This is a genomic window from Planobispora rosea (assembly GCF_014648175.1).
Classification (GTDB): domain Bacteria; phylum Actinomycetota; class Actinomycetes; order Streptosporangiales; family Streptosporangiaceae; genus Planobispora; species Planobispora rosea.
On the sequence record NZ_BMQP01000006.1, the window covers coordinates 1 to 228,296 of the forward strand.

The following is a 228,296-nucleotide window of genomic DNA, read 5'->3' on the forward strand; positions in this document are numbered from 1 at the left end:
TCGCGGCCGACGATCGGGCTGTAGTCGAACAGGGCATTCTCCATTGCGTGTCCTCTCATCAGGCTGCGACGGCCCCGTCTTGGGTCCTGTCTGGCTCGACGATAGGGATCACTGGTGTCCGACAGGAGGGCCGCAAGCGTCACCGAGAGGGCCGAACGCGCCATCGTGACGGGCGCTACGTGCTGAGGGGGCCTGGCACCTGCGTTCCGTAGCTCCGAGCCGATCTGCCCTGCGGCGGCGGTTGCACGTCAGGTCATAACGATCATCAGGCCTCTCGTCGTCAAGGTGCTCGGCAAGCCGCTGGCGCTCGTACCATCGGCCGGTTACGCTGAGCCGCTCGCGCGGATCGCCGCCGGGCCGTGTCCGTACCAGCGGTGGACGGCGCGCCGCAGCGACCTGGAGTCGGTGAAGCCGACCCGCGCGGCGATGGAATCCACGCTGAGCGAGGTCTCCCGCAGCAGGTGTTGCACCCGGCGCTGTCTGAGCTCCTCCAGCTCTGCTCGCCAGGTCGTGCCCTCCTCGCGCAGGCGCCGCTGAAGGGTCCGAGGGCTCATGGCCAGGCGGCCGGCCACCTCGTCAAGTCCCGGCGGGCCCTCGGCGACTGCGGACTCAAGGGCGGCATGGAACCGGTCCAGCCACTTCCACACCGGTCGGGCGGCCACCGTGGAAAGACGCGCGTGGTCTTCCAGGATCGCGGCCAGCGCAGGGTCGGCGCGCGGCAGAGAGACGTCGGTGTCCGCCGCGGCGAAAGTGATCGACGGATGGTCGGCCTCGAACTCGACCTTTGTGGTGTTGTACAGCTCGGCGACGCGCTGAGATGCGGTTGACGCGCGCTGTGGCAACCGCACGCGTACCGGCGTCAGCCGTCGCCCCGTTGCCGAGCTCGCCAGTACGAGCAGCATGTGCGGCACCAATTCTCCAATGAGCGGATACTGCGGGTGGTCACGGTAGGGCCCCTGATACGTGACCGTCACCCCGTCGCCATCGCGGACGGTGAGAAACCGGTCGGCGGGATCGGCGATGGCCGTGAGATGGCGGCTGGCGGCGTCCAGCGCGTGGCCGAGAGTGCCGGAGACGCAAAACAGGTAGTCCCACACGCCCAGCGCACCCGGCCGCCACAGCTCCATGACCCGCTTGCTGCCGCCTGCCTCCCAGGCAGGACCGGAGACGAGCTCCCAGACCCGCATGATGGTGGCGGTGGGGATACGGATCCCGTTTTGATTCAGCACGCCCAGGTCGGGGACACCGGCCAGGCGTGACCGGTCCAGGCCCGCCGCGAGGCCGGCGCGAACCAGTAGGCGGGTCAGGTGCGGCGAGACGGTGCCCTTTACGGTGTCCGCTTCCGTGCCATCCCACATCACGCTGCTCACCATCGGAATGCCTCCCGGGATGAGAATGCCCCTGCGGTCGACGTGTCGCCGTCCCAAGCGATCATTGGATTCCCCCATCTGCACGCGCAAGGGCCGCTGATGCCCGGCTCGTCCACCGGTACTCGGCGCCCTCGTTGTTTCTTGCGCCCATCGTTGCTTTCCTTGCAGGAATGTGGCCACGGCGTAAAGAGCCGGTGGCGAGGAGAGCCACGCACCATGGCCGGCGCACGCCGGGCTCTCGATGCTGAATCACGGGCTCTGGCCCCACATCGGCGGGCGCGTGCCGCAGGGGAATCCCGCCATGCACCGCAACGAGCCGAGTGTGGAAGGCGAGGTGCGCCACCTTCTCAGCGCCGGTGACCGCCCGCAGCACGGCCTGCCTGAGGCGGTCACCCTCGCCGATGACGACGGCCGCGACGCGAGCAGGTCGCAGCCCCGACGACCAGCCGGACGCTGCCGGCACACCGGCGTATCCACCGCCGATCACAATCGCCTTGATGCTCTTGATCATGGTGTGCCCTTCATCTCCCGGGTTCGGACCTAAGACGTAACCCGAGCGAAGGTTGTGACAGGGTGTGAGGCACACCACTCTTCATCGATCAATCTGTGTGGAGGCTCTCGCCCGTAGGTGGGCGTTGAACAATCACTGATCTCGGGCAGGCGCGGTGACGTGCAGTGATGGTGACCGCGATCAGGATCGGTAATGGCGGGCGGCGGTGCCGGCGCTGACGCCTAGCCGCCCCTCTATCCATGCGCTGACCGTGCCTTTCTTCATGCTCCAGCCGTACGGGGCGTGCGCCAGCCGTACGGGGCCGGAAGCCCCGGAGCCCCTCGCCGCATCGCGGCGGGGGGCTTCTCTTGTACTCGGTCGCGACCACGACTTTTGTTGAAATCAGCGAAAGTCTGTCGGAAGAGAGATAAAAGGTCTTCACAATCCGGCAGAACGGGGTTAGCTTCTGCATCACCAGCTCCGAACCTGGACGGTGCGAGACGGAGGTCCCGTGTCCGCAGAGGCCCCCTTGCTGCTCATGCGGGGGATCGTGAAGCAGTTCCCCGGTGTCCGCGCTCTCGACGGGGTCGACCTGGAGGTCCGACGCGGAGAGGTGCACTGCCTGCTGGGCCAGAACGGCGCCGGCAAGTCCACGCTCATCAAGATCCTGGCGGGGGCGCACCAGCCCGACGAGGGCGTCATCGCCTTCGACGGGCGGGAGGTCCGCCTGACCAGCCCGACCGCCGCCATCCGGCAGGGCATCTCCACGATCTACCAGGAGCTCGACCTGGTCGACGGGCTGAGCGTGGCCGAGAACGTCTTCCTGGGCCACGAGCGGGCCAGGTTCGGCTTCGTCCGCTCCGGCGAGGACAACCGGGCCACCCGCGAGTTGCTCGCCCGGCTCGGGCACCCCGAGATCCGCCCGTCCACCGAGGTCGGCCGCCTCTCGCCCGCCGCCAAGCAGGTCGTCAGCATGGCCCGAGCCCTCTCCCACGACACACGCCTGATCATCATGGACGAGCCGTCGGCGGCCCTGGCCCACGACGAGGTCGCCAACCTCTTCCGGATCGTGCGGGAGCTGACCGCCCAGGGAGTCGCGGTCGTCTACATCTCCCACCGGCTGGAGGAGATCCGCGAGATCGGCGACCGGGTCACCGTACTGAAGGACGGCCGCGCCGCCGCCGTGGGCCTCCCGGCGAAGAGCACGGCCACCTCGGAGATCGTCTCCCTGATGACCGGCCGCAACGTCGAGTACGTCTTCCCGCCCCGTCGCGAGCGTCCCGGGTCCGGGCCCGAGGTGCTGCGGGTGGAGGGGCTGACCGTGCCGGGAGTCTTCGCCGACGTCTCCTTCACGGTCGGGGCGGGAGAGATCGTCGGCCTGGCCGGGCTGGTCGGCTCGGGACGCTCGGAGATCATCGAGGCGGTGTACGGCGCGCGCCGGGCCTCGGGCACCGTCACCCTGGAAGGCCGCCCGGTACGGCGGGGCGGCGCCGCGGCCACCGTCAAGCTCGGCATGGGCCTGGCGCCGGAGGAGCGCAAGGCCCAGGCGCTGCTGCTGGACCAGAGCGTCGCCGCCAACATCACGCTGGCCGGGCTCGACGGATACTCCCGGTTCGGCTGGATCGACCGCCGTCGCGAGAGCGCCCGGGCGCGGGATCTGATCGAGACCCTCGACATCCGGCCCGGTGATCCGGAACGGCCGATCAGGACCCTGTCCGGCGGCAACCAGCAGAAGGCGGTGCTGGCCCGATGGCTGGTCGGCACGCGGCGGCTGCTCCTGCTGGACGAACCCACCCGCGGGGTGGACGTCGGGGCCCGCGCGGAGCTGTACGCCGTCATCCGGCGGCTCGCCGACGAGGGGATCGGCGTGCTGCTGGTCTCCAGCGAGGTGCCCGAGGTCCTCGGCCTGGCCGACCGGGTGCTGGTGATCCGCGAGGGCCGGATCATCCACCGGTCAGACGCCCGTGACCTGGACGAACACCAGGTCCTCGACATGATCATGGAAGGGAGTGCGCTGTGACCGACTCCCGCGGTCCGCAGGCCGAGAAGGCGCCGCCTGCCGATGAGCACGTGCGGGTCGAGGCGCAGGCCCGCAAGCCCGCCGCGAGGACGGGACCGCTGGCCCGGTTCGGGGAGGCCCGGCACCTCGGCCTGCTGGTGGCGCTGGCGCTGCTGGTGGTCGTGGGCCTGGTGACCCGTCCGGAGAACTTCGCCACCACCTCCAACCTGGTCAGCGTCCTGTCGCTGGCCGCCACCATCGGTGTGATCACCGTCGGCATGACGTTCGTGATCATCGGTGGGGGCATCGACCTGTCCGTCGGCGCGATCATGGCGCTGGCCTCGGTCTGGGCCACGACGCTGGCCACGCAGTCGTACGGGCCGTTCGTGATGATCCTCTGCGCGGTCCTGGTCGGCACCGGGGCGGGACTGGTCAACGGCCTGCTGATCTCCTACGGGCGGGTGGTGCCGTTCATCGCCACGCTGGCCATGCTGGTCGCCGCGCGCGGCCTGGCCCAGCGCATGTCGGACCGGAAGACCCAGCTGGTGCAGCAGGGCAACGAGACGATCGTGGAGCTGTCCACCACCCGGGTGCTCGGGCTGCCGCTGCTGGTGTACATCTTCGCCCTGGTGGTGCTGGCGGGCTGGATCCTGCTCAACCGCACCACCTTCGGCCGCCGCACCTACGCGGTCGGCGGCAACCCCGAGGCGGCCCGGCTGGCCGGCATCGACGTGCGGCGGCACACCCTGCTGCTGTACGCGCTGTCCGGACTGTGCTGCGGCATCGCCGCCGTGCTCATCATGGCCAGGACCACCACCGGCTCCTCCACCCACGGAGACCTCTACGAGCTGGACGCGATCGCCGCCGTCATCATCGGCGGCACGCTCCTCACCGGCGGGCGCGGCACGATCATCGGCTCGATCCTCGGCCTGATGATCTTCACTCTGATCACCAACCTCTTCATCCTCAACGGCCTCAACACCAGCGACCAGCTGATCGCCAAGGGCCTGATCATCGTCGTGGCGGTGCTGCTCCAGCGGCGCGGCCTCGAATCCCGGACGTGAGAGTAAGGAGCACGGTCATGTCCAACCCACTCGCCCGCCGGGGCTTCCTCGTGGGCGGGGCCGTCATCGGGGCGGGAGCCCTGGCCACCGCCTGCACGAGCAACGAGCCCGCCGCCCAGCCCAGCCCCGCCGCGGCCCAGCCCACGAACGCCCCGGCCGGCGGCAACGACCAGCCGGGCAAGCAGATCACCATGGGTTTCTCCGCCCCGGCGGCCGACCACGGCTGGATCGCCGCGATCGCCAAGAACGCCCAGGCGACCGCCGGGCAGTACAGCGACGTGGAGTTCAAGCCGGTCGAGCCGACCAACGACATCAACGCGCAGATCTCGGCGGTCGAGTCGTTGATCGCCGCCAAGGTCTCCGTGCTGGTGCTCCTGCCCAACGACGGCCAGCAGCTCAACCAGGTCGCCCGCCAGGCCACCGACGCGGGCATCCCGGTGGTCAACCTCGACCGGATCTTCCCCGACAAGCTCTCCTACCGGACCTGGATCGGCGGGGACAACTACGGCATGGGAGTCGCGGCGGGGCACTACATCGGCAGGAAACTCAAGGACAAGGGCGTGGCGGACCCGGTGATCCTGGAGATCCAGGGCATCGCGACGCTCCCGCTCACCCAGGAGCGGAGCAAGGGCTTCGCCGAGGCGCTGAAGACGTACGGCTTCAGCGTGACGGCCCAGCAGGACGCCCAGTTCAAGGTGGAGAACGGCAACGCGGTCGCCACGAACCTGCTCCAGGCGCACAAGAAGGTCGACGCGATCTGGAACCACGATGACGACCAGGGCGTCGGCGTGCTGGCCGCGATCAAGGAGGCGGGCCGGAACGAGTTCTTCATGGTCGGCGGCGCGGGCTCGGCCAACGCGATGCGCGAGATCCAGTCCGGCACCAGCGTGCTGGAGGCCACGGTGACCTACAGCCCGACGATGGCCTCCTCGGCGATCAAGCTGGCCCGGCTCATCGCGCAGGGCAAGGGCATGAGCGACCTGGTGGAGAACCAGGTGCCGCAGTCGATCACCCTGGCCTCGGAGACCATCACCAAGGAGAACGTCGCCCGGTACCTGCCCCTGGGGTTCGAATCGTGAAGCCGGTCATCGGGGTCGGCATGGTCGGGCACGCGTTCATGGGACGCGCGCACTCCCAGGCCTGGCGGAGCGTCGCCGCGTTCTTCGACCTGCCCGCCGTGCCGTCCATGGCGGTGCTGTGCGGGCGCTCTGCGGAACGTACGGCGGCCGCCGCCGAAGAGCTCGGCTGGGCCGCCGTCGAGACGGACTGGAAACAGCTCGTCAAACGGGACGACGTGCAGATCGTGGACATCTGCACGCCCGGTGACTCGCACGCCGAGATCGCGATCGCCGCACTGACCGCGGGCAAGCACGTGCTGTGCGAGAAGCCGCTGGCCAACAGCGTCGCCGAGGCCGAGGCGATGGCCGCGGCGGCGCGCGAGGCGGCGACGCGGGGCGTGCGGTCCATGGTCGCCTTCAACTACCGCCGGGTCCCGGCGATCGCGCTCGCCCGGCGCCTGGTGGCCGAGGGGCGGCTGGGGGAGCTGCGCCACGTGCGGGCCCAGTACCTCCAGGACTGGATCGTGGACCCGGACTTCCCGCTGGTCTGGCGGCTGCAGAAGGAGCGCGCGGGCTCGGGCGCGCTGGGCGACATCGGGGCGCACATCATCGACACCGCCCAGTTCGTCACCGGGCGGAACCTGACGGGCGTCTCGGCCCTCACCGAGACCTTCGTCAAGGAGCGCCCCCTGGCGGAGGGGTCGGAGGGGCTCGCGGGCGGGAGCCGTACCGGGGCGACGGGGACGGTGGACGTCGACGACGCCGCGCTGTTCATCGGGCGGCTGGAGGGCGGGGCGCTGGCCTCCTTCGAGGCCACCCGGTTCGCCGCGGGGCGCAAGAACGCCCTGCGGATCGAGGTCAACGGCTCCGAGGGGAGCCTGGCCTTCGACTTCGAGGCGATGAACGAGCTGTGGTTCCACGACCACACGCTCGCCGGGGCCGAGGCGGGCTTCCGGCGGATCGTGGTCACCGAGCCGGACCACCCGTATGCGGGGGCCTGGTGGCCGCCGGGGCACGGACTGGGCTACGAGCACACGTTCACCCACGAGGTGAGGGACTTCCTGCAGGCGATCACCGACGGGACCGACCCGGAGCCGTCCTTCGACGACGGCCTGCGGGTGCAGCGGGTCCTGGCGGCGGTCGAGGCGAGCGCGGCCGGTGAGAGCCGCTGGACGGCGGTGGAGTGATGCGGCGCGGTGGAGTGACGTGCCGGCGGAGTGACGTGCCGGCGGAGTGAAGGGACGGTGGCGAGATGAGCAGGCCGGTCACGTTGTTCACGGGCCAGTGGGCCGACCTCCCGTTCGAGGAGGTCTGCCGGCTGGCGGCGGAGTGGGGCTACGACGGCCTGGAGATCGCCTGCTGGGGCGACCACTTCGAGGTGGACAAGGCCCTGGCCGACGACTCCTACGTCGAGCGGAAGCTGGAGGTGCTGGCCAAGCACAACCTGAAGGTGTGGACGATCTCCAACCACCTCGTCGGGCAGGCGGTCTGCGACCATCCGATCGACGAGCGGCACAAGGCGATCCTGCCCGCGCGGATCTGGGGTTCGGGGAATCCCGAGGAGGTACGGCGGGCCGCGGCCGAGGAGATGAAGGACACCGCGCGGGCCGCGGCGAAGCTCGGCGTGCGCACGGTCGTGGGCTTCACCGGGTCGTCGATCTGGCACACGGTCGCGATGTTCCCGCCGGTGCCCGCGTCGATGGTCGAGGCGGGCTACCGCGACTTCGCCGACCGGTGGAACCCGATCCTCGACGTGTTCGACGAGGTCGGGGTGAAGTTCGCGCACGAGGTGCACCCGAGCGAGATCGCCTACGACTACCACACGACGGCGCGGACGCTGGAGGCGATCGGGCGCAGGGAGGCGTTCGGGCTGAACTGGGACCCCTCCCACATGGTCTGGCAGGACCTCGACCCGGTGGGGTTCATCCTCGACTTCGCCGACCGGATCTACCACGTGGACTGCAAGGACGCCAAGGTCAGGTGCGGAGACGGGCGACGAGGGCGGCTCGCCTCCCACCTGCCCTGGGCGGACATGCGGCGCGGCTGGGACTTCGTCTCGACCGGTCACGGCGACGTGCCGTGGGAGGACTGCTTCCGGGCGCTGAACTCCATCGGCTACGACGGCCCGATCTCCATCGAGTGGGAGGACGCGGGCATGGACCGCCTCGACGGCGCCCCGGAGGCACTGGGGTTCGTCAGGAGGCTGAACGCCATCACACCGCCGGCCGCCGCCTTCGACGCGGCGTTCGGCGGAGAGTGACCCGGGGGGACGGGAGGGGGCGGGGCGGCGGCCGCCGTGCCGGCTGACCGTGCCGTCGCCCCGCCGCCTGCGGGACGGCACGGTCCGTCGGACGCGCCGCCGCCCCGCCGCTCCACCCGCGGGGACGGCGTGATCCACCGGAGGCGCCGCCCCGCGGTTCACGGCGCCACGCTGTCGTCAGCGCGGCGGGATCGGCACCGGGCCCGTCATACGCGCTGCCACAGGGCCGGGACGTTCGGCGGCTCCCAGCCGGCCGCGGCCGTGTGCGCCTGCAGGCACCGGTAGGTCGCGCCGCCGTAGGTGACCTGGGCCCCGGCCGCGTAGTAGGTACCGGCCTGCCAGGTGCCGCCGCCCGTGGGCGTCACGGTCGGGGTCGGGGTCGGCGAGCTCGTGCCGGCGACGTTGAGCACGAAGTCGAACGTCGCCTCCCGTCCCGAGCCGACCGTGCGCACGTTCATCAGCAGCGACGGATCGTAGATCGTGTCGGTGTTGTTGCGCGGCTCGCCCGGGAAGTAGAGCTGCGTGGTCAGGATCTGCGGCTGGCCCGGGGCCTGGAGCTTGACGTGGATGTGCCGGGTCCGGCCGGGGTAGAGGCCCGGGACGATCGTGGTCAGCCGGTAGACCCCGTTGGCGTCGGTGTACAGGTGGCCGCGGAGCCGGTAGCCGGTGTTGTCGTAGGCGCCCATGGTGTCGGCCTGCCAGAAGTCCAGCAGCACCCGGCTGAGAGGCTGGCAGGCGCGGTTGAAGACGTGGCCGGTGACGACCAGGCGGGTGCCGGACACTCCGCCGGTGAGGTCGTCGCGCTGGGGGGAGTTGGGCTTGAAGTAGGGCCCCTCCATCTGCGCGATGGTCGTCCTGCCGGGGGTGCAGGCCAGCAGCTCGTTCTCCGGCGGGGCCGAGGCGGCGCCCGCGGCGGCGGCGGCCCCCACCACGGCCGGGACGGTCAGGGCGCCCACGCCGACCGCGGTGATGAACTGCTTACGGCTGAGGCCGGACTCCTCTCCGGCTGTCTTGTCTCCGGCTGTCTTGTCTCCGGCCGTCTTATCTCTGGGCACGTGAGGGTTCTCGGACATGGGTGTGCTCTCCTTCGGACAGCGGCGGCCGGCCGCGCTGGGGGGTCGGCACGGCCCGTTCCGTCCTGACGTGTATATCCACGCCCCCGGCCGGAGATCTGACCGTGCGTGCCAGGCAGCCGGCGGAGAGCGCCAGGCTGCCCGCCGTACGGCGGCGCCGGGGGAGCAGGCACGGCGGGCATAACACGGTGCTGGAGCGGTGATGGGATTTCCGCCCGGCCGGGCGGGAGGGGAAGGCTGGGGCCGCCACTGTGACGAGGAGACGGCCATGCCCATGTTCGTCAGCACCGCCGGGCAGCCGGTCGAGGACCAGGCCGCGTTCTGGCGCTACACCGTCTCCCAGGCGTTCGGTCCGCTGGAGATGCAGACCGACGCCCGGGAGGGGTTCGACGGCCGGATCGTCGGCCGCACGTTCGGCCCGGTCCAGATGAGCGACGTGCGCGCGGTCGCCCACGTGGTCAGCCGCGCCGGGCGGCATGTCCTGCGGGGCGGGCCCGACCACTACAAGTTCTCCCTGCTGCTGCGCGGTTCGGGAGTGGTCGAGCAGGCGGGCAGGTACGTCGTGGTCACCCCGGGCGACCTGGTCCTCTACGACCTGGCGCGGCCGGTCCGGTTCGCGCTGGACAGTCACCATCTGCTGGCGCTCACCGTCCCCCGGTCGGCGATCCCGCTGCCGCCGACCCATGTGGCGAGTCTGTTCGGCACGCTGCTGGCCAGCCGGAGCGGGCCGGGACGGGTGGCCGTCTCGTTGCTGACCGCGCTGGCCGCAGACGGCGACGCGGCGGAGGGACCGTACGGCATGCATGTCGGGGAGGCCCTGGTGAACGTGGTGACCGGCGCGATACGGGAGCGCCTGGACGACGCGCTCCCGCCGGGAGGCGCGCACGCCGAGCTGTTCGAGCGGATCACGGAGTGGATCGAGCGGAACCTGCACCGGCCCGGCCTGTCCCCGGAGGCCGTGGCCCGGGCCCACCACGTCTCACTGCGCCAGCTCCACCGGATCTTCCAGGCGGCGGGTACCACGGTGGCCGCGCACATCCGGGCCCGCCGTCTGGACCATTGCCGCCGTGAGCTGGCGTCCGGGGAGCCGGGGGCCGACCGGGTGAGCGTGATCGCCGCCCGCTGGGGGTTCTCCGACCCGACTTCCTTCAGCCGGGCCTTCCGCCGGGCCTACGGCGTCGCGCCGCGCGACTACCGGAGCCGGCCACCGGGCTGACGGGGAAGGGCGGAGCGAGGGAGGACAGACCGAGGGAGTACGGACGGGGGGAGTACGGCCGGCCGGCCGGATGGGGCGGGTGCGGCGGCCGGGCGAGCGGCCCGCGGTGTTCCGGCGCAGGCCGGGAGGCCGTGGGCCGTGCCCGTTCACGGCGGTGCTGTCGGTGTCGCGCTCATGTCGTGTCGCGCTCATGTCGTGTCGCGCTCATGTCGTGTCGCGCTCATGTCGCCCCGTGCCGCCGTGACGGCTCACTCAGTCCATGACGACGACCTGGCGCAGGACCTCGCCGCCCCGCAGCGCCGCCACGGCGTCGTTGAGGTCGGTGAGCTTGATCCGGGCGCTGATCATGCTCTCCAGGTCGAGCTTGCCCGCCTTGTAGAGCCCGGCGAAGAACGGGAAGTCCCGGCGGACGTCGGATCCTCCGTACAGCGAGCTGAGGATGTTCTTGCCCTCGAAGAGCAGGTTGAACGCGGTCAGCGGGACGGTGTCGTCCATCGCGCCCGCGCCCACGACGATCACGTCGCCGCCGCGCCGGGTCGCCTGCCAGGCGGTCATGATGGCGGCGGACTTGCCGACGGCCTCGAAGCCGTAGTCGAAGCCCTGGCCGCCGGTCAGCGTGCCGAGCGCGTCCGGGAGCTGGTCGGGTGTGATCGCGTGGGTGGCGCCGACCTTCTTGGCCAGCTCGTGCTTGGACTCCAGCGGATCGATCGCCAGGATCGTGGTCGCGCCGGAGATCCGGGCGCCCTGGATGATCGAGAGGCCGATGCCGCCGGCGCCGACCACGGCCACGGTCGATCCCGCGCGCACCTTGGCGGTGTTGAGCGCCGCGCCGACGCCGGTGGTGATGCCGCAGCCGATCAGCGCCGCCGCCTCGAACGGCACCTCCGGATCGACCTTGATCGCACCCTGCCAGGGCACGATGATCTCCTCGGACCAGGTGCCGCACCCGGCCATGCCGAAGGCGGGGGTGTCACCGCCGTAACGGAATCGGGCGTTGACGAAGCTGTCCATGACGTAGGTCATGCACAGGAACGGCTGGCCGACCAGGCAGTTGGGGCAGCCGCCGCAGGCCGGGGTCCAGTTGACGATGACATGGTCGCCGGGCTGGAGGCCGGTCACGTGGTCCCCGACCTCCACGACCTCACCCGCGCCTTCGTGGCCGGGGATGACCGGGAGCGGCATGGGCAGCACGCCGCTGATCACCGACAGGTCGGAGTGGCAGACACCGGTCGCCCTGACCTTGATCCGGACGTCCGTGGGGCCCATCGGGGCGAGGGTGAAATCGTCGCGGATGTCGAGCTTGTCGTCGCCGACGGTATGCAGAAGCGCACCACGCATGGGGGACCTCCTCGTTACTCCTCTAGGGAGAGGGCGGCTTTGGGACAGGACCGCACGGCGTGCCGGACGCGGTCCATCATCTCCGGCGGCGGCTCAGGCAGCAGCAGGTGCAGCTGGTCGTCGTCGTCGAGTTCGAAGACCTCCGGGGCGAGTCCCGTGCAGACGGCGTTGGCCTCGCAGACCAGATAGTCGACTTTGACCTTCATGGGAGCCTCCTCAACCGGGCTGTGCCGCTCGACCGTGCTATACCGCGGTGGCGAGCTTACGGTGATCCCAGGAGATCACCCGGGTCGGCTCCACCACGAAGGCGATACGTTTGCGGCCGGTGTAGGCGACGTACTCCGTCAGGAGCTCCTCGGCCTCCGGCATCCCGGCCATCCGCCTGGCCACGTTCATGCCGACGTCGAGGATGCCCTCGGGCTCGTCGATCCTGCGGGCCACGCCGTACACCAGGACTCCACGCAGGTCGGAGTATTCCTCTCCGGCCTCGATCAGGCAGCTCACCCGGGCGTCCCGCTCGATGTTCCGCGTCTTCTGGGCCTTGCCGTAGGTCCAGAAGGAGATCTTCCCGTCGGTCAGCCCGTAGAACATGGTCACCAGGTGCGGTGTGCCGTCCGGATTGATCGTGCCGAGCTGGAGCTTGCGTGACTCGGCGATGAAGGCGGTGACCTCGTCGTCGGACATCACGATGCGGGCGCGCTGGTTCACGGTGCAAAGTAGAACACGTTCCATGGAGGTGGGCAAGAGCCCAACGGAATGTCGTTCTGGTTGTGCGCTTCGCCCTTCCTCCCGGTCTGTGTACCCTGCTCCGATGAGCACCACCACTCCGCCCTCCATGCCCCCCGACCTGCTGGGCGCCGCGCAGCGCGCCAAGGGGTTCATGCCGCACGCCGAGGGCCTCGCCCTGTTCGAGACCGCGGTCGCCTACGGCCCGCTCGGACCGATCTGCGAGATCGGCACCTACTGCGGCAAGTCCGCGGTCTACCTCGGCGCGGGCGCCCGTCAGGCGGGCTCCGTCGTCCTGACCGTGGACCACCACCGTGGCTCGGAGGAGATCCAGCCGGGCTGGGCGCACCACGACCCCACCCTGGTGGACCCGCGCTTCGGCAAGATGGACTCGCTGCCCACCTTCCGCGCCACGATCGCCTCCGCCGGGCTGGAGGAGGAGGTCATCGCGATCGTCGGCAGGTCCGAGCGGGTCGCCGCGCTCTGGAACACCCCGCTGGCGATGCTGTTCATCGACGGCGGCCACTCGGAGGAGCCGGTGACCGCGGACTACGAGGGCTGGGCGCCGCACGTCATGATCGGTGGCGCGCTGGCCTTCCACGACGTCTACCCCGACCCGGCCGACGGCGGGCAGGCGCCGTACCGGGTCTACCAGCGGGTTCTCGCCTCCGGCGCGTTCAAGGAGGTCCGGCACGAGGGCTCGCTCCGGGTGCTGGAGCGCACCGGCCCCGGCATCGGCTGACGCCCGCGCGAGTCACGCCTCCCGGCTGCGTGGGTCAGGCTTCCCGGCCGCGGCGGGACCAGGCCTTGCGGACTCCCGCGCGCCAGGCCTGGTAGTGCTCGCCGCTGTAGGCGTTGTGGCCCAGCGCGATGAGCGCGGTGTCGGTCCATCCGGCGGCCTCGTCCACCTCGGCGCCGCACAGTACGGGCGCCGCCGCGGCGGTGTGCCCGGGGACGGCGCCGGAGATCAGCCGGGCCGCGCAGGCGAACGCGGCGCCCTGGGCGAGATGGGCGTGGAAACCGGCCTCGGCCGCCGCCCCGGCCAGGCGTTCCAGATCGTCCGGGGCCGCGCCCCCGGCGTACGCGGCGGCCATGCCGATGCCGCTCCACAGGTCGGCACGGCGGCCCGCGGGGAACTCGGCCAGGCGCAGCACGACGTCATCGGCCCCGGCGCACTCGTGGAACCAGAGCGCCCGGCCTAGACCCTGATCGAAGATCGCCCATCGGGTCCGGTCCATCAGCCGGGGTGTGCGCCGCCGTCCCACGGTCCGGTCGGCGGCGAACAGGCCGCGGTGGAAGCCGAAGCCGTCGAAGGCCAGCCAGCGCAGCAGCGGATGGACCGCGCGGACACCCCACGTCGGGCGCAACCGCAACCGGGCGTAGGCGCAGCCCGCGCCAGAGTGGATCATGTGCGGGTACCGTACCCCCTGCCCGCTGAGCAGCGCCCGGAGCCGGCGGCCGCCGGTCAGCGTGAGAACGTCGAGCGTCGCGCAGGCCATGCCCGCGCCCTCGTAGGCGAACCCGCGCACCTCCTCGCCGAGATCGTCGATCCGTTCCGCTTCTCCCGCGATCACAGCGTTGAACCCGGTCAGGAAGGACAGGACGGCGGCCTCCAGATGCCCGCGTGCCGGGCCCAGGCGGAAGCGGAGCCTGCCGAAGTCCCCCCGGCCCGGATCCTGGCGGAGCGGCCCTCTCAACGCCCGCAGGGCCTCCGTCCGGCCCGCTGCGGGGGCCTCCGGCGCGCTCTGGCGTGGCGCGCTCTCGGACGGCACGGCCTCGGACGGCATGGCCTCGGATGGCGCGGTTCTGGACGGCGCGGTCCCGGACGGCCGGTGACCCGGCCCGGGCGGCGCGTGCTCCACCTCGGACGGCCGGGGCGGTGCGTGCTCGGGCGCGGATGCGGTGTGCCCCGGACCGGGGGCGTCCGGCGCCCACGTGCCGTCGTCGCACCGAGCGACTGTCTGGATGCCCTCCGCGTTGCTCACGGGCCGACCGTAGCCAGCCGGGATCCGCCCCTCAAGCACCGGACCCGGCCGTCCGGGCAAAGAAAGGGTCAGCGCAAGCCGTGCGAGTGGCCTACGGAGCCGTACCGGCCGGTCGGCGGGGACCGCACGGAAGGGTCAGCGGGAGCGGGCGTGGCTGCAGCCGCAGGCGGCCGTGGGACGGTCCGTCGCGTGCGCGCCCGCGTCGCGGAAGACGCCCGCGCCCCCGGTACGGCCGAGCAGCGCGTCGGCGGCGAGCACGACGGCGGCCGCGGTGTAGGCCGAGCGCTCGTGCGGGAACCACTTCTCGTTCACGAACTGCCAGCCGGTCCAGTAGGAACCGTCGTCGTGCCGCAGGTGCTGCATGTCGGCGAAGAGCTTCAGCGCCCGCTCCCGATCTCCCAGGGCGTCCAGCGCCAGCACCAGCTCGCACGACTCCGCGCCGGTCACCCAGGGCTGGTCGGAGACGCAGCGGATGCCCAGGCCCGGCTCGACGAACGTCTCCCACTCCTCGGCCAGCCGGGCGTGGGCCGCCGGGCCGCGCAGCGCGCCGCCGAGGATCGGGTAGTACCAGTCCATGGAGAAGCGGCTCTTGTCGGCGAACGCCTCCGGGTGGGCGGCCAGCACGTGGCCGAGCTGGTCGGCGGCGAGCTCCCAGTCGGGCTGGGGGTCACCGAGGTGCTCGCCGAGCAGCACGCCGCAGCGCAGCCCCTGGTAGACCGAGGAGCAACCGGTCAGCAGAGCGTACGGCGCCGGCCTGCCGTCGGCCGCGCGCTCCCAGACGATCTCACCCCGGGTGGTCTGCAGTCCGACCACGAAGTCCAGGGCGGACCGCACGACGGGCCACATCTCCCGGGCGAACTCCTCGTCCCCGGTGACCCGCAGCTCGTGCCAGACGCCGACCGCGACGTAGGCCGCGTGGTTGGACTCCCCGCCCTTCTCGACGGCCTCGCCCTTGACGATCTTCATCGGCCAGGACCCGTCGGCCCGCTGGGTGCACGCCAGCCAGTCGTAGCCCTTGCGCGCGGGCCCGGTCAGTCCGGCCACGGTCATCGCCATCAGGCACTCGACGTGGTTCCAGGCGTCCACGTGCCCCTCCGGCCAGGGCACGCCGCCGTCGGGCTCCTGCACGGCCGCGATGCTCCGGGCGGTCTCGACGACCTGCCCCCATTCCAGCGGGAAGTCCGCTTCCGCCGGGAAGCCCGCGCCGTCTCCCTCCCCGGCCGTGCTCGTGGCGTCGCCGTGCCGGGGGACCTGCTCGGTCACGAGGGCTTCCGGACGTAGAGCACCACGCTCTTGCCGATGATCGGATTGAGCAGGGACTCGGCGATGCGGGTGACGGCCGGGCGCTTCATGATGTCCCAGACCAGGATCTCGTGGTACGCCTTGGCCAGCGGGTGCTCGTCGTTGTTGACGCCGACCGCGCACTTGATCCACCAGTACGGCGCGTGCAGGCCGTGGGCGTGGTGGTGCGGGCCGATCCGGAAGCCGGTGGCCTTCAGCTTGGCGCTGAGCTCGGCGAGCGTGTAGATCCGCACGTGCCCGCCCGGAGCGGTGTGGTAGTCCTCGTCGAGGGCCCAGCAGATCCGTTCGGGCAGGAAGCTCGGCACCGTGATCGCGGCGTGACCGCCGGGCTTGAGCACCCGGAAGATCTCCCGCATCGCCGCCATGTCGTCGGGGATGTGCTCCAGCACCTCGGCGGCGATCACCCGGTCGAAGCTGGCGTCCTCGAACGGCATGTCCAGCGCGTCACCGGTCACGGTCTCGGACGTCGCGCCCGGGGGGACCTCACCGGCCTTGTCCATGGCGGCGAACATGCTCGCCACGCCTTCCAGCTCCGCCGCGTCCATGTCGAAGGCGACCACGTCGGCGCCGCGGCGCAGCACCTCGAACGCGTGCCGCCCGCCGCCGCAGCCCAGGTCGAGAACTCGGGTGCCGGGCCCGACGGGCAACCGGTCGAAGTCGACAGTCAGCACTTGCCGCTCCTTGCAGAGGATTGATGGTTACTTCGCGCGCCGGGCCGAGATGGCCTCGCGGTAGGCCTCCACGGTCCGCTGCGCGACGACGTTCCAGGTGAAGCGCTCCATGACCCGGTCGTAGCCCTTCCGGCCGACCGCCGCCCGCTCCTCGGGGGAGTCGTGCAGGCGGCGCAGCACGGCGGCCAGCTCCTCCGGGTCGCCCGGGGCGACCTGGATGGCCGCGTCGCCGACGACCTCGGGCAGCGCGCCGGTCCGCGAGGCGACCAGCGGGGTCCCGCAGGCCATGTGCTCGACGGCCGGGAGCGAGAAACCCTCGTAGAGCGAGGGGACGACCGAGATCTCCGAGGTGGCGATCAGCTCGCCCAGCTCGTCATCGGAGATGCCGTGCACGAACGTGACCCGGTCCTGCAGGGAGAGCTCGGCGACGAGCTTCTCGGTGGGGCCGCCCGGGGTCGGCTTGCTGACCACGGTCAGGTTCACGTCGCGCTCGGTGGAGAGCTTGGCCACCGCGCGCAGCAGCGTCGCGACGCCCTTCATCGGGGAGTCGGCACTGGCCACCGCGACGATCGAGCCGGGCCGCTTGGGCAGCTCCGGGCGCGGGTGGAAGTAGCGGGTGTCCACGCCCAGCGGGATGAGCCGCATGTTGGCCTGGGGCACGTTGAAGTCACGGTGGATGTCGGCGAGGGAGGACTCGCTGACGGTCAGGATCGGGTTCAGCCGGGGGGCGACCTTGGCCTGCATCCGCACGAAGCCGTACCACCGCCGCATCGAGAACTGCTTGCGCAGCGGCGCGGCCTTCAGCTCGATCCGCCGGTCCACGCTGATCGGGTGGTGGATGGTGCCGACCACCGGGAACAGCTTCTGGATGTCGAGCAGGCCGTACCCGAGCGTCTGGTTGTCCTGGACCACGTCGAAGTCGCCGACGCGCTTGGCCAGCTCGCGGCGGGCGCGCAGGGTGAAGGTCAGCGGCTCGGGGAACCCGGCCGTCCACATGGTCGCGACCTCGAGCACGTCGATCCAGTCGCGGAACTCGCTCGGCCTGGGCGTGCGGAAGGGATCGTCGTCGCGGTACAGGTCCAGGCTGGGGACCTTGTTGAGGATGACGCCCTCGTCCAGCTCGGGGTACGGCTGGCCGGAGAAGACCTCGACGTGATGCCCGAGGGCGACGAGTTCACGGCTGAGATGACGCAGGTAGACACCCTGGCCACCGCAGGTCGGCTTGCTGCGGTAGGACAACAGCGCGACCCGCAGCGAATCACCACCCGGCACGGCAACCCCTTCCTCACCCTGTCCGAGTGAGGACAGGTACCGTGAAAGATGACCTTAGACCTCGGACCCTACCATTCGGTAGTCCTCATCCAGCTAATGTGGAATTGTGTCCAATAACACCTCCACCAGGGACAAGCTGCGATGTTAGCCTGACCGAATCCGGCTCAGTGGAACGTGTTCTAGGGGCGATGTGATCGATGGCGTGCTCACATCGGGACAGAGCGGTACATTCGCCAGTCAACACCACACTGTTCGGGCGAGACACGGTCCGGGCGAGAGCCCTGCCCGACGAGCAAGGAGGACGCGTTGGCCAGGCGCGCGCTGATCACCGGCATCACCGGTCAGGACGGTTCCTACCTGGCCGAGCATCTGCTCAGTGAGGGCTACGAGGTCTGGGGGCTCGTCCGCGGCCAGGCCAACCCGCGCGTCTCCCGGGTGCGCAAGCTCCTGCAGGACGTCCAGCTCGTCCGGGGCGACCTGCTCGACCAGGGTTCGCTGATCTCCGCCGTGGAGAAGGTCCGGCCGGACGAGGTCTACAACCTGGGGGCCATCTCGTTCGTGCCGATGTCGTGGGAGCAGGCCGAGCTCACCGCCGAGGTCACCGGCATGGGCGTGCTGCGCATGCTGGAGGCCATCCGGGTCTGCTCCGGCATCTCCTCCCGGACCGCCGCGGGATCGGACCAGATCCGCTTCTACCAGGCGTCGTCCTCGGAGATGTTCGGCCAGGTCCGCGAGACCCCGCAGGCCGAGACGACCCCCTTCCACCCGCGCTCGCCGTACGGCGTGGCCAAGGCCTACGGCCACTTCCTGACCCAGAACTACCGCGAGTCCTACGGCATGTTCGCCGTCTCCGGCATCCTGTTCAACCACGAGTCCCCGCGCCGCGGCGCCGAGTTCGTCACCCGGAAGGTCTCCCTCGGGGTGGCCCGCATCAAGCTCGGCCTCGCCTCCGAGCTGCGCCTGGGCAACCTGGAGGCCCGCCGCGACTGGGGCTACGCGGGCGACTACGTCCGCGCGATGCACATGATGCTCCAGGCCGCGACCCCCGAGGACTACGTGATCGGCACCGGCCGCACCCAGTCGGTGCGCGAGCTGGTCGAGGCGGCCTTCAGCGCCGCCGGCCTCGACTGGGAGCAGTACGTGGTCTGCGACCAGGCCCTGCACCGCCCCGCCGAGGTCGACCTGCTCTGCGCCGACCCGAAGAAGGCCCGCGTCCAGCTCGGCTGGGAGCCGTCGGTCTCCTTCGAGGAGCTGGTGGCGATGATGGTCGAGGCCGACATCAAACTCCTGTCCGAGGGCGGCGACCCCGACCAGGACTCCTCCTGGCCCTGACTCCGTCGGGAGCCGGACCCGTTCGATCACCGGGGGAGCGGCCGGGAAGCCTCCGCCAGCTCGGTGAGGAGCCGGGTCTCCTGATCGTGGAGGCCCCGGTTCAGCCGGGAGACGGCGATCATGACGGCTGCCGCCCGGCACCACCCCATGAGCCGGTCGGGGTCCAGAGCCGGGACCAGGGCGGCGAGACGGGTGACGTTCCCCTCCACCTCGTCTACCTCCGTGGCGCGCGCGAGGACCCAGTCGACGGCGTCGAACGCGGGGTCACCGATGCTGGGCCGCGGATCGATCACGACGAGACCGTGACGGTCGCCGACGAGGACGTTGCCGGGGTGCAGGTCTCCGTGGACCAGCCCGGCCGGGCCGTCCGAGGCCAGCGTGAGCGCGGCGGACCGGCAACGCTCGATGAGACCGGGATCGAGGTGCTCCTGCGCCGGGCCGTTCCGCCACCGGTCGACCGTCAGCTCGAAGAGGAAGCCGATGCGCCGCCTGAGCGTGGGAAGCGCACCCTCGGGGATCTCCGCCAGGCGGAGGTGGCGGAGGAGCGTCGCGGCGTCCTCGATCGGGAGCCGTCCGACCCGGTCGCCGGGTTCCACCGCCTCCAGCAGCAGCGCCCCCGACTCACCGTCCGAGTCGATCAAAGAGACCACGTGGGCGTTTCCCGCCCACGCCCGGAGCGCGGTCGCCTCGGTGACGCCGATCTCCGGATCGGGAGTGAGCTTGAGTACGGCAGCGCCGCCGGCCCGCCGTACGTGGAAGGCACGCGAGGTGCCACCCGCTGCGACGGAGGCGACGACCTCCAGATCCCAGCGCCGGGAGAGCCTCTCCAGAAGCCCGGGCAGCGCGGCGGACCAGTCGTGGAAACCGGGACCGAACCGATTGACGAGCCTGGCCTCGGTCACGGGATCAAGGGTCAGATCGATCATGCGGCAGTGTCGCACACGGCACCGGACCGCCCGCTGGGCACGGGGCAGCCGACGGACTCATGGCTCGGTGAGGACGTAGAGCAGGGCGGCCACGCTGGTGCCGCCGACGATGTCGCCCTTGGCGATCAGGTCGCGGACACCGCTGAGTGGTACCCACTCGATGCGCTCGGCCTCCCACGGGTCGGTGGGCGGGCCGATGCGGACGGCGGTCCCGGCGCGGAAGATGTGGTGGACGGAGTCGGAGATGCCGTTGGTCGGCTGGACGCGCAGCAGCGGGCGCAGCGGCCCGGGCCGCCAGCCGGTCTCCTCCTCGACCTCGCGGGCGGCGGCCGCCATCGGCTCCTCCCCATCGTCGATCTTGCCGATGGGGATCTCCCAGCCCCAGGTGTCGGTGATGAAGCGGTGCCGCCAGATCAGCAGCACCCGGCGCCGATCGTCGGTGACGACGGCTCCGGCTCCCGGAGCGGTCCGGATCACGCGGTGATCCAGACGCCTGCCGTCGGGGAACTCCACGTCCGCGACCCGGACCTTCAGCCACGGGTCGGTGAAGAGAGGCTTTTCGGAGTTGACCTGCCAGCGCATGCGGCGTGCTCAGCTGACCTTGAGCTGTTCGTCGCCGAAGTCGGCGATCAGCTTGAGCGTGCCACCGAGCGCGGCGACGTAGCGGTCCAGGACTTCACGGGTCGACACGTCACCTTGTTCGATCTGGGACACTCGGGCTACCGAGATGCCCATGCGCTCGGCTACCTGTGCCTGGTTGAGGCCTCGGCGTCGGCGCATCTCGCTCAGCCGCCACCCTTGTGTCTGGGCACGTAGCTGCTGCATCTCGTTCTCAAACTGCTCGGGGCCACCCGCGGTTTCGATCGCCTTCTCCAGATGGCCGCTCTCACGCCACCTGCGATAGCTGCTCACTGGCCCATCTCCTTCCGCCGTTCCACCAGATAGAGCTCGTACAACCGCTCAGCTCGCGGGATCGCTGTCCGGTACCAACGTTCCCAATTACCTGCCTTATCACCGGCTATCAGCAATATGGCAGCTCTCCAAGGGTCGAAGATGAACAGGATGCGGATCTCGCTACGGCCGGTGGAACCCGGCCGTAGTTCCTTCATGTTGGAGATCTTGGAGCCCGCGATGGTGTCCACAAGCGGGCGGCCCTCTGCGGGGCCGTTGCGTTCCAACATCAAGATGGCCTGGTTGACCAGCATGTGGGAAGTGGGGTCGGTCTCACTCAGGGCGTCGAGGAATTCTTCCACCTCGTCAGTGAAGAAGATCTCCCACTCGTCCACTGTGGTCTCCTCGAGAGGGGCACCATGATTAAGAATATTCTAAATATCCTCAGCTCTGAAGGCCGCGGAATGGAGGGAGTCCTCGGATTGAGATTCGTTGCCTGAGGCGCCATGGCTTGTACGGGGCGTGGATCAGGAGCCGAGGAGCAGGCCGGTGCAGGAGGTCAGGAGGGACAGGGCCGACACCGCGAACGCACCGATCACCGAGGCTCTGCGGCCGCGCCGGATGCCGAAGCCGTACAGCACCATCGTGGGGATGAAGGCCACGCAGAGCGGGACGAGGGCGAGCAGGCCGACCGAGGCCCACACGCCCCGCTCGCCCGTGGGCACGACCCGGTCGCCCTCCGGGGTGAGGGCGGCGGGGAAGGTCTCGCCCGCCTCCGCGTCCGGGACGGTGTCGATGACGATCGGCTCCCGCGCCGGGTCGTCGAAGGTGAACCGGGCGTCGCAGTCGTAGCGCCCGCTGCCGAGGTCCTCGCACGACAGGACCTCGGCGGTGCCCGGTGTGCCCCTGCCGCCGAGCGCGATCTCCAGGTCGGGGCGGGTGGTGGCGACGACGGTGTAGGCCAGGAGCAGCATCAGGCCGATCAGGAAGAGCATCGTCGCCGGTCCGGCGACCTGTCCCGTGAGCCCGCGCGGTTTCCGCCCGGGAGCACCCTTGCCGGAGGGGGACGCGCCGGGCCGGTTCCCTCCGCCAGCGCCGGTCCCGGCGGGTGCGTGACCGGAGGGCCGCCGGGCGGATCTCTTCCCGGAGCGGGGCTTCTGTCTGGCGTCTGGCATGCGCGTCATATCCCTGACCGTGGCGGATGACCCTCAAGGGCCGCCTGCAGTTTATTCGCGGGGCGGCGATGCCCCAGGCAGGGACGGGCTCTCAGCGTCCGCTCAGCATGACTCAGCGTCGGCACAGCATGATCGGGGCAGTGTGGGGGCGATCTCTCGCAATGCCTGATCCCCCGGTGAAGGTCCTCTCCTGGAGGAGTCGATCATGCTGATCCATGCCACACATACGGAACATCCGGAAGAGCTTCTCGCCGGCCCGGCCATCTCCGCCGGGCTGAACCGGGTGGAGAAGCGCCTGAACCGGCTGAGCACCTCCTCCCGCCTGCCGCTCATCAACCGCGCCGCCGGGCGGATCACCGGCGCGGGCGGCAAGCGGCTGCGTCCCGCACTGACCCTGGCGTCCGCGCTCGCGCTGGGCGGGCGGATCGACCGGCGGACGGTGACCGCGGCGGCGTGCGTGGAGCTGATCCACGCGGGGTCGCTGGTCCACGACGATCTGATGGACAACGCGGCGGAGCGGCGCGGCGTACGGACCGTCAACGCCGAGCTGGGTAACGGCGGGGCGCTGGTCGTGGGTGACTTCATGGTGGCCAGAGCCTGGCTCGCCGCGTTGTCGTCGACCTCCAGGGCGGTGGCCGAGACGCTGGCCACCACGCTGGTCGAGCTGGCCGAGGGCCAGTTCCAGGAGACCGCCGCCCTCTTCGACGCCGGCCGTACCCCGGCGGACGCCCTGGAGTCGGTCCGCCGCAAGACCGCCTCCCTGTTCCGGACGAGCTGCGTGGTCGCGCACCGGGACGGACGGGCCATGGCGGAGTACGGCGAGCGGTTCGGGATGTTGTTCCAGATCCTCGACGACCTGCTCGACCTGGCCTCCACCGCCGGGCGGCTCGGCAAGCCGGTGGGCAACGACCTGCGGCAGGGCGTCTACAGCTTCCCGCTGCTGACCGCGCTGGGGCGCGACTGCGGGGACCTCCGCCCCTTCCTCGGGCGGAGGCTGACCGAGGACGAGATCACGGCCGTCCTCACCCGGCTCAGGGAGAGCTCCATGGCCGAGGAGACGGTCGGATACTGCCGTGCCCTGGCCGCCGAGGCGGTCGCCGCGCTCCCCGACGTCACGGACCCGGAGGCCGCCGCCGTCCTGCGCGGACTCCCGCCCGCCTACGTCGACCGGGCGGAGGCGTTGCTCGTCAGGTGAGCGCGACCGGCAGCTCCTTGATGCCGTTGATGAAGTAGGAACGCAGGCGGCGGGCCGGACCGGCCTGGGAGATCTTGGGCAGCCGGTCGGCCAGGACCTCCAGCATCACCCGGAGTTCGAGCTTGGCCAGGTGGTTGCCGAGGCAGAAGTGGGCCCCGCCGCCGCCGAAGCCGATGTGCGGGTTGGGGGTGCGGCCGATGTCGAAGACGCCGGGCGAGTCGAACACGTCCTCGTCGCGGTTGGCCGAGCTGTAGAACACCACGATCTTGTCGCCCTCGCGCACCGGCTGGTCGCCGACCACCGTGTCGGCGGTCGCCGTACGGCGGAAGAGGTTGACCGGGGAGACCCAGCGGACGATCTCGTCGGCCGCGGTGCCGGCCAGGGAGGGGTCGGCCACCAGCCGGGCCCACTGGTCGGGGTGCTCGAAGAGGGCGAGCATGCCGCCGGAGGCCCCGTTGCGGGTGGTCTCGTTGCCCGCGACGAGCAGCAGCAGCACGAACAGGTCGAACTCGTCCTCACTGAGGGCCTCGCCGTCCTCGGCGGGCTGCAGGAGCTTGGTGATGATGTCGTCGCGGGGCTCCGCGCGCCGCTGGGCGGCCAGCTCGTTGGCGTAGGCGTAGACCTCCATGGCGGCGGCGTGCCCCTCGGCCGGGTCGGCGGCGTAGTCGGGGTCCTCGGAGCCGATCATCCGGTTGGACCAGGTGAAGATCTTCTCCCGGTCCTCGACGGGCGCGCCGAGCAGCTCGCAGATCACGTACAGCGGCAGCGGGGCGGCGATGTCCCGGACGAAGTCGGCCGAGGGACGGCCCTTGGCCTCGTCCACCAGGTCGTGGCAGATGTCGCGGATGTGCTGCTCCAGCTGCCCGATGATCCGAGGCGTGAAGCCCCGGTTGACCAGGGAGCGGCGCCGGGTGTGCTCCGGCGGGTCCTGGTTGAGCATCATCATCCGCTGCATCTCGCGCTCCGCCTCGGGGATCTCGTTGAAGAGGGCGAGCTTGCGGCTGGAGGAGAAGAGGTCGGAGCGGCGGGAGACGTGGACCACGTCGGCGTGCTTGGTCACGGCCCAGAACGGGGGCCAGTCGCGCGCCTCGTCGCCACGGTGGAGGTGGACCGGGGAGTTGGCCCGCAACCAGGCGAGCTGCTCGTGCGGTGGCCCGTGCTGCGCGTAGAAGTCCTGGTCGACGAGGTCGATCTCCATGTGCCCTCCTGGAGGGGGTGCGCACGTGCCGGGAACCGCGGCCCATGCGGGCACGGCTCGACGCCAGGCACTTGATCAAGCGCTTGGTCGCGTATTTCTGAAACGTGTTCTATTACGCGTGGAAGGAGGAGTCAAGTGCGGTGCCGGGTAGACCCTCCTGACCCGCCTCCGGAGAACCCCCTGCCCGTTCCCGCGCGGAGCGCACATGCGAGTTGCGGCGAGGACGGTCGTGGCTGTCGCGCGGGCTCGACGGCGGCGACCTCACGCGGTGGGCAGGGTGAAGAAGAAGGTGGTGCCCCCTTCGGGGGAGGACTCGACCCAGATGCGGCCGCGGTGCCGGGTGACGATGCGCTGCACCAGGCTCAGACCCATGCCGACGCTCTGGTAGGTGCCGGTGCGGCGCAGCCGCTGGAAGGGGGTGAACACCTCCTTCAGCTGGTCGGCGTCGAGCCCGGTGCCGTCGTCGTGGATCCGGTAGGTGACGAAGCCCTCCGGTCCGGCCTGGTAGCCGACCTCGATGCGGGCGGTCGGCCGGTCGCGGGTGGATTCGATGGCGTTGTCCAGCAGGGTGGCCAGCGCCTGCCGCAGCAGCTCGGAGTCGCCCCGGCAGGGCGGCAGGTCGGCGCGCTCGAAGCGGATGTCGCGCTCGTCCCGGTGCTTGGCCAGCCCCTCCCACACCTGGTCGGTGAGCGCGGCCAGATCCACGCGCTGCAGGTCGATCTGATCGCGTTGCAGCTGGGAGAAGGCCAGCAGCGCGGTGATGAGATCGCCCATCCGGGCCGCGCTGGACCGGATCTTCTGCACGAACACGAGCGCCTCCTCGGTGGACATCTGGCCGGGGTAGTGCTCGGACAGGACCTCGGCGGATGTGCTCATCGCGGTCAGCGGGGTGCGCAGGTCGTGGGAGATGCTGGCGGCGAACAGCTCCAGCTCGGCATGGAAGGCGCGCAGCCTGGCGTCCTGCCGCAGCAGCTGCTGCTGTCCCTGCCAGCGCCGGTGCGCGATGTAGGTGATCGTCGCGGCGGCCGCCAGGCCGCACAGCCCGGAGACCAGCAGGACGATTCCGAAACGCCGGTGTTCCTCGTCGGGTTCGGCGTACAGCCTGCGGTGCGGGGCCACGACCACCAGCCGCCAGCTGTCCGGCCAGACCTGGGCGGAGGTGTAATGCCAGTCCTGGCCCGCCCGGTGGTAGTCGCCCTCCGGCCCCCGTCGCAGCGCCGCGGCCAGCTGCGGGGCGAACCGGGACAGCGAGATGACCTGCGCTCCCGGGTTCCTGGTGGTGGCCACGACGTCGCCGAACCGGTCGATCAGGTAGGCGTAGCCGCCGGGCGGGGCGATGGCCTCGCGCAGGTAGTTGCCCAGCGGGCTTTCAGCCACGATGAACCCGCCGGAGAAGATCCGCTGCCCGTGCGGGGTGGAGAACGGTACGGCGATCGCGATGAGGGACTGATTGGGCACCACCGCCGAGGTGAACACGTTGGAGACGACCATCCGGTCCTCCTGCAGGGCCAGCCGGACGTGCGGCTGGCTGCCGGTCAGGTCCTGGCCGATCAGCTCGGGCCGCGGCGGCCAGATGGCCAGGGCGCGCCCCCGGTGATCGAGCACGATCATGGAGGTGTAGCCGAGCCCGGCTCCGAACATCTCCAGCCGGCCGGCGCCGACGGTCCGGTCGGCCAGGGACTTGCTGGCGTCCTGCCGCTGCCGGGTCGCGATACCGGTCATGTAGGACCGGATGAAGTCGGCCGCCACCTGGGTGCGCTGAACCATTCCCTCCTTCTCGACGGTCCGCAGGAACGAGCCGGCCCACACCCACGTCCCCGCCGCGAGCGCCATCAGCAGCAACCACACCACCGGGCTGAGGAACACGGTCCACCGGCCGCCCAGCCTGCTCTCACTGTCGGCCTCGACCACGACCCCCCGGCTCTTTCCCGCCCTGATACTGTCCTGCTGCTCAGCGGACCCGGCGACTGGCTCGCCTCGGCAGGCGAGAGTCAACGGTGAGTGAGCATCGAATGACAACACGTCACTCAAAGGTACTAAGCGCTCTCAGCGATCAGGCATCGGCCCGAGGAAGACGGGAAACCTCCCCTCAGCGAGACCGCGAACGGCCGGTGCCCCGGCTGAGAGCATCCGAGGAGCATGCGGTGGACCTCAGCAGGTACGGCTTCGGCGCCGCCCCGATCGGCAACCTGTTCACCGCCGTGGACGACGCGACGGCGCGGGCGGCGGTGGACGCCGCCTACGACGCCGGGATCCGGCTGTTCGACACCGCGCCCCACTACGGGCTCGGCCTTTCGGAGCGGCGGCTGGGCGCCGCCCTGGCCGGCCGCCCCCGCGACTCCTACACGCTCTCCACCAAGGTCGGCCGCCTGCTCGTGCCGTCCACCCGGGGTTCCGCCGCAAGGGACGACGAGGGCTTCGACGTCCCCGCGGATCTGCGGCGGGTGCGGGACTACTCGCGCGAGGGGGTGCGGCGGTCGCTGGAGGAGAGCCTGGAACGGCTCGGCCTCGACCGGGTCGACATCGCGCTGATCCATGACCCGGACGACCACTGGGAACAGGCGGTCTCCGAGGCGTACCCGGCCCTGGCGGAACTGCGGGCGCAGGGCGTCGTCACGGCGATCGGGGCGGGTATGAACCAGTGGGAGATGCTGGCCCGCTTCGTCCGCGAGACCGACCTGGACGTGGTCATGCTCGCCGGCCGCCACACCCTGCTCGACCAGTCGGGGGCGCGCGAGCTGCTCCCGCTCTGCCGGGAGCGCGGCGTCCGCGTGCTGGCCGCCGGGGTGTTCAACAGCGGGCTACTGGCCACCCACGAGCCGTCCGGCACCTACGACTACGCGCCCGCTCCCGGCTCCCTGCTGGCCCGCGCCCGCGAGATCGCCGCCGTCTGCGAGCGCCACGGCGTCACCCTGCCCCAGGCCGCCCTGGCCTTCCCGCTGCGTCATCCGGCGGTCGCCTCCGTGGTCGCCGGGGCCCGCTCCGCGGCCGAGGTCACCCGCAACGCCGCCCTGGCCGCCCGTCCGGTCCCCGGGGAACTCTGGTCCGACCTCGCCGCCGAGGGCCTGATCTCCTGACCTCCTGGCCTTCCCGTCCCCGTCCGCCCGGACCGGCTCCGGCGGGTCCTCGTCCCAGCCCCGGTCAGCCCTCGCCGGACAGGGCCCTGCGCAGCCGCTCCTCGGCGTCGGCGATGTGCACGGTCGCCCAGGCGCGGGCGACTTCGGGGCGGCGGGAGGCGATCGCCTCGCAGATCGCGGCGTGCTGCTCGCGTGTCCTGTCCACGGGGTTCTCCCGGATGAGGCCCCGCCAGATGCGGGCGCGGGTGGTCGGGCCGGACACGCTCGCCAGCAGGGAGCAGAGCACCGCGTTCCCCGACCCCTCGGCGATGCGCCGGTGGAAACGCAGGTCGTTGTCGACGAGCTGTTCCACGCTCGGATCCTCGGGCAGTGATCCGAGGATCTCGCGCAGCTCGGCGATCCCCGAGCCGGTCATCTCCGTCGCGGCCAGGGCGGTGGCCTCGGGCTCCAGGATCCGGCGGACCTGGAAGAACTGGAGCACGGTGTCGTCCCGGTGGAAGTCGGTCACGAACGCCATGGCGTCCAGCAGCAGATCCGGCTTCAGGCTGGTCACGTAGGTGCCGTCGCCCTGACGCACGTCCAGCACGTTGATCAACGCCAGGGCGCGCACGGCCTCGCGCAGGGAGTTGCGGGACAGGCCCAGCCGTCCGGCGAGGTCCGCCTCCTTCGGGAGTCTGCTGCCCGGCGCGAGCTCGCCCGAGAGGATCATCTGCTTGATCTTGTCGATAGCGGCGTCGGTGACCGCCACGCTTCACCTTCCCGGGGATTCAGACATCCGATGTCCTGGAGTGTATGGCGAGCCGCGAGAGGTCGGAGCCGCCCGGAAGGGGCCGGTCCGGGGAGGCGGAAGGGCAGCTCAGGGGCCCAGGGGCCCGACTCAGGGACTCAGGGACTCAGGGCGAAGGGCGAACCGGACGGGGTCCGAACCCGCCGTACGGCTGATCACTCCGCGGACCTCCAGCGTCCGCAGGTGCGCGGCCGCCTCCCCGGCGGCCATGCCGCGCATCTGCGGGGACAGGTCCGCCCACGGGCGGTTCCAGGTCATCCGTCCGGCGATCTCCCAGATGGTGAGCGGTTCACGCTCCTCCGCCAGCAGGGCGGCGAGGGACAGCAGCTTCTCCTCGTGGTGCGCGTGGATCTCCATCGCCCGCTCCGCCGAGCCCGGGAAGGTCCATTCGTGCGCGGGCAGGGTCTCCAGCGCGCCCAGCTCCGCCACCTTCTCCAGGGAGAGCAGGAAGTCGCCGAGCGGGTCGACGTCGACGCGGTCGTAGGGGTAGACGCCGACGTGCGGGGTGATCCCCGGCAGCACGTGGTCCCCGGTGAAGAGCCGGTCGGCGTCCCGCAGGTGGAGGCAGACGTGGCCCGGGGTGTGCCCCGGCGTCCAGATCACCCGGAGCTCCCGTCCCGGAAGATCGACCAGGTCCCCGTCACGCAGCTCCCGGTCGGGCGGGGCGGGCGGCCGGGGCCGATGCGCGGTCACCTCCTCGACCTCGACCGCGTCGGCCCCCGCGCGCTTGAGCATGTCGGCGTGGAAGCTGCGGTGCTCCCGGTCCTGGAGCTCGTTCATGAGCCCGACCAGGGCGGCGTCGGCCTCGTGCATGGCGATCCACGCCCCGGACTCCTCCCGGACCTGCCCGGCGAGCCCGGCGTGGTCCGGATGGAAGTGGGTGACCACCACGCCCCGGACGTCGCGCACGTCCATGCCGGCCGAGCCGAGGCCGTCCCGGAGCGCCAGCCAGGCGTCGGGGTGGTTCCAGCCCGCGTCGACGAGGACCGGCCCGCGGGGGGACTCGATCGCGTAGACGAGCGTGTATCCGAGCGGGTTGCCCGGGATCGGCACCGGAACGCTCCAGACGCCACCGCCGAGGTCGGTCGGGCGCTGCTCGCTGTACGGCCTGCGGCGGGTCTTCAATACGGATGCTCCCGGTTCTGATGGTCGCTCGGGCGGTCCCGCGAGGGTTCCCACGGTAACCCCGGGGCGCTCCCGGCGGCGACGGGGAAAAGCCGTCCCCGGCTCCCGGGGGCCGTCAGAGGCGTTCCTCCCGGGGGGCCGTCAGAGGCGTTCGAGGATGGTGGCGGTGGCCAGGGCGCCGCCCGCGCACATCGACACCAGCGCGGTCGAGGAGTCCGACCGCTCCAGCTCGTGCAGGGCGCTGGTGACCAGCCGGGAGCCGGTGGCGCCGACGGGGTGGCCGATCGCGATGGCCCCGCCGTTGACGTTGACCCGGTCCATGTCCGGCTCGTGCACCGACGCCCAGGACAGGACGACCGAGGCGAACGCCTCGTTCACCTCGAAGCGATCGATGTCGCCGACGGTCATGCCGGCCGCGGCCAGCACCCTGGCGGTGGCGTCCACTGGGCCGTCCAGGTGGTAGTACGGCTCGGCGCCGACCAGCGCCTGGGCGAGGATCCTGGCGCGGGGACGCAGGCCGTGCCGGGCGGCGGCCTCCTCGCTCATCAGCAGCACCGCCGCGGCGCCGTCGGAGATCTGCGAGGAGGTGCCCGCGGTGTGCAGGCCGTTCTCGCCGAGCACCGGCCGGAGCGCGGACAGTCCCTCCACCGTGGTCTCGCGCAGCCCCTGGTCCCGGCCGACCGTACGGCTCTCGCCGGTGGGCTGCCCGTCCTCGCCGAGGACCGGCGCGGTCACCTTGACGACCTCCCGGTCGTAGCGCCCGTCGGCCCACGCCTTGGCGGCCAGCCGCTGGGACCGGGCGCCGAACCAGTCGAGCCGCTCGCGGGTCAGTCCGCGCCGCCGCGCGATCCGCTCGGCGGCGGTGAACTGGTCGGGCATGTCGATGGACCAGTCGTCAGGACGGGGACTGGCGGGCAGCACGTTGCTGCCGAGCGGCGCCCGGCTCATCACCTCCACGCCGCAGGCGACGCCGACCTCGATGACGCCCGCCTGGATGAGGGCCGCGGTCAGGTGCACGGCCTGCTGGGAGGAGCCGCACTGCGCGTCGACGGTGGTCACGCCCGTCTGGTACGGCAGGCCCGCGTAGAGCCACGCGTAGCGCCCGACGTGGCCGCCCTGCTCGCCCGCCTGGGTCACGCACCCGGTGAAGACCTGCTCGACGGCGGCCGGGTCGATCCCGGCCCGGTCCACCAGTCCCTTCAGCGCGGCGGCGAGCACCGCCTGCGGTTTCAGGCCGGCCAGGTGGCCGTTCCGCTTGCCGATCGGAGTGCGTACGGCCTCGACGATCACTGCACCCATCCGAGATCTCCTCGTCTGACGGCCCGGAACCCGTACCCGGCTCCAGAACAACGCTCCAGTCGCCTCGCATGCGACTGTAACGAGTTCTAGTTTCACGCGGAAGGCGTGACCGGGAAATCGGCGAGCAGGCGGGTGGCGGCGATCTCGACGCGACGCTGGATCTGTTCGTGGGTGCGGCGCCCGCGCAACATCTCCAGCAGTTCGTGCACCCATACGCTCGCGAGCGAGCTGGCGAGGGCGAACTGCTCCTCGGTGGCCGTCTCCGCGGTGAGCCCGTTCCCGGCGACCCGGAGCAGCAGGCCCGCCATGCGGTCGCCGAAGGGGGTGTCCACCTCGGCCATGATCAGCGAGCGGATGAGCGCGTCGGCCAGCTCGGGCTCGCGCATGAGGCCCCGGGTGGCGCGCATGAGGACGTCGACGGCGCGGCCGGGCGGTGTGGCGGCGCTGGGCGGGCGGCGCTCGATGCTGTTCTCCAGCAGGTCGATCTCCTCGCCGACGACGGCGACGACCAGGTCCATCTTGGAGGGGAAGTAGCGGTAGAGCGTGCCGAGCGCGACGCCCGCGCGCTCGGCGACGGTGCGCATCTGCATGGCCTCGACGCCGCCGCGCGAGGCGAGGGCGGCGGCGGCCTGCACGATCCGCTTGCGCCGCTGGTGCTGGCTTCTCGTGCGGACGCCGGTGGACGCCGGTTCGCTGGCCACGCCGGGGGCCCCCTTGCTCGTGGACGGTCCGGCGGTGCTCGGTGCGGAGGTGCCGGTGGCGCGCGAGGTGGGCGCCGCGGTCGCATGCGGAGTGCGCATAAGAACACGTTATCTGACTTCTGCGTACTCCGGCTGGTTACCGGCCAGTCACAAAGATGCCAGGGCTTACACGGCTTATGTCCTATAAGCGAATGTTGTGAATCCCCGTTATGGATGACCTCTGGACAATTAATAGAATCTGTTCTACTTTTCGAGCGGCTGCCTGAGCACCCTCCCGGGAGGCGCGATGTCAGGGGAAGCTGCCGGAGGAACACTGGCGGAGCTGCTGGAACGACGTGCCGGAGACGACCGGCCCGGCCTGCTCTTCGAGGACCGGGCCTGGAGCTGGCGGGAGTACGTCGCGGAGTGCCGGGCCCGCGCCGCCTGGATGGACGGGCGGGCGAGGGAACCGGGCCGGACGCGGGAGCCGGACCGGACGCGGGAGACGGGCCGGACGCGAGAGCCGGACCGGACGCGGGAGACGGGCGCCCGGAGGCGGCCCCTGCATGTGGGCGTCCTGTTCGACAACGTTCCGGAGATGCTGTTCCTGCTGGGCGGCGCGGCTCTGTCCGGCCACGTGGTCGTCGCCCTCAACCCGACCCGGGGCCCCGCCGAGCTGGCCGGGGACGCCGACGCCGCCGACGTCGGCCCGATCCTCCACGATCCCGCCTACGCCGACCTCGCCGCCCAGGTGACCGCCCTGCGTCAGGGCCCTCCCGGAACGGCCCGCGCGGCGCCCCTCTCCTCCTCGTCGTCGCCCCCGGGGCCGGACGGGCTGGTGATGCTGATCTTCACCTCGGGAACCTCGGGACGGCCCCGGGCGGTGCGCGTGACGCAGCGGAAGATAGCGGTGCCGGGGGTGAGCCTGGGGGCGCTGCTCTCGCCGCAGGACGTCGTCTACTGCGCGATGCCGCTGTTCCACTCGGGAGCGATCATGGCGGCCTACGCTCCCGCCCTGGCCTCCGGGGCCGCCCTGGCGCTGCGCCGGAAGTTCTCCGCCTCGGGTCTCATGGCCGACGTCAGACGGTACGGCGTGACCTATCTGCACTACGTCGGCAAGGCCCTCTCCTACGTCCTGGCCACCCCGGAGTCCCCGGACGACCGGGACAACCCCCTGAAGATCGCCTTCGGGAACGAGGGGAGCGCCACCGCCGTCCGCCGCTTCGGCGAGCGCTTCGGGTGCCACGTCATCGACGCCTTCGGGTCCACCGAGACCGCGATCGCGATCACCCCCGACCCGTCCGGCCCGCCCGGCAGCCTGGGCCGGCTCCCCGAGGGCGTCGAGATCCGCGACCCGGCGGGCCGGAGGTGCCCCCCGGCGATCATCGAGAACGGCCGGTTGCTCAACGCGGACGAGGCGATCGGGGAACTGGTCAACACCGGCGGACTGGGCCTGTTCGACGGCTACTACAACGACCCCGAGGCCGATCGCGAGCGTGTCCGCGACGGCGAGTTCTGGTCCGGGGACATGGCCTACGCCGACGAGAAGGGCTACGTGTTCTTCGCCGGGCGCGGCACCGAACGGCTCCGCGTCGACGGGGAGAACCTCGCGGTCGCCCCGATCGAGGCGGTCGTCCGCGAGTTCCCCGGCGTCGTCGAGGCGGCCGTCTACCCGGTTCCCGACGCCGCGGCGGGGGACCAGGTCATGGCCGCCCTCGTCATGGAGGGCCCCTTCGACCCCGGCGCCTTCGCGGACTTCCTGGCCGGACGTCCGGAGATCGGGGCCAAGGCCGTGCCCCGCTACGTCCGCACCGCCGCGGAGCTGCCGCAGACCCCGTCCAACAAGATCATCAAGCGGCTGCTCGCCGCGGAGGCGTGGCGGACCGGCGACCCCGTGTGGTGGCGCCCGCCCCGTGAACCGGGCTGGCGGCGGCTGACCCCGCAGGACGTCACGGAGATCGAGCAGGAATTCGCCCGGCACGGGCGAGAGCACCTTCTGGAGCGCTAGTGGACTTCAACCTTGACGAGACACAGGAAGACCTGCGCAAACTCGCCGCGGAACTGTTCGCCGGGGAGGCGACCACCTCCCGGATCGAGGCGCACGAGGCGAGCGGCGCGCCGTACGACGCGGGCCTGTGGCGCTCCCTCGCCCAGGCGGGCCTGCTCGGCGCGTGCCTGCCGGAGGAGGCGGGCGGCGCGGGGCTCGGGCCGGTGGAGATGGCGGTGATCCTGCGCGAGGCCGGCGCCCACGTCGCGCCCGTGCCCCTGCTGCAGAGTCTGGTCACGGCGCTGACCGTCACCCGGTACGGCTCCCGCGAGCAGCGCGAGGCCCTCGCCCCGCTGGCCGAGGGGGAGATCGTCCTGGCCGCGGCGCCGCGCGAGCCCGGTCGCGCCCTCGGCGCCGTCCCGGCCGTCGCGGCCCGGCAGGAGGACGGGGGCTGGGTCCTGAGCGGACGCACGGGCGCGGTGCCGTACGGGGCCGAGGCGGTGAAGATCCTGGTCCCCGCCGCGACCGGTGCGACGACCGGCGAGGGGACCGGTGCGGGGGCCGGGGACGGGATCGGGCTGTTCCTGATCTCGCCGGGGGCCGCCGCCGCGACGCCCGTGCCGCTGTCCACCGGTGAACCGGGGGTCGCGCTCACCCTTGAGGACGTCCCCGGTGAACCGGTCGGCGCCGCCGACGGCGCGGCGTTCGCCGGTCTCCGGCGGCTGACGACGGCCGGGGCCGTCGCCGCAGTCTCCGGCGTGCTGGCCGGGGCGCTGGCGCTGACCACCGGATACCTCAAGACCCGAAAGCAGTTCGGCCGGGCGCTGGCCGAGTTCCAGGCGGTGACCATGCAGATCGCCGACGTCTACATCGCCGGGCGGGCGCTGGACGTGGCAGTCTGGTCGGGCGCCTGGCGGCTGGCCGAGGGGCTGGAGCAGGAGGCGGACGCCGACCTGGCCGTCGCCGCGTTCACCGCCGCCGACGCCGCGGTCCGGGCGCTCTACACCTGCCAGCACCTGCACGGCGGGATCGGGGTGGACGTGAGCTACCCGCTGCACCGCTACTTCGCCTGGGCCAAGCACCACGCCCACCTGCTGGGCGGGGCGCAGGCCCAGCTCGACACGATCGGAGCCCTCGTCTGATGCTGATCGACCTGACCCCCGAGCAGAAACGGCTCCGCGACGAGCTGCGCGAGTACTTCCGGGGCTGCCTGACCGCCGAGGACCGCAGGAAGATCGCCGATGATCCGTTCGGCGAGGCCTACATGGAGCACTGCCGCAGGCTCGGCCGCGACGGCAAGCTCGGGATCGGCTGGCCCAAGGAGTACGGCGGCGGCGGGTACGGCCCGCTGGAGCAGCAGATCTTCGCCAACGAGATCGCCCGCGCCGAGGTTCCGTACCCGCTCATCACCGTGCAGACCGTCGGTCCGACCCTGATGCAGTACGGCACGCGGGCGCAGAAGGAGTCCTTCCTGCCCCGCATCCTCGCCGGGGAGTGCCACTTCGCGATCGGCTACTCCGAGCCGGAGGCGGGCACCGACCTGGCGTCCCTGCGCACCACGGCGGTCCTGGACGGCGACCACTACGTGGTGAACGGCCAGAAGATCTTCACCTCCGGCGCGCACTACGCCCAGTACATCTGGCTGGCCGTCCGCACCGACCCGGACGCCAGGAAGCACCGCGGCATCACGATGATGATCGCCGACTGCTCGGACCCCGGCTTCTCCTGGACCCCGATCGTCACCATGGACGGGCGGCACCACACCAACGCCACCTACTACTCGGACGTGCGCGTCCCGGTGGACATGGTCGTGGGCGAGGTGAACAAGGGCTGGGACCTGATCGTCAACCAGCTCAACCACGAGCGGGTCACGCTCGGCCCGGCGGGCAACATCGGGCACACCTACGACCGGTTCCTGCGCTGGGCGCGGAACACCGGGCTGATCGAGGAGCCCGAGGTACGGCGGGCGCTGGGCCGGGTGTACGCCTGCTTCCGCACCAACGAGCTGCTCAACTGGCAGGTCGCGGCCAACATGGGCCTGGGCTGGCTGGGCGCCCCCGACGCCTCCGCCACCAAGGTCTACGGCTCGGAGCGCACGCAGGAGATCGGCCGGATCGTCGGCGACGTCCTGGCCCGCTACGGCGACCCGGCCGACCCGGAGACGGCGGAGTTCCTCGACCGGCTCGACCACGGCGTCAAGGGCGCGCTCGTGCTCACCTTCGGCGGAGGCGTCAACGAGGTGCAGCGTGAGCTGATCGCCATGCTCGGCCTGAACCTGCCGAGGCCGCCGCGATGAGGCCGGACACCGTCCCCTGCGCCGAACCCGCCGACCTGCCGGAGCCGCCCCGATGACCGTGACCACCGACGCCGCCCTCCACGAGCGGCTCATGGCGCTGGCCGAGCGGCGGATCGCGGCCGGTGAGGTCCCCGGGCCCGCGGCGGCGGACCCGGTCAACCTCCCGATGATCCGGCACTGGACCGACGCCATGGGCGACGCCAACCCGGTCTACACCGATCCCGAGGCGGCCGCGGCGAGCCCGCACGGCGGGATCGTTGCGCCCCCGGCGATGATCCAGGTCTGGACCATGCCCGGCGTGAACCGCAAGGCCGGGCAGCGGCCCACCCCGGTCGACGACGTGCTGGCCATGCTCAACGACGAGGGCGGCTACACCGGCGTGGTCGCGACGAACTGCGAGCAGACCTACCACCGGTACGTCCGGCCCGGCGAGCGGCTGTTCCCGGCGACCCGCCTCACCGGGCTGGCGGGCCCGAAGCGTACGGCGCTCGGCGAGGGGTACTTCGTGACCTGGAACGTCACCTGGTACTCCGGCGACGAGGCCGTGGCGGAGATGCTCTTCCGGGTGCTGAAGTTCCGTCCCCGGAAGCCGGAGGGCCCGGTCGGGGACGGGAACGCGCAGGACGGTGCCGGCAGGGAGGACACGCGGGACCGTACCGGGGAGAACGCGCAGGACGGTGCCGGGGAGAACGGGCGGGACCGCACCCGGGGGCGCGCGCCGTACCCGCTGAGACCGGCGATCAACGGGGACACCGCCTTCTTCTGGGAGGGCGTCGCCCGGGGAGAGCTCCGCATCCAGCGGTGCGGCAGCTGCGGGGAACTGCGGCACCCGCCCGGCCCGATGTGCCCGTCGTGCCGTTCGACCGACCGCGGATACGTCGTGGCGAGCGGTGAGGGCGAGGTCTTCAGCTACGTCGTGCACCACAACCCCCCGGTCCCGGGACGCCGGACGCCTTTCGTGGTCGCTGTGGTCCAGCTGCCGGAAGGGGTGCGGATCGTGGGAAACGTGGTGGACTGCGCTCCTTCGGAAGTGGGTATCGGTATGCCGTTGCGTGTGACGTACCGCCAGATGGACGACGAGCTCACCCTGCCCCTGTGGGCCCCTCGGGAGGCGTGATGCGGACACTGACCGAGGACCAGATCGCGATCGGGACCGTCCTGCCCGACCTCGTCATCCCGCTGACCCCCACCATGATCATCTCAACCGCCCTGGCGACGATGGACTTCACCGCGGTCCACCACGACGTCGAGGGCGCCAGGGCGCAGGGATCGAAGGACATCTTCCTCAACATCCTGACGACCATGGGCCTGGTCGAGCGCTACGTCACCGACTGGGCCGGTCCCGGAGCACTGATCCGCGGGATCAACGTCAGGCTCGGCGTCCCCGCCTACGCGGGCGACACCCTGACCTTCACCGGAACCGTCGTCGGCCACGAGAACGGCGAGTTCACCGTCGAGGTCCGCGGCGAGGTCAGCCTCGGCGACCACGCCACCGGCACCGTCCGCTTCTCCCCGCCCGGCGAGTAGGGTCCGTCCACGCCCTGTCCGCGCCCGTCCATGCCCGTCCATGCCCGTCCATGCCCGTCCGCGCCCGGTCCGCGACTCATCGGCGACTCATCTCATCGACCACGAGAGGTTCAGCACGTGTCTTCCCTTTCCGGCCGTACGGCCGTCGCCGGCATCGGCGCGACCGAGTTCTCCAAGCAGTCCGGCCGGTCCGAGCTCCGGCTCGCCGCCGAGGCCGTGCTCGCGGCGCTGGACGACGCGGGCCTGACCCCGGCCGACGTGGACGGGATGGTAACCTACACCCAGGACACCAACCAGGAGATCGCCGTCGCCCGCGAGGCGGGCATCGGCGACCTGTCGTTCTTCTCCCGTGTCCACTACGGCGGCGGCGCGGCCTGCGGCACGGTGCTGCACGCCGCGATGGCGGTGGCCACCGGGGTCGCCGAGACCGTCGTCTGCTACCGGGCCTTCAACGAGCGCTCCGGGCGCAGGTTCGGCCAGCCCGACGCCCGCATCGGCGGGGAGCCGTCGTCCCAGGGCCTGGAGATGAGCTGGCACGTGCCGTACGGCCTCATGACCCCGGCCGCCTGGGTCGCCATGTTCGCCCGGCGCTACATGCACGTCTACGGCGTGACGTCGGAGGATTTCGGCAGGGTCGCGGTGGCCATGCGCCGGCACGCGGCCACCAACCCGGCCGCCTGGTTCCACCGGCGGCCGATCACGCTTCGGGAGCACCAGGAATCCAAGTGGATCGTGGAGCCGCTGCACCTGCTCGACTGCTGCCAGGAGAGCGACGGCGCGGTGGCCCTGGTGGTCACCTCGGCCGAGCGCGCCCGTCACCTGCGCCGCTCACCCGCGGTGATCAAGGCTGCCGCCCAGGGATCGGGCGCGGGCCAGATGATGATGACCAGCTACTACCGTGATGACATGACCGGTCTGCCGGAGATGGGCGTCGTCGGCCGGAGGCTCTGGGAGCAGGCCCGGCTCGGGCCCGCGGACGTGCAGACCGCGATCCTCTACGACCACTTCACCCCGTTCGTCCTCACCCAGCTGGAGGAACTCGGGTTCTGCGGGCGCGGCGAGGCGCGGGACTACGTGGCCGACGGCGGCATCGAGATCGACGGGCGCCTGCCGGTGAACCCGCACGGCGGGCAGCTCGGCGAGGCGTACATCCACGGTATGAACGGCATCGCCGAGGCCGTACGCCAGATCCGCGGCACGTCGGTCAACCAGGTGGCAGGCGTGCACAACGTCCTCGTCACGGCCGGGACGGGCGTTCCCACCAGCGGGCTGATCCTGTCGGCCGACTGACCGGCGGCACCCACGACCCCGGCGGCGCCCACGGCCCCGGCGGCGTCTCTAGCCGCCGGCGCCGCCGAGTTCCGCCGCGGCGGCCTCGACGCCGGGATACGAGCGGAGCGTCCGGTCCAGCCTCGTGACCTGCAGGAGCCGGGCGAACCGGCCGTGGACTCCGCTCAGGACCAGACGCCCGCCCTCGCGCTGCACCTCGTGGAGGGTCTTCACCATCAGGTTCAGTCCCGAGGAGTCGCAGAAATCGAGGTGCTGGACGTCGATGACCAGGAGCGGCGGGGAGATGAGACGCGTGGCCTCCGCGATCTGGGCGTGGAGACGGGGGGCCGTCGCCATGTCGAGCTCACCCGACAGCCGCACGATGACGACGTCCCCGCTGAGTCCCGTGCTCGCCGAGAAGGTGGCGATTCCGCCGTAGTCGATCAATCTCATCGCTCCGCCTCTGCTACGCGGTCCGAAGACGCGGCCATGACTCCGCTCTGCGGTCATCCGATTGCAAAGAGCCTTTCACGTTTATCATCGCACAGGGCAAGGAAATCGGCCGGAAGGCGCGAGGACCGTTGTCCCCGGCCGGATACCCAACTGTCTCCTGCCCGCCCACCTGTGTGAAGGATCGGCGTCGCATGCCTCAGGGGATGGAGATGCTCGGGACGGCGAAGAAGACGATCAGAGCGATGGCGACGCAGATGAGGAAGCCGACCAGTTCCCACATCCAGTCGTGGTGCTCCTCACGCCTGGCCTTGACCGGCTTGCGGCCCGGCTTGCCCCTGCGGAGGGTCCTTCCGTCTCCGGGGATCGGGCGGCTCTCGGCGGCTTCGCCGTTCCCGGGAGCCCCGCCGTCCTCGGGGGCCGCACCGCCGCTGGAGGTCCCGCCGGTCCCGGAGCCCTCGGCGGTCCCGGCGGTCCCGGCGGTCCCGGCGGTCCCGGAGTCCTCGACGGTCCCGGGAGCCCCGGCGGTTCCCCAGCCCACGAGGGCTCTCCACTCCTCGACGGCCTTGGATCTCCCGGCGGTCCCGGAGCCCTCGGCGGTTCCCTGAGCCTCGTCCGCGGTCCCGCGGGCCGTCTCGCCGTCCGCGGTCCCGCGCGGGGCCGAGGCGACCAGCTTGTCGGTGTAGGCCAGGGCCGCCCGCTGCTCCTTGCTGAGCGGGCGGAACAGGTTCTCCAGCGGGGGGTAGTCCAGCCGGGGCGGATTGCTCTCCAGGATGTCCGCCGGGATCGGGGCCGACAGCGGCATCTCCACCCGGGGCCGGGGGCGCTGCAGACGGGGGCGGCGGGGCGGCGGGGCCGCGTCGTCGAGGGCCGACAACACCGCCCCGCGCAGCTTGGGCATCGGCTCGGTGGTCGCCTCGTGGGCGGAGACGGCGTCCGGGTCCGGCGGGGAGAAGAGGTCGTCCCCGGCCGGAGACGGGAAGGAGGGCACCGAGGACGCCGGGGACGCCGGGGACGCCGGGGAGAGGAGATCGCCCCCGGCAGGCGTGCCGATCCCGGCCTGCGACAGCGGCCACCCGGGAGCGGTCGGCCAGAGCGGCCTGACCGGCAGGGACGCGCCCACCGCGGACGCGGGCCGCGGGGCGGGAGCCGTACCGGCGCCGGAGGAGGCGAGCACCGTGGCGCGCAGGGACTCGGGCGGGACGGCCCAGGGCGCGCGGGCGAGCACGTCGCGGATCGGGGCGACGGAGAGGGCGCCGAACGCCTCCTCCATGCGGGCCGGGACGCGGACCGAGGCCAGGGCCAGGGTCAGGGCCTGGGCGAAACGCCGGCAGGCGCTCACGGTCAGCTCGTCGGCGGTGTCGGCGGCCACGTCGAGCACCCAGGACATCTCGACGGTGTCCATCTCGCACACGCCCGACAGGAACAGCACCTCGCGCTGGTGCGGGCGCAGGTCGCGCAGGACCCGGTCGACGAACGCGGTGACCGGGTCGGCGCCGGGGAGGGACGGGGCGTAGACGACGTCCCGCCGGGCGAACTCACGGCGGGCGAGCGCGTAGAGGGCGGCGCGCGGGGGTTCCACGGACGACACGGCGGTCAGGACGGCCACCACGGTGGCGCCTGCGGTTCCGGAATCCCCGAGCTGGTCCCGGCAGTAGGCGAACAGGCCGGCGGCGTACCGGTCGTAGAGGTCGGCGATCAGCTCGCCGCGTGATCGCTGGGTGAGAAGCGGTGGGGTCACGGCGGGACCGGTTCTTCTGGGGTTGGGCGGGTGGTGTGAAGCGTGGGGCGTATGGGGCATGGGAGGGCTCATGTCCACGATATGGGCAATGATGCCAAGTCAGCGAGACCCTTCGCATTATTGGATACCTATTTGATGTAGAACACGTTTGACTGGGGGAGACGGGACGAGACGGAAGCCGCCGCCGTAGGCTGATCCGCGGCGGATCGTGGGGCAGTCGGGGCAGGGGGCCGCGGCTCCGCCGGGAGACCAGGGGTACGCATGATCACATTTGACGGTGTCACCAAGCGGTACCCGGACGGGACCGTCGCCGTGGACGAACTCAGCCTGGAGGCGCCGACCGGGGAGATCACCGTCCTGGTGGGACCGTCGGGTTGCGGTAAGACCACATCGCTCCGGATGATCAACCGGATGATCGACCCGTCGGCCGGGCGCATCCTGCTCGACGGGGCGGACGTGACGACCGTCGACCCGCCCACCCTGCGGCGCGGCATCGGCTACGTCATCCAGCAGGCCGGTCTCTTCCCGCACCGCAAGATCGTCGACAACGTGGCGACGGTGCCCTACCTGCTCGGCTGGGACCGGAAGAAGGCGCGGTCCCGGGCCATGGACCTGCTGGAGCTGGTGGGGCTCGACCCCGGGCTCGCCGGGCGCTATCCCTTCCAGCTCTCCGGCGGCCAGCAGCAGCGCGTCGGCGTGGCGCGCGCGCTCGCGGCGGACCCGCCGGTGCTGCTGATGGACGAGCCGTTCAGCGCGGTGGACCCGATCGTGCGCGCGAGCCTCCAGGACGAGCTGCTCCGGCTGCAGGCCGAGCTCAACAAGACCATCGTGTTCGTCACCCACGACATCGACGAGGCCGTCAAGCTGGGCGACCGGGTGGCCGTGCTCCGGGTCGGCGGGCGCCTGGCGCAGCTCGCCGCTCCGGCGGAGCTGCTGGCCGAGCCCGCCGACGACTTCGTCCGCGAGTTCCTCGGCCGCGACCGGGGCATCCGGCGGCTGTCGTTCATCCCCGCCGACGGCCTGAGCCTGCGCACCGACCTGGTCGTGCCGGTCTCCGCCGACGTCTCCTCGGTGCGCGGTACGGCGGAGGCCTGGCTGGCCGTGGTGGACGCCGAGGGCGGGCCGCTGGGCTGGATCGCCCCGAAGGACCTGCCGGACTCCGGCGGCACGCTGGCCGAGGTGCCCGCGGCGCCGTACGGGACGTTCGTGAGAGGCCGTGACTCGTTGCGCGCCGCGCTGGACGCGACGCTGCTGTCCCCGTCGGGGAACGCGCTCGCGGTGGACGGCTCCGGCCGGGTCGAGGGCGTGGTGACCCGCGAGGCGCTGGGCGAGGCGCTGACCCGGATCGCGGAGGACGCGCGTGGGTGAGGAACCGCTGATCCGCTGGGAGTGGATCGGGAACAACGGGCCGTTGATCCGTGAGCTGGTCGCCGACAACATCATCATGGCGCTGGTACCGGTCCTCGTCGGGCTGCTGGTCGCGCTCCCTCTCGGGCTGGCGGCGGTCCGCTGGCGCTGGCTCTACCAGCCCACGGCCGGCGTGGTGAACGTGGTCTACTCGCTGCCCTCGCTGGCCGTCTTCATCGTGCTGCTCCCTATCACCGGCCTGGCCACCCGGACGACCGTCATGGTGCCGCTCGCCTTCTACGCGCTGGCCGTGCTGCTCCCGGCCGTGGTGGACGGGCTCGACTCCGTCCCCGAGCACGTCCGGCAGTCGGCGGTGGCCATGGGCTTCACCCCGGCGCGGCGGCTGCTCGCGGTCGAGCTGCCGATCGCGGTGCCGGTCGTGCTCGCCGGGCTGCGGGTGGCGACGGTCTCCAGCGTCAGCCTGGTGAGCGTGGGCGCGCTGGTCGGCCGGGGCGGGCTCGGCCACCTGTTCACCGACGGCTGGCAGCGGCAGTTCCCCACCCCGATCGTGGTGGGAATCGTCCTGATCGTGCTTCTGGCGGTGATCGCCGATCTGCTGCTGGTCCTGATCCAGCGGTGGCTGACCCCGTGGTCGGTGGCGCGGACGGCGACCCGGAGGGTGACGCAGGGGGCGGCCCGCGCGACGGCGCGACCGGCGGCGCAGTCGGCGGGGCAGCTGGCGGGGCAGTCGGTGGCGGGGCCGGGGCGGGGGGACGCCGCGTGAACTTCCTGATCGACTTCTTCGGGGACCCGGCCAACTGGTCCGGTCCGGACGGCATCCCGCTCCGCTTCGCCGAGCACCTGCAGTACACCGGGCTCTCGCTGCTGATCGCCGCGCTGATCGCGGTGCCGCTCGGGTTGTGGATCGGGCACACCGGCCGGGGCGCGCTGGCGGTGGTGCTGAGCGCCAACGCGGCACGCGCCCTGCCGACGCTGGGCCTGCTCGTCCTCATCGTGCTGCTGATGGGCGTCGGATCGGACGCGCCGGTGCTGATCCCGCTGGTGGCGCTGGCCGTACCGCCGATCCTGGTCAACACCTACGAGGGCATCCGGGGCGTGGACCCGGACCTGCGCGACGCGGCGTACGGCATGGGCCTGCGCGGCGGCCAGGTCCTCGGCCGGGTGCTGGTGCCGGTCGCGCTCCCGCTGATCCTGCTGGGCCTGCGGACCGCCGCGATCCAGGTGGTGGCGACCGCGACCGTGGCCGCCTACGTGGGCCTGGGCGGTCTGGGCCGCTACATCATCGACGGTCTGGCGACCCAGAAGTACCCGCTCACGGTGGGCGGCGCCGTCCTCGTGGCGCTGCTGGCCCTGGCGGTCCAGGGGTTGTTCACCCTGATCCAGCGTGTCTGCGTCTCCCCGGGGGTGAGCGGGCGCCAGAAGACCCGCTAATCTAACAAATACCCCCCGGTTTAGAAGGGAAATTGTGATGAAGCGCTTGTTCGGCACCGCGGCCGTCGTGTTGTCCGCGATGCTCACTCTCGGCGCGTGCGGCGGCGGCGATCCGCTCACCAGCGCCTCGCCCGCCCCGGCGGGCTCCGGCTCCGCACCCGCGGCCGGGGGGAAGGTCGTCATCGGCTCGGCCGACTTCCCGGAGAACGTCCTGCTGGCCGAGATCTACTCCCAGGCTCTGGCCGCCAAGGGCGTGCAGGTCGAGGAGAAGCTCAACGTCGGCAGCCGCGAGGTCCTCTACGACCAGATCAAGAGCGGCGGCCTGACGATCCTGCCCGAGTACGTCGGCTCGCTGCTGGCCTACGTCGACAAGGAGGCCACGGCCAAGAGCAAGGACGACGTCGTCGCCGCGCTCAAGGAGAAGCTCCCGGCCGAGCTGGAGATCCTGGAGCCCGCGGCGGCCGAGGACAACAACTCGCTGACCGTCACCAAGGCCACCGCCGAGAAGGACGGGCTGACCACGATCGAGGACCTGGCCAAGGTCGCGAAGAACTACGTGGTGGGCGGCCCGCCGGAGTTCCAGAGCCGCCAGGAGCAGAACTTCAAGGACACCTACGGCCTGGAGTTCAAGGAGTGGAAGAAGACCGGCGCCGCCACCGCCGACGCCATCAAGGACGGCACCGTCCAGGTCGGCAACGTCTTCACCACCGACCCCAAGATCGTCGTCAACGACCTGGTCTCCCTCCAGGACAACAAGAACGCCTTCGCGGCCGAGAACATCACGCCGCTGGTGAACAAGGCCGGCGTCAACGACACCGTCCGCACCACCCTGAACGCGGTCTCCGCCAAGCTCGACACCGCCGGCCTCGTCGCACTGATGAAGCGCGTCGCGATCGACAAGGAGAACCCCGACGCGGTGGCCAAGGACTGGCTGACGCAGAACGGCCTGCTGTAGTCCGGGACGGTCGTGCCGCCCGGGAAGCCCCGGAAACCCGAGAAGCTCAGGAAGCCCAGGAAGCCCAGGAAGCCCAGGAAGCGCGGAAGGGCCCCGTCCCCACGGGGCCCTTCCTCATCCCATGCCACCGGAGGTCCCTCTGACCTGTCCAGGCTCCCTCAAACCTCCGAAGACGCGGTGGGGGTGGATTCGGGCCCGGCGGAGAACCCGTAGGGTTGCGGCGTGAGGTGCGGAGGGCGGGATGAGTGAGTTCACCGAGGCGATGGCGCAGGTCGCCGGGGCGGTCTCGGTCGTGACGGTGCGGGACGGCCGCGACGACGTGGGCACGACCGTGACCACCTTCACCTCCGTCTCCCTGGAGCCGCCCCTGGTGATGGTCAGCCTGGCCGGCGGCGGCTACCTCAACGAGCTGCTGCTCCGCCACGACCGCTGGGCGGTGAGCGTGCTGTCCGCGGAGCAGAAGGCGATCGCCAGCCGCTTCGCCACCCCCGGCCGTCCCGGCGCCCGACTCCTGCTCGCCGGGACCCCGCACCACCGGGGCGACCTGAGCCAGGCGCTGATCGTGGAGAAGGGCGTCACCGCCCTGGAGGCCGAGACCACCCAGGTCGTCCCCGCCGGGGACCACACCCTCTACCTCGCCCGGGTCCTGGCCGTCGGCTACGTCGACTCCGCGGCCTCCCCGCTGGTACGGCTCCGCGGCCGCTACCGCCCCATCGGCTGAGCCCGGACGCCCGCCGGCGGTCGCGCGGCCCCGGTGGCGACCGGCGTGACGACCAGGGTGCCGGTGATCTTGTCGGCGAAGGTCTGTCCCTTGGGGTCCCATAGCGGGAACAGGTAACCGATGCCGAGGGGGAGGGCGTCGACGATGTGGCAGAACGACCGGGCCATGGCCGTACCGGCGCCGACGAACAGGCCGCTCTCCTCCTGGACCAGCCAGATTCCCGCGACCCGCTTGCCCGGTGTCTGACCGTGGGCGCCTTCCTCAATCCTGATCAGGAGCCCCATCAGCACAATCACGACGAGGCTCAGGATCGGGAAGGTGAGGTCGGGGGAACGGAAGCGCATGGGCTGCAGGGAGAGGACGAGCACCGGGACGCAGGGGAAAAGACCGTCGACGACGAACGCTCCGGCCCGCGCGCCCCAGCCCGCCGGCCGAGCCGAGCCGCCCGGCAGCGGGTCGCCCACCGCGTGGCCGTTCTTCCGGATCCGGCCGTCGTCGGTGGAGAAGAGGGACCGGAAGAAGACCGCGAGCCAGGCGAGCCACAAGACGCTGAGCTCTCTGTGGATGATCAGGAAGAGCTGTTCGGGCGAGTCGGGCCTCAGCTCCGTACCATCTACGACGACGGCTATGGCGCTCAGGACGTAGAAGGCGATCGTGGCGAGACCGAGCACGTATGCCCCCCTCGATCTCCGCCAGAAGACGCCCGCGAGGAGGAGGAACCATACGGTCAGGGTGATTCGGGTTACCCATGCGAGCCATGGGACCGACCCGTCTGACGGCAGGAGCCAATTCAGCAGGACCGACACCGCCGTCGCGATCCCGGCGGTCAACGCCATGCTCTCCAGCGCGCGCCTCGGCCCGCTGGGCGCCGCCCAGGCCGCGAACGTCACCGACAGAAAGGCCAGGCACCACACCGCGGTGACGATGGAGTAGCCGAGGGATCCCGTGAAGACGGGGTAATTGAGGTTCACGATGAAGAGGACGCCCGCCAGAGCACCGGCGAGCATGCACAGCCGGAGCATCACTGTCATGGCCCTGCCGAAAGGGCTCGCCGGATGGGCGAGGCCGGCGGCCGACGTCCAGCCGCCGGATACGGCCTGCGGCGGTGCCTGTCCGGGCCGGGGGACGGCGGAAGCGGATCGCGTGGGCAGGACCGGCTCGACCAGGGTCGGCGAGGCCGGAGCGGCACCGGCCACGGAACCCGGGACGGGACTCGCGACGGAGCCCGTTCTTGCGAATCCAGCCGGGTCCTCCCGGCCCGCCCGGCCTTGGCCGGTCAGGTCCCGGAGCACCTCGGCCGCTGACGGCCGCCGCTCCGGCTGCTTGGCCAGGCAGCGGGCGGCGATGCCGCGCAGCGGCTCGGGCAGGGCGGACAGGTCGGGTTCGTGGTTCAGGATGCGGTTCATCACCGACGGAACGCTGTCGCTGCCGAAGGCGGCCTTCCCGGTCGCGGCGTAGACCATCGTCAGCGCCCAGGAGAAGACGTCCGAGGCCGGCCCGGCGGGCTCACCGGAGATCTGCTCAGGGGACATGTAGGCGGGGGTGCCGACGACCCCGCTGGTCATGGTGGCGGTGGCGTCCAGGGCCCTGGCGATGCCGAAGTCGATGACCCGGGGGCCGTCGATGGACAGCAGCACGTTGGTGGGCTTGAAGTCCCGGTGCACGATGCCCGCCCGGTGCACGGCGGCCAGCGCGGCGACGGTGCCGATGGCCAGCCGGTGCAGGCCGCCGGGGTCGCGCGGCCCGTCGCGGCGGATCAGGTCCTGCAGGGACTCACCGTCGACGTACTCGCTGACCACGTACGGGCGCGTGCCGATCAGTCCGGTGTCCAGCACCCGGGCGGTGCAGAACTCCTCGACGGCCCGGGCGGCGTCGACCTCTCTCAGGAAACGCCTGCGGGCCTGCTCGTCCCCGACCAGATGAGCATGGAGGACCTTGACCGCGACGCGGCCGCCGGACGGCGTCAGGCCCAGGTAGACGATTCCCTGGCCGCCCCGGCCCAGCACGGAGGCGATCCGGTAGTCGCCCACCTGCTCAGGATCTTCCGGGGACAGGGCGCGGTGATCCGTCATCGGCACTCCCCCTGTCGTGTGCACACGTGATCGAACCCGAACACTACGGGATAGATCACTTGTGCCGGAAGGCCTGGGATCCCGGCCTGCGGGGTCCGTCCCTCCGGCCCGCCGTACGACCGGCCGGAGGGGCGGGCGGGCCGTGCTAGCCGATCCGCCAGGTGCCGGGCAGGATCAGCGGGCCGTACGGCGACAGGCCGAGTTCGCCGGCGAGGGCGGCGATCGGGCCCCAGGCCTCGACGCGGACCCGGGCCAGCGCGGCGGCGCGGTCCTCGCTGGACTCCGGCGGGCGCAGCCGCTCCAGCGGGTGCAGCTTGGGGTAGGTCCGGATCGGGGCGTCGACCGGGAGCCCGGCCCGCTTGCGGGCCAGATCGAGGGCGTCCTCCAGCCCGCCGACCTCGTCCACCAGCCCGCCGTCGCGGGCGTCGGCGCCGGTCCAGACGCGGCCTCGGGCCAGCTCGTGGGCGCGCTCGCGGGTCAGCCCGCGGCCCTGGGCCGCCTTGCCGACGAAGTCGTCGTAGATCCGGTCCAGCCAGGCGTTGACCCGCGCCCACTGGGACTCGGAGAAGCCGTGCGCGGTCGAGAACATCGCGGCGTTGGCGCCCTCGCTCACCGTCTCCGAGGTCACACCGATCTTGTCCAGCAGCTCGCCGATGACGGGCTTGCCGCCGAACACGCCGATGGAGCCGGTGAGCGTGCCCGGCTGGGCGATGATCACATCCGCGGCCATCGAGACGAAGTACCCGCCGGAGGCGGCCACGTCGCCCATCGAGACGATCACCGGCTTGCCCGCCTCACGGGTGAGCACGACCTCGCGCCAGATGGAGTCGGAGGCGATGTAGGAGCCGCCGGGGCTGTCCACCCGGAAGACGATCGCCTTGACGTGGTCGTCGCGGCGGGCCGCGCGCAGGGCGGCGCAGATCGTGTCGGAGCCCATCGCGCCGCCGCCGCCGAGCGGGCTGCGGCCGCTCCGGCCGAGCTTGATCGGGCCGCTGCCCTGGACCAGCGCCACGACCTGCTCGCCGGGGTGCGGGAGCTTCCTGGCGACGCGGTGGCGGTGGTAGCGGGCGACGTAGAGCAGCATGGCGTCGTCGCCGGCGGAGCGCCTGGTCTCCTCGTAGACCTCGTCGCGGTAGGCCAGCTTGTCGACCAGGCCCGCGTCGACCGCCTCGGTCCCGATGAACGGGCCCTGGTCGACGAGCTCGCGGACCTTGGCCGGGTCGAGCCCGCGCCCGTCGGCGATGCCCGCGACGATCTGCTCGGTGACGGAGGCGGCCAGGCGGGTCACCGACTCGCGGTGCGGCTCGGTCATGCGGTCCTGGGTGAACATGTTCGCGGCGGTCTTGTACTCGTGGCGCTGGGCCAGCTCGTACTCCACGCCGAGCTTGCCGAGCGCGCCCCGGACGAAGCGCTGCTCCAGCGAGACGCCGGTCAGCCCGACGTCGCCCGAGGGCTGGAGGTAGACGCGCTCGAAGGCGCTGGCCAGGTAGTAGGGGACGGTGCCCGTGCCGAACTCGCCGAACGTCTCGGCGTACACCACCGTGAGCTTGCCCGCCGCCCGGAACCTGATGACCGCCTGACGCAGCTCCTGCACCATGGCCAGGCCCAGCGGGTTCGTGCCGATCCTGACGATCAGCGCCTTGACCCGGCTGTCCTGCCGGGCGCGCTTGAGCCCGGACAGCACGTCGGTCAGGCGGGCCTTGCGCATGGACGTGAGCGCGCTGAGCGGATCGGCCGGTGGCGCGTCGGTCAGTCCCTCGCTGAGGTCGAGCTCAAGGATCAGCGGGGCGGTCCGCCGCTGCCGGATCCGGTCGACAGTGTCGATGATCACCTTGGTCGCGTCCATGACTTCACCCTAAGCGACACGTTCGCGGCTCATGCGGGGCGGCGGGTGTTCACCTGCTTTCGCAGGGCCGAGGCCGCCTTGGACAGGGACAGGGCCGCCAGGCGCCGCTTCTCGGCGGAGGCGAGGGCGGCCTTGACCGTGCTCGTCCCGCCGGCCTTCGCGGTGAGGTTCACCGCGCCGTGCGCCCAGTTCAGCCAGGCGGCCAGCAACTCGCGGTCGAACGTGGCCTTCGCGGTCCGGGCGGTCTTCCCCGAGGGCTTGAGCACCCGGTGGGCCGTACCGGGGGTGGAGGCGCGCGTGATCTCCGGGAAGACCGCACTGGCCTTGGCGGCCAGGCGCAGGTAGCAGTCCAGGGTCTCGTCGGAGAGCTTGCCGGTGCGTTTGTGCATCTCCACGGCCCACTGGGCGGCGGTCAGGGTCGTCCTCCCCTTGCCCCGGGTGCACACCGCCGGAGCCGCGGCAGGGGGCGTGGCGGTCACGGTCACGGTCACGGTCACCGTCGGCAGCGGGACGGGGGCCGGGTCCGGGGTGTCGTCGGGTACGGGCTCCGGCTCCGGCCCGGAAGTGGGGTCCGGTGTCGGGGTATCGGACGGGTCGTCACCGGGACCGTCGGGCACGGGTTCCTGGGTGACGGGAGGCTGGGGGGTGCCGCCGAGGATCGCGACGCCCAGGTCGAGGCGGGGGACGGTCACCCCGCCGTAGACGATCGGGCGGCCCGCGGTCCTGAGCCTGCCGAGGAGCGCGTCCGGGGCGTCGTCGGTCTCCTTCTGCGCCATCAGGGCGAACGCGCCGGCGACGTGCGGGGTGGCCATGGAGGTCCCGCTGTAGACCTGGGTGCCGCCGCCCGGCACCGCGGAGTCGATCTCGACGCCGGGAGCGAACAGGTCGAGCGTGGAGCCGTGGTTGGACCAGTCGGCGACGTGGTCGTCGTTTCCGGTCGCGCCCACGGTCACCGCGGCGGAGAAGCATCCGGGCGCTCCGGCGCCCGGCGTGCCGTCGTTCCCGGCGGCGGCGACGACCGCCACGCCCTTGGCGCGCAGGGCCTCGACCTTCCCCCGCATCGCCTCAAGCCCGGTGACGTTGTCGCACGATCCCTCGAAGGGGAAGGTACCGAGGCTGAGGTTCACCGCGACGAGGCCGGGGGTGCTGTCCTTCAGCTTGGCGACGTGGTCGAGGGCGAGCAGGATCGAGGACTCGTAGGCGGTCAGGCAGACCTCACCGCTGCCGTCGCCGTAGCAGTCGTTGTCCCGGCTGAAGACCTGCACGGCCACGATGTCGGCGGCGGGGGCGACGGCGTGGGCGATCCCCGCCACGTGGGTGCCGTGGTCGCAGAGGTTGACGCCGTCGTGCACGCACGCGGCCGTCTCGGCGTCGGCGGAGGCGGGGTCGGTCGTCTGCCCGTTGGGGCAGAGGGTCTGCGAGGTGCCGTCCGCCGTGGAGAAGCACGCCTGGCCCACGACCTTGCCGCCGAAGGCCGGGTGGTCGGCGTCGATCCCGGTGTCGACGATCGCGATCGTCTGGCCGTCGCCCCGGACGTTCGCGTTGTGGACGGCCTCCGCCCCGATCACCTGCAGGTTCGGGGCCAGGGCGGAGGGGGAGTAGGTGCGGTCCCGCCGTACCGACACCACCCGGGGATCCTCGGCCAGCACGGCCAGGGACTCACCGGTGGCCTCGACCACGATGAAGGAGGTGTCCGGCGGCTGGAGGACGACCTCGGCGCCGGGCAGCGCCTGCGCCTGGTCCGCCACCGGAGCGGCCTCGGCGGGAGCGGTCACCTCGACGATGACCCGAGCCCCGTCCTCGTCGGCGGCGAGCCCCTCTTCGAGCTTCGGCGCGGGTGCCGGGGGAGACGGGTCTCCGGCGTCCGGGGCGGGACCGCCCTCAGGGGACGGGACCGGGGACGGCGTGACCGGTGCTGACGCGGCAGGGCTCTCGGCGGGAGCCGGATTCTCGGCGGCCACCGGGCTCTCGGCGACCGCCGGGGGCGGCGCGGGCGCGTTCTCGGCGAGTGCGGGCGCGGCCGGGATGATGGTGAGCACGATCGCCGTGGCCACGAGGGCTCGAAGTCGCACACGTCCTCCGGGGGATGAAACGGGCGATTCGGAGTCTAGGTAGTTGATCCCTCGTGGTGAATACCTTCGTCCCTATTGCGTGGATCTTCTCAGGAGATGTTCAGATTTCACCCGACCGCCGCGGGCCTTTCGCCGGAACCCCGCGGGTCCCGTACGCCATGGGCCCCCGTACGCCATGGGTCCCCGCCCGGATGGACCTGTCGTGGCCGTCGCCATTGGCCCTGTCCACCGGAGCGCCGTGACGGCAGGGTGAACGCATGACCTCAGCAACACGCCTCATGCACTTCCGGCACTCGGACGCGATCTGGTCGGAGTATCCGGAGCTCGTCGCCGGTACGGTCACCGTCACCGGGATCACCCCCGACGGTCCGGCCGAACCCCTGATCGAGAAGTTCACCGCCGTCGCCGAGGCACGGCTCGCGGCGGGTACGGAGGCGGAGTTCCCCGAGATCCAGGCATGGCGGCGCACCTTCTCCAGGATGGGGCTCAAGCCCACCCAGTACCGGTGCGCGTCGGAGTCCCTGCTGCGGCGCTTCCGGAAGGAACGGGTCCTCCCGCGGATCCACCCCCTGGTCGACCTCTGCAACGCGATCTCGCTCGCCTTCGCGATCCCGGTGGCGGTGTTCGACACCGCCATGATCTCCGGAGGGCTGGAGGTACGGCACGCGAACGGGGATGAGGACTACCTCGCCTTCTCCGGCGAGACGGAGCATCCCGACGCGCGAGAAGTGATCTTCACCGACGCCGCGGGACGGGCCCACGCCCGGCGGTGGACGAACCGGCAGAGCGGCCACTCGTCCGTCCGGGACACGACGGCGTCGGTCCTGATCGTCACCGAGGCGATGCACGACTCGGCGTCCGAGGACGTCCCGGAACTCGTGGCCGCGATCGCGGACGCGCTGGGCGACGTCTGGCGGGTATCGCCGGAGACCGCGATCCCGACCCGCTCCTCGCCACGCGTGGAGTTCACCTGTTGATGGCGACGCTGACGCGTCGCGGCTCGGGGGCCGGTAACCGGTGCCCCCTCGCGACATGGCTCGGCCCCCCGCGGCGTGACGCGCACGGAGGGCCGAGTGACGGAAATATTACTTGAGTCCGTTGGACATGGCGGTGATCAGTTCACCGTTGGCCGTGTCACCGCTGGTCTCCCAGAAGAAGGCGCCGCCCAGACCCTGGTTCTTGGCGTAGGTCATCTTGCTGGTGATGGTGGCCGGGGTGTCGTAGCTCCACCACTGGCCGTTGCAGAAGGCGTAGGCCGTGCCGCCGACGGTGCCGGTGGCGGGGCACTTGGTCTTGAGGACCTTGTAGTCCTCGATGCCGGCCTCGTAGGTGCCGGGGGCCGCGCCGGTGGCGGTGCCGCCCGGGGTCGACTGGGTCACGCCGGTCCAGCCGCGGCCGTAGAAACCGATGCCCAGCAGCAGCTTGCTCGCCGGGACGCCCTTGCTCTTCAGCTTCTGGATGGCGGCGTCGGAGTAGAAGCCGGCCTTCGGGATCCCGCTGTAGGAGGTCAGGGCCGAGTGCGGAGCGGTCGGGCCCTTCGCGTCCCAGGCGCCGAAGTAGTCGTAGGTCATCGGCATGAGCCAGTTGAGGTTCGAGATCGCGCCGGCGTAGTCGGCGGCGTCGATCTTGCCGCCGTCGGTGCCGTCGGCGGTGATCGCCGCGGTGATCAGAGCGCTCGAGCCGAACTTGGTCCGCAGCGCGGAGATCAGGTTCTTGAAGGCGGCCGGGCCGCTGGTGTCGCAGGTGAGGCCGCAGGCGTTGGGGTACTCCCAGTCGATGTCGATGCCGTCGAACACGTCGGCCCAGCGCGGGTCCTCGACGAGGTCGTAGCAGGACTGCGCGAACGCCGCCGGGTTGGCCGCCGCCTGGGTGAAGCCGCCGGACCAGGTCCAGCCGCCGAAGGACCAGATGACCTTGATGTGCGGGTAGGCCTTCTTCAGCTTGCGCAGCTGGTTGAAGTTGCCGCGCAGCGGCTGGTCCCAGGTGTCGGCGACGCCGTCGACGCTCTGGTCGGCGGTGTAGGCCTTGTCGTAGTCGGCGTAGGCGTCGCCGATGGTGCACTTGCCGCCGGTGGTGTTGCCGAAGGCGTACAGGATGTGGGTCAGCTTCGACGCGGAGCCGTTGGTGACCAGGTTCTTCACGTGGAAGTTACGGCCGTAGACGCCCCAGTTGGTGAAGTAGCCGACGACCTTCTTACCCGAGGGGTCGGGCTGGGTGGTCGTGGTGGGGGTGGGCGTCGGCGTCGTGGTGGGGGTGGGCGTGACCGTGGCGGTCGGCGTCGGCGTCGGCGTGGCCGTGGTGGTGGGCGTCGGGCTGGGGTTGCCGCCCGTACCGGAGCAGGGGGCGCCGTTGAGCGTGCAGTTCGTCAGGTTCTTCAGCCCGCCCGGCGCGCCGACGAAGCCGAAGCTGACCGAGGCGCCGGCGGCCAAGGCGCCGTTCCACGACTTGTTGACGAAGGTGTAGTGGTTGCCGCTCTTGGTCATGTCGGCGTCCCACGAGGAGGACAGGGAGGTGCCCGCGGGGAGGTCGAACTCGACCTTCCAGCTCTTCAGCGCTTCGCTGCCGGCCTTGACGGTCACCTGTCCCTGGAAACCGGAGCCCCAGTCGGAGGACGTCGCGTAGGTGGCGGTGGCGGGAGTGGCGGCGTTCGCTGCGCTGACGCCCAGGGGGACTAACAGAGCTGATGCCGCGAGGAGGGTGCCCAGGGTGATGCGTCGCAAGAGTCGCTCCAGATAAGAGAGGTACTGGCCCCCGTATTCATAGGAAAGTTTCCTATTAATTAAGGGAGGGTAGGTCGGCGTTCCCGCGATGGTCAACACCCGTTGAGGGCGATAAGGCGGCTATAAGGAGGATTTAAGGTTCACCGGGAGGCGGGCGGAACGAGGGCCGTACCGAAGGCCAGGCGGGGGCCGTACCGAGGGCTGTACCAAGGGCCGGGCGGGGGCCGAGCATGCAAGAAAGCCGGTCACGCATGGCGTGACCGGCCCGGATGCGAAAGGCCTTGCGGCCCGCGCCTTCCTGCGGTTCGGTACGGGTTCCGGCGAACCGTTTCCTGTGTCCTGTCCGCTACTTCGCCCGGTTGACGTTCTTGTTCAGGTAGACGGCGGCCTTGAGCAGCTGGGCGGAGGTGGCCTTCGGGTTGAGCCGGTGCCGCTCCGCGGTGCCGATGGCGCTCTTGAGCGTGGTCGTGCCCTTGATCTTGGCTCGGAGAGGGGTTCCTCCCTCTTCTCCCGGAGGGTGAATGGAGGTCCCCGAGTTCGAGGCGTATACGAGCAGGCTGGAACTCCGCGGTGAGATGAGTGAAGCCGAGATGCTCGACCGCTTCTTGCGCATGGCGGGCCGGGTAGTGGGCCGGTTCATCGACCCTGCCTGGTTCTCGTCAACGAGAACCCTTTGCCAGGTTCACCGAGAAGGGCGGGGCCGCTGATCACCAGCCTGATCGGATCCCATTCGAGCGGTCCCGCCCGGGCACGATCGGTGTCTGTGGATTCCTCGTGCCATGTTCACGGTGGAGGTTCGTCAGTGGTTCCCTTCGCCTGTCTCGCCGAACAGGTCGTGCACGGTCGGGGCGGTCACCGCGCGGCTCGCCCAAGCCTCCAGTTGCGCGAGGTCGGTGCAGGCGGTGATCCTGGTCCGCATCTCCTCGGGCACTGCCAGGCCCCGGGCCTCCAGCACCACCAGCACCATCCGGGCCGCTTCCTCGGCCCGGCCTTCCGCCTTGCCTTCCGCCTTGCCTTCCGCTCTGCCGACGGTCTTGCCTTCTTCCACGCCGCGGCCGTAGTGCTCGCGGGCGAAGGGGCTGTAGACGGGCCAGGTGGTGGACGTCATGATCTCCTCCAGGAGGATTCGTACCTCGGGCGCGGCCATGCTGAATGCGTATTCATAGTACTTCGGAGCGTGTTCGCCAGGCAGGTCCGCCAGCGCCGCGGTGAAGGCCTCCACCACCTTGCGCTCGCGGCGGCCATGCATCATCACCGCCAGAGTGGCCAGCTCCGGCTGGGCGGCGGCCTGCTGCGCGTCGGTGATGACCGGGATGTCATCCGGGCCCAGCACGTGCGCCTGCAGCCGACAACCGGTCAGCCCGAAGTCGATGGGCTTCGCGTAGTAGGCGGCGGTGGTGGTGTCGGGGCAGACGACCAGGACGGTGACGTCACAGCGCGACTGCAGCCAGAGAGCGACGGCGTAGCGGGCCAGCTGGCGGGGGTCTTTGGACTTGTCCTGCTGGATCTCGACGACGATGGCGTGCGCCGGTGCCTGGGGCGGGCCCAGCACCAGCACCAGATCGGCCTCGATGTCGTCGGAGGGCCGGGTGTTGAAGGTGGTGTTCTCCGGCCGGATCAGCGATGTGGCGGGCAAGTCCCGGCCGAGCAGGTCGCGTAGGAGCTCCACGGCCAGTTCGGGACGACCGCGGAAGAGCTGGATGAGGGAGTCGTGTCGAGGGGAAGGCACGTCGCTCATTGTGACATATCAATCACTCAAAGCGATCGCGTTTTCGAGAACTGATGGCCATGAAGCCCTGCTGTTCTGGGCTGCCGCTCTCGGGCGTACACCGTTCTATATCGCCCCTGGCACGCGAAGGGTTGGTCGCGCATGGCGTGTAACCGGCCCGGATCGCGGGGTAATCGACCGCGATAGGCCACGCTGTGCCGAATCCGGCATCCTGGACAGGAAGATCTGTGACTCGGTCGGGGCGAGGTGGGGCCTGGGACCCGATAATGCTTGCACCGACGCGCGGGGAGGTGTGGACGGGTCAGGCGACGGGCGTCATGATCTTCTTAGGAGACGCCGTACCTCGGGCCGGGATGGCGGGGGGTGAGCGGCGTGAGCGGGAGGACGTCTCGGATGAAGCGCTGGATCGCCGTACTGGTCGTCGTGCTGGCCGTTCCGGTCGCGGTTGCCGGGTCCGGTGCCTCCGCGAGCGCGGAACCGGCTCCGGCCGGCCCGGTCGACGCGCTCAGGCGGCAGCTTGTCGAGGGCCGGGGAGTGAAGATGGCGAAGACCTTCACCGCCACAAAGAATGGGGAGAAAGCGGATATCCGGGTCGCGGGCGTCGCCGAGTTCGGTGATGGAAAGGTCACGGCCACCGATATGACGCATCGCTCCGACTTCACAGGCATAGCGGGCTCTGTTCGGCATCTCACCTTCCCGGGGCGCGGCTATGTCCAGGACGGCGCCTCGTTCCAGGGGAAGAGCTGGCGTCTCCAGGAGAACAAGGAGATACGGCCCCGGCTGGACGCCGACTGGATTGAGCTCTCGGACCCGGCCATGCTGAAGGCGGTGCTGGCCACCGCCCGGGTCAAGCGTCCCGCGGGCGTCTACGACGGCACCCGAACCACGCTCTACCAGGGCACGATCACCCTCGGCGAGCTCTACAGGGCGGGCTCTGCCGGCTTCCCCTTCGGACGCGACGAGAAGCCCTCCAAAACGGAGGCGAAGGCCGCCGTCTCCTGGAAGCTCTGGCTCGGTGGGGACCAGCTGGTGCGCAGGGCCTGGGGGACGTGGGGCGAGCCGTTCTCCAGGAGTGGCGACATCCGCATCTCGTATGTCGTCGATGTGCGCCTGAGCGGCTGGGGCGCCAAGGTCGACGTCGTGCCGCCTCCCGCCGATGATGTGGCGCGCCTCTGAAGCGGAGTGACCGGAACGGCGACCGGGCTTCCCTCGCGGGGCGGGGGTGGTGGGGCGAGTTCGGCCACCTTGACGCAGTCGCCGTCTGGCCGTGACCGCTCCTCAAGGTGCAAGTCACAGAACTATACTTCTGGGAAGTACGATTCTGTGACTTGCACCTTGAGGAGAAGCTGACGGTGCGCAAGCCTGAGCGGATCTTCGGCCGGGTGCGGGAGTGGCAGGGGCTCGCCTCCTTCGCTTCCGCGCCCTCTGCGGAGACTCCCGCAGGCGCCTCCCTCGGCGTGATCAGCGGGCGGCGCAGACAGGGAAAGAGCTTTCTGCTCCAGGCCCTGGCCGAGGAGACGGACGGGATGTACTTCGCCGCCACGGAGGCCACCGAGGCGGAATCGCTCCGGCTGTTCACGGAGGCTCTCACTCGGCACACACGAGAGATACCGGAGCATCCCTTCCGGGACTGGAACGACGCGATCAGCTCCATGTTCCGAAGCTTCCGTGGGCGGCCGGTCCCCGTGGTCATCGACGGATTCCCCTTCCTGTCCCGGGTCACGCCCAGCCTGCCGTCCATCATCCAGCGGGAACTGGGGCCGGGCGGCAGCGGCAGAGAGAGTGACCTGCGCCTCCTGCTCTGCGGGTCGGCCATGTCCGTGATGGGCAGTCTTCTGGCGGGTCAGGCGCCCCTGCGGGGACGGGCGGGGCTCGAACTCGTCATCCACCCCTTCCGCTATCGGGACGCCGCCGAGTTCTGGGGCATCTCGGACCCGCGGCTGGCGGTCCTGGTCCATGCGATCGTCGGGGGCACCCCCGCCTACCGGCACGAGTTCACCCAGGGTGACGCGCCGGCGGATCTGGACGACTTCGATGCCTGGGTGGTCCGGACGGTCCTCAACCCGCAGAAACCGCTCTTCCGCGAGGCACGGTATCTCCTGGCGGAAGAATCCGACATCCGCGACCCGGCCCTCTACCACTCGGTGCTGGCCGCCATCGCCAGTGGCTGCACGACCAACGGCGGGATCGCCAACTACATCGGCCGCCGGTCCGACCAACTGACCCACCCGCTCAACGTGCTGGAGGACTGCGGCCTGATAGTCCGGGAATCCGATCTGTTCCGCTCCGGCCGCGCGCAATACCGCATCGTCGAGCCGCTGATCACATTCTACGGGGCGGTCATGCGGCGGCGCTGGTCCGAGCTGGAAATCTACCGGGCGGAGAGCGTCTGGCGGTCATCCCGCCCGGCCTTCCTGTCCCAGGTGGTCGGCCCGCACTTCGAGGCGCTGTGCCGGGACTTCGCCCGCGAGGCGGACGAGAGTCTGTACGGCGGCTTCCCCTCCGAGGTCGGCTCCGGAGTGATCGGCGACCCGGCCAACCGCACCCAGATCGAGATCGACGTGGTGGTCCTGGCCGCGCAGGAACCGGGCCGCTCCCGGCGGGTCCTGTCGTTGGGCGAGGCCAAGTGGGGCGAGATCATGAACGGCCGCCACGTCGAACGCCTGGGGAGAGCGCGCGACCTGCTCGCCGCCAAGGGTTACGACACGCGGGAAACGGTCCTGGCCTGCTACAGCGGTACGGGTTTCACCGAGGACCTGCGAGCCGAGGCCGCCAGGGACGGTCGCCTCCGCCTGATCGGCCTGGACGATCTCTACTGGACCCGCTGACGGCCCGGTGAGACCTCGGTCCCCTGCGGATCTCTGTTGTGAGACAACCGGTCACAGCAGGCGTCTCTGCACGACGTCGGCCATGACCGCGTTCACGACCCTGCCGACCGCCTCGGGATCCGGCGGGCCCGCCTCACGGTCGGCGAACAGCAGGTGCACGGCCCCGATCAGGGAGAACGCGAGCGCGTCCACGTCGGCGTCTGCGGCGATGCGCCCCATCTCGCACTCGTCTCTCAGATAGGCGCTGATCATGCCTGCGGCCTGCGTCAGCACCGGGACGCCGGGCGCGGGCCGGGTCTGGCGCAGCCGGGTGCGTAGTTCGTCGCGGAAGATGATGAGGCTGACGACCGCCGCGGTGACCGGGTCGAACAGATCGATCAGCGCCGCGGTGAGGTGGCCGGCGACGGTGCCGGTCCCGGCCGAGCCGCGCAGGTCGGCGGCTGAGACGTCGAGCCGGGCGATGCGTTCCCGCACCAGCTCGACCAGGAAATCGTCGAAGTCCGCGAAGTGCCGGTGCAGAACGCCTTTGGCGACGCCCGCCTCCTCCGTGACGGCCCGGCTGGTCAGCCCGTTCGCCCCGTCCCGGAGCAGGACACGTTCGGCGGCGTCGAACAGCTGCCGCCGCGCGTCCCGGAGGGCCACTCCCGTCGGCATCGCCCGTTCTCCCCTCCGCAGAACCTCCGCAGAACCTCCGCAGAACCTTCTCTCAACAGAGCCTTCGGCTCACCGCGAAACGTTATCCGGTTGGAAAGTGGGCATGTGCCCATTATGGTGGGCGCATGCCCACTACACCGCAGGAGTATCCCCGGTCCCCGGAGAACGCGCCCTATGAAGCCAGGCGGACAGCCGAATCGTTCGGCGTCGACGCCGAGCGCTACGACCGGGCCCGGCCCGAGTATCCCGATGCCCTGGTGCGGCGGATCACGGCTGCCGGCCCCGGCTCCGACATCGTCGACGTCGGCTGCGGCACCGGCATCGAAGCCCGGCAGTTCCTGGCGGCCGGCTGCACGGTGCTGGGGATCGAGCCGGACGCGCGGATGGCCGAGTTCGCCCGCCGTACCGGGGTCGAGGTCGAGGTGGCGACGTTCGAGGACTGGGACCCCGCCGGGCGCACGTTCGACGCAGTCGTCGCCGGCCAGTCCTGGCACTGGGTGGACCCGGTCGCGGGCCCGGCCAAGGCGGCCCGGGTGCTGCGTCCCGGCGGCCTGCTGGCGGTGTTCGCCCACGTGTACGACCCTCCGGCCCCGATCGCGGAGGCGCTGGCCACCGCACTGCGCCGGGTGGCGCCCGACTCGCCGTTCGGCGGCGGGCCGCCGCGACCGGCCCGGGAGATCTACCGGCAGATGTTCACCACGTTCGCCGACGGCATCCGGCAGGCGGCCGCGTTCGGTGAGCCGGAGCAGTGGCGATTCGACTGGCAGCGGCACTACACCCGCGATGAATGGCTCGACCTGCTGCCCACCACCGGCGGGCTCACCCGGCTCCCGCCGGACCGGCTGGCCGAAGTTCTGGAAGCCGTCGGGGCCGCCGTCGACGCGGCCGGAGGCGGTTTCACGATGTCCTACACGACCATGGCGGTCGTCGCGTCGCGGAAGGCCTGAGAGACGCCCCCTCACCGATCATGGCGAAAACGCAGGAAAGGCGGCGCTGATCCAGCGCTTCGCCATGATCGATGAGCCGTTCCCGGCGTCGGGCGACGACTCGGACCGGATCCCGCACCTTGCGACACGTCCCGTCAGTCGACCTCGTCCTCGGTCAGCATGGACTCCTGCGCCGGGGCCGTGTGGCGGAGCCAGAGGGTGCCCAACGGCGGGACGCGCAGGTGCACCGAGTACGGCAGGCCGTGGTGGGGCTCCTCCACCGCCTCCACCGCGCCCATGTTCCCGACCCCGCTGCCCGCGTAGTCGTAGGCGTCGGTGTTGACGACCTCCTCCCAGGTGCCGCCCATCGGCAGGCCCAGCCGGTAGTCCTCGTGCGGGCCGCCGGAGAAGTTGGCGACGCACGCCAGGGCCGAGCCGTCGGTGCCGTACCGCAGGAACGAGAAGACGTTGCCCGGGGCGTCGTCGGCGTCGATCCAGCGGAAGCCCTCGGGGGAGGTGTCCGCGCTCCACAGGGCCGGGGTGTCCCGGTAGACCCCGTTGAGGTCGCGCACCAGCCGCTGCACGCCCTTGTGCCCGTCGAAGTCGAGCACCCACCAGTCGAGGCCGCGCTCCTCCGACCACTCCGAGCCCTGGCCGAACTCGCCGCCCATGAACAGCAGCTGCTTGCCGGGGTGGGCCCACATGAACGCGAACAGCGCGCGCAGGTTGGCGAAGCGCTGCCACTCGTCGCCGGGCATCTTGCCCAGCAGGGAGCCCTTGCCGTGGACCACCTCGTCGTGGGAGAGCGGCAGCACGAAGTTCTCCGAGTAGGCGTACATCAGCGAGAACGTCATCTGGTGGTGGTGGTACTGCCGGAAGATCGGCTCGTGGCGCAGGTAGGAGAGCGTGTCGTGCATCCAGCCCATGTTCCACTTGAAGCCGAAGCCGAGACCGCCCAGGTAGGCGGGGCGGGACACGCCCGGCCAGGCGGTGGACTCCTCGGCGATCGTCACGATGCCCGGGGCCTCGCGGTAGCAGACGGCGTTCATCTCCTTGATGAACTCCACCGCGTCCAGGTTCTCCCGCCCGCCGTACTGGTTGGGCGTCCACTCGCCCTCGCGGCGCGAGTAGTCGAGGTAGAGCATCGAGGCGACCGCGTCCACCCGCAGCCCGTCGATGTGGAACTCGCGCAGCCAGTACAGGGCGTTGGCGACCAGGAAGTTACGCACCTCCCGGCGGCCGAAGTCGAAGATGTAGGTGCCCCACTCGGGGTGCTCGCCCCGCGCCGGGTCGGCGTGCTCGTACAGCGGGGTGCCGTCGAAGCGGGCCAGCGCCCAGTCGTCCATCGGGAAGTGCGCGGGCACCCAGTCGAGCAGCACCCCGATCCCGGCCTCGTGCAGCTTGTCCACCAGATAGCGGAAGTCGTCGGGTGAGCCGAAGCGGGCCGTGGGCGCGTAGTAGGACGTCACCTGGTAGCCCCACGAGCCGCCGAACGGGTGCTCGGCCACCGGGAGCAGCTCGACGTGGGTGAAGTTCATGTCCTTGACGTAGTCGACGAGTTCGGTGGCCAGCTCGCGGTAGGACAGGCCGGGCCGCCACGAGCCGAGGTGCACCTCGTAGGCGCTCATCGGCTCCTCCAGCGCCCTGCTCTGGGCCCGCCTGCGCATCCACTCCTCGTCCTGCCACTCGTAGGACGAGCGGTCGATCACCGACGCGGTCGCGGGCGGGCGTTCGGTACGGCGGGCCATCGGGTCGGCCTTCTCCCGCCACACCCCGTCCGCGCCGAGGATGGCGAACTTGTAGCGGTCACCCTCCGACAGGCCGGGGATGAACAGCTCCCACACCCCGGAGTGCCCCAGCGAGCGCATGGGGTGGCCGACGCCGTCCCAGTGGTTGAAGTCGCCGATCACCCGCACACCGCGCGCGTTGGGCGCCCAGACGGAGAAGGCCGTGCCCTCCACGTCCTCGTGCCGCATGATCCGCGCGCCGAGGACCTCCCAGAGCCGCTCGTGCCGTCCCTCGCCGATCAGGTGCAGGTCCACCTCGCCCAGCGTGGGCCAGTGCCGATAGGGGTCGGCCGCCTCGTACGGCTCCGACCCGTCGTAGGCGATCCTGAGCCGGTAGTCGGGGACCTTGTCCAGCCCGGGGATGGTGACCGCGAACACCCCGTGGGCGACGTGCTCCATGTCGTGCGCCTCGTCGCCGACGATCGCCTGTACCCGCTGCGCCAGTGGCCGCAGCGCTCTGATGGTCACACCGTCGGGGCCGGGATGCGCCCCGAGGATCGAGTGCGGGTCGTGGTGCGCCCCGCCGGCCAGCCGATCCAGGTCCAGATCCAGATGCACGCTCATGGGTCATTGACTCCCGTAGGTCGATATTCCCTAACCCTGCCCGCCTGTGGGCATTCAACCCACTCCACGCGGGGCATGCCAAGCAAGATCTTTGCTGGGAGTTTCGATCAGCGGGGGTTCTCGGCCATCGCGTCACGCGGGGTGATGCGGAAACCTTGCCAGTGGGTGGGCATGGGGTCGGCGTCCTCGTCGCGGGCGACGTGGTGGTAGCTCACGTTGACCCAGAGTACGGGGTCGGTGAGCCGCTGGCCGGTCACGTAGCGGTCGACGCTGGCGGCGCAGCCGGGCGCGGGGTTGGCGCTGGCCAGGCGCTCGCACGCGCGGTACTGGGTCACGTAGAGGTCGGCCCGGGTGAACGCCTCGTCGGCGGGGCCCCGGTACCGCGCGCTGTCGGAGTTGCCGATCTCCCAGGAGATCCGGTGCCCGTCGGCGTTGCGGCTCTCGGTGTCGACCACCCGCCACCACCGGGCCGGGGCGGTGACGGCCTTGGCCTCCTTGGTGAAGACGGTGCGGGAGAGCGTGCGCTTGGCCGTTCCGGAGCCGGGGAAGTCGTACTGCTCGACGACGTCGTTCTTGCGGCCGTCGACGTCGAAGTCGAGCCGCCAGAAGATGTTGTGGGTGTGGCTCTGCTCGATGTGCGTGTTGCCCGCCCTGGTCGGCCAGCCGTGCTCGGGGCCGGTGTCGAAGCCGGACAGCGAGCCGGTCGCGCCCACGCGCGGAGTGATCGCCCCGTCGTCGGAGAAGGCCCATTCGACCAGGTAGGTGTACCAGCCGATCTGGAAGGCGGAGTAGACGACCAGCTCGCGGCCCTGGGCGGAGAGGTTCGGCTCGCCGGGCCGCGACTTCAGGTAGCCGTGGCCGCGCGAGCGGGTGGTCACGCACACGAACCGTTCACGGCGCTCGCCGCCGGGGCAGTCGGCGGAGGCCAGCGTGACGGCGTTCTCGCCGAGGGTGCCGATGTCGTGGAAGCGCGGCTCGCCGCTGTCGTAGGGGACATGGATCTGGGCCAGCGCCGTGCTGCGGAGCACCTTGATCGGCCTGCCGCGGGGCGGGGTGTAGGTGACGCCGGTGAGGGTGAGGCCCTCGATGACGCGCATCTCCCAGCAGAGCCGCCAGCGCGCGCCGTTCGGCAGGACCTGGTCGATGAGGTACGGCGAGCCGCACGCGGGCTCGGGCGCGGCGGGGGCGGAGACTCCGGCGGATGTGAGGGCTCCGGCGGAGGTGGAGGTGGAGGCGGGGGCTCCGGCGGGCGTGAGGGCTCCGGCGGGAGCGGCGGCGCCGCAGGTGACGAGCAGGGCGCAGGACAACAGCGCGGCCGGGAACACGGAGAGCCGCACGGTCACCGTCCTTCCAGGGTGAGGATCTTCTCGGCGGACAGGTCGACGACGATCCGGGTGGTGTCCGGCCAGGTGGCGTCCGGCAGCCGGACCAGCAGCCGTACGCACCGGTGGGTCGCGCACGCCCCGGCGCCCCTGTGCGCCGGGCGCGGCGTGTAGACGAGGGCGCGCAGGCCCAGGTCGGACGCCGACCGCAGGGGCCTGCCCGCGGCCCGGGCGTAGGCGGCGCGGATCCGCCCGCCGTGCGCCCGGTCGGCCAGGAGCAGCTCGGCCGCGCGTTCCCCCTCCGCCCTCGACGGCGGCGGTTGCGCGCCCCGGCCCGCCCGTTCGGCGACCACCCTGCCCTCGGCGAGGTCCACGGTCCGCACGATGAACCGGTTGGCGGCGTAGTCGTAGATGTAGGCGTCGGCCCGGCGGCGGTCCTCGGCCGCCTTGTCGTCGCCGCGCTCGATGTAGAGGAGCTCGACCTGCCCGGTCGTCATGCGCCTGCGCAACGTCGCCGAGGCGATCTCGCTCGCCCGGGAGATCTCCTCGCCGGTCAGCGGGTCCGCCGGGGAGGGCGTCCGGAGCGGGGAGCGGGCCGCCTGCGGCCCCTGTTCCCCGGAGACCAGGAACAGCGAGCCCGCCAGGGCCATCGCGCCCGCTCCCGCGAGCACCATGACGATCCGTCCCCATCCCATACCCGCTCCTTACTCTTCGCTTGTTTTCGTAAGCGAAGAGTAGTAGTTTGTTGGGTACTCGGCGGGCAAATCAGGAATCGCGAGCGGTCGACGGAGGGCCGGACGCCACAGGGTCCAGCAGGGGAGGGAGAGGACCCGGCAGGGGGGCGGGCAGAGGCCAGGCGTCAGAGGTTCGCGGGTGCCCCGGGGTCGAAGGCGGAGAGCGGGATGGGCAGCCAGGAGGGCCGGTTGCGTGCCTCGTAGACCACCTCGTAGACCGCCTTGGCCAGTTCCAGGGCGCGCAGCAGTACGGCGTCCTCGCCGTGCAGGCGTCCGCCGCCCGCGGAGTAGCCCGCCAGGAAGGACGAACGGTTGAGCTCGGCCCACTCGACGGCGCGGGGCAGGAGCTGCTCGGCGTCGGGATGGTCGGCCAGCAGGTGGCGGGCCGCGTAGTCGAAGGAGCGGAGCATCCCGGCCACGTCGCGCAGCGGGGAGGCCAGGGCGCGGCGTTCGGCGAGGGGCTGGCCCGGTTCGCCCTCGAAGTCGAGGATGACCCAGTCCGTCGGGGTGCGCATCACCTGGCCGAGGTGATAGTCGCCGTGGACGCGCTGGACCGGGACCTTGTGGGCCACGTCGCAGACCCGCTGGTAGGCCTCCTCGATGACGGGGGCGTGCCGGGCGAGCTCGGGGACCTCGGCGACGGCCTGGGTCAGGCGGCGGCGCTGGTCCTCGACCAGATGCGTGATCTCCTGCGGTTCCATCACGCCGGTCGGGAACGCCGAGGCCAGCTCCTGGTGGACCTCCGCGGTGGCCGTGCCCAGGCGGAAGGACTCGGCGCTGAAGTCGCCGCCGGCGTCGGAGGCCGAGGCGTCCAGCGAGGCGTACAGGTCGCGGACGCTCGCCAGGGCCAGGGCCCAGCCGTCGTTGGAGTTGGACAGGAACTCCTGGGTCATCGCGAGCGTGGTGGTCTCGCCGTCGAGGTCCGTCTCGATCCAGCCGTACGGCTGCGCGATGTGGGCGGCCTTGCGCCGCGCCAGCGCGCTGACGATCTCCAGTTCGGGGTTGACTCCCGGGATCAGGCGGCGGAACAGCTTGCAGATGTAGGCGTCGCCGTACACCAGGGAGGTGTTGGACTGCTCGGCGCCCAGCACCAGGCTCCGCTGTCCGGTGTCGATGTGCACGTCCTCCAGGTGGCGGAAGCGCAGCGGGCCGATGTCGCGCCCGTCGGCCATCGCCTGCAGCAGGATGCCGGTGAGGTCGGCGTCGTGGGTCGCGTCGTACAGGCCCTCGCCGATCGTCGCGTGCCGGAGCTTGTCCGGCATGTCATATTCGCAGCAGCCAAGCAGGATCTGGTAGCGGTCGCGCGTCCCGGCCTGGTGAACGGAGACGATCAGGTGACGCAGGCCGGGGGCGAGCTCGACGTCCGAATCGATCGTGAGTCCGTCGACCGGGCGGCCCTTACCGGCGAACCAGCGCTGGTGCCCTATCCAACCGGTAAGGAGCTCGGTCAACATGGTTATCCCTCCTGGGTTGCGGGCGGCAGGGTGAACCAATAGAACCCATGCCCAGGAAGCGTCAAAAGATACGGAAGTTCACCAATTGGTGGAAAGGGGACCCCGCCCATGGTCTCGACCGGGACCGTTCCCTCGAAGCGGCGCAGGTCCAGCTCGACCGGCTGGGGGAAGCGCGAGAGGTTGTTGACGCACAGCATGCGGTCGTCGCCCAGCTCCCGCACGTAGGCCAGGACGCTGGGGTTGGAGGAGTTCAGCTCCGTGTAGTCGCCCAGGCCGAAGACCGGGTGGCGCTTGCGGATCTCGATCATCCTCTTGGTCCAGTGCAGCAGCGAGCCGCTGTTCTTCTGCTGGGCCTCGACGTTGAGCCCCTGGTAACCGTAGATCGGGTCCATGATGATCGGCAGGTAGAGCCGGCCGGGGTCGCAGTCGGAGAACCCGGCGTTGCGGTCGGGGTTCCACTGCATCGGGGTACGGACGCCGTCGCGGTCGCCGAGCCAGATGTTGTCGCCCATGCCGATCTCGTCGCCGTAGTAGAGCACCGGGGACCCCGGCAGCGAGAGCAGCAGCGCGGTGAACAGTTCGATCTGGTTGCGGTCGTTCTCCAGCAGCGGGGCCAGGCGCCGCCGGATGCCGACGTTGGCGCGCATGCGCGGGTCCTTGGCGTACTCGGAGTACATGTAGTCGCGCTCGTCGTCGGTCACCATCTCGAGCGTGAGCTCGTCGTGGTTGCGCAGGAAGATGCCCCACTGGCAGTTCTCGGGGATCTTCGGCGTCTGGGCCATGATCTCCGAGATCGGATAGCGGGACTCCCGGCGCACGGCCATGAAGATGCGCGGCATCAGCGGGAAGTGGAAGGCCATGTGGCACTCGTCCCCGCCGGTGGCCGGGTCGCCGAAGTACTCCACCACGTCGGCCGGCCACTGGTTGGCCTCGGCCAGCAGCACCCGGTCCGGGTAGAGCCGGTCCACCTCGGCCCGGACCCGCTTGAGGTACTCGTGCGTCCTGGGCAGGTTCTCGCAGTTGGTGCCCTCGGCCTCGAACAGGTAGGGGATGGCGTCCATCCGGAACCCGTCGATGCCCAGGTCCAGCCAGAAGCGCAGCACCTCCAGCATGGCGTTCTGCACGTCCGGGTTCTCGTAGTTGAGGTCCGGCTGGTGGTGGAAGAAGCGGTGCCAGTAGTACTGCTGGCGGACCGGGTCGTAGGTCCAGTTGGAGGTCTCGGTGTCGATGAAGATGATCCGGGCGTCCTGGTAGCGCTCGTCGGTGTCGGACCACACGTAGAAGTCGCCGAAGGGACCCTCGGGATCGTGCCGCGAGGCCTGGAACCAGGGGTGCTGGTCGCTGGTGTGGTTCATCACCAGGTCGGCGATGACGCGCATGCCCCGCTTGTGGGCCTCGTCCACCAGCCTGACGAAGTCTCCCAGGTCGCCGAAGTCCGGGAGGATCTTCATGAAGTCCGAGATGTCGTAGCCGCCGTCGCGCAGCGGCGACTCGTACAGCGGCAGCAGCCACAGGCAGTCCACACCGAGCCACTGGAGATAGTCCAGTTTCTGGATGAGACCGCGAATGTCCCCGGTACCGTCCCCGTTGGAGTCGGAGAACCCGCGGATCAGCACCTCGTAGAAGACCGCGCGCTTGAACCAGTACGGGTCGCGCGGCTCCGCCTCGTCGAAGGTGTTCGGGATGGGCTCGGACAGATGGCTCATGTGGACTCCCCGCCTGCTGTGCCTGGGGCCGGACCGCGTCCGGCCGGTTTACCTGTGGGTGGCCGCCGCCGTGCGCAGAGTGAAGATGTGCGCCGGATGGATGTGGGGATCGAGGCGCACGTAGTTCGACTGCCGCCAGCGGTACGACTCGCCGGACAGTTCGTCGTCGACGACGAACTCGGCGTTCCAGTCGAGACCGAGGGCGGGCATGTCGAGAGACACCGTGGCCTCGTGGGTGTGGTGCGGATCGAGATTGACGACTGCCAGAACGACGTCGCCCAGGCCGTGCCGTCGTGAGGCCGTGTCGTGGGAGCCGGGCAGGCGCTTGGAGAAGCAGACCATGTCCGGGTGGTCGACGCTGTGGAACCGTAGATTACGCAATTCCTGCAGCGCGGGGTGCGCTCTTCTGAACAAATTCAGCCGCGTGATGAGCGGCGCCAGGCTGCGCCCTTCTCGTTCCGCTTCGAGCCAGTTGCGTGGTCTGTACTGATATTTCTCACTATCGAGGTATTCTTCGCTGCCCGGACGGACCGGGATATTTTCCCCCAGCTCATACCCGGCGTACATGCCCCAGGTCGGCGACGTCAGGGTCGCGAGGATCGCCCGGATGCGGAATGCGGGAATTCCGCCGTGCTGGAGGTACTCATGAAGGATGTCGGGAGTATTGACGAAAAGGTTCGGCCGGAGGAAATGTGATGTCTCCTGGGAGAGCTCGCTCAGGTAGGTCTCGACGTCCTGCTTGGAGTTCTTCCACGTGTAGTACGTGTATGACTGGTGGAAGCCGATCTTGGCCAGCGTCTGCATCATCGCCGGACGGGTGAACGCCTCCGACAGGAACAGCACGTCCGGGTCGGTCCCGTGGATGTCGCCCAGCAGCCGCTCCCAGAACGCCACCGGTTTGGTGTGCGGGTTGTCCACCCGGAAGATCCGTACGCCGTGGTCCATCCAGACCTTCACCACCCGCTTGACCTCGGCGTAGATGCCCTCCGGGTCGTTGTCGAAGTTGAGCGGGTAGATGTCCTGGTACTTCTTCGGCGGGTTCTCCGCGTACGCGATCGAGCCGTCGGCGCGGATGTTGAACCACTCCGGGTGCTCCTTGACCCACGGATGATCGGGCGAGCACTGCAGGGCCAGGTCCAGGGCGACCTCCATACCCAGCTCGCGGGTCCTGGCCACGAAGGCGTCGAAGTCCTCGAAGGTGCCCAGGTCCGGGTGGATCGCGTCGTGCCCGCCGTCCTCCGAGCCGATCGCCCACGGCGAGCCCGGGTCGTCGGGCTCGGGGGTCAGCGTGTTGTTGCGCCCCTTGCGGAAGCTCTGCCCGATCGGGTGGATCGGCGGCAGGTAGACGACGTCGAAGCCCATCCGCGCCACGGCGGGCAGCCGTTCGGCCGCCGTGACGAACGTGCCGGACTTCGGGCTGGCGCCCGGCTCGACGACCGCGCCCTCCGAGCGGGGGAAGAACTCGTACCAGGACCCGAACAGCGCCCGGCGCCGGTGCACCAGGACCGTGTGCTTGGCCGACTTGGTCACCAGGTCGCGCAGCGGATGGGCGCGGAGCAGCTCGGCCGTCTCGGGCAGCTGGGCGACCGCGAACCGCGCCCGCGGGTCGAGGGAGTCGTCGCGGAGCTTGGCCGCCACGGCCTGGAAGGCCGCTCGGTGCCCGCACGGGCCGCCCGCGCCCCTGCGCCCCTCTGCGTTCCCGGGAGCGCTGTTCCCGGGAGCGCCGTTCCCGAGCGCGCCGCCCCCGGGGGCCTCGCCGTTCTCGTCCTCGTCGGCGTTGCCGTACCGGGCGGCGCAGTCTCCGGGCCGTACGGCCTTCGCCGCGCGCTCGAACAGCCGCGCGCCCTCCTCGCACATCAGGTCCGCGTCGATGTCGCGCGGGATCTTGATGCCCGCGTCGTGCAGCCAGGTGGCGATGGGATCGCTCCACGCCTCGATGCGGAAGTGCCACGTGCCCTCGGTGGGCAGGGTCACCTCCACGCCCCAGCGATCGGTTCCGGGAGCCAGCTCGCGCATGGGCAGCAGGGGGCCGCGTTTGCCGTCCGGGCCGATCAGCACGGCTCCGGCGGCCACCGCGTCGTGTCCCTCGCGGAACACGACGGCAGTGATCTCGAAGGTCTCACCCGCGGCGGCCTTGGCGGGACGGCGCCCGCAGTCGACGGTGGGGTGAATGTCCTGGATAGGGATTCGTCCGATCATCGCGTCTCACGGTAGCGACGGCACACCCGGTACCGCCGGGAGATTTGGGGCAAGAAAGACCCTTTGCTTCTTCAGCATCCCTTTGACCGACCTCCGGGCAAGGCGAAGCCCTGCCCCTGACGGAAGGCCTCCGGGGACAGAACGTGTGGCTCGTACGTTGGGTTGCCCCAATAGTCGCTCTTCATGCCCTCGCTTCGGAAGAGCCGCGGTCTTTCTGCCTCCGGAGTGTTGTTCTGTACCCGGACGCCCTCACGATGCCCCGCCACGTGGGTGATGTCGGCGTGCCGTGTTTGGAAGCGATCGATAGCGGTGAGGGGGAGACGCGTGAGCATTCTGGTCGCCGTCGTGGCGTTGAGTAACTAGGGTCTGACAGCGTGAGAGCTATCCGCAGGTTCACCGTCCGAACCGTCCTTCCTTCGGAGCTGGCCCCCCTCGGCGAGCTCATGCACAACCTCCGCTGGTCCTGGCATCCCGAGACACTCGACCTCTTCGCCGAGGTCGATCCCGACACCTGGGAACGGGTCGGGCACGACCCCGTGGCGCTGCTGGGCGCGGTGGAGCCCGAGCGGCTGCGCGAACTGGCCGGAGACCGCCGCTTCCTGCGGCGTCTCGCCGATGCCGCCGATGACCTGCGCGAGTACATGACCGCCCCGCGGTGGTACCAGTCCCTTCCGGACGCCGCGCGGGCCATCGCCTACTTCTCCCCCGAGTACGGCATCGCCGCCGCGCTCCCGCAGTACTCCGGAGGTCTCGGCATCCTCGCCGGCGACCACCTCAAGGCGGCCAGCGACCTCGGGGTGCCCATCCTCGCGGTCGGACTCCTCTACCGGCACGGTTACTTCACCCAGTCCCTCTCGCCCGAGGGCTGGCAGCTGGAGCACTACCCGTCGCTCGACCCGGGCGGCCTGCCGCTGACCCTCCTGAAGGAGGAGGACGGCTCCCCGGTCCGGGTCAAGATCGGCCTGCCCGAGCACCGCGTGCTCAACGCCCAGGTCTGGGTGGCCCAGGTCGGCCGGGTCCCGTTGCTCCTGCTCGACTCCGACGTGGCCGAGAACGACCCCTCCGCCCGCGACGTCACCGACCGCCTGTACGGCGGCGGCACCGAGCACCGCCTCAAGCAGGAGCTGCTGCTCGGCGTCGGCGGCGTGCGCGCCATCCGCGCCTACTGCCGCATCACCGGCCATCCCGAGCCCGAGGTGTTCCACACCAACGAGGGCCACGCCGGCTTCCTCGGCCTGGAGCGCATCCGTGAGCTCACCGAGGCCAGGCTCTCCTTCGAGGAGGCATTGGAGGCCGTACGCGCCGGGACCGTCTTCACCACCCACACCCCGGTCCCCGCGGGGATCGACCGCTTCCCGACCGAGCTGATCGCCCGCCAGTTCGGCGGCGAGAACTCCTGGCCCACCGTCCCGGTGGACCGCATCCTCGCGCTCGGCGCCGAGGAGGAGCCGGGCAAGTTCAACATGGCCGCGATGGGCATGCGGCTGGCCCAGCGGGTCAACGGCGTCTCCGAGCTGCACGGCGAGGTCAGCCGGGAGATGTTCCAGGGACTCTGGCCGGGCTTCGACATCGCCGAGGTGCCGATCGGCTCGATCACCAACGGCGTGCACGCGCCCACCTGGGTCGGCCGGGAGATCATGGAACTGGCCGGGCGCGAGCTGCCCTCCCTCGTGGAGAAGGCCCAGGGCTGGGAGGGCGTGAACAAGATCTCCGACGAGGAGATCTGGGAGATCCGGGGCAGGCTCCGCGCCCGCCTCGTCGAGGCGGCCCGGGTCCGGCTCCGGCGGTCCTGGCTCGACCGCGGGGCGTCCACCGCCGAGCTGGGCTGGATCGACGACGCCCTGGATCCGGAGGTGCTGACCATCGGCTTCGCCCGCCGGGTGCCCTCCTACAAGCGCCTCACCCTGATGTTGTCCGACCCGGTACGGCTACGCGGGCTCCTGCTCGACCCCGACAAGCCGGTCCAGATCGTGATCGCGGGCAAGGCCCACCCGGCCGACGAGGGCGGCAAGAAGCTCATCCAGCAGATCGTGAAGTTCGCCGACCAGGAGAACGTGCGGCACCGCATCGTCTTCCTGCCCGACTACGACATGGCGCTGGGCCAGCTCATGGTCCAGGGCTGCGACGTGTGGATGAACAACCCGCTGCGGCCCCTGGAGGCCTGCGGGACCAGCGGCATGAAGGCCGCCCTGAACGGCGGGCTCAACCTGTCGATCCGGGACGGCTGGTGGGACGAGTGGTACGACGGCACCAACGGCTGGGCCATCCCCACCGCCGACGGCGTCGTCGATCCCGAGCGCCGCGACGAACTGGAGGCGAACGCGCTCTACGACCTGATCGACCACGAGGTGGCCGACCGGTTCTACGACCGTCCCGGAGGCGGCCTGCCCCGCCGCTGGCTGGAGATGGTCCGCCACACCCTGTCCTCGCTCGGCCCCAAGGTCCTGGCCGGCCGGATGCTCCGCGACTACGTCGTGGAGCTCTACCTTCCGGCGGCCACGTCCGCCCGCGCCCTGTCGGGCGGCGGCCACGAGCAGGCCAAGGGCTTCGCCTCCTGGAAGCTCCGGGTCAGCCGGGCCTGGCCGGGCGTGCGGGTCGAGCACGTCGAGGCCGCCGGGCTGGGCGACACCCCCGAGGTGGGAGCCGCGCTGGAGCTGCGGGCCACGGTCGCCCTGGGCGAGCTGGAGCCCGGCGACGTCGAGGTGCAGGCCGCCTACGGCCGGGTCGGGCTCCACGACGAGCTGCTCTCCCCGTCCTACACGTCCCTGTCCGTCGAGTCCCAGGGCGACGACGGCCGGGCGGTGTTCGTCGGCGCCATCCCGCTGCAGCGCACCGGGGCCTTCGGGTACACCGTCCGTGTCGTCCCGTCGCACTCGCTGCTGGCCTCCCCGGCCGAGCTGGGCCTGATCGCCGTCCCCGAGGAGCCAGCGGGCATGACCAACGGCACCCTGCGCTGACCCTCGCCGGGCTCCGGGTGAATCTGCGCCCACCCGGAGCCCGGGGGTCTCATCGCCGTCCGCGGTCGTGTCACAGCCCGGCCCGAGGAACGATCACCGTCACGCCCGGCACCGACCCGATCTCGGCCAGTGCCCTGCCCGCCTCCTCCAGGCCGATCGTCCGGGTGACGAGCCGGTCGGGCCGGAGCGCGCCCGAGCCGATGAGCTCCAGCATCGGCGGGTAGGCGTGCGCGGCCATGCCGTGGCTGCCCAGGACGCGGAGCTCGTAGGCGATCACCCGGTCCATCGGGACCGGCGTCCGGCCGCCCGGCAGGAGGCCCACCTGCACGTGACGGCCCCTGCGCCGCAGTCCCAGGACCGACGCCGCGCAGGTCGGCGCGCTGCCCAGCGCGTCGATCGAGACGTGGGCCCCGCCCCCGGTCAGCTCGATGACCTGCGCGGCGACGCCCCCGGCGTTCCCCGCAACGGTGTCTCCGGCGGTGTTCCCGGCCGCGGTGTTCCCGACAGTACTGTCCCCCGCGACGGTGTCTCTCGCGGTGTTCCCGGCAGCGGCGTCTCCCGCGGCGGCGTTGTTGATCACATTGGTGGCGCCCAGCTGCTCGGCCAGCCGCAACGCCCCGGCGTTCACATCGACCGCGACCACCCGCGCCCCGGCCGCCGCGGCGATCATCACGGCGGACAGGCCCACCCCGCCGCACCCGTGCACCGCCACCCACTCGCCGGGCCGTACCTCACCCACCTGGGCGACGGCCCGGAAGGCGGTGGCGAACCGGCACCCGAGGGACGCGGCCGTGGTGAAGGACATGCCGGGCGGCAGGGCGACCAGGTTGACGTCCGCGTTCTCCACGGCCACGTATTCGGCGAACGACCCCCAATGGGTGAAACCCGGCTGGGTCTGGCGTTCGCACACCTGCTGGTCACCGGTGGCGCACGCCGTACAGGAACCGCACGCGGCCACGAAGGGGACCGTCACCCTGTCTCCCGGGCGCCAGTCGCGGACCTCGGCGCCGACCGCTTCCAGCACGCCCGCCAGTTCGTGCCCCGGCACGTGCGGCAGGCGCGTGATGTCGGCGTCGTGGCCCTGCCAGCCGTGCCAGTCGCTGCGGCACAGTCCCGTCGCCTCCACGCGGATGACCGCACCGCGTGGAGAGACGGCGGGAACGGGCACCTCACGGACGTCGAGCGGACCACCAAAGCGGTCAAAAAGGACAGCGCGCATGGCATGAGGGTACGGCACGCCCCGGCCGGGCGATCTTCGGCACCGCCCCGGTGATCTTCTGTGGGAGCCGTACGGATCCCCGGCCCGCGGGAGTCGTCCGGCGGATAGGGTTGCCCGCGATGCGGGCGATGCGGGAAAGCGCTGATCTGGTGGTCCTGGGCGCCGGGCCCTCGGGACTGGCGGCGGCCTGGCGGGCCGCCCTGCGGGGGTTGTCCGTCGTGGTGCTGGAGCGGGCCGGCCACGTCGGCGGGTTGTCGGCGAGCTTCGAGGTCGCCGGCGTCCGGGTCGACCACGGCAGCCACCGGCTCCACCCGGCCACCCCGCCCCGCCTCCTGGCCGACCTGCGCGGGCTGCTCGGAGACGACCTGCAGACGCGCCCGCGCAACGGCCGTCTCCGGATCGCCGGGCGCTTCGTCGGGTTCCCGCTGCGGGCGGGCGAACTGGCCAGGAGCCTTCCCCCGGGGCTGCTGGCCGGGGTGGCGCGCGACGCGGCGACGGCGCCCCTGCGGGGCGGGAGGCACGCGGACACCTATGCCGGGACGCTGCGTGCGAGCCTGGGGCCGGCGCTCTACGACGCACTCTACGCCCCCTACGCGGTGAAGCTCTGGGGGCTGCCGGGCGAGGAGATCGACGGCGACCAGGCACGCAGGCGGGTCACGGCCGACAGTCCCTGGAAGATCGCCCGGCGGATCCTGCGCGGCCGGCCGGACGGCCAGGGGAAGATCTTCCACTACCCCCGGCGTGGGTTCGGCCAGATCGTCGAGGCGCTCGCCGAGGCCGCGACGGCCGCCGGGGCGGAGATCAGGCTCGGTGCGGCCTGCACCCGCATCGAACCCGCCGAGGAGTCCGTGACGCTGCACACGTCACGAGGATCCGGTACGGGGAACTCCGGAACCTCGCCGGGATCGGCTTCCCCGGGAGCCACCCCGACCGGCGCCGGGGGAGAGGCGGCGGACGGCCGGATCGAGGCCGGGCGGGTGTTCTCCACGATCCCGATGCCCGCGCTGGCCCGGCTGGTGGAGCCCGGTCCCCCCGCCGGGGTCGTGGAGGCGGCGGGGCGGCTGCGCTTCCGGGCCATGGTGCTGGTCTACGCGGTGCACGAGGGCGGGCGGTGGACGCCGTACGACGCCCACTACCTGCCCGGCCCCGAGACCCCGGTGACCCGGATCTCCGAGCCCGCCAACTACCGGACCGGCGCCGCCGACCCGGCGGACCGTACCGTGCTGTGCTTCGAGATCCCCTGCGCGGCCGGTGACGATCTGTGGACGGCGGAGGACTTCTCGGGCCTGATCCACGAGACCCTCGCCGCCTCCGGGCTGCCCCCGGTCAACCTGGCCGAGGTGGCCGTACGGCGGGTGCCGCACGTCTATCCCGTCTACGAGACGGGCTACGCCGCCCATCTCGCGGGTCTGGACGCCTGGGCCGGGACCGTCCCGGGCGTGACCACCTTCGGCCGCCTGGGCCTGTTCGCCCACGACAACACCCACCACGCCATGGCGATGGGCTACGACGCCGTCGACTCCCTCACCGATGCCGACACCGGCACCGGCACCGGCACCGGCACCGGCTGGGACACCGCGGCCTGGCGTGCCGCCCGCGCCCGGTTCGCCGAGCACGTCGTCGAGGACTGACGACTCCGGGCGCCGTTCCCCGTACGGTGGCGCGTTCCGGTGGATCGCCCTCTCCGGGCCCCTTTCTCCGCCTGATGGCTGTCTTTTCAAGGGGATTTGGGAGAAGCTGACTGCATGGCTGTTGAACGCGTTCAAAAACTGACGGTCGTCGGCAGGACGCTCCTCACGGGCCTGCTGGGCGGCGCGGCGGCCGGAGCGATCAGCGCTCCGCTCAGCCTCGCCGTGATCATCATCGTCGAGAGCATCTCCGGCCCCTACGTCGACCCCAGCCTCGGGACCACCTCCGGCGGCGACACCGCCTCCACCGATTCCACGGAATCCACCGCCGACACCGTCACCCTCGTCGTGGTCCAGGCGATCGGCGCCCTGCTGAACCTCGCGGTCGTGGGCGGCCTGGCCGGGATGGTCGCGGGGCTCGTCGTGGCCCTGCCCGTCGCGGCGGTCATGGCGCTCGCGGCCCCGTGGCTGGCCGGGCAGCCGGCCCCGGCGCGGCTGGTGTGCGCCTCCGCCTGCGTGACCGCGACGGTCGCGTTCGAGGCGGGAGTCGTGGCGGTGAGCGGGGGCTGGGAGGACTCGTTCTTCGGCGAGCCCCTGTTCCTGAGTCCTCCGCTGGTGATCGCGGCATTCGTGGGCTACCGGTACGGCCCCCGCCTGGTCGCCGCCCCCGCCCCGGAGTGACCGCCCGCCGCCCCGCAGGATGGAGCGAGACCGGCTGCGCTTTCGAGGTGATTACCGAGTGTCACCAGGGGTATCCGCGTGCCTCGGTGGACCCGCTGAGCGTCGATGAGGCATGGGGCTTCGTCCAGGACTGGCTGGATGCGGAGACCGCATGGATACCCGTGCCGACGACACGTCATGCCGAGGTGCTCAGAGATCTCCTGGTAAAGGGGGATCTCAGGGGAAACCTGGTTACCGACGCGCATCTCGCCGCACTTGCCATTGAGCACGGTGTGGCTGTCTGCTCGGTCGATTCCGACTTCGCCCGCTTCCCGAAGCTTGAGTGGGTGAATCCCCTGTTGAGTAGGTGATCAGGGGGAGTTGAGCTCGCGGTGGACGGCGGGGATGACCTTGCGGAGATAGCGGCCGAGCGTGATGAAGGACTCACCGGTGGCGCGGAAGGCGTAGCGGATCGGGACCTCCTGGTAGCGGTAGCCCTTGGCCAGCAGGTCGAGGGTGAGGACCTGGGCGTAGTTGTAGTCGTGGATCACCTCGGCCGCGCGGGCCGCGCCGGGGGAGAAGGCCCGATAGCCGCTCTGGCCGTCGGTGACGTCGTGCCGGGTCATCCAGCGCACCCACGCGGTCAGGACCCGGTTGCCGAGCCGGCGGTGCGGGAGCATGCGGTCGATGCTTCCGGTGAACCGGGAACCCACCACGTAGTCGGCCGCGCCGGACAGGATCGGGCCCGTGAGGAGCTCGATGTCCTCGGGGAAGTACTCCAGGTCGGCGTCCAGATAGACGACCGCCGCCGGGCCGAGCCGTACGGCCTCCGCCAGCCCGCGGCGTACGGCGGCGCCCAGGCCGAGGTTGTGCGGCTGGGAGATCACGGTGGCCCCGGCGTCGAGGGCGCGCCGGGCCGAGGCGTCGGAGGAGCCGTCGTCGATCACGATCGTGACCAGCGGGTGCCCGGCGACCTCGGCCGGGAGGCGTTCGACGACCTCCCCGACGGTCTCCTCCTCGTTGAAGACGGGGATGAACACGACGACCGGCGCGTCGGGCGGGACGGGGAACGGCTCCGGCCGGCCGGGGAGGACGCGGGGCAATCTGAGCCTGGTGGGAGTCACGAGGGCGACACCTCCGACGGTGAGGGAGTAGGCGGTCTTCAGCGCGTGGGTGAGCAGGGCGACCGCGAAGGCCGGGCCGGGGGCGGCACCGAGCGCGACCAGCGCGGCCGTGGCCGCGGCCTCGTAGGAGCCGAACCCGCCGGGGGTCACGGCCACGGTCTGGGCGGCGATCGTCACAGCGGTCACGGCCACCGCCTCGCCCGGTGTCAGCGCCAGCCCGGCCAGCCGTGCCACCTCGTACACCACCGCCGCCTCCAGCACCCACGCCACGACCGCCGCGACGAAGACCACGGGAAGCACGATCGCCGTTGCACGCTGTAGGCGGGTCAGCCAGAACGCGCCGGCGAGGGTGGCGAGGATCAGGACGGCGACGAGGGGGACGAGCCAGGGGCCCGTCAGGGCGGCGACCAGAGCGGGGGCGGCGACGAGGGCGAGCAGGGCGACGGCGGCGAGGTCGGCGGAGCGGAGGGTCACGGTGGAGGCGACCACCGGGGCGGGGGCCAGGCGGGTCCGGCGCAGGACGGTCGTCACCCGCAGCGCCTCGCCCAGGCGGAACGGCAGGACGTGGTTGCCGAGCAGGGACACGTGCAGGGCGGCCCAGGACTGGCCGGGGGACAGCCCGGGGAGCACCCGGCACCAGGACCACGCCCGCAGGACGAACGCGCAGCCGTACATCCCGAGCGCGACCAGCACGCCCAGCGGGTCGCGCAGCAGCGCGCGCCCGGCCGAGACCAGGTCCGGGCCGGAGACGACGCGGGTGAGGTAGACGACGGCGACGGCGAGGACCAGCAGGCCCGCGCCGCGCCGGATCAGCTTCGGCAGGGAACGGGGATGCCCTCCGGCCGGTCGGCGGGGACGGCGGAACCGGCCTGCTGCGGATCGGAGCAGGCCGCGGGGCGGACGGGAGACCCGCCCGGGCGGAGGCCGGTGAGGAGTGGGCACTCAAGGTCCTTCAAGGTTCCGCTTAGTGAGGTTAGGCTACCTTTAGTGATGACGAGAAGAGGGCACGGTGGCATCGATCGTGACCGGTTCCGCAGGATTCATCGGCCGAACGCTGGTTGAGACGCTCCTCTCCTCGGGAGAGAAGGTCGTCGGCATCGACCGGGTGGCCCAGCCGCCGCGACCCGGTCTCACCGTGCTCACCGCCGACCTGCTGTCCGGTGACGAACTCGTCCGGGCGGCTCTGCAGGACGCCGACGTCGTCTACCACCTGGCGGGGTGCCCGGGCGTCCGGGACCGCGGCCCCGACGTCGCCCTGCGGCGCCGCCGCGACAACGTGCTGGCCGGGGCCCACGTGCTCGCCACCGTCCCCCGGCGGGTGCCGGTGCTGGTCGCCTCCTCCAGTTCGGTGTACGGCGGGGCGCGTGCCTGCCGCCCCAGCCACGAGGCCGGTCCGCTGCGGCCCGTCGGCGGCTACGCCAGGAGCAAGGTCCTGCTGGAGCGGTTGTGCGCCGAGCGGCTGGCCCGCGGCGGCCGGACCACCGTGATCAGGCCGTTCACCGTGGCCGGCGAGGGTCAGCGGCCGGACATGGCGCTCGCGCTCTGGCTGGCGGCGGCCCGTGAGGGGCGCCCGCTGCGGGTGCTCGGCTCGCTCGACCGCACCCGTGACGTCACCGACGTCCGGCAGGCCGCCCGGGCCATGGCCGAGCTCGCCGCCGCGGGGGTCCAGGGCGTCGTGAACATCGGCACCGGCCGCGGCCAGACCCTCCGCGCGATGGCCGCCGCCGTCGCCGAGGCCCTGGACACCGAGGTCTCCTTCACCGTCGAGCAGGCCCCCGCGGCCGAGCCCGGAGCCTCCCTCGCCGACGTCCGCCGCCTGCGCTCCCTGATCGGCTGGTCCCCGGAGACCGACCTGCCCGGCCTCGTCCGGCGCCAGGCCGCCGCCCACGCCCTGGTGGAGGCGTCATGACCGGTGACCGGCCGCCGCGGCCAGGCCCGTCACCGGCGGCGACGGGCCTGGTGGCGGTGGTCGCGACGGTGGCGGCGCTGCTCGGGATCGGGGTGCGGGCGCGGTTCGGCGGGCACGTGGCCGTCGACGAGCCGCAGTACCTGCTCACCGCTCTCTCGATCTTCGAGGACTTCGATCTCGACATCACCGACGAACTGGAGCGGCGGCGCTGGACGCCCTGGGCGGGGACCGAGGCGCTGCCCGTGCAGACCGAGGTGCTCGCCGACGGCACGCAGATCAGCCCGCACGACCCGCTGCTCCCGATCATCCTGGCCGTCCCGATGGGCCTGGGCGGCTGGGTGGCCGCCAAGGCCGCGCTGGCGCTCATGGCGGGCGCGCTCGCCGCGCTGACCCTGTGGACGGCGGTACGGAGGTTCGCGGTCCCGCGCCGGCTCGCGACCGGCGGCGTGCTCCTCGCCTCGGCGAGCGCCCCCCTGGCCGTCTACGGCCAGCAGGTCTACCCGGAGCTCCCCGCGGCGCTCGCCGCCGTCGCCGCCCTCGCCATCGTGACCGGCCCCGCCTTCGGACGGCGGCGTGACCTCGCCGCCTTCGGGCTGGTGATCACCGCGCTGCCGTGGTTGTCGGTCAAGTACGTCCCGGTGGCCGCCGCGCTCGCGCTGCCCGGCCTGTGGCGGCTGCGCGCCGACCGGCGGGCCCTCGCCGCCCTGGCCGGGGGGTTGGCCGCGATGGGCGCCGTCTACCTGGTGGTCCACCGGCTGATCTGGGGCGGCTGGACGGTCTACGCCAGCGGCGACCACTTCCAGGAGTCCGGTGAGTTCGGCGTGATGGGGTTCGACCCCGACTTCACCGGGCGCGCGGTGCGGCTGGTCGGCCTGATGACCGACCGGGGGTACGGCCTGGCCGCCTGGCAACCGGCCTGGCTGCTGCTCCTGCCCGCCGTCGGCTACGGGCTCTGGCACCTGCGCCCGCGGAACCTCCCCACCGCCTCCCCCGACGACTCCTCCGACGGCTCCTCTGGTGCGCCTCTCCCCGCTCTCCCCGCTCCCCCCACCGCCTTCCGCAGCGCCGCGCTGCTGCTCCCGCTGGCCGCCGGGTGGCTCACCGCGACCTTCGTCGCGCTGACCATGAACGGCTACTGGTGGCCGGGCCGCCAGACCGTGGTGGTGCTCCCCCTCGCCCTCCTGCTGATCCTGGCCTTCCTCCGCGACCGGCCCCGGTGGCTCCACCGCACCGGCCTGGCGCTGGGCACCGCCGGGCCGGTCACCTACGCCTGGCTGCTCGCCGACGGGTACGCCGTCCGGATCACCTGGGTCAGCGGCTTCGAACGGGTCGGCTCGCCGCTCTACCAGGCGATCCGTCCCCTCCTGCCCGACTATCGGAGCGGCTGGGACGCCTTCTGGCCGCTCCACCTGACCTGGGCCCTCATCTCCCTCCTCCTCGTCGCGTACGGCACGCCGTACCTCATGAAAGGAAAATCACATGAAGTCGATCCCGATCCGGACGACCGCCGCGGTCCTGGCCCTGGTCGGCGCGCTGACCTTCGGCCTGACGGCCTGCGGCGGCGGTAACGAGGACGACGGCGGATCCGGCTCCTCCAGTTCCTCCGAATGATCGAGACCCCCGGTAAGGCCCGGTAAAGGAGGAACGACCGATGTCCCTGCGCAGGCTGGTCGCCGTCGCTCTGATCCCTGTGGCGCTGCTGGCGTCCGCCTGCGGCGGGGACGGGGAGAGCTTCGACGACGACTCCCTCGTCGTCTACTCCGGCCGCAACGAGAACCTCGTCGGCCCGCTGCTCGACAGGATGAAGGCCGCGACCGGCCTGGACGTCCAGGTCCGGTACGGCGACAGCGCCGAGCTGGCCGCGCAGATCCTCGAAGAGGGCGAGGAGACGCGGGCCGATGTGTTCTTCTCCCAGGACGCCGGGGCGCTCGGGGCGCTGAGCAGGCACCGGATGCTCGCCCCCATCCCCCAGGAGGCGCTGGCGAGGGTGCCGGCGGAGTACCGCGGCTCGGACGGCACCTGGGTGGGCGTCTCCGGCCGGTCCCGAGTGATCGTCTACGATCCGCGGACCGTCGCGGCCCCGCCCAAGAGCGTCTTCGAGCTGACCGACCCGAAATGGAAGGGCAAGGTGGGCTGGGCGCCGACGAACGCCTCCTTCCAGTCGTTCGTCACCGCGATGCGGGTGATCTCGGGCGAGGACAGGGCCCGGCAGTGGCTGGAGGAGATGAAGGCCAACGGCGCCCAGACCTTCTCCAGCAACGTCAACATCCTCAACGCCGTGGACGAGGGCAAGCTCCAGCTCGGGCTGATCAACCACTACTACTGGTACGAGAAGGTGGCCGAGAGAGGGCGGAACGGGGTGCCGTCCCGGCTGGCCTACCTGCCGGCCGGTGACCCGGGCGCGCTGGTCAACGTGGCGGGCGTGGGCATGCTGAAGGCGTCCAAGCACCCCGAGGCCGCCAGGAAGGCGGTGGACTTCCTCCTGGGCACCGAGGCGCAGAAGTACTTCGCCGAGACCACCAAGGAGTACCCGCTGATCTCCGGCGTCCCGGCCGCCTCCGGCCTGCCGCCGTTCGACTCGCTCAAGGGACCCGACGTCGACCTGGCCCGGCTCGACTCGATCGAGCAGACCGTCGCCCTGCTGCAAGACGTGGGCCTGGTCTGAGGATGGCCCTCCGCCGCGTCCCCGTCATCCCCGGGCGGACGGCCGCCGGCCGCGCGCGTCCGGGGACGGCCGCCCGCCGCATCCCCGCGGGGCTGCTGGCGCCGGCCGGGGTCACCGCGGCGCTGGCGCTGCTGCCGGTGGGCTATCTGGCGGTCCGCTCCGCCGAGGCAGGGGCGGACGCCGTGGCGCGGACCCTGCTGCGGAGCCGGACGCTGGAGCTGGCGGCGCGCAGCCTGGGGCTGGCGGCGGTGGTGACCGTGCTGTGCGTGGCCGTCGGGGTCACGCTGGCCTGGCTGGTCGTCCGGAGCGACCTGCCCGGCCGCCGGTTCTTCGGCGTGCTGGCGGCGCTGCCGCTGGCGGTGCCGTCCTATGTGGCCGCCTACACCTGGGTGGCCGCGACCGGGGTCGAGGGTTTCGGCGGGTCGGTCCTGGTGCTGACGCTGTGCAGCTATCCCTACGTCTACCTTCCGGTGGCCGCCGCGCTGCGCCGCATGGACCCGGCCATGGAGGAGGTCGCGCTCTCCCTGGGGCGGGGCAGGCGGGGCGTCGTGCTCCGGCAGCTGCGGCCCTCGGCCGCCGCCGGCGGGCTGCTGGTCGCCATGTACGTGCTCGCGGAGTTCGGCGCGGTGGCGATCATGCGGTTCGACGTGTTCACCACGCAGATCTACACCTCCTACCGGTCGGGCTTCAGCCGCACCCCGGCCGCGGTGCTCGGCCTGCTGCTGGTGGCGATCACACTGGTGATCGTGGTGGCGGAGTCCCGCACCCGGGGCCGGGCCGGCTACGCCACGCGCGGTGCCCCGGCCCGCAGGCCCCCGGCGGTCCGGCTGGGCGTCGCGGCCCGCGCGGGCGCGCTGGCCTGGTCCGCCGCGCTGGCCGGGCTGGCGGTCGGGTTCCCCCTGGCGGGCATCGGCTACTGGCTCGCGGACGGCTCCTCGGCCGGGGCGGACGCGGCCAGGCTCGCCGAGGCGGTGGCCGCCACGCTCGGCGTCGCGGCGGCGGGGGCGGTGCTCACCACCGCGCTGGCCGTACCGGTCGGGATCATCGCGGCCCGGTACCGGGGCCGTACGGCGACCCTCCTGGAGCAGTCGACCTACGTGGGACACTCGCTGCCCGGCATCGTCATGGCGCTGTCTCTGGTGTTCTTCGCGGTGCGCTACCTCCCGGCGGTCTACCAGCGCTGGCCGCTGCTGGTGATCGCCTACGCGGTGCTGTTCATGCCCGCGGCCGTCGGCGCGGTGCGGGCCTCGGTGCTCCAGTCGCCGCCGGTCCTGGAGGAGGTGGCCCGCTCGCTGGGCCGCGGCCCGTTGCGGGCCGTCGGCGAGGTCACCCTCCCGCTCGCCCTGCCCGGCGTGCTCGCCGGGGCGGCGCTGGTGTTCCTGACGGCCATGAAGGAGCTGCCCGCGACCCTGCTGCTGCGGCCCACGGGCATGGACACGCTCGCCACCCGGCTGTGGACGGAGACCGGTTCGGGAGCGTACGGCGCCGCCGCGCCGTACGCCGCCCTGCTGATGCTGCTCGCGGCCGTCCCCGGGTTCGTGCTCGGCCGCCGGTCCCTTGAGGAGGTCCCGTGAAGTCCGTGGAGGTCCCGTGAAGTCCGTGGAGGTCCCGTGAAGCTCACCGTCACGGACGTGCGCAAGTCCTTCGGCGCCACGGAGGTGCTGCGCGGGGCGTCGCTGACGGTCCGGGAGGGCGACCTCGCCGCGGTGCTCGGCCCGTCCGGCTGCGGCAAGACCACCCTGCTCCGGATCGTCGCGGGCTTCGAGAGCCCGGACGGCGGGTCGGTGCGGATCGGTGACCGGGAGGTGGCCGGCCTGCCGCCGGACAAGCGCGGGGTCGGGATCGTCCCGCAGGAGGCGGCGCTCTTCCCGCACCTGTCGGTGGCACGCAACGTCGGCTTCGGGCTGCCGCGCGGGTCGTCCGGGCGGACCGCGCGGATCGAGGAGTGCCTGGAGCTGGTCGGGCTGGCCGGGTACGGCGACCGCATGCCGCACCAGCTGTCCGGCGGGCAGCAGCAGCGGGTGGCCGTGGCCCGGGCGCTCGCGCCCCGGCCCGGGGTGGTGCTGCTGGACGAGCCGTTCAACGCGCTGGACCGTTCGCTCCGGGTGAGCGTGCGCGACGAGGTCCGGGCGGCGCTGAAGCGGGCCGGGGCGACCGCCGTGCTGGTCACCCACGACCAGGAGGAGGCGCTGTCCATGGCCGACGCCGTCGCCGTCATGCGGGAGGGCAGGATCGTCCAGGAGGGCACGCCCGCGTCGATCTACGCGGCCCCGTGCGACCTGGGGGTGGCGACGTTCGTGGGGGAGGCGGTGGTCCTGCCGGCGGTCCTGTCGGCCTCCCACGGCCGGGACACCGTCTCGTGTGAGCTCGGCGACCTGCTCCCGCGCCGCGACGGGGTCCCGGGAGCGGGGAACAGGACGGGCGGGGCGGGGAACGGGACGGTCGGGGCGGCGGACGGGAGGCCCGGGACACCGGGGGCGGACGTCACCGCCACCGCAGGGGCGGGCACGGTCGCGCTCCGGCCGGAGCAGTTCGTGCTCCGCGCGCCGGGGGAGGGCGTGGAAGGGCTGGTCGAGCGGGTGGAGTTCTTCGGGCACGACGCGGCGGTGACGGTCATGCTGGAGTCGGGGACCGTGATCCGGGCCCGCACGCGGGGCGACCTGCCGCACCGGCCGGGCGACCGGGTCGGCGTCGCCGTCGAGGGACCGGTGCTGTTCTTCACCGGCTGAACCGGCGCCGGGAAGAGGGTCTCCCCGTACCTGCGATATGTCCGGAGCCGCGGTAACCGCACGAGAACATGGGTAGCCTCGATTCGCGATGTCCTTGTGACATAACCGATGTGACTGATGTCTGACTGTTCTCGCTCCAGAATCAGAGGCTCTTCGTCGGCCAGCGGCCCCGCAGAAGGAGAGTTCCGGAGATGGATCTCAAGGAATACATCGAGATGTTCAAGGACGGCGGCGTGAAGGCCATGCTCGACTGGGACGCCCTCAGAGACATGGACTGCGCCGTCTCGACTGTTTACTCGCGTTCAAGAGACCTGCTGTCGAGCATTTTCACCGTGTGGTACGAGCGTCCGGACGGCACGAACGGGGATTGGCGTAACCGGACGGATCGTCCGTTGCGTGTGGGTGACGTCTATCGCACACATTCCACGTGGCCCGAGGTGAGACGCCGCCGTATCGCTGCGCTGAGCGATACCTTCCGGCGGGAGCCCGAGCCCGTGCAACTGGTGCTTCCCGCTTATTCCTTGGGTGACGAACGCCTGTTGCTCCTGGACGGGACGCACCGTTCCGTGGCCGCGCACCTGGCCGGTGCCGATGTACGTCTCTTTATTTTCATGGTCAAGGGTCCCGTGGATGATAAGATACTGCCCGATCTGATGCATTTTTAACGATCATTCTGCGATCGGTGATCCGCCGAGGCCTTTCTCCGTTGTTTCCGATCGAGTCGATCGCAAGTGCTGGGGCTATCACCGCTACGCGGTGACGCGGGCCGGACGAGGATTGGCGAAGAAGGCCCAGGAATCCGCTACCGCGATGATCCGGGGTCCGCGGCGGCCCAGACCCAGGGAACTGGCCGCGGCGCGCCTGTGACCGCTATCCGAGAATTGAGCGAGCAGTATGAAGAAGATTGTCGATGGCCGCGTCGATGTTCCCCGATGGATCGGTTCTCCAGAGCGCTGGTGACGCCGGATGCCTCTGGGACCTCATCACCACCAACGAGCCGGCCTCAAGTACACATTCGACACCGAGCAATTCGTAGGCCCCCGGAGCGCCGTCGGTCTCTGCGTTGGACCAGCGCGTGAACACATCTTGCGGTGGCATGGCGGCTACCGCGAGCCGAGCCGACCAGCGGGCAGCGTCGAACATCTTAGGGCCCAACAGGGCGGAGGCATCGAACAGGACTAACGTGCCATCGGGTCTGCGGGCGATGTTTCCAAAGGTCAAGTCCCCATGCAGGGGCGCCAGCCCGCCACCTCCATAGTGAAGCCCTGCCGCGGAGTGCCACGCCAGCGGCACGGACCTTCCGTCTGCGCGCAGCGCCGACGCGCACGCCTCCCAGCGAGGCAGCATGGTATCTCCGAGAGGCCGCAGGACATCGGCCAAGTGTGGAACGGGCTCGTGCATCGCAGCCCCCCATCCGGCGAGCACGTCTGTCGCCATCAGACATTCCTGATACGTCACATCGATAGGAGTGTGCGACAGGTGCTCCATCAGGAGCCAACTGCAATCGGCCGTCGTTCCCGTCTCCAGCCGCGGAACTGAGACCCCGCGCCGGCCCCACTCCTTGAGGAGAGGTCCTTCTCCTCTGGGACGGTCGCCGTACACCTTCAAGACCACATCTGAGGCGACCTCATCCAGACCCGGCACACGGCATCGCTCGAAGCGCAGTAGGAGGCGTGGTTTGTCGTCCTTTACGAGAACGCCGACGAAGCCATCCAGTCCCAGGTGCGAGACGAGATCGGGGACGGCCGCAACAGCACTCCTGATCTTGGCTTCTGCCTGCGGATCCCGCTGCCCGACGCGAGCGATTTGCTCGTTCAGGCTCTTGGTGAGCCGGTATGAAGAGGTCATACTCGATGCTATCTCGAAAAGTATGCGGCAGGGGCGACGGCTTCCATGTACCCTGATCCCGTCTAATCGGAGAGAGAATGGCGTGGAGCAGCAGAATGAGCGGGCGGGCAACCTGCGCCGTCGGGCCGCAAGCGTATCCTTATGGCTCTCGGCGGTGTTCCTCGCCGTAGGACTGCCACTGTTGCTCGCCTGGCTGGCGATCTCCCTCGAGCCGTCGCAGTGGCATTGGAACGACTGGATAAATCAATTCACACAGATTTCCACCGGCGTCATCTTCTTCGGCTTGGCCTGGTTTCTCGGACGAAAGAGCGAACAGCGTTCCGAGGCCATGGCGAACGCTGAACTGATCACGTCGATGGGTGCCCTCTCGACGAGTAGTGCGCGCGCCTACGCAGGAAGCGACGCACAGGCACTAAGAATTGCGGCGGACGCCCGCGCGGCCCTTCAGCACTATCCTCGCGCGCAATACACAGAACAGAGTCGGCTGATCGCGAAGGTCGTCGACTCATACAGTGATCTGATCTTCGGGACGTTCAGCCGCGCCGACGGGCTTCCTCGATCGATATGGGATGGCCTGATCGGCGGAGCGTACGATGTGATCGCCGACGCGGAACTCCTGGCCGGGAGCCTTCGGCGCGATCTCCAAAAGCGCCAGCTTATTGACATGGTGGAACACATCAAATTCGCGATCGAGATAGGGCAGGAAGTCCGCAAGTTCGACGAGGTGCTGGCTCCGGACCAGTCATATCGGCCACGAGCTCTCGAGGGGGTGTGGGAAGGGAGGCACGTAAAGGACTCGGAATCGTTGTCAAGAATCTCGCGACTGGAGTTGCTCTATCGACGCGAGCTCACGGTTGTGCATAACTGGAGTATTCTAAAGAAGCGTGCCGGCAAGTTGAAATGCTCGGCCGTCCTGCACGATGTCACCGACACGGGCGATTGGTTCTCGCCGTGGTTCGTACGCCGCCCGGGGAACGGCCTTCTTGAACCCGTGAACGTCGTCGGGGATCTCCTGGGGAACGAGATAGCTCGATTCGACCAGATATGCGATGCGCCAGAGATCCCCGTCTACCCTTCCCCGCTAAGGCACTCCGAGATTCCGTCCGGTATGCGTGAAACCACGATAGCGAGCCATTGCAAGATTCTTGAAGACACCGCCACGAGGACCATATGCGTCTTAACGTATGAGGTTAAATGCGCCGACAGGGTGTCACGGCGGATAGTTCTCGACGGAAACCATCGCCTGGCTGCGGCGCGACGACTCGCTGCCGCCTCGCCGGAGACGAGCCGACAGCCTATGCGTGTATTGGAATTTCTTATCGAGGAACATGAGAGAATAGAAGAAAAAATGCCACCGCCTGATAAGTTCAAAGGTTGGGCATGGAACGGTTTCACGCCTGACGTGCATGTTCTCCGTACAATTTGCACCACCCCGCCGTCAAACCACAGGCCGCCGAGCTACAGCCCGGAGTGAGCAGTCGACGATATTGATGCCGAACGGCTCCGAACAAGGCTTCGGACCCTTGTGCCGAGCCGATCCTCATCTGGCCTAATCGGGGAAGCCCGAAGCTAGGGTGGGTCGTGGTGCGCAGTCGGTGGCGTGCCGGCCGTGTGGGGATCCGCCCACGGCTCAGAGTCTCCGGAGGGATGGCCATGGGTGAGTTCGTGCGAGTCGAGACGGCCGACGGGGTGGCGACGATCAGGCTCGACCGGCCGAAGATGAACGCGCTCAACGGGCAGGTCCAGCGGGAGATCGGCGAGTGCGCCCGGCAGGTGGACGCCGATCCGGAGGTCTCCGCCGTGGTGGTCTACGGCGGCGAGCGGGTCTTCGCGGCGGGCGCCGACATCAAGGAGATGGCCGACATGTCCTATGCCGACATGGCGGCGCACTCCACGGTGCTGCAGGACTGCTTCACCGCCGTCGCCCGGATCGGCAAGCCGGTCGTCGCGGCGGTCACCGGGTACGCGCTCGGCGGCGGGTGCGAGCTGGCGCTGTGCGCCGACATCCGGATCGCGGGCGAGTCGGCCAAGCTCGGCCAGCCGGAGATCCTGCTCGGCATCATCCCGGGTGCGGGCGGCACCCAGCGGCTGTCCCGGCTGGTCGGCCCGGCCAGGGCCAAGGACCTCATCTTCACCGGCCGCCACGTGACCGCCGCCGAGGCGCTGGCGATCGGGCTGGTCGACCGGGTGGTCCCCGACGCCGACGTCTACGCCGAGGCCCTCGCCTACGCGGCGAAGTTCGTCGGCGGCCCGGCGGTGGCCCTGCGCGCCGCAAAGCAGGCGATCGACCACGGCCTGGAGACGGACCTGGACACCGGCCTGGAGATCGAGCGCCTGGCCTTCTCCGGGCTGTTCGCCACGGACGACGCCAAGATCGGTATGCGTGCCTTCGCGGAGAAGACCCAGGCGAAGTTCACCGGCCGCTGATGGTTGATATGTCCTGGTAGATCAAGCTTTACCGGTATCGTGCCTGATTATGGTGCGGTTGGTGAAGCGTGCTCTGATTCCGGCACGCCTGCGGCGGCTGGTCCGCGGGTGGTTCGACTCCCGGTACATCTCCCGGGCCGACCATCGCCAGGACATCAGGGACGCCCTCTGGGAGGTCCAGACGCTCCGCCGCGAGGTCACCGCGCTCGGCGCGGAGGTCGAGCGGCTCCGCGCGAGGGTCGGCGGGAGCGGGGGCCGGGCCGGTCAGGACGGGACCGGGGTCCGGGTCACCCCGGACCAGGTGCGCCGGTGGGACGACGCCCACCGGCTGGCGCAGGAGACCGCGGTCGCGATGGACCGCGTGCTCCAGAACGAGGTGCTGCTCTGGCAGGCTGTGGACCGCCTGCCCGAGGACGCGACGTGAGGGTCTTCTGGACGGCCGACAGCGGTGACCTGGGCAGCGGCCGGAGCGGTGACAGGGATGGTGACAGGGATGGTGGCCGGAGCACCGTCTGGCACTGCGTCTTCCGGCTGGACGCCGAGGACGCCATCACCGGGTTCTGCACCGACGGCCAGGCCCTGAAGCTGGCCACGAACACGTTCCGGGTGGAGTTGCCGGGCGCGCCGTACGAGATCCACCCGGACCTGCTCGCGCTCGCCGCGTGGACCGTCGTCGCGCCGTGGACGCGGCGGCGGATCGTCTTCGACCGGCCCGTCTCCGCGGAGCTGGCCGGGGCGATCGAGGAGGGCTGGGGGATCGGGGCCGGGCCGGTCGGCTGCTCCCCCCGCGCGGGGAGCGGCCTGGCGATCTCCTACAGCGGCGGGGCGGACTCCGCCGCGGTGGCGGCGGTCCTGCCCGACGCGCCGTTCGTGCACTTCCAGCGGGTCTCCCACCCGCGCGTGCCCAACCGCTGGACCCACTACCGCTCCGACGTGCTGGCCAGGCTCGCCGCGGAGACCGGTCGGGAGCTCACGGTCGCCCGCTCCGATCTGGAGTTCACCCTGGCCGAGCCCCGGCCGGGCTACCCCGAGCACCACGCGGTGGCCGCCGGGGCGCTGCTGCTGGCCGACGAGCTGGACCTGGGCGGCCTGGCCCTCGGTTACGAGATGGGTTCGCGCTGGCTGGGGGGCGGACGCTACCTGCACAGGTACACCCCCGACAATCCGATGTGGGCGCCGCACGGCGCCTGGGGACAGGCGTTCGCCGCGGCGGGCGTGCCGCTGGTCCTCCCGGTCGGCGGGGTGAGCGAGGCCGTCACGATGCGCCTGGCGCTCGGCTCCGATCTCAAGGACCAGGTCCGCTGGTGCCTGCGCGGGGTCGACGGTCCCTGCGGGACGTGCGGCAAGTGCCTGTACAAGGAGCTCATCCACGCCGCCATCGAGCGCCGTCCGCTGCGCACCACGATCACCCCCGAACGCGGGGTCGCGCGCAGGTGGCAGCAGCCCCCGCCGTACGGCGGGCAGGAGATGATCGAGTACGGCTGCGCCTGGGTCCCCGGCATCGAGGACACGGTCTTCGGCAGGGCTGCCGCGTTCCTGAACGCCACCGAGGAGTCGACCGCGTGGCTGGAGCGCTGCTACCCGCCGGCGGTCGAGGAGATCCCCGAGCCCTGGCGTGAGCGGATCCGCGATTTCATGGCCGCGGAGGTGGGGTTCATGAGCGACGATGAGGCGCGTCGCGTCGAGACCTGGGGGATCGGGACGCCGGGGACGATCCTGGAGACGACGCCGGAGACGTCATCGTGAAGGCTGCCGTGAGGTGCTGTCATGAGGGTGCCGTCGTGAGGATGCTGTGAGGGTTCTGTGAGGGTGCTGCCGTGAAGGTGTACGTGTCGGTGGACATGGAGGGCGTCACCGGGCTGACCGACCCCGAGGAGATGCACGCCGGGGGCCGGGGCTACGAGCGCGGCTGCGAGCTGATGACCGGGGACGCCAACGCGGTGATCCAGGGGGCCTTCGACGCCGGGGCCGGGGCGGTGCGGGTCAACGACGCCCACGGGTCCACCAAGAACCTCAGGATCGACCTGCTCGACGAGCGGGCCACGCTGATCCGGGGGCCGGGCAAGCCGCTGCGGATGGGACAGGGGCTGGACGGCACCTACGCCGCCGCGTGCTTCGCCGGGTACCACGCGCGGGCCGGGGTCCGGGACGGCGTGCTCAACCACACCTGGATGGGCAAGGAGATCCAGAACGTCTACCTCAACGGTGAGATCTGCGGGGAGACCCGTCTGGTCGCGGCGTTCGCCGGGACGCTCGGCGTGCCGGTGGCGCTGGTGACCGGGGACGAGGCCGTCTGCGAGGAGGCGCGCGAGCTGCTCGGCGACGTCGAGACGGTCGCGGTGAAGAGGGGCATCGACCGGTTCTCCGCCGAGCTCATCCCGCCGTCGGTCGCCCACGCCCGCATCCGCGAGGCCGCCGCCCGCGCGCTCGGGCGGCTGGGGGAGCTGAGGCCGTACGCGGTCGAACCCCCCTTCACACTGGGCGTCGAGTGGAACTCCACCGCCATCGCCGCCGGGTGCGCGCTCATCCCGGGCGTGCGGGCCGTCGGTCCCCGCCACACGGAGTTCAGCACCGACGACTTCGGCCAGATCATGTCCCTGTTCGGCATCTTCGCCATGATCGGCGGCCAGGTCGCCTGCGGCAGCGGGATCTACGGCTGACGATGGAGAAGACGGACGCGGGCGGGGAGAACGCCGGGGCCCCCGGGGCCTCCGGGACGGCCGAGCCGGCCCGGCGGGCCGGGACCGGGGGGATGACGCGGCGGGCGCTGCTGGTCGGCGTGGGCGCGGCCGGAGGCGCCGGGGCGATGTTCGCCGCCATGGGGGCGCTGGGGCTCGCCCCCGGCTCCCAGGAGAGGTCCTTCGCCCCGCCGCAGCGCTCCGACTTCACGCTGACCGGCCGGGGGGCGGCGAAGGTGGTGGTCCTGGGCGCCGGGGTCGCCGGGCTGACCTGTGCCTACGAGCTGGGCAAGGCCGGGTACGACTGCACGGTGCTGGAGGCGGCCGACCGGGTCGGCGGCAGGAACCTCACGCTCCGCGGCGGTGACCGGCTGCCCGAGATGGACGGGCAGACGCAGACGGCGGAGTTCGGGGAGGGCGTCTACTTCAACGCGGGCCCCGGGCGGATCGCGCCGTGGATGGTCACCATGGACTACTGCCGCGAGCTGGGCGTGCCCATCGAGACCTTCGTCAACAACAACGCCTCGGCGTACATCTATACGCAGGGCATGACCGCTCCGGTCCGCGCCCGCACCGCTCGCGCCGACATGTACGGATATATCGCTGAATTGCTGGCCAAGGCCACCGACGCGGGCGCGCTGGACCGGGCGCTGACCGGGGACGACCGGGAGCGGCTGCTGGAGTTCCTGCGCCGCTTCGGCGACATCGGCCAGGGCTTCGCCTACCGCGGCTCGGACCGCCGCGGTTTCGCCGTCTACCCCGGCGCCGTCGCGGGAACGCCCCTGCCGGGGCCGTCCTCCCTGAGCGAGGTGCTCGCCGCGGGGACGGGCCGGGCGATCACCATGGACTTCGGCGTCGAGCAGGCCATGCCCATGTTCCAGCCGGTCGGCGGGATGGACGCGATCGTGACCGCGCTGGCCCGCGAGGTCGGGGAGGACCGGATCAGGACCGGCACCCGGGTCACCGAGATCAGGAACCTGCCCGACGGCGTCGAGATCTTCCACTCGGATGGCGTCACCCGCGCCGACTACTGCGTCGCCACGCTCCCCCCGCACCTGCTCGCCCGCCTGCGGCACAACCTCGGCGCCCCGGTCACCGCGGCCCTGCGCGAGCCCGTGGTGACCGCCGCGGGCAAGATGGGCCTGGAGTACGGCAGGCGCTGGTGGGAGATCGACGACCGCATCTACGGCGGCATCACCGAGACCGACCTGGACATCACCCACATCTGGTACCCCTCCTACGGCTACCACGGTGAGCGCGGCCTCGTGGTGGGCTACTACAACACCGGTACGGAGGCGGAGATATACGGCGGCCTCTCGCACGCCGAGCGCCGCAACCGCGCGCTCACCCAGGGCAAGAAGATCCATGGTGAGAAGTACCGCACGGAGCTGCGGTCCAGCGTCTCCGTCGCCTGGCACCGCCAGCCGCACATCGAGGGCGGCTGGGCCCGCTTCCCCTTCTACGACGACGGCTTCGCGCTGCTGCAGAGCCCGGCCGGCCGGGTGTACTTCGCCGGGGACTGGCTCAGCCATCTGGTCGCCTGGCAGGCGGGCGCGATGGAGTCGGCCAGGAAGGCCGTCACCGGTCTCCACCAGCGTGTCGCGGGGGGAAGCTCGTAGGGCGCGCCGGCGGCGTGGGACCCGCGGGACGCGCGGCCGCGCACCCCCCGGCAGCCCCGTAGGGTGGCCGGGACAGACGTTCTCCCCGCAGGGCTACCTCTCCGGCATGGAGGGGCGCCGCCGGGAGGGCTTTCCGGCGCAGGCGGTGTGAGGGGGCGGCGATGGGCATCGGGACGCTGGGGTGGGCCGCGGCCGGGGAACGGCTGGACCTGCTGGCGGAGCCGGTGGCGCGGGCGGTGCGGGAGCTCGGCCCGGACGCCGGCGCCCAGGTGGCGGAGATCGATCCGGCGCTGGCGGACACGGCCGCCTTCTGCGAGCGGTACGGCGTGCGCCTGGACGAGTCGGCCAACTGCGTGATCGTGGCGGCGAGACGGGGCGGGGAAGTCCGCTACGCGGCGTGCATGGTGCTCGCCACGACGCGCGCCGACGTCAACGGCGTGGTCCGGCGGCACCTCGACGCCCGGAAGATCTCGTTCGCGCCGCAGGAGGACGCGGTCAGGCTGACGGGGATGGAGTACGGCGGGATCACGCCCCTGGGACTGCCCGAGGGGTGGCCGGTCCTGGTGGACGAGGCGGTGGCGGCTCACCCGGGAGTCGTCATCGGCAGTGGTGTTCGTCACTCGAAGCTCGCCCTCGCGGGTGCGGCGCTGGCGGGCCTGAAGAGCGCGGAGGTGCTCCGCCTGGCAAACTGACGCCGAAATGAGATTGCCTGTTACCCGCCCGTGGGAAACCGTTGAGGCATAGCAGACGTTACTTGTACGGGGAATGTGGCCTGATGGTTCATCTCATAGGCGGGGTTTAAGCCGGTATGGTGCTTCATGCCATGAATCAGGACGACCGACTGGGGCCATACCGACTGCTGAGGCGGCTCGGTGAGGGTGGCATGGGCGTGGTCCATCTCGCCGTCGATCCGCAGGGGCGGCAGGTCGCGGTGAAGGTTCTGCGCGCGGAGGTGGCGGGGGACGACGTCGCGCGCCGCAGGCTCTCACGCGAGGTCGAGACCATGCGGAGGGTGCGCAGCGAGCACATCGCCGAGGTGCTCGACGCCGACGTGACCGGCCACCGGCCCTACATCGTCACCCGGTACGTCCCGGGCCGGCCGCTGGACGAGGTCGTCAAGCAGGACGGCCCGCTCGATCTGCCCGCGCTGCTCAAGGTCGCCAGGGGAGTGGCCGCGGCGCTGGCCTCCGTGCACTCCGTCGGGGTGATCCACCGCGACCTCAAGCCCGGCAACGTGCTCATCCTGGACGGCGAGCCCGTCCTCATCGACTTCGGCATCGCGCAGGCCGTGGACGCCACCCGGCTGACCCAGACGGGCATGTTCATCGGCACGCCGGGATACCTCGCCCCGGAGATCATCGAGGGCCACGAGGCGGGCCCCGAGGTGGACGTGCACGCCTGGGCGGGCACGCTGGTCTTCGCCGCCACCGGCGAGCCGCCGTTCGGCAAGGGCACGCTGGAGATGATCTTCTACAACATCACCGCGGGCAAGGCGAACGTGGCCGGCGCCCCCCGGGAGCTCCAGCCGGTGCTGCGCGCCGCCCTCCACCGCGACCCCGCCAGGCGGCCCTCGGCCGCCGAGCTGGTCGACCAGGTGACGCGCCTGATGCCGCAGGCGAGCCGGCCGAACCGGCACCGTCCTCCGGACGAGATCACCACCGTCCCGCGCTTCGACGACTCCGCCTCCGGCGGTTTCCCCGGCTCGCGCGGCCCGGCGGGGTCCGGCGTGCGGACGGGGCCGGGCGTCTCCGGTCCTCCGGCGGCGGGACCCGCCACGGGATCGCTCCTCCCCCCGGACCCGGGAGAGGTGGCGACGCCGGTGGCGTCACGCCCGGGGACGAACCCCGCGGCCCCCTGGCCTCCGGCCCCCTCGCTCCCGCCGCGCGAGTACGTCTCGCTGCTCGGCGAGCAGCAGCCGCCGGCCGACAACTGGCCCACCCGTCGGGTGACGGCCGAGGAGCTGCGCCAGGTGGCGGCCGAGCAGGGCCGGGAGAACCCCCGGGGTTCGCAGGCCCAGCCGGCCTCGCACGAGCTGCCCACCGGAATGCTCGAACCGGAGGACATCCCCACCGGCAGAGTCCGCGACCGGGGCACCGCTCCGGGCCAGAGCGGTCAGGCCGGGACCGGTCACGACCAGTCCGGGCGGGGCCGGACCGCGCAGGGCGGCCACGGGGTGACCGGGGAGCTCGGAGCCACCTCCCCGGTGGCCGACGGGGACATCCCGACCCAGCGGGTCCGCCCTCACGAGCTGCCGGAGTACATGCGCGGACGCATGCCGTCCCCGCAGCAGTCCTCACCCCAGGCGGGGCGCTCCGTCGCGCACCCCCAGGGGCCCGGTCAGCAGGGGCGGCAGGTTCACGGACAGCAGGTTCACGGACAGCAGGTTCACGGGCAGCAGGTTCACGGGCAGCAGGTTCACGGACGGCCACAGGGGCTCTTCGAGCAGCAGGCGCCGTCCGCGCGGCACTCCGCGGCGCACGCCCCGCAGCCGCCCGCCTACCAGCCGCCTCCCTACCAGCCGCCGGCCCCCGGACCGGTCCACCCGGGCCTGCGGCCCGGCCAGCCGCCGCAGCAGTTCGCGGCGCACACCGCGGCGAGCCTGCTGCTGCTCGCCATCGTGACGATCGCCGCCGTCGTCGCCCCCGTGCTCGTCGCGGCCGTGATCGTGCCGATCGCGATCCTGCTGCGCGCCGCCGACATCGCCCAGCCGCAGCTGAGCGGCCGCCGGGGGACCGCCCCGGCGGCGGCCGACGCGTTCCGGGTGTTCTCCCACCCGGGCGCGCTCCTGAAGTCGATCGGGGTCACCGTCGCGCTGGTGCCGTACGGGCTCATCCTCGGCCTGCCGGTGACGCTGCTGCTGGCGGTGCTGGTACCGGCGATGCCGGAGGTGAACACGCTCGCCTGGGGGACGGCGGTCGCGCTGTGGACGATCTGCGCCGGTCCGGGCGTGGAAGCACCCGGGCGGCAGATGCGACGTAGTCTGGCATCACTGCTTCCCTCACGGGGCGCGGCCGCGGGAACGGCCGCGGCACTGGGGGTCGTGGTCGTGCTGATGGTCTTCCTCGCTGTGGGCACCGTGGGTGACCGGGCGCGGGAGGCGACGTGGGCACCGGTCGACGTCCGGATCGGGACGGTGGTGGACGAACTGCAGCAACTACGGAAGCGGGCGCAATGACGGGGGACACGCAGGCGCCTGAGCGGCTGGGACCGTACCGGCTGCTCAGCAAGATCGGCGAGGGCGGCATGGGGGCCGTCTACCTCGGGTTGGACGAGGACGGCCGTGAAGTGGCCGTCAAGGTCCTGCACCAGCACGTGGCCGCCGATCTCAAGGCCCGTGACCGGCTCACCCGCGAGGTGGAGACGATGCGGCGGGTGCGCAGCCCGCACGTCGCGGAGGTGCTGGACGCCCAGCTGACCGGCGCGCAGCCGTACATCGTGACCCGGTTCGCCCCCGGCCGCACCCTTGAGGACACGGTCCTGCAGGACGGCCCGCTCCCCGACGACCAGGTCATCAGGCTGGCCCGGGGGCTGTGCGCCGCGCTGGTGGCCATCCACGCCGCCGACGTCGTCCACCGCGACCTCAAGCCGGCCAACGTGATGCTCGTCGACGGCGAGCCGCTGGTCATCGACTTCGGCATCGCGCACCTGGTCAACGCCACCCGGCTGACCCAGACGGGCATGTTCGTCGGCACGCCGGGATACCTCGCCCCGGAGATCATCCGGGACTCCGAGATCACCCAGGCCGCCGACGTGCACGCGCTGGCCTCCACGGTCTTCTTCGCCGCGACCGGCAAGCCCCCGTTCGGCACGGGGGCTTTCGAGGTCGTCTGTTTCAACATCATGGAGGGCCGGGCCAACCTGGACCTGGCCCCCGCCTGGTTGCGCGGCTGGCTGAAGCAGGCGCTGAACGTGGAGGCCGCGGCCCGGCCGAGCGCGCAGCAGCTGCACCGGATGGCGCGCTCCCTGGACCCGGCGGTGACGGCCTTCCACGAGGAACCGCCGCCGACCGCGATCCTGGACCCCGGCACGAAGGTGCTCGACCCGCGGACGGAGGCGCTGGGCAAGGGCCCCGGCGGAGTCCCCTCCTCCCCGAACGGCCAGGCACCGCCTCCCGGCGGCACCCGGATGCTGCCGCAGGACCACACCTACTCCGACCTGCTCCCGCCGGTGGAGTACGCCAAGCCGGAGCGGCGCGAGCGCAGGCCCCGCGAGGGCAGGAACGAGCCGAAGGGCCGGGCCGCCACCGCGCCTGCGAACGGCCAGCCGCCGCCGTACGTCCCGGCCGGTTCACCGCCGCCGCCGTACGTCCCGGCGCGGCCCGCGGCCCGGCAGCCCGGGTTCGCGCCGCCGCCCTACCCCGACCAGCGGGTCGCCGGGTACCCTCCGCCGCAGCCGACGGGCCCGGCGCAGCCGGTCGCGCCGCCGCCGGCCCGTCCCCGGCCCCACACCCCGCCGGAGACGCAGGTCCCAGCCCGCGCGCCGTATCGCAGGGCCCATCCGCTGGCCGGAGCGCTGCTGCTGACGATCGTGGTCGCGCTGGCCTGCGTGCTGCCCGTCATCGTGAGCGCGTTCGCGCTGGTCGCGGTGGTCTGCCTACGGGTGGGCGAATACCTCTTCGGGGACCTGGCCGACCGCCGCTCGGCGCGGGGCGGCAGCGCCTCCGATCCGCTGCTCGCCGTGGTCGGCACGCCCTGGGCGCTGATCAAGGCGGGGGTGGCGACGTTGATCACCGCTCCGGTGGCCGCGATGCTCGGCATGTGCGTGTGGGGCGCCCTGATCTACATCGGCCAGCTGGAGAGCTCCGACAAGGCCGCCGGCTTCGCGGCCGGGGCCTTCGTGGCCGGGCTCTTCGTGCTGCCCGGCGGGGGCAAGCCCCGCAAGGCCGTCTCCCGCGTGCTGACCGGGGCGATCCGCAGCCCCGGCGCCGCCATGGTGACCACGCTCGTCCTGGGGACGGCCGCCTTCTTCGCGGTGACGGCCGCGATCGGCATGAGCCCGGTCTTCACCCCGTGGCAGCCGCCCTCCGAGGTGGTGGCGGAGCTGACCAGGGAGTGGAAGGCCCAGGCGCACGACAGCGCCATGGGTGTGATGGACCTCATCGGCGGGCTGGTGGACGACCTGCTCAAGGACCTCGGTCTCGGGTTCCTGACCTTCTGGAAGTGAGTTCCCCCGCCGGAGGCCGCCGGGGCCTCCGCGCGGTGCGGGCGACGACGGATTGGCCCGGACATCTCGGGCGATTCTTGACAACTCATCCCAAGGCCACCTCAAGTCCGGTTGCCGGGAAGGCAGAGCGGGACCGTCCAGAGTGCGTTCCATGTCCGGGGACGGGCGGTTTCTTGCAATCTCGCCGTGCGAGACGGCCTTGTCTGGGGCACGATGAAGGAGACAGGCCGGAGGGAGTCGCATGGGAGCGCCGGACGGTGATTGTCTGGGCCCGTACCGCCTGCTCTCACCGCTGGGAGCGGGAGGCTTCGGGGAGGTTCATCTCGCGCTGGACCCCGAGGGCCACACGGTGGCCATCAAAATCCTGCATCCGCACGTCGCCGCCGACGAGACGGCCCTGACCCGCCTGGCCCGCGAGGTGGAGGCGATGCGCAGGGTCCAGGGGCCGCACGTCGCCGAGCTCATCGAGGCCTCGCTGCAGGGGCCGCGTCCCTACCTCGCCACCCGCTACGTCCAGGGCCGCCCGCTGTCGGCGGTGGTCTCCGGTGACGGCCCGATCGGGGGCGAGGCCCTGGTACGGCTGGCACGCGGCCTGGCCGAGGCCCTCGCCGCTGTGCACGCCGCGGGGGTGATCCACCGCGACCTGAAGCCGGGCAACGTGATCCTGAGCGACGGCGAGCCGGTCGTCATCGACTTCGGCATCGCGTGCCTGCTCGATTCGGCCTCGGTCACCGCCTCGGGGGCGGTGCTGGGCACGCCCGGCTACCTGGCCCCGGAGATCCTGGAGGGCGGGGAGACGGGACCGGAGGCCGACGTCTTCTCCTTCGCGGCCACGCTCGCCTTCGCGGCCACCGGGCGCCATCCCTACGGCACGGGCCCGGCCTCCGCGATCGGTTACCGGGTCGTCCATCACGAGCCCGACCTCGGCGGGGTCCCGCCCTGGCTGGAGCCGCTGCTGCGGGAGTGCCTGGTGCCCGACCCGGTGGCGCGTCCGCCCGCCGCCGCGCTGCCGGCCCGGCTGGCGGCCGTCGCCCCGGCCGGGCACGTCGCGGGCTCCGAGGCAAGCACGGCCTTCCCGGGCGCCGCGCTCTTCCCGGGTCCCACGGCCTTCCCGGGCTCCGCGGCCTTCCCGGGCTCCGCGGCCTTCCCGGGCTCCGCGGATTCTGCGGGCTCCGTGAGCCCCACGGGCGCGGACAGTTTCGCGGGCTCCACGGGCTCCGCGAACGCCATGCCGCCAGGGCCGCCCCCCGCTCCGCCGCGGCCCCGCCCCGCCCTCTCGGTGCGGCGCGGCGGGCGCGACCGGGAGAACCGGGAAAACCGGGAGAACCGGGAAAACCGGGAGAACACTGTGAACCACCTCACCACCCGGGAATGGCGCCCCGGTCACCGCCGCTCCCGGCTCGACGTCTCCGTTACGGAGGCCGCCTACGAGCACCGCCGCGCCGTGATCCACCGCCGCTGGGTGATCGGCACCGGTCTGCTGGTGTCGCTGGCGGCCGCGGCGGCCAAGAGCCCGTTGCCCGAGGTGTCGCTGCTGTTGTTGACGGTCTACGGGACTGTCATGATCATCGATGGGGGCGTCGCCCTGTTCGCCCGGCAGAACCGCCCGCGGCTGGTCGTGGACCTGGTCGGCGCCGGGGGGTCGGTCGCGTTGTGGATCGTTCTCGGCGCGTTCTTCAGCCCGCTCACTCTCGGCCTGGCGCTGGGGACGGTGGTCTTCGTCCTGGTCGTGATCCTGCTGAGCAGCTGATCGTTCCGGGCGGGGCCCCCGCCGACTCCGGAACATAGTTCGGTATGGTGGAGGGGTGACATGCCGGGGTGGCCGGGCCGCGGGCCGTACGGCCTGGTGGTTTGCGCCTAAGCTACCGATGGGTAACATGTTGCCGGGGGACCAGGGAGGGCACATCCCGACCGGGCCACCCGCTGTCAAAAGCCCCTCGGGCACCTGGCAGTCTTGGCATCACGCGCACGTGCCCCGCGTGCGCGTACCGAGCATCCGGCGCCAGCCGTGAACGGTGGCGCACGCGAACACGGGAGGTCGGCCACCGGCCATGAACATCGTCGTCTGCGTGAAGCAGGTCCCCGACACGGCGACCGAGCGCAAGCTGAGGTCCGATGACAAGACGCTCGACCGCGACGCCGCCGACGGCGTCGTCAACGAGCTCGACGAGTACGCGGTCGAAGAGGCGCTGCGGCTCAAGGAAGCGCACGGCGGTGAGGTAACCGTCCTCACCATGGGCCCCGACAAGGCCAGCGACACCATCCGCAAGGCCCTGGCCATGGGCGCCGACAAGGCCGTCCACCTGGTGGACGACGCCCTGCACGGCTCCGACGCCCTGGGCACCTCCCACGCCCTGGCGCAGACGCTGAAGAAGATCGGGTTCGACCTGGTCGTGCTCGGTTCCGAGTCCACCGACGCCCGCACCGGCGTGCTCGCCGCGATGCTGGCCGAGCGCCTGAACGTGCCGCAGCTCACCTTCGCCAACAAGGTCGAGGTCAACGGCTCGGCCATCACGATCCAGCGCGTCACCGACTACGGCTACGACAGGGTCGAGGCCTCGCTGCCCGCGGTCGTCTCCGTGGTCGAGAAGATCAACGAGCCGCGTTACCCGTCGTTCAAGGGCATCATGGCCGCCAAGAAGAAGCCGGTCGAGAAGCTGGGCGTCGCCGACGCCGAGATCGACGCCGCGCAGGTGGGCCTCGCCAACGCGTGGAGCGAGGTGACCGACTTCGCCGCCGCCCCGCCGCGCGCGGCCGGCACGATCGTCAAGGACGAGGGCGACGGCGGCGCGAAGGCCGCCGACTTCCTCGCGTCGAAGAAGTTCATCTGAGAACGGGAGGTTAGCTGAGATGTCTGAGGTTCTCGTTCTCGTCGAGCACGTCGAAGGCCAGGTCAAGAAGGTCACCCTGGAGCTGCTGACGCTCGCCCGCAAGCTGGGCGCGCCGTCGGCCGTCTGGGCCGGCCCGGGGTACTCCGCCGAGGCCAAGGCCAAGCTGGCCGAGTACGGCGCCGAGAAGATCTACGTCGCCGACTCCGCCGACATCGCCGACTACGTGGTCGCGCCCAAGGCCGAGCTGCTCGCCCAGCTCGTCTCCTCGGCGTCCCCGGCCGCGGTGCTCGTCGCCGCGACGGCCGAGGCGAAGGAGATCGCCGGCCGGCTGGCCATCAAGATCGACTCCGGCGTGCTGACCGACGCCGTCGGCATCGGGGAGGGCCTGGTCGCCGACCAGTCCATCTTCGGCGGCGGCGTCAACGTCCAGTCCCGCGTGACCAAGGGCACCCCGATCATCGCGGTCCGCCCGAACGCGACCCCGGTCGAGGCCGCCGCCGGTGCGGGCGCCGAGGAGCAGGTCTCCGTGGCCGTCTCCGACGCCGCGAAGGTCGCCAAGGTCGTGGAGCGCGTCAAGGAGGAGAAGGGCGCCCGTCCCGAGCTGACCGAGGCAGCGATCGTGGTCTCCGGCGGCCGTGGCGTGGGTTCGGCCGAGAACTTCTCGATCATCGAGAAGCTGGCCGACTCGCTCGGCGCGGCCGTCGGCGCCTCCCGCGCCGCCACCGACGCCGGCTGGTACCCGCACCAGTTCCAGGTCGGCCAGACGGGTAAGACCGTCTCGCCGCAGCTCTACATCGCGGCCGGCATCTCCGGGGCCATCCAGCACCGGGCCGGCATGCAGACCGCCAAGACGATCGTCGCGATCAACAAGGACCCCGAGGCGCCGATCTTCGAGCTCGCCGACTACGGCGTCGTGGGCGACCTCAACCAGGTCGTCCCGCAGCTGACCGAGGAGATCTCCAAGCGCAAGTAGGCCCTTCGGCCCGCACGGGCCGGGACCGAGAGACGCGGATCGTGGGAACGGCGCCGCACGGGTTCTCCGTGCGGCGCCGTTCTCGTGTCCGGCGCCGTTCTCGCGTGCGGTGCCGTTCTCGTGTCCGGGGCCGTTCCCGTGTCCGGCACCTCCTCGAACGGCCCGCCCCGGCTCGGACGGGCCCCGCCCCGGGCGATCCCGTCTCAGACGGCCGCGGTGACCCCGGGAGCGGGGGCTCCGGCCGGGGCGGCGGAGGCCGTACCGGATCGGGGCAGGAACCGGCCGGCCACGGTGATCAGGACGCCCAGCAGGGCGGCGACGCCGAGCGCGACCCGCAGGGACGCCAGGTCGGAGAGGAGGCCGATGATCACCGGGCCGAGCAGCAGCCCCGCGTAGCCCAGCGCGCCCGTCTGGGCGATGGCCGGGCCGGGGTTGGCGGTCGCGTCGCCCGCCAGGGAGAAGGCGACCGGCGAGATCGTCGCCACCGACAGGCCCACCAGCAGCATGACCGGGACGGCGACCGCCGCCGAGGAGGACATGACGGCGACGGCGAAAGTCGCGGTGGTGGCCAGACCCGAGCCGATGATCATACGTCGGGCGCCGAACCGGTTCCGGACGCGGTCGCCGGCCAGGCGGCCGATCAGCATGCCCACCTCGAAGATCGGGTAGCCGAGCGCGGCCACGGCCTCGGGGGCGCCGAGTTCGTTGCGCAGGTAGAGGCCGTTCCAGTCGGCCACCGCGCCCTCGACCATGAAGGCGCAGAACGCGATGACGCCCAGAAGGTAGACCACCGGCGGCATCCGGCGACGGGTCCCGTTCCCGGCGGCCTCCGGCTCGGGGGCGGGATCGGGCAGGTAGGTGCGGCTGAGCATGACCGCCGCGGGCAGCGAGGCCAGGGCGATCAGGGCCAGGTGGGCCGTGAACGAGAGTCCGGCCGCGATGGCCGCGGTGCCGAGCAGGCCCGCGGAGATCGCGCCCACGCACCAGCCGGCGTGCATGCCGTTCATCAGCGGGAGACCGTGGGCGCGCTCGACCGCCGCGCCCTGCGCGTTCATCGCGATGTCCAGCGCGCCGAAGGCCAGGCCGAACAGCACGGAGGCGACCAGCAGCAGCGGGAACGACGGGGCGAACGCGAGCAGGGCCAGGGTGACGGCGCACAGGGGCGCGGCGACCCGCAGGATGCTCCGGCTGCCGAAACGCGTCATCACCCCGCGCATCGACTGCATGGTCACCAACGCGCCCAGGCTCCAGGCGAGCAGGGAAGCGCTGATCGACGCCTCGGACAGGCCGAGTTTGTCGGACAGCGCCGGGAGGCGCACGGTTATCGATCCACACATCAGTCCGCCGAGAACAAAAGTGAGGATCGCCCCGTTACGGGCAGTCTTCAGGTCGCGGGTCATGACGCAATCCCTTCGATGGAGGTTTCCAGGTGATGCCGGAGGGGAACAGACAAGCCGGTCGCTTCCGCGCGTGCGGAAGCGACCACCAACGTCTACGGGGAGTGACACCCGGCCGGTGCCGGTCGTGATCGGGAGACGGGTCGTCCGGGCGGTGAAAGCCGTGGGAGGGCGGACGTCAGCCGGGCAGCAGCGCCAGCAGGCGCCGCTCCAGCTCCGTGTAGAAATCATCGTCGTAGAGCCCGGGGTCGTGGCTGACCACGTCCCACAACCCCTCGCAGGCCAGGCGCACGATCTGCGCGGCCGCCGGGTCGGGCTCGGCCTCCAGGCCCTCACGGTGCCAGCGCGCCATCGCCTCGCGCAGCGGGGCCAGCAGGAAAGGGTTGCCGGAGGCGCCGGTGACCACCGCCCAGCGTCGCAGCCTGCCGCTGCGCACGGCGACGAACGTGGCGGCGAGATAGCGCTTGGTGTAGGTGCCGTGGTCCTGGTTGGTGACGAGCTCGTCGAAATCCTCGATCAGCCGCTCGACCATGCCCTTGATGAGGGCTTCCTTGGTGCCGAAGTGGTAGAGCAGGCCGCCTTTGCTGCAGCCCGCGCGTTCGGCGACGGCGGCCAGGGTGAGTGCCGAGGATCCCTGGTCGGACAGCAGGTCCTCGGCCGCGTCCAGCAGATCCTCTCGTCTCATGATCCTTACTGTACCGTCCGGACGGTACAGTAGTCAACGCGGGGATGGCGGCCTCCCGGAGCGCGGATACCCTGGGAAGGCCGAAAAATGAGTTGCGAAGGGGAGTGCGGCTGTGGAGTCGGCCTATCTCGATCATGCGGCGACCACGCCGATGCTTCCCGAGGCCATCGAGGCGATGACCGCTCAGCTCGGCCGGGTGGGCAACGCCTCGTCGCTGCACGCGGCGGGCCGCCGGGTGCGCCAGGTCGTGGAGGAGTCACGCGAGACCATCGCGGACGTGCTCGGCGCCCGGCCCAGCGAGGTCGTGTTCACCTCCGGCGGCACCGAGGCCGACAACCTGGCCATCAAAGGCCTTTACTGGGCGCGCCGCGCCAAGGGGGCCGGTCGCATCCTGCTCAGCGCGGTCGAGCACCACGCCGCGCTCGACCCCGCGCACTGGCTCGGCGACCGGCAGGGCGCGGTCGTCGAGCTGCTCGACGTCGACGAGTTCGGCCGGGTGCACCCGCAGACCCTCCGCGACGCCATCGAGCGCGACCCGGACAGCGTCGCCCTGGTCAGCGTGATGTGGGCCAACAACGAGGTCGGCACCGTCCAGCCGATCCGGGTGCTCGCCGCGATCGCCCGCGACCACGGCATCCCGTTCCACACCGACGCGGTCCAGGCGATCGGCCAGCTCCCCGTGGCCTTCGCCGACTCCGGCGTGGACGCCCTGACCCTCTCCGGCCACAAGGTCGGCGGCCCGATGGGCGTCGGTGCGCTGCTGCTGGCCCGGGGGGTCGATCCGGTGCCCGTCCTGCACGGCGGAGGCCAGGAACGCGACGTCCGCTCGGGCACGCTCGACGCGCCCGCGATCGCCGGTCTCGCGGCGGCGGTGCGGATCGCCGTGACCCGCCAGGCCGAGACGGCGGCCCGGCTGTCCGAGCTCCGCGACGACCTGATCCGCAGGGTACGGCAGGCCGTCCCCGACGTGATCCTCAACGGCGACCCGGCGAACCGGCTCCCCGGCAACGCCCACTTCTCCTTCCCCGGTTGCGAGGGCGACGCCCTGCTGATGCTCCTGGACGCCAAGGGCGTGGAGTGCTCGACCGGATCGGCCTGCTCGGCCGGGGTGGCCCAGCCCTCCCACGTCCTGCTCGCCATGGGCGCCGACGGCGTCCGGGCCCGCGGCTCGTTGCGCTTCTCCCTGGGCCACACCTCGACCGAGGCCGACGTCGATCGCCTCATCGACGTGATCGGCCTGGTCGTGGAGCGGGCCCGCCGCGCCGGCCTGTCCTGACTCCGGCCGCCGCGCCGCCCGCCGCGCCGGCCGGACCCGCGTCGACTAGATTCGGGTGGTGAGCGAACCGATCATCGTGGTCCGGGCCGTCGAGGTCACACTCGGCGGCAACCCCGTCCTCCAGGGCGTCGATCTCGAAGTCGCGCGCGGCGAGATCGTCGCGATGACGGGACCGAACGGAGCGGGGAAGTCGACGCTGCTGCGCTGCCTGGCCGGTCTCCGGACGGCGGACGCGGGTGAGATCACCGTCCTCGGCGGGCCGCCCCGCGACGTGCCCGCCTTCTGGCGCGACGTCGCCCTGACCGGCGACGAGCTCGCCTGGTATCCGGGGCTGACCGTCCGCGAGCATCTGGAACTGATGGCCGCGGTCCACTCCACGCCCCGGATGGACGTCGAGGAGGTGCTGGACGCCTTCGGCCTGGAGCAGCGGGCGGACGCGGCGCCGTTCGCCCTCTCGACCGGCCAGCGGCAGCGCCTCGTGCTGGCGATGACCCTGCTCCGGCCGAGCCGGGTGCTGCTGCTGGACGAGCCGGAACGGGGACTCGACGCGGAGTTCAGAGAGCGGCTGGCGGCCATCCTGGCGGACTACGCGGCCGGAGGCGGGACGGTGGTGATGGCCACCCACGATCCCGGCCTCGCCGGGGCCGCCCGGGGCCGCCGGGTCGCCCTGGCCGACGGGCGCGCCAGGAGCGCCGTATGAGCCCGGTCGCGGAGGTCAGGGCCTTGGTCCGGTCGCGGGGCCGCAGGCCGCGGAGCTGGATCGACCTCTACTCGACCGGTCTGGGGCTCGCGGTGGTCGCCGCGATGTTGTCCCAGCCCGCCTCCACGCTCCTGGCCGCGATCACCCGGCAGGCGGACCCGGCGCGGATGGGAGCCGGGATCGCCCTGGTCGTGCTGGCCTACGCGGGCTTCCTCGCCGTCGCCCGCATGATGGGCCCCGTCACCCTCTCCTCCGCCGACGCGACCTGGCTCCTGCTCTCCCCGCTCGACCGCCGGGCCGTGCTCCGGCGGCCGGCGGGCGTCCTCCTCGCGGTCTCCGTCGTCATCGGCGCCGCACTCGGCGTGGGCCTGCTCGCGGTGCTGGGCACTCCGGACCACACGGCCGTACGGCTGGCCGCGGGGATGGTCCTCGGCATCGCCGCGGCCACGGGCGGGATGGCCCTGGCCGTGCTGGCGCAGGCCTTGCGGACCTGGGACGCGTGGGCGGGCCCGGTGATCGTCACGACCGTGGCGCTGGCCGCGGCCGTCGCGCTGCTGGGATCCGGCCCCGCGCGCCGCTTCCTCGCCGCGGCGGCCTCCGCGCCGCCGACCCTCGGCGCGGCACTGGCCGGCGTCTCCGCCGTGCTCGCCGCCCTGCTGGTACGGCGGGCCTGGACGGCGCTGGACCGGATCCCGGCCCGGACCCTGCTGACCGCCTCCACCGGAGCGGGGCGCGCGGTCGGCGCCGCCGTCACCATGGACCCCGAGGCCCTGGCCTGGAGCGCGGAGGACGAGCACTGGCGGGGACGGGTGCTGCGGTCCCGGCGGTGGCCCGCGCTGCCCGCTCCGATGGCGCTGGCCTGGCAGGACTGGCGGCGGCTGGGACGCCGTCCCGGGCGGCTCGCCGTACTGCTCATGACCGCCGCGCTGCCCGCGCTCGCCGCGCAGACCGGCGGCGGGTCCCTGGAGGCGCCGGCCGCGGTCGCGGCGCGGACCGGAGGAGGATCCCCGCCGGGAACCGCCGCGACGACCGCACTGGCGGAGGCGGGCGGGCTCGCCGGCCTCATGCTGACCATGGGGATCATGCTCGTCGGCGGGCTCGCCGCCGCGGCGGCCGGAACCTGGGGAGCCCGCCGGGACGGCGACGACCCGGCGCTGGCACGGCTGCTCGGCGTCGGCCCCCGCCGGGCCCTCGCCGCCCGGGCGCTGCTGCCGGGGCTGCTGGGCGCGGTCTGGCTGGTCCTCGTGCTGGGCGGGCTCACGGTGACCGGCGCGCTCCCCGCCGGCCCGTGGTGGCTGCTGGGGGTGACGGCCGCTCCCGCGCTGGCCGCCGGAGCGCTGCGGACGGCGCGCCGCAGGCCCGCCGATCACACGATGCCGGTCATCGACACGCCGATGGGAGCGATACCCACGGGACTGGTCGCCTGGGCGATGACCGGCGTCGACCTCGCGGCGCTCGGCTGTCTCCCCCTGGCCGCGGCGCTGTTCTTCCAGCCCGTCGCGCTGGGCGGGTTCCTGGCGGGGCAGGCCGTCCTCGGCGCGGCCGTTCTCTCGGCCTACCTGGCGGGGGCGGGGAGGGCTCCGAGGGCGCTGCCGTGATCCGGGACGCCGGGATCAGCTGAGGAAGGGGGCGACGGCGGTCCACGCGGGGTCGCCGGCGACGTCCACCCGGGGCCGGCCCTCCTCCCAGCTGATGATCAGCTCCTTGGCGTGGATCGCCGCCTCACCCGCCGGATCGGCGTAGACGTGCAGCACCCGCTGGCCCTCGGCGCTCATGTGCGCGGCCAGGACGGCGGTGCCGTTCAGCTTGCTGATCCGTCCGGCCAGGCGCTCCTCGAAGTCGCGCAGCGCCTCCAGGGATGGGCCGGTGGGCAGGCCGTCGGGATCGCGGTGCAGGTAGGGAAGGGTGATCGCGATGTGCTGGTCGAACAGGGGGTAGTCGACCGGGCGGAGCGGGTAGCGGGCGGTGGCGATCAGGCGCGCGCCGGTGCCGGTCTCGCCTTCGAGCAGCGCCCACTGCTCCTCCCGGAAGTCGGCGGCGAGATCGGCGACGACGCTGGGCAGGTGGACGGCGGGCACCGCGTCGATCGGCGGGAACTCGACGGCGGAGATCTCGCCGAGCCAGCGGGCCACGTCGTCCTCGCCGAGCAGCCAGTCGAGGGCGAGCAGCGTCGCCTCGGTCCTGGTCTCCTCGTCGAGGGCGCCGAAGATCGGGTGGTGGGCGACCACGTCGACGCGGGGGTTGCCGTGCGGGGCCCGCAGGCCGAGCACGAGCTTGTCCAGGGCGAACCCGTAGCCGCCCACGTCGAGGGTGAGGCCCACGGCGTCCGGGTTGGCCTGCCGGGACGGATGGAACTCCCACAGGGCGTCGGCCGGCGGCGCGGCGGCGGCCCAGCGGTGGGCCACGGCGCGCAGTTCGGGGTCGCCCGCGGCGGTGACCACCAGCGCCTGGTCGGCGGTGCGCCCGGGGGCGATCTCCCACACCAGGGACGGGTGGACGACCTGCACCGCGGGCCCGAGCCACTCGGCCAGCCGGTCGGCCTCACCGGCGGCGACCATCGCGTCCAGTTCCGGTCTGGCCTCGGGCCACCACGACCAGAACTCCTCGATGCCGTCGGAGGGTTCCGAAGCAGGGTCGCTCTTGCGCCCGAACAGTCGCATAGCTTCGGATTCTCCCAGCCCGATGAGATCCGTGCCAACAGCGCGGCGGGGAGGCACCGGACCGGCGCGGTGCCCGCCGACGTGGGTACCCTGAGAGGGTTATGACTCTTCGTGTGCTTGCCGCCATGTCCGGGGGCGTTGATTCCGCCGTGGCCGCCGCCCGCATCGCCGAGGCGGGCCATGATGTCACCGGCGTCCATCTGGCGCTGTCGGCCAATCCGCAGTCCTACCGGACCGGTGCCCGCGGGTGCTGCACGATCGAGGACTCCAGGGACGCCCGCCGGGCCGCCGACGTGATCGGCATCCCCTTCTACGTCTGGGACATGGCCGAGCGGTTCCACCGCGACGTGGTCGAGGACTTCGTCAGCGAGTACGCCGCGGGCCGCACGCCCAACCCCTGCCTGCGCTGCAACGAGAAGATCAAGTTCGAGGCGGTGCTCGACCGGGCGCTCGCGCTCGGCTTCGACGCCGTGGCCACCGGGCACCACGCCCGGCTCGCCGACGGCGTGCTCAGCCGGAGCCCGGACACCGCCAAGGACCAGTCCTACGTGCTCGGCGTGCTCACCCGGGAGCAGCTCCAGCACGCGATCTTCCCGCTGGGCGACTCGACCAAGGCCGAGGTCCGCGAGGAGGCGGCGCGGCGCGGTCTCATGGTCGCCGACAAGCCCGACAGCCACGACATCTGCTTCATCGCCGACGGTGACACCCGGGGATTCCTCGCCGGCCGTCTCGGCGCGGAGGAGGGCCCGATCGTGGACGAGTCGGGCGAGGTCGTCGGGAGTCACCAGGGCGCCTACGGCTTCACCGTGGGCCAGCGCAAGGGCCTGCGCATCGACCGCCCTGCCGCCGACGGCAGGCCGCGTTACGTGCTGTCCATCGAGCCGGTCTCCAACACGGTCACGGTGGGCCCGCGCTCGGCCCTGGAGGTCACCGCCATCGTGGCGGCCCGGCCCGTCTGGAACGGCCCGGTGGACGCCCCGCGCGAGCCGCTGGCCTGCACGGTCCAGCTCCGCGCCCACGGCGAGGTGTACGGCTGCCACGCCCAGCTGTCCGGCGACGACCTCCACATCACGCTGGACGCCCCGGCCACCGGGGTCGCGGCGGGCCAGGCCGCGGTCCTCTACCTCGGCGACACCGTGATCGGCTCGGCGACCATCGCCTCGGCCTCCTGACTCCGCTCCCGGTTCCGGCTCCTGGCTCTTTCTCCTGACTCCGGCCGCGCGGAACGGAGCCGGAGCGGGGAGCACGCGCCTGCTTGGGGACGCGGACCGGCTCGTGCATGAGACCTGCACTGTTTCCGTACATATATCCGCTCGAAAGATCGCATTTCTCTGGAAAGATGATCTCTCCGGAATATCATCTTCCTTGGAGAGGAATGTGACTTGATGAAGCGATGGGTCGCCCTGGTGGCGGCGGTACTGATCGCGTCCGTGCCGGTGACCGCGGCCCCCGCCGCGGCGCAGGCCGCCCCCGCCGATCCGGTGGGGGCGCTCAAGCGCCAGTTCCACCCCGAGCGCGGCGTTCACATCGCCGAGGTCTCGCGGCTCGTCCTCGACGGCAGGGAGAAGGAGTCGGTGAGGTTCCGGATCCACGGCAGGGTGCAGTTCGGCCGCTCCGGTCCGGTCGCCTCCGACGCGACCTGGCGGCTGGTCATGGACCCGTTCTTCAGGAAGCTGCTGGAAGACGAGAGCGACGACGAGGTGCGAGCCATCGTCGAGGAGCCGATCCAGCAGATCGTCGTCGGCCGTCGCAACTACATCTCCGGCGGCCTCGTCGCAAGGAACCTTCCCCAGGGCAAGTCCTGGATACGCGCGGGAGACCCAAGCGCCCAGGCCAATATCGCCAGCTACCAGCCGATCGACGTGTTCGCCCCGGCCGTCCTGAAGACCCTGCTCAAGGGCGTGGCGGGCAAGGCCGTTCCCGGCGGCTTCCTCTACCGCGGCACGATCAGCTACAAGCAGCTCGCCGAGGTGTCCAAGGATCCCTCCGCCAAGCTGCTGTCCAGTCTGTTCGGCGGTGACGGCGGAGAGATCGCATGGCGGTTGTGGACCGACCGCACGGGCCTGCCCACTCGCCTGATGACCTCCCAGAAGACGAAGGTGAAGTCGAGGATGATGTCGGTCCAGCGGACCGACACCCGCTACAGCGACTGGGGATCGCATGTCGTGGTCGTCGCCCCGCCCGCCGACGAGGTCATCGACGAGAAAGACCTCCCCAGGCCCTGACCTCTCCCGGGCCTCCTCGCGTCGTGGCGAGGAGGCCCGGGGGCGGCGCGGTCAGGGCAGGGTGACGGACTCGCCCGGCTTCAGGCGGCGGATGTCGGCGCCCTGCTTGTCCGCCTCGATCTCCAGCCACCGGTCGACCAGGCCCAGTCCGACGTCGTTGAGCAGCCCGTCGTGGGTGGAGAAGGCCCGCGCGGGGCGGATCTCGCGCAGGTAGGCGACCATCTCCGACGCCTTCATCCACGGCGCGTTGACGGGCACCAGCAGCGTGGGCACGTCGACCCCCGGCGGGGTGAGCGCGTCACCCGGGTAGAAGACCTCCTCGTCGAGGAGGAAGCCGACGTTCTGCACGATCGGCATGTCGGGGTGGTTGGGGGCGTGCCACTCGCCGACGACCTTCACCGCGAAGCCCGCCGCGCCGAACGTGTCACCGTCCCGAACGGTCTGGATCTTCGCCGGGACGTCGGTGAGCGTGGCGGCCACGCCCTCGCAGGTCCAGATCTCCAGGGCGGGGTTGGCCGCGGCGGCCCGGCGCAGCCGCTCGGGCTCCACATGGTCGAAGTGCTCGTGGGTGACGAGCACGGCCTGCGCGCCCTCGAGCGCGGACTCCTCGCTGAAGAGACCCGGGTCGATGACGAGGGCCGAACCGTCCTTCTCCAGGCGGACGCAGGCGTGCCCGAACTTCGTGAGTCGCATGCCCCCACCTTATGGCGGGGAGGCGGACCTCCCCGGGTGCCACCGGTACCCGGCTCCGCCCGGGGACCGCCTCTCGCCGTCAGGCGGCCGTACCGGCGGGTTCTAAGCTGACCTTCGTGAACACGTTTCCGTGGAGTGAGGCGACCGCGACCGGTGTCGGGTCGCATCCGGGGGAGGACCACGCCGAGGCGGTCAAGGTCGTCTTCGGGGAGATCCCCGCGCTGCCGTACCTTCCGGAGCTGCCGGGGCGCGGGGTCGGCGCGGACATGATCGGCAGGGCCGCGTCGCTCCTGGTGGAGCTGCCGGTGGAGGTGCAGCCGTCGGGCTGGCGCTTCACCGACCGGCCGGGCCGGGACGCCAAGCGGGCCCGCGACCACCTCACGCGCGATCTCGACGCGCTGGAGGAGGCGGCTCAGGGATACCAGGGGCCGTTCAAGATCCAGGCATGCGGGCCGTGGACGCTCGCCGGCGCCGTCGAGCTGCGTCACGGGGACAAGACGCTCGCCGACGCGGGGGCCGTACGGGATCTGGTGGAGTCGTTCGGCGAAGGGCTCGCCGCGCACGTCGCGGAGGTCCGCAAGCGGGTGCCGGGCGCCACGGAGATCGTGGTCCAGCTGGACGAGCCCGGCCTGCCCGGCGTGCTGGCGGGCACCGTGCCGACGGCCTCGGGTTTCGGGCGGCTGCGCGCCGTCGAGGCCCCGGTGGCGGTGGAACGGCTCCGCGAGGTGCTGGCGGCGCTGCCCGGCGGGACGTTCCCGATCGTGCACTGCTGCGCCCCCGGCGTGCCCTTGCAGGTGGTCCGCCGGGCCGGGGCGCGGGGCGTCTCGCTGGACGCCTCCCTGCTGCGGCGTCGCGACGAGGACGCGGTCGGGGAGGCCGTCGAGGCCGGGACGGCCTTCTTCCTCGGCGTCGTGCCCGGCGTGGACACGGCGCTCCCGGACGTCGGCGTGGTCGCCCGGCCCGCCGTCGAGCTCTGGCGCCGTCTGGGATTCCCCCCGGCGACCCTGGCCTCCCAGGTCGTGCTGACCCCCTCCTGCGGGCTGGCCGGGGCCTCGCCCGCGTACGCGAAGGCGGCGCTGGCCCGCTGCCGTCAGGCCGCCCTCGTGCTCCGCGAGGACCCCGGCGAGGAGTAGGGACCCCTCGAGAAGAGGGGCTCGCGGGGAGCCCGGACCGGGCCGGGAGAGGCCGGGAGGGGAGCCCCGCCCGGGGGCCGGAAGGGGAACGCGGGTCGCAGGGGCGCTACCGGGTTTCAAGTGACGTGCAAGTACCGGGCTTTATCTATTGACATGTACTGAATTGCAGCTACATGTCTGGAGTTTCTTCATGCGCACCGGCTTCCGCGTCCTGCTCGGCCTGACCGCCGCCGCGGCCCTCACCCTGGCCGGCTCCACCGCCGCCTCGGCCGAGACGGCCGCCACGGCTGCCACGGCCTCCGCGAGCAGCTGGAAGTGGGGGCCGATCCACTCGACCGACGGCCACGCCACCGCCAAGGGGAAGGTGGTCGTCACCCAGCACTCGCTTCAGGTCAGGGGGAGCCTCTCCGACACCCGCGGCAAGGGGTGCTCCTGGGTGGTGCTGCGCTGGCAGAGCTCCGGCAACGGCAAGTGGAGCTCGGCGGGCTACTGGAACTGCACCCCGGGCACGGGGACGTTCCGCAAGAACGTCGGCGCCCCCCTGCAGATCAAGGCGAAGGTCTGCCGGGGCAACTCCAGCCGCCCGACCGGCTGGTGCACCTCGTGGAAGACCATCTACACCCAGGGCGGCTGATCCCCGCCCGCGCCCTCTCCCCGCGCCGGCGCCGATCCGCCGGACACCGCTGAATGTCGGTGTCCGGCGATAGATTCTCCCTGGTGCCGGACGAGGAGAGAGGCGGACGATGAGCGCTGAGGTCGAGGGCGTGCCGGTGGCCGCGCTGGAGCGGCACGCGGAGCTGAGCGAGCTGGTCGAGGAGGCCAACTGGCGCTATCACGTGCTCGACGCGCCGACCGTCAGCGACGCGCAGTACGACACGTGGATGCGTGAGCTGTGGGCGCTGGAGGACGAGCACCCGAGCCTGCGCACCCCCGACTCGCCGACGCAGAAGGTCGGGGCGCCGATCTCCAGCGACTTCACGCCGGTCGCCCACCTGCGGCGGATGGAGAGCCTCGACAACGCCTTCAACGCCGACGACCTCGTCTCCTGGCAGGCGCGGGTGGAACGGCTGGCCGAGCGGGACCCGGCCCCCTACCTGTGCGAGCTGAAGATCGACGGCCTGGCGATCGCGCTCGTCTACGAGAAGGGCCGGCTGGTCAGGGGGGTGACCCGGGGCGACGGCCGGATCGGCGACGACGTGACGGCCAACGTCCGCACGGTCCAGGGCATCCCGCACCGGCTCACCGGTGACGACGTGCCCGACCTGGTGGAGGTCCGGGGCGAGGTCTACATCCCGGTGGAGGACTTCGAGAAGCTCAACGAGCAGCTCGTCGCGGCGGGCAGGACGGCGTTCGCCAACCCGCGCAACTCGGCGGCGGGCTCGCTGCGGCAGAAGGACCCGCGGATCACCGCGCAGCGCCCGCTGCGGATGATCGTCCACGGGGTCGGGGCGTGGGAGGGGGCGGCGCTGCCGCGCACCCAGTCGGAGATCTACGACCGGCTGCGGGAGCTCGGCCTGCCGGTGAGCGACTTCTACAGGGTCGTCGACGACCTCGACGGCATCAACGCGTTCATCGAGCACTACCGCGAGCACCGGCACGACCCGGCCTACGAGATCGACGGGGTCGTGGTGAAGGTGGACCGCGTCGAGCTCCAGCGCAACCTGGGCTCCACCAGCCGGGCGCCGCGCTGGGCGATCGCCTACAAATACCCGCCGGAGGAGGTCAACACCAAGCTCCTCGACATCCAGGTGGGCGTCGGCCGGACCGGCCGGGTCACGCCGTACGGCGTCATGGAGCCGATCGTGGTGGCCGGTTCCACGGTCGAGCGGGCCACGCTGCACAACGGTTCGGAGGTCGCGCGCAAGGGCGTGCTGATCGGCGACACCGTGGTGCTGCGCAAGGCGGGCGACGTGATCCCCGAGATCGTCAAGCCGGTCGAGGAGCTGCGCGACGGCACCGAGCGGGCGTTCACGATGCCGACGCACTGCCCCGAGTGCGGCACCGAGCTGGCCTACGAGAAGGAGGGCGACGCCGACCTGCGCTGCCCCAACACCAAGGCCTGTCCCGCCCAGCTCCGCGAGCGGATCTTCTTCGCCGCCGGGCGCCGGGCCTTCGACATCGAGGGCCTGGGCTACGTGGCGGCCACCGCGCTGACCCAGCCGCTCCCGCCGCACGAGCCGCCGGTCCGCACCGAGGCCGACCTGTTCGACCTGACGATCGAGCGGCTGCTGCCGATCGAGTCGGTCGTCCGCGACCCCGACACCGGCCTGCCCAAGACCGATCCGGAGACCGGCGAGCCCAAGGTCGTGACCTTCTTCGCCAACAAGAACGGCACGCCCAGCAAGAACGCCGAGAAGATGCTCCAGGAGCTGGAGAGGGCCAAGGACCGGGAGCTCTGGCGGGTGCTGGTCGCCCTGTCCATCCGGCATGTCGGCCCTCCCACCGCCCAGGCCATCGCCGCGGAGTTCCGCTCGATCGACGCGCTCGCGAAGGCCACCGAGGAGGAGCTCGCCGCCGTCGAGGGCATCGGCCCGCGGGTCGCCGCCGCGATCCGCGAGTGGTTCGAGGTCGACTGGCACCAGGAGATCATCGCCCGGTGGCGGGCGGCCGGCGTCCGGATGGAGGACGAGCCCCCGGCCGACCTGCCGCCGCAGACCCTGGCCGGGCTGACCTTCGTCGTCACCGGCACGCTGGCGGGCTTCACCCGCGACGAGGCGGTGGCGGCCCTGACGGCCAGGGGCGGCAAGGTGTCCGGCTCGGTGTCGAAGAAGACCTCCTTCGTGGTGGTGGGCGAGAACGCCGGCTCCAAGTACGACAAGGCGGTCAAGCTGGGCGTGCCGATCCTCGACGAGAACGGCCTGGAGGTCCTGCTGTCCGAGGGGCCCGAGGCCGCGGCGGCGGTGGCGGTCAAGCCGGAGGAGTGACGGGCGGCGCGGAGCGCCCGGTGGACGGCCGTGTGGGCGGTGATGACCGGGAAAGGGCGCTGAGGGCGGGCGTTCCGCCGTGCCGGGAAGGTGCGGACGGCCGGGTGCGGCGTGCTGCTTCGAGGGGAAACCGGGTCATATGCGGGCAGTTTTGGGTGGTATAGGGCATCGATGGGACGAGTGTCGCAATCTGGATAGTGACGGAACGTGCCCAATCGGTTTCGCGAAGTGGTCCGTAGGCCGTAGTCTCCCATAGTGAACTAATGGGGGTTTTGTTACTCATGGCTGACCCAACCGATACCCGCGACATCGGGCCCCGCCCCGGCTCGCCGCTGTGGACCTACCTGACGATCGTCACCGTCGTCGGGCTCACGGTCCTCGCGGCGGCGCTGTGGTTGACCAGCCCGGCGGAGCTGGCCAGTCTGGCCGGCTCCCAGCTGTTCTGGATACTCGCCACCCTGGTCGTGCTGGGCGAGCTCCGGCCGGTGATGCTCTCGTCGTCGACGGCGGTGGGCGGGACCTACCCGTCCACGATGTTCACCTTCGCCGCGCTCCTCCACTACGGGCTGCCGGTCGCCGTGCTGATGCAGACGGTCGCCCTTCTCGTCAACGGAGCCGTCACCCGCCGGGCGCCGCACCGGATCCTGTTCAACGTCGCCCAGGTGACGCTGGCCTACGCGGCGGCCGGGGTGGTGCTGGGCGTGTTCGGCCACCAGCCGGCCTCGCTGGCCGCCCGGACACCCACGGGCGTCGACATGCTCGCGATCGGTCTGGCGGGACTCGCCTACTTCGTGGCCCGGGCACTGCTGGTCTCCGGCGCGGTCGCCCTGCACGAGCGCCGGTCGATCCACCGGGTGCTCAGGACCACGATCGGGCACCAGAGCCTGGTCTATGCCGGCCTGCTCGGGCTGGCCCCGCTGGTCGTGGTCGTCATGAACTACTCCCCGCCGCTGGTCCCGCTCTTCGTCGCGCCGCTGGCCGCGGTCTACTTCACCGCCACCCTGTCGGTCCGCCGGGACCACCAGGCGATGCACGACGGGCTCACCGGGCTGCCCAACCGCAAGATGCTCGTGCTCCGGACCGAGGAGGCCCTGGCCGAGGCGCGTACGCGTGAGGGCGAGCGGGTCGGCCTGCTCCTGCTGGACCTGGACCGGTTCAAGGAGGTCAACGACACCCTGGGACACCCGGTCGGCGACCGGCTGCTGCAGATGGTGGCGCACCGGCTCACCCACAGCGTACGGCCCGGCGACGTGGTCGCCCGGCTCGGCGGTGACGAGTTCGCGGTGCTGCTCCCGTCGGTCCGGGACGCCGCCGCGGCCCGGGAGGTGGCCGCCCGGCTCCGGGTGGCGCTCACCGAGCCGGTCCGGCTGGAGGGCATGACCTTCGACCTGGACGCCTCGGTCGGCATCGCGCTCTACCCCGACCACGCGCCGGACTTCGAACTGCTGCTGCAGCGCTCCGACGTGGCGATGTACCTGGCGAAGGAGGGCCGGACCGGCGTCGAGCTCTATCTCGCCGACAAGGACCGCAACAGTCCCGAGCGGCTCAACCTCCTCGGCGACCTGCGCAGGGCCATCGACCGGTCCGAGCTGCGACTGCACTACCAGCCCAAACTCGACCTGGCCGTCGGGGAGGTGCGCGGGGTGGAGGCGCTGCTGCGGTGGCGTCACCCGATCCGGGGGCCGGTCCGCCCGGAGGAGTTCATCCCGCTGGCCGAGCAGTCCTACCTGATGCGCCAGCTCACCGAGTACGTCATCGACGCGGCGCTGGAGCAGGCCGCCCACTGGTGGCACGCCGGCCTGCACGAGCAGATCTCCGTCAACGTCTCGGCCCGCGACCTGCTCGACTCCGCGCTCCCGGACCGGCTGGAGGCGGGCCTGGCCCGTTACCGGCTGCCGCCGAAGGCGATCCAGCTGGAGGTCACCGAGCGCATCCTGATGACCGACCAGGCCTACACGGCCGACGCCGTACGGGCGCTGGCCGCGCTGGGCGTGCAGCTCGCGCTGGACGACTTCGGCACCGGCTACTCCTCGCTGGTCCGCCTGCAGCGGCTGCCGGTCTCCGAGGTCAAGATCGATGCCTCGTTCGTGGGCCGGATCTGCGAGTCCAAGGACGACGAGCGGATCGTCCGCTCCATCGTCGACCTGGTCCGCTCGCTGGGCCTGCGCTCGGTCGCCGAGGGCGTCGAGTCGGCGGAGGTGGCCAAGCGCCTGGCCGATATGGGATGCGACCTCGGGCAGGGCTGGTGGCTGGCCGAGCCGATGTCCGCGGCGGACGCCACGGAGTGGCTCCGCAAGCACCGCGACCAGCGGCGCGTCCCGGTGAAGCCGCACTTCGACGTGGAGCCCGCCGAGGTCCTCGACCCCCAGACCGCCTGAGAATGTAGGAGTACACTTCGTCGAAGTACGTTCCTACATCCTGAGGTCACGATGCTCACCAAGCCGGACAGGATCTTCGATCGGGAGTTTGAGTGGCGGCATCTGTCCGCTTTCGTGGAGCGAGGCAGGGACACCGTTCAGCTCGGAGTGGTCAGCGGCCGTCGGCGGCAGGGTAAGACCTTCCTCCTGGAGGCTCTGGCCAGTGAGACCGGCGGGTTCTATTTCGGGGCGACCCAGGCGACCGAGGCGGAGTCTCTGCGCCTCTTCTCGGCCGCGCTCCAGGACTACGCGAAATCACCTGTGCGGCTGAGGTTCGCCGACTGGGACGAGGCCATCAGGCACCTGTTCACGGTGGCTGGCGACATCGGGCGGCCGATCGTCATCGACGAGTTCCCCTACCTCAGCAAGGTCTCACCGGCTCTTCCCTCCATCATCCAGCGAGAGGTCGATCGGGCGATCTCACAAGGCGGGCGGCTCGCCCTCCTGCTCTGCGGTTCCGCGATGTCGGTCATGGGGGGACTCCTCGCGGGAAGTGCGCCGCTGCGCGGGCGGGCCACCCTCGAACTGGTGGTGAAGCCCTTCGACTATCCGCTCGCCGCCGGCTACTGGAAGATCGGCGATCCGGCTCTGGCCGCCCGGGTCCACGCGGTGGTCGGAGGCACTCCGGCCTATCTCCGTTTCCTCAACGGGGACATCCCCGAATCGATGGACGACTTCGACGAGTGGGTGCTGCGTACGGTGCTGGACCCTGGCACCCCCCTGTTCCGTGAGGCCCGGTACCTCCTGGAGGAGGAAACGGATATCCGGGACAGCGCGCTCTATCACTCGGTGCTGGCGGCGGTGGCCGCGGGCGACAACACACGCGGGGGGATCGCGAGTTACATCGGGCGCAAGGCCGCTGACATCGGACACCACCTCAACGTCCTTGAGGACAACTGCCTGCTCCGGCGCGAGCCCGATGTCTTCCGCGCGGGGCGGTCTGTGTACCGGGTGGCCGAACCCCTGATCAGCTTCTATCAGGTGATCATGCGTCCGCAGTGGGGATTGCTGGAGAGCGGGCGGGCGGCGGCCGTCTGGACGGACGCCAGGCCACGCTTCCACTCCCAGATCATGGGGCCTCACTTCGAGGAACTGTGCAGGCGGTTCGCACTCGTCGAGCCGGTCTTCGGAGGCCTGCCAGGGGAGGTCGGCGCAGGTGCCCTCACCGATCACGCATACCGTACCCAGATCCAGGTGGACGTCGCGGTGTTCGCTCCCGCGGTTCCCGGGGAGCCCCGGAGGGTGATGTCGATCGGCGAGGTCAAATGGGGGGACGTCATGGGCGCGCGGCATGTCGAGCGGTTGCGCCGAGCCAGGGACCTGCTCGCCGAGAAGGGGTACGACACCCGGGAGACCGTGCTCGCCTGCTACAGCGGCGCGGGATTCGACCCCGCGTTCCACCCCGAGGACGACGTCCGGATGATCGGGCTTCCGGAGCTGTACTCCTGACCTTCCCGGGCCCAGCCCGAACGCTCCCACAAAGAATTATGAACGGTATCGCTGGAGGCAGTATCGCGGCCGATACTGTCTCCAGCGACAGTAGGAGTGTACTTCGACGAAGCGCACTCCTCGCTTTCGCATGGGAGAGCACCGGAGGCCGTCCTGGACGGGCCCGGCGGGACGGCGGTCTCCGGTGGCATGCGGCGGCTGGATGTGAGCGGGTGACGGCGGGGGCGCCGTGGGAGCCACGGGGTAATGAAGTCGGGCCTGCGGGGCCATGCGCCCTAGGATGACAGTTGTCCAATTGCCACTCCACGAAACGGGTTCAACGACTCATGTCCGCCATAACCCGCGACGAGGTCGCGCACCTCGCCCGGCTGTCCAGGCTGGCGCTGTCCGATGAGGAGCTCGACCACTTCGCCGCCCAGCTCGATGTGATCATCGGTGCGGTCGCCCGCGTCGCCGAGGTGGCGGCCGACGACATCCCGCCCTCCTCGCACGCGCTCCCGCTCACCAACGTCTACCGTCCCGACGAGGTACGGCCCGGCCTCACGCCGGAGAAGGCGCTGTCCGGCGCCCCGGCCGTCGAGGAGGACCGCTTCCGGGTCCCGCGCATCCTCGGGGAGGAGGCATGAGCCTGATCCACAAGAGCGCCGCCGAGCTCGGCGCGCTGATCGCGGGTGGCGAGGTGTCGGCCGTCGAGGTCGCCCAGGCGCACCTCGACCGGATCGCCGCCGTCGAGCCGAAGGTCAACGCCTTCCTGCACGTCGACGCCGATGCGGCGCTCGCCCAGGCCCGCCGGGTCGACGAGCGCCGGGCCGCCGGCGAGCAGCTCGGCCCGCTCGCCGGCGTGCCGATCGCCCACAAGGACGTCTTCACCACCACGGACATGCCGACCACGGCCGGGTCGAAGATCCTGGAGGGCTGGCGGCCGCCGTACGACGCGACCGTGACCCGCCGCCTGCGCGAGGCCGGGCTGGTGATCCTCGGCAAGACCAACCTCGACGAGTTCGCGATGGGCTCCTCCACCGAGAACTCCGCCTACGGCGTCACCCGCAACCCGTGGGACCTGTCCCGGATCCCGGGCGGCTCCTCCGGCGGCTCGTCCGCCGCGGTCGCGGCCTACGAGGCGCCGCTGTCCACCGGGACCGACACCGGCGGCTCGATCAGGCAGCCCGCCGCGGTCACCGGCATCGTCGGCATGAAGCCGACCTACGGCGGTTCCTCCCGCTACGGACTGATCGCCTTCGCCAGCTCGCTGGACACGCCGGGCCCCTTCGCCCGGAACGTGATGGACGCGGCGCTGCTGCACGAGGCGTTCTCCGGCCACGACCCGATGGACTCCACCTCCATCGACGCCGCGGTGCCGCGGGTCGTCGAGGCGGCGAAGGAGGGCGACGTCGACGGGCTGCGCATCGGAGTGGTCAAGGAGTTCGGCGGAGAGGGCTACCAGGCGGGCGTGCTGGCCCGCTTCCGGGAGACCGTGGAGCTGCTGGAGTCGCTGGGCGCGAAGGTGATCGAGGTCTCCTGCCCGTCGTTCACCACGGCGCTGCCGGCCTACTACCTGATCGCCCCGTCGGAGTGCTCGTCCAACCTGGCCCGTTTCGACGCGATGCGGTACGGCCTGCGCGTCGGCGACGACGGCACCCGCTCGGCCGAGGAGGTCATGGCGCTGACCCGCGCCGCCGGCTTCGGCCCCGAGGTCAAGCGGCGCATCATCCTGGGCACCTACGCGCTGTCCAGCGGCTACTACGACGCCTACTACGGCCAGGCGCAGAAGGTCCGCACGCTCATCGCCCGGGACTTCGAGGCGGCCTTCCACCAGGTGGACGTGCTCATCTCGCCCACCACGCCGACCACCGCGTTCCCGATCGGCGAGCGCGCCGACGACCCCATGGCGATGTACCTCGCCGACCTGTGCACGATCCCGACCAACCTCGCGGGCAACGCGGCCATCTCGGTGCCGTGCGGCCTGGCCGACGAGGACGGGCTCCCGGTCGGCCTGCAGATCATGGCGCCGGTGCTCGGCGACGACCGCTGCTACCGGGTCGGCGCCGCCGTGGAGCGGGCGCTGAACGACCGCTGGGGCGGCAGCCTGCTGTCCAGGGCGCCGGAGCTGTAGGACCGGCGGGCACGGCGGGGCGGAGAGGAAGAACGGCGGCGTGATCACTCGGATCGAGATCGACGGGTTCAAGTCATTCCTGGACTTCGAGCTCGACGTGCCGCCGTTCCTCACGCTGGCCGGCCCCGCGGCCGGCGGCAAGTCCAACCTGTTCGACGCCCTCGCCTTCGTCGCCGACGAGGTCGGCGGTCCAGGCGGGCTGCTCGGCGCGTGCCGGGGAGCCCCGCACGAGCAGTTCCACCGGGTCGCCGCGGGGGAGCCCGTCCCCGCCTTCACCGTCGCGGTGGAGTCCCTGGTCGCCCCCGAGCCGGGCGCGCTGCTCCCGGTCCGGTTCGACACCGGGGCGGAGATGGTGCTGCGGATCCCGCGCTCCACGGGTCCCGTCGTCAGCCACGCCGTACGGGGGCTCCCGGAGGATCTGCTCCGGCTCATCGTGGCCGACCCGGACCCGGAGACCACGCCCGGCCGTACGGTCGCCTCCTGGCGGCGCCACGCCCCCGTGCCGCAGGCCATGCGCGGCCGGTGCTCCCCGGACGACCGGGGCCCGCTCGCCGCCGACGGCGCGAACCTCGCGGCGGTGCTGGGCCGGATGGCGGGTACGGCGGCGCTGGCCGACCTGGCGGCCGACCTCGCCGCGCTGGTCCCCGACGCCGTCGCGATCGTGCCCAGGACCGAGCGGGGGACGTCCTCCTTCGACCTGGTCATGGACGGTCAGGGCGCGGTCCCGGCCGCGTTGTTGTCGGACGGGACCCTGCGGGTGCTCGGGCTCCTGACCGCGCTGCACGACCCGGACCACCCGGTCACCCTGCTGGTGGAGGAGATCGAGCGCGGTGTGCACCCCGCCCGCCTGCGCGAGCTGCTGCGCCGGGTCCGGCAGCGGGTCGCCGAGCCCGGCGGCGCGGAGCCGTACCGACAGGTGATCCTGACCAGCCACTCGCCGGTGGTGGTCGCCGAGCTCTACCGGACCGCTCCGGACGCCCTGACCTTCCTGGACGCCGTGACGCGCGTCGATCCCGGCAGCGGCCGGGTCTCGCGGGTGACGGTGGCCAAGCCCGTGCAGGCGGACGGCGAGCCGGGCACGTTCGTCTCGCCCCGGCAGATCCGCGAGTACCTCGGGGCGGCGGCGTGAGCGGGCGGGCCACGGGCGCGTCGGCGTCGCGGACGCGGCCGGCGGAGGAGGCTCCGTGAGCGGCATGCGGGTCGTCAGCCGTCCTCTGGTCCCGGGTCTCGTCGCGGAGCGCCCCACCGACCAGGGCTTCCTCGACGTGGTGATCTACCGTCAGCTCCGCGAGCTGGTGGGGGAGTCTCCGCACGCGGTGGACGTCGAGGCCACGAGGGTGGTCGTGTGCGATCGCGCCCACGTGGTCGCGGCGCTGGAGGAGCTCGCGGCGGACTGCCACCTGATCTTCGCCCGGCGCGGCGGCCGCGAGCGGGGCAGGAACGACGGGCTCCGCTACCACTCGCACTACCTGGTGCCGGTGGTCGGCCTGGGCGACACCGAGGGCTGGCCGCTCGCCGACCCGGCGGTCTGGGCCGGGCTGACCGGCAGCGACCCGGCCCGCCTGCCCGCCCGGCCCGGCGACGTCGAGAGGATCACCGACCCCCGGGAGGCCCTGGCCGCGACCGTCCCCCGGCGGGGGAGGTCGGCCGGCGACTACTTCCACTACATCGGACGCACCATCGACCTCGCCGTACTGGCCCAGGTCCCCGGCTACGCGGGCTGGGTCGCCGAGACGAGGAACGCACTGAAAGGACTTGGTTACCTGTGAGCGGGAGAGAACCCGACGCAATGAGCGAAGCGGCGCGCGAGGCACGAGCGCTCCGCGCAGCGAACGAGGAGCGGTGAACGACATATGAGCACAGGCACGCTCATGCCGTACGACGAGGCGCTGGAGCGCTTCGAGCCGGTGCTGGGCCTGGAGACGCACATCGAGCTGGGTACGGCCTCGAAGATGTTCTGCGGCTGCCCGACCGCCTTCGGCGCCCCGCCGAACACCCAGGTCTGCCCGGTCTGCCTGGCGCTGCCCGGCTCGCTGCCGGTGGCCAACGCCACCGCGATCGAGTCGACCATCCGGATCGGCCTGGCGCTGAACTGCTCGATCGCTGAGTGGTGCCGCTTCGCCCGGAAGAACTACTTCTATCCGGACATGCCGAAGAACTACCAGATCAGCCAGTACGACGAGCCGCTCTGCTTCGACGGCTACCTCGACGTCGAGGTGGACGGCAGGACCATCAGGGTCGAGATCGAGCGGGTCCACCTGGAGGAGGACACCGGCAAGTCCACCCACATGGGCGGTGCCACCGGCCGGATCCACGGCGCCGACTACTCGATCGTGGACTACAACCGCGCGGGCATCCCGCTGGTGGAGATCGTCACCAAGCCGATCACGGGCACCGACCGGCTCGCCCCCGAGGTCGCCCGCGCCTACGCCACCGAGCTGCGCGAGGTCATGCGCACCCTGGGCGTCTCCGATGTGCGCATGGAGGAGGGCTCCATGCGGTGCGACGTCAACGTCTCGCTCATGCCGCGCGGCTCCTCCGAGTGGGGCACCCGTACCGAGACCAAGAACGTCAACTCGCTGCGCAGCGTCGAGCGGGCGGTCCGCAGCGAGATCGAGCGCCAGGCCGCGATCCTGGCCGGGGGCGGCCGGATCATCCAGGAGACCCGCCACTTCCACGAGGACACCGGCTCCACCACCTCGGGCCGGTCCAAGGAGGAGGCGCAGGACTACCGTTACTTCCCCGAGCCCGACCTGGTGCCGATCGCGCCGGACTTCGCATGGGTGGCCTCGCTCAAGACCGCCCTGCCGGAGCTGCCGCGCCTGAAGCGCAAGCGGCTCCAGCAGGAGTGGGGTGTGTCCGACCTGGACATGGAGGCCATGCACAACGCCGACGCCGTCGACCTGGTCGAGGCGACGGTCTCCGCCGGTGCGCCGCCCGCCGACGCGCGGAAGTGGTGGATGGGCGAGCTGGCCCGCCGGGCCAACGAGGCGGGCGTCCCGCTGAGCGCTCTGGCGATCACCCCCGACCAGATCGCCCGGGTGTGCGCGATGGTCGCCGGCGGCGCGCTCAACGACAAGCTGGCCCGCCAGGTGCTGGAGGGCGTGCTGAACGGTGAGGGTTCCCCGGACGAGGTGGTCTCGGCCCGTGGCCTGCAGATCGTCAACGACGAGGGCGAGCTCTCGGCGATCATCGACCAGGTGCTGGCCGACAACGCCGACGCGGTCGACAAGGTCCGCAACGGCAAGGTCGCCGCGGTCGGCGCTCTGGTCGGCGGCGTCATGAAGGCCAGCCGCGGCAAGGCCGACGCGGGCCGGGCACGGGAGCTGATCCTGGAGAAGCTCGGCGTCTCCGAGTAGCCCTCCGCGATCGTCCCCGGAACGGCGTGCACCGCGGGCCCACCGGTCGTCCGACCGGTGGGCCCGCGTTTTTCCGATACTGCGTGCTTTCAACTGCCGGGGGCAGCGCGATCGCGCACGGGCCGCCGGGCCGCCGGGCGGGGTGAGGCCCGGCCGGGTCGCCTAGGCGTCACCCTCGCAGGAGGTCTCCGTCTCGGCGTTGCAGAAGTCCGTGCCCGTGCCGCCGTCGGCCAGGTCGGAGGCACCGGCGTCACCGATGATGATGTCGCTGCCGCCCCTGCCCAGGATCCGGTCGCTGCTCCCGTCGCCGTTGACGAAGTCCCGGGCCGAGCCGCCGGTGAAGACGTCGACGCCGGGGCCGAGGAACACCCGGGACTGCAGCCCGGTGTTGTTGGCCACCGTGTCGGCGCCGCCCTTCGAGTTCACCAGGATGCTGGTGATCCCCGCGCTGTCGCACCGGACGGTCCTGACGTCCACGTTGGTGCAGGTGAAGCTGCCCGCCGTGATGGTGTCGTTGAAGTTCCGCACCACCAGGCTGTTGCCGTCCACGTTGATGGTGATGTTGTCGCCGACGTCGCCGGCGTTGACGGACAGCTTCCCGCTGATCGCCGTCACGTTGGTGAACATCTGCGCCTGCGCCTGTGCGGGTGCGGCGGCGGTCGCCGCCGAGATGACCAGCAGTGCCCCCGTGGCGAGGGCGCGGACGCCGTTCCTGCGCGAAATGCTGAGATTCATGTGTTCTCCTTGAGAGTCGTGGGCCCCCTGACCCGCGAGGAGTACATCGCACTCGGCGCACGAGAAACACGTCCAATTACCTCCTCGCTCACGGGCGATGTCGGTAGACGTCCGGGCCGCCGCCGCCGTCGCCGCATCCGGAACGGCCGGGAAACGGGTCGCTCCGGGCCGGGGCGGGGCCGTACCGTCACCCGTATGAAGCTGCTCTCCGTCAACGTCGGCAGGCCCCGGCCCAACCCCTGGAAGAACCTCGGCACGACGGGCATCGACAAGCGCCCCGTCGAGGGCCCGGTCGCCGTCCGCGACCCCGGCCCCAAGGGCACCGGCGCGGTCGGCCTGGCGGGGGACCGCGTCTACGACGTCAAGCACCACGGCGGATCCCACCAGGCCGTCTACGCCTACGCCCGGGAGGACCTCGACATGTGGGAGGGGGAACTGGGCAGGCCGCTCCCGAACGGCGCCTTCGGGGAGAACCTCACGACCTCCGGCGTCGACGTCAACGCCGCCCTGATCGGCGAACGCTGGCGCGTCGGGCCCGACGTGATCCTGGAGGTGTCGTGCCCGCGGATCCCCTGCGGGACGTTCCAGGGCTGGCTGGAGACCGAGGGGTGGATCAAACGTTTCACCGGGGCGGTGCTGCCGGGCCCGTACCTGCGGGTGATCGAGCCGGGGGAGATCCGCGGCGGGGACCCGGTCGAGGTCGTGCACCGGCCCGATCACGACGTGACCGTCGCACTCACCTTCCGCGCGCTGACCCGCGAGCCGGACCTGCTGCCGCGGCTGCTGGTCGCCGACGCACTGCCGGAGGAGGACATGGAGTCGGTCCGCAGGCGGGTGACGGGCGGGTGACGGGCGGCACTCGGGGTCACCCGCTCCGGGCCCGGGCGACCCTGGGGATCACCTGCTCCGGGTCCGGCGGGAGGCCGGCCTCCTGACCAGCGGGGCGAGCAGCGCCAGCGCCGCCAACCCCAGGAAGGCCACCGCGATCGGACTCCGCACCAGGGTCGTGGCGTCGCCCGCGCCGATCGCCAGGGCCCGGCGGAGCTGGATCTCCGCCATCGGGCCCAGGATCATGCCGATCACCGCGGGGGCGATCGGCAGGCCGAAGCGGCGCATCGCGAAACCGAGCAGGCCCAGGACGTAGAGCACGACCAGGTCGATCCAGGAGGCGTTCAGGGCGTAGACGCCGAGCGCGGCGAACAGCACGATCCCGGCGTACAGGTAGGGCCGGGGGACGTGCAGCACCTTCGCCCAGACCGGGGCCAGCGGCAGGTTGAGCACCAGCAGCATGGCGTTGCCCAGGAACAGTGAGGCGATCATGCCCCAGACCAGGGCCGGGTTGTGGTCGAAGAGCTGCGGGCCGGGCTGCAGGCCGTACTGCTGGAAGGCCGCCAGCAGGATCGCGGCCGTCGCCGAGGTCGGCAGGCCCAGGGCGAGCAGCGGGACGAGGGTGCCGGCGGCCGAGGCGTTGTTGGCCGCCTCGGGGCCGGCGACGCCCTCGATCGCGCCCTTGCCGTACTCCTCGCGGGCGACCCCCCGGGCCAGGCGCTGCTCGATCGAGTAGGACAGGAACGTCGGGATCTCCGCCCCGCCGCCGGGCAGCGCGCCGAACGGGAAACCCAGCGCGGTCCCGCGCAGCCACGGCCGCCAGGACCGGGACCAGTCGGAACGGCCCAGGAACGCCCGGCCCACCGGGATGATCTCGGGCTCGCCGTGCCGCAGCCGGGAGGCGACGTACAGCGCCTCGCCCAGCGCGAACAGACCGACCGCGACGACCACCACCTCGATGCCGCCGAGCAGCTGGGGGATGCCCAGGGTCAGTCGCGCCTGCCCGGTCTGCTCGTCGATCCCGACCAGGCCGATGACCAGGCCGAAGCCCAGCGAGGCCAGGCCGCGCACCACCGAGCGGGACATCACCGACGAGACCGCGGTGAACGCCAGCACCGCCAGCGCGAAGTAGTCCTCCGGGCCGAAGGAGATCGCGAAGTCCACGACCGCGGGCGCCGCCACGACCAGCAGGCCCGTGGCGATCGTGCCCGCCACGAACGACCCGATCGCCGCCGTGGCCAGCGCCTGGGCGGCCCGGCCGCGCCGGGCCATCTTGTTGCCCTCCAGCGCGGTGATCATCGAGGAGCTCTCACCGGGCGTGTTGAGCAGGATCGACGTGGTGGACCCGCCGTACATGCCGCCGTAGTAGATCCCCGCGAACATGATGAACGCGCTGGCCGGGGGGACGCTGAAGGTGACCGGCAGCAGCAGGGCCACGGTCATGGCCGGGCCGATGCCGGGCAGTACGCCCACCAGCGTGCCCAGGGTGACCCCGACCAGCGCGTAGAGCAGGTTGACCGGGGTGAGCGCGGTGGCGAACCCGTCGAGCAGCAGCTGCAGCGACTCCACCTAGATCACCCCCGAGAGCAGCCCGGCCGGCAGCGTCACGCCCAGGCCCTTGACGAAGGCCAGGTACGACAGGGTGGACAGGACGATCGCGATGGCGCCGGCGCGCAGCCGGTGCTCGGCGCCGAGCGTCACCGCCAGGCCGAAGAACAGCAGCGCGCCCGCGATGATCCAGCCGAGCAGGTCGACGAGCCCGGCGAAGGCGAGGAAGATCACGCTGAGCAGCGCCACCGTCTTCCAGTCCGGCCGGGCGCCGGAGTCGACGTCCTCGCTCTCCTCCGGGTCGCCGTGCCCGCCCCGGACCACGTCCAGCACGTAGAAGGCCCCGATCAGCAGCAGCGCGGAGCCGACCAGCACGGGGAAGAAGCGGGGCCCGAGCCCGAGCGCGGAACCCGCGGCGGTGACGTCCGCCGTGCCCGCGATCACGAACACGCCCAGCCCCAGCACGACCAGGGCCATCACCAGCTCCGGCCGCCGCCACCCCCATCCGCCGGCGCTCTCCGGCGTCCCGGGACCGCGGCCCGCCTCCGGTTCTCTGTGATCGGACATCAGGAGACGAGGCCCATTTCCGCGATGATCGCCTTGACCTTGGTCTGCTCGGCGGCCAGGAAGTCGGCGAACGGCTGGCCGGTCTGGAAGACGTCGGTCCAGCCGTTCTTGGCCACCGCGTCCTTCCACGCCTGCGAGTCGTGCATCTTGGTGACCGCGTCGGTCAGGTTCTTCTTCGCCGCCTCGTCCAGCCCGCCGGGCGCGACGAAACCGCGCCAGTTGGCCAGCTCGACGTCCAATCCGGCCTCCTTCAGCGTGGGCGCGTCCACATTGGCCAGCCGCTCCGGGGAGGACACGCCGAGGGCGCGCAGCTTGCCGGACTTCACGTGCTCGGCGAACTCGCCGACACCGGAGATGCCCATCGCGACCTTGTTGCCCAGCAGAGCGTTCAGCGCCTCGCCGCCGCCGGAGTGCGCGACGTAGTTGACCTGCTTGGGATCGATCCCGGCGGCCTTGGCCATCAGCCCCGCCACGATGTGGTCGGTGCCGCCGGCCGAACCGCCCGCGATCGCGATCTTCGCCGGGTCGGCCTTCCACGCCGTGACCAGCTCGGCCAGCGTCTTGTACGGCGACTCCGCCGGGACCACGACGATCTCGTACTCCTCGGTCAGCTTCGCGATGGGCGTGGTCTCGGCCAGCGTGACCTGCGACTTGTTCTGCTCCACCGCGCCCACCATGACCAGGCCCATGGTCATCAGCAGGTTCCCGTTGCCCTTCTCGCCCGCGAGCTGGGCCAGGCCGATGGTGCCGCCCGCCCCGGGGACGTTGTAGACCTCGACCTTGCGGGACGGGTCCACGGACTTGAAGGCCTGCTCGGCCGTACGGGAGGTCTGGTCCCAGCCGCCGCCGGGCGCGGCCGGAGCCATGATTTTCAACGCGGTGGCGCCGGAACCCGAGCCCGACCCCGAACCGCAGGCGGTGAGGGCGGCCAGGGACAGGACCGCCAGCGCGGCGATTCTCCGAAGACGCATGGTCATCTCCCAACAATGAAGGAAACAGCGTGGTGAGGATGCTGAGCGGTGCGGGTCACGGTGTCGATGCTTTGCGTGCTTGCCGTCGTATCGGTCGTATTGGTCACGGCGGCACCCCGCCCCCCGCAACCCCGCCGTTACCTCCGGGTGCTTTCATGAGTCCTCTGACCAGGGGGTTTACCCGTGCGACGCATCCTCAACGCCTCCCTCGGCACCCAGCTGTTCGCGCTGCAGATGATCATTGTGCTGCTCGCGGTGGGCAGTACGGCGGGCGTCTGGGTGGAGCACACCCGCGACCAGCTCGACCGGCAGCACCAGCAGCGGGCCCTGGCCATCGCCGAGTCCGTGGCCGGGCTGCCCCGGGTCCGGGAGGCCTTCGCGCACCCCCGGCCGGAGCGGGTGCTGCAGCCGATCGCGACGGGCGTGCAGGCCGCCACCGGCGCCGACTACGTGGTGATCGCCAACCGGGACCAGATCCGCTATGCCCACCCCAACCCGGCGCTGATCGGCAAGCGGCTCTCCACCGACGCCTCGGAGATCCTCACCACCGGCCGGGCCTGGACCGGCACCCAGACCGGCACCCTCGGCCGCTCCGTGCGCGGCAAGGCCCCGATCCGGGACGCCGCGGGCGGCGTCATCGGCCTGGTCTCGGTCGGCGTCCTGGAGGAGACCGTCGCGGGCCAGCTCGACGCCGCCCTGCCGCCGCTGCTCTGGACCGTGCTGGCGGTGCTCGTCGCCGGATCCGCGGGCGCCGCGCTGATCTCCCGGCGGGTCCGCCGGCAGACCTTCGGCCTCGAACCCCGTGAGATCGCCGCCCTGCTCGAACAGCGCGAAGGCGTGCTGCACGGCGTGAAGGAGGGAGTGCTCGCCCTCGACCTGCAGGGCCGGGTGACGCTGCTCAACGACGCGGCCCGGGAACTGCTCGGCCTGTCCGGCCGCGACGTCGGCCGGAGCATCGCGGAGATGCCGCTGTCGGACCGGATGAGGGACGTGCTGGCCGGGGACGACCCGGGCGACGACCGGGTCGTCCTCCACCACGACCGGGTGCTGGTGCTCAACCGCATGCCGGTGGCCGTACGCGAGCAGCGCAGCGGCTGGGTGGTCACCCTGCGCGACCGGACCGAGCTGGTACGGCTGGCGCGCGACCTCGACCAGGCCAGCAGCACGACGGACGCGCTGCGCGCGCAGGCCCACGAGTTCGCCAACCGCATGCACACCGTGGTCGGCCTGCTGGAACTCGGCGAGTACGAGACCGCGATCAGCTACATCACCCAGACCACCGAGGACTACGGCGACCACTCGGCCGGTGTCCGGGAGAGGATCGCCGACCCGACCCTGGCCGCGCTGCTGCTGGCCAAGTCCGCCGAGGCGGCCGAGCGCGGCGCGTCCCTGGTGCTCGCCGACGACTGCCGGGTGGAGGACGGCGCGCTCGGCGACCCGCAGGACGCCGTGCTGGTCGTCGGGAACCTGGTGGCCAACGCCCTGGACGCCCTGGAGGATACTGGGGGGACGGTGGAGGTCTCGGTCCGCGCGGAGAAGGACGGGCTGCACGTCCGCGTCGGCGACTCCGGTCCCGGGATCAGCCCCGGCCTGGCCGAGGAGGTGTTCCGCCAGGGCTTCACCACCAAGGTCGCCAACTCCGGGCCCCGCGGCCTCGGCCTGGCCCTGACCCGCCAGGCGTGCCTGCGGCGCGGCGGCTGGGTCCGCGTGCACAACGCCGGCGGCGCCGTGTTCACCGCCCTGCTCCCGCACCGGGAGCGAGAGGAGATCCCGTGAACGACGAGGGAAGGCCCCGGGCCTCGGCGGCGTCCGAGCCGCGACGCGGGGCGCCGATCAAAGTGCTCGTGGTCGACGACGACTTCATGGTCGCCAAGATCCACAGCGGGTACGTGGCGCGGGTCCCCGGGTTCACGGTCGTCGGCGCCGTGCACACCGGCAGGGCGGCGGTGGCGGCGGTGGCGCAGCACCGGCCCGACCTGGTGCTGCTCGACATCTACCTGCCGGACATGTCCGGCCTCGACGTGCTCGGGACGCTGAGGGGCGTGTCCCACCCCGCCGACGTGATGGTCATCACCGCCGCCCGCGACATGGCCACGGTCCGCGCGGCGATGCGCGGCGGCGCGGTCAACTACCTGATCAAGCCGTTCACGGCCAGGGCGCTCACCGAGCGCCTGGAGCGGTATGCCGACACCCGCAGGCAGCTGGCCACCATCGGCCCCGAGGCCCGCCAGGACGAGGTGGACCGGTTGTTCGGCACCGGGGACGGCCCGCCGCCTCTGCCCAAGGGGCTGTCCGCCACCACCTGCGCCCTCGTCGCGGACGCCCTGAGAGAGACGGACACCGACCTTTCGGCGGCCGAGGTGGCGACGATCACCGGCCTGTCCCGGGTCAGCGCCCGGCGCTATCTGGAGCACCTGTGCGCCGTGGGCCAGACGCAGCTCCGGCCGAGGTACGGCACCGCCGGGAGACCCGAGCACCGTTACCGCTGGACGGGCTGAATTTGTTGGCCCTTTAACGGCGTCTTGCCTCGTCGTGGTTTATGGTTGCCGAGGACAGAGCTCTCGAAGCAGGAGGAGACGGAAACCGTGCGGAACGCCGGAAGGTCCATCGACCCCCCGACGGATCCGTTCGCCGCGGTCCCCCTGCCCTCGCGCCCGGTCCGGCCGGGAGCCGCCGCCGGAGCCGACGATCCGCGGAACCCGGCCGGCGACGTTCCGGACGGCAGGCCGCGGCTTCCTCCGGGTGTCTCGCCCGACATCTTCGCCGCCCCCGGCTTCGACCGGCCCTCGGGGCCGCCCGCCCCTCCCGTTCCGGGAGGACCCGGACCCGCCCTGCCCCCCGCGGCGCCCCCGCCCCAGCCCTGGCGGATGGCCGCCCCGCCGGCCGAGCCGTTCCTGCCGAGACCGCCGCAGACCGACTCCGCGCCGGGACCCGGCGGCCCGCCCCCGGACCTCGGCTCCGAGGAGCGGCGCCCGCGCCGCCGCAGGGGCCGCAGGCTCCTCGTCGTCACCGCGCTCCTCGCGGTGCTCGCGGCGCTGGCCTACGCGGTCCCCGCGGTCCTCATGTCCGGCAAGATCCTTCCCGGCACGCGGGTCCAGGACATCGACATCGGCGGGCTGACCGCGACCGAGGCGGCCGACCGGCTCAGGGAACGGCTGGCCGCCAAGGCGCGCGGGCCGATGACGGTGGAGGCCCTCGGCAAGCGCTACAAGCTGGACCCCGTCCAGGCCGGCCTCGAACTCGACATCGTGGCCACCATCGGCCAGGCCCCCAGCGACTTCCCCGGCCCGGGGGAGGTCTGGCGTGCCCTCACCGGCACCACCACCCTGCCCCCGAAGGTCTCCGCCGACCCCGAGAGCATGCAGGACACCGTCCAGAACCTCGCCAAGAAGATCGACAGGAAGGTGGTCGAGGGAGAGGTCGCCTTCGAAGGCGTCAAGCCCGTGGTCGTCAAGCCCCAGGACGGCCGCGAACTGGAGCGGGAAGCCGCGGCGGCGGCCATCGAGAAGGCGTTCCTCGGCTCCGGGGACCCGGTCGAGCTGCCGATCACGGTGATCAAGCCCAAGGTGACGGCCGAGGCGGTCGCGGAGACCGCCGCGTCGGCGCGCAAGGCCCTGTCCGGCCCGATCACCCTGACCCACGAGGGCAGGCGGACGCAGCTCCCGGTCGAGACCATCGCCGCCCATCTGACCTTCAAGCCCGACGGCTCCGGCGGCATGCGCCCGGTGTTCGACGCCGAGCACGCCATCGCCGCCGTCGAGAAGGACCTCGTCGACCCGGCCCAGGCCCCCCGCGAGCCCACGTTCCAGATCGTCGGCGACAAGCCGAAGCTGGTCCCCGGCCGCAAGGGCAAGGGCGTGGACGACAAGGAGCTCGCCGAGGACGTGGCCGAGCTGGTCACCGAGGGCGGCAGCCGTACGATCCCGGTCAGCCTCACGACCGTCAGACCGCGGACCTCCCTGGCCGAGATGCGCGAACTCGGCGTCAAGGAGAAGATCAGCGAGTTCACCACGATGTACCCGTGCTGCGCGCCCCGGGTGACCAACATCCGGACGATCGCCAAGCTCCTGGACGGCCACCTGGTCAAGCCCGGCGAGACCTTCTCGCTCAACGGCGTGGTCGGCCAGCGCGACAGGGCCCGCGGCTTCGTCGAGGCCCCCATGATCCAGGGCGGCCGTCTGGTGCCCTCGGTGGGCGGAGGCATCTCCCAGTTCGTCACGACGATGTACAACGCGGTGTTCTTCGGCGGCCTCGAAGACGTCCAGCACATGGCGCACGAGTTCTACATCTCCCGCTACCCGGCGGGCCGCGAGTCCACGGTCTCCTGGCCCCAGCCGGACTTCCGCTGGAAGAACGACTCCCCGTACGGCGTGCTCGTGAAGACCTCCTCGACGAGCACCTCGGTCACGGTCTCCTTCTGGAGCACCAAGCGCTACGAGATCGAGTCCGTCTCGTCCGACCGCTACAACATCACCCAGTTCGAGCGGAAGACGGACAGCGGCCCCGACTGCATCCCCATGACCGGCCAGCCGGGGTTCACGATCGACGTGACGCGGATCTTCAAGAAGGACGGCAAGGAGATCAAGCGGGAGACGAAGACGACCGTCTACAAGCCCGAACTCGACCTCAAGTGCGTCCCGGAGGGCACCGGAGACGAGTAGGGGCCGCCGTGACCCTTCACTGACGTGATCCTTCGCTGATTCGTTCGCAGCGCCCGGCTGCCGGAAACGCTTCGCGGCGCCCGGCCCAAGTAGGGGTGTAAGGGCGAACGACGAAGGGAGCGAGGCCGGTGCGCCTCAACGAAGACCCCGCGGCCTTAGAGGCCTTCTACCGCCGCCACGTCGACGCCGTCATGCGGTTCGTCGTCCGGCGGGTGAGTGACCCTCATCTGGCGGCCGACCTGACCGCTGACGTGTTCCTGGCGGCCATGGACTCGGCACACACCTACCGTCCCGGCAGGGGCAGCGAGATCGCATGGCTGTACGGCGTCGCGCGCAACGTCATGGCGGCCCAGCAGCGGAAGGCGATCCGCGAGGTGCGGGTGACCAGCCGGATCTCCGGCCGGAGGCTGATGGACGACGACGACCTCGGCCGGATGGAGGAGCGGATCGACGCCGAGCGTCAGATGCGGGGCGCTCTGGAGGCCATGCGGGAACTCCCCGAGGGGGAGCGGGCCGTGCTGGAGCTCGTGGCGGTCGATCAGCTCACCGTCGCGGAGGCGGCCGAAGCCCTGGGGATCAGGCAGGTGACCGCACGGGTCCGGCTGCACCGCGCCAGACGCGCTCTTGGAGACGTCGTTTCGCCGCAGGCCGTATACGTGAGGGGACAGGCATGAGCAATTTCGAGGAGCGCCTGCTCAGCGCGCTCAAGGAGGACGTCGCCAGGACCGCCCGAGAGGGCATGGTGGCCGCGACACCGCTGCGGCGGGGGTCGAGGCGCCGCGCCGTGGGACTGGCCGCCGCGCTGACGGGGGTCGCGGCGGCTGCCACGGTGGCGGTCACGCTGTTCAGCGGGGTCAGCTCCCCGGCCTTCGCGGTGACCAGGACCGCGGACGGGTCGGTCGATGTGCGGATCAAGGAGTTCCGCGATCCCGGGGAGCTGGAGACCAAGCTCGCCGAGGAGGGGATCAAGGCTCAGGTGGAGTATCTGCCCGGGGACCAGACCTGTGAGGAGCCCCGGAACGGGCGTTCTCAGGACGGCCGTGCGGGCGAACCGATGGAATCGAAGATCGGCAGTGACGGCGGGGGAATCTCCTTCCAGCTCAAGCCGGGGCAGATCACGGCCGGTGAGACGCTGGTCCTGAGGGTCTCCTTCGACCACGCCCGCCCGGACCAGCCGCCGACCGCGACGTCGCTGCGGGTGGTCGAGGGCGAGGTCGAGCCTTGCACGGCGGTCCCGCTGCCGGAACCCGACGCTCCGCAGCCCGCCGGACCCGAGCCGACCGGGCCCGTCACCACCGAGAAGTTCGACACCGACGGCACCGGCAAGGACGAGGCGCCCAGCCTGAACTCCCACAGCGGCTGAGCCCTCGACCGGCCCGGCGACCTTCCCGAGCAGCGGTCGCCGGGCCGGGACCGTTCGTACGGCGTGCTTGCGCCGGGCCGCCTCCCGTCCCGGACGTCAGCGGCGGCCGGACCCGGTGCGGGTATGGCCGCCGCAGCGGGATCCGCAGCCGGACCTGTTCCGGAACGAGGAGTCATCGTCTCCGGCGCCGGTGCCGGTGCGAAGGGCGGTGTCCGCTCCGGACCCGCCCCGCTTCTCGGCGCGGTAGGTGTCTCCGTCGGGCTCGAAGAAGGAGCCTCCGGAGGCCTTCGCGCCCACCGCGGGGACACGCTTGCTGAATCTGACGTAGTACCAGGCGAAGCCGCGATCCTCGTCCTCGCACCTCGCATCGGAGACCCGGACCGGTGCGCCCTCGCGTACGCAGATCTCGAAGCGGTCCTCCACGGGCCTGAACGAGGCGTCGGAACCCTCTCCGGCGAGCCGCTCCGGTGCGGGGGAACGGCTGGCGCGCTCTGCGGGAGGGCCGCTCTCCACGGTGAAGGAGCATCCTCCGGCGAGGAGGACAGCGGTCAGGGCGGAGGCGAGCGAGCGCAGCTTGAGTGTCACATTCCCCCAGATGTCCGACGGACCGGTGCGAGCAGGCCAACGTGCGGAAAGGACGAGGAGTTCCGGTTTCACGTGAAGGCATCGAGTCGTGTCTCCGCCGAAGCGCTCGCCGCACCGGCGCGACCTGTGTGTCAGGGGGTGAGGGTGAAGACGCGGTCGTCGTCGGATTCGGGGGAGCCGCGGCCGTCCTTGTTGCTGGTTCCGAGCCACAGGGAACCGTCGGGAGCGGCGGCGACCGCGCGGAGACGGCCGTACCGGCCGTCGAACAGGGAGGCGGCCTCGCCGGCCGCGCCGTCCGGGGCGAGCGGGACGCGCCAGAGCCTCTGACCGCGGAGGGCGGCGACCCACAGGGAGCCGCCGGCGTAGGCCATGCCGGACGGGGAGGCCTCGGAGGTGCTCCAGGTGACGATCGGATCGATGAAGCGGGAGTCGTCGCCGACGCCCTCGACCTCGGGCCAGCCGTAGTTGCCGCCCTTCTCGATCAGGTTGACCTCGTCGAACGCGCTGGATCCGAACTCGCTGGCGTACAGACGGCCGGACGGGTCCCAGGCCAGACCCTGGACGTTGCGGTGGCCGTAGCTCCAGATCACGTTCCGGAAGGGGTTGCCGGGGGCGGGGGCGCCGTCGGCGGTCATTCGGAGGATCTTGCCGGCGAGGGAGTCGCGGGACTGGGAGAGCCGGCGGTCGCCGACCTCGCCGGTCGTGGCGTACAGGTGTCCGTCGGGGCCGAAGGCCAGGCCGCCGCCGTTGTGGATGAAACCCTTGGGGATGCCGTCGAGGATGACCGTGGCGTCGGTCAGGGTGCGGTCGTAGCGGTAGCGCACGATCCGGTTGTCGTCGGCGGCGGTGTAGTAGAGGAAGACGGAGCCGTCCTCGGTGAAGCGGGGGGAGACGGCCACGCCCATCAGGCCGCCCTCACCGTCGGGACGCGCCTCATCGATCTTCGCGACCTCGGAGACCTCGCCCGCCGGGGTGACCCGGAGGAGCCGGGCGGTGTCGCGCTCGGTCACCAGGGCGTCGCCGCCGGGCAGGAACGCGATGCCCCAGGGGACGGCGAGGTTCTTCGCCAGGACGCGGGGCTCGCCGGTCGGCGGGGCCTGGGAGGGGGAGGACGCCGGGGCGGGTGTACGGGCCGTGCCGACCCGTTCGGCGGAGGGCGACGAACAGCCGGCCGCCAGCACCGCGGCGACGACGGCGACGGCGACGCCCGGGGCCGACTGGCGGGAGTGGCCGGGGCGGCCGGGGCGGCCGGGGCGGCGCCGCCGGAGGGCGTGCCCGCCGGCGCCCGGCCGCCTGCCGGGCAGGAGCGGCCGGCCGTCCTTCCCCGCGCCGTCCTTCCCTGCGGCGTCCTTCCCGGCGGCGTCCTTCGTGGCGGAGGTCGGCGTGGTGAGCATGATGGAGACCTCTCTCCCCTCGTCCGTCACTTCATCCATACCCGATGGGGACTGCGGGAGGTTCCGAAACGTTCCCCTGGATAATCGGGTCATGAAGATCTGGGTCCCCTCCAAAGCCGCCGCCGATGTCCTGTGCGATCTGCCCGAGGTGGAGTGCGTCGTCTACGACGGCACCGGGCCGGTCCCCGAGGGGGTGGAGGAGGCCGAGGTCTGGATCCCGCCGCTGATGCCGGTGCCGGACATCCCGGGGCTGCTGGCCCGGATGGGCAGGCTGAAGCTGGTGCAGACCGTCACGGCGGGCGTGGAGCCGTACCGGCCGTACCTGCCGGAGGGCGTCACGCTGTGCAACGCGCGGGGGGTGCACGACGCGGGTACGGCCGAGTGGGCGGTGGGAGCGATGATCGCGGCGCTGCGGGAGTTCCCCGGGTTCGCCCGGGCGCAAGAACGCGGGGAGTGGACCTACCACCACACCGGGGTGCTGGCCGACTCGACCGTGATGATCGTGGGGTACGGCTCGATCGGCGAGGCGCTGGAGCGGCGGCTGTCCGGGTTCGAGGTGGAGATCATCCGGGTGGCCAGGACCGCGCGGGGGGACGTGCACGGCCAGGACGAGCTGCCGGAGCTGCTGCCCCGGGCGGACGTGGTGGTGCTGCTGGTCCCGGCGACACCTGACACGGCCGGCCTGGCCGACGCGGACTTCCTGGCCGCGATGAAGGACGGCGCGCTGCTGGTGAACGCCGCGCGGGGCGGGGTGGTGGACACCGGCGCGCTCCTGGCCGAGCTGGAGAAGGGCCGGCTGACGGCGGCGCTCGACGTGACCGATCCGGAGCCGCTGCCCCGGGACCACCCGCTGTGGACGGCTCCGGGGGTGTTCATCACCCCGCACGTCGCGGGCAGCACCCCGGCCTCGGGCCGGCGCGCGCTGCGGCTGCTCCGGTCCCAGCTGCTGCGTTATCTCGCAGGTGAACCCCTGAAAAACGTGATTACAGGGTCATATTGACTCAGCAAGCCGACCGGGAAAGGAATCCGGACCGTGGCTGCTCCGTGACCTTCGGTGCGTATCGTTGGCCTCCTGCGATCCCGATCGCTTGGATGGTTATCAGAACGGTGACGACTGCCGCGTTGTCACCCACCACGCTGTGCGGAGAGCCCACACTGGCCGTGTGCTCCCCGGGGTGCGGCAGTTGAGCCGCGTCCCGTGACAGCATCGTGACCGCGGTGATACGAGAGCACCGCGGGAGCGGGACGGACCGGAACACTGGATGGGCAGACGACATGATCCGTTGGCGTGACCCCCGGGTACCGCTGACCGCCGCCGGGATCGGCGCGGCGGGGTTTGTCGGGGCCCCCGCCGGTGGTGCCCCGGCCGTGGCCGGGACCGTGGTCGGTGTCGTGGCGGGCGCGATCGCGGCGGCGTCCCTGCTCGTCGCCGCCTCGCGGGCGGCCGACCGCCGCAAGGCGCTGGCCTGGCGCTGGCTGGCGGCGGGTTCGCTGACCTGGCTGGCCGGGACCGGTGCCCGGCCGTTCGCCGACGGCACCCCGTTCGCGGTGAACTTCGCCGACCTGGTGCTCCTGGCCGGTACGGCGATGCTCACCGTGGGCGCGATCCTGTGCGCCGCGCGGCCCGCGCGCGGGCAGGCGTTCCTGCGCGACCTCGCTGACGCCTACGTGTGCACGGCTTCCCTGTTCGTGATCGCCTGGGTGCTCGCGCTGGGTCCCCTCTACCGGGAGGCCGGTGACGCGGGCGATTTCGCGGTCGCCTTCGCCGCCCCGCTGCTCTGCCTGGTCCTCACGTGCGTGGCGGCCCCGTCCGTGGTGCCGATCCGGCGGTCGGCGTGGCCGGTGGGGCTGGCCGCGCTCGCCGTGCTGGCCGCCATCGCCGTGGGCGAGATGGTCACCGCGATGGCCAGGCTGGTCGGGGACGCCCCGCCGTCCGCCGGGGCCTGGCCGGCGCCGGCGGCGTTCCTGCTGCTGGCGGCGGTCCCCTGGAGCGGCCGTACGGCGCGCCCGGTCGACAGGGCGGGCGAGCCGGACGGCGGGCACGAGCCGTCCGTCCGGGAGCCCGCCTCCGCGCTGATCACGGCGGCGCCGCTGGCCCTGGTCGCCGTGGCCACCGTCGTCGTGCTGGTGCGGGCGGCCCGCGGTGGGGTGGAGGGGCCGGTCGGGGTGCTGGCCGCCGCGTCGGCCTCGGTCGTGGCCGTCCTGGTGGTGCGGCTGTTCACGGTGCTGATGGAGGCCGGCCGCATGCGGCGCCTGATGGACCTCGCCGAGCGGCAGTTGCACGACCTGGCCGAGAGCACGGGCGACGTGGTCCTGCTGTGCGACTACGACGGCGTGGTGCGCCAGATCGGCGAGGGCGTCGAGACCACGTACGGCTACCGCCCCGACGAGCTGGTCGACGGTTCGATCTTCGACTACATCCATCCGGAGGACGTGCCCGGGATCCGGCAGGCGCTGCGCGCGATGGGGCCGGAGGAGGAGCCCGCGGAGGGCACCGGCGCCTGCATGATCGCCTGCCGGATCCGCGCGGCCGACGGCACCTGGCGGCCGACCGAGTCGGTGGCGACCCGGCACGTCCGGGGCGAGGACCTGCTGCTGGTGACGACCCGGGACGTCAGCGACGAGGAGGCGCTGCGCAACCAGGTCACCCACCTGACCTTCCACGACGGCGTGACCGGCCTGCCCAACCGGGCCTACTTCGAGGAGCGCACCCGTGAGGTGCTGGCCCGGCCCGGGGAGAGCCGGGTCGCGGTGATCTTCCTGGACCTCGACGGGTTCACCTCGGTCAACGACTCGGTCGGGCACGCGAGCGGTGACTACCTGCTCGGCCAGGCGGCCCGGAGGCTGCGTGCGGCCGTACGGGCCGACGACACCCTGGCGCGCTGGGGCGGCGACGAGTTCGCGGTGCTGCTGGAGGCCGGAGCGGACGCCCAGACGGCGGTGGACCTGGCCGAGCTGCTGATCCACACGGTCTCCTCCGAGCCGTTCCGGGTGGCCGACCGGGACATCGCGCTGACCGCGAGCGTCGGGGTGGCCTTCGCCGACGACGAGGTGTCCTCGGCCGACCTGATCCGCAACGCCGACGTGGCGATGGCGCGGGCCAAGGAGCTGGGCGGGCGCCGGGTCGAGGTGTTCGCCGCGCACATGCACGCCGACGTGGTCCGGCGTCTGGAGCTGGCCGCGGATCTGCAGCGGGCGCTGCTGGAGAACCAGTTCGCGATCGAGTACCAGCCGGTGGTGGACCTGGCCACCTCGCGGGTCACCGCGGTGGAGGCGCTGGTGCGCTGGTGGAAGGACGGCGCGTCCGTGCCGCCCGAGCAGTTCCTCGGCCCGGCCGAGGACACCGGCCTGATCGTGCCGCTCAGCGAGTGGATCCTGCGCGAGGCGTGCCGGGAGGTGGCCGCATGGCGGGCCTCCTCGTGGGAGATCGGGCTCTCGCTCAACCTGTCGGCCCGGCAGATCACCGCGCCGCGCTTCGTGGAGACCGTCGAGTCGGCGCTGACCGAGAGCGGGCTGCCGCCCAGCGCGCTGACGCTCGAGGTGATCGAGGAGATGCTGGTCGAGGACGCCGAGGAGGTCGTCACCCGGCTCTCGGAGCTGCGCGGGCTCGGGATACGGCTGGCCATCGACGACTTCGGCACCGGTTACGCCTCGCTGGCGTTCCTGCGGCAGCTCCCGGTGGACATGATCAAGATTGACCCGTCGTTCGTGTCGGGGCTCGGCCGCGACGAGACGCTGTCCCTGCTGACCCGCACGATCGTCCGGCTCGGCCGCGATCTCGGGCTGATCGTGGTCGCCGAGGGCATCGAGCGGCCCGAGCAGCTGGAGGCGCTGCGCGAGATGGGCTGCACCCGCGGCCAGGGCTACCTGGTGGCGCGGCCGATGGGCCCGCGCGGGGTCGACTCGTTGATGCCCGCCGGTCTGTCGACCCTGCAGGAAACCGTCTGACCGGCGCTTTCCCTCCGCCGGTCATCTCGGAAAGTGAGACATGCGTCCCATGGATTTGACGGCGACGCGTTCCGTCGGCCATGGTGGACCCATGCATCACCGTGGGATCGAGGTAGTACTTCGCCGGCGCGCAGGCCGATAGCGAAGCACTCCGACCTGCGCGCCGCCCCAGCCCCGCCGCATCGGTGGGATGGGGCCTTTTTTATGCCAGCATCTCCGCTCAGCCACGCAAGGAACGAGCCGATGACCGAACAGATGACAGGAGCCCAGGCCCTGGTGAGGGCGCTGGAGCACGTCGGGGTCGACACCGTGTTCGGGATTCCGGGCGGCGCCATCCTCCCCGCCTACGATCCCCTCTACGACTCGGTCAAGGTCCGGCACGTGCTTGTACGGCACGAGCAGGGCGCCGGCCACGCGGCCCAGGGCTACGCGCAGGCCACCGGCAAGGTCGGGGTCTGCATGGCCACCAGCGGTCCGGGCGCGACCAACCTGGTCACCCCGATCGCCGACGCCTACATGGACTCGGTCCCCCTCGTCGCGATCACCGGGCAGGTCGCCAGCGGCGCGATCGGCACCGACGCGTTCCAGGAAGCCGACATCTCCGGCATCACCATGCCGATCACCAAGCACAACTTCCTGATCACCCACGCCGACGACATCCCGCGGACGATCCTGGAGGCGTTCCACATCGCCTCGACCGGGCGGCCGGGACCGGTCCTGGTGGACATCTCCAAGGACGCGCTCCAGGCCACGACGACCTTCCCGAACTGGCCGCCGGCGATGCAGCTGCCCGGCTACCGCCCGGTGACCCGGCCGCACTCCAAGCAGATCCGGGAGGCGGCCAAGCTGATCGTGGAGTCGAAGCGGCCGGTGCTGTACGTCGGCGGCGGCGTGCACAAGGCGGGTGCCGCGCCGCAGCTGCTGGAGTTCGCCGAGCTGACCGGCATCCCGGTGGTCACCACGCTGATGGCCCGGGGCACCTTCCCCGACAGCCACCCCCAGCACATGGGCATGCCGGGCATGCACGGCTCGGTCTCGGCGGTGGGTGCGCTGCAGAAGTCCGACCTGATCATCGGCCTGGGCGTGCGCTTCGACGACCGCGTCACCGGGGAGCTGTCCAGCTTCGCGCCGTTCGCCAAGGTGGTCCACGCCGACATCGACCCGGCGGAGATCTCCAAGAACCGGCACGCGGACGTGCCGATCGTGGGCGACTGCAAGGAGGTCATCGCCGAGCTGGTCGCCGCGGTCCGCGCCGAGGAGCGCAAGGGCGACTACGCCGAGTGGTGGAACCTGCTCAGCGGTTACAAGGCGACGTACCCGCTGGGCTACGACGAATTCGAGGACGGCTCCCTCGCCCCGCAGTACGTCATGGAGCGGCTGGGCGCGATCGTCGGTCCCGACGCGCTCTACACGGCGGGCGTCGGCCAGCACCAGATGTGGGCCGCCCAGTTCATCGGCTACGAGAAGCCCGGCACGTTCATCAACTCCGGCGGCGCCGGCACGATGGGCTTCGCGGTCCCGGCCGCGATGGGCGCGAAGATGGGCCGCCCCGACGCCGTGGTCTGGGCGATCGACGGTGACGGCTGCTTCCAGATGACCAACCAGGAACTGGCCACCTGCGCCCTGGAGGGTGTGCCGATCAAGGTCGCGGTCATCAACAACGGCAACCTCGGCATGGTCCGCCAGTGGCAGACGCTCTTCTACAACGAGCGCTACTCCAACACCGACCTGCAGACGGTCCGCCGGATTCCCGACTTCGTGAAGCTCGCCGAGGCGTACGGTTGTGTGGGCCTGCGCTGCGAGCGGCCGGAGGACGTGGACGCGACCATCAAGAAGGCGATGGAGATCAACGACGTCCCGGTCGTGATCGACTTCGTCGTCCACCAGGACGCGATGGTCTGGCCGATGGTGGCGGCCGGGACCAGCAACGACGACATCAAGTACGCGCGCGACATGGCGCCGGTCTGGGACAGCGAGGAGTAGGGCCCAATGAGCAGGCACACGCTCTCGGTTCTGGTGGAGAACAAGCCCGGCGTGCTCGCGCGCGTCGCGGCGCTGTTCAGCCGCCGCGGGTTCAACATCGACTCGCTGGCCGTCGGGCCCACCGAGCACGCCGACATCTCGCGGATGACCATCGTGGTCAACGTCGAGGACCTGCCGCTGGAGCAGGTCACCAAGCAGCTCAACAAGCTGATCAACGTACTGAAGATCGTGGAGCTCGATCCGGCCCAGTCGGTTCTGCGCGAGCTCATGCTGATCAAGGTGCGGGCCGACGCGGAGACCCGTTCGAACGTGCTGGAGCTGGTCAACCTGTTCCGCGCGCGCTGCGTCGACGTCGCCTCCGACGCGGTGACCATCGAGGTCACCGGCACGCCGGACAAGCTGGAGGCGTTCGTCAAGCTCCTGGAGCCGTTCGGTATCAAGGAGCTCGTCCAGTCGGGCATGGTGGCCATCGGTCGCGGCGCCCGTTCCATCACCGACCGCTCCCTCCGGGCCCTGGACCGGACCGCTTAACCGGACCGCGGAGCCGTACGAAACCCTGAAAGGTTTGAGCAAGTGACTGAGATCTTCTACGACGACCAGGCAGACCTGTCGATCATCCAGGGCCGGGTCGTGGCCGTCATCGGGTACGGCAGCCAGGGTCACGCCCACGCCCTGTCCCTGCGCGACTCCGGCGTGGACGTCCGGGTCGGCCTGCCCGAGGGCTCCAAGAGCCGGGAGAAGGCCGAGGCCGACGGCCTGCGCGTGCTCACCCCGGCCGAGGCGGCCGCCGAGGCGGACCTGATCATGATCCTGGCGCCGGACCACATCCAGCGTCACCTCTACACCCAGGACATCCTGCCGAACCTGCAGGAGGGCGACGCGCTCTTCTTCGGCCACGGCCTGAACATCCGCTACGGCCTCATCGAGGCCCCCGAGGGCGTCGACGTCGCCATGGTCGCCCCCAAGGGCCCGGGTCACCTCGTCCGCCGCCAGTACAGCGCGGGCCGCGGCGTGCCCTGCCTGGTCGCGGTGGAGAAGGACGCCACCGGCAACGCCTGGCCGCTGGTGCTGTCCTACGCCAAGGGCATCGGCGGCACCCGCGCCGGCGCGCTGAAGACCACCTTCACCGAGGAGACCGAGACCGACCTCTTCGGCGAGCAGGCCGTGCTCTGCGGCGGCGTGTCCGAGCTGATCAAGGCCGGGTTCGAGACCCTGATCGAGGCCGGCTACCAGCCCGAGGTGGCCTACTTCGAGTGCCTGCACGAGATGAAGCTGATCGTCGACCTCATGTACGAGGGCGGCATCCACAAGATGTACTGGTCGGTCTCCGACACCGCCGAGTACGGCGGCTACTCCCGCGGCCCGCGCGTGGTGACCGAGGAGACCAAGAAGGAGATGAAGCGCATCCTCGCCGAGATCCAGTCCGGCGAGTTCGCCAAGGAGCTCGTCGAGGAGTTCGACGGCGGCCAGAAGAAGTTCACCGCCTACCGCGAGGAGCTGGCCGAGCACCCGATCGAGAAGACCGGCGCCAAGCTCCGCCCGATGATGAGCTGGCTGAAGTAGGCGTCCGCGCACGATACGGCTGAGCGTCCGCGCACGGTACGGCGCCGCCCGGGGTTCCCGGGCGGCGCCGTGTCGTTTTCAGCGTCGTTCTCAGCGGTGCCGTTCTTCAATCGCGGATGTGGACCCGCGGGCCGTCACCGGCGGGCGAACACCTGGGTCCAGTGCGGGACGCCGGCGGCGTTCTTGGCGTAGGCCACGGCGATGTGGGTGAGCTTGCAGTTCAGGATGTTCGCCCGGTGGCCGCGGCTCTTCATCCATGCGCTGTGGACGGACTCCGCGCTGCGCTGGCCCTTGGCGATGTTCTCGGCCCAGGCGCGCAGCGGGGAGAAACCTGCCTCACGGATACGGTCGCCGGGGGTGCGGCCGTCCCGCGAGGTGTGGCTGAAGTAGCCGTTCTCGGCCATGTCGGTGGAGTGGCCCATGGCCGCGGCGTACAGCTTGGCGTCGAAGGCGACCGGGGCGCAGCCGTAGTCCGCGCGGGCCCGGTTGACGAGGTCGACGACCCGCTGCTCGGCGGGACGCTGTCCCGGCGTGCTGGGCGTGGGGGCCGGAGTCGCCGTGCCGGTGGGCGTGGGGGCGGGGGTCGCCGTGCCGGTCGGGGCCGGGCTCGCCGTGGCGGTGGGCGTCGGGCTCGGCGTGGCGGTGGGCGTGGGGGTGGGGGTCGGCGTGGGCGTCGGGCCCGGCGCGGGCAGGGCCGCGAGGAGGTTCATCCGCGGCGTGGTGACGCTGCTTCCGCCGCTGCCGTAGGTGACGGCCTTGCCGGTGCTCCGGAACTTCGCCAGGATCTCCGCCACGGTCGCGTCCGGCGTGGCCTGCCGCATCACCGCGAAGGCGCCGGCCACGTGCGGGGCGGCCATGGAGGTGCCGCTGTAGCGGGCCCAGGTGTTGTTCGGGACGCTGGACAGGATCTGCACGCCCGGGGCGAAGACGTCGAGCAGCGTGCCCCGGTTGGAGAACGTCGCGATCGCGTCGTTGTTGTCGGTGGCGCCCACCGTCACGGCGCTGGAGATGCATCCGGGGGAGCTGACGGCGGCGCCGTACCCGGAGTTGCCGGCCGCGATCACGGTGGCGACGCCGCGGCTCAGCAGCGCGTCGATCTCGGACTTGACGCCGTTGCCCGAGGGGTTGGCGTCGCAGGCGGCGGCGAACTGGCCGCCGCCGAGGCTCATGTTGGCCGCGGCGATCTTACGGGTCTTGCTCAGCTCCGCGACGTGCGCGAGCGCACGCTTCTGGTCGGAGGTGTACGACATGACGCACGGGGCCTTGCCGCCGCAGGCGTCGGCGCTGTCGAAGCGGGTGAACACCTGGATGGCGATGATGCCCGAGTCGGGGGCGACACCGTTGACGGCGGTGTCGGCGGTCTTCTTGCCGGAGGTGATGCCGGCCACGTGGGTGCCGTGCGTGCACAGGCTCCCGTTGCCGCCGCACTTGGCCGTCTCGGCGTCGGCGGCGCCCGTGCCGATCTGGGAGTTCTCGCCGTTGGGGCACAGGGACGCCGATCCCTGGCGGCTGTCGGTGGTGGAGAAGCACGCCTCGGCGACGATGCGGCCGGCGAAGAACAGATGGTCGCGGTCGATGCCGGTGTCCAGGATCGCGATGTCCCAGCCGGCGCCGGTGCGGCCGGACGCGTGGGCCTTGTCGGCGCCGATGACCTTGAGGCTGGTCCCCAGGGTGGGGCGGCTGAGCCGGTCCTCGTAGATCGACTCGATGCGCTTGTCGTCGTCGAGCTTGGTCAGCGTCGCCTTGTCGACCTCCATGACGAAGAAGTCGCGGGCGGGCGGCTGCTCCGGCACGTCGGTGGTCGTGGACAGCGCCTCGGCGTTCTTGGCGACGGGCGCGACCTTCTGCCCGCGGTCCACCTCGACGATGGCGCGGACGGTCTCACCCTGCTGGACCTCGGCCTTGAGCGCCGGGTCGACGACGGGGGCGCCGGTGGCGGGGGGCGCGGCCTGGGCGGAGGCGGTGGCGGGGACGGCCAGGGCCGTGGCGGTGGCGGTGGCGGTGGCGGCGAGCATGGCTGCGCTCGCAAGCAGAGACCGCAGTCTCAATGTTCCTCCGGGGGATGAAAGAGGCCCGGCGAGCATGCCTGTGCGGTGTCACTCGGCCGGTCGTACGGGGCGTGCCGTGCGGGACACGCGGGGAGAGCCGCCAGGAGGCGCCGGGCGGGGGCCCGGCACGGGAGCCGGTCGCGGCCCTGGGGATCCTCTGGCGGTCGTCCGCTTTCCGGAGATCAACGGGAAAGCGGGGACCATGTTACATAGGGGGCCTATGTCATGGAAGACAAGATTTGTGGTTCATGGAGATGAACTTCGCGAAATATTCTCTTGGTGCCTCTGGCCAGGGGAAAATCTGCGTCAGGCGGAGAATCGGCCCTCTCCTCCGCGGGATCGTGTGCGGGCAGGCCGGGCACGTGAAAGACGCCCCCGCGACGATCCGTCCGTCGCGGGGACGTCTTGCTTCCTCCCGCATCCGGGAGACCCTCCCCGCCCGCCGGGCTCCCCCGGACAGGGGCACGGCGGCGGGAGGTTCACCGGGGACGGCGCTCAGGCGGAGGCAGGGGGGTGCTCACGCCGTCCCCGGGGCTTCTAGCGGGCGACGAAGACCTGGGTCCAGTACGGTTCACCCTTGGTGTTCTTGACCATGCCCGCGCCGATGAGGTTGTACTTGCAGTTCATGATGTTGGCCCGGTGGCCGGGGCTCTTCATCCAGGCGGCGACCACGGCGTCCGGGGTCCGCTGGTTCCAGGCGACGTTCTCCGCGAACGCCGATCCGCCGGTGAAGCCCGCGTTCCGGATGCGCTGCACGAAGTCGGGACCGCCCGGGAACTGGTGCGTCATCTGGTTGCGGGCGGCCTGGGTGGCCGAGTGGTCGTGCGCGGCCTTGTTGAGCTGCGGGTCGTGCTTGAGCGGACCGCAGCCGCCCTTCTGGCGCTCGATGTTCGTCAGGCGCACGACCTCGTTCTCCTCGGCCGTGCCGACCGTGCCGCCGGTGGGGTTCGGCGCGGGGGTCGTGGGAGTCGCCGTGGGCTTGACCGTCGGGGTCGCCGTGGGAGAGGCGGTGGGGGACGGCGTGGGGGTGGGCGCCGGGGTCGTGGGGGCGCAGCTCAGCCTGGCCGCGGGGGAGACGGCCGTGTGACCCCGGTAGTCCGTCACGACGGCGTAGTAGGTGCGGGGGGTGGTGCTGCACCGCGCGTTGAGGGTGAGCTGCACGTCGCCCCCGCGCCGGGCGCCGCTTTTGACGGTGCGGTCGGGGCCGCGCTTGGCCTGCTTGATCCGGATGCGGAGCACTGCTGTGTCGTCACATCCGGCCCGGGACCCGATGACCTGGATCTTCCCGGCGGTGACGGTGGGGGCGGACACCTGGACGCGGCAGGTGTCCTGAGGGGCCGCCGCGGCGTGGGCCGCGGCGACCGGGGTGCTCAGTGCCGCCAGACTCCCGACGCACACGAGTGCTCCGAGCGGTCTGCGCATATCGGTTCCTCCAGAGGATTAGACGCTGGATGGAACCCGCATTCTGGTGGGGGTAGATCCTCCTTGTCACGAAATTTAAGGAATTTATAAGGCAACCGAGTAAACCTGAGTGATCGTTGAGGCGTCTGGGGTCAGCACCGCCCGGGCTTTGACCAGGAGCATTCGAGCTCTGGAACGGTCGAAGTCGTCCGAGGGGCCGGGACGGCCGGAATCGAGGCCGGAGCGGTCCGGCTGAACCGGGCGAGCCGGATGGCGATCTTGTCCTCGATGTCCTTGGGTGAGGCGGACAGGTACTGGTTGATCATGATCGAGAAGACCAGCGGTTCGCCGTCGGCTCCCGTCACGTAACCGGACAGGGACGTCACCCCGGTCAGCGAACCGGTCTTGGCGCGGACGTTCCCGGCCGCCGGGGTGCCGCGCATCCGGCTGCGCAGCGTCCCGCCGACCATCCGGTCCGCCTCGCCCGCCACCGGCAGCGAGCCGTACCAGGTGTCGAACCAGGGCTTGCCGCGCAGCGCCAGCAGCAGCCCGGCGACCCCGCCCGGTGTCAGGCCGTCCACCCGGGACAGGCCGGAGCCGTCCCGCATGCGCAGCGTGGGCATGCCGTTGGCCTGAGCGAAGGAGGTGATCGCGGCCAGCCCGGCGCTCCACGTCCCGGCGCCGGAGACCTCGCGCCCGATCGACTTGGTGAGGATCTCGGCGTGCATGTTGTTGCTGAGCTTCATGAACGGCACGAGCAGCTCGCTCAGCGGCATCGACCGGCGCTCGGCCACGGTCGCCGCCCCGGACGGGGTGGCGCCGCGCGCCGTACGGCCGGGCACCCGCACCCCGTGCCTGTCCAGGGCCGCGCGGAAGAGGGACGCCGCGTACCCGGTGGGGTCGTTCACGGTGACCCACTCGTCGTAGGGGTCCGCCACGGTCCCGGTGATCAGGACGGTGTTGGTGCCGTGCTGCCGCTCGACGAGGACGTCGGTCTCGGCCCCGGTGACGGCGCGATTGTCGATCTTCAGGTAGCCGGTCTCCGGGGTGGTGGAGACCTTGGCCGGTCGCCCGGCGGCCGGTCCGGGGGCCACCGAGACGATGACCGACCCGGCGTCGTAGTCGGTGTCCGGGGAGGCGGTCAGCGCCGAGATCTGCCCGGCGTAGTAGTAGGGCTCGTCGTCCCATGACCAGTCCGTGCCGAGCCGTACCGCGTCGAACCAGGTGTCGTCGGCGACCAGCCTGCCGGTGACCCGCCTGATCCCGGCCGCGGCCACGCGAGCGGCCAGGGCGTCGTAGTCGGAGGCGAGCACGGTCGGGTCGCCGGTGCCCTTCAGGTAGAGGTCGCCGGTGAGGGTGGAGCCGGTGCGGCGGCCGGTGGAGAGCACGCTCGTGGTGAAGCGGAAGCCGGAGCCGAGGATCTCCGTGGCGGCGGCCGAGGTGACCAGCTTGGCGTTGGACGCGGGGGTCAGGATCTTCCCGCGGTCCCGGGCGTAGAGTTCCTCGCCCGAGGCGGCGCTGTGCACCACCACCCCGGCGCGGGCGGGAGTGAGCCGGGAGTCCTCCAGGATCTGGTCGATGTCCTCGACGAGATCGGCGACGCCGGGGGCGGGCTCGAACGCGGCGGCCGGGGCCGCGCCGTGCGAGGACCAGGTGAGGCCCGCCAGCAGCAGGAGGGTGAGACAGACGGCGGCCCGCCGTGACGGGCGCGGGGACGGAGATTGTGCGGGACGCGGGGACGGAGGCTGTGAGGGGCGTCGTGATGGTCGCATGGCTGCTCCAGGGACACTGCTGCCTCTTCCGTGCAGTCAATCTCCGCAGTCAAGGCAGCGGGCGTATGCGGTGATCGTCCGTAACGACGGGCGGATTGACAAGAGGAGATTTGGTTCTGACAGGACCTACCGGACGGTTGTTCGGTGGGGTTCAATGTGCGAATGGTCACACCGGCGTCCACCCCCGGCCCCGTTCCCAGCCCCGCCCCCGGTCCTGTTCCCGGTCCTGTTCCCGGTCCCGCCTCCGCCGCCGTCACCGTGCCGCGCACGGTCCGCATCGGTTACGGGGTCGGCTCCGTCTGCACCGCGACCTTCTCCACGGTCCCGGGATTGTTGCTGTTGTTCTACATGACGAACATCCTGGCCGTCCCCGCGTGGATCGCCGGTCTCGTCGCCTTCCTCCCAAAGATCTGGGACGTCGTCATCAACCCCTGGGTCGGCCAGCGCTCCGACCGCACCGTCTCCCGCTTCGGTGCGCGCCGCCCGTGGATGCTGGCCGGCGCGCTCTTCCTGCCGGTGACGTTCGCCGCGACGTTCGCGGGGCCGCCGCTCACCGGCGTGCCCGCCGCGGTCTACGTCGCCGTCTGCTACTTCCTCACCGCGACGGCCTACGCCTTCTACGAGGTCCCCTACAAGGCGATGCCCGCGGAGATGACCGAGGACTACCACGAGCGCTCCTCGATCCTGCAGTGGAAGATGGTCTTCGTCGGCCTCGCGATCCTGGTCTCCGGGGCCGTCGCCCCCGCGATCGCGGGCGGGGACGTCGCCGGATACCGGCTGATGGGCCTGATCATCGGGGCGGTGCTGCTGGCGTCGATGCTGGCCTCCTTCCTCGGTACGGCCAAGGCCCCGGTGGTCGCCCGGGCCGAGGCCGAGCCGTCGATCCGGGCCCAGTTCGCCGCGGCCCGCACGAGTCGGCCGTTCATGATCCTGCTCGGCCTGAGCTGCGCCCAGATGTTCTCGGCGGGCATGCTGCTGGCCGGCGCGCCGTACTTCGCCACCTACACCCTGCGCGACCCCGGCGCCACCACCACGCTCTTCCTGTGCATCGTCGGGCCGCTGCTGGTCACCATGCCGGTGTGGATACGCCTGTCGCGGCGCTACGACAAGCGCGGGGCGATGATCCTGGGCTCGTCGCTGTTCTTCGCGGGCACGGTCGCGATGGCCCTGTCGGGCCAGTTCGGCGCGGTCTACGCGCACGGGGCCGTGCTGTTGGTGGGCATCGGTTACGCCGGGCTGCAGCTGCTGCAGTTCTCGATGTTGTCCGACGTGATCGTCTACGACGCGGCGGTCACCGGGAAGCGCCGGGCCGGGGTGTTCACCGGGCTCTGGACGGCCGCCGAGACCGTGGTCTTCGCCTTCGGCGCGCTGGTGTTCGGCTGGCTGCTGGGGGTGGCCGGGTTCGTGGAGTCGGACCCGAAGACGCCGGTGGAGCAGCCTGAGTCGGCGACGCAGGCCGTACTGTACGGCGGAACGCTGATCCCCGCCCTGGTCATGGTGGTCGCCATCGTGCTGACCAGGCGCTACACCCTCACCGCCGCGGAGATCGAGCAGGCCGGGAAGGACGCTCAGGCCGCCTGAGGCGTGATCACCACGAACGCGCAGTCGCCGAACGAGATCACGTCGCCCGGACGGACCTTCGCCGGCCCGACCAGGCGCCAGTCGTTGAGCCGGGTGCCGTTGAGCGAGCCGAGGTCGACGAGGAGCCAGCCCTCGTCGTCGCGGCGGAGCTCGGCGTGCACCCGGGAGACGGTCAGGTCGGCCAGGACCAGGTCGCAGGCCGAGCCGCGGCCCACCACGTAGCGGGTCCGGGCGTCACCGGGCAGCGCCAGCTTGGGCAGCCGGGGACGGCGCCAGGCGGACTCCACGCGCGTGGTGAAGTCGGAGACGGAGGAGACGACCTCGGTCACCAGCCGGCGGAACCGCCCGCGTTGCGGGAGGTCGGCGACCAGCTCATCCAGTTCGCCCCGGTTGCGTGCGCGCAGCGCCATGTCGACGCGTCCGAGGAACGTGTCGTGAGAGAGCCGTCCCTCGACCGCGCGGTCCCGGAGCTCGCTGATGGCACGATCACGGTCCCCGTCAGACGCGCGTGGTGGGGGCTGTATCGAGCTCATCCCCCGAGTATCGGTCCCAACGGCGATGCCTGTCCAGAATATGCGGATCCTCTCGCGCCGCTTGCCGTGACCATACTCAGTATGCATACTCAGTATTCATGGCGATCCGACAAGGGCTGCTCGCCCTGCTGAGCATGGGGCCGCGCTACGGCTACCAGCTGCGCACCGAGTTCGAGGCGTCCACGGGGGCGACCTGGCCGCTCAACATCGGCCAGGTCTACACGACGCTCTCGCGCCTGGAACGCGACGGCCTGGTGGCCCCCGGCGAGCAGGACGACCAGGGCCGGGTCGTCTACTCGATCACCGAGGCCGGTCGGGCCGAACTGGAGCGATGGCTCAGCACCCCCGTCACCCAGTCCGACCGGCCCCGGGACGAGCTGGTGATCAAGCTCGCCATGGCGGTCACGGCACGCGCCGACGTGCGCCCGGTCATCCAGGCCCAGCGCACCGCGACCATGCGCACGCTGCAGGAGCTCGTCCGGGCCAAGCGGGTGAACGGCGCCGGGGCGGCCCAGCTCCTGGTCCTCGAATCGATGATCTTCCAGGCCGAGGCCGAGCAGCGCTGGCTCGACCACTGCGAGGCCGTGCTCACGGCCTCCCCCCAGACGCAGGAGACACAAGCATGAGTTTCGATCCGGTCGTACGGCTGGCGGACGCGACCCGCGTCCACGGCGACGGCCCGCAGGCCGTACACGCGCTGAGAGGGGTGAACCTGGAGGTCGGGGCCGGAGAGCTGGTCGCGGTCATGGGGTCCTCCGGGTCGGGGAAGTCCACCCTGCTGAACCTGGCCGGCGGCCTCGACCGGCCCACCTCGGGCGCCGTGACCGTCGAGGGCACGCCGCTGACGAGCCTGACGGCGAAGGAACTCGCAGCCCTGCGCCGCCGGCACGTCGGCTACGTCTTCCAGGACCTCAACCTGATCCCCTCGCTGACCGCCGCCGAGAACGTGATGCTCCCGCGCGAGCTGGACGGGGTGCGGGCCAAGCAGGCCCGGCGCGAGGCCCTCGCGGCCCTGGCCGAGGTGGGCCTGGACGAGCCCGACCGCTTCCCCGACGAGCTCTCCGGCGGCCAGCGCCAGCGGGTCGCGATCGCCCGCGCGCTGGCCGGTGAGCGGCGGCTCCTCCTGGCCGACGAGCCCACCGGAGCGCTGGACACCCCCACCGGCGACGAGGTCCTCCAGCTGCTGCGCGCCCGCTGCGACGCCGGGGCCGCGGTGCTGCTGGTCACCCACGAGTCCCGCTACGCGGCCTGGGCCGACCGGGTGGTCTTCCTGCGGGACGGCATGATCGCCGACTCCACCGACGCGGCGCTGGAGACGGCCCGATGAGCGCGTTCTCCGCCGCCCTGCGGATCTCCCGTCGCGACGCCCGCCGGGCCAGGGGCCGCAGCGCCCTGATCATCACCATGATCGGCCTGCCGGTTCTCGTCATCACCCTGTTCCTGATCCTGATGGAGACCATGAGCATCAGCTCCACCGAGGGGGTCACCGCGGAGCTCGGAACGGCCGACGCACGGATCCGGGAGACCTACACCCGGGGCGAGGTGTACCAGGACGTGGAAGGCCGCGACTGGGCCGCCCCGGCGGAGCCCGGCGGGCCGGCTCGGTCGCGGACGGCGGCCGAGGTGGCGGCCCTCCTCGGGGCCGGGACCCGGCTCGTCCCGATCGGCCAGGGCAGCGTCGAAGTCCGCAACGGGGGAGGTTACGACCACGTCTCCGCCCACGAGGTGGACCTGCGCGACCCTCTGACGGCGGGCATGTACCGCCTGGTGGAGGGACGGCTGCCCGCCTCACCGCAGGAGGTCGCGGTCACTCCCGGGATGCGGGAGCTGGGCGCCCGGATCGGCGGGACGCTCACGGTGACACGGCAGGACCGGCCGGTGCGGGTCGTCGGCGTGGTCGGGCATCCCCATCACCTCGACGGCAGGGAGATGGTGGGGCTCCCGGGCACCCTGTTCCCCGACCGGCGTGACGACGAGGCCGACTGGTCCATCCGGGCCGGTTGGCTGGCCGACACCCCGCAGCCGGTCACGTGGGACGTCGTCCGGAGGCTGAACGCGGCCGGGCTGACCGCGTTCTCCCGCGCGGTCGTCGCCGACCCGCCCGCCAGCACCGCGCCCTACGCCGCCGAGAGCGACGTGGACCGGATCGGGACGGTCGTGCTCATCGGGGTCATGATCGTACTGGAGGTGGTGCTCCTCGCCGGTCCGGCCTTCCTGGTCGGGCTCCGCCGCCGCAGGCGGGAGCTGGCGCTGATCGCCGCGCAGGACGGCTCCCCGGGGCACCTGCGCATGGTCGTCCTGGCCGACGGCCTCGTCCTCGGCGGCGGGGCGGCGCTGCTGGGCCTGGTTCTCAGCCTCGGCCTCGCCGGCCTCGCGGTCGTGTTCGAGGCGGGACGGCTGGTCGGCAGGGCCGGGCCCTTCGACATCCCCGTCGTCCCGGTCGCCGCGGTGACCTCGCTGGGCCTGCTCAGCGGGCTGGCCGCCGCCGTGGTGCCCGCCGTACAGGCGGGCCGGCAGGACGTGGCGGCGGTGCTGGGCGGGCGCAGGGGCGAGGCGCGCGACCGGGCCGGGCGTCCCGTGCTGGGCGTGATCCTGCTCGCCGCGGGCGTCGGAGCGACGTTCTTCGCCGTCAGGCTCGACGTGGTGTGGGTGTCCGCCGCCGCGGTGCTCTCCCAGCTCGGGCTGATCGCGCTGACCCCGCGGCTGGTCAGGGCCGCCGCGGGACTCGCCGCCCGCCTGCCGCTCCCGTTCCGCCTGGCGGCCCGCGACGCCTCCCGCCACCGCGCCCGCACGGCCTCCGCCGTCGCGGCGGTCATGACGGCGACCGCCGCCTTCACCGCCGCGGGGGTCGCGATCAACAGCAACTTCGCCGACAACCGCGACTCCTTCCAGACGACCGTCCCGGCCGGGACCCTGGTGATCACAGGTTCGGAGCTCGACGACGGTGAGTGGGCCGAGGTCACGGAGGCCGTCCGGGAACGGCTGCCCGGGGTGCCGCTGATCGAGGCCGCCGAGGGGAGGGACGCCCGAGGTCGGATCATGGGGACGCGTATCCGCGGCGGCGGCCCGGGCATGCCCGGCGTCGATTCGCTGCCGATCGGGGACTCCAGGCTGCTCCGCCTCATCCAGGGCAGGCCCGACCCGGTGGCGGCGGAGGCGTTCGCCGCGGGCAAGGCCGTGGTGTTCAACCCGGCGCTGGTGCGCGACGGGCGGCTGGCGGTGACCCTGTTCCCCCGGCACCGCGGGGAGGACCACAAAGAGGTGACCTTCCCCGCGGTGGTCGCCGAGGCCGCGGATCCCCGCCACGCCGTCGCGGTGCTGCCCGCCTCCGCTCTCCGTACGGTCGGGCTGACGGCTGTGGTCCGCAGCCTGTACGTCGACCCGGCCGCCCACCGGATCGGCATCGATCAGCTGAGCCGGTTCCACCGGGAGGTCGATGCGGTCAACAAGGAGACCAGCACCTATGTCGAGCGGGGATTCGACGACGGCTACCTCGCCCCCCAGATGTGGGTGCTGCTGGGCGCGGCGCTGGTCCTGGTGCTGGGCGGGACGTTCGTCGCGACCGGCCTGGCCGCGGCCGACCTCCGGCCCGACCTGGCGACCATGGCCTCCGTCGGCGCGCCGCCGGGCACGCGCAGGCTGGTCGTGGCCGGGCAGGCCGGGTTCATCGCCGGTCTCGGCGTGCTGGTCGGCGCCCTGGCCGGGGTGGTGACCGGCATCGGCGCGGCCTGGCACATGACCGTCCAGGAGTACAGCCACACCTTCGTGCTGCTGCGGGGCGGGCTGCCGCCCTTCCCCGACGGGGAGCCGACGGTCGAGCTCCCCTGGCTCTTCCTCGCCGTGATCGTGATCGGCCTGCCGGTGCTCGCCGCGGCGGTGGCCGGGCTGTTCGCCCGGACGAGGGTGACGCTCACCCGCCGGATGACCTGACCGCCACCGGAAACCGCCGCCGAGGGCCGCCCGGTGCCACCGGGCGGCCCTCCCGTGACGCCCTGCGGGGGCTACGGGAGGGTGATGCGGATCTTGGACTGCTTGTGCGGGAGCTTCTCCCAGTCGTCCATGAACCTGGCCGCCAGGCCGTGCTTGGCGGCCAGGTCCAGCAGCGTCTCGGTGCGGTAGTAGAAGTCCTCCCGCAGCACCTGGTGCTCGCGGCCCTCGGTCCGGTCGAAGGTGAAGTCGAACCAGCCGCCCGGCCGCATGATGCGGCCCACGTGCGCGAAGCACTCCTCGATCACGTGCAGCGGGGAGTGGGAGAACACGCTGTGCGCGTGGACCACGTCGAAGGACGCGTCCGGCAGGAACGCGAAGCGCAGGTCCCGGACCGGGGTCAGGTGGGGCAGCTTGTCGCGCAGGCCGTACTCGGTGAGGGTCTTCTGCGCGGCGATCAGGATGTCGGGGGAGATGTCCAGGCCGTAGTAGTTGCCCCCGTCCAGATAGTCGATGAACAGCCGCCCCGCGCGCAGGTTGCCGCAGCCGATCTCCAGCATCCGGTGGTCGGGGCGCAGGCCGTGCCGGCGGAGGTAGTCGAACTGCATCTGGCCGAGGGCCAGCCAGCGGTCGTGCGACTTGCTGCCGACCGCCGCCTCGGGGCTGCGCGCCGTGTCGTACTTCATGACGGCCCGGTAGTAGCTGACGTGGTCGCTGGTGCGCAGCCGCAGCCAGGTGTCGCGGGCCAGCCGCCGCACGTGGGGAACGATGCGCTCGGGGTGGCGTACGGCGTAGCGCAGCTGGTGGATCGGGTCCGTACGGGTCATGTCGTCTTCACCTGTGCCTCCGTGAGCCGGGATGGAGAGGTCGTCGGCCCCGCGGCGGAGAGGACCACCGGGGGGCGGCCGGACCCATCAGGCATGGTCGCCGAAAGCACGCCGGTCAAAGGGGTGAACGGCGTGCGGATGACTCTCGTATTACCCAGAACGGGGGCGGAGATGACCGAGGGTCACCGGAGGGGGCCGCCGGAGCGGCCCGGTCCCGGTCTCCGTCGCCGGTGTTCAGTCCCTGACGTCCGCGCAGACGACGTGGGCGCCCAGCTCGATCATGCGCTGCTCGCTGCGGGCGTCGGCGACCCGGGCCATGAGGATCGGCGCCCCGCTCGCCGCCAGCTGCGGCAGCCGGGCGCGCACCCCGCGGTGCAGGTCCCGCACCACGTCCTCGGCCGCCGACATGTGCACCTTGACGTGCAGCATGATCCCCGGAGCGCCGGAGGCGGTCCGGGCCTCGGAGATCCACACATGGTGGATGAGCGGGAAGTCCGACAGCAGCTGGGCGATGGCCACGCGCAACGCGGGCAGGATCGGGTGGGTGCACCGCCGGTAGCCGGGGTCGACCATCTGCATCGGCCCCGACAGGTGGGGGCGCGGCGCGGGGATCCACGGCTGGGCGGAGGCCGGCAGGCCGGGGGAGCGCGGCGGGCCGCCCCGGTCCGCCGGGCCGGCCGGCGCCAGCGGGCCCGCCGGACCGCTCGACGCCATCGGGCCGGTCTGGCTCATCGCCGAGGTGCGCGAGACCGTCGCCATCGCCCCGGTGGCGTAGGCCGTCGGGGCGGTTCCCGACAGCGCCGGCATCGGCCCGCTGCGGGTCGAGATCAGATGACGCTGGAGATCCTCGATCGGCACGGCCGCCGCCGTGGGCCCGGCGGCGTCGATCACGATCTCCCGCACGCCGGTGACGCGCTGGATGTCGAGGATGGTGTCGGCGTCGCACTCCGACAGCGCGTGGCTGCCGCCGTGCCGCGCGTAGGTGCTCTCGGAGGTGTATCCGAGCAGCACTCTCTCACCGGCCTGCGTCGTACCGAGGACGACGGAGCGGTCCGGCCGGACGGCGACGAGGAGTCCCCCCTCGGCAAGCGCCGTCAGCAGCCGATACGGACCGCCGTGCTGCGCGAGCGTCTCGCCGAGAGCGCGGTTCCCGATGCTCATATGACGAACGATAGGTAGAGGACCACGGCTTATGAGGGTAATCGCGAGGATTTATCGCAAGCAATACCAACTTCAAGGTTCCAAGCATGAGATTGCGCGGGAAGGGTACCGAGCGCGGCCGTCTCGGATCGCGGGACACTCGTGAACGCGTTCACAAGCGCCTATAGACTGCGTGAGGTCCGTGCAGCCCTTCCCGTCTCATAAGGAAACGCCAGTGAACAAGCCCGTCGTACTGGTCGCAGAGGAACTCTCCGAGGCCGGTCTCGCGGTCCTGGGCGCGGACTTCGAGGTCCGCCACACCGACGGCGCCGACCGCGCCCAGTTCCTGCCCGCCCTCGCCGAGGTGGACGCGCTCATCGTGCGCAGCGCCACCCAGGTGGACGCCGAGGCCATCGCCCACGCGCCCAAGCTCCGCGTCGTCGCCCGCGCCGGTGTCGGTCTGGACAACGTGGACGTGGAGGCCGCCACCAAGGCGGGCGTCATGGTCGTCAACGCGCCCACCTCCAACATCACCAGCGCCGCCGAGCACACGGTCGCGCTGATCCTCGCCTCCGCCCGCAACGTCGCCCAGGCGCACGCCGCGCTCAAGGGCGGCGAGTGGAAGCGCTCGAAGTACACCGGTGTGGAGCTCGACGAGAAGGTCGTCGCGATCCTCGGCCTCGGCAAGATCGGCCAGCTGGTCGCCCAGCGCCTGCAGCCGTTCGGCGTCGAGCTGATCGCCTACGACCCCTACCTGCAGCCGGCCCGCGCCGCGCAGATGGGCGTGCGCCTGGTGTCGCTGGAGGAGGCCCTGCGCGAGGCCGACTTCATCACGGTGCACCTGCCCAAGTCGAAGGAGACCATCGGGCTCGTCGGCGAGAGGGAACTGCAGATCGTCAAGCCGTCGGTCCGCCTGATCAACGTCGCGCGCGGCGGCATCATCGACGAGAACGCCCTCTACTCCGCGATCAAGGAGGGCCGCGTCGCCGGCGCCGGCATCGACGTGTTCCCCAAGGAGCCCGTCACCGACAGCCCGCTGTTCGAGCTGGACCAGGTCGTCGTCACCCCGCACCTGGGCGCCTCCACCCACGAGGCCCAGGAGAAGGCCGGCACCCAGGTCGCGCGGAGCGTGAAGCTCGCCCTGGCCGGGGAGTTCGTGCCGGACGCGGTCAACGTCCAGGGCGGCGCCGTCGCCGAGGACGTCAAGCCGGGCCTGCCGCTGGCCGAGAAGCTCGGCCGGGTGTTCACCGCCCTCGCGGGCGAGGTCGCCACCAAGCTCGACGTCGAGGTCCGCGGCGAGATCGCCGCCGAGGACGTCCGGGTGCTGGAGCTGGCCGCGCTCAAGGGCGTCTTCACCGACGTCGTCGAGGACTCCGTCACCTATGTCAACGCCCCGCTCCTGGCCAAGGACCGCGGCGTGACCGTGGAGCTGGTCACCAGCTCCGAGAGCCCCGACTGGCGCAACGTCGTCACCGTCCGCGGTGTGCTGGCCGACGGCCGTACGGTCTCGGTCTCCGGCACGCTGTCCGGCCCGCGCCAGATCACGAAGATCGTCGAGGTCAACGGCTACGAGATGGAGATCGAGCCGACCGACCACCTGTCGTTCTTCGCCTACTCCGACCGGCCCGGCGTGGTCGGCGTGGTCGGCCGCATCCTCGGCGACCACGGCATCAACATCGCCTCGATGCAGGTGTCCCGGGACGTCAAGGGCGGCAAGGCCCTCATCGCCCTGACCGTCGACAGCGCCATCCCCGCCGAGGTGGTCGAGCAGATCGTCAACGAGATCGGCGCCGAGAGCGGCCGCTCGGTGGACCTGACGGACTGATCCGCGGAACTCCGCCCTCTTTCGGGCCCTCCTCTTCTCGTACGGCCGCCGCCCCGCTCCGCGGGACGGCGGCCGTCTCAACATGTGGGAAACCGGTACGGCGGGCGAGACGATATCCCGATGACCAGGTAGCCTGGGACAAATGCGCCAGGTTCTCGTACTCATTACCTGCCGCGGCGGGGCCTGACAGGGCAGGCCGGGAGCCCGCCGCGGTGCGGTGGCGCGTCCTGGCCGTAAGTCCTCCTCGCCGGTCCGTGACCCGGGCCCGCGACATCAGGCCCGGTCCGGATCCGCGACCGGAGATCCGGACCATCTCCCCCTGCTCCCATGCGACACGAGACGAGATCGCCATGTACGACATGTATCCCTGGAACCGTTCCGAAGACGCCGAGGACGAGGCCGCCGACGCGCTGCAGACCGCCCTGGACCGCCGCGACAACGGCGGGGCGCCCACCCGCTAGGCCGGGCGTTATGTCCATAATCTGAGATGGCTATCCGATAGTCGAGACGGGACGGTAGGGTGCCCGCATGGATTCGCGCAACATTCGTCTGGCAGTCATCCCCGGCGACGGGATCGGGGTCGAGGTCGTCACCGAAGGACTGAAGGTCCTCGACGCGGTGGGCACCAAGCTGGAGACCACCACCTACGACCTCGGCGCCAAGCGGTACCACCGCACCGGCGAGACCCTCCCCGACGCCGTCCTGGACGAGCTGCGCGGATACGACGCCATCCTGCTCGGCGCGATCGGCGACCCCAGCGTGCCCCCGGGTGTGCTGGAGCGCGACCTGCTGCTCAGGCTCCGCTTCGAGCTCGACCACTACGTGAACCTCCGGCCGGTCAAGCTCTTCCCCGGTGTGGAGACCCCGCTGGCCAAGTCCCGGCCCGAGGACATCGACATGATCGTCGTCCGCGAGGGCACCGAGAGCCTCTACGCCGGGGCCGGCGGCGTGCTGCGCCGCGGCACGCCGCACGAGGTGGCCACCCAGGAGTCGCTGAACACCGCCTTCGGTGTCGAGCGCGTGGTGCGCTACGCCTTCGAGCAGGCGCTCGCCCGTCCCCGCAGGAAGCTGACGCTGGTCCACAAGACCAACGTGCTGACCTTCGCGGGCGACCTGTGGGCCCGCACCGTCGACCGCCTCGCGCCGGAGTACCCCGGCGTGCAGACCGACTACTGCCACGTGGACGCGGCCTCGATGTTCTTCATCACGCAGCCCGAGCGGTTCGACGTGATCGTCACCGACAACCTCTTCGGCGACATCATCACCGACATCGGCGCGGCCGTCGCCGGCGGCATCGGCCGGGCCGCCAGCGGCAACATCAACCCCGACCGCACCGCGCCCAGCATGTTCGAGCCGGTCCACGGCAGCGCCCCCGACATCGCCGGCCAGGGCAAGGCCGACCCCACCGCCACGATCCTGTCGGTCGCCATGCTCCTGGACCACCTGGGCCTGGGCGAGGAGGCGGCCCGGGTCGAGCAGGCCGTCGCCGACGACCTGCTGGAGCGGCAGACCAACTGGACGGCCCGGAGCACCCACGAGATCGGCGACGACATCACCGCCCGAGTAGCCGGCTGACGAGCCGCCACTCCCCGACATCACGACGCGCCCGGCGGCTCCCAGCGAGCCGCCGGGCGCGTCGTTGCGCATCGGGGCACATTCATGCCTCTGCCGGGCACCCCTGCCGATGCAGTAGTTTCCCGTTACCCGGTCCATCGCAGAATGGACTAAAGGGTAGACCCGCCACGAAGAGAAGGATCTCCGTCATGACCACTGCTCAGAAGCTCAGCTTCGACGTGCAGCTCTCCGACCACGCTCGCACCTCGGCCGAGCGCGAGCAGGTACTGGCGAGCCCCGGGTTCGGGCAGGTCTTCACCGACCACATGATCTCGATCGACTACACCGAGGGCCGCGGCTGGCACGACGCCCGGCTCATGCCGTACGGCCCGCTCAGCCTCGACCCGGCGACCTCGGTCTTCCACTACGCCCAGGAGCTGTTCGAGGGCCTGAAGGCCTACCGGCAGGGCAACGGCGCGATCGTGTCGTTCCGGCCGTACGCCAACGCCGCCCGCTTCAACACCTCCGCGGCACGCATGGCCATGCCCGGGCTGCCCGAGGACACGTTCGTCGAGTCGCTGGAGCTGCTCGTCCAGACCGACCGGGAGTGGGTGCCCGCGACCGAGGGGCACAGCCTCTACCTGCGCCCCTTCATGATCGCGACGCAGCCCGCGCTCGGCGTCAACTACCCGTCGAAGACCTACAAGTACATGGTGATCGCCTCCCCGGCCGCCGCCTACTTCGGCGGGGACAAGGCGGTCTCCGTCTGGCTCTCCACGGAGTACACCCGGGCGGCCCCCGGCGGCACCGGCTTCGCCAAGTGCGGCGGCAACTACGCCGCGGCCTTCGTGGCCCAGCGCCAGGCCGTCGAGCAGGGCTGCGACCAGGTGGTCTGGCTGGACGCCCACGAGCACCGGTACGTCGAGGAGATGGGCGGGATGAACCTGTTCTTCGTCTTCGGCGACCGCCTGCTCACCCCCGCCCTCACCGGCACCCTGCTGCCCGGCATCACCCGCGACTCGATCCTCACCCTCGCCGGCGACCTGGGCCTCAAGGCCGAGGAGGGCCGCATCTCGATCGAGGAGTGGCAGGCGGGCTGCGAGTCCGGCGAGCTCACCGAGGTCTTCGCCTGCGGCACCGCCGCGGTCGTCACCCCGGTCGGCGCGGTCAAGGGCGCCGACCGCGCCTGGACGGTCGGCGACGGCACCCAGGGCCCGGTCACCCGGCGCGTCCGCGAGGAGCTGACGGGCATCCAGTACGGCACCCGCCCCGACCCGCACGGCTGGGTCCACAAGCTCTGCTGACCCGCCGCGTTTCCCCGGGCGGGTGACCCGCTCCGCGCCGTCAGGGAAGTGACCCGCTCCGGCCTGCCGGAGCGGCCGTCCTCGCCCGCCGTACGGCGTGACGCACCACGTGAGGTGACCGGAAGGACTTCCGCCCGCGGGGAGTCCGGCGGACTTCTCGTCAGTGTTTTCGAATCATGGTCAGCCCGTCCGCGATGGGGAGCATGATCGAGGTGACCCGGTGGTCGGCGGCGACCATGTCGTTGAACTCGCGGATCGCCCTGGTGGTCTCGTCGCGCTCGGACGGGTGGGCGACCTTCCCCTTCCATAGGGTGTTGTCGACCAGCATCAGGCCGCCCGGGGCCAGGTGGGTCATGAGCATCTCGTAGTAGAGGCCGTAGTTCTCCTTGTCCGCGTCGATGAAGGCGAGGTCGACGGCGGGGACGAGGGGCAGGTCGTTGAGGCGCTCGGCGGCCGGGCCGATCCGCAGCACGATGCGGTCGGCGACCCCGGCCTCCTCCCAGTAGCGCCGGGCGATCGAGGTCCACTCCTCGCTGATGTCGAAGCAGTGGAGCCTGCCGCGCGGAGACAGGGCGCGGGCCAGGCAGATGGCGGAGTATCCGGTGAAGGTGCCTATCTCCACGATGGTCCGCGCTCGGGCCGTCTGGGCGATCATGGTGAGGAACCGGCCCTGGTCGGGCGTGATCTGCATGCCGGAGTGGTCGCCGGTGAGCTCGCGGGTCTCCATGGTCAGGGCGTCGAGCAGATCGTCGGGCGGCGTGCTGTGCGCCAGCAGGTACTGTCCGACGGCCGGTTCGAGATAAGTCGCCTTCATACTGTCCATTCTCACCGGTGGGCATCCCGTTTCCCGACGTCGGGGGGGTACGGCGTGGCGCGGGCGGCCCGCCCGCGCCACGCCGTACGTCTCGGATCGTGAGACTGATGTGTCAGATGGTGTCGCCGTGTGGCACACTTCGGAGCATCATGTTCTACGGTCTGCTCATTATCGGCAGGCGCGCCGGCTGACAAGGGACACCGCCGGCGCGCAGACCTCTCACGTCCGTGAGGGGTCTTTCTTGTTTCTCAGGCCGAAACGAGCGCGCGGCGAGCCATCGGACCGCGAAGGAGAGACCAATGACCGACGACCGCTTCCACGTGTACGACACGACACTCCGTGACGGGGCCCAGCAGGAGGGCCTCAACCTCACGGTGGCCGACAAACTGGCCATCGCGCGGCACCTGGACGGCCTGGGCGTCGGGTTCATCGAGGGAGGCTGGCCCGGGGCCAATCCCAAGGACACCGAGTTCTTCCGGCGGGCTCGAACAGAGCTCGACCTGAAGCACGCGCAGCTCGCCGCGTTCGGCGCGACCCGCCGGGCCGGTGTGAAGGCAGCCGACGACCCGCTGGTGGCCGCACTGCGCGAATCCGGCGCGCCGGTCGTGACCCTTGTCGCCAAGAGTCACGACCGGCACGTGGAGCTGGCCCTCCGCACGACTCTCCAGGAGAACCTCGCGATGATCCGCGACACGGTCTCTCACCTCCGTGCGGAGGGGCAGCGAGTCTTCCTCGACGCCGAGCACTTCTTCGACGGCTACACGTCCAATCCAGCGTACGCGCTGGAGGTGCTGCGCACCGCCGCGGAGGCGGGCGCCTCGGTGATCGCGCTGTGCGACACCAACGGCGGGATGCTCCCCGACGAACTGGCCGACGTCGTCCACGAGGCGGTCGGCACCGGGGCCCGTGTCGGCATCCACTGCCACGACGACACCGGCTGCGCGGTGGCCAACACCCTGGCGGCGGTCAGGGCGGGCGCCACCCACGTGCAGGGCTGCGCCAACGGGTACGGCGAGCGCTCCGGCAACGCGAACCTGTTCACGGTCGTGGCCAACCTCCAGCTCAAGCGGGGGTTCGACCTGGTCCCGCCGGAGGCGCTGGCCGACATGACCCGCATCGCGCACGCGATCACCGAGGTCACCAACGTCACCCCGAACTCCCACGCCCCCTACGTCGGCGTCTCCGCCTTCGCGCACAAGGCGGGGCTGCACGCCAGCGCCATCAAGGTGGACCCCAACCTCTACCAGCACATCGACCCGGCCATGGTCGGCAACGACATGCGCATGCTGGTCTCCGACATGGCCGGGCGCGCCTCGGTCGAGCTCAAGGGGCGCGAGCTGGGCTACGAGCTGTCCGCGGAGACCTCCCGCGAGCTGGTGGAACGGGTCAAGGAGCTGGAGTCGCGCGGCTACACCTTCGAGGCCGCCGACGCCTCCTTCGAGCTGCTGCTGCGCGACACCGTGGCGGGCGAGCGGAGGCGGCACTTCGAGGTCGAGTCCTGGCGGGTGATCGTCGAACGGACCCGGGGCGGTGAGCTGGTCAGCGAGGCCACCGTCAAGCTGCACGCCAAGGGCGAGCGGATCGTCGCCACCGGTGAGGGCAACGGCCCGGTCAACGCCCTGGACAAGGCGGTGCGGGCGGCGCTGGAGCGGCTCTACCCCGAGCTGGCCGAGGTCGAGCTGATCGACTTCAAGGTGCGGATCCTGGAGGGCACGCACGGAACCGACGCGATCACGCGCGTGCTCATCACCTCCAGCGACGCGACGGGCGAGTGGGCGACCGTCGGCGTCGACGAGAACATCATCGAGGCCTCCTGGCAGGCCCTGGAGCAGGCCGTCACCTACGGGCTGCTCCAGGCGGGCCACCACGCCGGCTGAGCCGCCGCCGTCGCGGAACAGCAGAGGGGGTACGGCGCGCACGCCGTACCCCCTCCTCCGTGTCCGGGCCGCCACGCTATTGCAGGGACGAGCCCTTCACCCGGAAGCCGACGACGCCCTCGGACGTCTTCACGCTGACCTTGCCGCCGGAGCAGGAGACCGAGGGCGTGTCGGTGCCGGGCACCACCACGGTGAGCACCGATCCCGCGGTGGCGGCGGAGACCACCGCGGGGGCGGCCTGCTTCTTCAGGTAGGCGGGGGAGACCCAGCCCTGGTAGGGGTTCGTGGCGCCGCGGACGACCTTCGAGGAGACCGGCTCGCAGGACGGCATCGCCACCTGAACCAGCGCGGCCTTCCAGCCGGACTTGTCCCTGACCACGACCTTGCCGCCGTCGCCCGACGTCGCGGACAGGTCCGTGGCGAAGTGCCAGATCGTGCTGACCTTCGAGCCGCGGGGCACGGTGTCGAGCACGGCCATCACGTCCTCGCCGTGGTTGACCAGGACCGAGCGGGTCCGCGCCACGCCGTACGCCCTGTCCGTCAGCTGGAAGCTCTGCCGATCGTCCCTGATCGAGGACCTGGTCAGCGAACTCCTGGTCCCGCCGCGGAACGCGGCCCCGGCCACGACCGGCACGTTGTGCGCCTGGGGGGACATCGTCCAGCGGCGGTAGGCGCTGTTCTCGTAGGAGTGGAAGCCCGCGTCGACCAGGACGTCCCGGCCCTGGGCGTAGTAGGTCACGCCGAGGTGGTCCTCGTGGCCGTGGTACTTCATGCCGGGGCCGAACCGGATGGAGTAGAACGCCGACTCCGACTTGCCCCAGGCGGTGCGGCCGTAGACGTAGCCGTTGCCGAACACCTTCACGGTCTGCTTCGGGTGGTCGTACCCGACCGGGCGCACGTCCGCGCCGCCGTCGCCGATCGGCACCATGAAGCCGTTGGGCTGGGTGGAGTGGGAGATGAATCCCTCCAGCGACTTCCAGCGCTTCTCGATCGAGGAGGGCACCTTCCGGCCGCAGGCCGCGATGTTGTCCATCGCGACCTTGAGCCGGTCGTAGACGTAGATGGCGTAGCGCGGGGCCTGCTCGCGCAGCGCGCCCTGGGCGTCGACGTCGAGTTCGACCGTCTCGGTCAGGCGGCGGATCGCCAGCCCGGACCACTCGTCGCGGCCGTAGCGGCAGCCGATGCCGAGCAGCGCGATGTCCTGGTCGATGCCGTGGTTGTGGCCCTTCTCGTACAGCGCCGGGTCGGCGAGCATCGAGGCGTGCTCGGCCAGGCTCTTGGTGAGCCAGGGCTCGCTGACGTGCTTGCTGAGGCAGACCAGCGCGGGGGCGCGCAGCGCGATCGGGTGCTCCTGCCAGGCGTACGGGCTGCCGCCGCCGCGGCGCGGGTTGTCGTTCACCCAGTCCTTGGCGATCTCGGTGGCGCGGGTCAGGTAGGCCCTGTCGCCGTTGTTCTCGTAGTCGGCGACCAGGCGTCCCATCCAGCGCAGCGAGTGGAAGACCATGCTCCACGACCGGTTGCGGTAGGGGTCGGTGCGCCAGTCGACGTCCTTGCCGACCTTCACCGGGGGCAGGTCGAGGAAGCCCACCTGACCGCTCATGACGTCCGGCCCGGTCGGGGTGGCGGGCAGCCAGTCCCCCTGGCACTCGGCCGTGCGTTTGACCTTGTCCGCCGCCTCCGCCGTACCGGCCGTCGCGCCGATCGTGCCGCCGCAGGCGGCGAGCAGGAGAGCCGTGGAGAGTGCGAGTGCTTGTGTGCGGCGGCGCACGCCAGTTCCTTCCGGGGCGGGTGGGAGAGCTGATTATGCTGTCCGAATCCCACCAAACCGGTCAAGCTGGAGGGTGCGCTTCCCGCGCATCGTTAGCAACTAGATGCGCGCCGGACGCCGCTGGATGCGCGCCGTCCGCCGCGCCCGTGCCGAAGGCCTCCCGGTAGGCGGTGGGGGAGACGCCCACCTGGCGGCGGAAGTGCGGGCGCAGCGCCACCGCCGAGGCGAAGCCCACCCGGCGGGCCACCCGCTCGACCGGCTCGGCCGTCGTCTCCAGCAGTCGCTGGGCGTGCAGGACCCGCTGGTGGAGCAGCCACTGGGCGGGAGTGGTCCCGGTGGTCTGGCGGAAGCGCCGGTCGAAGGTGCGGCGGCTCATCAGCGCGCGGGCCGCCAGATCGTCCACGGTGAGCTCCCGGTCCAGGTGACGCAGGGCCCAGCCGAGGATGTCGCCGAAGGGATCTCCGGTGGCCGGGGCGGGGACGGGGCGGTCGATGTACTGCGCCTGCCCTCCGGCCCGGTGCGGGGGCGTGACCAGCCCGCGGGCGATGCTGTTGGCCGCCAGCGCGCCGTGCGAGCGGCGCACGAGGTGCAGGCAGAGGTCGATGCCCCCGGTGCCTCCCGCGGAGGTGAGGATGTCGCCGTCGTCGACGTAGAGCACGTCGGGCCGTACCTCGACACGCGGGTGCATCGAGGCGAGCAGCCCGGCGTAGCGCCAGTGCGTCGTGGCCGGGCGCCCGTCCAGCAGGCCGGCGGCGGCCAGCACGAACGTGCCCAGGCACAGGGAGGCCACCGTCGCGCCCCCGGCCTGGGCCCGGCGCAGCGCCTCCAGCGCCTCGTCCGCGGGAGGATCGCCGCCCGACGGCCGCCGCCAGGTCGGCACGATGACGAGATCGGCCCCCTCCACCGCGTCCAGGCCGTACGGCGCGGCGAGGGTGACGCCCGCGTCCGTGCGGACCGGGCCGCCCTCGGCGGAGATCACCCGCACCTCGAACTCCGGCCGGTCGTCCCGTCGTTCGCCGAAGACCGCGATCGGCACCGACGCCTCGAACAGGGGGATCCGGTCGAACATCAGCACCGCGACGGTGGAGAATCCCATGGCGCGATCCTATCGATGGATGGCTTCCCGGCCACTCGTGCGGGCGGGCCGTCCCCCGGCATCGTGAGCGCCATGAGACTCGCCGACATCGTGGTTCCCGAGACCCCCGCCGCCCGCGCCGCGCTGGAGGCGGCCACCGCCTACTGCTCGCCCGCACTGCGCAACCACTCGATCCGGGCCTACCTGTGGGCCGCGGCCTACGCCGAGCTGAACGGCATCGCCTTCGACGCCGAGCTGCTCTACGTCTCGGCGATGTTCCACGACATCGGGCTGGTGGCGGAGTTCGACAGCCACACGGAGCCCTTCGAGGAGGCCGGGGGCCACGTGGCGTGGATCTTCTGCGCGGGCGCCGGCTGGCCGGTCGAGCGCCGCGTGCGCGCCTCCGAGGTGATCATCCGCCACATGTGGGACGAGGTCGACGTCGCCGAGGATCCCGAGGGACACCTGCTGGAGCTCTCCACCGGCCTGGACATCTCCGGCCGGAACCCGCAGGCCTGGCCCGAGGACCTGCGGGCCGAGGTCCTCGACCGCTACCCCCGGCTGGGGATCGCCGGGGAGTTCGCCGCCTGCATCACGGACCAGGGCGAGCGCAAGCCGGACAGCCTCGCCGGCGGCTTCGTCCGCGGCGGCGTCACCGCCCGCATCGCCGCCAACCCCCTGGACCGCTGACCGCCGCCACCCCCGTCGACCGCCGACCCCCGCTGTCTCTCCTCCCGCCGCCGCGTCTTCCCCGATGGCGCCGGTACGGCGAGAAGCCGTACCGGCGTGCCCGGCGCCGCCGTACGGCGGTCAGGCCTTGGGGCCCGTGCTCTGCACGACCTCGAACGACCAGATCTCGGATCCCGAGGCGGCCGGGCCCTGCCCGTGCCCGTGACCCTGACCGGCGGCGGCCCCGTGCCCGTGTCCCCGGTCCGCAGCGGCTCCGTGCCCGTGGCCCTGGGCGCCCGCCTCGGCGGCGGCCTGGGCGTGGCCGCGCTGGAAGGCCTGGCTCTCGGTCCAGCGGGCGAAGTCCTCCTCGGAGCGCCAGCGGGTGTAGACCATGTAGCGGTCGGTGCCCTCGACCGGGCGCAGCAGCTCGAACCACTCGAACCCGTCGGCCGCCTCCACCATCCCGGCCCGGTTCGAGAACCGGCGTTCCAGCTCCTCGCGCATCTCCGCGGGCACGGTCAGGACGTTGATCTTCACAACGGACATGGGTTCTCCTCCCGGAACGTCTTCCCGATCACCCTACGGGCCCGGCCGGGCCGGAGACGGCGGTGGGTACCCCGTGGAGGTCGGGGACGGCACTAGCCTTGGGGGGTGCGTATAGCGAGGTTCTCCACAGGTGACGGTGTCGGGTTCGGGGTGGTCGAGGGCGGCCCCGGTGAGGAGTTCGTCTCCGGGATCTCCGGGCATCCGTTCGGCCCGATCCAGTTCACCGGCGAGCGTCACTCCCTCTCGCAGGTCAGGCTGCTGGCTCCGATGCTGCCCAGCAAGGTCGTCGCGATCGGCAAGAACTACGCCGAGCACGCCCGTGAGATGGGCGGGGAGGTCCCCGGCGAGCCGCTGATGTTCATCAAGCCGTCCACCTCGGTGATCGGCCCGCAGGAGGCCGTCGCCTACCCGACCGGGCTGTCGGAGCGGGTCGACTTCGAGGGCGAGCTGGCCGTGGTCATCGGCAGGCTCTGCCGTGAGGTCCCGGTCGAGCGGGCCCATGAGGTGATCTTCGGTTACACCTGCGCCAACGACGTCACGGCCAGGGACCTGCAGAAGAAGGACGTGCAGTTCACCCGGGCCAAGGGCTTCGACACCTTCTGCCCGCTCGGCCCGTGGATCCAGACCGAGCTCGACCCGGCGGACCTGGGCATCACCACGACGGTGAACGGTGAGGTACGGCAGAGCTCGCGCACCTCCAAGCTCATGTACGACATCCCGACGTTGATCGCCCACGTGAGCGCGGTCATGACTCTCATCCCCGGCGACGTCATCCTGACCGGGACGCCCGAGGGGGTGGGCCCGCTCCAGATCGGGGACGAGGTCAGCGTCGCCATCGAAGGTATCGGCACTCTCACCAACCGGGTGGTCTCCCGTGATTAGGGTTCGTTTCGCTCCCTCGCCCACCGGCATGTTCCATGTCGGCGGCGCCCGCACCGCGCTGTTCAACTGGGCGCTGGCCCAGCAGGGGGGCGGCCGGTTCGTCCTGCGCATCGAGGACACCGACGCCACCCGCAACCGCCCGGAGTGGACCGAGGGCATCCTCTCGGCCCTGGCCTGGATCGGGATCGGCGACGAGAGCCCGGTCTTCGAGGGGCCCTTCTTCCAGTCGGCCTTCGAGCCCCAGCACCGCGAGGCCGTCGCCAAGCTGCTCGCCGACGGCAGGGCGTACTACTGTGACTGCACCCGCGAGCGGCTCCAGGAGCGCACCGGCTCCGAGCACAAGGGCTACGACGGCTTCTGCCGCGACCGCGGCCTGACCGAGGGCGCGGTCCGCTTCCGCACCCCCGACGAGGGCGTCACCGTGGTGGACGACATCATCCGCGGCCGGGTGGAGTTCCCCAACGACGCGCAGGAGGACTTCGTCATCGCGCGCAGCGACGGCTCCCCGCTGTACGTCCTGGCCAACGCCGTCGACGACATCACCCAGGGCATCACCCACGTGGTCCGCGGCGAGGAGCACCTGGGCAACGCCCAGCGCCAGCAGTTGCTCTGGCCCGCCCTCGGGGCGAACCCGCCGGTCTGGGCGCACCTGCCGGTCATCGTCAACGAGCAGCGCAAGAAGCTGTCCAAGCGCCGCGACAAGGTCGCGCTGGAGTCCTACCGCGAGGAGGGCTACCTGGCCGAGGCGATGGTCAACTACCTGATGCTGCTCGGCTGGGGCCCCGGCGAGGACCGGGAGATCATGCCGTGGTCGGAGATGATGCCGCTGTTCAAGCTGGAGAACGTCAACTCCGCCAGCGCCTTCTTCGACGAGAAGAAGCTGCGCGCCTTCAACGGCGAGTACATCCGGGCGCTGCCGCCGGAGGAGTTCGTCAGGCGCTGCGAGCCCTGGCTCGACCCGGACTGGGACCGGGCGACCTTCGTCAAGGTCGCCGAGCTGGCCCAGACGCGCGTCGCCGTCCTCTCCGAGATCAGCGCGAACGTCGACTTCCTCTTCCTGGACGAGCCCTTCTCCGACCAGGCCGCCTGGGACAAGGCGATGAAGGGCCCGGCTGCGGAGATCCTCACCGGCTATCTCGCCCGCCTGGAGACGGTGAGCATGGACACCGACTCCCTGAAGGCGGCCCTGGAGGAGGTCGGCGCCGAGCACGGCCTCAAGCTCGGCAAGGCCCAGGCTCCGGTCCGGGTGGCGCTCACCGGCCGGACGGTCGGCCTGCCGCTGTTCGAGTCGATCGAGGTCCTCGGCCGCGAGCGGTCCCTGGCCCGGCTGCGGGCCGCTCTGGAGCGTCTGCGGGGCTGACGGAGGGTTCCGCCCCATCGGATACGGTTTCTGCCCCGTCGGGTACGGCCTCGCCCGCACCCGGCGGGGTCCTCAGCGCACCCGGTACGGCCGCGCCGCTGCGCGGAGCACGGCCTCCACGGGACCGGGTGCGGCTCCCGCGAGGCCGACGGCGGCTCCGGCGGCCATGGCCAGCCAGACGCCGGTGACGCCGAGCAGGGAGCCGAGCACGTAGGCCAGCGGCACCTGGACCGCGAACCCCGCCAGCGTGGCGGCGAGCAGCCGGCCGCCCCTGCCGCTCGCCTGGAGCACCCCGCCGAGGGCGATCAGGCCGCCGAACGGGACGAGGTACAGCGCCGCCCAGCGCAGGAAGCCCACGGCCTGGGCCGCCACCGCCGGGTCGTCGGTGAACAGTCCGGCCGCGGGCGCCGCGACCGTGTTGAGCACGGCGGCGACGGCCATCCCCGTGGCCAGGCCGTGGCGCAGCACCGGCCCGGCCGCCGCTCCGGTCCCGCCGCGCTCCGGGGCGGGCGGGACCTCCGGCGCGGCGGGGCCGGGACGGGGTCCGGCCGGTCGCGCGGCGGGCGGCGGCGTGCCCGAGCGGGCGGTCTGGATCAACGCGGCCTGACGCAGCGCGTAGAACGCCATCACCCCGGCGAGCATGATTTTCGTGCCGATGCCGTACCCGGCCAGCGCCGCGACCCCGAACCCGGCGACCACGTCCACCAGAAGCATGCCGACCAGGGATCGGGCGAGGAAGTCGCCCGACATGGGCAGGCCGGTGCGGACGATGGCCACGGCGTCGGCGAGGTTCGCGTGCGCCCGCCGCACCCGGTGCCGCGCCCGGGTACGGGACGCCCGCCGTGACAGCAGGACCAGGGCGACGGCGAGGGTGACCAGCCGGGCCAGGACGGTGGCCAGGGCCGCGCCCGGCGCCCCCAGGCCGAGTCCGTAGATGAACAGCGGGTCGAGGGCGATCACCAGCGCGTTGCAGAGCAGCGCGCTGCGCATCGGCGTCCCGGTGTCGCCGTATCCCTTGAAGACCCCGTCCACCAGACTCTGGGCGAACAGGACCGGGATCCCGGCCATGGAGATCAGATAGAAGTCCGCCGTCAGCCCGGCCGTCGCGGCGTCGCCGGTGAACAGCCGGGCCAGCGGCTCGCGGAGCAGCGTCCCGGCCGCCGCCACGGCCAGGCCGGCGGCTCCGCACAACAGCCATGCCGTACGGATCACCGGGGCGGTCGGTCCGTGGCCGTCCCGCCTGCCGACCAGCACGGTCGTGCCCGTCGTGACGGTCAGGACCACTCCCACGGCGAGATGTTCGGTGGCGGTAGCGATCGTCACCGCGCCCACGGCGGCGGCGCCCAGGCCGGACACCCACAGCAGGTCGATCAGGCCGACCGCCACCACGGCGCTCAGCAGTTCCACGTAGACGGGCAGGGCGAGGCGGGTCAGCGTCACAAGTTACCTCGATTCGAGTTATCTCGATTAGAGGTATAGCGATACGATGCTCCCATGGCAAGCGGAGACCTGACCCTGTCGATCCTCGGGCTCCTCGGCGGAGGGCCGCTGCACGGCTACGAGCTCAAGGCCCGCATCCACCGGCTCAGCGGCCATCTCCGCCCGGTCAGCGACGGCGCTCTCTACCCGGCCATCGCCCGGCTGGAGAAGGCCGGGCTCGTGAGGCGGCACGAGGAGGAGGGCGCCGGGGCCGCCCGCCGTCAGGTGCTGACCCTGACCGACGCCGGGCGGGCCGACCTGCTGCGGCGGCTGCGCGAGCCGGCCGATCTCGACATCAGCGACCAGACCCGCTTCTTCGGGCTGCTGACCTTCCTGTCCCAGCTGCCCGGACGCGCCGATCGGGCAGAGGTGCTCCGCCGCCGCCTGACCTTCCTGGAGACCCCCGCGAGTTTCTTCTACGAGGGGGACAGGCCGCTGCGGGCCGAGGAGGTCTCCGACCCGTTCCACCGCGGCATGCTGCTGATCGCCCGGGCCACCGGGGACGCCGAGAAGCGCTGGCTCAGGCAGATGCTCACCGAGCTGGAGTCCTGACGACCCGGGCGGCGGTCCCGGAGGCGGTCCGGAGGCGATCCCGGAGACGGGGCCCGCCGGGTGTCTCGGCGGGCCCCGGGGACCGCCGAAGGTCAGGTCAGCAGGCCCCGGCGCTCCAGCAGGGGCTCGATGCGCGGGTCGCGGCCCCGGAAGTCGCGGAAGGCATCCATCGCGTCCTTGGAGCCGCCGACCGACAGCAGGCGGGAGCGGAAGTGGTCGCCGTTCTCCCGCCTCAGGCCGCCGTTCTCCTTGAACCACTCCACGCTGTCGGCGTCCAGGACCTCGCTCCAGATGTAGGAGTAGTAACCCGCGCTGTAGCCGCCCACGCCGTCGGAGAAGATGTGCGCGAAGTAGTTGGTCCGGTAGCGGGGCCGGACCAGCGGGAAGGCGACCCCGGCCCGCTCCAGGGCCGCCGCCTCGAACGCCTCGGCGTCCTTCACGTCCTCGCCGGGGGCCAGCTTGTGCCAGGCCCAGTCCAGCAGCGTGGCGGCGAGGTACTCCAGCGTCGTGAAGCCCTGGTTGAACTTCTCGGCGGCCCGCATCTTCTCCAGCAGCTCGTCGGGGACCGGCTCGCCGGTCTCGTGGTGCCTGGCGAAGTTGGCCAGGACCGACGGCCAGGTCGCCCACATCTCGTTGACCTGCGAGGGGTACTCCACGAAGTCGCGCGGCACCTCGGTGCCGGAGACCCGGGGGAAGCGGACGTCGGAGAACAGGCCGTGCAGGGCGTGGCCGAACTCGTGGAAGGCGGTGCTGACCTCGTAGAAGGTGAGCAGGGTCGGGCCCTCGGCGGGCTTGGTGACGTTGAGGTTGTTCATCACCACGGGCAGCTCGCCGAACAGGTGCGACTGGTCGACCAGGTTGTTCATCCACGCGCCGCCGCGCTTGGTGGGCCGGGCGTAGGGGTCGAACAGGAACAGGCCCAGCGGTGCGCCGTCGGTGTCGAACACCTCGTAGACCCGCACGTCGGGGTGGTAGCCGATCAGGTCGGTCCGGTCGGCGAAGGTGATGCCGTACAGCTCGGTGGCGGCGTGGAAGATCCCGTCCTTCAGCACCCGGTCCAGCTCGAAGTAGGGGTGCAGCTCGGAGCTGTCGAAGTCGTAGCGGGCCTTGCGCACCTTCTCGGCGTAGAACGACCAGTCCCACGGCTCGATGGCGAAACCGGCCTGCTCGCTCAGCGCCTCGGCCTCCCTGCGGGCGTTGGCCATCGTCGGGCCGACGAGCTTGGCGAGCAGCTCCTCGACGGCCTCGGTGGTCTTGGCCGTCTGGTCGGCGACGGCGTAGGCGGCGTGGTTCGGGTAGCCGAGCAGGGCGGCGCGCTCGGCGCGGAGCGTCGCCATCCTCACCGCCAGCTCGAAGTTCTCCGGGGCCCGGCCCACCGAGAGCTCGTACAGCTTCCGGCGGGTCTCCCGGTCGGTCAGCTCGGCCAGGGCGGGCTGGTTGGTGAAGTTCAGCAGCGGCAGGACGTACTTGCCGTCCTTGTGGATCGCCTGGAGGGTGCTCTCGGCCAGGCCGTCCAGCTCCGTGCGGTCCTCGGTGACCAGGGCGGAGGCGGTGGAGGCCGTCAGCAGGTTCTGGGAGAAGGTCGTGGAGAGCGTGGACAGCTCCTCGTTGAGGGCCTTCAGCCGCTCCTGCTCCTCCTCCGACAGCTCGGCGCCGGCCCGGACGAAGTCCACCCGGTACTTCTCCAGCAGCCACGCCTCCTCCGGGTCCTCGGTGGTGACCTGCTTGATCCGCGCGTAGAGGGCGCGGTCCAGGTGGATGGCGTCGCGGTGCTTGGTCAGCTTCGGGGAGATCTCGGTCTCGATCGCCCGGATCCCGTCGGTCGCGTCGGAGGAGGCGATGCTGAAGAAGACGATCGACGTCCGCTTCAGGATCTGGCCCGAACGTTCCAGGGCCTCGACGGTGTTGGCGAAGGTCGCGGGCTCGGGGTTGTTCGCGATCGCCGCCACCTCCTGCAGCTGGTCGGCCATGCCGCGCTCGAAGGCGGGCAGATAGTGCTCCTCGCGGATCTGCGCGAAGGGCGGCAGCTGATAAGGCAGCGTGCTCGGGGCGAAGAAGGGGTTGTCGGCCACGGCGTGGGCTCCTCAGATACGGATAGATCTCTCCAGCAGCGTTACATAAGGGGCGACCGATAGGCATCCCGGCACCACAGGGTTCGCTCCCAGCCGACCGGCGGCAACGCTCCCGGGCGGGCGGGAGGCAATCGTTTTGGCCTTGACCCTCAAGGTGGGCTATTCTTTCGGAGTCGCCAGGGAGGCCCGAGAGGGAAGCCCGAAGCGGTGGGGTATGGTGTAATTGGCAGCACGACTGATTCTGGTTCAGTTAGTCTAGGTTCGAGTCCTGGTACCCCAGCTGTGGCTCCCCCCGGAGCCGCTGCGGATTCGGCTCAGCCGAATCCGATCACAGTATGTGATGACAGTGTGCAGGGTCCCGTCGTCTAGTGGCCTAGGACGCCGCCCTCTCAAGGCGGTAACGCCGGTTCGAATCCGGTCGGGACTACCACTGTGACTGTCACACACGCAAGGCTCCGTCGTCTAGTGGCCTAGGACGCCGCCCTCTCAAGGCGGTAGCGCCGGTTCGAATCCGGTCGGGGCTACCTTGTGGAACCCCCGGAAGCAGATGCTTCCGGGGGTTCTCTGTTTTTCCGGAATACCCCTTGATTGGATAGCGTTCCTATCTAACAATTGGAGAGTAAAGCTATCCAATGGGAGGTCGAGATGATCACTCTGCTGGCGGACGGTGGCGAGACCGGGATCGAGGGGCCGGTCGTGCCGCACGGCGCGACGATCCTCGGGTGGGAGCGCAAACCGCACGGCTGGTGCCGGGGTGAGGCGTGCGTGCCGTCGTACCGGGCCGCGGCGGCCGAGACCGCCGAGGGGGTGGACCTGGCCGCCTTCGCCGAACTGCTCGGCAGGCAGGTGGTGGCCGACCCGGAGGAAGGCGTGATCGCGGTCGGAGAGCCCGCTGGGCTCACGGAGTCGGGGGAGGCTCCGCGGTTCGAGGAGCTGGAGAGGCTGCGCGGCACCAAGGTCGCGCTGGTCTTCTGGGCCTCCTGGTGCGGCTGCCGATACGACCTGCCCGCCTGGGAGGAGCTCCACAGGGAGCTGGCCGGATACGGTTTCAGCGTGCTCAGCGTCTCCCTCGACCGCGATCCGCAGGACGCCCGCGAATGGCTGGACGGCGTCACCCACCCGACGGTGATCGACGCCGACGGAAGGATCGCCGAACTCTACAACGTGATCAATGTGCCCACCGTGGTCTGGGTCGACGAGGAGGGGCGCATCGCCCGCCCCCAGGACACCATGACCGCCACCGACACCTTCCGGTCGATGAACGGCCTGTCCTCCGAGCGGGCCGTCGCCGCCCTGCGCCGGTGGGTGATCGACGGTGAGGCCGGGACGGCCGCCCGGGAGCTGCGCGCCCCCACCGCCGACGAGCGCCGGGCCCGGCTGCACGCGCGGGTGGCGGCCTGGTTGCTCCGCGCGGGCCGTACGGACGCCGCCGAGCGCCACCTGACGGCCGCCGCCGCGCTCGCCCCGCACGACCTGGCCATCCGCCGCGGCCTCATGCCGCTGCGGGGCGTCGACCCGTTCGGCGAGGAGTACTTCGCCCTCCGCGAGGAGCTCGAAGCCGCCGGAATCGCGATCTACCGGCCCCTGCCCGACTGGCAGGAGGACCCCTCGTGACCCGCCTGGTCCGGCTGGCCCGGCTGGCCCAGCCGCTCCTGCTCTCCCTCGCGCCCGTGCTGGCCGTCCAGGGGCTCCGGGTACGGCGCACCACCCCCCGGCTCCCCGAGGCGTCGGGCCCCCGCCGCGGGACGACGGGCGGCGGGCCGGGCGCTCCGCTCCGGCTGGCGGTCCTGGGCGAGTCCACCGCCGCGGGAGTCGGCGTGGCGACCCACGAGGAGGGCCTGGCGGGGTGTCTCGCGCGGGCGGTGGCCGCGCGGACCGGCCGGCCCGTCCGGTGGCAGGTGGCGGCGCGCACGGGCGTCAACACCCGTACCGCCACGGCCGAGCTGGTCCCGCTGCTGGAACCCGCCGACGCGGTGGTCGTCGCGCTCGGGGTCAACGAGCTCCTGGAGCTCAACCGGCTCGACCGGTTCGGCCGGGAGCTGCGCGCGCTGGTGGCGGCCGTCCGGGCACGGATGCCGGAGGATCCCGGCGCCGCGCGGGTGGACACCGCGGTGCCGGTCGCGGAGGACCTCGGCGCGCTGCGGGGAGCGGCGGGGCGGGAGGACTCCGGTGCGGCGCCGGGGGTGCCGATCCTGGTGACCGGCATGCCGCCGGTGGGGCGCTTCCCCGTGCTGCCGCAGCCGCTCCGGGCGGTCATGGGACTGCGGGCACGGGCGCTGGACCACGTCATGGCGGCCGTGGCCGCGAGCACGCTGGGCGTCACCCACGTCCGCGTGGAGGTGCCCGTCGAGGTGGCCGGGTTCTTCGCCGAGGACGGCTTCCACCCCTCGGCCGCGGGCTACGAGACCTGGGCCGAGGGGCTGGCCGGCACGCTGACCGGAGTCCTCACCGGGAGGTGACGGGGCGCCGGTACGGCGAGCCGCTGTGCGGAGCCGTCCCGGCGCCGCGGTACGGCGGGGTCAGTTCTGGTGGGAACGGGCCTTGAACAGGGCCCGTTTGGCGGCCTTGCCGACCTGGCGGTCGGGATGGGCCTTGCCGATCGCCTCCAGGAGATCCTCCAGGTGCGGGTGGGGGATCTTCCAGAGCACGTCGAGCAGGCCGACCAGGTCCGACGCCGAGCCGATGTCGTCCAGGCTGCTGACGAACTCGGAGCGGCCGAGACCGAAGGAGATGGTCAGCATGTCGAGGATCAGCCAGTGGGTGTCGGCCGGGGTGGGCGCCGGAGCGTCGTCGACGCCGAGCTGGGCCAGGTGCGTCGCCGCGTAGGGGCGCAGGGACGGCTCGTCGAGGGCGTCCTTCCAGGCGGGCACCGCCACCTCGCCGAGTGAGCCGACCACGCTGGCGGCCTGCACCCTGACCAGGGCGTCCGCCTCGTCCTCCGCGGCGGCCCGCAGGAGCTCGTGCGCGGCCCGGTCGGGATCGCGCAGCTCCATCCAGGCGGCGAACTCGGCGTCCGCCTCCTCCTCCGGCAGCTCGGCGCTGAAGGAGAGCAGGTCCAGGGCGGTCATCGCGTCGATGGCCGGGCGGGCGTCGAGCTCGATGTCCTCGTCGTCCACGAGGTGGACCACGCCCTCCATGCCCAGCGGCGTCAGCCGCACCTGCTCGTGCTCGACCTCGGCCATGCCGTACCCGGACAGCCACTCGAGCACCGGGTTGAGCGGGTCGCCGTACCGGTCGGTGGCGGCGGACCAGGCCTCGGCGCCCAGATCGTCGTATTCGGCGGCGGCCTCGGCCAGCTCGGTGCGGAGCCCGGCCAGGGAGGTCGAGCCGCTGGCGAGCAGGACCCGGACCAGCAGAGCCCGGGTCAGCCCGGACAGCGCGATCGTGGCCTCCTCGTCGTCCAGCTCGGGGTCGCCGTAGTCGATCGAGTGCAGGCCGGACAGCCAGGCGTCCAGCACGTCCTCGTCGTCGTCGAAGGGCCAGGCGCCGGTGTCGGCGTCGGCGCTGACGGTGTCCTCGCCCTCCGGCTGGAGGAAGTCGAGGTCGATCGCGAGGTTCCAGATGTTCCAGAGCGCGGGGACGGAGTCGGCCAGCGGCTTGCCGTCGGTCTCGGGGACGGGGAGGCCGAGCACGCCCAGGGCCTCGGTGATCTCGGCGTCGGTGAGGAGGGTCTCCTCGCCGACCCGGCGCTCGGAGCCGACCCAGAGGGCCAGGTCGCGGGCCTTGCCGATGAGCGGGGCCCGGCGGGCGGCCTCGGCCAGCTCGGCGTCCGGGCGGAGCCGGATCGTGGGCAGGGCGGCGAGCTCGTCGGCGAACGGCTCGAAGTCGCCCAGGCCCTCGGACTCCTCCTCGCCGTCGTATCCGTCCTCGTCGTCCTCGGTGATGAGGTCCTCCATCGCGTCGACGACGTCGTCCTCGATCCGGTCGAGCTCGGTGAGCAGCTCCCGGAGCGGTGCCGAGCCCTTGGCCAGCCTGCCGGTGTCCGACAGGTAGGTCAGGTAGGCGCGGACGGACGGCACCAGGCCGTCGGCCGCCGCCTCGGGATCCTCCACGACCTGGGGCATCCGGTCGAGCAGTACCGTGTGCAGGTCGGCCGTCCGCCAGCGGCCGACGTCGTCGGAGGCGGCCAGCCGGTGCCACAGGGCGACGGAGCCCACCAGGTTGGAGTCGCTGCCGGGCGCGTGCTCGCGGGCCCAGAGGATGAATGCTTGGAGCAGGGGACGCAGTTCAGCGGCGGCTGCCTCGATGCGATCTGTCACCTGCCCAGCCTAGGGGCCCGCAGAGGTGCTCGCCTCCCCATATCGGGTGCTGATCGTGTGCCGCCACTCCTTTCCCGTCCCGCATCCGCCGTGCATCCGCCGTGCATCCGCCGTGCGTCCGTCCCGCATCCGGTGCGCCCGCGCGGGCACGCGGGTCCGTTGCGCCCGCCGTTCAGCTGGAGCGCCGCATCGACTCGGTGATGCGTTCGGCGGCGGCGACCACGGGGGCGGCGTGCAGGCGGCCGGGGGTGCGGGTGAGCCGCTCGATCGGCCCGGACACCGAGACGGCGGCGATCACCTTGCCGCCGGCCCCCCTGATCGGAGCCGAGACGCTGGCCACACCCTGCTCCCGCTCGCCGACGCTGTGCGCCCAGCCCCTGCGCCGGACGCTCGAGAGCGTGGCGGCGGTGAACTTGGCCCCGCGCAGGCCGCGGTGGAGGCGGTCCGGCTCCTCCCAGGCCAGCAGGATCTGCGCCGCGGAACCGGCGAACATCGGCAGGGCCGTACCGACCGGCACGGTGTCGCGCAGCCCGCTGGCCCGCTCGGCGGCGGCCACGCACACGCGCTCGTCGCCCTGGCGGCGGTAGAGCTGCGCGCTCTCCCCGGTCAGGTCCCGCAGCTGCGCCAGGATCGGCGAGGCGACGGCCAGCAGGCGGTCCTCCCCGGCGGCGGTGGACAACTCCGACAACCGCGGGCCCAGCACGAACCGGCCCTGTGTGTCGCGGGAGACGATGCGGTGGTGCTCCAGCGCGACCGCGAGCCGGTGGGCCGTGGGCCGGGCCAGGCCGGTCGCCTGGACGAGCTGCGCCAGGGAAGCCGGGCCGGCCTCAAGAGCGTTGAGCACGAGAACGGCCTTGTCGAGTACGCCGACTCCGCTAGAGTTGTCCATACACCGATACTGCCGTCTCGACATATGAGAAAGCAAGTCGGGCCCGGGGCGGTGCGACGAGGCACCGCGGACGGATAGAGGATCGCGTAGGAGGCGACATGGGCCGCACGCTGGCGGAGAAGGTCTGGGAGCAGCACGTCGTGCGACGTGCGGAGGGAGAGCCCGACCTGCTCTACATCGACCTTCACCTCGTCCACGAGGTGACCAGCCCGCAGGCGTTCGACGGCCTGCGCATGGCGGGGCGGGGTGTGCGGCGTCCGGACCTCACCATCGCCACCGAGGACCACAACGTCCCGACCGTGCTCGGCCCGATCACCGACCCGGTGTCGAAGACCCAGGTCGAGACGCTCCGCAAGAACTGCGCGGAGTTCGGCGTCCGGCTGCACCCCATGGGTGACGCCGGTCAGGGCGTCGTGCACATCATCGGGCCGCAGTTCGGCCTGACGCAGCCCGGCATGACCATCGTGTGCGGAGACTCCCACACCTCCACTCACGGCGCCTTCGGCGCCATCGCGTTCGGCATCGGCACCTCCGAGGTGGAGCACGTGCTGGCCACTCAGACGCTGCCCGCCTACCGGCCCAAGACCATGGCCATCGAGGTCTCCGGGGAGCTGCCGGTCGGCGTCACCGCCAAGGACCTGATCCTGGCGATCATCGCCAAGATCGGCACCGGCGGCGGCCAGGGCTACATCGTCGAGTACCGCGGCGAGGCCATCCGCAAGCTCTCCATGGAGGGCCGGATGACCGTCTGCAACATGTCCATCGAGGCGGGCGCGCGGGCGGGCCTGATCGCCCCGGACGAGACGACGTTCGCCTACCTCAAGGGCCGTCCGCACGCCCCGGCCGGCGAGCGGTGGGACGCCGCGGTCGCGTACTGGAAGTCGCTGGCGACGGACGAGGACGCCGTCTTCGACACCGTCGTGGAGATCGACGCCTCGACGCTGACCCCGTTCGTCACCTGGGGGACCAACCCGGGCCAGGGCGCCCCCCTGGGCGGCGCGGTGCCGGCTCCCGAGGAGACCGGGGACCCGGCCGCCGCCCGCCGCGCGCTGGAGTACATGGACCTGACCCCGGGCACCCCGCTCCGCGAGATCCAGGTGGACACGGTCTTCGTCGGCTCCTGCACCAACGGCCGCCTGGAGGACCTGCGGGCCGCCGCCGAGGTGCTGCGCGGCCGCCGGGTCGTGACCCGCACGCTGATCGTCCCCGGTTCGATGCTGGTCAAGCTCCAGGCCGAGCAGGAGGGCCTGCACGAGGTGTTCAAGGCCGCGGGCGCCGAATGGCGCGAGGCGGGCTGCTCGATGTGCCTGGGGATGAACCCCGACACCCTCGCCCCCGGCGAGCGCAGCGCCTCGACCTCCAACCGCAACTTCGAGGGGCGGCAGGGCAAGGGCGGGCGCACTCACCTGGTGTCGCCCGCCGTGGCCGCCGCCACCGCCGTCACCGGCAAGCTGACCGCCCCCGCCGACCTGGCCCAGGAGATCTGATCATGGAAGCCTTCACCACCCACACCGGCCGGGCCGTGCCGCTGCGCCGGAGCAACGTCGACACCGACCAGATCATCCCGGCCGTCTGGCTCAAGCAGGTCAGCCGGACCGGGTTCGAGAAGGGCCTGTTCTCCGCCTGGCGCGAGGACCCCGAGTTCATCCTGAACCAGCCCGCCTACCAGGGCGCCTCGATCCTGGTCTCCGGCCCCGACTTCGGTACGGGTTCCTCCCGTGAGCACGCGGTCTGGGCCCTGCAGCAGTACGGCTTCCGCGTGGTGATCGCCGAACGCTTCGGCGACATCTTCCGCAACAACGCCACCAAGATGGGCCTGCTCCCGGTCGTCCTGCCCGCCGGGACCGTCGAGGCCCTCCAGACGGCCGCGGAGGCCGATCCGGAGCTGGAGGTGACCGTCGACCTGGGCGAGCGGCAGGTCCGCTGGGGCGGCGAGTCCGCCGGGTTCGAGATCGACGACTACACCCGCTGGCGGCTGATGGAGGGTCTGGACGACATCGGCCTGACCCTGCGCAACGCCGACGACATCGCGGCGTACGAGAATGGTCGGCAGCCATGGCTGCCGACGACCGTCTGACACGTTCAGAAGACCCAGAAGACGAGCTGGCGCGGCGGTTGCGTGAGGCGCACCGCCGCGTCCGCGCGCTGCCCGCTCCCGCCGAGACCAGACAGCGCCTGGCCAGGCGTCTGCTCGTCATCTGCGACCTGTCCAAACGCGACGTCGAGCACGCCGCAGCGCGCCTGGAATCGTTCCTTATACAGCTAGATGTCCTGATTTTTGACACGGAGAGTGCCGGAAATATTGCCGAAGGTGATTGAGTCGCGCGCGTCCGTCCCCTAATTTCAAGCGGGTAAGGGGTTTCTCGCTCCGTCGGGGACCCTCGCGGTGACACACGGGTGAGACGGGCTTTCTTTCTCAGGCCCGCTCCCGGACATCGGCAATAGGGAGCCACCAACCTCATGAACAAGAAAGAACTCGTCGACGCCATCGCGGACCGGGTGGGCGACAAGAGAACGGCCACCGAGGCCGTGAACGCGGTCCTCGACACCATCCAGAAAGCGGTCGCCTCGGGCGACAAGGTCTCCATCACCGGCTTCGGCGCCTTCGAGATGGTGCACAAGCCGGCCCGCACGGCCAGGAACCCCTCGACCGGGGCCGAGATCAAGGTCGCCGAGAGCTGGGGGCCGAAGTTCCGCCCCGGCTCCGACTTCAAGGACCTCGTCAACGAGGGCGGCAAGAAGGTCGGCAAGAAGTAGCCTCAGCACGCCGAACGCCCGGGTCCGCCGTCGTGGACCCGGGCGTTCGGCGTCTCGCCGCACCGCCGCCTCCGCGGCCCGACGGCGCGCTCGCCGGGGGACGGCCTGTCTAGGGGGCGTCCGGGAGGGGGAACGTCGAGAGCGTGACGTAGGTGACGAGGTCGCCGTCCACGGCGATGTTCACCCGCTGGCCGGAGCGGAGCAGCCGGAGGGGGCCGGCGTCGAACGCCTCCGCGCCGAACGGGATCTCGGTCCCGTCGTCCAGGAACACCGACCCCGACCGGGTCTCGGGGTCGAAGACCTTCACCGTCGCCTGCACGCCCACCACCTTAAACCCGCCGGGAGCGATCCGGCCGGGGCGAACTCGCCGGGGACCGCCGTACGGGAAAAGGAGTTGACCCTCCCGGCCTGGTCACCGCCGCCGAGACCGTCGCCTTCCTGGTCCTGGGGCTGCCCGCGGGGGTGTGGGTGGACCGGCTGCGCCGCCGTCCCATCCTGATCTGGAGCGACCTGCTGCGCGGGAACGGCGTCCTGGAGACGATGCGCAGCACCGCGGTCCTGTCCGGTCCCGCGCTGGGCGTCTGGCTGGTGCACGCGGTCACCGCACCGGTCGCCCTCCTCGCCGACGCGGTCAGCTACCTGGTCTCCGCGCTGCTGCTCGGCCGCTGGCGTAACCGGCGTCCTCATCGTTCCCGGCCCGGGGACTCCCCGATGCGCCGTGCCACCGCCCGGGTGCGGGGGCCGACGCCGAGGGCGAGGGCGGCGCGCAGGTCGCCGGGGGTGTCGACATCCCTGCGGACCGAGTCGACCCCCGCCAGGCACAGCTCCTTCGCGCCGAGCCGCAGGTGGCGCTCGCGTGACTCGCCGCCGAACCCGGGGGTGAAGTCCACGCCGGGCCGTACCCCGTAGAAGGTCGTGCCGACCTCGGCGGCGTCGGGCAGGAACGCCTGGTCGAACTCCGCCGCGGCGGCCAGTACGAGCGCCAGCTCCGCGGGGCGCAGAGCGGGCAGGTCGGCCTGGAGGGCGCCGACCGGCCCGGCGGGCGCCAGCCGTACCGCCTCCCGGGCGCCGTGACGCAGCGCCGCGTTGAGCCCCGCCTCGGGGTCGGCGACCACGTGGGCGCCCGCGCCCGCCAGGGCCTCGGCCGCCACCGGATCGCCCGTCACCGCCACGACCCGGCCGACCCGGGGGCAGCCGAGGGCGGCCTCGACGGTGTCGCAGGCGATGGCGACGGCCAGCGCGGCCCGGTGCGGCCCCGCGGCCTCGGCCAGGCGGGTCTTGGCGGCGACCAGCGTCTTGACCGGGACGACGAGGGTCCAGTCGGAACTCTCGGAAGGAGGCATAACCTTAAGCATCCCGCCTCGACAGTTCCCGGAGCCAACCGGGAGACTTGGGGCGCACCCCGCGTTTACGGAGGACCGAATGAGACGCCCCGGTTGGCCGACCAGGTTCTGGGTCGCCCTGGCCGTTGTGATCGTCAAACCGATCTCATGGCTTCTGGTGAAGAAGGACTGGCGCAGGGCCGACCGGCTGCCACGCGAGGGCGCGATGATCCTTGCGACCAACCACCTGTCGTGGCTGGACCCCATCCTGATCGCGCACTTCCTCTACAACAACGGGCACTGGCCGGTGATCCTGGCCAAGGCCGCCCTCTTCTCGGTCCCCGGGCTCGGCCGCGCGGTCCGGTCCCTGCTGGCCATCCCGGTCTACCGGGGGAGCGCCGACGCGATCCGCTCCCTGGAAGCGGCGGGGAAGCGGATCACCGACGAGAAGGCGTGCGTGATGTTCTACCCCGAGGGCACCTGCACCCGCGATCCGGACTTCTGGCCGATGGAGGGCAAGACCGGCGTCGCCCGGCTGGCCCTGCAGACCGGTGTGCCGGTGATCCCGATGGCGCACTGGGGGGCCCAGGAGATCCTGCCGTACGGCCAGAAGCGCCCCCGGCTGTTGCCGCGCAAGACCTTCCGCGTGCTGGTCGGGGAGCCGGTCGACCTGTCGAAGTACGACGGCCGGTCGCTCCAGGCCGACGTCCTGCGGGACGCCACCGCCGACATCATGGCGGCGATCACGGCCCTCCTCGCCGAGCTGCGCGAGGAGAAGGCGCCCGCGGTCCCCTTCAAGAATCCCGCCGGTGGGCCGGGAAAGTCCACGAACGGCTGACGTCGGCGTACGGTGATGAAATGACCAAGGCGGCCGTATTCGGGACAGGTTCGTGGGGCACCACGTTCGCGATGCTCCTCGCGACAGCGGGCACCGGGACGACTCTCTGGGGCAGGCGTGCGGAGATCGTCGAGGCGATCGACAAGCGCCATGAGAATCCCGACTATCTGCCGGGTACGGCGCTGCCCGAGACGCTGCGCGCCACCGTCGACCCGGCCGAGGCCCTCGACGGCGCCGACTTCGTGGTGCTGGCCGTGCCGTCCCAGACGCTGCGCGGAAACCTCACCGCGTGGAAGCCCCACCTGCCGTCCGGCGCGGTGCTGGTGAGCCTGATGAAGGGCATCGAGCTGGGCACCACCAAGCGGATGAGCGAGGTGATCTGCGAGGTGGCCGAGGTGCCGCGGGAACGGGTCGCGGTGGTCTCCGGCCCCAACCTGGTCGGTGAGATCGTCCTCGGCCAGCCCGCGGCGACCGTGGTGGCCTGTCCCGACGAGCGGGCCATGGAGCGACTCCAGGAGGCCTGCCACCTGCCGTGGTTCCGGGCCTACACCAACCCCGACGTGGTGGGCGTGGAGCTCGGCGGGGCGGTCAAGAACGTGATCGCGCTGGCGGTCGGGATCGCGGCCGGCATGGGGCTGGGCGACAACGTCAGGGCGACGCTCATGACGCGCGGGCTGGCGGAGATCGCCCGGCTCGGCGCGGCGCTCGGCGCGGACCAGCACACGTTCGCGGGGCTGGCCGGGATGGGCGACCTGGTGGCGACCTGCTCCTCGCCGCTGTCACGCAACCGCACCTTCGGCGAGAACCTCGGCCGGGGCATGACCCTGGCCGAGACCGTCGCCGCGACCAAGCAGACCGCCGAGGGCGTCAAGTCCTGCGAGTCCGTCCTGGAGCTGGCCAGGAAACACGACGTGGAGATGCCGATCACGGAGGTCGTGGTGGCCGTGGTCCACGACGGCATGCCGCCCGGCGAGGCCGGGGCGCTGCTGATGTCGCGGACTCCCAAACCGGAACGGTACGGCGTGTGAACCGGCGCATGCGCAGGCGGCAGGGAGAGAACACCCGGTCGGTACGGCTGCCGCCCGCGGCGACGCCCCTGCCCGGCCCGCTCGGGCTGCCGGTGTGGCGCAGCTCGGCGTGGAGCTTCGCCGACAGCGCCGAACAGGCCGAGACGTTCGGGGAGAAGGGACCCGGTTCGATCGAGAACCCCACCGTCGCGGCGTTCGCCGCGGCCGTGGCCTCCCTGGAGGGCGCGGCGGCCCCCGAGGACGTCGCGGGGCAGGCGTTCGCCTCCGGGATGGCCGCCGTCAGCACCGTGCTGATGACCTTCCTGGGCACGGGGGCGCATGTCGTGGCCCCCGCCCCGTTGCACGCAGGCACCTACTCGCTGATCACCAAGGTGCTGTCCCGGTTCGGGGTGAGCGCGGACTTCGTCGACTACGCCGGCCTGCACCGGGTGCAGGAGGCGGTCCGGCCGAACACCAAGATCATATACGCGGAGACGTTGTCGGCCCCGGCGATGGCCGTCGCAGACATCCGGAGCCTCTACCGGATCGCCCGCGCGGCCGGCGCGCTGCTGGTGGTCGACTCGACCCTCGCCACCCCGGTCGTGTGCCGCCCGCTGGAGCACGGCGCCGACCTCGTGCTCCACGCCGCGACCAGCTATCTCGGCGGGCACGACGACTGCGCCGGCGGGGTCGTCGTCGGCCGCCCGGGTCTGGTCGCCCGGCTCCGCGAGGTCGCCGCGGACGTGGGGGGCGAGCTCTCCCCGGACGACGCCTTCCTGCTCCGCCGGGGCCTGGAGACGCTCCCGCTGCGGGTGCGCCGCATGTGCGCCACCGCGATGGTGTTCGCCGCGGCGGTGGCCAAGCACCCCGCCGTGAGCCGGGTCCACTACCCGGGCCTGCCCGGACATCCCGGTCACGAGCTCGGCAGGCACCTGTTCGACTCCGGCCCCGAGGGCACCCGGTACGGCGCGTGCGTCACGGTCGTCCCGCAGGGCGGTTACGAGGCGGGGGTACGGCTGGCCGACGCGCTCCGCCTGGTCTCCGTCGCCGCCACGGCGGGCGGCACCCGCACGAAGGCCGCCCACGTGGCGTCCGCCGGCCCCCGCCAGCCCGGTGAGGGAGGCGTCGACGCCGCGGCCGTCCGCTTCTCCATCGGGCTGGAGGACGCCGAGGATCTCATCGCGGACGTGACCGCGGCGCTCGACTCCCTGCCCGCATCGCGCATACAGCGGGCCTGACAACCTGGTTGACGTCCCGGAGAAGGTAGATTCGGTCATCATGAGCGAGCAGTCCACGTCCCGACCCCGCGTCGCAGTCGTCTTCGGCGGCCGAAACTCCGAGCACGCCGTCTCCATCCTCGGAGCCGGCTCCGTGCTCGACGTCATCGACCGGTCCAAGTACGAGGTGATCCCCATCGGGATCGCCCAGGACGGGCGGTGGGTGCTCGCCTCCGGCGACCAGCGCTACGCGATCGAGGGCGGCGAGCTGCCGTCCATCGACGCCCAGGGCTCCGAGCTGGCCCTGCCCTCCGGAGGCGGCTCCCTGGTGGCCTACGACTCCGGCCGGATCCCCGTCGAGCTCGGCGAGGTCGACGTGGTCTTCCCGGTGATGCACGGCCCGTTCGCCGAGGACGGCACCATCCAGGGCCTGCTGGAGATGGCCGGGGTCCGCTACGTCGGCTCGGGCGTGCTGGCCAGCGCGGTCGGCATGGACAAGTCCTACATGAAGCTGGTGCTGGCCGCCTCGGGCCTGCCGGTCGGCCCGTACGTCACGATCCGCGACCGTGACTGGCGCACCGACCGCGACCGGATCCTGAAGGAGGTCCAGGAGCTCGGCTGGCCGGTCTTCGTCAAGCCCGCCCGGGCCGGCTCCAGCCAGGGCATCTCCAAGGCGCACGACCTGCACGAGCTGGAGCAGGCCGTCGAGTTCGCCCGCGAGCACGACCCCAAGGTGCTGGTCGAGGCCGCGATCGTCGGGCGCGAGATCGAGTGCGCGGTTCTGCAGTCCCCGGGCGACGCGCCCCCGCAGGCCAGCATCCCCGGCGAGGTCCTGGTCCACGGCGGCCACGAGTTCTTCGACTTCGAGGCCAAGTACATCGGCGATGACATGTCCCTGTCGGTTCCCGCCGACATCCCCGGCGACGTGGCCGAGGATCTGCGGGTGATGGCCGTGCGGGCGTTCGAGGCGCTGGGCTGCGAGGGTCTGTCCCGGGTCGACTTCTTCTACACGACCGACGGGCGGCTGATCCTCAACGAGATCAACACCATGCCGGGCTTCACCGCGATGTCGGTGGCGCCGCAGTTGTGGGCCGCCAGCGGCATGCCCTACGCCGAGCTGGTCGACCGGCTGATCCAGCTGGCGCTGGAGCGCGCGCCGGGTCTCCGCTGAGGTGCTCCGCCGGGCCTGAGACGCCCCGCCGGGTCTGAGGTGTCCCGCCGGACCGGGCGCCGCTGAGGCGGGGTCATCCGGTCTGGGGCAGCGCCGCCTTGATCGGGGCGGCCAGATCGACGAGGACCTTCTCCGGAGTGTGCGCGCGGGAGATCGTCACCTCGACGTAGGCCTGGCGGCCGACGGAGGTGAACAGCGTCGGCAGCGAGGGAGCGCTGAACCAGGCCACGTCGTTGATCACCGGCACCTGGTCGGTGGCGGCCATGTTCACCGGGCGCGGCACCCCGCAGCGCAGCGCGATCTCCCCTTCACCCCACACGGCGACGTACGGCGACGCGGGAGCGGAATCCACCCGCCCCGCGCCGTCGAGCGTCTCCGGCAATCCTTTGACGAGCGCCTCGCATGCGGCGGCGACCGAGGGGTCAGGCGTGGGCGGATCCACCCGGACCGTGCCGCCGCACCCCGCGAGGATCAACAGGGAGCATGCGCAGGCCGCCCGGAGGGCGAACCGGTGTGACATTTTTCATCCAATGACTCAAATATGGACGATGGGACACGTAAGCGTACGTGTGATCCCCTCCACCGCCTGAATCTGGGCCACCACGAGCTTGCCGAGCTCGTCCACGTTGCGGGCCTCGGCGCGGACGATCACGTCATAGGGACCGGTGACGTCCTCGGCCTGCGTGACGCCGGAGATCTGCGAGATCTCTCTCGCCACGCTGGCGGCCTTGCCGACCTCGGTCTGGATAAGGATGTAGGCCTGCACCATCACGTCCTCCCGGGCGATTGGATCAGTGCCGAAGGGCCACCGTACCCTGAGATGAACGGGAGGTGCGTCATCACAGTCGGAGATCTCGGCGAATTCGGAATCGTTGCACGTATTGCCGGACGCCTGCCACAGGGTGAGACCGTCCTGCTCGGCCCCGGAGACGACGCCGCGGTGGTGAGCGCGCCCGACGGGCGGGTCGTCGTGACAACGGACTTATTACTTGAGGGTAGACATTTCCGGCGCGATTGGTCCAGCGGCTACGACATCGGCCGGAAGGCCGCGGCGCAGAACCTGTCCGACGTGGTGGCCATGGGCGCCCACCCCACCGGGATCGTGGTCGGCCTCGGCATGCCCGCCGACGTCGGCACCGGCTGGCTGGACGACCTCGCCGACGGGTTCCGCGACGAGTGCGACCTCGTCGGCGCGAGCGTCGCGGGCGGCGACACCACCCGCTGCGACCTGGTCGTGATCGGCGTCACCGCCCTCGGCGACCTGCGCGGGCGCGCGCCGGTCACCCGCTCCGGGGCCCGGCCGGGCGACGTCGTCGCGGTCGCGGGCCGGCTCGGCCACGCCGCCGCGGGCCTCGCGCTGCTCCAGGCCGGACCGGCCGGCGGGCTCGGCGGAGCAGCCGAGGGGCTCGGTGGAGCAGCCGAGGGGCTCGATGGAGTGGCCGGAGAGCCGGGCGGACCGGCCGGGGGGGTGCGCGGGCTGGTGGACGCCCACCGCCGCCCCCGGCCGCCCTACGCCTGCGGGCCTCAGGCCGCCGAACTGGGCGCGACCTCGATGCTGGACGTCAGCGACGGCCTCCTGCAGGACCTCGGGCACGTCTCGAAGGCCAGCGGGGTCGGCATCGTGCTCGATCCCGGAGCCTTCACCGTGACCCCGGAGATGGAGAGGGCCGCGCGGCTGCTCGGCGCCGACCCGGTGGAGTGGGTGCTCACCGGCGGCGAGGACCACGCGCTCGCCGCGACCTTCCCCCGGGACGTACGGCTCCCGTCCGGCTGGACCGTGGTGGGCCGGGTGGTCCGGGGGAGTGGTGTCCAGGTCGAAGGGCGTGCGCCGGAGCGGGGCGGGTGGGATCACTTCCGGGAGTGATGTCCTTTGTCTCTGGGGACATCAGTGAAATTTGTGACAAAGGTGTGTTGAAGGTGTTATGAAGATGGGCGGCCGACGTTCCCGGAGAAAGAGGTGACATGGGCCGCCACGGAGCACGTGGAGACGGCGCCCCCCATCATGGGGGGGATCACGGACCGGAGTTCGCTCCCGGGCCGGACTCCCGTGACGAGCCGGTCGGGCGGCGACTCCGTCCCGAAGAGTCGGCGACGATCGCGATGCGGACCGATTCCCCGAGTCCCGCGAGCCCTGCGGGTTCCGCGGGTTCCAGGGGCTCCAGGCGCCGCAGGGACTCCGCGGCCCTCGAAGCGGCGACCGCGACCTGGCCGGGAGACGCGGCCGAGTTCGGCGAGGAGCGCCGGTTCGGCGGATGGATGAAGATGACGCTGCTGACCGTCACCGCGGTGGCGGCGGTGACCGTCGGCACCGTGGCGGGCGTCCAGGCGTGGAAGACCTCGGCGGAGTCGGCCGCCGGCTGCTCGTCCGGCGACTGCCTGGCCGCGGGCACGGGTCAGCCACCCGAGCCGGATGTCACGGACACCGCCGGCCCGGCCGAGGAACCCACTCCCCGTCCGGATTCCAGCCGGAAGGCCGCACCGCCGGAGCGGGCCGAGACGTCCCCCGAGCCGGTTCCGGTGGCCACCCGCCGGGACCGCGTCAACCCGTCGTCCTCCCCCCGGGCGCCGCGGGACGCCGAGACCGAGCCCCCCGCCGACGACCCGCCCCCCACCCGCGACCCCCTCCCCACGGAGGAGCCCTCCCCGTTCGAGGAGCAGTCACCTCCCCAGCAGCAGGAAGGCGACCCGTTCTCCACCGACGAGTGGCCGGAGTCCACTCCCGAGCGGACGCCCACCCCGGCTCCCACGGTGAGTCAGCCCCCGCCCTCCAAGTCCCCCGAGACCTCCCTTTCGGCCGGCGACGGTACGGTCACCGTCGACTTCCGCAGCGAGAGGAAACGATCGCGTGCCTACACGGCGCGGCTCGTGGTCACCGCCGACCGGGACCTGTCCGTCCTGCGGCTGAGCCTCCCGGTCAGCGGTGAGGTGACCTCGCTGGACGGGGCCGAATGGCGGCAGGTGGGCGGCACCCTGGTCATGGAGTCGCCCCGGGCCATGGTGGCGGGTGAGGAACTGGTGATCTCCTTCGCCGCGCAGGGCCGGATGCGGACCCCACAGACCTGCCGGAGCACCCCGGGGGACTGCACGATCGCCTGAGGGAGATCCGAGGGGCGTCCGAGGCTCTCCGCCCCGTCGTGGGCCCCGGGGCGGCAGCCACATCCCGGGTCACCTGATTGGATGGGGTCATGACCGTTTCGTCCCCTCCCCGCGTGCTCACCGTCGCCGGCTCCGACTCCGGTGGCGGCGCGGGAATCCAGGCTGACCTGAAGACCATGCTCGCTCTCGGCGTCCACGGCATGAGCGTGATCGCCGCGGTGACCGCGCAGAACTCGGTGGGCGTGCAGGGCTACTGGGAACTCCCCCCGGAGGCGGTGCGCGCCCAGCTCGGATCGGTGCTGGGCGATATCGGCGTCCAGGCGGTCAAGACCGGGATGCTGGCCTCGCCCGTGCTCGTGGAGACCGTCTCCGAGGTGCTGGCCGGGGTTGGCGCGCCGGTCGTGGTGGACCCGGTCGGGGTCTCCAAGCACGGTGACGCGCTGCTCGCCCCCGAGGCCGTGGAGACGGTGAAGGCGCGGCTGCTGCCCGTGGCCACCGTCGTCACCCCCAACCTGTGGGAGGTGTCACAGCTCACCGGGGTCAAGGTCGAGAGCGAGGCGGACCTGCGCAAGGCCGCGGACGCGATCCTGGAGCTGGGCCCGGCCTGGGCGTTGATCAAGGGCGGGCACCTGCCCGGCGCCCCGACCGACCTGCTGACCGACGGCACCCGGGAGTTCCGCTTCACCGCCGAGCGGCACGACAACCGCCACACCCACGGCACCGGCTGCACCCTGGCCTCGGCCATCGCCTCCCACTTGGCGCTCGGCGAGGACGTGCCGTCCGCCGTGGAGAAGGCCAAGGAGTACGTCACCGGGGCGATCGCCCGCGGCTTCCCCCTGGGCGGGGGCATCGGCCCGGTCGACCACGCCTGGCGCTGGCGCGGTTAGGGAGTGTTTCACGTCCATGCCCGCCGCGCGCGGCCCAGCTGCCGCCTCGCCGCCTCGCCGCGTCGTCGCCCGTAGCTCCGCGTACGGGCTCCTTCTCCGCCACGCGACGCACCGCCGACACCGCTCCTCCGGCGAACGGCGTCGGTCACGGCACCGGGCGCTCTCCGTCCGGGCAGACGCCGACGGCCCGTTCGGGCGCCGACGGCCCGTTCGGGCGCCGACGGCCGGGCAGACGCCGACGGCCCGCCTGCCCCTCGTCAGGGCGGCGGGCCGTCGGAAAGTCTCGCTAGCGGGTGACCTTGCCGGCCTTGATGCAGGAGGTGCACACGTTCAGCCGCTTCGGCGTGCCGTTCACGACCGCGCGCACGGGCTGGATGTTCGGCTTCCAGTTACGGCGGGTGCGGCGGTGCGAGTGGGAGATGTTGTTGCCGAAGATCGGCTTCTTAGCGCAGACGTCGCAGACGGAAGCCACGGTTCGCTCCTTCAATCAGTCGAGAGACCCGATCCGCTTGGCGGTCATCGGGCATGCCGGGACAACCGGCTGGCCAAACGAGGATATCCGATGCCTGACCTTGCATGCCAACGCGAGCTGCCACGACCGGCCGAACGGGGATAATCTCCGGAAGGCAACCGTAGCGCATCCGGGGAGCGGCAGGCGGCGGGTCGCGCGACCACAGGCACGGAGGCAGAATGCTGGAGGTTCTCGATCCGCAGGCGGTACGGCGGTGGTCCCGGCTGGCGGCGGAGAACCTCGGCCGGGCGCGGGAGGAGATCGACGCGCTCAACGTCTTCCCGGTGCCCGACGGCGACACCGGAACGAACCTCCACCTGACCATGCTCTCGGCGGTCGAGGCGCTCGAAGGGTTGCCGGGCGACGCCGACGCGGCGGCCACGTGGCGGGCGCTCGCGCAGGGCGCCCTGCTCGGCGCGCGGGGCAACTCCGGAGTCATCGTCAGCCAGGCCCTCCGCGGGCTGGCCGAGGTTTTCGGGGCCGCCGAGGGGCGGGGCACCGACCTGAGGCGCGGTCTGGTCCGGGCCGCCGAACTGGCCTGCGCCGCGGTGGAGAGACCCGTCGAGGGGACGGTGCTGAGCGTGCTCGGCGCGGTCGCCGCCGCGGTGCGCGACCTGTCCGGGGACCTCGCCGCGGTGGTCCGGCGGGCGGCGGAGGAGGCGCGGACGGCGCTCCGGCGGACCACCGGCCAGCTCGACGTGCTGGCCCGCAACGGTGTGGTGGACGCGGGCGCCGCGGGACTGGCCCTGATCCTGGAGAGCCTCGCCGCGGTGGTGACCGACTCCTACACCGAACGACTGGACATCCCCGCGCCCGCGCACCGGCTCACACTGGAGCCCGCGCGGGGGGAGGGGCCCTCCTACGAGGTCATGTACCTGCTGGAGGCCGACGCGACGGCGGTGGGCGCGCTGCGCGGGGAGCTCGACGCGCTCGGCGACTCGCTGGTGGTCGTGGGGGGCGAGGGCCTGTGGAACGTCCACGTCCACGTGGACGACGCGGGCGCCGCGATCGAGGCGGGCATCCGGTACGGCAGGCCGTACCGGATCAAGGTGACCCACCTGGCCGGGACCGGACGGACGCACCGGGCCGCACGCGGGCGCGGCGTGGTGGCCGTGGCGGCGGGGGAGGCGCTGGGCGCGGTGTTCGAGCGGTCCGGCGCCGTGGTGGTGCGCCGGGACCCCGGGACGAGCCCGTCGGCGGCCGCCGTGCTGGCGGCGATCCGGCGGGCGGGGAGCGAGGTCGTGGTCCTGCCCAACGACAGCGGGACGCGCGAGGTGGCGGCGGCCGCCGCGGAGATCGCCCGGGAGGAGGGGACCGTGGTGAGCGTGCTGCCCACCCGAGCCTCCGTGCAGGGCTTGGCGGCGCTGGCGGTGCACGACCCGCTGCGGCGCTTCGACGACGACGTGGTGGCGATGACCGAGGCCGCGGCGCACACCCGGTACGGGCATGTCTGGGTGGCCGACCGCGTGGTCATGACGAGCGCCGGGCTCGTCCGGCCGGGGGACGTGCTGGGCGTGATCGACGGGGATGCCGCGATCATCGGCACGGATCTGACGGAGACCGCGCTGGAGGTCGTCGGCCGTATGGTGTCGGCCAGCAGCGAGCTGGTCACCCTGCTGGAGGGCAGCGACGCCCCCGCCGGGCTGCTGCGGGCCGTACAGGACTGGCTGGCCGGGGAGCGGCCCGACATCGAGGCGGTCCGCTACGAGGGCGGCCAGGGCGGTTATCCGCTGCTGATCGGCGTCGAGTGATCGGGAAAGACCGTGGGAATGTCGGCCGGAAGAGGTAGAAATTTGCGGTGACGAGCTTCGACGAGCCACTGACCAAGGCACTGGACCCGAAGACGGCCCGGCTGCTGGAGAGCGTGCTCGGCCTGCGCACGGCCGGAGACCTGCTCCGGCACTACCCGCGGCGCTACGCCCAGCGGGGCGAGCTGACCGACCTCGACGACCTGCGGGTCGACGAGCACGTCACGGTGGTCGGCGAGGTCACCAGGGCGATGCGCAAGCCGATGCGCAACAAGGGCGGTACCTGGCTGGAGGTCGAGGTCGTCGACGGCCGGCGGAGCAAGATCTACCTGTCGTTCTTCGGCAAGGCCTCCCACATCGCCGAGACCCGGCTGCGCCCGGGGGCGCGGGGGATGTTCGCGGGGAAGGTCAGCGCCTTCGGCCAGGGCGAGCGGCGCAAGTGGCAGCTCGCCCACCCCGAGTTCGAGATGATCGACGAGTCGGAGACGAGCGCGGGAGAGTTCGCCAACGCGCTGGTGCCCATCTATCCGGCGGGCAAGGACGTGACGCCCTGGGCGATCCGGCGGGCGCTGGGCGTGGTGCTGGACACCCTGGGCCCGCTGGACGACCCGCTCTCCGAGGAGCTCCGGGCCCGGCTCGGGCTCCCCGGCCTGGCCGAGGCGCTGACCGCGATCCACCGGCCGCGCGACCACGGTGACGTGACCCGGGCGCGCAAGCGGCTCAAGTTCGACGAGGCGTTCCTGCTCCAGGCCGTGCTGATGCAGCGGCGGATGGCCGCCGAGGCGCTGCCCGCCCAGCCCCGCCCCCGGCGCGACGACGGGCTGCTGGCCGACTTCGACAAGCGGCTGCCGTTCCAGCTCACCGAGGGGCAGCAGGAGGTCGGCGAGGAGATCGCGGCCGACCTGGCCCGGCCCCATCCCATGCACCGGCTGCTCCAGGGCGAGGTCGGCGCGGGCAAGACCGTGGTGGCGCTGCGCGCCATGCTCCAGGTGGTCGACGCCGGAGGCCAGGCCGTGCTGCTGGCGCCCACCGAGGTGCTCGCCCAGCAGCACCACCGGTCGATCTCCGCCATGCTCGGAGACCTGGCCACCGGCGGCATGTTCGGCGGCACCTCCGTCGCCCTGCTGACCGGCTCCCTGGGCGCGGCGGCGCGGCGGACGGCGCTGCTCGACGCGGCCTCGGGCGCGGCCGGGATCGTGGTCGGCACCCACGCGGTGCTCCAGGAGAAGGTCCAGTTCGCCGACCTCGGGCTGGTGGTGGTCGACGAGCAGCACCGTTTCGGCGTGGAGCAGCGCGACGCGCTGCGCGAGAAGGCCGGGGGCGGGCGCCCGCACGTCCTGGTCATGACCGCCACCCCGATTCCGCGCACGGTCGCCATGACGGTCTTCGGCGACCTCACGGTCTCCACGCTCTCCCAGCTGCCCTCCGGCCGCGCGCCCATCACGACGCACGTGGTCCCGGTCGCCGAGAAGCCGCACTTCCTGGACCGCGCATGGGCCCGGCTCCGGGAGGAGGTCGAGCTGGGCAGGCAGGCCTACGTGGTGTGCCCGCGCATCGGCGACCTGGAGGGCGACGAGGGCGACCTGTTCAAGGTGAAGGACGACGAGGAGCGGAGACCGCCGCTGGCGGTGCTGGACGTGGCGGAGATGCTCGCGGAGGGTCCGCTGCTCGGGCTCCGTACGGCGGTGCTCCACGGCAAGCTGCCGCCGGAGGAGAAGGACGCCGTGATGCGGGCCTTCGCCCGGGGCGAGGTGGACGTCCTGGTGGCGACCACGGTCATCGAGGTCGGCGTGGACGTCCCCAACTCCTCGGTCATGGTCATCATGGACGCCGACCGCTTCGGCGTCTCCCAGCTCCACCAGCTCCGCGGCCGGGTCGGCCGGGGCGGTCTGCCCGGATTGTGCCTGCTGGTGAGCGAGTCCCCCGCCGGGACCCCGGCCCGCGAGCGGCTCGACGCGGTCGCGGCGACCCTGGACGGGTTCGAGCTGTCCCGGGTCGACCTGGAGCAGCGCCGGGAGGGCGACGTGCTGGGCGTGGCGCAGTCGGGCCGCAGGTCGTCGCTGAGGATGCTCCGCCTGCTGCGCGACGAGGACGTCATCCAGAGCGCCCGCCAGGAGGCGGAGACGATGCTGACGGCCGATCCCGAGCTGGCCGGGCACCCGGTCCTGCGGACGGAGATCGAACGCCTGCTCGCCGACGACCGCGCCGAGTACCTGGAGAAGACCTGACCGCCCGCCCGGTGGGGCGGGGGCGGAAAGCCCAGTAGCGGGGACGGCCTCCCCCCGAATGCCGTCCCCGCCTGGGCCCACTCTCGGGTCAGGTGCCGAGAGCACCGACGTGCGGAAGGGCTCACGATCACGTCGGTCGGCCTCCCCCTGGGTCACTTGAAGGCCGCAGCACTCATCATGCAAGGTCTCGGGGCCCGGGGGAACGACCCTTGCGCTTTCCTCGCCACTCCTTGCCCACTCTTGACCGTGATCGCCGTAGCGAACCCGCCTGACCTGCGGATACGTGATCGTTCTCGGGGTGGGGCGCGACACGGGACAATGAGGAGGTGAGTCGAGTCATCGCGGGTATCGCAGGGGGAAGGCGGCTGGCCGTGCCGCCGGGGAACCGGACACGGCCCACCAGCGACCGGGCCAGAGAGGCGATCTTCTCCACGGTGGGGTCGCTGCTCGGCCCGCTGGACGGGGCCCGGGTGCTCGACCTCTACGCCGGATCGGGCGCCGTCGGCCTGGAGGCCCTGTCCCGGGGCGCGGCCCACGCGCTGCTGGTGGAGTGCGACGCCAAGGCCGTCAGGACGATCAGGGCCAACATCGCCTCCCTCGGCCTGCCGGGCGCCGAGCTCGCCGCGGACAAGGTGGAGCGGGTGCTCGCCCGGGACGCCGCGGAGCCGTACGACTTCGTGTTCGCCGATCCTCCCTACGCGGTGACCGCCGAGGCGGTCGACGCCGTACTGGGGCAGCTGCGCGACCACGGCTGGCTGGCGGAGGACGCGTTGATCGCGGTGGAGCGGGAGAGCCGCGGAAAAGACCTGGTCTGGCCCCCGGGGTTCACAGAGGAGAGGGTCCGTCGTTACGGGGAAGCGGCCGTTTGGTACGGTCGCGCCGCCGGGAATCCGTAAACCTGGGGGTTCGCCTTGCGACGTGTTGTCTGCCCGGGGTCCTTCGACCCCGTCACCAACGGCCATCTGGACATCATCGGCCGGGCTTCCCGGCAGTACGACGAGGTCGTCGTAGCCGTCCTGATCAACATCGAGAAGAAAAGCCTGTTCACGGTGGAGGAGCGCATCGACATGCTCCAGGCCGTGACCAAGGAGTACGGCAACGTGCGCGTGGACAAGTTCCACGGCCTGCTCGTCGACTACTGCAGGCAGCAGGAGATCCCCGCGATCGTCAAGGGCCTGCGCGCGGTCAGCGACTTCGACTACGAGCTGCAGCAGGCGCAGCTCAACTACCGGATGTCCGGGGTCGAGACGCTGTTCATGGCGACCGGTCCGGAGGTGTCGTTCCTGTCGTCCAGCCGGATCAAGGAAATCGTCCGGTACGGCGGGAGCGTGGCCGGCCTCGTCCCCGACCTCGTCCTGGAACGCCTGGTCGAGCGGCTCCGGGGCTAGGGAGTGTCCGACAGACGCCGCCCGGGGGAGAGGACGCAGGGTAGCTCCTGAGCCCTGGTATTCTCTTATTTCGGCCTTGCACGACGGCGGTGTTCGCCATGCCTGATGAGAGCGGAATGACTCTGCACCTTGATCCCCGAGCCCCTTGGGTGGTCTCCACCCATGACCTGGGCCGGCGACCGGGATCGATGCGCGAGATGCGTCTCACTCTCCCGGCACCGGCGGACGTCGGCGTCGACATGATCGGCGTCCCCAAGGACGCCGACGTGAAGCTGGACCTCCGGCTTGAGGCGGTCATGGAAGGCGTGCTCGTCACGGGCACGGCGCGGTCCCCGCTGCGGGGGGAGTGTGCACGGTGTCTGGAACCGGTCATCTCGGAGACCGAGGTGTCGTTCCAGGAGCTGTTCTTCTACTCGGCCGAGGATGCGGCCGAGGACGACTCGCTCCTCGACGGTGAACTGCTCGATCTCGAGCCCGTGTTCCGTGACGCGGTGGTGCTCACACTGCCGCTGAGCCCCCTGTGCAGTGAAGACTGCGAGGGGCTCTGCTCGGAGTGCGGGATCAGGCTGGCCGACGCCGAGCCCGGTCACAGGCACGAGGTCATCGACGCCCGCTGGGCCAAGCTGCAGGGTTTGGTACCGGAACATAACAACGATCAGGAGAGCTGACGTGGCTGTCCCCAAGCGCAAGATGTCGCGGAGCAACACTCGCTCCCGCCGGTCGCAGTGGAAGGCCGCCGCGGTCTCGCTCGTGAGCTGCCCCCAGTGCCGCTCGCCGAAGCGTCCGCACATGGCGTGCCCGACCTGCGGCACCTACAACCGCCGTCAGGTGATCGAGCCCTCCGCCTGATCGCATTCTGACTGACGGATGCCGGCCGGGGGTTCCGACTCCCGGCCGGCGTCACCGTCCGCACACCAATGCGATGGCGGTCCGTCCGCGGTCGTGGTGGACGCCGGGGTTCGCGGCGACGCGTGCCCTCCCGGCGCCCACCACGCCTTCGGAGTCTCCGGGCATTCCCCCCTCCCTGTCTCTCGCCATCGCGTATCCGACGATCGCTGTGCGAGGAGAAGATGTGGCAACGACCGTGAAGCCCGTGGCCGTCGAGGTCGCGAGGGACGAGCTGGAGCGGCTGCTGGCCGTACGGCTGGACGCGGCGATCCTGGAGCGGGCGCTGACCCACCGCTCCTACGCCTACGAGAACGGCGGCCTGCCGACCAACGAGCGCCTGGAGTTCCTCGGCGACTCGGTGCTCGGCCTGGTCGTCACCGACACGCTCTACCGCAACCATCCCGACCTGCCCGAAGGGCAGCTGGCCAAGCTGCGGGCCGCGGTGGTCAACATGCGCGCCCTCGCCGACGTGGCGCGCAACCTGGGCCTGGGGCGCTTCCTGCGGCTCGGCCGGGGCGAGGAGGGCACCGGAGGGCGTGACAAGTCCTCGATCCTGGCCGACACCCTCGAGGCGCTGATCGGCTCGGTCTACGTCGACAAGGGCCTGGACGAGTCCTTCCGCGTCGTCCACCTGCTCTTCGACGCGCTCATCACCCGCTCGGCCTCGCTGGGCGCGGGACTCGACTGGAAGACCTCCCTGCAGGAGCTGACGGCCTCCGAGTCGCTCGGCGTGCCGGAGTACCACGTCGAGGAGAGCGGTCCCGACCACGCCAAGTCCTTCACCGCCGTGGTCCGCCTCGGCGGCGAGGAGTACGGTTCGGGCTCCGGCCGCTCGAAGAAGGAGGCCGAGCAGCAGGCCGCCGAGGCCGCGTGGAACCGCATCAGGAACGTGCAGAACGACCGGGCCGCCCAGGACGGGCACCGGCCCGCGAACGGCCGTGAGGCTCAGGACGGGCGCGAGGCCGGCTGACCCTCCCGGAGGAGAGCCGGAGGAGAGAACGCATGCCCGAACTGCCCGAGGTGGAGGTCGTCCGGCGGGGTCTGGAGCGCTGGGTGTCCGGGCGGACCGTCGCCCGGGCCGAGGTGCTGCACCCCCGGGCGATCCGGCGGCACGTTCCCGGCCCGGAGGAGTTCGCCTCCCGCCTGCGGGGCCGCACGATCGGTCCCGCCGAGCGCCGGGGGAAGTACCTCTGGCTCCCGCTGGACGGCTCCGACGCGATCCTGGCGCATCTGGGGATGAGCGGGCAGCTGCTGGTGGTGGAGCCGGACTCGCCGCTGGAGAAGCACCTGCGGGTCCGGCTGAGCTTCACCGACGGCGGCCCCGAGCTGCGCTTCGTCGACCAGCGGACCTTCGGTCACGTGCTGGTGACCGCGCTGGTGCACGCCGTGGGCAGGGCCGTGCCCGAGCCGATCACCCACATCGCGGCCGATCCGTTCGAGGAGCACTTCGACGCCGAGGCGTTCGCCCGGCGGCTGCGGGCCCGGCAGACCGAGATCAAGCGGGCGCTGCTGGACCAGTCGCTGATCAGCGGGGTCGGCAACATCTACGCCGACGAGGCGCTCTGGCGGGCCCGGCTGCACGGCGCGCGGTCCACGGCGGCGATGACCCGGCCGAAGATCGCGGAGCTGCTGGACGCGGCCCGGGAGGTGATGGCCGCGGCACTGGCGGAGGGCGGCACATCTTTCGACAGTCTCTACGTGAATGTCAATGGGGAGAGCGGCTACTTCGACCGGTCGCTCTCCGTGTACGGCAGGCGCGACCGGCCCTGCTCGCGCTGCGGCGCTCCGATCATCCGGGAATCGTTCATGAACCGCTCCTCCTACAGTTGCCCGCGCTGCCAGCCCCGGCCGCGGGCTCCGCGAGCTCCGCGGAAGGCGGGCTTCTGATGGACGTGCGGCTGACCGCCTGGGTGCGGGGGCGGGTCCAGGGAGTGGGTTTCCGCTGGTGGACGCGGGCCCGGGCGCTGGAGCTCGGTCTGGTCGGCTGGGCGCGGAACACCGCCGACGGCCGGGTGGAGGTGGTGGCCGAAGGGCCCAGGGAGGCCGCCGAAGGTCTCCTGGAGCTCCTGCGCGGTTGCGGAACCCCGGGCAAGGTTGATGGAGTGGTAGAGCGTTGGAGCGCTGCTAAAGGCGATTTGGTGGGGTTTGTCGAGCGTTAGCTCTTCCCTTAAAACATCACATAAGGTATATTTGGACGTCGAGAGTGCCCACTGGTGCATCCATGCGGAGTGTTCAACTTGACCGTCTCCCTCACCGGTGCGACTCTTGATAGGAACTACGCGCACCCCTCCCGCGGCAAGAAGTGCGCGAACCAGTCTGGTCACTCAGCGTGGAGGACCCTTTACCATGGCGAAGGCTCTACTCGGCCACGTCGGCGGTCCCGACCCTCGGATGGTCTCGGAAATGCGCCGTCTTCAGCAGCGCATCCGGGATCTGGAGGCAGAGCTCACCCGGCTCCAGGCCCAGAACGACGAGCTCACGGGCAACAACCGTGAAGAGACGTTCACCCGCCTGCAGGATCGCGAGCCGGCTCTCACCTGAGCCCTGCTCTCTCATCCGCCCCTCCTCCGCTGCGCGGCGTGGGGGCGGGAGCGGGCTCACCGGGAAAGCCGGTGTGGAAACACCCTGTCCAGGGACGCCTTCACCGGGCGTCCCTTGTCATTTCCGCCGTCATTTCCGCCGGTACCCCCCTCGGGCCGTCTCACGCTCCCAGGTGACGTGACAGGAAGTTCAGCTGGTCCGGCAGGACCCGGCGGTGATAGGCCGTGTCGTGGCACCCCCCGGCGATCCCGCCCTCGGCCGTCGCGCCCAGCGCCCGCAGTCCCTTGAGCATCGTCTCCGTCTGCGGCGCCCAGCTGTCGCGGTCGCCGCAGTCCAGCCAGACCGGGATGTCCAGCAGTTCGCCCAGCGGGGCCTGTCCCGCGGTGACGGTCGGCGCCGACGCCCCCACCGCGAAGACCTTCTCCTCGCCCAGCTCGGCGGCGATCCTCAGCGCCCCGGCGCCCCCGGCCGCCCAGCCCAGCAGGCCGATCCGCCGGACATCCAGGCCGCAGCCGTACAGGTAGGGCAGGAGCGCGCCGTCGAGGTCGGCGGAGGACCAGTCGTCGACGGCGGCGACCGCGAAACGTCCGCCGCCGGCCGCCAGATAGCGGTCCACCGCGTAGAGGTCGAACGGGGTCAGCGCGTCGCCCCCCGTGTCCTGCAGCAGGATCACCACGGGAAGCCGGCCCCGCGCACCGGGCGGGAGGCCGATGACCACCCGGCGGCCGTCCATCGTGCCGCGCTGGCGGCTTCCGGGGGCGCTCTCCGGGGGATCGGGCAGCGCGCCGCACTTGATCTGCCCGTAGGCGTCCCGCAGGCCGTCCGGACCGAGCAGCAGGGAGAGCCCGCCCAGACCCGCCAGGGCCAGGCCGCCGCTCACCAGAAAACTTCTTCGAATAAGATGATTTTTCCCACTTCGGGAGGGTTGTGGAACAAGCCCCTCGCCGCGTTCCGCATCCATGCAGGGCACCCTAGGCCGTGTGCGGGCGGGCGCGGGTGAAGAACGGTAGTCTTCCCCGACAAGGATGCGCCGGGACCCGGTCCGCGCGCCGGTCGCCGCCCCCGGGCCGCGGCGCCGCGGGACGGCGGAGGGCCCGGGAGACCCGGGAGACAGCGCCGCCCCCGGTGCGGGCGGCTCGCAGGACGGTCAGGGGATGAGGGGGTTCCGATGTACCTGAAGACCCTCACCCTGCGCGGTTTCAAGTCCTTCGCCTCGGCGACCACCCTGCGCTTCGAGCCGGGCATCACCGCCGTCGTCGGCCCCAACGGCTCCGGCAAGTCCAACGTCGTCGACGCCCTGGCCTGGGTCATGGGCGAGCACAGCGCCAAGTCCCTGCGCGGCGGCAAGATGGAGGACGTCATCTTCGCCGGCACCTCCTCGCGTGCCCCGCTGGGCCGCGCCGAGGTCACGCTCACCATCGACAACTCCGACGGGGCCCTCCCGATCGACTACACCGAGGTCACGATCAGCCGCCTGATGTTCCGGGGCGGCCAGAGCGAGTACGCCATCAACGGCGACACCTGCCGCCTGCTCGACATCCAGGAGCTGCTGTCGGACTCCGGCATCGGCCGCGAGATGCACGTCATCGTCGGCCAGGGCCAGCTCGACCAGGTGCTGCACGCCGGCCCGGAGGATCGCCGGGCGTTCATCGAGGAGGCCGCCGGCGTCCTGAAGCACCGCAAGCGCAAGGAGAAGGCGCTGCGGAAGCTGGACGCCATGCAGGCCAACCTGAACCGTGTCCAGGACCTCGTCACCGAGCTGCGCCGTCAGCTCAAGCCGCTGGGCCGGCAGGCCGAGATCGCCCGCAGGGCCGCCGTCATCCAGGCCGACCTCCGCGACGCCCGGCTGCGCCTGCTCGCCGACGACGTGCTCACGCTGCGGACCGCCCTGGAGCGTGAGGCCGCCGACGAGGCCGCCGTCCTGGCCCGCCGCAGGGCGGTGGAGGAGGAGCTGGAGCAGAGCCAGCAGAGCGAGACGGAGCTGGAGGCGGCCGAGGCCGAGGCCCAGCCGCGGCTGGCCGCCGCGCAGGAGACCTACTTCCGGCTGTCCTCGCTCCGCGAGCGGTTGCGCGGCCTGGCCGGGCTGGCCGCCGAGCGGCACCGGAACGCCGCCGACACCGCGGTGGAGCGGCGCGGGCGCGATCCCGAGGACTACGAGCGCGAGGCCGAGGAGGTCCGCGAGCAGGAACGGGTGCTGGAGGAGCTGCTGACCGGGGAGCGGGAGTCGCTCGCCCACGCCGTGGCCCGGCGCACCGAGGCCGAGAACGCGCTCGCGGCCGAGGAGCGGCGGCTGGCCGCCGAGGCCAGGGCCGCCGCCGACCGCCGTGAGGGGCTCGCCCGGCTCCGGGGCCAGGTCGGCGCGGTGCGCAGCCGCGCGGAGGCCGCCGAGGAGGAGATCGGGCGGCTGTCCCGGTCCCTGGCCGAGGCCGAGCAGCGGGCCGGGCGCGCCGAGGCGGAGCTCGCCGCCCAGGAGCAGGCCGAGCCGGACGGCGACCCCGTCCTGGCCGAGGAGGTGGAGATCGCCCTGGCGGCCGTGGAGTCGGCCCGGCAGGCCGTGGAGACCGCCAAGGCGGTGGTGGAGGAGGCCAAGGGCGCCGTCGCCGGCCCGAATGCCGCGCTGGGCGCGGCCCGGGCCGCGCTGTCGGCCGCGCGCGCGGCCGACCAGGAGGCGCAGCGCCAGGTCGCCGCGCTGGAGGCGCGGTTCGAGGCGCTGGAGCTGGGCCTGTCCAGGGGCGCGGACGGCGGTGCGGCGCTGCTGGCCGCCGACGGCGGGACGGTCACCGGGGTGCTCGGCCCGGTCGCGGCCATGATGTCCGTACGACCCGGCGCCGAGGCGGCCCTCGCCGCGGTGCTGGGCGCCGCCGCCGAGGCGGTCGCTGTGGAGTCCCTGCAGAGCGCGGTGGACGCGGTGGAGTTCCTGCGGGCTCGGGAGGGCGGCCGGGCGGACCTGGTCATCGCCGCCGCGGGCCCGCCGCCCCCGCCCGGCCCCGTCCCGGTGCCCGGCGCCGAGTGGGCGGCGGACCTGGTGACCGTCCCCGGCGAGGTGCGGACGGCCGTCGCGCGCCTGCTCGACGGCGTGCTGGTCGTCGACGACCTCCAGGCCGCCAGGAAGATCGTGGAACAGTGGCCGGAGCTGCGGGCGGTCACCCGCTCCGGTGATCTCATCGCGGACCACGCGGCCTCGGGCGGCGGGAGCGCGGGCACCTCGGCCATCCAGATGCGGACCGCGCTCGACGAGGCCGCCGCCGACCTTCAACAGGCCCGCCGCGCCGCCGCGGAGGCGGCGGTGGTCATGGAGGAGGCGGCGCGGGCCGAGGGTGAGGCCCAGCTCGCCGTGGAGGCCGCCCAGGCCGGGGTGGCCGAGGCCCAGGCCGGGGTGCAGACCGCCCAGGGCGGGGTGAACGCGGCCCAGGCCGCGCTGGACGCGGTCCGGGCCCGTCAGCGCGACGCCGACCAGCGGATCGCCGCCGCGACCCGGCGGCTCGCCCAGCTCGGCGCGGCGGCCACGGCCGCCAGGGGCGAGTGCGAGCGGCTGGCCGAGGGCGTGCGGGCCGCGCAGGAGGCGCGCGGGCGGAGCCTGGCGGAGCTGGCCGAGCTGCAGGAGCGGCTCACCGCCGCCGAGCAGGCCGGGGAACGGGAGCCCGAGCCCGGCACCGAGATCCGCGACGAGCTCGCCGAGGGCTGCGCGGCGGCCCGGCAGGACGAGATGGAGGCCCGCCTGGCCGTGCGCACGGCCGAGGAACGGGTCAGGGGCATCGCGGGCCGGGCCGACGCCCTGGTGCGCGCGGCGGAGCGGGAGCGGCAGGAGCGGGCCGCGGCCGCCCGGCTGCGCGAGCGCCGTCGCCGGCAGGCGCGGGTGGCCCAGGCGGTCCTGCGGGGCGCGGAGACGGCCCAGCGCGCGCTGGAGGCCTCACTCGCCGCGGCCGCCGCCGAGCGCGACGAGGCCGGGCAGGCGCGCGGGCGCGTCGACGCCGCGCTCAAGGCCGTCCGCCTGAAGGTCCGGGAGCTCTCCGCGGAGCTGGACAAGTTGGTCAACCGGGCGCACGGCAGCGAGGTGGCCAGGACCGAGCAGCGGCTCCGCCTGGAGCAGCTGGAGACCCGTGCCGTCGAGGAGTACGGCGTCGAGCCCGAGATCCTCCTGGCCGAGTACGGCCCGGACGAGCCCGTGCCGGCGGCCGACGGCGAGCCGGTGCCGTACGTCCGGGCCGAGCAGGACAAGCGCGCCCGGGCGGCCGAGCGGCAGATGGCGCAGCTCGGCAAGGTCAACCCGCTCGCGCTGGAGGAGTTCGCGGCGCTGGAGGAGCGCCACGCCTTCCTCACCTCGCAGCTGGAGGACCTCAAGAAGACCCGCCGCGACCTGCTCCTCGTGGTCAAGGAGGTCGACGACCGGGTCGAGCAGGTGTTCGCGGCCGCCTACGAGGACGTCGCCCGGGAGTTCGAGACGATCTTCAGCAGGGTGTTCCCGGGCGGCGAGGGCAGGCTGGTGCTCACCGACCCGGAGAACATGCTGACCACCGGCGTCGAGGTCGAGGCCCGCCCGCCGGGCAAGAAGGTCAAGCGGCTGTCGCTGCTGTCGGGCGGTGAGCGCTCGCTGACCGCGGTGGCGTTCCTGGTGGCCATCTTCAAGGCGCGGCCCTCGCCGTTCTACGTGATGGACGAGGTCGAGGCGGCGCTGGACGACACCAACACCCAGCGGTTGCTGACCCTCTTCGAGGAGCTCCGGCAGACCTCGCAGATCATCATCATCACCCACCAGAAGCGGACGATGGAGATCGCCGACGCCCTGTACGGCGTGTCGATGCGGGGCGACGGCGTCACCCAGGTCATCAGCCAGCGCCTGAGAGACAGCGCCTGACAGGACACGGGGCCGTCTGACGGGCAGAAGGTCGGACTATGACCTTCTGTCTGGGAAACTAGGCGGTTGTGGAGAGCTATCTCGGCCTAATCGTGATCATCGCCGTCGCCGTCCTGCTCGCGGCGGGCGGCATGTTCCTGCTGATCCGGCAGGGGAAGAAGGTGACGCCGCCGCCCCGGCCGCCGGAGGTCCGGCCGGCCCCCGAGGAGGAGCGGGCGGCTCCGCCGAGCGCGGGCGTCCGCGAGGACGAGGCGGTGACGACCACCGTCCCGCCCCCGGCCCGGCCGATCGAGCCCCCGGTCGCTCCGCAGCTGGAGGTCCCGCCGCCGTCCGCCGGCCGGATGGTGCGGTTGCGCGCCCGGCTGGCCCGCTCGCAGACCACCCTCGGCAAGGGACTGCTGGAGCTGCTCTCCCGCGACCGCCTCGACGACGACGTCTGGGACGAGATCGAGGAGACGCTGATCGGCGCCGACGTCGGCGTGGCCCCGACCCAGGTGATGGTGGAGGAGCTGCGCACGCGCGTGAAGGTGCTGGGCAGCCGGACCCCCGACGAGGTGCGCGGTCTGCTGCGTGAGCAGCTGCTCGCCCAGATCGGCACCGACACCGACCGGACCCTGCACGTCACCAAGCACGGCGAGCGCCCGGCGGTGGTGCTCGTGGTCGGTGTCAACGGCACCGGCAAGACCACCACCACGGGCAAGCTGGCACGCTCGCTGGTGGGCGACGGCAAGCACGTCGTGCTCGGCGCGGCCGACACCTTCCGCGCCGCCGCCGCCGACCAGCTCCAGACCTGGGGCGACCGGGTCGGCGCCGAGGTCGTGCGCGGCCCGGAGGGCGGCGACCCCGCCTCCGTCGCCTTCGACGCCGTGGCCAAGGGCATGGACGTCAAGGCCGACGCCGTGATCGTGGACACCGCGGGCCGCCTGCACACCAAGACCGGCCTGATGGACGAGCTCGGCAAGGTCAAGCGCGTCATCGAGAAGAAGGCCACGGTGGACGAGGTGCTGCTCGTCCTCGACGCCACCACCGGCCAGAACGGCATGCGCCAGGCGCAGGTGTTCGCGGAGGTCGTCAACATCACCGGCATCGCCCTCACCAAGCTCGACGGTACGGCCAAGGGCGGCATCGTCATCTCCGTCCAGCGCGAGCTGGGCGTCCCGGTCAAGCTCGTCGGCCTCGGCGAGGGACCCGACGACCTGGCCCCCTTCGACCCCGAGGTCTTCGTCGACGCCCTGCTCGGCGACTGACCTCCGGCGCGGGTCCGTACGCGTTCCGTATCCGGGAAGCACCCCTTTCACAGGGGTGCTTCTTTTTTGCGAATATGATCTATTGATTTCTTGTCCGGATATTTGAAATGTCCGGAATCCTAAGAAAAATTGTGTTACCAATTGGTTGAGAGGTGGATTACCCCTCGGCCGTCTGATCGGAAAGGCTGGGAAGTGAAGAAGGTCATCGTTCACAAGCCCGGAACCGTGCAGCTCAAGGGAGAGGCGAGCCCCAGGCACACCGGCGGTTGACCGGCGAGGGACCGGCACCGGGAAAACGGCGCCGATCTCGTTCACCGAGAGGACCGGTGTCCGCCTCTCCGGATGCCGGTCTTGCCCTCCCGCCTCTCCCGTTACGAATTCTCACCGTCGTCCGGCAGGCGGGCGGCGCGGGCGTGCAGATAGCGCTGCTGCGGGAGACCCGTCGCCCGCCGGGCCGCCGCCAGATAGCAGTCACGTGCCGCCGCGCGGTCGCCGGCCATCTCCAGCAGGTGCGCGCGGACCGCGTGGAGCCGGTGGTCCCCGGCGATCCGCCCGTCGGCCGCGAGCTCGTCGAGCAGGCCGAGTCCCGCGCGCGGGCCGCGGGCCATGGCCACCGCCACGGCGTGGTTCAGCGCCACCACGGGGTTGTCGGAGATCCGCATCAGCAGCTCGTACAGCGCCGTGATCTGCGGCCAGTCGGTCGCCTCGGCGCTCGGCGCCTCGTCGTGCAGCGCGGCGATCGCGGCCTGGAGCTGGTACGGGCCGGCAGCCGTTCCCCGGCTGAGCGCGCCGGTGACGAGCGCCACGCCCTCGGCGACGTACCCGGCGTTCCACCGGCTCCGGTCCTGTTCGGCCATCGGGATCAGGGCGCCGTCCGGCCCGGTACGCGCCGGCCTGCGCGCGTCGGTGAGCAGCATCAGCGCGAGCAGCCCCGCGACCTCGCCGTCGCCGGGCAGCAGCCGGTGGACGATCCGGGTCAGCCGGATGGCCTCGGAGGACAGCTCGGCGCGCTGCAGGTCGGGACCCGACGTGCTGGCGTATCCCTCGTTGAAGATCAGATAGAGCACGTGGAGGACCGCGCCGAGCCGCTCGGCGCGCTCCGGACCCGAGGGCAGGCCGAACGGGAGGCCGCTGTCCTTGATGGCCTGCTTGGCCCGGCTGATGCGCCGGGTCATGGTCGCCTCCGGCACCAGGAAGGCGCGGGCGATCTCCGCGGTGGTCAGGCCGCCGACCGCCCGCAGGGTGAGCGCGATCTGGGAGGCCGGGGAGAGCGCGGGGTGGCAGCACATGAACAGCAGGACGAGCGTGTCGTCGGTCTCCGGCACGTGCAGGTCGGCGGCGGGCGCGAGCCACCGGTCGGCGGGCGTCCACCGGGCGACGGTCTCCTCCCGCTCCCGGCGGGCCTGCCGGGAGCGGAGCAGGTCGGTCAGCCTGCGCGAGGCCACCTTGACCAGCCAGGCCCGGGGGTCGTCCGGGACGCCCTCCCCGGGCCACTGCGTCGCGGCCGCCAGGAGCGCCTCCTGCACCGCGTCCTCGGCGGTGTCGAAGTTCCCGTAGCGCCGGACCACCGCGCCGAGGACCTGCGGCGCCAGCAGGCGCAGCAGGTCCTCGATCCGGTCATCCGCCACGGCGGCCGGTCACACCGTCAGCTCGTCGACGCCGTCGGCGATCGGGCGCACGTCCACGTACCACTCGCGCCCGAGATCGGCCCCCTCCGGATGCGGGGTCCCGGCCAGCCGCGCGGCGATCTCGGTGGCCCGGTCGAAGCTCGCGCACTCGACGATCGTGTAACCCGCGAGGACCTCCTGGGTCTCGGCGTACGGCCCGTCGGTCACGACGGGGACCCCGTCCCGCAGCCGGATCCTCCTGGCGTGCACGGGCGCGCTCAGGCCCTGGGCGTCGACGAACTCCCCGGACTCGACCAGTTCCTTGTTCCACGCCTCCATGAAGGCGTGCATGGCCGCCATGTCGTCGGCGGACCAGGTCACCGTGTCGGTGGGCCTGCCGGAGATCATGTCGTAGTCCCGCTGCGAGCCGTACATCATGATCATGTACTTCATGGGTCTCCCCTTCTCTCCGCCGGCACCCCTTCCGGTGCCGCTCACCGGGGACGTCGGAGCCGCGGGCCCGTACCGGACATCCCCCGCGGGGGGGATCTCACATTTTTCCGGCGGGGGCCGTACGGGATCAAGGGGGCGGGCCCGCGGACACGGCACGGGGACGCGGGAAGGCCCGTGCCGCGGGCCGCGGACTCCTCAGTGGCGCACGCCGATGGGGACGACGAGCGGGGTACCCGCCACCGGGTCCTCGATGACCTTGGCGTCGAGGTCGAAGACTTCCGACAGGAGGGACTCGGTGAGCACCTCGGCCGGGGTGCCCGCGGCGATGACCTTGCCGCCGCGCATGGCGACCAGGCGGTCGGCGTAACGGGCGGCGAGGTTGAGGTCGTGCAGGACCATCACCACGGTCCGGCCCAGCTCTCCGTGGAGCCTGCGGACCAGCTCCAGCACCTCGACCTGGTGCGCCAGGTCGAGGAAGGTCGTCGGCTCGTCGAGCAGGAGCAGGTCGGTGCCCTGGGCGAGCGCCATGGAGATCCACGCGCGCTGGCGCTGGCCTCCCGAGAGCTCGTCCAGCGGGCGCTCGCCCAGGTCGAGCAGGCCGGTCATGGACAGCGCCTCGCTGACGGCCGACTCGTCGTCGGACGACCACTGCCGGTACCAGGTCTGGTGCGGGTGCCGTCCCCGGGCCACCAGGTCGGCCACGGTCAGCCCCTCCGGGGCCGTCGGCGCCTGCGGGAGCACGCCCAGGACCTTGGCGACCTCCTTGGTGGGCATGCGGTCGATGCGCTTGCCGTCCAGCAGCACCTCCCCGCCCGCGGGCTTGAGCAGCCGTCCCAGGGCCCGCAGGAGCGTGGACTTCCCACAGCCGTTCGGACCGATGATCGTGGTCACCGTCCCGGCCTCGATTCCGAGGTCGAGTCCGTCGACGATGATGCGATCGCCGTACCCGAGCCTGACGTCAACGGCCTGCAATCTCATGAACGAGCCTCTCTGCGCGCGCGGACGAGGAGATAGATCAGATAGGGGGCGCCGAGCACCGCGGTGATCACGCCCACGGGGAGTTCGACGGGGCTGAAGAGGGTCCGGGCGACCAGGTCGGCGGCGCTGGTCAGGAACGCGCCGGCCAGGGCGGAGACCAGCAGCGGGGGCTGGGCCACCCCGGCCAGGCGCAGCGCGATCTGCGGGGCGGCCAGGGCGACGAAGGCGATGGGCCCGGCCGAGGCGGTGGCGACCGCGGCGAGCAGCACGGCGGCGAGGATCATCAGGCCGCGGGCGAGGTTCGTCCGCACGCCCAGGCCGGTCACGGTGTCGTCGCCGAAGCGCAGCGCGCCGAGGGAGCGGGTGCCGAGCAGGGCCGGCGGGACGAGGACCGCCAGCGCCAGCGCCGTGGGGTGGACGTGCTCCCAGCCCCGGCCGTTGAGCGAGCCGCTGATCCAGACCATGGCCCGGCTGCTGTCGTTGACGTCGCCGAGGGTCAGCAGCCAGTACTTCACGTTGGTGAACACGGCCGTGACGCCGATGCCGACCAGGACCAGGCGGTAGCCGTCCAGCCCGCGGCGCCAGGCCAGGAGATAGACGATCAGCGCGCCGGCCAGGCCGCCGGCCACGGCCAGCAGCGGGATGCCGAGCTGGGCCAGAGCGCCGCTGGGGCCGCCGTGCGCGCTCCCGGCGGCCACGATGGCCGCGACCACGGCCACGCTGGCGCCGCTGGTCACGCCGAGGATGTCGGGGCTGGCCAGTGGGTTGCGGGCGATGGCCTGGGTGATCGCGCCGGCCAGCGCGAGCGCCGCGCCGACCAGGGCGCCGGTCAGCGCGCGGGGCAGGCGCAGCTCCATCACCACGAAGTGGTCCGGCCCGTCATCGGTGATCGCCTGGACGACCTCGGCCAGCGTCATCGGGATGTCGCCGATGCGCATGCTGAGGGCCGTCGTCAGCGCCACGGCCGCCAGCAGGACCAGGGCGATGACGGCCGAGCGCAACCGGAGCAGCCACGAGACGGGGCCGACGCGCAGCGGCCGCTCGTGCGGGAGCCGTACCGGGGCCGGGGGAGGGGACAGGGGAGTCACAGGCGGACCGGCTTCCTACGGCGGACCAGGGCGATGAAGAAGGGCGCGCCCAGCATGGCCAGCACGACGCCGACCTCCAGTTCGCCGGGGCGGGCGACGACGCGGCCGGCCACGTCGGCGAGGAGCAGGGCGCAGGCGCCGAGCAGCCCGGAGTACGGCAGCAGCCAGCGGTGGTCCGGCCCGGAGAGCGGGCGGGCCAGGTGCGGGACCATCAGGCCGAGGAAGGAGAGCGCACCGCAGGCCGCCACCGACGCGCCGCTGAGCAGGGTGATCGCGGCGACGCCGAGGGTCCGGGTCAGGGTGACGTTCTGGCCGAGGGCGCGGGCGACGTCCTCACCGAGGGAGAGCGCGTTCAGGGCGGGGGCGTTGACCAGCGCCAGGAGCAGGCCGGCGGCGATGAAGGGCAACACCTGCCAGGCGACGTCGGGACCCCGGGCCGCGATGGATCCCGACTGCCAGAACCGGAAGACGTCCATGGCCTGCTCGTCCATGAGGACCATCGTCGAGGTGAGGGCGTACAGGAACGCGCTGACCGCGGTTCCCGCGAGGGCGAGGGTGACCGGGGTGGGGCCGCCGCGGCCGCTGACCATGCCCAGGGCGAAGACGCCCACGCTGGCGATCAGCGCTCCGGCGAGGCCGAACCAGATGTAGCCGTACAGGCCGGTGACGCCGAGGACCAGGATGCTGAGCACCATCGCGAACGCCGCGCCCTGGGTGACGCCGAGCAGGCCCGGGTCGGCCAGCGGGTTGCGGGTGTGCCCCTGCATGAGCGCGCCCGCGACGCCGAGCGCGACCCCCGCCATGATCCCGATCACGGTCCTGGGGACGCGCAGCGACCGGATGACGATGTCGTTCTCGGTCCCGGACGGGCTGACCAGCCCGTGCCAGACGTCGGCGGGCGGGATCGGCTTGGCGCCGATCATGATGCTCAGCACGGCGGCCACCGCGAGCGTCGTGAACAGGACGGCGAGGACGAGGAGGCGGCGCCGGTGGACCGCGTGCACCCCTCCGGGCGACGGTGGCCGCGCCACGGTCATCGCTGTGCTCACTGAGTGCCTCTCGTTTGCTGTACCCCGAGCGAGTATGCCAGTTTAGGTATGCCTAATCTAATTCAGGTTAGGCTTGCCTTATCGAGAGGACTTCCAGATGAGAGCGTTGCGCGCCCTGACCGTGGGCGTGGCGGGAGCCGCCCTGTCCGTCGGCCTTGTCGCCTGCGGGTCGAGCGGCGACTCCGACACCGCGGCCGGCGCCGGCGGTGCGTCTCAGGCCCCGGCGGCGAGCGACGCTGCGGGAAGCACCGCGGCCTACCCGCGGACCATCAAGCACGCCATGGGCGAGACGCAGATCCCCGCCCAGCCCAAGCGGGTCGTCGCCCTCGACCAGAGCTTCGTCGACGCGGTTCTCACGCTGGACACCGAGGTCGTCGGCTACACCGTCTACCGGGGGATCGACGAGAAGCTCCCCGAGTACCTGGCCCCGGTCATGGACCAGGCCCAGAACATCAAGGTGGTCGGCACGCTGGAGGCGCCGAGCCTTGAGCAGATCATCGCGCTCAAGCCCGATCTGATCGTCTCGGCCAAGATCCGCCACGAGGCGCTGTACGACAAGCTCACCCAGATCGCGCCGACCGTGTTCAGCGAGACCACCGGCGCCATCTGGAAGGACAACCTCCGGCTGATGGGCCAGGCCCTGGGCAAGGAGGAGCTCGCCGACGAGAGGATCAAGGCCTACGAGGAGCGCGCCGCCAAGATCGGCGCGGCCATCAAGGAGAAGCAGGGCGAGATGCCCACGGTCTCCGTCGCGCGCTTCACCGACGAGCCGACCGTCCGCCTGTACGTGGAGAACTCCTACTCCGGCCTGGTGCTCAAGGACGTCGGCTTCCCGCGGCCCGAGGGGCAGCCGACCACCACTGAGACGATCATGGTGCCGATCAGCGAGGAGAACATCCCCCAGCTCGACGCCGACCACATCTTCGTCGTGTCCTACCCGGACCCGGAGATCGAGGCCGTCCAGAAGCGGTTCCAGTCCAACCCGCTCTGGGGCAAGCTCAAGGGCGAGCAGCACGTGGTCGACGACGTCACGTGGATGAGCGCCGTCGGCATCCAGGGCGCGCACGTCATGCTCGACGACCTGGCGAAGATGTTCGAGGTCGACCCGGCGAAGACCTTCTGAGCCTCCTGAGCCTGCCGGGCCGGGCGCTCCGGACCGCATCCGCCCCGGGCGCCTTCACCCGGTACGGGAAAGCCCCGCGCTCTTTTCCAGGGGGAGCGCGGGGCTTTCCCGTACCCCGGGGGACCGCCGTCCCCTCCCGCGCCCGCACGGGCCGCCGGGTCAGGGGCGGGTGAGGAAGGCGCGGAACTCCTCCAGGTGGGGGGTGATGTCGAGGCCGCGCTCGGCGAGCCAGCCGTCGTCGTCGTAGGTGCAGCGGTAGCGCTCGCCGCCGTCGCAGATCAGCGTCACCACGCTGCCCTCCTCGCCGGCCTCGCGCATCTCCCCGATGAGCTGTACGGCCGCCGCCACGTTGGTGCCGGTGGAACCGCCGACGTGCCGGCCGGTGACCTCGCGGACCCAGCGCATCGCGGCGATGGAGCGGGCGTCGGGGACCTGGATCATGCGGTCGATGACGGTGGGCAGGAAGGACGGCTCGACCCGGGGGCGGCCGATGCCCTCGATGCGGGAGCCGGAGGCGGTGACGGCGTCGTCACCCGAGCACCACGCGGGATAGAAGGCGGAGCCCTCGGGGTCCACCACGGCCAGCCGGGTGGGGTGACGGCGGTAGCGGATGTAGCGGCCGATCGTGGAGGAGGTGCCGCCGGTCCCGGCGCCCACCACGATCCAGGTGGGCTCGGGATGGGGCTCCAGCGCCATCTGGCTGAAGATGCTCTCGGCGATGTTGTTGTTCCCGCGCCAGTCGGTCGCCCGCTCGGCGTAGGTGAACTGGTCCATGAAGTGCCCGCCGGTCTCCCCGGCGAGCCTGCGGGACTCGGCGTAGATCGCTCCGGGGTCGTCCACGAGATGGCACTTGCCGCCGTAGAACTCGATCAGAGCGATTTTCTCGGGAGAGGTCGAGGCGGGCATCACCGCGATGAACGGCAGGCCGAGCAGGCGGGCGAAGTAGGCCTCGCTCACCGCGGTCGAGCCGCTGGAGGCTTCGACCACCGTGGTCGCGGGGCCGATCCAGCCGTTCGCCAGGCCGTACAGGAAGAGCGAACGTGCCAGGCGGTGCTTGAGTGAACCGGTGGGGTGGACTGACTCGTCTTTCAGATAGAGGTTTACGCCCCATCTCGCGGGAAGCGGAAAGACGTGGAGATGAGTGTCGCAACTACGGTTGGCGTCGGCTTCGACCCGGCGGATGGCCTCGGCCGTCCAGTCCCGGGTCGCGGGGTCATGTCGGTCCACAAAGTGCATGACGCCCAAGGTATCCCTACCTGCGTTTATGTGAGGATGCACACATCTCCGGGCGAATCAAGTAAAGGATGTTACCCTATTGAGACTCGGCCGACCGGTGAGCGTGTCACCTCCGCTCACGAAACGGTCACAGATGGGCCTCTCATCCGGGCGGAACTCTTAACGGCTCTCTTACGGAGCCGATGGGAGCATCAGCAAGACTGCCGGAAAGGGTGTATCGCGCCCGTGCCAGGCGGTACCGGGGGAAAGCAACAAGGGGGATGACATGATCACGATGACCGAGGAGCAGCGCCAGAGCTGGTTCGAGCGCGACGTCGTACCGGTGACCAGCCAGCTCTACGCGTCGGCCATGCGTCTGACCCGTAACCCCGCCGATGCCGAGGACCTGGTCCAGGAGACGGTCACCAAGGCCTTCACCTCCTACCACCAGTTCCGCGAGGGCACGAACCTCAAGGCCTGGCTGCACCGCATCCTGACCAACAACTTCATCAACGAGTACCGCAAGAAGCAGCGCTCGCCGAAGCTCTCGGCCACCGAGGACATCGAGGACTGGCAGCTGGCCGCCGCCGAGTCCCACACCTCCACCGGCCTGAAGTCCGCTGAGATGGAGGCGCTGGAGCAGCTGCCGGACAGCGTCGTGATGAACGCCCTGCGCTCGTTGCCGGAGGACTTCCGGGTGGCCGTCTACCTCGCCGACGTCGAGGGTTTCGCCTACAAGGAGATCGCCGAGCGGATGGGCACCCCCATCGGCACGGTCATGTCCCGGCTGCACCGCGGCCGCCGCCAGCTCCGCACGATGCTGGAGGACTACGCCCGTGAGGAGGGCGCCCTGCGCCTGCCGGAGCAGCGCGCCGCCTGAGGCTTCCGTACGGCCCGCAGGCGACCGGACCTGTGGCTTGACCGGGCCTGTGGCTTGACCGGGCCTGTGGTTCGACCAGGTCCGCGGTCGGCCGGGGCCGGAGCCGGTCAGGGCCGCAGTGACATGTGCAGGCGGATCCTGAGGAGTCCGGGGGAGCTGCGGATCTCCACCCGGTCGCAGAGCTGGCGGCTGATCCACAGACCGTAGCCGCGCAGGGACTCGGGTTCCGGCGGACGGTATCCCGCGAGCGGATCGTCGAGCCCGCCCCCGGAGTCGGTGACCTCGCCCACGAGCTTGTCCCCCTCCGCCCAGACCGTGACCCGTCCGTGCCCCGCGCCGTGCTCCACGCTGTTGGCCGCGATCTCCGAGACGCTCAGCACGAACGAGGCGACCAGGTTGCGGTCCATCCCGGCCTCCCGGGCCTGCGCGGTGACCGCGCGCCGGAGCCCGCCCATCGTCTCGGCGGTGAAGGCGGTGACGACCGCGGTGGCGGGGGGATCGGCGAGCGGTGATCCGTCGCCGGGGAGGACGAGGCGTTCGGGCGGTGTGTAGAGGTCGTTGGGTTCCACGCCGTGGGCGTTCAGGTGGGCGGGGTGGGTGTGTGCCAGGTGGCCGGGCGCGGCGGCCCGGTCGTGGAGGCACCAGACGGCGGTGGGGAGTCCCGCGAGCGCGACATTGATCGCCGACTCGTAGCGGACCCACTCCAGGGTCTGCCGCTCGTCCCAGGCGGACCAGGGCGGCTCGCTGATGATCGTCGTCTGTCTCCCCCGCCGCGCGTATTCGTGGTGTGCGGCGAGCGTGCGGCCGGGGCTGACGTGCCAGTGTTCGGTGACCTCGCGGTCGATCCGCCGGGCGTCCTCGCCCAGGACACCGTCCAGCAGGCCGAGCTTGCGCTCGCAGGTGACGACCAGGACGTCGCGGTCGTCGCGCAGTGCGTCGGCGACCAGGGGCGGGACCAGAGTCAGGAAATCCTCGTCGGAGCCGTACGCGACTGCGGTGTGCGCGAACGGCCCGGAGGCGACGGGTGCCCGCGTGGGCTGCACGGGGATGACCGTAACAAGCGCTTGGGATTAACACAACAGGTCAAGGGGAGATGCTCGCCCCTCAGGCGACGGCGATCATCGCGACCGCGGCGAGAGTGCAGCCGATCCCCACCACCTGGACGGTGTTCAGCCTCTCTCCCAGCACGTAGCGGGCCAGCAGCAGGGTGCTCGCCGGGTAGAGCGAGGCCAGCACGCCGACCAGGGCGAGCATGCCGCGCTCCGTGGCGAGCAGGAACAGGACGTTGGCGGCCATGTCCAGAACCCCGGCCACGACGATGGTCCACATCGTGCCCGCGCCGGGCCGCAGCGTGCGGCCGGTGGCCAGCGCCAGCAGGGTGATCAGCGCGACCGAGGCCAGGCGCGCGCCGAACAGCGGCCACATGCCGCCGCCGTCGGGGGCCTGGTCGAGCAGGATGAAGAAGCCGCCGAAGCCCGCACCCGCCGCCAGCGCGCTCAGCACCGGGCCGTAGCCCCGCCGGGCCGCGGCGGGCGAGGAGTCACGGCTGACCAGCACCACCGCGAGCAGGGCGAGCGCGACGCCGCCCAGCGCGACCGGTTCCGGGCGCTCCCCGGCGGCCAGCCCGAACAGCACCGGCAGCGCCGCCGAGGTGGTGGCGGTGACCGGCGCCACCACCGACATCACCCCGGTGGCGAGCGCGCGGTAGAACAACACGAGCGCCACGCCGCCGGACACCCCGGCGGCCATCCCCCAGACGAGCCCGCCCGCCGTGAGTTCCCCGGGCAGGACCGGCAGCAGGGCGGCGACCAGGACCAGACCGGCCAGCTGGGAGAGGACCACCACCGCCATCACCTGGGACCGTCGTGTGGCCAGGCCGCCGAAGAAGTCCGCCGTGCCGTACACGAGCGCACAGGCCGTCGCCAGGACAACCGCCGTCATCGTTCACCTCAGTTCAGTGGATTGCACTATTAGTACAACACACAAAGTGCACTCCAGTGCAAATTAGTTTCACTAGACTGCACTCATGGATCCCGAGACGATCACTGCCGCGATCGCCAACAACGTGCGGGCCCAGCGGGCGCACCGGCAAATGACGCTCGACGAGCTCGCCGCGCGGTCGGGGGTGAGCCGCGGGATGCTGGTCCAGGTCGAGCAGGGACGGACCAATCCCAGCATCAACACGCTCACCCGCATCGCCGACGCCCTCGGCGTGACCGTCGCCCGGATGGTGGAGGTCTCCGACACGCCCGTGGTCCGGGTCGTGAACGCCGCCGACATGGTGACCTTCCCGCACGGGGACGGGAGCGCGGCGAGGCTGCTGGTCGGGACCGACGCGCCCGCGATCCTGGAGCTGTGGGACTGGCGGCTGGCTCCCGGCGAGCACCACGACGGCGACGCCCACCCGCCGGGGACCCGGGAGATGCTCACGGTCCTCGAAGGGGAGCTGACTCTCACGGTGTACGGCAGAAGCCACGCGGTCGGCACGGACGGGGCCGTGGTGTTCAGCGCGGACCGCCCGCACCGGTACGCCAACGAGGGTGAGCGCCCCCTCCGGTTCGTGATGGTCGTGACGGAGCCGCGGGAGACGCCGGACCACTGAGCGGGTCCCGGCTCCTCCTGGAGGTTCATAGTCTGATGTGGCATATCGCGCCTGATGTCCGTTTATCTGGGAAGGAAGTGAGCGAAGTGCCGTGAGAGGCGTGGCCGGCCGTCGTCAACGGCCGTCGCCTCGCCTGACGGGAAATCCGGGGGAGACATGCAGGTGTGGGCTGTGCCGTTGGCGATGGCGCTCGGGCTCGGGCTCGGAGGGACGGCCGTGCCTCCGATCGACCCTCCGGCCGATCCCGCGAGGCTGGCCAGGCAACTCGCCGCGATCCAGTCGGGGTGGCCGCAACCGCGGCATCCCGTCCCGCCTCCGGCGCGCGGGGTCGACTGCGCCGAGGTCAAGTGCGTCGCGCTGACCTTCGACGACGGGCCGGGGGAGCACACCGGAGCGCTGCTCGACGTCCTCGCCGAACACCGGGCCAGGGCGACCTTCTTCGTGATCGGCGTGATGGTGGAGGAGAACGGCGGAGGCGACCTGCGCCGGATGGTGGCCGAGGGGCACGAGCTGGGCAACCACTCCTGGAGCCACGCGCAGCTCACCGCCCTGTCGAGGGACGGCATCGCATCCGAGCTGGACCGTACCCAGAAGATCGTGGAACGGGAGACCGGGGTGCGGATGGTCCTCATGAGACCGCCGTACGGCGCCACCGACGGGAGGGTCGCCGCGGAGAGCCGGAGCCGGGGGCTGTCGCAGATCCTGTGGGACGTCGACACCCTGGACTGGCGTGACCGCGACAGCGCGGTGGTGGTCCGCCGCGCGGGGGAGGCCGCCCCGGGGTCCATCGTGCTCATGCACGACATCCACCGCACGACGATCGACGCGGTGCCCGAGCTGCTGGAGGACCTCGCCGCGGAGGACTACACGTTCGTGACGTTGTCGGAGCTGTACGGCAGGAAGCTGACCCCGGGGAAGCGTTACCTGCGGCGCTGAGGCGCGCCGAGGGGGCGTGAGGGGTGCCGAGGGGACGTGAGGCCGGGAAACTGTCGGTGCCGGATGCCAGGATGGGCGGCATGAGCTTCAGCGGTTTCCCGGACGAGGCGTTCGTGTTCTACGAGGGCCTGGAGGCGGACAACTCCCGCACCTACTGGACCCGCCACCGCCATGTCTACGAGGACATGGTGAAGGCGCCGATGGCGGCGCTGGGGCGGGAGCTGGAGGGCGAGTTCGGCAGGGCGCACCTGTTCCGGCCCAACCGTGACGTGCGTTTCTCCAAGGACAAGTCGCCCTACAAGACCCACCAGGGCGCCTATGTCGCCACCGGTGAGGCGATCGGCTACTACGTCCAGCTCGACGCCGCCGGGCTCTACGTGGGAGCGGGCCTCTACGCCGCCCAGGGCGGGCAGCTGGCCCGCTACCGGGAGGCGGTCGACGAGGAGATCAGCGGCGCCCCGCTGGAGAAGGTCGTGGACGCGGTCCGCGCGGCGGGATACGCGGTCGAGGGCGACCGGCTCAAGACCCGCCCGCGCGGAGCCTCGCAGGACCATCCCCGGCTCGACCTGCTCCGCCACCGCTCGCTGCACGCGGGCCGCCGCTTCGATCCCGAGCCCTGGGTGCACACCCCCGAGGTCGTCTCCCGCGTCCGGGCGGTCTGGCACGACCTGACCCCGCTGGTGGAGTGGCTCACCGTCCACCTCCCGGCCGACTGAGACCGTTGCCCGGGCTTCCGCCGCGGCAGGGGCGACACCGCTGGGAGGTGGTCCGGGACTCCCCAACCGGGCTCCGCCAGGTGATGATGGCGGGGTGACGATGAAGCCCGCCGACGGTGACAGGATCCTGAGTGACAACTTCGCGCCCTGGGTGCGGGATCTCGGGCTGGTGGTCGAGGAACTGGGGGAGCGGCACGCGGTCCTGCGCCTTCCCTGGTCCGACCGGCTGGCCAGGGAAGGCGGCGGCATGTCCGGCCAGGCGCTGATGGCCGCCGCCGACACCGCCACCGTCATCGCGATCTCCTCGGCCCGGGGCGGATTCGTCCCGATGACCACGGTCCAGCAGTCCACGACCTTCCAGCGCCCGATCGTGGGCGAGGACGTGCTCGTCGAGGCCCGGGTCACGAAGCTGGGCCGTACCCTCGCCTTCGCCGACATCACCCTCACCGCGGCCGCCCACGCCGCCGGAGACGCCGCCGGAGTCCCCGCTCCCGCCGCCCACGCCACCGCGGTCTACGCGATCCTCGGCTGAACGGCGCGGCCGGGTCGTCCGGGCACGCCGTACCGGGGAGACCGGGCCGGGGAGACCGGGCCGGTCACCTCACGGTGATCACTCCGCAGGCGATGCGGGCGCCGGAGTCGCCGGACTTCAGCGTCTCCGCGTCGGGACCGGTCGTCATCGTGGTCTCCGACTCGGGATCGTCGGTGTCGGCCGGGTGGTTGTAGCGGTCGGGGATGTTGGCCTGGTTGTCGGCCTTCTCGTGGACGACGACGGCGCTGCCGTCGGCGTCGTCGAGCTGCTTCAGCTGGAAGCGGTCGGTGACGAAGGAGAGTCTGCCGGTTCCGTTCCCGCCCACCAGGAGGTCGGGGAGGTCGCCGGAGTGGCCGGGGTGGGGTTGCGAGCCGAGGGAGAAGTGCCCGCCCGCGCTGGAGAACGGGCTCCCGGTCCCGGGGTCGACGGACCCGGGGTCGCAGACGCCCTTGGTGTGGATGTGGAACCCGTGGTATCCGGTGGGCAGCCCGCTGACCGTGATGCTGATATAGGGCTTGCCGTCCTGGTCCTCCTTGACGGAGAAGGAGCCGACGACCGTGCCCGTCGTGTCCTTGATCTCGGCGGTGGCCGACGTGACGGCGGGCGAGCCCGCACCTCCGGTGCCGGTCGGGCTCGCGGTGCCGGTCGGGCTCGCGGTGCCGGTCGGGCTCGCGGTCGCCACGTCCGGGGTGCCGGTGGGGCCCGGGGTCGCCGGGGAGGGGGTGCCGGTCGGGTGCGGTGCGGCTTCGGCCGACAGCCCGACGCCGGCGGCGATCGCTCCCGCGGCCGTGGCCAGAGCCAGTTGTGTCCTGCGCAGCATGGAAGGTTCCCCCGTAGGTCGTGGCCGTGCTCCGCTTCCGGTACGGAGAGGCGTTCCGGGTCCTCATACCGCAGAAAAAAGCGACAATCCCCCCCATTTCCTCGATATGCCGCAAAAGATCCCATATGTTGCGCGCAGTGTGCGGCCGGGGCGTCGCGTACGGCCGGGCTCCTGCGCGGCTGAGCGGCACGTACGGCTGGGGCACGTGGCTGGGGCGCCATAGGGGACGAGGGCGCCGGATCCCTCACGGGTCCGGCGCCCTCGCCGTACGTGCCGGGCGTGGCGCCCGCCACGCTCCACGCGGATGTCCGGTTGTGCCGGCCCGCGTCAGTTGCCGCGCTTGGCGCGGGCCGTGGTCCGGGCGCGGGTGGCGGCGTCGAGGACGACCTTGCGGATGCGCACGGACTCGGGGGTGATCTCCACGCACTCGTCCTCGCGGATGAACTCCAGCGCCTGCTCCAGGGAGAGCTGGCGCGGCGGGATGACCTTCTCGGTCTCGTCCGCGGTGGAGGAGCGCATGTTGGTGAGCTTCTTCTCCTTGGTGATGTTCACGTCCATGTCGTCGGAGCGCGAGTTCTCACCGATGATCATGCCCTCGTAGACCTCGGTGCCCGGCGAGACGAACAGCACGCCGCGCTCCTGGAGGTTCAGCATGGCGAAGGCCGTCACCGGGCCGGAGCGGTCGGCGACCAGGGAGCCGTTGTTGCGGGTGCGCAGCTCGCCGAACCACGGCTCGTAGGACTCGAAGACGTGGTGGACCAGGCCGGTGCCGCGGGTCTCGGTCAGGAACTCGGTGCGGAAGCCGATCAGGCCGCGGGCCGGGACCACGAACTCCATCCGGATCCATCCGGTGCCGTGGTTGGTCATGTGCTCCATGCGGCCCTTGCGGACGGCCAGCAGCTGGGTGACGGCCCCGAGGTACTCCTCCGGGCAGTCGACGGTCAGCCGCTCGACCGGCTCGTGCAGCTTGCCGTCGATGGTCTTGGTGACGACCTGCGGCTTGCCGACGGTCAGCTCGTAGCCCTCGCGGCGCATCTGCTCGACCAGGATGGCCAGCGCCAGCTCGCCGCGGCCCTGGACCTCCCAGGCGTCCGGGCGCTCGGTCGGCAGCACGCGCAGCGACACGTTGCCGACGAGCTCCTTGTCCAGGCGGTCCTTGACCATGCGGGCGGTGACCTTGGAACCCTTGACCTTGCCGACCAGCGGGGAGGTGTTGGTGCCGATGACCATCGAGATGGCGGGCTCGTCGACGGTGATCAGCGGGAGCGGGCGCGGGTCCTCGGGGTCGGCCAGCGTCTCACCGATCATGATCTCCGGGATGCCGGCGATCGCGATGATGTCGCCGGGACCGGCCTGCTCGGCGGGCTTGCGCTCCAGCGCCTCGGTCATCAGCAGCTCGCTGATCTTGACCCGCTCGATGGTGCCGTCGGTCTTGCACCAGGCGACCTGCTGGCCCTTCTTGATGACGCCCTGGTGCACACGCAGCAGCGCGATGCGGCCCAGGTAGGACGAGGAGTCCAGGTTGGTGACGTGGGCCTGCAGCGGGGCGGACGGGTCGTAGGTCGGGGCCGGAATCGTCTCCTTGATGACCTGGAAGAGCGGCTCCAGGTCCTCGGAGTCGGGCAGGCCGCCGTCCTCGGGGCGGTTCAGCGAGGCGCGCCCGGCCTTGGCCGAGGCGTAGACGATCGGGAAGTCGATCTGCTCCTCGGTGGCGTCCAGGTCCATGAAGAGCTCGTAGACCTCGTCCACGACCTCCTTGATCCGGGCGTCGGGGCGGTCGACCTTGTTGATGCAGAGGATGACCGGCATCTTGGCGGCGAACGCCTTGCGCAGCACGAAGCGGGTCTGCGGCAGCGGGCCCTCGGAGGCGTCGACGAGCAGCACCACGCCGTCCACCATGGACAGGCCGCGCTCGACCTCGCCGCCGAAGTCGGCGTGGCCGGGGGTGTCGATGATGTTGAGGGTCATGTCGCCGTGCTTGACGGCGGTGTTCTTCGCGAGAATGGTGATGCCCTTCTCGCGCTCCAGGTCGTTGGAGTCCATGACGCGGTCGTCGACGTCCTGGTTGGCCCGGAAGGCTCCGGACTGCCAGAGCATGGCGTCCACCAGAGTGGTCTTGCCGTGGTCGACGTGCGCGATGATCGCGATGTTCCGCAGGTCGTCGCGGCTGTTCAAGGGCATGATGGAGTCTCACTCTGTGATCGGTGGAGGCTGGCCGCGGACCGTGCGGCCCTACCATTTTAGTTGATCCGCGCAATCGCTTACGCGCTCTCCTGGTGAAGTGCCCTAATTCATCCCCCATCTACCTTTTTGTAAGAGGGGATCAGTGATCCGGTCGGTGTGGCGAATCCCGACATGTCATGAGATTGATCACTCTCTATGCTCGCACCATGCCTTTCGCGCCGTCGTTCCCCGTGATGCTCAGGACCCAGGACAACGTGCGGATCGACGCCGCGCACACCCCCTCGCGCGGGGCGGCCGATCTCGGGATCGTGCTGGCCCACGGGTTCACCGGCTCGCTCAGGGAGCGTCCCACCCGGCGCATCACCCACGTGCTCAGCGGGTTCGGCGGGGTCGTCTCCCTCGACTTCCGGGGGCACGGCCGCTCGGGCGGGGAGTCGACCGTGGGGGACCTGGAGATCCTCGACCTGGACGCGGCGGTACGGCACGCCCGGGTGATCGGCTACACCAGGGTCGTGACCGTCGGCTTCTCGATGGGCGGAGCGGTGGCCCTGCGCCATGCCGGGATCATGTCCGGAGCAGCGAGCCGGAGCCGGGCGGGCGAGGCGCAGAGCGAGCGCGACCATGAGCGCGGCGTGGACGCGGTGGTCTCGGTGAGCGCCCCCGCGCGGTGGTACTACCGGGGGACCCGGCCGATGCGGCAGGTGCACTGGGCGATCGAGCGGCCGGTCGGGAGACTGGCGGCGCGGCTGGGCAAGGGCACCCGGATCGGGAAGGGCACCTGGGACCCGGTGCCGCTGGCGCCGTACGAGGCCGCCGAGAAGATCGCGCCGACGCCCCTGCTGGTCGTGCACGGCGACGCCGACACGTTCTTCCCACTCGACCACGCCCACCAGATCCACGACGCGGCCCGGGAGCCCAAGGAGCTCTGGATCGAGCCGGGGTACGGCCACGCGGAGTCGGCGGCCACGCCGGACCTGATCCGCCGGATCGGGCGGTGGATCAGCATGGTTTAGTCCTGTTGTGCACGGCAAATGGTCGAGGCGGGGGTAATCGCGTATGCGGAGCATCTACGTGGCCGGTCTCGGCCCCGGGGACGGCAGGCAGATCGTCGAGCTCGGGGTGATGGAGCTGCTGACCCGCCGGGTGGGCAGGACCGGGGTGTTCCGGCCGATCGCCCGGGGGACGCACGCCTCGGAGCTCCTCCAGGAGCGGTACCGCCCGGCCGCCGCGGCGATCGGGGTGACCGCGGAGGACGCCGCGGAGATCTACGCCCGGCGGGGGGCGGAGGAGCTCATCGCCCGGCTGGTCTCCCGCTTCCACACGCTGGAGCGCGAGTGCGACGCGCTGCTGGTCCTGGGCAGCTCCTTCGCCACCGACGACCTCCCGCGCGAGCTGGCTTTCAACGCCCGCCTCGCCGCCGAGTTCGGCGCCCCGGTGATCGTGGTCGTGGGGGCGCACGCCGACGCGGCCGGCGAGATCGCCCGGGAGATGCGCACCGGCTACCAGGTCTTCTCCGACCTGGGCTGCACGGTGCTGGCGGTGATCGCGAACCGGGTGCCGCCCGGGATGACCGTCGAGCCCGACGTGCCGGTGCCGTGCTACGTGATCCCCGAGCACCCCGCGCTGTCGGCGCCGACCGTCGGCCAGGTGGCGCGGGCCGTACAGGCCAAGCAGATCATGGGGGACGACGAGGGGCTGCTGCGGGACGTCACCGGGTTCGTGTTCGGCGGCGCCACGCTCCCGGTGCTGCTGGAGCACCTGATGGAGGGGGCGCTGCTGCTCACTCCGGGCGACCGGTCCGATCTGCTGCTGGCCGCCGCGGCGGCGGAGGCGGCGGGCACGGCACGGACCTCCGGGGTGGTGCTCAGCCTGGGGGAGGAGCCGACGGAGGCGGTACGGACCCTCGTCTCGCGGCTGGCCCCCGGCCTGCCGGTGTTGTCGGCGGCCGAGGGCAGCTTCGCCGTGGCCACCACGCTCGCCGGCCTGGAGGGGCGGCTCGCCGCGGAGAACCCGCGCAAGATCGAGACGGCCCTCGGCCACTTCGACGCGCACGTCGACACCGCCGGCCTCGCCGACCGCATCGAGCTGACCCGCTCCGAGCGGGTCACCCCGATGATGTTCGAGCACACGCTGCTGGAGCGGGCGCGGGCCGACCGCAGGCACATCGTGCTGCCCGAGGGCGAGGAGGACCGCATCCTGCGCGCCGCCGACGTCCTCGCCCGGCGCGGCATCGTCGACCTCACCCTGCTGGGCCGGGAGGAGGTGGTCCGGCGGCGGATCGCCGATCTCGGCCTGGACCTGGCCGGGGTCCCCGTGATCGACCCGCTGACCTCCCCGCTGCGCGAGTCCTTCGCCGAGGAGTACGCCCGGCTCCGCGCGCACAAGGGCATCACCATGGAGCGGGCCAGGGACGTGGTCACCGACGTCAACTTCTTCGGCACGATGCTGCTGCACACCGGCCGGGTGGACGGCATGGTCTCGGGCGCCGCGCACACCACGGCCGCCACGATCCTGCCCGCGTTCCAGATCGTCAGGACGGTCCCGGGCACCTCGATCGTCTCCTCGGTGTTCTTCATGTGCCTGGCCGACAAGGTGCTCGTCTACGGCGACTGCGCGATCAACCCCGACCCGGACGCCGCGCAGCTCGCCGACATCGCGATCTCCTCCGCCCGTACGGCCGAGCGCTTCGGCGTCGAGCCGCGGGTCGCGATGTTGTCCTACTCGACCGGGACCTCGGGTCACGGCGCCGACGTGGACAAGGTCCGCCAGGCCACCGCGATGGTC

197 protein-coding genes and 3 tRNA genes (1 of these 200 running past the window's edge) are annotated in these 228,296 nt (G+C 71.7%); 121 read left to right on the forward strand and 79 right to left on the reverse strand.

Going from position 1 to position 228,296, the window contains the following annotated elements; translation table 11 throughout:
- Positions 1-323 precede the first annotated feature (323 nt).
- Positions 324-1,373, reverse strand: coding sequence for an AraC family transcriptional regulator (locus tag IEZ08_RS07510; RefSeq protein ID WP_068926762.1), 1,050 nt, complete (start codon positions 1,371-1,373; stop codon positions 324-326).
- Between the two features lie 58 nt (positions 1,374-1,431).
- Positions 1,432-1,881 carry a hypothetical protein gene (locus tag IEZ08_RS07515; protein ID WP_189241900.1) on the reverse strand — a complete coding sequence of 150 codons (450 nt, stop codon included), beginning with the start codon at positions 1,879-1,881 and terminating at the stop codon, positions 1,432-1,434.
- Positions 1,882-2,371: 490 nt separating this feature from the next.
- On the opposite strand from IEZ08_RS07515, the gene IEZ08_RS07520 reads away from it, so the two are divergent.
- The 5 genes from IEZ08_RS07520 to IEZ08_RS07540 all read left to right on the forward strand — a co-directional run bounded on the left by IEZ08_RS07520 (position 2,372) and on the right by IEZ08_RS07540 (position 8,241).
- The gene (locus tag IEZ08_RS07520; protein ID WP_229802972.1) at positions 2,372-3,880 is read left to right on the forward strand and encodes a sugar ABC transporter ATP-binding protein; all 1,509 of its coding nucleotides are present in this window, start codon (positions 2,372-2,374) and stop codon (positions 3,878-3,880) included.
- A 50-nt stretch (positions 3,881-3,930) separates the two neighbouring features.
- Positions 3,931-4,923, forward strand: a complete 993-nt coding sequence (locus IEZ08_RS07525) for an ABC transporter permease (protein WP_068929150.1) — start codon at positions 3,931-3,933, stop codon at positions 4,921-4,923.
- Positions 4,924-4,940: 17 nt separating this feature from the next.
- On the forward strand, positions 4,941-6,002 hold the full coding sequence (locus IEZ08_RS07530; protein WP_068926758.1) for an ABC transporter substrate-binding protein: 1,062 nt from the start codon (positions 4,941-4,943) through the stop codon (positions 6,000-6,002).
- The gene (locus tag IEZ08_RS07535; protein ID WP_229802973.1) at positions 5,999-7,168 is read left to right on the forward strand and encodes a Gfo/Idh/MocA family protein; all 1,170 of its coding nucleotides are present in this window, start codon (positions 5,999-6,001) and stop codon (positions 7,166-7,168) included. The genes IEZ08_RS07530 and IEZ08_RS07535 overlap by 4 nt, the downstream gene beginning before the upstream one ends.
- 65 nt (positions 7,169-7,233) lie before the next feature.
- The gene (locus IEZ08_RS07540; RefSeq protein ID WP_189241901.1) at positions 7,234-8,241 is read left to right on the forward strand and encodes a sugar phosphate isomerase/epimerase family protein; all 1,008 of its coding nucleotides are present in this window, start codon (positions 7,234-7,236) and stop codon (positions 8,239-8,241) included.
- A gap of 206 nt (positions 8,242-8,447) precedes the next feature.
- Here IEZ08_RS07540 and IEZ08_RS07545 read toward each other — a convergent pair whose 3' ends face one another.
- Positions 8,448-9,314, reverse strand: a complete 867-nt coding sequence (locus IEZ08_RS07545) for a dioxygenase family protein (protein WP_189241902.1) — start codon at positions 9,312-9,314, stop codon at positions 8,448-8,450.
- A 268-nt stretch (positions 9,315-9,582) separates the two neighbouring features.
- On the opposite strand from IEZ08_RS07545, the gene IEZ08_RS07550 reads away from it, so the two are divergent.
- Positions 9,583-10,530, forward strand: a complete 948-nt coding sequence (locus IEZ08_RS07550) for an AraC-like ligand-binding domain-containing protein (RefSeq protein ID WP_068926752.1) — start codon at positions 9,583-9,585, stop codon at positions 10,528-10,530.
- 252 nt (positions 10,531-10,782) lie between these two features.
- Here the strand turns inward: IEZ08_RS07550 and IEZ08_RS07555 are convergent, their stop codons facing one another.
- From IEZ08_RS07555 to IEZ08_RS07565, 3 genes are read right to left on the reverse strand one after another with little or no spacing between them, the layout of a single operon-like run.
- Positions 10,783-11,868, reverse strand: a complete 1,086-nt coding sequence (locus tag IEZ08_RS07555; RefSeq protein ID WP_189241903.1) for an alcohol dehydrogenase catalytic domain-containing protein — start codon at positions 11,866-11,868, stop codon at positions 10,783-10,785.
- A gap of 14 nt (positions 11,869-11,882) precedes the next feature.
- Complete coding sequence (locus tag IEZ08_RS07560) at positions 11,883-12,074, reverse strand: ferredoxin (RefSeq protein WP_068926748.1); 192 nt, start codon at positions 12,072-12,074, stop codon at positions 11,883-11,885.
- Positions 12,075-12,111: 37 nt separating this feature from the next.
- Complete coding sequence (locus IEZ08_RS07565) at positions 12,112-12,576, reverse strand: pyridoxamine 5'-phosphate oxidase family protein (RefSeq protein WP_068926746.1); 465 nt, start codon at positions 12,574-12,576, stop codon at positions 12,112-12,114.
- A 103-nt stretch (positions 12,577-12,679) separates the two neighbouring features.
- Here IEZ08_RS07565 and IEZ08_RS07570 point away from each other — a divergent pair, with 103 nt between their 5' ends.
- Positions 12,680-13,336, forward strand: coding sequence for a class I SAM-dependent methyltransferase (locus IEZ08_RS07570; RefSeq protein WP_229802974.1), 657 nt, complete (start codon positions 12,680-12,682; stop codon positions 13,334-13,336).
- 34 nt (positions 13,337-13,370) lie between these two features.
- On the opposite strand, the gene IEZ08_RS07575 is transcribed toward IEZ08_RS07570, so the two are convergent.
- The 4 genes from IEZ08_RS07575 to IEZ08_RS07590 all read right to left on the reverse strand — a co-directional run bounded on the left by IEZ08_RS07575 (position 13,371) and on the right by IEZ08_RS07590 (position 17,824).
- A complete protein-coding gene (locus IEZ08_RS07575; protein WP_189241904.1) occupies positions 13,371-14,579 on the reverse strand; it encodes a DUF1702 family protein in 1,209 nt (402 codons plus the stop codon).
- 135 nt (positions 14,580-14,714) lie between these two features.
- Entirely contained in the window at positions 14,715-15,752 is a 1,038-nt protein-coding gene (locus IEZ08_RS07580; protein WP_189241967.1) for a prenyltransferase, read from the reverse strand.
- Between the two features lie 86 nt (positions 15,753-15,838).
- Complete coding sequence (locus IEZ08_RS07585; RefSeq protein WP_068926740.1) at positions 15,839-16,552, reverse strand: class I SAM-dependent methyltransferase; 714 nt, start codon at positions 16,550-16,552, stop codon at positions 15,839-15,841.
- Between the two features lie 27 nt (positions 16,553-16,579).
- A complete protein-coding gene (locus tag IEZ08_RS07590) occupies positions 16,580-17,824 on the reverse strand; it encodes a glycosyltransferase family 4 protein (RefSeq protein WP_068926738.1) in 1,245 nt (414 codons plus the stop codon).
- A 306-nt stretch (positions 17,825-18,130) separates the two neighbouring features.
- Here IEZ08_RS07590 and IEZ08_RS07595 point away from each other — a divergent pair, with 306 nt between their 5' ends.
- Positions 18,131-19,156 (forward strand): GDP-mannose 4,6-dehydratase, encoded by a 1,026-nt coding sequence (locus tag IEZ08_RS07595; protein WP_068926736.1) that lies wholly within the window; start codon positions 18,131-18,133, stop codon positions 19,154-19,156.
- A 26-nt stretch (positions 19,157-19,182) separates the two neighbouring features.
- Here the strand turns inward: IEZ08_RS07595 and IEZ08_RS07600 are convergent, their stop codons facing one another.
- The 5 genes from IEZ08_RS07600 to IEZ08_RS07620 all read right to left on the reverse strand — a co-directional run bounded on the left by IEZ08_RS07600 (position 19,183) and on the right by IEZ08_RS07620 (position 21,968).
- A complete protein-coding gene (locus IEZ08_RS07600; protein ID WP_068926734.1) occupies positions 19,183-20,082 on the reverse strand; it encodes an aminoglycoside phosphotransferase family protein in 900 nt (299 codons plus the stop codon).
- A 57-nt stretch (positions 20,083-20,139) separates the two neighbouring features.
- Positions 20,140-20,664, reverse strand: coding sequence for an NUDIX domain-containing protein (locus tag IEZ08_RS07605; protein ID WP_068926732.1), 525 nt, complete (start codon positions 20,662-20,664; stop codon positions 20,140-20,142).
- 9 nt (positions 20,665-20,673) lie between these two features.
- Positions 20,674-20,994, reverse strand: a complete 321-nt coding sequence (locus IEZ08_RS07610; RefSeq protein ID WP_068926730.1) for a helix-turn-helix domain-containing protein — start codon at positions 20,992-20,994, stop codon at positions 20,674-20,676.
- Positions 20,991-21,368 carry a type II toxin-antitoxin system RelE/ParE family toxin gene (locus IEZ08_RS07615; protein ID WP_189241905.1) on the reverse strand — a complete coding sequence of 126 codons (378 nt, stop codon included), beginning with the start codon at positions 21,366-21,368 and terminating at the stop codon, positions 20,991-20,993. The genes IEZ08_RS07610 and IEZ08_RS07615 overlap by 4 nt, the downstream gene beginning before the upstream one ends.
- 132 nt (positions 21,369-21,500) lie before the next feature.
- Positions 21,501-21,968: a hypothetical protein gene (locus IEZ08_RS07620; protein ID WP_189241906.1), complete on the reverse strand. Its 468-nt coding sequence runs from the start codon at positions 21,966-21,968 to the stop codon at positions 21,501-21,503.
- A gap of 385 nt (positions 21,969-22,353) precedes the next feature.
- Between IEZ08_RS07620 and IEZ08_RS07625 the strand changes: the two genes are divergently transcribed.
- Complete coding sequence (locus IEZ08_RS07625) at positions 22,354-23,343, forward strand: polyprenyl synthetase family protein (protein ID WP_068926724.1); 990 nt, start codon at positions 22,354-22,356, stop codon at positions 23,341-23,343.
- On the opposite strand, the gene IEZ08_RS07630 is transcribed toward IEZ08_RS07625, so the two are convergent.
- Together IEZ08_RS07630 and IEZ08_RS07635 are read right to left on the reverse strand one after the other, a co-directional pair.
- On the reverse strand, positions 23,336-24,541 hold the full coding sequence (locus IEZ08_RS07630; RefSeq protein WP_068926722.1) for a cytochrome P450: 1,206 nt from the start codon (positions 24,539-24,541) through the stop codon (positions 23,336-23,338). The genes IEZ08_RS07625 and IEZ08_RS07630 overlap by 8 nt on opposite strands.
- A gap of 261 nt (positions 24,542-24,802) precedes the next feature.
- Positions 24,803-26,452, reverse strand: a complete 1,650-nt coding sequence (locus IEZ08_RS07635; protein ID WP_189241907.1) for a sensor histidine kinase — start codon at positions 26,450-26,452, stop codon at positions 24,803-24,805.
- A 233-nt stretch (positions 26,453-26,685) separates the two neighbouring features.
- Here IEZ08_RS07635 and IEZ08_RS07640 point away from each other — a divergent pair, with 233 nt between their 5' ends.
- Positions 26,686-27,618: an aldo/keto reductase gene (locus IEZ08_RS07640; protein WP_229802975.1), complete on the forward strand. Its 933-nt coding sequence runs from the start codon at positions 26,686-26,688 to the stop codon at positions 27,616-27,618.
- Between the two features lie 64 nt (positions 27,619-27,682).
- On the opposite strand, the gene IEZ08_RS07645 is transcribed toward IEZ08_RS07640, so the two are convergent.
- The 4 genes from IEZ08_RS07645 to IEZ08_RS07660 all read right to left on the reverse strand — a co-directional run bounded on the left by IEZ08_RS07645 (position 27,683) and on the right by IEZ08_RS07660 (position 31,629).
- Complete coding sequence (locus IEZ08_RS07645) at positions 27,683-28,366, reverse strand: FadR/GntR family transcriptional regulator (protein WP_068926717.1); 684 nt, start codon at positions 28,364-28,366, stop codon at positions 27,683-27,685.
- A 129-nt stretch (positions 28,367-28,495) separates the two neighbouring features.
- Complete coding sequence (locus IEZ08_RS07650) at positions 28,496-29,530, reverse strand: MBL fold metallo-hydrolase (RefSeq protein ID WP_189241909.1); 1,035 nt, start codon at positions 29,528-29,530, stop codon at positions 28,496-28,498.
- A gap of 141 nt (positions 29,531-29,671) precedes the next feature.
- On the reverse strand, positions 29,672-30,829 hold the full coding sequence (locus tag IEZ08_RS07655; RefSeq protein ID WP_068926713.1) for a steroid 3-ketoacyl-CoA thiolase: 1,158 nt from the start codon (positions 30,827-30,829) through the stop codon (positions 29,672-29,674).
- A gap of 92 nt (positions 30,830-30,921) precedes the next feature.
- Positions 30,922-31,629 carry a TetR family transcriptional regulator gene (locus tag IEZ08_RS07660; protein WP_084780676.1) on the reverse strand — a complete coding sequence of 236 codons (708 nt, stop codon included), beginning with the start codon at positions 31,627-31,629 and terminating at the stop codon, positions 30,922-30,924.
- A 187-nt stretch (positions 31,630-31,816) separates the two neighbouring features.
- Between IEZ08_RS07660 and IEZ08_RS07665 the strand changes: the two genes are divergently transcribed.
- From IEZ08_RS07665 to IEZ08_RS07690, 6 genes are all read left to right on the forward strand, one after another.
- Positions 31,817-33,517: an AMP-binding protein gene (locus IEZ08_RS07665; protein WP_189241910.1), complete on the forward strand. Its 1,701-nt coding sequence runs from the start codon at positions 31,817-31,819 to the stop codon at positions 33,515-33,517.
- Entirely contained in the window at positions 33,517-34,638 is a 1,122-nt protein-coding gene (locus IEZ08_RS07670; protein WP_068926710.1) for an acyl-CoA dehydrogenase family protein, read from the forward strand. Before IEZ08_RS07665 ends, IEZ08_RS07670 begins: the two co-directional genes overlap by 1 nt.
- A complete protein-coding gene (locus IEZ08_RS07675; protein WP_068926708.1) occupies positions 34,638-35,792 on the forward strand; it encodes an acyl-CoA dehydrogenase family protein in 1,155 nt (384 codons plus the stop codon). The genes IEZ08_RS07670 and IEZ08_RS07675 overlap by 1 nt, the downstream gene beginning before the upstream one ends.
- Positions 35,793-35,844: 52 nt before the next feature.
- On the forward strand, positions 35,845-36,909 hold the full coding sequence (locus IEZ08_RS07680) for a bifunctional MaoC family dehydratase N-terminal/OB-fold nucleic acid binding domain-containing protein (protein WP_189241911.1): 1,065 nt from the start codon (positions 35,845-35,847) through the stop codon (positions 36,907-36,909).
- Positions 36,909-37,319, forward strand: coding sequence for a MaoC/PaaZ C-terminal domain-containing protein (locus IEZ08_RS07685; protein ID WP_068926704.1), 411 nt, complete (start codon positions 36,909-36,911; stop codon positions 37,317-37,319). Before IEZ08_RS07680 ends, IEZ08_RS07685 begins: the two co-directional genes overlap by 1 nt.
- A 117-nt stretch (positions 37,320-37,436) precedes the next feature.
- On the forward strand, positions 37,437-38,609 hold the full coding sequence (locus IEZ08_RS07690) for a lipid-transfer protein (protein WP_068926702.1): 1,173 nt from the start codon (positions 37,437-37,439) through the stop codon (positions 38,607-38,609).
- A gap of 48 nt (positions 38,610-38,657) precedes the next feature.
- On the opposite strand, the gene IEZ08_RS07695 is transcribed toward IEZ08_RS07690, so the two are convergent.
- A complete protein-coding gene (locus tag IEZ08_RS07695) occupies positions 38,658-39,041 on the reverse strand; it encodes an STAS domain-containing protein (RefSeq protein WP_068926700.1) in 384 nt (127 codons plus the stop codon).
- A gap of 196 nt (positions 39,042-39,237) precedes the next feature.
- Positions 39,238-40,779 carry a sigma-70 RNA polymerase sigma factor region 4 domain-containing protein gene (locus IEZ08_RS07700; RefSeq protein WP_189241912.1) on the reverse strand — a complete coding sequence of 514 codons (1,542 nt, stop codon included), beginning with the start codon at positions 40,777-40,779 and terminating at the stop codon, positions 39,238-39,240.
- A gap of 261 nt (positions 40,780-41,040) precedes the next feature.
- Here IEZ08_RS07700 and IEZ08_RS07705 point away from each other — a divergent pair, with 261 nt between their 5' ends.
- From IEZ08_RS07705 to IEZ08_RS07725, 5 genes are all read left to right on the forward strand, one after another.
- The gene (locus tag IEZ08_RS07705) at positions 41,041-42,147 is read left to right on the forward strand and encodes an ABC transporter ATP-binding protein (protein WP_068926696.1); all 1,107 of its coding nucleotides are present in this window, start codon (positions 41,041-41,043) and stop codon (positions 42,145-42,147) included.
- Positions 42,140-42,910, forward strand: coding sequence for an ABC transporter permease (locus tag IEZ08_RS07710; protein ID WP_084780674.1), 771 nt, complete (start codon positions 42,140-42,142; stop codon positions 42,908-42,910). The genes IEZ08_RS07705 and IEZ08_RS07710 overlap by 8 nt, the downstream gene beginning before the upstream one ends.
- Positions 42,907-43,578, forward strand: a complete 672-nt coding sequence (locus tag IEZ08_RS07715; RefSeq protein ID WP_068926694.1) for an ABC transporter permease — start codon at positions 42,907-42,909, stop codon at positions 43,576-43,578. Before IEZ08_RS07710 ends, IEZ08_RS07715 begins: the two co-directional genes overlap by 4 nt.
- Positions 43,579-43,615: 37 nt before the next feature.
- Positions 43,616-44,533 carry an ABC transporter substrate-binding protein gene (locus tag IEZ08_RS07720; RefSeq protein ID WP_068926692.1) on the forward strand — a complete coding sequence of 306 codons (918 nt, stop codon included), beginning with the start codon at positions 43,616-43,618 and terminating at the stop codon, positions 44,531-44,533.
- Between the two features lie 241 nt (positions 44,534-44,774).
- Positions 44,775-45,254, forward strand: a complete 480-nt coding sequence (locus IEZ08_RS07725) for a flavin reductase family protein (RefSeq protein ID WP_068926690.1) — start codon at positions 44,775-44,777, stop codon at positions 45,252-45,254.
- Here IEZ08_RS07725 and IEZ08_RS07730 read toward each other — a convergent pair.
- From IEZ08_RS07730 to IEZ08_RS07740, 3 genes are all read right to left on the reverse strand, one after another.
- Positions 45,236-47,326, reverse strand: coding sequence for a protein kinase domain-containing protein (locus tag IEZ08_RS07730; protein ID WP_068926688.1), 2,091 nt, complete (start codon positions 47,324-47,326; stop codon positions 45,236-45,238). The two genes, IEZ08_RS07725 and IEZ08_RS07730, sit on opposite strands and share 19 nt — an antisense overlap.
- A 145-nt stretch (positions 47,327-47,471) precedes the next feature.
- Entirely contained in the window at positions 47,472-49,172 is a 1,701-nt protein-coding gene (locus IEZ08_RS07735; RefSeq protein WP_068926686.1) for a S49 family peptidase, read from the reverse strand.
- 29 nt (positions 49,173-49,201) lie between these two features.
- Positions 49,202-51,244 (reverse strand): S8 family peptidase, encoded by a 2,043-nt coding sequence (locus IEZ08_RS07740; RefSeq protein ID WP_189241913.1) that lies wholly within the window; start codon positions 51,242-51,244, stop codon positions 49,202-49,204.
- Positions 51,245-51,501: 257 nt separating this feature from the next.
- On the opposite strand from IEZ08_RS07740, the gene IEZ08_RS07745 reads away from it, so the two are divergent.
- On the forward strand, positions 51,502-52,221 hold the full coding sequence (locus IEZ08_RS07745; RefSeq protein ID WP_229802976.1) for a B3/B4 domain-containing protein: 720 nt from the start codon (positions 51,502-51,504) through the stop codon (positions 52,219-52,221).
- Between the two features lie 108 nt (positions 52,222-52,329).
- On the opposite strand, the gene IEZ08_RS07750 is transcribed toward IEZ08_RS07745, so the two are convergent.
- The 3 genes from IEZ08_RS07750 to IEZ08_RS07760 form a co-directional block, all read right to left on the reverse strand.
- Positions 52,330-53,964, reverse strand: coding sequence for a glycosyl hydrolase family 18 protein (locus tag IEZ08_RS07750; RefSeq protein WP_229802977.1), 1,635 nt, complete (start codon positions 53,962-53,964; stop codon positions 52,330-52,332).
- A gap of 346 nt (positions 53,965-54,310) precedes the next feature.
- Positions 54,311-54,604 carry a hypothetical protein gene (locus tag IEZ08_RS07755; protein WP_189241914.1) on the reverse strand — a complete coding sequence of 98 codons (294 nt, stop codon included), beginning with the start codon at positions 54,602-54,604 and terminating at the stop codon, positions 54,311-54,313.
- A 159-nt stretch (positions 54,605-54,763) separates the two neighbouring features.
- Positions 54,764-55,693 (reverse strand): RpnC/YadD family protein, encoded by a 930-nt coding sequence (locus IEZ08_RS07760; RefSeq protein WP_141704233.1) that lies wholly within the window; start codon positions 55,691-55,693, stop codon positions 54,764-54,766.
- A gap of 393 nt (positions 55,694-56,086) precedes the next feature.
- Here IEZ08_RS07760 and IEZ08_RS07765 point away from each other — a divergent pair, with 393 nt between their 5' ends.
- Both IEZ08_RS07765 and IEZ08_RS07770 read left to right on the forward strand, forming a co-directional pair.
- Positions 56,087-56,869, forward strand: a complete 783-nt coding sequence (locus tag IEZ08_RS07765) for a hypothetical protein (RefSeq protein WP_189241915.1) — start codon at positions 56,087-56,089, stop codon at positions 56,867-56,869.
- Positions 56,870-57,021: 152 nt separating this feature from the next.
- A complete protein-coding gene (locus tag IEZ08_RS07770) occupies positions 57,022-58,521 on the forward strand; it encodes an ATP-binding protein (protein WP_229802978.1) in 1,500 nt (499 codons plus the stop codon).
- A gap of 51 nt (positions 58,522-58,572) precedes the next feature.
- Here the strand turns inward: IEZ08_RS07770 and IEZ08_RS07775 are convergent, their stop codons facing one another.
- Entirely contained in the window at positions 58,573-59,175 is a 603-nt protein-coding gene (locus IEZ08_RS07775; protein WP_189241916.1) for a TetR/AcrR family transcriptional regulator, read from the reverse strand.
- A 125-nt stretch (positions 59,176-59,300) separates the two neighbouring features.
- On the opposite strand from IEZ08_RS07775, the gene IEZ08_RS07780 reads away from it, so the two are divergent.
- Positions 59,301-60,122: a class I SAM-dependent methyltransferase gene (locus tag IEZ08_RS07780; RefSeq protein ID WP_189241917.1), complete on the forward strand. Its 822-nt coding sequence runs from the start codon at positions 59,301-59,303 to the stop codon at positions 60,120-60,122.
- A 134-nt stretch (positions 60,123-60,256) separates the two neighbouring features.
- On the opposite strand, the gene glgB is transcribed toward IEZ08_RS07780, so the two are convergent.
- The 6 genes from glgB to IEZ08_RS07805 form a co-directional block, all read right to left on the reverse strand.
- Positions 60,257-62,452, reverse strand: coding sequence for a 1,4-alpha-glucan branching protein GlgB (gene glgB, locus IEZ08_RS07785; protein WP_068926667.1), 2,196 nt, complete (start codon positions 62,450-62,452; stop codon positions 60,257-60,259).
- 107 nt (positions 62,453-62,559) lie between these two features.
- Positions 62,560-63,789, reverse strand: coding sequence for a copper amine oxidase (locus IEZ08_RS39385; protein ID WP_229802979.1), 1,230 nt, complete (start codon positions 63,787-63,789; stop codon positions 62,560-62,562).
- 2 nt (positions 63,790-63,791) lie between these two features.
- Positions 63,792-64,469 (reverse strand): hypothetical protein, encoded by a 678-nt coding sequence (locus tag IEZ08_RS39390; protein WP_203863356.1) that lies wholly within the window; start codon positions 64,467-64,469, stop codon positions 63,792-63,794.
- A gap of 164 nt (positions 64,470-64,633) precedes the next feature.
- On the reverse strand, positions 64,634-65,962 hold the full coding sequence (locus tag IEZ08_RS07795; RefSeq protein ID WP_068926663.1) for a maltokinase N-terminal cap-like domain-containing protein: 1,329 nt from the start codon (positions 65,960-65,962) through the stop codon (positions 64,634-64,636).
- 2 nt (positions 65,963-65,964) lie between these two features.
- Positions 65,965-67,668 (reverse strand): maltose alpha-D-glucosyltransferase, encoded by a 1,704-nt coding sequence (gene treS / locus IEZ08_RS07800; protein WP_068926661.1) that lies wholly within the window; start codon positions 67,666-67,668, stop codon positions 65,965-65,967.
- A gap of 48 nt (positions 67,669-67,716) precedes the next feature.
- Complete coding sequence (locus IEZ08_RS07805; protein ID WP_189241919.1) at positions 67,717-69,867, reverse strand: alpha-1,4-glucan--maltose-1-phosphate maltosyltransferase; 2,151 nt, start codon at positions 69,865-69,867, stop codon at positions 67,717-67,719.
- A 374-nt stretch (positions 69,868-70,241) separates the two neighbouring features.
- Here IEZ08_RS07805 and glgP point away from each other — a divergent pair, with 374 nt between their 5' ends.
- Entirely contained in the window at positions 70,242-72,824 is a 2,583-nt protein-coding gene (glgP, locus tag IEZ08_RS07810) for an alpha-glucan family phosphorylase (RefSeq protein WP_068926657.1), read from the forward strand.
- 70 nt (positions 72,825-72,894) lie between these two features.
- On the opposite strand, the gene IEZ08_RS07815 is transcribed toward glgP, so the two are convergent.
- On the reverse strand, positions 72,895-74,043 hold the full coding sequence (locus IEZ08_RS07815; protein WP_189241920.1) for an alcohol dehydrogenase catalytic domain-containing protein: 1,149 nt from the start codon (positions 74,041-74,043) through the stop codon (positions 72,895-72,897).
- Between the two features lie 128 nt (positions 74,044-74,171).
- On the opposite strand from IEZ08_RS07815, the gene IEZ08_RS07820 reads away from it, so the two are divergent.
- From IEZ08_RS07820 to IEZ08_RS07830, 3 genes are all read left to right on the forward strand, one after another.
- Positions 74,172-75,674, forward strand: coding sequence for an FAD-dependent oxidoreductase (locus IEZ08_RS07820; RefSeq protein ID WP_189241921.1), 1,503 nt, complete (start codon positions 74,172-74,174; stop codon positions 75,672-75,674).
- 114 nt (positions 75,675-75,788) lie between these two features.
- Positions 75,789-76,352, forward strand: a complete 564-nt coding sequence (locus tag IEZ08_RS07825) for a hypothetical protein (protein WP_068926653.1) — start codon at positions 75,789-75,791, stop codon at positions 76,350-76,352.
- A gap of 47 nt (positions 76,353-76,399) precedes the next feature.
- Positions 76,400-76,702, forward strand: a complete 303-nt coding sequence (locus tag IEZ08_RS07830) for a PIN domain-containing protein (protein ID WP_068926651.1) — start codon at positions 76,400-76,402, stop codon at positions 76,700-76,702.
- Here IEZ08_RS07830 and IEZ08_RS07835 read toward each other — a convergent pair whose 3' ends face one another.
- Positions 76,703-78,397, reverse strand: coding sequence for a lysylphosphatidylglycerol synthase domain-containing protein (locus tag IEZ08_RS07835; RefSeq protein WP_189241922.1), 1,695 nt, complete (start codon positions 78,395-78,397; stop codon positions 76,703-76,705). It abuts the gene before it with no gap.
- 67 nt (positions 78,398-78,464) lie between these two features.
- Here IEZ08_RS07835 and IEZ08_RS07840 point away from each other — a divergent pair, with 67 nt between their 5' ends.
- The 6 genes from IEZ08_RS07840 to IEZ08_RS07865 all read left to right on the forward strand — a co-directional run bounded on the left by IEZ08_RS07840 (position 78,465) and on the right by IEZ08_RS07865 (position 85,423).
- Positions 78,465-79,364, forward strand: coding sequence for an NAD-dependent epimerase/dehydratase family protein (locus IEZ08_RS07840; RefSeq protein WP_189241923.1), 900 nt, complete (start codon positions 78,465-78,467; stop codon positions 79,362-79,364).
- Positions 79,361-80,932 (forward strand): hypothetical protein, encoded by a 1,572-nt coding sequence (locus IEZ08_RS07845; protein WP_189241924.1) that lies wholly within the window; start codon positions 79,361-79,363, stop codon positions 80,930-80,932. Before IEZ08_RS07840 ends, IEZ08_RS07845 begins: the two co-directional genes overlap by 4 nt.
- A gap of 83 nt (positions 80,933-81,015) precedes the next feature.
- Positions 81,016-82,029: an iron ABC transporter substrate-binding protein gene (locus IEZ08_RS07850; protein ID WP_068926645.1), complete on the forward strand. Its 1,014-nt coding sequence runs from the start codon at positions 81,016-81,018 to the stop codon at positions 82,027-82,029.
- A 2-nt stretch (positions 82,030-82,031) separates the two neighbouring features.
- A complete protein-coding gene (locus IEZ08_RS07855) occupies positions 82,032-83,603 on the forward strand; it encodes an ABC transporter permease (RefSeq protein WP_189241925.1) in 1,572 nt (523 codons plus the stop codon).
- 36 nt (positions 83,604-83,639) lie between these two features.
- The gene (locus IEZ08_RS07860; RefSeq protein ID WP_189241926.1) at positions 83,640-84,758 is read left to right on the forward strand and encodes an ABC transporter ATP-binding protein; all 1,119 of its coding nucleotides are present in this window, start codon (positions 83,640-83,642) and stop codon (positions 84,756-84,758) included.
- 191 nt (positions 84,759-84,949) lie between these two features.
- Complete coding sequence (locus tag IEZ08_RS07865; RefSeq protein ID WP_189241927.1) at positions 84,950-85,423, forward strand: hypothetical protein; 474 nt, start codon at positions 84,950-84,952, stop codon at positions 85,421-85,423.
- A 205-nt stretch (positions 85,424-85,628) separates the two neighbouring features.
- Here IEZ08_RS07865 and IEZ08_RS07870 read toward each other — a convergent pair whose 3' ends face one another.
- Entirely contained in the window at positions 85,629-86,606 is a 978-nt protein-coding gene (locus tag IEZ08_RS07870) for a protein kinase family protein (RefSeq protein WP_141704228.1), read from the reverse strand.
- A gap of 82 nt (positions 86,607-86,688) precedes the next feature.
- Here IEZ08_RS07870 and IEZ08_RS07875 point away from each other — a divergent pair, with 82 nt between their 5' ends.
- From IEZ08_RS07875 to IEZ08_RS07930, 12 genes are all read left to right on the forward strand, one after another.
- Positions 86,689-88,080, forward strand: a complete 1,392-nt coding sequence (locus IEZ08_RS07875; protein ID WP_141704227.1) for a DUF485 domain-containing protein — start codon at positions 86,689-86,691, stop codon at positions 88,078-88,080.
- A gap of 179 nt (positions 88,081-88,259) precedes the next feature.
- Positions 88,260-89,033, forward strand: a complete 774-nt coding sequence (locus IEZ08_RS07880) for an enoyl-CoA hydratase/isomerase family protein (RefSeq protein ID WP_068926639.1) — start codon at positions 88,260-88,262, stop codon at positions 89,031-89,033.
- A 61-nt stretch (positions 89,034-89,094) separates the two neighbouring features.
- Positions 89,095-89,457 carry a hypothetical protein gene (locus IEZ08_RS07885; RefSeq protein WP_229802980.1) on the forward strand — a complete coding sequence of 121 codons (363 nt, stop codon included), beginning with the start codon at positions 89,095-89,097 and terminating at the stop codon, positions 89,455-89,457.
- Positions 89,454-90,779, forward strand: coding sequence for a DUF6395 domain-containing protein (locus IEZ08_RS07890; RefSeq protein WP_229802981.1), 1,326 nt, complete (start codon positions 89,454-89,456; stop codon positions 90,777-90,779). The genes IEZ08_RS07885 and IEZ08_RS07890 overlap by 4 nt, the downstream gene beginning before the upstream one ends.
- 71 nt (positions 90,780-90,850) lie before the next feature.
- Positions 90,851-91,693 (forward strand): M55 family metallopeptidase, encoded by an 843-nt coding sequence (locus tag IEZ08_RS07895; protein ID WP_068926634.1) that lies wholly within the window; start codon positions 90,851-90,853, stop codon positions 91,691-91,693.
- 2 nt (positions 91,694-91,695) lie between these two features.
- Positions 91,696-93,330: a flavin monoamine oxidase family protein gene (locus IEZ08_RS07900; protein ID WP_084780668.1), complete on the forward strand. Its 1,635-nt coding sequence runs from the start codon at positions 91,696-91,698 to the stop codon at positions 93,328-93,330.
- 161 nt (positions 93,331-93,491) lie between these two features.
- Positions 93,492-94,022: a YbaK/EbsC family protein gene (locus IEZ08_RS07905; protein WP_068926632.1), complete on the forward strand. Its 531-nt coding sequence runs from the start codon at positions 93,492-93,494 to the stop codon at positions 94,020-94,022.
- A 131-nt stretch (positions 94,023-94,153) separates the two neighbouring features.
- The gene (locus IEZ08_RS07910; protein ID WP_189241928.1) at positions 94,154-96,505 is read left to right on the forward strand and encodes a serine/threonine-protein kinase; all 2,352 of its coding nucleotides are present in this window, start codon (positions 94,154-94,156) and stop codon (positions 96,503-96,505) included.
- Positions 96,502-98,493, forward strand: coding sequence for a protein kinase domain-containing protein (locus IEZ08_RS07915; protein ID WP_189241929.1), 1,992 nt, complete (start codon positions 96,502-96,504; stop codon positions 98,491-98,493). The genes IEZ08_RS07910 and IEZ08_RS07915 overlap by 4 nt, the downstream gene beginning before the upstream one ends.
- Before the next feature lie 241 nt (positions 98,494-98,734).
- On the forward strand, positions 98,735-100,243 hold the full coding sequence (locus IEZ08_RS39395; protein WP_229802982.1) for a serine/threonine-protein kinase: 1,509 nt from the start codon (positions 98,735-98,737) through the stop codon (positions 100,241-100,243).
- Between the two features lie 301 nt (positions 100,244-100,544).
- Entirely contained in the window at positions 100,545-101,324 is a 780-nt protein-coding gene (locus IEZ08_RS07925) for an electron transfer flavoprotein subunit beta/FixA family protein (RefSeq protein WP_068926627.1), read from the forward strand.
- Positions 101,325-101,343: 19 nt separating this feature from the next.
- Positions 101,344-102,297, forward strand: coding sequence for an electron transfer flavoprotein subunit alpha/FixB family protein (locus tag IEZ08_RS07930; protein ID WP_068926625.1), 954 nt, complete (start codon positions 101,344-101,346; stop codon positions 102,295-102,297).
- Positions 102,298-102,500: 203 nt separating this feature from the next.
- On the opposite strand, the gene IEZ08_RS07935 is transcribed toward IEZ08_RS07930, so the two are convergent.
- Positions 102,501-103,697, reverse strand: coding sequence for an MFS transporter (locus IEZ08_RS07935; protein WP_189241930.1), 1,197 nt, complete (start codon positions 103,695-103,697; stop codon positions 102,501-102,503).
- A 175-nt stretch (positions 103,698-103,872) separates the two neighbouring features.
- Positions 103,873-104,379, reverse strand: coding sequence for a TetR/AcrR family transcriptional regulator (locus tag IEZ08_RS07940; protein ID WP_068926621.1), 507 nt, complete (start codon positions 104,377-104,379; stop codon positions 103,873-103,875).
- Between the two features lie 112 nt (positions 104,380-104,491).
- Between IEZ08_RS07940 and IEZ08_RS07945 the strand changes: the two genes are divergently transcribed.
- The 3 genes from IEZ08_RS07945 to IEZ08_RS07955 are packed head-to-tail and all read left to right on the forward strand — an operon-like array spanning position 104,492 to position 107,953.
- Positions 104,492-105,655: a cysteine desulfurase family protein gene (locus tag IEZ08_RS07945; RefSeq protein WP_084781087.1), complete on the forward strand. Its 1,164-nt coding sequence runs from the start codon at positions 104,492-104,494 to the stop codon at positions 105,653-105,655.
- Positions 105,656-105,713: 58 nt separating this feature from the next.
- Entirely contained in the window at positions 105,714-106,355 is a 642-nt protein-coding gene (gene ccmA / locus IEZ08_RS07950) for a heme ABC exporter ATP-binding protein CcmA (protein WP_068929137.1), read from the forward strand.
- Positions 106,352-107,953, forward strand: coding sequence for a DUF6297 family protein (locus IEZ08_RS07955; RefSeq protein ID WP_189241931.1), 1,602 nt, complete (start codon positions 106,352-106,354; stop codon positions 107,951-107,953). The genes ccmA and IEZ08_RS07955 overlap by 4 nt, the downstream gene beginning before the upstream one ends.
- 15 nt (positions 107,954-107,968) lie before the next feature.
- On the opposite strand, the gene IEZ08_RS07960 is transcribed toward IEZ08_RS07955, so the two are convergent.
- Positions 107,969-109,015, reverse strand: coding sequence for a DUF695 domain-containing protein (locus IEZ08_RS07960; RefSeq protein WP_068926617.1), 1,047 nt, complete (start codon positions 109,013-109,015; stop codon positions 107,969-107,971).
- Between the two features lie 101 nt (positions 109,016-109,116).
- Between IEZ08_RS07960 and mnmA the strand changes: the two genes are divergently transcribed.
- Both mnmA and IEZ08_RS07970 read left to right on the forward strand, forming a co-directional pair.
- Entirely contained in the window at positions 109,117-110,187 is a 1,071-nt protein-coding gene (gene mnmA, locus IEZ08_RS07965) for a tRNA 2-thiouridine(34) synthase MnmA (protein WP_084780667.1), read from the forward strand.
- A gap of 213 nt (positions 110,188-110,400) precedes the next feature.
- Positions 110,401-111,240 (forward strand): hypothetical protein, encoded by an 840-nt coding sequence (locus tag IEZ08_RS07970; RefSeq protein WP_068926613.1) that lies wholly within the window; start codon positions 110,401-110,403, stop codon positions 111,238-111,240.
- A gap of 51 nt (positions 111,241-111,291) precedes the next feature.
- On the opposite strand, the gene IEZ08_RS07975 is transcribed toward IEZ08_RS07970, so the two are convergent.
- Complete coding sequence (locus IEZ08_RS07975; RefSeq protein ID WP_189241932.1) at positions 111,292-111,933, reverse strand: MBL fold metallo-hydrolase; 642 nt, start codon at positions 111,931-111,933, stop codon at positions 111,292-111,294.
- A 116-nt stretch (positions 111,934-112,049) separates the two neighbouring features.
- Here IEZ08_RS07975 and IEZ08_RS07980 point away from each other — a divergent pair, with 116 nt between their 5' ends.
- From IEZ08_RS07980 to gatB, 10 genes are all read left to right on the forward strand, one after another.
- A complete protein-coding gene (locus tag IEZ08_RS07980; protein ID WP_068926609.1) occupies positions 112,050-113,066 on the forward strand; it encodes a methionine synthase in 1,017 nt (338 codons plus the stop codon).
- A 190-nt stretch (positions 113,067-113,256) separates the two neighbouring features.
- The gene (locus tag IEZ08_RS07985) at positions 113,257-113,700 is read left to right on the forward strand and encodes a hypothetical protein (protein WP_068926607.1); all 444 of its coding nucleotides are present in this window, start codon (positions 113,257-113,259) and stop codon (positions 113,698-113,700) included.
- Positions 113,701-113,809: 109 nt separating this feature from the next.
- On the forward strand, positions 113,810-115,990 hold the full coding sequence (ligA, locus tag IEZ08_RS07990) for an NAD-dependent DNA ligase LigA (protein WP_189241933.1): 2,181 nt from the start codon (positions 113,810-113,812) through the stop codon (positions 115,988-115,990).
- A 281-nt stretch (positions 115,991-116,271) separates the two neighbouring features.
- Positions 116,272-118,368, forward strand: coding sequence for a putative bifunctional diguanylate cyclase/phosphodiesterase (locus IEZ08_RS07995; protein WP_068926603.1), 2,097 nt, complete (start codon positions 116,272-116,274; stop codon positions 118,366-118,368).
- Positions 118,369-118,419: 51 nt separating this feature from the next.
- Positions 118,420-119,856, forward strand: coding sequence for an AAA family ATPase (locus tag IEZ08_RS08000; RefSeq protein ID WP_189241934.1), 1,437 nt, complete (start codon positions 118,420-118,422; stop codon positions 119,854-119,856).
- A gap of 326 nt (positions 119,857-120,182) precedes the next feature.
- On the forward strand, positions 120,183-120,482 hold the full coding sequence (gene gatC / locus IEZ08_RS08005; protein WP_068926599.1) for an Asp-tRNA(Asn)/Glu-tRNA(Gln) amidotransferase subunit GatC: 300 nt from the start codon (positions 120,183-120,185) through the stop codon (positions 120,480-120,482).
- On the forward strand, positions 120,479-121,969 hold the full coding sequence (gatA, locus tag IEZ08_RS08010; protein WP_068926597.1) for an Asp-tRNA(Asn)/Glu-tRNA(Gln) amidotransferase subunit GatA: 1,491 nt from the start codon (positions 120,479-120,481) through the stop codon (positions 121,967-121,969). The genes gatC and gatA overlap by 4 nt, the downstream gene beginning before the upstream one ends.
- 40 nt (positions 121,970-122,009) lie before the next feature.
- Positions 122,010-123,098, forward strand: a complete 1,089-nt coding sequence (locus IEZ08_RS08015) for an AAA family ATPase (protein ID WP_068926595.1) — start codon at positions 122,010-122,012, stop codon at positions 123,096-123,098.
- Between the two features lie 55 nt (positions 123,099-123,153).
- A complete protein-coding gene (locus IEZ08_RS08020; protein WP_068926593.1) occupies positions 123,154-123,738 on the forward strand; it encodes a hypothetical protein in 585 nt (194 codons plus the stop codon).
- 84 nt (positions 123,739-123,822) lie between these two features.
- On the forward strand, positions 123,823-125,328 hold the full coding sequence (gene gatB, locus IEZ08_RS08025; RefSeq protein WP_068926591.1) for an Asp-tRNA(Asn)/Glu-tRNA(Gln) amidotransferase subunit GatB: 1,506 nt from the start codon (positions 123,823-123,825) through the stop codon (positions 125,326-125,328).
- A gap of 162 nt (positions 125,329-125,490) precedes the next feature.
- On the opposite strand, the gene IEZ08_RS08030 is transcribed toward gatB, so the two are convergent.
- Positions 125,491-126,063 carry a hypothetical protein gene (locus IEZ08_RS08030; protein ID WP_068926589.1) on the reverse strand — a complete coding sequence of 191 codons (573 nt, stop codon included), beginning with the start codon at positions 126,061-126,063 and terminating at the stop codon, positions 125,491-125,493.
- Positions 126,064-126,258: 195 nt separating this feature from the next.
- On the opposite strand from IEZ08_RS08030, the gene IEZ08_RS08035 reads away from it, so the two are divergent.
- Entirely contained in the window at positions 126,259-126,912 is a 654-nt protein-coding gene (locus IEZ08_RS08035) for an MOSC domain-containing protein (RefSeq protein WP_068926587.1), read from the forward strand.
- Positions 126,913-126,960: 48 nt separating this feature from the next.
- Here the strand turns inward: IEZ08_RS08035 and IEZ08_RS08040 are convergent, their stop codons facing one another.
- The 3 genes from IEZ08_RS08040 to IEZ08_RS08050 are packed head-to-tail and all read right to left on the reverse strand — an operon-like array spanning position 126,961 to position 129,977.
- Positions 126,961-128,460: a tripartite tricarboxylate transporter permease gene (locus tag IEZ08_RS08040; RefSeq protein WP_189241935.1), complete on the reverse strand. Its 1,500-nt coding sequence runs from the start codon at positions 128,458-128,460 to the stop codon at positions 126,961-126,963.
- Positions 128,461-129,006 (reverse strand): tripartite tricarboxylate transporter TctB family protein, encoded by a 546-nt coding sequence (locus IEZ08_RS08045; protein ID WP_189241936.1) that lies wholly within the window; start codon positions 129,004-129,006, stop codon positions 128,461-128,463.
- On the reverse strand, positions 129,006-129,977 hold the full coding sequence (locus IEZ08_RS08050) for a tripartite tricarboxylate transporter substrate binding protein (RefSeq protein ID WP_068929135.1): 972 nt from the start codon (positions 129,975-129,977) through the stop codon (positions 129,006-129,008). Before IEZ08_RS08050 ends, IEZ08_RS08045 begins: the two co-directional genes overlap by 1 nt.
- Before the next feature lie 183 nt (positions 129,978-130,160).
- Here IEZ08_RS08050 and IEZ08_RS08055 point away from each other — a divergent pair, with 183 nt between their 5' ends.
- From IEZ08_RS08055 to IEZ08_RS08075, 5 genes are all read left to right on the forward strand, one after another.
- Positions 130,161-131,753 carry an ATP-binding protein gene (locus tag IEZ08_RS08055; RefSeq protein ID WP_203863354.1) on the forward strand — a complete coding sequence of 531 codons (1,593 nt, stop codon included), beginning with the start codon at positions 130,161-130,163 and terminating at the stop codon, positions 131,751-131,753.
- Positions 131,750-132,475 (forward strand): response regulator, encoded by a 726-nt coding sequence (locus IEZ08_RS08060; protein WP_268249318.1) that lies wholly within the window; start codon positions 131,750-131,752, stop codon positions 132,473-132,475. Before IEZ08_RS08055 ends, IEZ08_RS08060 begins: the two co-directional genes overlap by 4 nt.
- An 87-nt stretch (positions 132,476-132,562) precedes the next feature.
- The gene (locus tag IEZ08_RS08065; protein WP_068926582.1) at positions 132,563-134,638 is read left to right on the forward strand and encodes a VanW family protein; all 2,076 of its coding nucleotides are present in this window, start codon (positions 132,563-132,565) and stop codon (positions 134,636-134,638) included.
- Positions 134,639-134,766: 128 nt separating this feature from the next.
- The gene (locus tag IEZ08_RS08070; protein ID WP_068926580.1) at positions 134,767-135,312 is read left to right on the forward strand and encodes an RNA polymerase sigma factor; all 546 of its coding nucleotides are present in this window, start codon (positions 134,767-134,769) and stop codon (positions 135,310-135,312) included.
- Positions 135,309-136,001 carry a hypothetical protein gene (locus tag IEZ08_RS08075; RefSeq protein WP_068926578.1) on the forward strand — a complete coding sequence of 231 codons (693 nt, stop codon included), beginning with the start codon at positions 135,309-135,311 and terminating at the stop codon, positions 135,999-136,001. Before IEZ08_RS08070 ends, IEZ08_RS08075 begins: the two co-directional genes overlap by 4 nt.
- Positions 136,002-136,097: 96 nt before the next feature.
- Here IEZ08_RS08075 and IEZ08_RS08080 read toward each other — a convergent pair whose 3' ends face one another.
- Together IEZ08_RS08080 and IEZ08_RS08085 are read right to left on the reverse strand one after the other, a co-directional pair.
- Entirely contained in the window at positions 136,098-136,586 is a 489-nt protein-coding gene (locus IEZ08_RS08080; RefSeq protein WP_189241937.1) for a hypothetical protein, read from the reverse strand.
- 131 nt (positions 136,587-136,717) lie between these two features.
- Positions 136,718-138,019 carry a PQQ-dependent sugar dehydrogenase gene (locus IEZ08_RS08085; protein ID WP_229802983.1) on the reverse strand — a complete coding sequence of 434 codons (1,302 nt, stop codon included), beginning with the start codon at positions 138,017-138,019 and terminating at the stop codon, positions 136,718-136,720.
- 52 nt (positions 138,020-138,071) lie between these two features.
- On the opposite strand from IEZ08_RS08085, the gene IEZ08_RS08090 reads away from it, so the two are divergent.
- The 5 genes from IEZ08_RS08090 to ilvC all read left to right on the forward strand — a co-directional run bounded on the left by IEZ08_RS08090 (position 138,072) and on the right by ilvC (position 145,474).
- Positions 138,072-138,980 carry a 2-hydroxyacid dehydrogenase gene (locus IEZ08_RS08090; protein ID WP_189241938.1) on the forward strand — a complete coding sequence of 303 codons (909 nt, stop codon included), beginning with the start codon at positions 138,072-138,074 and terminating at the stop codon, positions 138,978-138,980.
- Positions 138,981-139,255: 275 nt separating this feature from the next.
- Complete coding sequence (locus tag IEZ08_RS08095) at positions 139,256-141,928, forward strand: putative bifunctional diguanylate cyclase/phosphodiesterase (RefSeq protein ID WP_084780664.1); 2,673 nt, start codon at positions 139,256-139,258, stop codon at positions 141,926-141,928.
- Positions 141,929-142,132: 204 nt separating this feature from the next.
- The gene (locus IEZ08_RS08100) at positions 142,133-143,911 is read left to right on the forward strand and encodes an acetolactate synthase large subunit (protein ID WP_084780663.1); all 1,779 of its coding nucleotides are present in this window, start codon (positions 142,133-142,135) and stop codon (positions 143,909-143,911) included.
- 6 nt (positions 143,912-143,917) lie between these two features.
- Positions 143,918-144,442 carry an acetolactate synthase small subunit gene (gene ilvN, locus IEZ08_RS08105; protein WP_068926570.1) on the forward strand — a complete coding sequence of 175 codons (525 nt, stop codon included), beginning with the start codon at positions 143,918-143,920 and terminating at the stop codon, positions 144,440-144,442.
- 51 nt (positions 144,443-144,493) lie between these two features.
- Positions 144,494-145,474, forward strand: a complete 981-nt coding sequence (gene ilvC / locus IEZ08_RS08110) for a ketol-acid reductoisomerase (protein ID WP_068929130.1) — start codon at positions 144,494-144,496, stop codon at positions 145,472-145,474.
- Positions 145,475-145,608: 134 nt separating this feature from the next.
- Here the strand turns inward: ilvC and IEZ08_RS40195 are convergent, their stop codons facing one another.
- The 3 genes from IEZ08_RS40195 to dacB form a co-directional block, all read right to left on the reverse strand.
- The gene (locus IEZ08_RS40195; protein ID WP_189241939.1) at positions 145,609-147,522 is read right to left on the reverse strand and encodes a S8 family serine peptidase; all 1,914 of its coding nucleotides are present in this window, start codon (positions 147,520-147,522) and stop codon (positions 145,609-145,611) included.
- A gap of 537 nt (positions 147,523-148,059) precedes the next feature.
- Positions 148,060-148,944: a CAP domain-containing protein gene (locus tag IEZ08_RS08120; RefSeq protein WP_068926566.1), complete on the reverse strand. Its 885-nt coding sequence runs from the start codon at positions 148,942-148,944 to the stop codon at positions 148,060-148,062.
- A 131-nt stretch (positions 148,945-149,075) separates the two neighbouring features.
- Complete coding sequence (gene dacB, locus IEZ08_RS08125) at positions 149,076-150,695, reverse strand: D-alanyl-D-alanine carboxypeptidase/D-alanyl-D-alanine endopeptidase (protein ID WP_176728602.1); 1,620 nt, start codon at positions 150,693-150,695, stop codon at positions 149,076-149,078.
- Between the two features lie 162 nt (positions 150,696-150,857).
- Here dacB and IEZ08_RS08130 point away from each other — a divergent pair, with 162 nt between their 5' ends.
- Positions 150,858-152,276, forward strand: coding sequence for an MFS transporter (locus IEZ08_RS08130; protein ID WP_084780662.1), 1,419 nt, complete (start codon positions 150,858-150,860; stop codon positions 152,274-152,276).
- Here the strand turns inward: IEZ08_RS08130 and IEZ08_RS08135 are convergent.
- On the reverse strand, positions 152,264-152,809 hold the full coding sequence (locus IEZ08_RS08135; protein ID WP_068926563.1) for an FHA domain-containing protein: 546 nt from the start codon (positions 152,807-152,809) through the stop codon (positions 152,264-152,266). The genes IEZ08_RS08130 and IEZ08_RS08135 overlap by 13 nt on opposite strands.
- Before the next feature lie 98 nt (positions 152,810-152,907).
- Here IEZ08_RS08135 and IEZ08_RS08140 point away from each other — a divergent pair, with 98 nt between their 5' ends.
- Genes IEZ08_RS08140 through IEZ08_RS08150 form a run of 3 tightly spaced genes read left to right on the forward strand, consistent with a single transcriptional unit; the run spans position 152,908 to position 156,739 of the window.
- Positions 152,908-153,435 carry a PadR family transcriptional regulator gene (locus IEZ08_RS08140; protein WP_068926561.1) on the forward strand — a complete coding sequence of 176 codons (528 nt, stop codon included), beginning with the start codon at positions 152,908-152,910 and terminating at the stop codon, positions 153,433-153,435.
- Positions 153,432-154,136: an ABC transporter ATP-binding protein gene (locus IEZ08_RS08145; RefSeq protein WP_068926559.1), complete on the forward strand. Its 705-nt coding sequence runs from the start codon at positions 153,432-153,434 to the stop codon at positions 154,134-154,136. The genes IEZ08_RS08140 and IEZ08_RS08145 overlap by 4 nt, the downstream gene beginning before the upstream one ends.
- Entirely contained in the window at positions 154,133-156,739 is a 2,607-nt protein-coding gene (locus tag IEZ08_RS08150) for an ABC transporter permease family protein (protein ID WP_068926557.1), read from the forward strand. Before IEZ08_RS08145 ends, IEZ08_RS08150 begins: the two co-directional genes overlap by 4 nt.
- Before the next feature lie 71 nt (positions 156,740-156,810).
- Here the strand turns inward: IEZ08_RS08150 and IEZ08_RS08155 are convergent, their stop codons facing one another.
- Both IEZ08_RS08155 and IEZ08_RS08160 read right to left on the reverse strand, forming a co-directional pair.
- A complete protein-coding gene (locus IEZ08_RS08155) occupies positions 156,811-157,563 on the reverse strand; it encodes a class I SAM-dependent DNA methyltransferase (protein ID WP_068926555.1) in 753 nt (250 codons plus the stop codon).
- 234 nt (positions 157,564-157,797) lie between these two features.
- Entirely contained in the window at positions 157,798-158,724 is a 927-nt protein-coding gene (locus tag IEZ08_RS08160) for a hypothetical protein (RefSeq protein WP_068926553.1), read from the reverse strand.
- A 214-nt stretch (positions 158,725-158,938) separates the two neighbouring features.
- Here IEZ08_RS08160 and serA point away from each other — a divergent pair, with 214 nt between their 5' ends.
- The 3 genes from serA to IEZ08_RS08175 all read left to right on the forward strand — a co-directional run bounded on the left by serA (position 158,939) and on the right by IEZ08_RS08175 (position 163,386).
- Positions 158,939-160,528: a phosphoglycerate dehydrogenase gene (gene serA / locus IEZ08_RS08165; RefSeq protein WP_189241940.1), complete on the forward strand. Its 1,590-nt coding sequence runs from the start codon at positions 158,939-158,941 to the stop codon at positions 160,526-160,528.
- Between the two features lie 528 nt (positions 160,529-161,056).
- Positions 161,057-162,103, forward strand: coding sequence for a 3-isopropylmalate dehydrogenase (locus tag IEZ08_RS08170; protein ID WP_068926549.1), 1,047 nt, complete (start codon positions 161,057-161,059; stop codon positions 162,101-162,103).
- 188 nt (positions 162,104-162,291) lie between these two features.
- Positions 162,292-163,386, forward strand: a complete 1,095-nt coding sequence (locus IEZ08_RS08175) for a branched-chain amino acid aminotransferase (protein WP_189241941.1) — start codon at positions 162,292-162,294, stop codon at positions 163,384-163,386.
- A gap of 160 nt (positions 163,387-163,546) precedes the next feature.
- Here IEZ08_RS08175 and IEZ08_RS08180 read toward each other — a convergent pair whose 3' ends face one another.
- Positions 163,547-164,200 (reverse strand): O-methyltransferase, encoded by a 654-nt coding sequence (locus IEZ08_RS08180; RefSeq protein ID WP_068926547.1) that lies wholly within the window; start codon positions 164,198-164,200, stop codon positions 163,547-163,549.
- A gap of 299 nt (positions 164,201-164,499) precedes the next feature.
- On the opposite strand from IEZ08_RS08180, the gene cimA reads away from it, so the two are divergent.
- Positions 164,500-166,077, forward strand: coding sequence for a citramalate synthase (gene cimA / locus IEZ08_RS08185; protein WP_068926545.1), 1,578 nt, complete (start codon positions 164,500-164,502; stop codon positions 166,075-166,077).
- A 76-nt stretch (positions 166,078-166,153) separates the two neighbouring features.
- Here the strand turns inward: cimA and IEZ08_RS08190 are convergent, their stop codons facing one another.
- Positions 166,154-167,845 carry a heparinase II/III domain-containing protein gene (locus IEZ08_RS08190; protein WP_068926543.1) on the reverse strand — a complete coding sequence of 564 codons (1,692 nt, stop codon included), beginning with the start codon at positions 167,843-167,845 and terminating at the stop codon, positions 166,154-166,156.
- Positions 167,846-167,906: 61 nt separating this feature from the next.
- Positions 167,907-168,941, reverse strand: a complete 1,035-nt coding sequence (locus IEZ08_RS08195) for a GlxA family transcriptional regulator (protein WP_189241942.1) — start codon at positions 168,939-168,941, stop codon at positions 167,907-167,909.
- A 72-nt stretch (positions 168,942-169,013) separates the two neighbouring features.
- On the opposite strand from IEZ08_RS08195, the gene IEZ08_RS08200 reads away from it, so the two are divergent.
- Positions 169,014-169,610, forward strand: coding sequence for an HD domain-containing protein (locus IEZ08_RS08200; protein WP_189241943.1), 597 nt, complete (start codon positions 169,014-169,016; stop codon positions 169,608-169,610).
- 120 nt (positions 169,611-169,730) lie between these two features.
- Here IEZ08_RS08200 and IEZ08_RS08205 read toward each other — a convergent pair whose 3' ends face one another.
- Positions 169,731-170,135, reverse strand: a complete 405-nt coding sequence (locus IEZ08_RS08205) for an antibiotic biosynthesis monooxygenase family protein (RefSeq protein ID WP_068926539.1) — start codon at positions 170,133-170,135, stop codon at positions 169,731-169,733.
- A gap of 105 nt (positions 170,136-170,240) precedes the next feature.
- Between IEZ08_RS08205 and IEZ08_RS08210 the strand changes: the two genes are divergently transcribed.
- Complete coding sequence (locus IEZ08_RS08210; RefSeq protein ID WP_068926537.1) at positions 170,241-171,017, forward strand: fumarylacetoacetate hydrolase family protein; 777 nt, start codon at positions 170,241-170,243, stop codon at positions 171,015-171,017.
- A 28-nt stretch (positions 171,018-171,045) separates the two neighbouring features.
- Positions 171,046-172,377 carry a glutamate--tRNA ligase gene (gltX, locus tag IEZ08_RS08215; RefSeq protein ID WP_229802990.1) on the forward strand — a complete coding sequence of 444 codons (1,332 nt, stop codon included), beginning with the start codon at positions 171,046-171,048 and terminating at the stop codon, positions 172,375-172,377.
- A 72-nt stretch (positions 172,378-172,449) separates the two neighbouring features.
- Here gltX and IEZ08_RS08220 read toward each other — a convergent pair whose 3' ends face one another.
- Complete coding sequence (locus IEZ08_RS08220) at positions 172,450-173,817, reverse strand: MATE family efflux transporter (RefSeq protein WP_189241945.1); 1,368 nt, start codon at positions 173,815-173,817, stop codon at positions 172,450-172,452.
- A gap of 54 nt (positions 173,818-173,871) precedes the next feature.
- Here IEZ08_RS08220 and IEZ08_RS08225 point away from each other — a divergent pair, with 54 nt between their 5' ends.
- Positions 173,872-174,408, forward strand: a complete 537-nt coding sequence (locus IEZ08_RS08225) for a PadR family transcriptional regulator (protein WP_068926533.1) — start codon at positions 173,872-173,874, stop codon at positions 174,406-174,408.
- 92 nt (positions 174,409-174,500) lie between these two features.
- Here IEZ08_RS08225 and IEZ08_RS08230 read toward each other — a convergent pair whose 3' ends face one another.
- Positions 174,501-176,480 (reverse strand): M3 family metallopeptidase, encoded by a 1,980-nt coding sequence (locus IEZ08_RS08230; protein ID WP_189241946.1) that lies wholly within the window; start codon positions 176,478-176,480, stop codon positions 174,501-174,503.
- A gap of 208 nt (positions 176,481-176,688) precedes the next feature.
- Here IEZ08_RS08230 and IEZ08_RS08235 point away from each other — a divergent pair.
- The 5 genes from IEZ08_RS08235 to IEZ08_RS08255 all read left to right on the forward strand — a co-directional run bounded on the left by IEZ08_RS08235 (position 176,689) and on the right by IEZ08_RS08255 (position 178,939).
- Positions 176,689-176,760 (forward strand) — tRNA-Gln (locus tag IEZ08_RS08235).
- A 74-nt stretch (positions 176,761-176,834) separates the two neighbouring features.
- Positions 176,835-176,910, forward strand: a tRNA-Glu gene (locus IEZ08_RS08240).
- A gap of 21 nt (positions 176,911-176,931) precedes the next feature.
- Positions 176,932-177,004 (forward strand) — tRNA-Glu (locus tag IEZ08_RS08245).
- 121 nt (positions 177,005-177,125) lie between these two features.
- A complete protein-coding gene (locus IEZ08_RS08250) occupies positions 177,126-178,094 on the forward strand; it encodes a redoxin domain-containing protein (RefSeq protein ID WP_068926529.1) in 969 nt (322 codons plus the stop codon).
- Positions 178,091-178,939: an SGNH/GDSL hydrolase family protein gene (locus IEZ08_RS08255; protein WP_203863350.1), complete on the forward strand. Its 849-nt coding sequence runs from the start codon at positions 178,091-178,093 to the stop codon at positions 178,937-178,939. The genes IEZ08_RS08250 and IEZ08_RS08255 overlap by 4 nt, the downstream gene beginning before the upstream one ends.
- A 60-nt stretch (positions 178,940-178,999) precedes the next feature.
- Here IEZ08_RS08255 and IEZ08_RS08260 read toward each other — a convergent pair whose 3' ends face one another.
- Positions 179,000-180,739, reverse strand: a complete 1,740-nt coding sequence (locus IEZ08_RS08260) for a hypothetical protein (RefSeq protein WP_068926527.1) — start codon at positions 180,737-180,739, stop codon at positions 179,000-179,002.
- A 172-nt stretch (positions 180,740-180,911) separates the two neighbouring features.
- Positions 180,912-181,628, reverse strand: a complete 717-nt coding sequence (locus tag IEZ08_RS08265) for an IclR family transcriptional regulator (RefSeq protein WP_068926525.1) — start codon at positions 181,626-181,628, stop codon at positions 180,912-180,914.
- A gap of 98 nt (positions 181,629-181,726) precedes the next feature.
- On the opposite strand from IEZ08_RS08265, the gene leuC reads away from it, so the two are divergent.
- The 4 genes from leuC (at position 181,727) to IEZ08_RS08285 (ending at position 184,385) form a co-directional block, all read left to right on the forward strand.
- Positions 181,727-183,115, forward strand: coding sequence for a 3-isopropylmalate dehydratase large subunit (leuC, locus tag IEZ08_RS08270; protein ID WP_189241947.1), 1,389 nt, complete (start codon positions 181,727-181,729; stop codon positions 183,113-183,115).
- Positions 183,116-183,117: 2 nt separating this feature from the next.
- The gene (leuD, locus tag IEZ08_RS08275; protein ID WP_068926521.1) at positions 183,118-183,705 is read left to right on the forward strand and encodes a 3-isopropylmalate dehydratase small subunit; all 588 of its coding nucleotides are present in this window, start codon (positions 183,118-183,120) and stop codon (positions 183,703-183,705) included.
- Positions 183,684-183,947: an SCO5555 family protein gene (locus tag IEZ08_RS08280; RefSeq protein WP_189241948.1), complete on the forward strand. Its 264-nt coding sequence runs from the start codon at positions 183,684-183,686 to the stop codon at positions 183,945-183,947. The genes leuD and IEZ08_RS08280 overlap by 22 nt, the downstream gene beginning before the upstream one ends.
- Positions 183,948-184,088: 141 nt before the next feature.
- Positions 184,089-184,385 (forward strand): HU family DNA-binding protein, encoded by a 297-nt coding sequence (locus IEZ08_RS08285; protein WP_068926519.1) that lies wholly within the window; start codon positions 184,089-184,091, stop codon positions 184,383-184,385.
- Between the two features lie 109 nt (positions 184,386-184,494).
- On the opposite strand, the gene IEZ08_RS08290 is transcribed toward IEZ08_RS08285, so the two are convergent.
- Together IEZ08_RS08290 and cofC are read right to left on the reverse strand one after the other, a co-directional pair.
- Entirely contained in the window at positions 184,495-184,704 is a 210-nt protein-coding gene (locus tag IEZ08_RS08290) for a hypothetical protein (RefSeq protein ID WP_068929126.1), read from the reverse strand.
- Between the two features lie 364 nt (positions 184,705-185,068).
- Positions 185,069-185,740, reverse strand: a complete 672-nt coding sequence (gene cofC, locus IEZ08_RS08295; protein ID WP_084780658.1) for a 2-phospho-L-lactate guanylyltransferase — start codon at positions 185,738-185,740, stop codon at positions 185,069-185,071.
- A 67-nt stretch (positions 185,741-185,807) separates the two neighbouring features.
- On the opposite strand from cofC, the gene IEZ08_RS08300 reads away from it, so the two are divergent.
- Genes IEZ08_RS08300 through IEZ08_RS08315 form a run of 4 tightly spaced genes read left to right on the forward strand, consistent with a single transcriptional unit; the run spans position 185,808 to position 189,940 of the window.
- The gene (locus IEZ08_RS08300; RefSeq protein ID WP_189241949.1) at positions 185,808-186,545 is read left to right on the forward strand and encodes a lysophospholipid acyltransferase family protein; all 738 of its coding nucleotides are present in this window, start codon (positions 185,808-185,810) and stop codon (positions 186,543-186,545) included.
- Positions 186,546-186,565: 20 nt separating this feature from the next.
- A complete protein-coding gene (locus tag IEZ08_RS08305) occupies positions 186,566-187,573 on the forward strand; it encodes an NAD(P)H-dependent glycerol-3-phosphate dehydrogenase (RefSeq protein ID WP_068926512.1) in 1,008 nt (335 codons plus the stop codon).
- 8 nt (positions 187,574-187,581) lie between these two features.
- Positions 187,582-188,790 carry a trans-sulfuration enzyme family protein gene (locus IEZ08_RS08310; RefSeq protein WP_189241973.1) on the forward strand — a complete coding sequence of 403 codons (1,209 nt, stop codon included), beginning with the start codon at positions 187,582-187,584 and terminating at the stop codon, positions 188,788-188,790.
- Positions 188,791-188,830: 40 nt separating this feature from the next.
- Entirely contained in the window at positions 188,831-189,940 is a 1,110-nt protein-coding gene (locus IEZ08_RS08315; protein WP_068926510.1) for a D-alanine--D-alanine ligase family protein, read from the forward strand.
- A gap of 73 nt (positions 189,941-190,013) precedes the next feature.
- Here IEZ08_RS08315 and IEZ08_RS08320 read toward each other — a convergent pair whose 3' ends face one another.
- Both IEZ08_RS08320 and IEZ08_RS08325 read right to left on the reverse strand, forming a co-directional pair.
- On the reverse strand, positions 190,014-190,460 hold the full coding sequence (locus tag IEZ08_RS08320; protein ID WP_068926508.1) for a DUF3515 domain-containing protein: 447 nt from the start codon (positions 190,458-190,460) through the stop codon (positions 190,014-190,016).
- Between the two features lie 15 nt (positions 190,461-190,475).
- Positions 190,476-190,709: an Lrp/AsnC family transcriptional regulator gene (locus IEZ08_RS08325; RefSeq protein WP_068926506.1), complete on the reverse strand. Its 234-nt coding sequence runs from the start codon at positions 190,707-190,709 to the stop codon at positions 190,476-190,478.
- On the opposite strand from IEZ08_RS08325, the gene IEZ08_RS08330 reads away from it, so the two are divergent.
- The 3 genes from IEZ08_RS08330 to thiD all read left to right on the forward strand — a co-directional run bounded on the left by IEZ08_RS08330 (position 190,701) and on the right by thiD (position 193,923).
- Positions 190,701-191,804, forward strand: a complete 1,104-nt coding sequence (locus IEZ08_RS08330; protein WP_373294334.1) for a thiamine-phosphate kinase — start codon at positions 190,701-190,703, stop codon at positions 191,802-191,804. The genes IEZ08_RS08325 and IEZ08_RS08330 overlap by 9 nt on opposite strands.
- A gap of 236 nt (positions 191,805-192,040) precedes the next feature.
- The gene (locus tag IEZ08_RS08335; RefSeq protein WP_068926502.1) at positions 192,041-193,036 is read left to right on the forward strand and encodes a hypothetical protein; all 996 of its coding nucleotides are present in this window, start codon (positions 192,041-192,043) and stop codon (positions 193,034-193,036) included.
- Positions 193,037-193,125: 89 nt separating this feature from the next.
- Positions 193,126-193,923, forward strand: coding sequence for a bifunctional hydroxymethylpyrimidine kinase/phosphomethylpyrimidine kinase (gene thiD / locus IEZ08_RS08340; RefSeq protein ID WP_189241950.1), 798 nt, complete (start codon positions 193,126-193,128; stop codon positions 193,921-193,923).
- A 286-nt stretch (positions 193,924-194,209) separates the two neighbouring features.
- Here the strand turns inward: thiD and rpmB are convergent, their stop codons facing one another.
- Entirely contained in the window at positions 194,210-194,395 is a 186-nt protein-coding gene (gene rpmB, locus IEZ08_RS08345; protein WP_068926498.1) for a 50S ribosomal protein L28, read from the reverse strand.
- Between the two features lie 218 nt (positions 194,396-194,613).
- Here rpmB and fakA point away from each other — a divergent pair, with 218 nt between their 5' ends.
- The 10 genes from fakA (at position 194,614) to IEZ08_RS08395 (ending at position 203,227) form a co-directional block, all read left to right on the forward strand.
- Positions 194,614-196,185 carry a DAK2 domain-containing protein gene (gene fakA, locus IEZ08_RS08350; RefSeq protein ID WP_068926496.1) on the forward strand — a complete coding sequence of 524 codons (1,572 nt, stop codon included), beginning with the start codon at positions 194,614-194,616 and terminating at the stop codon, positions 196,183-196,185.
- 47 nt (positions 196,186-196,232) lie between these two features.
- Positions 196,233-198,410, forward strand: a complete 2,178-nt coding sequence (recG, locus tag IEZ08_RS08355) for an ATP-dependent DNA helicase RecG (protein WP_068926494.1) — start codon at positions 196,233-196,235, stop codon at positions 198,408-198,410.
- A gap of 326 nt (positions 198,411-198,736) precedes the next feature.
- Positions 198,737-199,306 (forward strand): 16S rRNA (guanine(966)-N(2))-methyltransferase RsmD, encoded by a 570-nt coding sequence (gene rsmD, locus IEZ08_RS08360; protein ID WP_068926492.1) that lies wholly within the window; start codon positions 198,737-198,739, stop codon positions 199,304-199,306.
- 15 nt (positions 199,307-199,321) lie between these two features.
- On the forward strand, positions 199,322-199,798 hold the full coding sequence (gene coaD / locus IEZ08_RS08365) for a pantetheine-phosphate adenylyltransferase (protein WP_068926490.1): 477 nt from the start codon (positions 199,322-199,324) through the stop codon (positions 199,796-199,798).
- Positions 199,799-199,914: 116 nt separating this feature from the next.
- Positions 199,915-200,466 (forward strand): YceD family protein, encoded by a 552-nt coding sequence (locus IEZ08_RS08370; RefSeq protein ID WP_068926488.1) that lies wholly within the window; start codon positions 199,915-199,917, stop codon positions 200,464-200,466.
- Between the two features lies 1 nt (position 200,467).
- Entirely contained in the window at positions 200,468-200,647 is a 180-nt protein-coding gene (rpmF, locus tag IEZ08_RS08375) for a 50S ribosomal protein L32 (protein ID WP_068926486.1), read from the forward strand.
- Positions 200,648-200,918: 271 nt separating this feature from the next.
- Positions 200,919-201,656 (forward strand): ribonuclease III, encoded by a 738-nt coding sequence (rnc, locus tag IEZ08_RS08380; protein ID WP_218061837.1) that lies wholly within the window; start codon positions 200,919-200,921, stop codon positions 201,654-201,656.
- A 32-nt stretch (positions 201,657-201,688) separates the two neighbouring features.
- The gene (gene mutM / locus IEZ08_RS08385; RefSeq protein ID WP_068926483.1) at positions 201,689-202,573 is read left to right on the forward strand and encodes a bifunctional DNA-formamidopyrimidine glycosylase/DNA-(apurinic or apyrimidinic site) lyase; all 885 of its coding nucleotides are present in this window, start codon (positions 201,689-201,691) and stop codon (positions 202,571-202,573) included.
- Positions 202,573-202,845: an acylphosphatase gene (locus IEZ08_RS08390; protein WP_068926481.1), complete on the forward strand. Its 273-nt coding sequence runs from the start codon at positions 202,573-202,575 to the stop codon at positions 202,843-202,845. The genes mutM and IEZ08_RS08390 overlap by 1 nt, the downstream gene beginning before the upstream one ends.
- Positions 202,846-203,032: 187 nt before the next feature.
- Positions 203,033-203,227, forward strand: a complete 195-nt coding sequence (locus tag IEZ08_RS08395) for a hypothetical protein (RefSeq protein WP_084780657.1) — start codon at positions 203,033-203,035, stop codon at positions 203,225-203,227.
- A 160-nt stretch (positions 203,228-203,387) separates the two neighbouring features.
- On the opposite strand, the gene IEZ08_RS08400 is transcribed toward IEZ08_RS08395, so the two are convergent.
- Positions 203,388-204,107: a hypothetical protein gene (locus tag IEZ08_RS08400; protein WP_068926477.1), complete on the reverse strand. Its 720-nt coding sequence runs from the start codon at positions 204,105-204,107 to the stop codon at positions 203,388-203,390.
- A gap of 288 nt (positions 204,108-204,395) precedes the next feature.
- Between IEZ08_RS08400 and smc the strand changes: the two genes are divergently transcribed.
- Both smc and ftsY read left to right on the forward strand, forming a co-directional pair.
- A complete protein-coding gene (smc, locus tag IEZ08_RS08405; RefSeq protein ID WP_189241951.1) occupies positions 204,396-208,082 on the forward strand; it encodes a chromosome segregation protein SMC in 3,687 nt (1,228 codons plus the stop codon).
- A gap of 68 nt (positions 208,083-208,150) precedes the next feature.
- Positions 208,151-209,329 carry a signal recognition particle-docking protein FtsY gene (gene ftsY / locus IEZ08_RS08410; protein WP_229802984.1) on the forward strand — a complete coding sequence of 393 codons (1,179 nt, stop codon included), beginning with the start codon at positions 208,151-208,153 and terminating at the stop codon, positions 209,327-209,329.
- Positions 209,330-209,700: 371 nt separating this feature from the next.
- On the opposite strand, the gene IEZ08_RS08415 is transcribed toward ftsY, so the two are convergent.
- The 5 genes from IEZ08_RS08415 to IEZ08_RS08435 all read right to left on the reverse strand — a co-directional run bounded on the left by IEZ08_RS08415 (position 209,701) and on the right by IEZ08_RS08435 (position 214,504).
- The gene (locus tag IEZ08_RS08415; protein ID WP_189241952.1) at positions 209,701-210,957 is read right to left on the reverse strand and encodes an RNA polymerase sigma factor; all 1,257 of its coding nucleotides are present in this window, start codon (positions 210,955-210,957) and stop codon (positions 209,701-209,703) included.
- A 9-nt stretch (positions 210,958-210,966) separates the two neighbouring features.
- Positions 210,967-211,389 carry a YciI family protein gene (locus tag IEZ08_RS08420; protein WP_068926469.1) on the reverse strand — a complete coding sequence of 141 codons (423 nt, stop codon included), beginning with the start codon at positions 211,387-211,389 and terminating at the stop codon, positions 210,967-210,969.
- Positions 211,390-211,584: 195 nt separating this feature from the next.
- Complete coding sequence (locus IEZ08_RS08425) at positions 211,585-212,367, reverse strand: ABC transporter ATP-binding protein (protein WP_068926467.1); 783 nt, start codon at positions 212,365-212,367, stop codon at positions 211,585-211,587.
- Entirely contained in the window at positions 212,364-213,455 is a 1,092-nt protein-coding gene (locus IEZ08_RS08430; RefSeq protein WP_068926465.1) for a FecCD family ABC transporter permease, read from the reverse strand. Before IEZ08_RS08430 ends, IEZ08_RS08425 begins: the two co-directional genes overlap by 4 nt.
- On the reverse strand, positions 213,452-214,504 hold the full coding sequence (locus tag IEZ08_RS08435) for a FecCD family ABC transporter permease (RefSeq protein ID WP_229802985.1): 1,053 nt from the start codon (positions 214,502-214,504) through the stop codon (positions 213,452-213,454). The genes IEZ08_RS08430 and IEZ08_RS08435 overlap by 4 nt, the downstream gene beginning before the upstream one ends.
- 97 nt (positions 214,505-214,601) lie before the next feature.
- Between IEZ08_RS08435 and IEZ08_RS08440 the strand changes: the two genes are divergently transcribed.
- Positions 214,602-215,627: an ABC transporter substrate-binding protein gene (locus IEZ08_RS08440; protein ID WP_189241953.1), complete on the forward strand. Its 1,026-nt coding sequence runs from the start codon at positions 214,602-214,604 to the stop codon at positions 215,625-215,627.
- A 159-nt stretch (positions 215,628-215,786) separates the two neighbouring features.
- Here the strand turns inward: IEZ08_RS08440 and cds1 are convergent, their stop codons facing one another.
- A complete protein-coding gene (gene cds1, locus IEZ08_RS08445; protein WP_068926459.1) occupies positions 215,787-216,863 on the reverse strand; it encodes an L-cysteine desulfhydrase Cds1 in 1,077 nt (358 codons plus the stop codon).
- Positions 216,864-217,128: 265 nt separating this feature from the next.
- Between cds1 and IEZ08_RS08450 the strand changes: the two genes are divergently transcribed.
- Positions 217,129-217,722, forward strand: coding sequence for a sigma-70 family RNA polymerase sigma factor (locus IEZ08_RS08450; protein WP_068926457.1), 594 nt, complete (start codon positions 217,129-217,131; stop codon positions 217,720-217,722).
- A gap of 107 nt (positions 217,723-217,829) precedes the next feature.
- Here the strand turns inward: IEZ08_RS08450 and IEZ08_RS08455 are convergent, their stop codons facing one another.
- A complete protein-coding gene (locus IEZ08_RS08455) occupies positions 217,830-218,765 on the reverse strand; it encodes an anti-sigma factor RsbA family regulatory protein (RefSeq protein WP_189241954.1) in 936 nt (311 codons plus the stop codon).
- 61 nt (positions 218,766-218,826) lie between these two features.
- Complete coding sequence (locus IEZ08_RS08460) at positions 218,827-219,663, reverse strand: DMT family transporter (protein WP_068926454.1); 837 nt, start codon at positions 219,661-219,663, stop codon at positions 218,827-218,829.
- An 85-nt stretch (positions 219,664-219,748) separates the two neighbouring features.
- Between IEZ08_RS08460 and IEZ08_RS08465 the strand changes: the two genes are divergently transcribed.
- From IEZ08_RS08465 to IEZ08_RS08480, 4 genes are all read left to right on the forward strand, one after another.
- On the forward strand, positions 219,749-220,324 hold the full coding sequence (locus tag IEZ08_RS08465) for a helix-turn-helix domain-containing protein (protein ID WP_068926452.1): 576 nt from the start codon (positions 219,749-219,751) through the stop codon (positions 220,322-220,324).
- 156 nt (positions 220,325-220,480) lie between these two features.
- Positions 220,481-221,260: a polysaccharide deacetylase family protein gene (locus IEZ08_RS08470; protein ID WP_068926450.1), complete on the forward strand. Its 780-nt coding sequence runs from the start codon at positions 220,481-220,483 to the stop codon at positions 221,258-221,260.
- An 80-nt stretch (positions 221,261-221,340) separates the two neighbouring features.
- Complete coding sequence (locus tag IEZ08_RS08475) at positions 221,341-221,976, forward strand: DUF2461 domain-containing protein (RefSeq protein WP_189241955.1); 636 nt, start codon at positions 221,341-221,343, stop codon at positions 221,974-221,976.
- 100 nt (positions 221,977-222,076) lie between these two features.
- Positions 222,077-222,508 (forward strand): PaaI family thioesterase, encoded by a 432-nt coding sequence (locus tag IEZ08_RS08480; RefSeq protein ID WP_229802992.1) that lies wholly within the window; start codon positions 222,077-222,079, stop codon positions 222,506-222,508.
- Between the two features lie 64 nt (positions 222,509-222,572).
- Here the strand turns inward: IEZ08_RS08480 and IEZ08_RS08485 are convergent, their stop codons facing one another.
- Together IEZ08_RS08485 and typA are read right to left on the reverse strand one after the other, a co-directional pair.
- Positions 222,573-223,328, reverse strand: coding sequence for a superoxide dismutase family protein (locus IEZ08_RS08485; RefSeq protein WP_189241956.1), 756 nt, complete (start codon positions 223,326-223,328; stop codon positions 222,573-222,575).
- Between the two features lie 327 nt (positions 223,329-223,655).
- Positions 223,656-225,509, reverse strand: coding sequence for a translational GTPase TypA (typA, locus tag IEZ08_RS08490; protein WP_068926443.1), 1,854 nt, complete (start codon positions 225,507-225,509; stop codon positions 223,656-223,658).
- Positions 225,510-225,718: 209 nt separating this feature from the next.
- On the opposite strand from typA, the gene IEZ08_RS08495 reads away from it, so the two are divergent.
- Together IEZ08_RS08495 and pta are read left to right on the forward strand one after the other, a co-directional pair.
- A complete protein-coding gene (locus IEZ08_RS08495; RefSeq protein WP_084780656.1) occupies positions 225,719-226,525 on the forward strand; it encodes an alpha/beta hydrolase in 807 nt (268 codons plus the stop codon).
- 43 nt (positions 226,526-226,568) lie between these two features.
- Positions 226,569-228,296, forward strand: partial view of a phosphate acetyltransferase gene (pta, locus tag IEZ08_RS08500; RefSeq protein WP_068926441.1) — the 5' portion only. It continues 312 nt past the right edge of the window; 1,728 of the gene's 2,040 nt are visible here — the first part of the coding sequence; it begins with the start codon at positions 226,569-226,571; its stop codon lies off the right edge, out of view.

Coding starts and splice junctions, on each gene's coding strand:
- IEZ08_RS07510 (WP_068926762.1), bottom strand. CDS start 1,373: ATGGTGAGCAGCGTGATGTGGGATGGCACGGAAGCGGACACCGTAAAG.
- IEZ08_RS07515 (WP_189241900.1), bottom strand. CDS start 1,881: ATGATCAAGAGCATCAAGGCGATTGTGATCGGCGGTGGATACGCCGGT.
- IEZ08_RS07530 (WP_068926758.1), top strand. CDS start 4,941: ATGTCCAACCCACTCGCCCGCCGGGGCTTCCTCGTGGGCGGGGCCGTC.
- IEZ08_RS07540 (WP_189241901.1), top strand. CDS start 7,234: ATGAGCAGGCCGGTCACGTTGTTCACGGGCCAGTGGGCCGACCTCCCG.
- IEZ08_RS07545 (WP_189241902.1), bottom strand. CDS start 9,314: ATGTCCGAGAACCCTCACGTGCCCAGAGATAAGACGGCCGGAGACAAG.
- IEZ08_RS07550 (WP_068926752.1), top strand. CDS start 9,583: ATGCCCATGTTCGTCAGCACCGCCGGGCAGCCGGTCGAGGACCAGGCC.
- IEZ08_RS07555 (WP_189241903.1), bottom strand. CDS start 11,868: ATGCGTGGTGCGCTTCTGCATACCGTCGGCGACGACAAGCTCGACATC.
- IEZ08_RS07560 (WP_068926748.1), bottom strand. CDS start 12,074: ATGAAGGTCAAAGTCGACTATCTGGTCTGCGAGGCCAACGCCGTCTGC.
- IEZ08_RS07570 (WP_229802974.1), top strand. CDS start 12,680: ATGAGCACCACCACTCCGCCCTCCATGCCCCCCGACCTGCTGGGCGCC.
- IEZ08_RS07600 (WP_068926734.1), bottom strand. CDS start 20,082: ATGATCGATCTGACCCTTGATCCCGTGACCGAGGCCAGGCTCGTCAAT.
- IEZ08_RS07605 (WP_068926732.1), bottom strand. CDS start 20,664: ATGCGCTGGCAGGTCAACTCCGAAAAGCCTCTCTTCACCGACCCGTGG.
- IEZ08_RS07620 (WP_189241906.1), bottom strand. CDS start 21,968: ATGCTCTTCCTGATCGGCCTGATGCTGCTCCTGGCCTACACCGTCGTC.
- IEZ08_RS07625 (WP_068926724.1), top strand. CDS start 22,354: ATGCTGATCCATGCCACACATACGGAACATCCGGAAGAGCTTCTCGCC.
- IEZ08_RS07630 (WP_068926722.1), bottom strand. CDS start 24,541: ATGGAGATCGACCTCGTCGACCAGGACTTCTACGCGCAGCACGGGCCA.
- IEZ08_RS07655 (WP_068926713.1), bottom strand. CDS start 30,829: ATGGGTGCAGTGATCGTCGAGGCCGTACGCACTCCGATCGGCAAGCGG.
- IEZ08_RS07660 (WP_084780676.1), bottom strand. CDS start 31,629: ATGCGCACTCCGCATGCGACCGCGGCGCCCACCTCGCGCGCCACCGGC.
- IEZ08_RS07665 (WP_189241910.1), top strand. CDS start 31,817: ATGTCAGGGGAAGCTGCCGGAGGAACACTGGCGGAGCTGCTGGAACGA.
- IEZ08_RS07675 (WP_068926708.1), top strand. CDS start 34,638: ATGCTGATCGACCTGACCCCCGAGCAGAAACGGCTCCGCGACGAGCTG.
- IEZ08_RS07680 (WP_189241911.1), top strand. CDS start 35,845: ATGACCGTGACCACCGACGCCGCCCTCCACGAGCGGCTCATGGCGCTG.
- IEZ08_RS07685 (WP_068926704.1), top strand. CDS start 36,909: ATGCGGACACTGACCGAGGACCAGATCGCGATCGGGACCGTCCTGCCC.
- IEZ08_RS07695 (WP_068926700.1), bottom strand. CDS start 39,041: ATGAGATTGATCGACTACGGCGGAATCGCCACCTTCTCGGCGAGCACG.
- IEZ08_RS07705 (WP_068926696.1), top strand. CDS start 41,041: ATGATCACATTTGACGGTGTCACCAAGCGGTACCCGGACGGGACCGTC.
- IEZ08_RS07720 (WP_068926692.1), top strand. CDS start 43,616: ATGAAGCGCTTGTTCGGCACCGCGGCCGTCGTGTTGTCCGCGATGCTC.
- IEZ08_RS07725 (WP_068926690.1), top strand. CDS start 44,775: ATGAGTGAGTTCACCGAGGCGATGGCGCAGGTCGCCGGGGCGGTCTCG.
- IEZ08_RS07730 (WP_068926688.1), bottom strand. CDS start 47,326: ATGACGGATCACCGCGCCCTGTCCCCGGAAGATCCTGAGCAGGTGGGC.
- IEZ08_RS07735 (WP_068926686.1), bottom strand. CDS start 49,172: ATGGACGCGACCAAGGTGATCATCGACACTGTCGACCGGATCCGGCAG.
- IEZ08_RS07745 (WP_229802976.1), top strand. CDS start 51,502: ATGACCTCAGCAACACGCCTCATGCACTTCCGGCACTCGGACGCGATC.
- IEZ08_RS07755 (WP_189241914.1), bottom strand. CDS start 54,604: ATGAACCGGCCCACTACCCGGCCCGCCATGCGCAAGAAGCGGTCGAGC.
- IEZ08_RS07765 (WP_189241915.1), top strand. CDS start 56,087: ATGAAGCGCTGGATCGCCGTACTGGTCGTCGTGCTGGCCGTTCCGGTC.
- IEZ08_RS07775 (WP_189241916.1), bottom strand. CDS start 59,175: ATGCCGACGGGAGTGGCCCTCCGGGACGCGCGGCGGCAGCTGTTCGAC.
- IEZ08_RS07780 (WP_189241917.1), top strand. CDS start 59,301: ATGCCCACTACACCGCAGGAGTATCCCCGGTCCCCGGAGAACGCGCCC.
- glgB (WP_068926667.1), bottom strand. CDS start 62,452: ATGAGCGTGCATCTGGATCTGGACCTGGATCGGCTGGCCGGCGGGGCG.
- IEZ08_RS39390 (WP_203863356.1), bottom strand. CDS start 64,469: ATGGGATGGGGACGGATCGTCATGGTGCTCGCGGGAGCGGGCGCGATG.
- IEZ08_RS07795 (WP_068926663.1), bottom strand. CDS start 65,962: ATGTTGACCGAGCTCCTTACCGGTTGGATAGGGCACCAGCGCTGGTTC.
- treS (WP_068926661.1), bottom strand. CDS start 67,668: ATGAGCCATCTGTCCGAGCCCATCCCGAACACCTTCGACGAGGCGGAG.
- IEZ08_RS07805 (WP_189241919.1), bottom strand. CDS start 69,867: ATGATCGGACGAATCCCTATCCAGGACATTCACCCCACCGTCGACTGC.
- IEZ08_RS07815 (WP_189241920.1), bottom strand. CDS start 74,043: ATGCGCGCTGTCCTTTTTGACCGCTTTGGTGGTCCGCTCGACGTCCGT.
- IEZ08_RS07820 (WP_189241921.1), top strand. CDS start 74,172: ATGCGGGAAAGCGCTGATCTGGTGGTCCTGGGCGCCGGGCCCTCGGGA.
- IEZ08_RS07825 (WP_068926653.1), top strand. CDS start 75,789: ATGGCTGTTGAACGCGTTCAAAAACTGACGGTCGTCGGCAGGACGCTC.
- IEZ08_RS07845 (WP_189241924.1), top strand. CDS start 79,361: ATGACCGGTGACCGGCCGCCGCGGCCAGGCCCGTCACCGGCGGCGACG.
- IEZ08_RS07850 (WP_068926645.1), top strand. CDS start 81,016: ATGTCCCTGCGCAGGCTGGTCGCCGTCGCTCTGATCCCTGTGGCGCTG.
- IEZ08_RS07855 (WP_189241925.1), top strand. CDS start 82,032: ATGGCCCTCCGCCGCGTCCCCGTCATCCCCGGGCGGACGGCCGCCGGC.
- IEZ08_RS07865 (WP_189241927.1), top strand. CDS start 84,950: ATGGATCTCAAGGAATACATCGAGATGTTCAAGGACGGCGGCGTGAAG.
- IEZ08_RS07870 (WP_141704228.1), bottom strand. CDS start 86,606: ATGACCTCTTCATACCGGCTCACCAAGAGCCTGAACGAGCAAATCGCT.
- IEZ08_RS07880 (WP_068926639.1), top strand. CDS start 88,260: ATGGGTGAGTTCGTGCGAGTCGAGACGGCCGACGGGGTGGCGACGATC.
- IEZ08_RS07900 (WP_084780668.1), top strand. CDS start 91,696: ATGGAGAAGACGGACGCGGGCGGGGAGAACGCCGGGGCCCCCGGGGCC.
- IEZ08_RS07905 (WP_068926632.1), top strand. CDS start 93,492: ATGGGCATCGGGACGCTGGGGTGGGCCGCGGCCGGGGAACGGCTGGAC.
- IEZ08_RS07910 (WP_189241928.1), top strand. CDS start 94,154: ATGAATCAGGACGACCGACTGGGGCCATACCGACTGCTGAGGCGGCTC.
- IEZ08_RS07915 (WP_189241929.1), top strand. CDS start 96,502: ATGACGGGGGACACGCAGGCGCCTGAGCGGCTGGGACCGTACCGGCTG.
- IEZ08_RS39395 (WP_229802982.1), top strand. CDS start 98,735: ATGGGAGCGCCGGACGGTGATTGTCTGGGCCCGTACCGCCTGCTCTCA.
- IEZ08_RS07925 (WP_068926627.1), top strand. CDS start 100,545: ATGAACATCGTCGTCTGCGTGAAGCAGGTCCCCGACACGGCGACCGAG.
- IEZ08_RS07930 (WP_068926625.1), top strand. CDS start 101,344: ATGTCTGAGGTTCTCGTTCTCGTCGAGCACGTCGAAGGCCAGGTCAAG.
- IEZ08_RS07935 (WP_189241930.1), bottom strand. CDS start 103,697: ATGACCCGCGACCTGAAGACTGCCCGTAACGGGGCGATCCTCACTTTT.
- IEZ08_RS07940 (WP_068926621.1), bottom strand. CDS start 104,379: ATGAGACGAGAGGATCTGCTGGACGCGGCCGAGGACCTGCTGTCCGAC.
- IEZ08_RS07955 (WP_189241931.1), top strand. CDS start 106,352: ATGAGCCCGGTCGCGGAGGTCAGGGCCTTGGTCCGGTCGCGGGGCCGC.
- IEZ08_RS07960 (WP_068926617.1), bottom strand. CDS start 109,015: ATGCGACTGTTCGGGCGCAAGAGCGACCCTGCTTCGGAACCCTCCGAC.
- mnmA (WP_084780667.1), top strand. CDS start 109,117: ATGACTCTTCGTGTGCTTGCCGCCATGTCCGGGGGCGTTGATTCCGCC.
- IEZ08_RS07970 (WP_068926613.1), top strand. CDS start 110,401: ATGAAGCGATGGGTCGCCCTGGTGGCGGCGGTACTGATCGCGTCCGTG.
- IEZ08_RS07975 (WP_189241932.1), bottom strand. CDS start 111,933: ATGCGACTCACGAAGTTCGGGCACGCCTGCGTCCGCCTGGAGAAGGAC.
- IEZ08_RS07985 (WP_068926607.1), top strand. CDS start 113,257: ATGCGCACCGGCTTCCGCGTCCTGCTCGGCCTGACCGCCGCCGCGGCC.
- ligA (WP_189241933.1), top strand. CDS start 113,810: ATGAGCGCTGAGGTCGAGGGCGTGCCGGTGGCCGCGCTGGAGCGGCAC.
- IEZ08_RS07995 (WP_068926603.1), top strand. CDS start 116,272: ATGGCTGACCCAACCGATACCCGCGACATCGGGCCCCGCCCCGGCTCG.
- IEZ08_RS08000 (WP_189241934.1), top strand. CDS start 118,420: ATGCTCACCAAGCCGGACAGGATCTTCGATCGGGAGTTTGAGTGGCGG.
- gatC (WP_068926599.1), top strand. CDS start 120,183: ATGTCCGCCATAACCCGCGACGAGGTCGCGCACCTCGCCCGGCTGTCC.
- gatA (WP_068926597.1), top strand. CDS start 120,479: ATGAGCCTGATCCACAAGAGCGCCGCCGAGCTCGGCGCGCTGATCGCG.
- gatB (WP_068926591.1), top strand. CDS start 123,823: ATGAGCACAGGCACGCTCATGCCGTACGACGAGGCGCTGGAGCGCTTC.
- IEZ08_RS08030 (WP_068926589.1), bottom strand. CDS start 126,063: ATGAATCTCAGCATTTCGCGCAGGAACGGCGTCCGCGCCCTCGCCACG.
- IEZ08_RS08035 (WP_068926587.1), top strand. CDS start 126,259: ATGAAGCTGCTCTCCGTCAACGTCGGCAGGCCCCGGCCCAACCCCTGG.
- IEZ08_RS08045 (WP_189241936.1), bottom strand. CDS start 129,006: ATGTCCGATCACAGAGAACCGGAGGCGGGCCGCGGTCCCGGGACGCCG.
- IEZ08_RS08050 (WP_068929135.1), bottom strand. CDS start 129,977: ATGCGTCTTCGGAGAATCGCCGCGCTGGCGGTCCTGTCCCTGGCCGCC.
- IEZ08_RS08075 (WP_068926578.1), top strand. CDS start 135,309: ATGAGCAATTTCGAGGAGCGCCTGCTCAGCGCGCTCAAGGAGGACGTC.
- IEZ08_RS08085 (WP_229802983.1), bottom strand. CDS start 138,019: ATGGATGAAGTGACGGACGAGGGGAGAGAGGTCTCCATCATGCTCACC.
- IEZ08_RS08090 (WP_189241938.1), top strand. CDS start 138,072: ATGAAGATCTGGGTCCCCTCCAAAGCCGCCGCCGATGTCCTGTGCGAT.
- IEZ08_RS08095 (WP_084780664.1), top strand. CDS start 139,256: ATGATCCGTTGGCGTGACCCCCGGGTACCGCTGACCGCCGCCGGGATC.
- IEZ08_RS08100 (WP_084780663.1), top strand. CDS start 142,133: ATGCCAGCATCTCCGCTCAGCCACGCAAGGAACGAGCCGATGACCGAA.
- ilvN (WP_068926570.1), top strand. CDS start 143,918: ATGAGCAGGCACACGCTCTCGGTTCTGGTGGAGAACAAGCCCGGCGTG.
- IEZ08_RS08120 (WP_068926566.1), bottom strand. CDS start 148,944: ATGCGCAGACCGCTCGGAGCACTCGTGTGCGTCGGGAGTCTGGCGGCA.
- dacB (WP_176728602.1), bottom strand. CDS start 150,695: ATGCGACCATCACGACGCCCCTCACAGCCTCCGTCCCCGCGTCCCGCA.
- IEZ08_RS08130 (WP_084780662.1), top strand. CDS start 150,858: ATGGTCACACCGGCGTCCACCCCCGGCCCCGTTCCCAGCCCCGCCCCC.
- IEZ08_RS08135 (WP_068926563.1), bottom strand. CDS start 152,809: ATGAGCTCGATACAGCCCCCACCACGCGCGTCTGACGGGGACCGTGAT.
- IEZ08_RS08140 (WP_068926561.1), top strand. CDS start 152,908: ATGGCGATCCGACAAGGGCTGCTCGCCCTGCTGAGCATGGGGCCGCGC.
- IEZ08_RS08145 (WP_068926559.1), top strand. CDS start 153,432: ATGAGTTTCGATCCGGTCGTACGGCTGGCGGACGCGACCCGCGTCCAC.
- IEZ08_RS08150 (WP_068926557.1), top strand. CDS start 154,133: ATGAGCGCGTTCTCCGCCGCCCTGCGGATCTCCCGTCGCGACGCCCGC.
- IEZ08_RS08155 (WP_068926555.1), bottom strand. CDS start 157,563: ATGACCCGTACGGACCCGATCCACCAGCTGCGCTACGCCGTACGCCAC.
- IEZ08_RS08160 (WP_068926553.1), bottom strand. CDS start 158,724: ATGAGCATCGGGAACCGCGCTCTCGGCGAGACGCTCGCGCAGCACGGC.
- IEZ08_RS08170 (WP_068926549.1), top strand. CDS start 161,057: ATGGATTCGCGCAACATTCGTCTGGCAGTCATCCCCGGCGACGGGATC.
- IEZ08_RS08175 (WP_189241941.1), top strand. CDS start 162,292: ATGACCACTGCTCAGAAGCTCAGCTTCGACGTGCAGCTCTCCGACCAC.
- IEZ08_RS08180 (WP_068926547.1), bottom strand. CDS start 164,200: ATGAAGGCGACTTATCTCGAACCGGCCGTCGGACAGTACCTGCTGGCG.
- cimA (WP_068926545.1), top strand. CDS start 164,500: ATGACCGACGACCGCTTCCACGTGTACGACACGACACTCCGTGACGGG.
- IEZ08_RS08195 (WP_189241942.1), bottom strand. CDS start 168,941: ATGGGATTCTCCACCGTCGCGGTGCTGATGTTCGACCGGATCCCCCTG.
- IEZ08_RS08200 (WP_189241943.1), top strand. CDS start 169,014: ATGAGACTCGCCGACATCGTGGTTCCCGAGACCCCCGCCGCCCGCGCC.
- IEZ08_RS08205 (WP_068926539.1), bottom strand. CDS start 170,135: ATGTCCGTTGTGAAGATCAACGTCCTGACCGTGCCCGCGGAGATGCGC.
- gltX (WP_229802990.1), top strand. CDS start 171,046: ATGTTCCATGTCGGCGGCGCCCGCACCGCGCTGTTCAACTGGGCGCTG.
- IEZ08_RS08225 (WP_068926533.1), top strand. CDS start 173,872: ATGGCAAGCGGAGACCTGACCCTGTCGATCCTCGGGCTCCTCGGCGGA.
- IEZ08_RS08250 (WP_068926529.1), top strand. CDS start 177,126: ATGATCACTCTGCTGGCGGACGGTGGCGAGACCGGGATCGAGGGGCCG.
- IEZ08_RS08265 (WP_068926525.1), bottom strand. CDS start 181,628: ATGGACAACTCTAGCGGAGTCGGCGTACTCGACAAGGCCGTTCTCGTG.
- leuC (WP_189241947.1), top strand. CDS start 181,727: ATGGGCCGCACGCTGGCGGAGAAGGTCTGGGAGCAGCACGTCGTGCGA.
- leuD (WP_068926521.1), top strand. CDS start 183,118: ATGGAAGCCTTCACCACCCACACCGGCCGGGCCGTGCCGCTGCGCCGG.
- IEZ08_RS08280 (WP_189241948.1), top strand. CDS start 183,684: ATGGCTGCCGACGACCGTCTGACACGTTCAGAAGACCCAGAAGACGAG.
- IEZ08_RS08285 (WP_068926519.1), top strand. CDS start 184,089: ATGAACAAGAAAGAACTCGTCGACGCCATCGCGGACCGGGTGGGCGAC.
- cofC (WP_084780658.1), bottom strand. CDS start 185,740: ATGCTTAAGGTTATGCCTCCTTCCGAGAGTTCCGACTGGACCCTCGTC.
- IEZ08_RS08300 (WP_189241949.1), top strand. CDS start 185,808: ATGAGACGCCCCGGTTGGCCGACCAGGTTCTGGGTCGCCCTGGCCGTT.
- IEZ08_RS08305 (WP_068926512.1), top strand. CDS start 186,566: ATGACCAAGGCGGCCGTATTCGGGACAGGTTCGTGGGGCACCACGTTC.
- IEZ08_RS08310 (WP_189241973.1), top strand. CDS start 187,582: ATGCGCAGGCGGCAGGGAGAGAACACCCGGTCGGTACGGCTGCCGCCC.
- IEZ08_RS08315 (WP_068926510.1), top strand. CDS start 188,831: ATGAGCGAGCAGTCCACGTCCCGACCCCGCGTCGCAGTCGTCTTCGGC.
- IEZ08_RS08320 (WP_068926508.1), bottom strand. CDS start 190,460: ATGTCACACCGGTTCGCCCTCCGGGCGGCCTGCGCATGCTCCCTGTTG.
- IEZ08_RS08325 (WP_068926506.1), bottom strand. CDS start 190,709: ATGGTGCAGGCCTACATCCTTATCCAGACCGAGGTCGGCAAGGCCGCC.
- IEZ08_RS08335 (WP_068926502.1), top strand. CDS start 192,041: ATGCGGACCGATTCCCCGAGTCCCGCGAGCCCTGCGGGTTCCGCGGGT.
- thiD (WP_189241950.1), top strand. CDS start 193,126: ATGACCGTTTCGTCCCCTCCCCGCGTGCTCACCGTCGCCGGCTCCGAC.
- fakA (WP_068926496.1), top strand. CDS start 194,614: ATGCTGGAGGTTCTCGATCCGCAGGCGGTACGGCGGTGGTCCCGGCTG.
- IEZ08_RS08370 (WP_068926488.1), top strand. CDS start 199,915: ATGACTCTGCACCTTGATCCCCGAGCCCCTTGGGTGGTCTCCACCCAT.
- mutM (WP_068926483.1), top strand. CDS start 201,689: ATGCCCGAACTGCCCGAGGTGGAGGTCGTCCGGCGGGGTCTGGAGCGC.
- IEZ08_RS08390 (WP_068926481.1), top strand. CDS start 202,573: ATGGACGTGCGGCTGACCGCCTGGGTGCGGGGGCGGGTCCAGGGAGTG.
- IEZ08_RS08395 (WP_084780657.1), top strand. CDS start 203,033: ATGGCGAAGGCTCTACTCGGCCACGTCGGCGGTCCCGACCCTCGGATG.
- smc (WP_189241951.1), top strand. CDS start 204,396: ATGTACCTGAAGACCCTCACCCTGCGCGGTTTCAAGTCCTTCGCCTCG.
- IEZ08_RS08420 (WP_068926469.1), bottom strand. CDS start 211,389: ATGAAGTACATGATCATGATGTACGGCTCGCAGCGGGACTACGACATG.
- IEZ08_RS08425 (WP_068926467.1), bottom strand. CDS start 212,367: ATGAGATTGCAGGCCGTTGACGTCAGGCTCGGGTACGGCGATCGCATC.
- IEZ08_RS08440 (WP_189241953.1), top strand. CDS start 214,602: ATGAGAGCGTTGCGCGCCCTGACCGTGGGCGTGGCGGGAGCCGCCCTG.
- cds1 (WP_068926459.1), bottom strand. CDS start 216,863: ATGCACTTTGTGGACCGACATGACCCCGCGACCCGGGACTGGACGGCC.
- IEZ08_RS08450 (WP_068926457.1), top strand. CDS start 217,129: ATGATCACGATGACCGAGGAGCAGCGCCAGAGCTGGTTCGAGCGCGAC.
- IEZ08_RS08460 (WP_068926454.1), bottom strand. CDS start 219,663: ATGACGGCGGTTGTCCTGGCGACGGCCTGTGCGCTCGTGTACGGCACG.
- IEZ08_RS08465 (WP_068926452.1), top strand. CDS start 219,749: ATGGATCCCGAGACGATCACTGCCGCGATCGCCAACAACGTGCGGGCC.
- IEZ08_RS08470 (WP_068926450.1), top strand. CDS start 220,481: ATGCAGGTGTGGGCTGTGCCGTTGGCGATGGCGCTCGGGCTCGGGCTC.
- IEZ08_RS08475 (WP_189241955.1), top strand. CDS start 221,341: ATGAGCTTCAGCGGTTTCCCGGACGAGGCGTTCGTGTTCTACGAGGGC.
- IEZ08_RS08480 (WP_229802992.1), top strand. CDS start 222,077: ATGAAGCCCGCCGACGGTGACAGGATCCTGAGTGACAACTTCGCGCCC.
- IEZ08_RS08485 (WP_189241956.1), bottom strand. CDS start 223,328: ATGCTGCGCAGGACACAACTGGCTCTGGCCACGGCCGCGGGAGCGATC.
- typA (WP_068926443.1), bottom strand. CDS start 225,509: ATGCCCTTGAACAGCCGCGACGACCTGCGGAACATCGCGATCATCGCG.
- IEZ08_RS08495 (WP_084780656.1), top strand. CDS start 225,719: ATGCCTTTCGCGCCGTCGTTCCCCGTGATGCTCAGGACCCAGGACAAC.